This window comes from Brevibacillus sp. TJ4, from assembly GCF_044627595.2.
In the GTDB taxonomy this organism is placed as follows: Bacteria; Bacillota; Bacilli; order Brevibacillales; family Brevibacillaceae; genus Brevibacillus.
Map to the genome: position 1 here is coordinate 173,015 of NZ_CP185865.1, position 230,686 is coordinate 403,700.

Here is a 230,686-nt window from a genome sequence, read left to right on the forward strand (position 1 = left end):
TCCAGATTGTTTTCCTCTGCTACCCGCATCAGTTTATCCATCAAGGCAAAGGTGAAGCTCCCTTTTCTCGGTTCAATCATGCGCCAGGTTGTGCCTGTATCCCACCAGCGCCACGAGCCAAATCCGAACCGCAAGTTTCTGAGCGGTGTGACGGGAGAACCGGGGTCTGATTCGGGGACGGGCACTTCCAGATGCATGCCGAAGACACTCCGGTCGATCGCCGAGTGCTGCGATGTCTCCCGTTCTTGGGCAAAAGACAGATTCCTTGCATCCACGGGTTCGGTATTCTGTTCCGCGCCGGTTCTGTCATCCGTATTTATCGTTTACTCCCCCTTTTGATGATTTCATTCACCCTCACTACAAGTGTATTCATTGCAAATGGTACGTTGCACAGCGAATGAATGGTTTTTTGCAAATGGATGTTCCGGGAACAGATACCAGTTCATATGTGCAGGTGATGAAACGTGAGACGAATCGACCAGGTTTATCAGAAGCTGCTGGAGCTGGGACCGCAAAGGCAGGTCGACGCAAGCGGGCTGGCGAAGCTGCTGGGACTGGCCAGGGCCAATGTGAGCAGCGATCTGAACCAGTTGTGGAAGGAAGGCAAGGTGGTCAAAACGCAAGGGAGACCGACGCTGTTTCAGGCAAAGCCGGTGGCCGACGCCTTGTTCCGCGAAGAGACGACGTTGGACCGTCTGGCGAAGCTCAACCACAGTTTGCGGACGCAGATCGAACAGGCGAAGGCGGCCGTTTTGTACCCGCCGCGCGGGATGCATTGTTTGATCCTGGGCGAGACAGGCGTGGGCAAGTCCGTATTTGCCGGCTGGATTCACCAATTTGCGCTCGATGTGGGGCGGATGGAGCGGGAGGCGCCGTTTGTCGTCTTCAATTGCGCCGATTACGCCAACAATCCCCAGCTTTTGATCAGCCAGCTATTTGGAGTCGAAAAAGGAGCTTACACGGGAGCGGAGCATGATCGCAAGGGCTTGGTGGAGAAAGCGGACGGCGGAATTCTTTTTCTCGATGAGGTTCACCGCTTGCCGGCAGAAGGGCAGGAAATCTTTTTCACTTTTATGGACAAGGGAACCTTTCGTCGGGTTGGTGAAACGGAAGCGGAACGGACGGCACAGGTGCAGATTGTCTCGGCGACGACGGAAAACCCGGAGTCAAGCCTGCTCAAGACGTTTATCCGCAGAATTCCGATGATCATCAAGCTGCCCTCCCTGGTAGAGCGGGGCATCGAGGAGCGGTACGGGCTGGTGATGAACTTTTTCCGTGAAGAGGCATTTCGCCTGGGCCGGGAGATCGAGATTTCCGCCAATGCCGTCCACGCCTTTTTGTCCTACCACTGCCCCAACAATATCGGTCAATTGAAAACGGACATCCAGCTGACCTGCGCCAGCGCCTACGCTGATTTTTTTTCCGGGCGCAAACATGAGCTGCACATCTCGGTCCAGGATTTGCCGCATCACGTCAAACAGGGCTTGCTTTTCGCCAAGGAGCAGCGGCACGCGCTGGATGAACTGTTTGGCGGGGAGCGAAAAAGCTTCGTCGTCTGGCCGCAGGTGGAAAGCATCGTTATGGAGCAGAGGCGGGAGTCGGCCACAGAGAGCGTCTACGAGAAGATCGAGCAAAAGATTAACGAGCTGCGCAGCCAAGGGGTTAGCGAAGAAGAACTGGAGTTTGACATCGAAAACTACTTTACGCCGTTTATCAAAGGTGTACAGCAGCGTTTCAACAAGGAGGACATGGCCCGGATCATCGACCCGGTGATTGTCCGCCTGGTGGAAGAGATCGTGCGCCTGGTCGAAGACAGGTTGGGGAAGGTGTTGAGCCAAAAGGTGATCTTCGGTCTTGCCTTGCATATCCAGACTTTGCGGGAGCGGCTGGATCAAGGAAAGCCGATCAGCAATCCCCACGTCAACAGCGTGCGCGTGAAGTACAAAAAGGAATTTGCCGTAGCGCTGGAGTGTGTACGCATGATCGAGGAAGCGCTGCTGCTCGATTTGCCGATTGGCGAAGCAGGCTACGTGACGATGTTTTTTGTGCTGGACGACGAGTCGGCGCAGACGGAGCAGGAAAAGGTCGGCGTGCTGGTAATCACTCACGGAAGCGGCGGGGCGACGGCGATGGTGGACGTGACCAACCGCTTGCTGGTCACGCAGTACGCCCGCGCAATCGATGTGCCGCTCGAAGCAGATACCGGGGAGATTCTCAAGCAGGCCGTCAGGGTGGCCAGGGAGATTAGCGGCAGCGCGGGTCTGTTGCTGCTGGTCGATATGGGGTCGCTGCTCGGTTTTGGCGATATTCTCGAGCAGGAGCTGGGCGTACCGGTCAAGGTGATCCCGATGGTCAGCACGCCGCACGTGATCGAAGCGACGAGAAAAGCGATGTTGGGTCATCCGTTGGAGGATGTGTACCGCGATGTGGCCAGCGTTTCGCTGCTGTACCAGGAGCAGCCCCGGCGACGAGAGACCAGGGCTTTGGCGGGTCCGTCACTGGCCATCGTCGCCGCTTGTCTGACGGGGGAAGGCAGCGCCTTGTTCCTGCAAAAGCTGCTGCAATCCCGGCTGCGCTACGACGCCGCGCTTCTGGAATTCGTGCCGCTTCAGCTCGCCGACAAGGCGGAAGCGCGCAAGCAGTTGAAGCGGATCAAGGAGGAGCGCAAAGTCCTTTGCGTGGTCAGCAATTACGTGTTGGACAAGGATGTGCGCTGCTTCGGCATGGACGACGTGCTGACCGGGGAGGCGCTGCACGATATCCAGCAGACGATCGACCAGGAAGAGGCGCTGCTGACGATGGAAGAGACGTTGCAGCAGCAATTTCAGCAGATGGAGGGAAAGGCTGTTTTGCGCGATGTCCGGAAGTGTGTGGCACGCATGGAGGAGAGCCTGGAGCATGAGCTTGATTTTGACACGCGGATCGGCATCTATTTGCATGTCTGCTGTCTGGTAGACCGCTTGAAGAGGGGCGGCGATCGGGTGGAGTATGCCGGCAAGGAGCGCTTTCTTTGCAGACACAAGACCGTCTACCGTCTCGTTCGCCATGAGCTTCAACCGCTTCTCGACAAGTACGAAATTGTAGTCAGCGACGACGATGTCTGTTTTATCATGGATTTTTTTCTTCAGGAGGCGTGAGAAAAAAAGCATGGCAGGAGAGGCAAAACACGAACGGAATTAGCGTTTTCTTTTGGGAAATGGCGGTCAAAAAACGAAACACAAAGGCGGGTTCGGCAAAACACTCGGAATAAACAGGGACAGGCAAAGGGGAAACAAACCGCGCAGGGACGCCGCTTGGTTTGAAAGCGCATACAATCAGAGCTGTTTTGGCACGCAGCTTGCTGTTTATCGGTTGCCAAAGGCGGAAAGGGGGGGAAGGCATGAATATTTTGCTTTGCTGCAACGCTGGTATGTCGACAAGTCTGCTGGTGCAAAAGATGGAGCAGGCTGCCAAGGAACTGGGGGTCGAAGCGAAAATCTGGGCGGTGTCCGTAGCCGAGGTGCGGCAGCATATCCAGCAAGCAGAGGTTCTCCTGCTGGGACCGCAAGTCCGTTACAAGCTGGCGGAGATGCGCAAGGCAGGTGAGGAGCGGGGGATTCCGGTTGACGTGATCCAGGCGACGGATTACGGGACGCTCAACGGGAAAAACGTCCTGGAGCACGCGCTCCGTCTGAAAAAGTAGAGGAGGGTGTATATGGCAGGATTTATTTCGTTTCTGGAAAACCGGGTCATGCCGGTTGCCGGGCGGCTCGCTGAACAGAAGCATCTGCAGGCGATCCGCGATGGAATTATCTTAACCTTGCCGCTGTTGATTATCGGCTCCCTTTTCCTCATCATCGGTTTTCTCCCCATACCGGGATACAGCGAGTTTATGAGCGGACTGTTTGGTGACGACTGGTTAACCAAGCTGCTGTATCCGGTGAACGCCACGTTCGACATCATGGCTCTGATCGTCAGTTTTGGCGTTGCCTACAGTCTCGCAGAGCGGTACCGGGTCGACCCGATTTCGGCCGGAGCGATTTCTGTAGCGGCGTTTTTGCTGGCAACTCCGTACAAGACCTTGTTTACGCCGGAAGGAGCTGCACAGGCTTTCGAGGTCGGCGGGGTCATCCCGGTCTCGCTGATGGGCAGCCGCGGCTTGTTCGTCGCGATGCTGCTGGCCATTTTGTCCACGGAGATATACCGCAAAATCGTCCAGAAGAACATCGTCTTCCGGATGCCTGCAGGGGTTCCTCCGGCTGTCTCTCGTTCGTTTGTCGCTTTGATTCCAGCTTTTGCTGTGCTGCTGGTCGTCTGGCTGCTGCGCATTTTACTGGAAAATACGCCGTTTGAGAGCATTCACAACGTCGTCTCCGACTTGCTCGCCGGACCGCTTGGCACCTTGGGCAACAGCTTGCTTGGCGGGATTGTCGCCGTCTTGTTCGTACACGTTCTCTGGGCGGTGGGGTTGCACGGGGCGGCCATCGTCGACGGGGTGTTGGGGCCGATCTGGCTCGCCTTGATGGATCAGAACAGAGCAGTATTTCAGGCTGATCCCACAGGCGAACTGCCCAACATTATCACCAAGCAGTTTTTTGACATGTGGGTTTACGCAGGCGGCTCCGGGGCGACGCTGGCCCTGGTCGTGCTCATGCTGACGATGGCGAAAAGCAAGCAGTTGAAGAGCATCGGCAGATTGGGCGTCGGTCCCGGCCTGTTCAACATCAACGAACCTGTAATCTTCGGGATGCCGATCGTGATGAACCCTTTGCTGATCATCCCCTTTATCATCGCACCTGTCGTGCTGGTGGTGATCACGTACGTGGCGATGTCGCTCGGCTGGGTGGCGAAGCCGAACGGGGTGGCTGTCCCGTGGACGACTCCGCTGTTATTTAGCGGCTATCTCGCCACCGGGGGCAAAATTTCCGGCGTGGTGCTGCAGGTGTTCAACTTTATTGTCGCACTGCTGATTTACTATCCGTTTTTTTGCCTGTGGGACCAGAAAAAGCTGAGCGAGGAACAATCCAGCGAGGCGGCCAAGAAGAATGATCCGTCCATCACGATGTAAACGGGAATACGGCAGAAAGGAATCAGGATGAGATGAAACTGATTGTGAACGCGGACGATTTTGGCTATTGCAAAGGCGTAAACGACGGCATCGTGGAGGCGTACCGCAATGGTGTCGTCTCCTCCGCTACGCTGATGGTCAACATGCCCGGCTTTGCCCATGCGATCCGGCTAGCAAAGGAAAATCCGGGATTGGGCACAGGCGTCCATCTGGTGCTTACGTGCGGCAAGCCGGTATGTCCCGATGTCCCCTCGCTCACCGATTCTGCGGGCTGCTTTCCCCGCGGGCAGGACCATCTGGCTGCCGTGCATCCGGATGAGGTGGAGCGGGAATTTTCCGCCCAGATCGAGCGGTTTTTGCAGGCGGGACTGCGGCTCAGCCATCTGGACAGCCATCATCACGTCCATGCGCAGGAAACGATATTGCCCGTCGTGCTGCGGCTGGCGGAGCGATACCGTGTGCCCGTTCGCCAGCCCTGGCCACTTGCCGGACCAGGGAGGGCAGGGCTGGCTGTGCGCTCGACAGAGGGCTTTTCCAGCCAGTTTTACGGAGACGCGCTCAGTGAGGAGGCGTTTCTCGCTATCGTGGAAACGCTGCGACCTTGTGCCACGGCCGAGATTATGTGTCATCCGGGCTATGAGGACGAATATTTGCTTGCCAATAGCGCATACGTTCGGCAAAGGGTTCGCGAACTGCAAATCCTGACATCTACTGCCGTCAAGGCACGCATCGCAAATAGTGGGATCGAGCTTGTCACATTTCAAGAAATCGGATAGGTGGAGATGCAAGTGAACCATACGGAAGCGACTTTTCAGATCATCCTGCACGGCGGCAACGCGCGAAGCCTGGCCATGGAGGCGATTGCGCTGGCGAAAGACAAAGACATGCCGGGGGCAAGAGAGGTTCTGCGGCGCGCCGGGGAGGAATTGGCCAAGGCGCACCAGCATCAGACGGCATTGATCCAGGCGGAGGTTGCCGGCGAAGACGTCGGGCTGAGCATGCTATTGGTCCACGCGCAGGATCACCTGATGAACGCGATGACGACCAGGGAGCTTGCCAACGAGTTCGTGGAGCTGTACGAACGCATACACGAGAGCGAGGAGGCAGGGGCGTGAGCGGAATCAAGGTTGTCACCATCGGCGGAGGCTCCAGTTATACGCCGGAGCTGATCGAGGGCTTTATCAAGCGGTACGACGAGCTGCCCGTACGCGAGTTGTGGCTGGTCGATATTCCGGCGGGGGAAAAAAAGCTGCAAACGGTCGGGGCATTGGCGAAGCGTATGGTGGAAAAGGCCGGAGTTCCGATCGAGATACACCTGACACTGGACAGAAGAGAGGCACTGCCCGGAGCTGATTTCGTCACCACGCAAATTCGCGTCGGGCTGCTGGATGCGCGGATTCTCGACGAGAAAATACCGTTGCAGTACGGTGTCATCGGGCAGGAAACGAACGGTCCAGGCGGCTTGTTCAAAGGATTGCGGACGATTCCGGTGATTTTGGAGATTTGCCGCGAGATGGAAGAGATGTGCCCGGACGCCTGGCTGATCAACTTTACCAATCCGGCCGGCATGGTCACCGAGGCAGTGCTGCGGTATACCAACCGGAACAAGGTCATCGGGCTGTGCAACGTACCGATCGGGATGAAGATGGGTGTGGCTGAATTGCTCGGCGTCGAGCAGCAGCGGGTTCACATCACATTTGCCGGATTGAACCATATGGTGTACGGCACGGCTGTCTACCTGGACGGCGTGGATGTCACCCGGCAGGTCATCGAAAAGCTGTGCGGTGAAAAGTCGGGCATCACGATGCAAAATATTCTCGATCTCGGCTGGGAGCCGGATTTTATCAAGGCATTGGGGATTTTGCCTTGTCCGTACCATCGCTATTACTACCAGACGCAAACGATGCTTGCGCATGAACTGGAGGAGGCGAAAAAAAGCGGTACGCGGGCGGAAGTGGTCAAACAGGTGGAGGCGGAGCTGTTCGCGCTCTACGAGGACCCCGATTTGGCAGTCAAGCCGCCGCAACTGGAACAGCGCGGTGGAGCTTACTACAGCGAAGCGGCTTGCGATTTGATCCACTCCATCTACAACGACAGGCGGGACATCCAGCCCGTCAATGTGCGCAACAACGGAGCGATCTCCGGCATTCCGGACGACTCCGCCGTCGAGGTAAGCTGCTTGATTGCCAAACAAGGGCCGATTCCGCTGGCGGTAGGCGATTTGCCGGTCGCCGTACGCGGGCTGGTGCAGCAGATTAAATCGTTTGAGCGGATTGCGGCCGAGGCTGCCGTGACTGGCGACTATCAACTCGCGCTGCTGGCGATGACGATCAATCCGCTCGTCCCCTCCGATGCGGTTGCCAAGCAACTGCTGGACGAGATGCTGGAGGCGCACAAGTCGTACCTGCCGCAGTTTTACAAGTCTGTCGGATAAACGGAAAAGAATCGTACGCCGTGCAAAAGGGAGGTTTGCGATGGTTCGGTTTACGGAAAAGGTAAACGTCAGCGGCGGACTGCACGCGCGCCCGGCTTCTGTCCTGGTGCACAAGATCAACCAGTACCGGTCGACGGTAACAATCAGGTGCGGGAACAGGCAGACGAACGGAAAAAGCATTCTCGGCGTGATGGCCTTGGGAGCGAAACCAGGGGACGAGGTAGACTTTGAAATCGAAGGAGCCGATGAGCGGGAGGCAGCCGAGGACATTCGCCAGCTTTTTTTGCGCGATTTCGCCATGTAGCGATGCAAGTGAAAAAGCCAACCATCTGCCAGATAACTAGCGGGTGGTTGGCTTTCCTTCTTGGCAGCCGTCACTTCGGAAACCTTACGTTCACCTTGAAATAGTCGCCATCGATGGCAAGGGACATGGTGCCGCCCTGCAGTTCGACGATGCTTTTGGCAATCGCCAGGCCGAGACCGGAGCCTTCTGTATTGCGCGACGTGTCGGCCCGCTTGAAGCGTTCGAACAATTCGTCAGCGTCAAAGTTGATTTCGTACGAGGAGACGTTTTTGATGGCGAAATGGACCGCTGCGTCGTCCTCGGTCAGCTCGATATGCACCCGCGTTCCTGGCATCGCGTACTTGAGCGCATTGCTGATCAGATTTTCGAAGACGCGCCATGTTTTTTTGCCGTCGAGCTTCGCGTAGATTTTCTGGTTCTCGACGTTGACGCGGAAGGTGAGCGAGGATTCCTCGATCTTATCGCTAAACTCGGCGATTGCCTGGTTCAGCAGGGCAGACACGTTTACCCGCTCGATGTTGAGCTCGACGGCGCCGCTCGCCATCTTGGACGCTTCGAACAGATCGTCAATCAGCACCTTCAGCCGCTCTGTCTTCCGTTCCAGAATGCTCACGTAATTTTGCCGTTCCTCGGTTGTAGTGTCTTCTCGCTTCAGCAAGTCGACGTAATTGATGATCGAGGTGAGCGGCGTTTTCAAATCGTGCGAGACATTGGTGATCAATTCTGATTTGAGCCGTTCGCTTTTGATCTGGTCTTGCAGGGAGCGTTGCACCCCGTCTTTGATCCGGTTGAGCGCGTGAGCCGTATTCGCCAGCTTGCCTTTCGTGCTTCCCGGATCGATGACCGTATCAACATTTCCTTCTGACATCTGGGCGACACCTGCGATAATGCGGTTGAGCAAGGACAGGCGGCGCAGGATGTAGGGAAGGACAAACAGCAGATAGAATCCACTGTAAAACAGGCAAAACAGCAAGACCAAGGTTCCTTCGCCGCCACCGGCATTAAGCGCGAGCAACCCGGCGGGTACGCTGAGAACCATGCCGCCGCTCAGTACGAACAACGTCACCAGCTTGAACAGAATGCCTTTGTTGGCAAAGCTGTCATTCAATAGTGCGTACAGCTTTACGGAGTAGCTTTTGTGCCAAGCTTCCTGGAAGGTGGACGGGTTTTTATAGTATTGCCAGGCTTCGAGCAGGTAGAGCAGCAACAGGAAGGTAAGCGGGCTAAGCAGGAAAAGCTGTACAACATGACCGAAATCAATCGGTAGCGAAAAGAAAGTATGCGATGCGATGATGATCAAATACACCAAACCGATTGGCAAGAGCAGGAACAAGCGGATGTCAAGCGGCAGGCGACGCATGACAGCCAGGCTGTTGACGACAATCGGATGTTCCGCTGCTTTTTGCTCTTTCAGATACCATGCCAGCGCAGCGGCTGCAATCAAGCCGATGACGAGCACGAAGATTTCTTTCAGCAATCGCTCGCGCAAGGACTGGTAGTAGATCGCATCAGAAATCATGTTGTGAAAATGGCCTTGTTCGGCTGCGTTCAGCATTGCATGAATATCGGGAGTTTTCTCCACGATGGTTGCATGGGCCTGGAAATCTGTCGGGTAGGTTGCCGCAGTTATTTCTCGATGGACATCGACCTCGTCATTGAAAGCGGTGTCCGCTTCTGTCTGCTCCGGCTGGGAACTCTCCTCCGGCTGGCTGTAGCGCTGCAGGAGTTCAGCCCTTTTTTCATCGATTTCGGGAGAGTACGGTGGCTGCTTCTTCGGGATATAGATTAGTCCTTCCCAGCGATTTTCTTGAAAAAAGCGTGTCAGCCCCCAACTGTCTTCTCCGCTGGCTGCAGGAATTTGCACTGTAATCAGCGCGCTTTGCCTTACTTCCAGCTCGGTCGGCTCGCTTTCCAGATTGGTGTACACATTGTCGTTGCCCTTGTCCCGGATGTAGTACTTGAATGTTCCGTCCCGCAGCAGCAGGCTGTATTGCTTTACCTCGTACCGCATATCTGCGGCCCTAGCCAGTTGAAGCACGCTGGCATCCCATGCTTCCTGGATTTGCTGTTCCTTTTCGGAGAGCAGCTTCGCCTTGTCTGCTTCAAGCTGCGCTACCAGGTCGTGGTTTTCTGCTGCGCGTGCCTCGCTTATTTTCTGATCGAACTGGGCCGCTGCTTCCGCATTGGCTTTTGCCAGCTTCTGCTCGCGTTCCTCGTTCAGTCTCTGCAGGTCTTGGGGCGCTACCTTGTCAACTGTTGTGGAGCGGTTTGTCGGATCTGCATGGACATCTTTGATCAGCTTGGCCAAGACGAACAATTCATCGTGAATCGAATACCCCCATTGGTTGAGATAGTAGTCCTTATCCAGATAATGGCTTTTATCAGTCAGATCCACGACAGTGATCGCCAGGATCGTCACCGTCAAGACGAACCCGAGCATGACGACTCGCAGGAATCCGCGCTTATTTGTCGATTTTGTATCCAATTCCCCACACCACCTTCAAGTATTTCGGGTCACGCGGATTCAGCTCGATTTTTTCCCGTATCCGCCTGACGTGGACGGCGACTGTATTTTCGCCGTTTAGAAAGCGTTCCTTCCAGACCCGTTCATAGATTTCTTCAATAGAAAACACCCGACCCAAATGGTTCATCAACAGCTCCAGTATTTTGTACTCGGTAGCCGTCAAGCGGACTTCGTTGCCGTCGACCGTCACTGATTTGGTCTGCTTGTTCAAGGTCAGTCCGCGGACGTGGATCTCGTCCTGGTTCTCTTTGTACGTGCCGAGATGCGTATAACGGCGGAGCTGTGATTTCACGCGTGCCACCAGCTCCAACGGGTGAAACGGCTTGGTCACGTAGTCGTCTGCTCCTACATTCAGGCCCAGGATTTTGTCCGTATCCTCTGATTTGGCGGAGAGCATGATGATCGGAATGTTCCGTTCCTGCCTGATTTTAAACGTCGCGGTGATCCCGTCCATTTTTGGCATCATAATGTCGAGAATAATGAGGTGAATCTCTGTCTCTTCCAAAATACTGAGGGCTTCCAGGCCGTCGCCAGCTTTGAAGACGACGATGGATTCGTCCTTTAAGTAAATTTCGATTGCGTCTCTGATCTCCGCTTCATCATCGACGACGAGCACATTGTAACGGGTCATCAACCTTCTTCCTTTCTCTCTTGCCTCACTGGTCCTAATCTTACCGGGCTGTTTTAACGAAATAGTGCAAGAAACTCTTACAAATTTCTTACGAATCGCTCCGAACAGTTCATCTATGGCAGGAAACGGGGGCACATTTTCATTGCCCGGCGTGATAAGCTGTGATTAACTACTATACATGGTAGTATGGCATAAGCAGGATAGCCACGAAACCGCAGATCATTTGGAGAGAAGTTCAGGAGGAGCTATGATTGCCCTATACAGACTAGACAAGGAACTGGAGCAAACAATAGCGGCATTGCTAGGAGATATGTCCCAGGGCATTGGGTATTTTTATTCGTTGAAATCCATCATAGACCACATGATGAATCCATTTGTCGTCATTACGACAGAGCCTTACTGCAGTGAGCTGGAGGGGCTTTCCCTGCCGGTTGTCTCGCTTTCTATCGATTTGCAAGACGTGCAGAAAAAGTGGGAGACACTTCCGCACGGAGGCGATGAGCCATCGGCGAACGCGCAGGAGGCAGTGGTTGTATGCGGATCGCTCCGGGAGCGGACATGGCTGGAGCAGGAGTACGCATGGCAAAAGGAACAACTCGGCTTTTCCTGCACATTTCAGACGAAGGACGAGATCAAAGCGATCCACGATCATGCGCTGTATTTCGTTCCTGTCTGGATGGCGAACACGCTGCGCATCAAGGGCGTGAAGAACTGGCATGAAGTAAAGCCGTCCTTGGCCACGCTGCGCCGGGCAGCCCAGCAAGCGGCCTCGATGGTTGAACATACAAAAGAGCGTCTGAGAGAGAAGTATCTGATGGAAGCAGTGGTCAGTTCCGCGCATGACGCGGTGATTGCTGTCGATCGCAATGGTCTGATTACGCTCGTGAACGATCAGGCGAAAATGCTGCTCGGCTTGAACGGAAATGTGCTGGGCAAGCCGATAACCGATTACATCCCTCACTCCGACTTGCTGCGCGTACTGAAAACAGGCAAGCAGGAGCTGGGAGAAATAGCGACTGTGATGGATCGTTCCATCATCGTCAATCGTATTCCCGTCATCATCAAGGACCAGGTAGTAGGGGCCGTCTCCAACTTCAAGGAAATCGTCGACATTCAGAAAATGGAGATGCTGCTGCGCAAAAAGCTGCATGATAGCGGGATGGAAGCGAGGTACCGCCTGGACAATATCATCGGCGACTCGGAGTCGATCCGGGAGACGAAAGAACGCGCTGTCCTGTTTGCCAAGACGAACGCCACCGTACTGATCACGGGCGAGTCCGGTACCGGCAAGGAGCTGTTCGCGCAGGGAATTCACCTGGAAAGCAACCGGGCGATGGGGCCTTTTGTCGCCGTCAACTGTGCTGCTCTGCCGGAGGGGCTCTTGGAAAGCGAACTGTTCGGATACGAGGAAGGAGCGTTTACCGGCGCGAGAAAGGGCGGCAAGCCGGGATTGTTCGAACTGGCTCACGGGGGAACGCTGTTTTTGGACGAGCTGGGCGAGATGCCGCCGCGTATTCAGGTTCATCTGTTGCGCGTGTTGCAGGAGCGTCGCGTGCGCCGGGTAGGGGGAGAGCGGAATATCCCCATCGACGTGCGGATCGTTGCGGCGACGAACCGCGATCTGGAACGGGAAGTCCAGCAGGAACGATTCCGCGCAGACTTGTACTACCGGATCAATATGTTGCAGTTGGAGGTGCCGTCCTTGCGCGAGCGTCTCTCAGACATTCCGGACCTGGTGCGCAGCATGATCCAGGAATTGAACGAGCAAAACACGCAAAAAATCGAACAAATTGACGAGGGTGTCTATCGGCTGCTGCAAAGCTATCATTGGCCGGGCAATGTGCGAGAGCTTCGCAATATGGTAGAGCGCATGGTCCTTCTGGCGAAAAAGGGCAGGATTACGGAGGAGCTCGTCGCTCCGCTGTTTGCCCGGAAAAACCGCACGCAGCAAGCATCGTTGCCGGAGGAGACAAAACAGGTGACGCATCCGGAAGCGGAACGTATCGCCATCGCTTTGCAGAATGCGAAGTACAACAAGACGCTTGCAGCCAAGGCATTAGGGATGGACCGTTCGACACTGTGGAGAAAAATCAAGCAATATCAGCTTGAATGACGGCGAGTGTTGCAACGATGTGTTGCATCGAATTGTTTCATGCAACTGTTTAGATGAAAAGGCTTTCCGTTCATCGATATGAACACATGGGCGAATCGGGAGTTTTGTCGAACCACCTCCTATTGGCACGAATCATGCATTGTATTATAGGGTGAAATTGTCAAAATATTTTGCTGATTAGTTGGAGGGGAGTCTTTTGCAGCATTACTCAATCGCCGTAATCTCCGGAGACGGAATTGGTCCTGAAGTGATGAACGAGGGGTTAAAAGCACTGAAAGCGATAGAAGAAAGCCATGGCGGGATTCGCTTTGCGACCGATGAACTGCCTTGGAACTGCGATTATTACTTGAAAAACGGCAGAATGATGCCGGAGAACGGCTTGGATATTTTGAAGGATTACGACTTGATTCTCCTGGGAGCGATCGGTGCGCCCGGCGTTCCGGATCACATCTCGGTGTGGGAGCTGATCCTTCCGATCCGCAGGACGTTCCAGCAGTACGTCAACCTGCGGCCTGTGAAATTGCTGCGCGGACTGGAAAGCCCGCTCCGCTACAAAGGACATGACGACCTTGACTTTGTCGTCGTCCGGGAAAATACCGAGGGCGAGTATTCCAACATGGGCGGGCGCATGCACCAGGGAACGCCGTATGAGCTGGCTGTGCAAAACAACGTCTTCACCCGCTTCGGGACGGAGCGTATCATCAAGTACGCCTACAGCCTGGCCGAGAAAAAAGCGAAAAAGCGCCTGACTGTGGCTACCAAGTCCAATGGCATCAACCATTCCATGCCATTCTGGGACGACATCGTCAAAGAGGTAGGGAAAGACTATCCACAAATCCAGACCAACCTGTACCACATCGACGCGTTGGCAGCGTACTTTATCACCCGTCCGGAAGAGTTCGACGTGGTCGTGGCGAGCAATCTCTTCGGGGATATTTTGACTGACCTGGGGGCAGCCGTCGTGGGAGGGCTGGGCCTCGCGCCTTCTGCCAACATCAATCCGGAGCGGGAATACCCGTCCATGTTTGAGCCGATTCACGGTTCCGCTCCTGACATCGCTGGCAAAGGAATCGCCAATCCAATCGCGCAAATCTGGAGCCTGAGCCTGATGATGGATCACTTGGGACATCAGGAGATCGGTCAAGTGATTCTCGATTCGATCGAACAGGTATTGATCGATGGCAAGGTGCGGACTCCTGATCTGGGAGGAAAAGCGACCACGCAGGAAATGGGTGACGCAATCGTCCGTCAAATCTATCAGGCGACTCGCTAGGATAAGAGAAAAGGGAGGAGAGTATGCATGACAACAAAAACGTATGATTTGTACATTGATGGCGAATGGATCAAAACGGAACAGTACATCCCTGTGTATCACAAGTACACCGGAGAGGTGATCGCCCAGATCGCCAAAGCAAAGCAGCAGCATGTCACAGACGCGGTCGAGGCTGCCTCGAAGAAATTCAAAGCGGATACATTGTCGCCGTTTCAACGCTATAAAATTTTGCTGAAAGCGTCCGAACTGATGGAACAGCGCCGTGAGGAAATGGAACTTTCGCTGATTCGCGAAGTCGGCAAGACGCGCAAGGACGCGATGAACGAGCTGGACCGCACGATCAATACGCTGCTGCTGTCCGCAGAGGAAGCAAAGCGTATTCACGGGGAAATGGTGCCGCTGCAATCGACCGAGGGATCGGAAAACCGGATCGGCTTTACGATCCGCGTTCCCAAAGGAGTCATCGGCGCGATTACGCCGTTCAACTATCCGTTGCTGCTCAGCACGCACAAGATCGCTCCTGCCATCGCGGCCGGAAATACGGTCGTGGTGAAGCCTGCTACCGTTACACCGATTGCGACGTACCTGCTGGTGGAAATTCTGGAAGAGGCAGGACTGCCGAAGGGGCATATCAACATCGTCACCGGGGCGGGCAGCGAAGTCGGCGAATGGCTGCTGGACGAACCGAAAATCGCGATGTACACTTTCACCGGTTCAGGAGAAGTGGGCCGCCACATCAAGGAGCGAAGCGGCATGCGTCCGGTAGCGCTGGAGCTGGGCAACAACTCTCCCAATATCGTGCATCTCGATGCAGACCTGGAGCTGGCAGCTCGCCAGACGGCAGCCCGCAGCTTCCACAATGCCGGGCAGGCGTGTATCGCGGTACAGCGTATCTACGTCCACGAGTCGGTCTTCCAGCAGTTTACGGACCTGTACATTTCCGAGGTGAAAAAGCTGAAAGTCGGCAATCCTGAAGATCCGAGTACCGATGTGGGTCCGATGATCAGCGAAAAAGAGGCAGCTCGTACCGAAGAGTGGGTGCGTGAAGCGATCGCCGAGGGCGCGACCTCGCTGCTGCCGGTCAAACGGGAAGGAGCGCTTTTCTACCCGGCTGTCCTGGTTGATACCAAACCGGAAATGAAGGTCGTCTGCCGGGAGGTATTTGCTCCGGTCGTGACGATTATTCCGTACAGCGATTTGGACGAGGCATTTGCCCAAGCCAACGATTCCGAGTACGGCCTGCAAGCAGGTATCTTTACCCGAGATTTGAATGTCGCGATGAAAGCGGCTCGCGTGTTGGAATACGGTGGCGTCGTCATTAACGACGTATCCACCTACCGCAACGACGTCATGCCGTACGGCGGTGTCAAAAACAGCGGTTTGGGCAAAGAAGGCCCGCGTTACGCAGTAGAGGAAATGACAGAAGAACGTATGGTGGTGATCAATCTGTGAATGGACAATTATTGCAAGGGAAAACAGCGATTGTAACAGGTGCGGCATCCGGGATGGGCAAAGCCATCGCCAAACTTTTTGCCGAACAGGGTGCTAACGTCGTTCTGGCGGATTTGAACAAGGAGGCGGCATCGGCCGTCGTCCAGGAGCTGCCTTCGGGCAAGGCGCACGCCGTACAGACCGATGTGGCAAACGATGAAAGCGTGGCTGCAATGGTAGCGGAGACCGTCTCGGTGTACGGGTCGGTAGATGTGCTGGTCAACTGCGCGGGTGTGCCGCAAGCATTCACGCCGATCGAAGAGCTGTCGCTGGCACAGTGGGACAAAATTATGAACGTCAACACGAAATCGATCTACCTGACGACCAAATACGCCGTTCCCCACATGAAGGCGGCAAAGCGGGGGAGCATTGTGAACATTGCCTCCATTGCCGGAATTCGCGCCCGTCCAGGACTGAACGCGTACTGCGCCTCCAAGGGAGCTGCGATCATGTTGAGCAAGGCGCTGGCGATCGAGCTGGCACCAGAAAAGATTCGCGTCAATGTGATCAATCCGGGCCCTGCAGAGACGCCAATGCTCGGGAAGTTTATCAACGGAGACGAGGAAGCAGTCGAAGCGGGGAAAAAAGATATCTTTATCAGCAGCGTTCCGCTTGGTACACTGATTCAACCGGAAGATATTGCCCAGGCTGCCCTGTACCTGGCTTCCGACCTGTCGAAAATCGTGACGGGCGAAGTCCTCAATGTAGACGGCGGCAGAGGCATCTAGTATCGGTTACACAAAAATATAAATAGATACACAAACAAACTAGGGGGTTAAAGAGAATGATGCGAAAAAAGTGGAGTTTTGTTTTGTCTAGTCTGTTGACCGCTTCCTTGCTGCTGACTGCATGCGGGGGCGGAGGCGGAGGGCAGCCAGCCGCTCAGCCTTCCGGAGAGACAGGCCAGTCAGGCGGATCAGGGGAAAGCTATGTGTTTAAAGTAGGTCACTCGCTGACAGAGGATCATCCCTACCATGTGTCGATGCTTGACATGGCAAAAAAGGTGGAAGAACGTACCTCTGGAAATGTAAAATTGGAAGTATACCCGCTTAGCCAATTGGGGGCCGAGCGTGAACTGACAGAAGGGTTGACGCTGGGAACCGTCGATATGGTCATCACGTCGACAGCTCCGGTCACCAACTTCTATCCGAAATTGGGTGTATTGGACCTGCCATTCCTGTTTGAGAGCCGCGAGCATGCTTACAAGGTGCTGGACGGAGAGGTTGGACAAAACATTCTGAAAGACATCGAGAGTGCGAACATCATCGGACTGGCGTGGGCAGAAAACGGTTTCCGTCACGTAACGAACGGAACCAAGGTCGTCAAAACACCAGCCGACCTGGCGGGCATGAAGCTGCGTACACAGGAAAACCAGATTCACCTGGCTGCATTTGAAGCACTCGGTGCCAAACCGACGCCTATGGCCTGGACCGAAGCGTTGACAGCGCTGCAGCAGGGTGTAGTAGATGGCCAGGAGAACCCGGCTATCGTCGCCAACACGTACAAGCTGTACGAGTCCAAGCAGACTCAAATGTCCCTGACTGGTCACGTATACTCGGCAGCGATGATTTTGTTCAGCAAGCCGGTATGGGACACGCTCCCGGCAGATGTGCAGACTGTGCTCGCTGAAGAGGCAAAAGCAGCAGGTCAATTGGAACGTGAACTGATGATCAAAATGGAAGATGAGGCCATCGCCGCTTTGAAAGAAAACGGCGTCACGATTACCGAAGATGTCGACAAGCAGGCTTTCCGCGACGCGATGGAGCCTGTCTACGAGAAATTCGCTGGCCAAATTGACCAAGACCTGCTCAATCAGATTATGAATACCAAATAAGAGGAAGAGGCGGAGGGGAGAAGGCAGTCTGCTTTTCTCCCTTTTTCACGAAAGAAAGGGGAAGCCGTGTGGGCAAGGTCATTTCTATCATTAACAGCATAACAAGACTCGTTATTATTGCCATCATGGGTCTTATGGTCGTGGCCGTCTTCTTGCAGGTACTGTTCCGGTTTATTCTGGATCAGCCGCTTGCCTGGACAGAGGAACTGGCTCGGTACCTGCTCGTCTGGCTGACGTTTCTTGGTTCCGCTTACGCCATGTCGGTCAAGGCGCATATTGGCACGGAATATATTCAGAAATTTTTGTCGCCTGCCGTCAACAAAATCGTCCTGTCGGTGGCTGCGCTGCTCTCTGTACTCTTTTTTCTCGTGATGATTCAACAGGGGTATATGCTGGCGATGAGAAGCATGACACAAACCTCGCCTGGCTTGCTCCTTCCCATGGGTGTAGTCTACATGGTCATCCCGGTCAGCGGAGTGCTGCTTATCTTGAATGTTCTCCATGTGACATGGAAAGACATCACGGGGAAGGAGTGAAGCGCGAGTGGCTACGATTCTGTTTGTCACCCTGTTGGTTCTGCTTGTCATTAACGTACCGATTGCCGTAGCGCTTGGCCTGTCAGTAGTGGTTGCATTTGTGTTGGAAGGAAATATGCCGCTACTCGTCATCATCCAGAAAATGTTTAGTGGTACGGATTCCTTCCCGCTCATGGCGATCCCTTTCTTCCTGCTGGCAGGAAAACTGATGGAAACCGGGGGGATTTCGGCCAGACTGATCAAGTTCGCCAATACGGTTGTCGGGACAATGCCGGGCGGATTGGCTATCGTTGCGGTAATCGGATGTACGTTTTTTGCGGCCATCTCGGGATCATCCGCAGCGACAACTGCTGCTGTGGGAGGGATTCTGATCCCGCACATGGTAAAAAAGGGATACGACGTACGCTTTTCCGCTTCGTTGCATGCTGCGGGCGGAACGATCGGCGTAATGATTCCTCCGAGCGTGCCGTTGGTCTTGTACGGTGTGGCGGCTAGCACCTCCATCAACGATTTGTTTATCGCCGGGATCGGTCCCGGTATTCTCGTCGCCATCTCGCTTGCCATCTACGCCATCTGGATCAGCAAAAAGAATGGCTGGGGCGGCGGCGAGAAGCATACCGTTGCAGAGGTTTGGCAGGCGTTTAAAGATGCGATCCTGGCCATCCTCATGCCCGTTATCATCCTCGGCGGTATTTACGGCGGTATCTTTACCTCTACGGAAGCGGCTGTGGTCGCAGTCGTTTACGGGTTGATCGTCGGATTGTTCATTTACAAGGAAATCAAGTGGAAGGACCTGGGATCGATCTTCACCAGCGCCGCCACTTTGACAGCAGCGATTATGCTGATCATTGCGACAGCAAACGCGTTTGGCTACCTGATGACGAGGGAGAACATCCCGCAGGGAATCGCCCAATTCATGCTGGGCATTACCGACAGCGTGGTTGTGACGATGCTGATTATTAACATCTTTTTGCTGATCATGGGGACGTTTATGGAAACGTCGGTTATCATCATCCTGCTGACGCCGATTTTGCTGCCGGTTATTTTGGCGCTGGGCATTGATCCTGTCTTGTTCGGCGTGATTATGGTCGTCAACTCCGCCATCGGGATGCTGACGCCGCCTGTGGGAATCAACCTGCTGGTGGCCGGAAAAATTGCGAAGCTGCCGAATACAGCTATTGAGAGAGCGGTCATACCGTTCCTGATCATTATGATCGTGGATTTGATGCTGATCACCTATGTACCGGAAATCAGTATGTTCCTCGTGAATCTTGGAAAGTAAGTGAGGAGAGTTGAGACATGGAGTACCTGCAAGAATTGACAAGCATAGTGGGGAGCGATCGGGTAACCACCAATCCTACTGCTCTGGAGCATCACAGCCATGACGAGTCGTACCATACACCGCATTTGCCGGATGTAGTCGTCTTTCCGCAGACAGCAGAAGAAGTCAGCCAAATTATGAAACTCGCCAACGAGAAGCGGATTGCGATTACGCCATTTGGCCTGGGAACCAGTCTGGAGGGACATGCCATCCCTTACAGCGGCGGGATCAGCATGGACTTTTCCTTGATGAATCAAATTATCGAGGTTCGCCCGCAGGACTTTTTGGTACGAGTCCAGCCAGGCGTAACGCGCACTCAGCTCAACAAAGAGCTGAAAAAGCACGGTCTGTTCTTCTCCGTCGATCCCGGCGCGGATGCGACATTGGGGGGAATGGCAGCTACCAACGCGAGCGGTACGACTTCGGTTCGCTATGGCATCATGCGGGACAACGTCCGTGACCTGGAAGTAGTTTTGGCGGACGGACGCATCATTCGCACCGGAAGCATGACGGCAAAGTCATCGTCCGGCTATTCGCTGACGGGGTTGTTCGTCGGATCGGAGGGCACGTTGGGCGCTTTTACCGAGCTGACTTTGCGCGTGTACGGCATTCCGGAGGCGACGACGGCTGCGCGGGCGAGCTTCCCGACTGTCAAGGATGCGGTGGACTCGGTCGTAGACATCCTCTCCGCAGGAATTCCTGTATCGCGGATTGAACTGGTGGATGAGCGTTCGATCCGTCAGGTCAATTTGTTCAAGGAGACCGATTACCCGGAAAGCCCTACCCTGTTCATCGAGTTCCAGGGCAGCGAACAAAGCCTCCAGCATGATATTGAGTTTGCCGAGGGCATTGCCCATGAGCACGGATGCACGCAGTTCCTGTTCGAGAGCGACTCCAAGGCGCGGGCACAGCTTTGGGATGCGCGGCACAATTTGGCCTACGCCTTTGTGCACAAATCGCCAGGCAAGAAAATGATGGTGACTGACGTATGCGTACCGTTTTCCGAATTGGCGGGAGCAGTCGTGGATGCGCGCGAAGCCATTGACCGCTCGGGATTGGACGGCGCGATCCTCGGTCATGTCGGCGACGGCAACTACCATGTCATTTTGATGATCGATTTGAACGATCCGGACGAAATGGCGCGTGCGGAAAAGCTGAATGCGCACCTCGTCGAGTATGCGCTCAAGCGGGGCGGAACCTGCACCGGCGAGCACGGAGTCGGCGTAGGAAAGGCCAAGTACCAGCGGATGGAGCACGGGGAAGCGCTGGACGTGATGAAATCGATCAAGCAGGCGCTCGACCCGAATGGAATTCTCAATCCAGGTAAAATCTTCGTGTAAGTCGCGCAGGGAGGAAGCAGCCGTGTCTTTGACAGACCAGTCAGAGACAGGCTGCTTTTTTGCGTGTGGGAAGACGTCAGTCAACGTCTGTAACAATGTCGATTATACTTCGATCATCGTAGAAATGTTTGCATTTTATAATGGTGACAATGCGATGAAAAGGGGGATGCAAACATGAACAACGGGTTGCAAACAAGCCAGATACCGGCGACCGAGACGATCAAACCGAAAATTCTCTACTACGGAACGCCTGTCATTTTGCTGACTACCGTAAACGAGGACGAAACGACGAATATCAGCCCGCTTTCTTCCTCCTGGGCATTGGGCGACTGTATCGTACTGGGCGTAGGCGTGGCAGGAAAAGCGTTTGAAAACCTGCAGCGCCATCCCGAATGTGTCATCAATGTGCCGGACCCATCCTTATGGGAACGGGTCGAAAGACTGGCTCCGTACACGGGCAAAAACCCCGTGCCCGAGGAGAAAAAACAGATCGGGTTTTCCTACCGCAAAGACAAGTTTGCAGTCGCAGGCCTTACTCCTGTACCAGGGATGGCAGGTAAGCCCGCGCGAATCGGCGAATGTCCGCTGCAGTTGGAAGCGACGGTGAAGAACGTGCGGATTCCCGAGCACACGCTGAATTTCGCCATCGTCGAAACAAAAGTGATGCAAGTACATGCCCATCGAAACATCACTCTGGACGAGCATCACATCGACCCGGGCAAATGGAGCCCTATTCTCTACAACTTCCGGCATTATTTTGGACTGGGAGAGCAGCTCGGCCGAACATTTCGCAGCGAAGTGTAGCAGCATCTGTGGAGGGCTGAAAAAAATTTTTTTGCATGAAAAGATAACCAGTCGTGCGAATCGATTATAATGTGGGGTGTAAGAATGTTTAGGCAGTGAACGAACTACAGGACAGGAGGCGTCCATGAAACCGATTGTTGATATCGCCCGAAAACTTGGAGTAGATACGGATGATTTGGAATTGTACGGCAAGTACAAAGCAAAGCTGGCCGATGAATTGTGGGAGAAAATCAAAGATCGGCCAGACGGCAAGCTGATTCTGGTCACAGCGATGAACCCGAATCCTGCGGGAGCCGGCAAAACGCTGACCACGATTGGACTATCCCAATCCCTCAACCTGATTGGCAAAAAGACCGTAGCGGCGCTGAGGGAGCCTTCTCTTGGCCCCTGCATGGGCATCAAAGGCGGCGCTACCGGTGGCGGCGAGGCGCAGATTCTTCCCGCAGACGAAATCAACCTGCACTTTACTGGAGACATTCATGCGATCACCTCGGCGCACAATTTGCTGGCTGCAATGATCGACAACCATATCCATCACGGCAATGCGCTTCGTTTGAACCCGAAAAAGATCGTCTGGAAACGGGCCATGGATATGAATGACCGTGCTCTTCGCTCGATTGTGGTCGGACTGGGAGAGAGCAATGGAATGGCCCGCGAAGACGGCTTTATGATCACCACAGCGTCGGAGATCATGGCGATTTTATGCTTGAGCGAAAACAGGGAAGACCTGCGTGCGAGGCTGAACCGCATCATCATCGGTTATGACATGGACGACCAGCCTGTGCGGGCGGAGCAGCTCCATGCTGTCGACGCGATGTGCGTGCTGCTCAAAGACGCGATCAAGCCAAACCTGGTGCAGACAAGCGATGGAACGCCTGTCTTGATCCACGGCGGGCCGTTCGCCAATATCGCCCACGGCTGCAGCAGTGTAATCGCGACCAAGACGGCTTTGAAGCTCGCGGATTACGTCGTGACAGAGGCAGGCTTCGGCGCTGACCTGGGTGCAGAGAAGTTTTTCGACATCAAGTGCAGACAGGCAGGGCTGGTGCCATCGGCTGCCGTGATCGTCATTTCCGTGCGGGCGTTGAAATTCAACGGCGGGGTGAAGGTCGCGGACTTGCAGGCAGAAGACATCGCCGCGGTCGCCAGAGGCTTTGAAAATGTGAAGCGGCATGTGGAGAACATACGCAAGTTTGGCATACCTGCAGTGGTTGCGATCAATCATTTTGTCACCGATTCGCAGCGCGAGGTCGACGAGGTGCAGCGGCTTTGCGAGGAGATCGGCGTAGAGGCGGCGCTGTCCAAGGTGTGGGAGCAAGGAGCAGCAGGAGGAGCCGAGCTGGCGGAAAAGGTCGTCCTCGCCGCGGAAACACCGTCCCAATTCCGCTTCCTGTACGATGAAGAGCAGACGATCACAGACAAGGTGGAAACGATCGTCCGCGACATCTACCGCGGCTCGCAAGTCGTCTTTTCCCCGGCTGCGCAAAAAACGCTGCACAAGGTAGAGCAATTGGGGCTGTCCCACCTCCCTGTCTGCATGGCCAAGACGCCTTACTCGTTTACAGACCGGGCAGACGTCCTCGGCGCTCCCACGGATTTTGCCATCACAGTCAATGAGGTGCGGCTCTCGGCAGGGGCAGGTTTTCTTGTCGTCCTGACGGGCAGCATTATGACCATGCCAGGATTGCCGAAAAAGCCGGCGGCGGAGTCGATGCGACTGGATGAAGCTGGTCATGTACTAGGTCTTTCGTAATGCGTGAAAACATGCACCCATGAAAAGGGATTTCGTCTTGTTAAAAAAGCCCGTTTTTATTAACGGGGCAGATTGCAGACAAACTCCCTCGCTGAACGAACAGCAGAGGGAGTTTGTTTAATAATTTGATGAAAATACCGAAGGTGTTTTGATCGTTCACCTTTTGGCGACCTGATTTCCATAGCCAGGTCGCCATTTTTTTCAAGTTCATGGCAGCGAAAACAAGCATCGCCTGCATCGTGACCTTCTCCAGTCCTCGTAAGGTCGTCCAACGCATGCCATGCTTTTCCTTCATATCAGCGAATACACGTTCAATCGTTTCTTTCCGTTTGCTATAGATTTGTTTGTTTTCCTCGGTATGCCGGAGGTGGTCTACCTCTTCGAGGTAATCAGCCCAGATGTGGCGACTCACTCTCTTTGTGTAGTCTTTACTTTCCGTGCATTGTTTCAAGAACGGACAACTTCGGCAAACTTGAGAATTTGATCGATAGATACGGTACCCATCCTTGTTTGTTGTCTCATATGTTAAGATTTGCTCGTTCGGGCAGATGTAGCAGTCGAAATATTCATCATACACATATTCGTGCTTTTTAAAAAAACCTTCTTTGGTGCGTGGTCTTGTGTAGGGCATAACGGGGCGAATCTGGTCATCAAGGAGTGTTTTACTGATGTAAGGCGTCTTGTATCCCGAGTCCACTGCCACAGCTTGAGGCTGTGCAAACGTCTTTCGCACTTGATTCAAAACATCCTCAAAAACCTGACTGTCATGCACATTGCCTGGCGTTACCTTGGCACCAAGCACAAATCCATTTCGATCACATGCTGTATGAAAACTATAAGCAAATACACGTTCCTTTTCCCCTTTTACAAACAATCCGCAATCCGGGTCAGTTGTGCTGACTTTCACCTCCTTCTTCGAAGTTTCTGTCTTTTTTTCAAGGGGCTTCTTTCCATGTGCAATACGATCCTGATTGATTTCTTCGTCCAGCAGCTCTTGATATTTCTTCGCTTGTTCTTCAACGATTTCTTTCACGTATTTATGCTTATTCGCACTGGCTTTTACATGCGTAGCATCAATGAAAAGCACATCAGGCTTCACGAATCCATGATGAACCGCCTCCTCCAATATTCGAAGGAAGATCGACTCGAAGAGTTGAGTATCCCGAAAACGGCGAACATAGTTCTTGCCTAGGGTCGTGAAATGGGGAATGGGCTGACTGAAATCATAGCCAATAAACCACCGATAGGCAACATTGGTTTCGATCTCTTTAATCGTTTGTCGCATGGAACGAATTCCAAAAATATATTGGATGAAAGCAATTTTAACTAAGACTACAGGGTCAACACTGGGTCTGCCATTGTCATGACAGTAGAGGCTTTCCACCAAGTCATAGATGAACGAAAAGTCGATTGCATTTTCAATTTTTCTTACGAGATGATCTTCTGGCACCAACTCATCTAGCGAGAATGCAGATATCTGATAACGCCCTTCGGCCTCTTGCTTATTAAGCATAATGCCACCTCTAAAAAATAACTTTTGAAAACGTAACATGTTCTATATTCAACAAAAAAGCCTGCAGACCCTGTTCCTTACGGAACTTTGTCTACAGGCTGGCCCGTTTTTATTAACGGGGTTTTTTGTATGATGGAGCCCATTTCGGCGGGAAAAACCTGCTTTCCCCGGGACAAGCCACTTTCCTGACAGATTGGCCACCTATTAACATCGGTGGTCTTTTTTTACAAATGGTAAACAAAAATCGGGAAAATTTTATTATTTATTAATCAAACTTACCAACTTTTATGTTATATTGAACATAATATCAATCTGGACAAAAATGGAGATAAAGGCAAACCTGTTGAAAGACAGGGACGCAAAGCCACGGGTCTACGGATATGTGACGATTGTCACATGCTATGACAGCCGGGTTGCCAAACCGAGGCGAGGGAAGAAGGCTGCCGTTTGGCGTCTTCTTTTTTGTTTTCACACATTACATGCAGGAGGGACTCAGCACTTATGTATCTTAGTTTACGAAAAAAGTTGATGCTTCTGATGAGTCTGTTGTTGGCAGTCAGCTTGGCTGTCGTATGTGGTGCAAGCTACATGAGTTCATCCAGTTTCTTGTCTGCCAGTCTGAACAAGGAGGCAGAGATGGCGGCGGAAAGCCTGTCCACGAGAATTGACAGCTTCTTCAAGGAAAAAATCGCCATCGTGGAAACCGTTAGCGAAATGATCTCCGAGGACAATCAGTTTGATCAGGACCTGAAGCTGATTCAAACTGCCCAGACAAAGAACCCGGAGTTTGAAACTTTCTTTTTCTCGTATGACCTGAGCGGTACGAAGGTCATCAACTTTCGGGGGGAGGAGACCAACCCGTCTGACCGCGTTCACTTCAAGGAAGCGTCTAAAGGGGAAGGGAAAATTATCGTCTCGGAACCGGTGACCTCGCAGCGAACTGGCAACAACATCGTGACGATTATTTATCCGCTGATGAAAGACAACCGCCAATACGGTTATGTGGGGTCGACCATTCCGATCAATGAGATCCAGAAAGAGGTCTCCGAGGAAGCGTTCGGCGAAACGGGCTACGCCTTTCTGGTCAGCAAGGCGGGAACCTACATCTGGCATCCTGATGAAGAATTGATTCTGCAAGGAACGATTCTGGAATCTTCGGTCGAGGAATTGAAGAGCGCATATGCAAGTATTCAGGAGGGCGGCAAAGGATTGATCAACTACACGGACGGGTCCGCTGACCAGTTTGCCTCCTATGCCCCTACGAGCCTGGGATGGGGTGTATTTGTCACCGCTCCGGAGAATGAATTGCATAAAGCAGTGAATCAGTTGTTCTTCACTCTGCTGCTCATCTCGGCAGTGGTGTTGCTGGTAGGTCTGGTTCTCTCCTACCTGACAGCAAGAGGCGTCGTCAGGCCGATCCAGCGTCTGAACAAGGCTGTAAACGTGGTCGCGCAGGGGAATTTGACAGAGGCGGTGTCCGTCGAAGGAAAAGACGAAATTGCCGTTCTCTCTCGCGACTTTAACAAGACAGTCTCTCATTTGAAGGATCTGATCGAAGGGGTATCGCACTCTTCGGATCACGTGCTCCGTTATACAAAAGAGGTCTCCACCGGAATCAATCACACGACGAGCACAGTCGAGCAAATCGGTTCCGCGATCGCTCAGATTGCCAAAGGAGCGCAGGCTCAGGCAGTAAGTTCGCAGGATGTGGCGATTTCCATGAACGACATGGCGAGTGGAATCACCAAAATCGCGGAAACTTCTTCCCAGGTTTCCGAGGCAGCCCGCGAGTCTACCGAACAGGCAGAGCAAGGGGCGACTGCCGTGGAACAGGCAGTGCTTCAAATGAACAACATCGGCGAGGCTACAAACAACGCTTCGACTGTCATCGAACGACTGAGCGGACGTTCCCAGGAAATCGGGGGCATTTTGGATACGATCAGCCAGTTGACCGGGCAGATCAACCTGCTCGCGCTCAACGCCTCGATCGAAGCGGCGAGAGCGGGCGAGCACGGACGCGGTTTTGCCGTCGTAGCGGGAGAAGTGAAAAACCTCGCCCATCAGTCGGAGGCGGCAACCATCAAAATCGCCCAACTGATCGAGGAAATCCAGAATGATACGACACATGCCGTAGAAGTCATGGCAGTCGGAAAAGAGAACACGCAAGAAGGCATTCAGATCATCCAGGAGGTTCGCGGCATTTTTGAGCGGATTCTCGAATCCTCGCGCAATGTAGCGTCGCACATCCTGGAAGTCTCTGCCGCATCTGAGCAAATTTCCGCGGGCACTCAGCAGGTAACAGCGGCTGTGGAGGAAATGCATGGAATCGCCAAGCACTCCTCGGCGGATGCTGACAAAGTCGTGGAAGCAACCGCGGAACAGCTCGCGACGATCCAGGAAATCGTCGGTTCTGTCGATCAGTTGAACGGAGTTGTAGAAGAGCTGCAGCAGCGTGTTGGCAAATTCAAGCTGTAAAAACAAGGATTGGCAGAATTGAAAGGGGGGATGCATCCAAGAGCATCACGCAATCATTTATTCCCCAAGTCATTACCATATTTCTGTACTGGATCAGGAGGAGACATCCATGAAAAAGATTACAACATCCATCTTGGCGAGCACGTTCGCCGCAACTATGCTGATTACAGGTGCAGTGGGAGCAAGTGCTGCCACAGTAGCGCCGCAGCAACAATACGCTGCCGTAGACACAGCGAAAGCCAACAAAAAGTTTGAATCGCGTCTCGATGAAATCAAGGCACGCGGTTATATCCTGGTGGGAACGCCTGGTGACTACAAACCGTTCACATATTTGAACCCAGAGACAAACGAGTTCGAGGGTTACGATATTGACGCTATGAAGGCATTCGCGGAAAGCCTGGGTGTGGAGGCGCGTTTCGTGCAAACATCCTGGCCAACCCTGATGTCCGATCTGCTCGCTGACAAATTTGACATCGCGGTAGGCGGCGTGACGCGCAATACGGATCGTCAACAAAAAGCGTACGTGAGCGACGGCTACCTGCTGTTTGGCAAAGTGCCATTGATCCGCGCAGAAGACAAAGACAAGTTCTACTCGGTTGAAGATATCAACAAGCCTGAAGTACGCATCGGTGTAAACCCGGGTGGAACGAACCAGGTTTTCGTAGATACGTATCTGACAGAAGCAAATGTAACAGTCGTGGAAAATAACCTGGACATCCCTGGTCTGGTTGCTGACGGTACATACGACGTGATGATTACCGACACGATTGAAGCGATCGTATACGCAAATGCCGATGACCGCCTTTTCGCACAACGCGTGGACGATCCGTTCACGAAAAGCGAAAAAGGGTACATGATTCATCGCGGAGATTTCATCTTCTCCAGCTACCTGGAGCTGTGGATGGATGAGATGGAACTTCAAGGAAAATTCGATGAGCTGTACGAAAAGTGGGTAAAATAAGAAAACGTATGGACTGGGCAGGCGAGAGTGCATTTCTCTCGCCTGTTTTTTGTGCATGGAGTGGAAATGATTGTCAGGTCAAGTTGCTTTTTTCGTCCCGGCATGGTACGATTAGGGCTATGTTCTTTGCAGGATGCTGTGTATGACAAACGGGAGTAGAAGGGCATATTCCGGATCGTCGGGAATAATGCCCTTTTTTAGTGAGAATTTTAATAGACGAAGGATTGAACAAAAGGAGACTGAAGGGCATTGACAACTTTTTATGAATTTGGATTACATCACTCCGTTACCCGGGCTTTGGGAAACATGGGGTTTGAAGAGGCGACGGCGATACAGGTGCAGACCGTTCCGGTGGCTCTGCAAGGAAAGGACTTGATCGGTCAGGCGCAGACGGGGACAGGGAAGACCGCAGCGTTCGGGATTCCGCTCGTGGAGAGAGTAGACGAAGAGGACCCGCAAATCCAGGCGATCGTCCTGACGCCGACGCGCGAGTTGGCAGTACAGGTCGCCGAGGAGATCAACAAAATCGCCCAGTACAAAAAAATCAGCGCATTGCCGATCTACGGCGGGCAGGACATTACTCGCCAGATCAAGGCGTTGAAAAAGCGGCCGCAAATTATCGTGGCGACACCGGGCCGTTTTATGGACCATATGCGCAGAAGGACGATTCGCCTCGATGCGATCGAGATGGTCGTACTGGATGAAGCTGACGAAATGCTGAACATGGGCTTTATCGACGACATCCGGGAAATCTTGCGCGAAGTACCGGAGCAGCGTCAGACACTGCTGTTTTCGGCGACGATGCCGCGGGCGATCCAGGAAATTGCCCAGCAGTTCATGCATAACCCGGAACTGATTTCCGTCAAGGCAAAAGAAGTGACGGTACCCAACATCGAGCAGCAGTACATGGAAGTCGTGGAAAAGCAGAAGTTTGATGTACTCTGCCGCCTGCTGGACATCCATTCTCCTGAGCTCGCCATCGTTTTCGGGAGAACGAAGCGCCGTGTCGATGAATTGGCGGAAGCCTTGACCAAACGCGGGTACGGAGCGGAAGGCATCCATGGCGACTTGAACCAGGCCAAGCGGGACAGCGTGCTGCGCAAGTTTAAGGAAGGTACGATCGAGGTGCTGGTCGCAACGGACGTGGCGGCGAGGGGGCTCGATATCAGTGGCGTGACCCATGTTTTCAACTTCGACATTCCGCAGGATTCGGAGAGCTACGTCCACCGTATCGGAAGAACGGGCCGTGCCGGAAAAACAGGTCTGGCCGTAACCTTTGTGACACCTCGGGAAATCGACCATTTGCGTCTGATTGAGCGGGCGACGAACCGCAAAATGGAACGCCGTGCAGTGCCGAGCATGTCGGAAGCGATGGAAGGACAGCAGCGCATCGCGGTCGAGAAGCTGATGGAAGCGAGCGGCAGCGACAATCTGGGTGCGTATAAAACACTGGCGGAACAACTGCTGGAAGAGGTAGACTCGGTCACCCTGATTTCCGCTGCGCTCAAGCTGCTGACCAAAGAGCCGGATATGACACCTGTCCGCCTCACGGAAGAAGCGCCTGTACGCGTCGGGAAGAAGCGAGTAACGCCAAAAGGGAAAGGCGGCCCGGGCGGTTACGGAGCCAAGCGGCCACCACGTCCGCGCACGGGAGATTCCCGTCAGCGCAGTGGCGAGTTCCGTCCACGTTCCGGCGACTACCGTCCGCGCAGCGGCGATTCCCGTCCACGTGGCGGCGATCGTCAGCGCTAAATTGAAAAAGAAGCCAGGCCCCTGAGATCGTTCAGGGGCCTGTTTTGCGTCTGCCTCCTCCTCATGCTGCTGGTTCAATTCAGTTTTGGCAACAATGCTGGCGACAAAGCCGAGATTTCATTTTGTTGAGGCCAATATGAAAACGCTTTATATTTTGGTGTAACAGCATGATTCTAAATGTTCTGCACACAGGCGTGCGAAAAAGGAGGTTTGGCGATGGAAAGCGCAGTTGGAAGCAACAAGCCGACAGGCAATGTACGAGTCCGGATACAGAACTTCGGACGGTTTTTGAGCGCGATGGTGATGCCCAATATCGGGGCGTTTATCGCGTGGGGACTGATTACCGCATTATTTATTCCTACGGGCTGGCTGCCCAACGAAAACCTGGCCAAATTGGTCGGGCCGATGATTACGTATCTGTTGCCGCTATTAATCGGATACACAGGTGGCAAGATGATCCACGATGTCCGCGGAGGTGTCGTCGGGGCGATTGCGACGATGGGGGTCGTGGTCGGGACCGACATCCCGATGTTTCTCGGGGCCATGATTATGGGGCCAATCGGCGGATGGGTGATGAAGAAAGTAGACCAATCGCTGGAAGGAAAAATTCGCCCCGGATTTGAAATGCTGATTAACAACTTCACGGCAGGGATCGTGGGCGGCCTGCTGACACTGGTAGCGTTCAGTGCAATCGGACCAGTGGTGCAAGGGTTGAACCAGGCGCTGGCCGCAGGTGTGCAGGCGATCGTCAATGCGGGCTTGCTGCCGCTGGCCAACATCATCGTGGAACCGGCGAAAATCCTTTTCTTGAACAACGCCATCAACCACGGCATTTTCGGTCCGATCGGGCTGGATCAGGCAGCGAAGGCGGGACAGTCAATCTTTTTCCTGCTGGAGACAAATCCCGGTCCTGGTCTGGGTATTCTGCTGGCGTATTGGCTGCTGGGTTCGGGCAATGCCAAGCAATCGGCTCCCGGCGCGGTGGTCATTCACTTCTTCGGCGGAATCCATGAGATTTACTTCCCGTACATCCTGATGAAGCCGCGTCTCATCCTCGCTGTCATCGGGGGCGGTATGGCTGGCGTATTCCTCTTTACCTTGCTTGGCGCCGGACTTGTCGCGCCGCCTTCGCCGGGAAGCATCTTCGCCCTTAGCGCGATGGCTCCGCGCGGCGGCTTGCTGCCAGTGCTGGCTGGTGTGGCCGGAGCGACGATCGTTTCGTTCCTGATTGCAGCGGCGCTGCTGAAAACGAGCCGGGCAGAAGATGAAGGAGAGTTGGAGCAGGCAGCAGAAAAAATGAAGGAATTGAAAGGAAATCAGCCGACAGCTGCGAAAGGGGAAGCATTGACAGCTTCCGCAGTGGAAAACGTGAACAAAGTAGTATTTGCATGCGATGCAGGCATGGGCTCCAGCGCGATGGGAGCAGCTGCACTGCGGAAAAAATTCAAGGAAGCCGGCCTGGAGGAAATCGTCGTGGTCAATGCCGCGATCAATGATATTCCCGCTGATGCAGACATCGTGATTACGCAAAAAACACTTACCTTGCGTGCGCAGGAGAAATTGCCGTCTGCCTGGCATATCTCGATCGACAATTTCCTGAGCAGTCCGGAGTACGACAAGCTGGTGCAAACAATCACCGAAAAACGATAACGCTACTGGTGCTTGCCTTCTTCGCTTTTTCGGTCAAGGAGGGGTGGAATGGTTCTCGTATCTACGCGAAAAAGGGCAATCCTGGAACTGCTGCTTGACGAACCGAGTGGCTTGACCGTAGGGGAAATTGCCGCGCACATCCATGTCAGTGCGCGGACGATTCACCGGGAAATGGACAGTCTGGAAGCGCTGATTCACAGGCACGGGCTGAAGCTGGTGCGAAAGGCAGGCGCTGGCGTGGAGCTGCGGGGGACGACCGAACAAAAAAAGCAGCTCCAGGCGGCGCTTCGCCAGCAGACGACGACGGAATTCACCCCGAAGGAACGCCAGGCAATCATCTTGTGCACGCTTTTGGAAGCGTCCGAACCGGTCAAGCTGATCGCCCTGGCGATTGAGTTGAAGGTAACGAAAGCGACAGTTAGCTACGATCTCGATGAACTGGACAAGCGGCTGCGTCCGTTGGGCATCACCCTGTTGCGCAAAAGAGGCTACGGGGTGGAGCTGATCGGCTCCGAGTCATCCAAGCGCAGGGTAATTAGCGGCTTGATCGCCGATCACTTAAACGACCATCAAATGGTGGAGATCATCAAGGAGACGATCCAGACCAACAAGCTGCCGGACAGTGCGAATTCCTTGACAGAGCGTCTTCTGCAATTGGTCAACCGTGAAAAGCTGATCAAGGTCGAGCAAGTGCTTCATTCGCTCGAAAAGGAGCTGCCGAATCCGCTGGCTGACAGTGCGTACATCGGGTTGGTCACACATTTGGCGATGACCGTGGAACGCGTGGAGAAAGGGGAAAATATCCACATCGAAGAACGTGCCTTGACGGAACTGGCGCAGACGGTGGAGTACCAGACTGCAAAAAAAATTATGGAGCGTATCGAAGAAAAGCTCTCGATCAAAATGCCGGAGGCGGAGGCGGGCTACATCAGCATGCATTTGCGTGGAGCCAAACTCCGCCAGTCGCAGCATGAAGCGTTTTGGGCGGCGAGTGCGGAGCTGATGAATGCCACACAGGGCATGATCCGTTTCTGCGAAGAGCGGCTGGGGATTTCGCTTGCGGAGGACAGCGCTCTTTTTCACGGCCTGCTGACCCATTTGGAGCCTGCGCTCTATCGGCTTAAATCCAATCTGGAGATTCGCAATCCGCTGCTTGCCCAGATCAAGCACAATTACCCGGAACTGTTTGCCGTCACACGTGAGGCTGCAGTCCGGTTTTTTCCCGATATTCACGTCCCGGACGAAGAAGTGGGCTATCTGGTTATGCATCTTGGAGCTGCGGTGGAGCGCTCGATGACGGAACAGCAACGGTATCGGGCACTGATCGTCTGCTCCAGCGGGATCGGGTCTTCGCGCATTTTGGCGACACGTATCCAGAAGGAAATCCCGGAAATCGTCCATTTGCAAAACCTGTCCTTGTTCGATGTCGGAAAGATCCCCAAGCAGGAGTACGACCTGATGATTTCGACTATTCCGCTGCCTGTTCCGGAGTGGGAATACGTGATGGTCAGTCCGCTGTTGCCGCCGGAGGACGTGCAAAAAATCAAGGCGCATGTGCGGCAGACTCGCGGGGAGCCATTCGCAAGTGCCGGAAAACGGATGCTGCTCGTCGACGGACAGCCGTTGCAGCAGTTGCAAAAGATGCATCTGTACAGCGGTTGTGCTCTGGACCTGCTCGATGGTCTGCGCGTATACCGCTGGGACAATGACGGAGAAAGCGTGGAGCGGCTCTTGCACGAGATCGGTGGGGAACTGGCGGCACAGGGAGTCGTTTTGGACGGGAAGGCTGTCGCTGCGAAGTTGCTCCGGCGCGAGCGGCTGGGCGGGCTGGGGATTCCGGGTACAGAGATGGCCTTGTTTCACGGCAAGTTTGCCGAAGTGAACCAGCCTTCGTTTACTGTGCACATGCTGCGACAGCCGTTGCGCATGCGTTCGATGGATGAGCAGGGGATGCTCGTCCGCCAGCTGCTGCTCTTGATTGGACCGGAACAGATGGGCCAGGAGCAGTTGGAAGTGGTCAGCGAGATCAGCTCCATGCTGATCGAGGAAGAGATGCAAAGCATCGTGGCAGACGGGCAGGAGGAGCAGCTTCGCGAGTATTTGGGGGAGCAATTGCAGCGCTTCTGCCTGAACAAAATTGGATGGGAGAGAAAGAGATGAACAGGACAGACAACTTGCTGGGGAAGGACAAAATCATACTGAATGCCAAGCCGCGTGACAAATGGGAAGCGATTCGCATGGCCGGCGATTTGTTGGTAAAGGCGGGGCATGTCACGCCTGCGTACGTAGAGAAAATGGAGGGGCGGGAGCGGCTCGCCACGACGTACATCGGCAGCGGGGTCGCCATCCCGCACGGTACCCTCGATTCCAAAGGGGAAATTAAATCGACGGGCATTTCAGTCGTGCAAGTGCCAGGCGGCCTCGATTTTGGCGAGGGGAACACGGTGTATGTGCTGCTCGGCATTGCCGCTGTCGGTTCAGAGCATCTCGATGTCCTGTCGCATATCGCCATCGTATGTTCAGACGAGGACAATGTGCGCAAGGCAGCATCTGCCCAGACTGCCGAGGAGATCATCGCGTTGTTTGGGGGAGGACTGTAATGCGCCGTGCTGTACATTTTGGGGCAGGCAATATCGGACGGGGCTTTATCGGTCAGCTTTTGTACCAGGCCGGCTACGATGTCGTATTCGTCGATGTCAATCGGGAGGTCGTCGACGAGTTGAATCGGCGACAGGCGTACGATGTGCAACTGGCTACAGCGGAAGCTCCGCTTTTGCCTGTGGAGAGGGTGCGCGCCCTCGATGCGAGGGATGTGAACACGGTTGCAGAGGTGATTGCCGGCGCTGGCCTGGTGACGACTGCGGTAGGCGTCCACATCCTGCCGCATCTCGCCGAGACGATCGCCCACGGGATTTCCCGGAGATTGGCCACGACCGACAGACCGCTCAATGTGATTGCCTGTGAAAACAAAATCGGCAGCAGCACGTTTTTGCGGGAGCAGGTGTGGCGCTACCTCGGGGAAGCCGAGCAGATCGAAGCGGCGGAACGGATTGGCTTCCCGGATGCGGCGGTAGACCGGATCGTCCCGGTGCAGCAGCACGAGGACAAACTGCGTGTAACAGTGGAGCCATTCTTTGAGTGGGTCGTGGAGCAGCCGTCGATCAAGGGCGAACTTCCCGATATTGCCGGGGTGACCTATGTGGAGCAGATTCGTCCGTACGTGGAAAGAAAGCTGTATACGGTCAATACGGGTCATGCGATGCTGGCTTATCTCGGCCACCTGCGGGGATACGCCACGATCGACCAGGCGATGGAGGATACGGTAGTCAGGCAGGCAGCCAAAGGCGTGCTGAGGGAAACCGGCCAGCTCTTGTCCGCCAAGCACGGGTTTGATCCCGCGACACACGCGCACTATACGGAGAAGATCTTGGAGCGGTTCGCCAATCCGCTTTTGGACGACAAGGTGACGAGGGTGGGACGCGATCCGATCTCCAAGCTGGCGCCGGACAATCGGTTGGTGGCTCCGGCAATGGAGTGCGTAGAACGTGGCATTGTGCCGGAGTATTTGGGGATGGCGATCGCAGCCGCTCTCTTGTTTGATTGTGCAGAAGATACGGCCTCGGTGCGCTTGCAGTCGGAAATCCGGGAACTGGGGCTACGAGAGGTATTGCACAGCTACACGCAAATTCCTCCGGGGCACGTATTGGAGGGCATCGTCCTGCGTCACGTCAAGGAGCTGCAAAAGACAGCACAATCTACAGATGGAAAGGCAGGTGTCTGAGCATGTCCCGGAAAATAAACGGTGTGAAGGCTTCGGGTGGAATCGCCATCGCCCGGGCTGTCTTGCTCGGCAGCTCCGGGCTGGAGCAGTACATCCCGGATGGCCATTGTGCGGATGCCGCAAGTGAGCTGGCACGGCTCGCGGAGTCGATCGAAAAAGCGAAGGCAGACCTGGTTGCCATCTGTGCCCGCGTGGCCGAAGAGATGGGGGAAGAGCAGGCGGACATATTCCGGGCGCATCTGCTGTTCCTGGAAGACCCGGAAATGGCAGGCATGGTGCAGCAGAAAATTGAGGGGGAGCGGCTGCTTGCAGAACGCGCGCTGCACGAAGTGGCGCAGGAACTCATCCGGCAGTTTGAGCAGATGGATAATGCGTACATGAAAGAGCGGGCTGCGGACATCCGTGACGTAACGAACCGCGTCCTGGCCCATTTGCTGGGCAGGCCGCTGGACGCTTTGACAGAACTGCGCGAGGATGTGGTTTTGGTCGCCTGGGATCTGAGCCCGTCAGATACTGCGCAGTTAGACCGCCGATATGTAAAAGGCTTTGTTACGGATACGGGCGGACCGACCTCGCACTCTGCGATTATGGCCCGGACGCTGGGAATCCCGGCTGTGGTCGGCACCAAGCAGGCGACGAGCCTGATCGGATCGGGGACGATCCTGATTCTCGATGGAGACGAAGGCGTGGTCATCTGCGATCCGGACGAAGAGGAGCTTGCTTTTTATCGAAGAAAGCTGGCAGAGCAGACGACTCTCAAAGCCGAGTTGGAGGGTCTGGTGCGGCAGCCCAGCGTAAGCAGGGACGGGCATCGCGTCGAGCTGGGGGTCAATATCGGCAACCCGGGCGATCTGGCTGCAGCGATAGCCAACGGCGCAGAAGGAGTAGGACTGTTCCGTACCGAATTTCTGTACATGGGAAGAGAGGATTTCCCCACTGAAGAGGAGCAACTCCAGTCCTACAAGCTAGTCCTCGAACAGATGGAGGACAAACCGGTCGTAATCCGAACGCTGGACATCGGCGGAGACAAGCATCTCGACTACCTCTCTCTGCCGCAGGAGGCCAACCCGTTCCTGGGTCATCGGGCCATCCGTCTGTGCCTGGACGAACAGGAGCTGTTTCGGACGCAGCTTCGCGCCCTGCTGCGGGCAAGTGTGTACGGCAAACTGAAAATTCTCTTTCCGATGATCGCCGCCTTTGAAGAACTGCAGCAGGCAAAGGGCATGCTCGCCGAGGAAAAAGCAGCATTGCGCAAGCGCGGCATCCCCGTCTCCGACGATGTGGAAATCGGCATCATGGTCGAGATTCCGGCGGCGGCGCTAATGGCGGATATGCTTGCCGATGAGGTCGACTTTTTCAGCATCGGAACCAATGACCTGATTCAGTACACGATGGCTGCCGACCGGATGAACGAGCGGGTGGCCCATCTCTACCAGCCGTACCATCCGGCTGTTTTGCGCCTGATTTATACGGTGATTCAGGCGGCCCACGCCAAAGGCAAGTGGGTGGGGATGTGCGGAGAGATGGCCGGCGACCCGGTCGCAATCCCAATTCTTCTGGGCATGGGCCTGGACGAATTCAGCATGAGCGCGGGCAGCTTGCTGCCTGCCAGACGGCAGTTGCTCGGCCTGAGCAGGGAAGAGGCGGCGAGCCGGATCGAGACGCTGCTTTCCATGCGTACCTCGCAGCAGGTGGAGGAATATATACGGCGAATCTATTTACAAACCTGAGCTTCTGGGAGGAACATACACATGCTGGAGAAAAAAATTATCGTTCAACTGGAACACGGTTTGCATGCCAGACCTGCAGCTACCTTTGTGAAGAAGGCTTCTTCGTTTGCGAGCGATATTCAGCTCGTGAAAAAAGAGAAGACTGTCAACGGCAAAAGCATCATGGGTGTCATGGCAGCGGCAATCGGCAAAGGAGAAGTCGTGACGCTGATTGCAGATGGAGTAGACGAGGAAGAGGCAATCGTCGAACTGGAAAAGCTGCTGCTGCAGGCAGAAATGTAAAACGGCTTGGCAAGCGAGAAAGGCTCCTTCGAGGTCTGGAACGACAGACCAAGGGAGCCTTACTTTCTGTTTCTTTCCCTATTCGTCAAACAGCGGTTTGTCCTCGATCAGCGTTACGCCGGGAAGGGGAGTAACCTCGGAGATATCGTAAACGGGCAGTTGTACACCATCTTCATACGTAATGGTTATCGGATTTTGAGCATGAGCCGGTATTTCATAGTGGCTGATACTGACCGTTCTCGTGATTTTGTCCCAGACAACCTGACCGTTGAATACTTGGGCGACAAAAGTGGCTGGGACCATGATCGAGCCGTTTACTTTGCTGACGGGATCGAACATCTCTGTCGGCGTGCCATTCACGGTGGCTTGCTTGCTGCCGACGGTAACCAACAGGTTCATCCCTTCCTTTGTGGCTTTCACAGAAGAGGTCTCAGGTACCCATTCGATCTGGAAGCCATCCGCCTCAAAAATCGGGCGCATAGGCAGCATGATCAGACCTTCCTCCAAAGTCGGTGCCTGACTGTAGGCTACCGCCTGTCCGTTTACTTCCAGGCGCAGCGTCGCAGAGGCGTCAACCGACTGGATCGGGCCAGCGTAAAGAGGCGCGAGAAGGGTAAGAGAGAGAAGTAGAGTGCGAAAATTTTTCAAAATAAACGGCCTCCATTTTTAGTTAAGGTAAAAACTAGTGATATTTTATCAAAACCAGTCCGTAAAAGCGATCAAAACTAACGACAGCCCGGAAAGCAAGACCGAAGTAGCGACCATGGCTGCCAACGGTCTGCCCGCCTTGCCCAGAGCACGCAGATTGATGTCCAGGCCCATGCCCGCCATCGCCATCGTCAGGATAAAGGTCGTCACGGTTGCCGCAGCCGTCTGAAAGGTTTCTGTCACCGGGATGTAGGTGCCCAGCACATACGTCCCAAACAGGCTCATGGCGAGAAATCCGGGGAGAAACCACGGAAAGGAAATATTTGCCTCTCCTTCTGCTGACCCTTTGCGCTTCACCATGTACATGATGATCAGGCAGAGCGGGACGAGCAGCAGGACGCGCCCCAATTTTGCCAAAAGAGCCATCGCCACTGCGTCCTCTCCGGCGGGAGCTGCCGCCAGCGCTACATTGGCCAATTCATGCAGGCTGATCCCTGACCAGACTCCATATGCCGCGTCCGACAAGGGCAAATAAGGTCGGACGAACGTGTACAACAGCGCGAAGCAAGTGCCGACCAGTGCGATCATGCCGACGCTGACCGCCGTATCTTCGTCTTTTGCCCGGATGATCGGGGAGACGGCGGCGATGGCAGCAGCTCCACACACGCCTGTTCCGACCCCGAGCAAAAGCGGAATCGATGAGGGCGAATTTTTCTGCTTGCTGAATCCTTGCATGAGCAGGATGGCAAAGAGGACGACCGCGGCGTCGAGCAGCAGCAGGCCAAGCCCCTGGCTCAACACTATGCCGATGTTCAGCTTCAAACCGTATAAAATGATTGCGAAGCGCAGCAGTTTTTTTGCGGCAAACTGAAGGCCGGGACGAAGCGCTTCCGGGTATCCGAACACGCTTCGATACGCCACCGCTAAAAAAATCGCACAGGCAAGCGGACCGATCCGGTCAAAGCCGGGAATCATGGACAGGCCAAATCCTGCCAGAGCGATCAACAATGTACAGGCAATACCACCACTCAAAGCGAACATGTTCTCTCATTCCCCCTATTGGATACTCCCCAGCATACCGCAACCACGTATATAAGGAAAATAAATGATAATAATTGTAATCATAAGTAAAAGGTTATAGTAAAATGGGGGCAGAGCAGAGGAAAGGAGTCATGCGTAGTGGACCAGCAATTGCGCGTGTTTGTCACAGTAGTGGAGCGCCGCAGCTTTTCCCGGGCAGCGGAGGAGCTTCATATGACACAGCCTGCGGTCAGCCAGTACATCAAGTCGCTGGAACAGGCGATGGGCTGCACGCTGCTGGAGCGAAACAACAAATACGTCCAACTGAATAAAGCCGGAGAACTTGTCTATCACCACGCCAAAGAAATATTGGGCTTGTACATCCGCATGCACCATCTGGTTGAAGACATGCTGCATACACCAGGCGGCCCGTTGACGATCGGGGCCAGCTACACGTACGGAGAATACGTGCTGCCGCATGTGATTTCCCGCATGCGGGAGCAGTACCCGCTGATTACACCTGCAATCACGATCCACAATTCCCGCGTCATTTCCTCGCAGGTAGCCAGTCGGCAGCTCGATGTGGGCATCGTCGAGAGCGAATACGTAGGCGAAAAAATGGATGTGGAGCCGATCGCCGACGACCGCATGTATGTGATCGCCTCGTCCCGCCACCCGCTGGCAGCAAAGGAGCGGGTAACCCGGGAAGAGTTGGCGGAGCAGACCTGGATCGTCCGGGAAGAGGGCTCGGGGACGAGAGAAGCGGCGGAAAAGCTGTTTGACCAGCTGCACATTCGTCCACAAAAGCTGATGGAGTTCGGCAGCACCCAGCTCATCAAGGAGTCGGTCGAGGCGGGACTGGGCATCAGCTTGCTCTCGTTTTGGGCCATCCGCAAAGAACAGCAGTTGGACACACTGTGCACTCTGAATGTCGAACAAACCCCGGTGACGCGAAAGTTTTCACTCGTCACGCAGTCCAATCCGTTTCGCACGAAGGCGTTGGAAGTGTTTCTCGATTTGCTGCGTCGAGGGTAGCGTGGCGCGGCAGGGCAGCGAGGTGCAAGCGCATTTCGTTTCATGTAAAATTGATAGGAATCTCATACACGGATGTGGTTGAATGCAGGTTTTGCAGCAGTTTCTATATGCGATTATTTTGCTATCGAACATTATTTTGGCGGCCGTTCTCATTTTTTTGGAGAGAAGAAATATCGCAGCCACCTGGGCGTGGTTGATGGTACTGCTGTTTTTGCCGATCGTCGGATTTGTGCTGTACCTGATCTTTGGGCAGAAGCTGAACAAACGAAGGCTGTACCGGCTCAAGGAAGGGGAGCTTTCCCAATTCCATTCGGTCGTGGAAAGGGAAAAGCAATTGCTGGAGAGCGGCGCGTTCCGCGTCCACGACCCGGCAATCGAAAAGCATCGCGACATGATCTACATGAACCTGGTCAGTGACGGAGCCCTGTATACGCAAGACAACGTCGTGCGGATATACACGGAGGGGCAGCCGCTGTTCGAGGAGATGCTCGCGGAAATAGAGCAGGCGAAGGAGCATATCCACCTGCTGTACTACATTATTCGCAATGACGAGCTGGGCAAACGGTTGCGGGAGCTCTTGGTCGCCAAGGCCAAACAAGGCGTGGAGGTCAGGGTGCTGTACGACGCCGTCGGTTCGCCGAATACGATGGCCCGCTTCTTCCGTCCGTTGGTGGCGGCCGGGGGAGAGGCTGTTCCCTTTTTTCCTTCCAAAATTCCGCTGGTCAATTTTCGCGTCAACTTCCGCAACCACCGGAAGCTGACGATTATCGACGGCGCGATCGGCTACATCGGCGGCTTCAACATCGGGGACGAGTACCTGGGCAAAAGCAAGCATTTGGGCTACTGGCGGGACACGCATCTGCGCATCCAGGGAAACGCCGTCTACATGCTGCAATCGCGCTTTTTTCTCGACTGGAACCTGGCATCGCCCAAGCGGATGGAGCAGTCGTCTTTCTACTTCCCGGAATGTGACAGGGTGGCGGACGGCAGCGGCGTGCAGATCGTCTCCAGCGGTCCCAACTCGGAAAAGCAGCAAATCAAGCATGCACTGCTGAAAATGATCTACAAGGCGAAAAAGAGGATTTATTTGCAAACTCCATATTTTATTCCTGACGATAACATTTTAACAGCATTAAAAATGGCGGCGATGTCCGGTGTAGACGTCCGGGTAATGATTCCCGGTCGCCCCGACTCCAAGATGGTCTACTGGGCCTCCCACTCGTATTTGGGAGACGTGGTGAAAAGCGGAGTGCGCTGTTTTTTGTACGAAAAAGGCTTCATGCACGCCAAGACGATTGTCGTCGATTCCGAACTCGCCTCGGTCGGGACAGCCAACGTGGACATCCGCAGCTTCAAGCTCAATTTTGAAACGAATGCCTTCCTGTACGACTCCAAGCTGGCGACGCAGTTGGAGGAGCAGTTCCTCTCCGATCAAAAGGATTGCCAGGAAGTGACGATGGAGGAGTACGTGAAGCGGCCCTTGCATTTGCGCATGCTGGAGTCGCTGACTCGGCTTTTGTCGCCGATTTTGTAAAAAAAAAAGCCGCCCTTCATTGAGGGGCGGCTTTTTTGGCGGTGCAGCGGTCAGCCTGGTCAAATATCGGCTGCCAAGATCGCAAGCGGTCCGTTTTCGTCGATGATCGGTTCGAGATCGTACACCGAGATCGGAAACATCGGAAAGCCGACATAATACGGCGTGATGGCGTACAACTGAAAATAGATGACCAGGGTTTTGTCAGCGAGATAAAATTCCTGGTCCGGACTAATCGCGGTAAATTCCTGCAGGGTCGGGATTTGCCGCCTTCTGATCTGTTCCTTGACGTGGGCGGAAATGACCTCGACGTAGTTGCTGCCGGGCTTGAACAGGCTGCGCAGGCTGTAGATGGCGCCGGTATGGATATTGGCTGTCACCGAGCCGAGAAACGTCATGCCATGCGCCATGCGCGGGGTGTAGGCGTAGTTGCTCAGGGTGGTGCTGAAAATGCCCCGCTGGTTGTTCTTGATCTCGTAGCTGCCTTGCATTTGGGTATCGCCGGGAACCTGGACATTTTGCTGGTCTTTGATCAGCCCTTGGACAGTCTGGAAGAGGATGCGGTTGATTTGCGTTTCCGCCTGGTGATTGGCCAGATTCGCCAACTGCGGGTAGTAAATCTGGCGGTTCCTGCCGGTGACGGCGCGGGTCAGAACAGTAGCGGGAAGCTGTGGTTGTGGCATGTACCTCGTATGCCTCCTTTGCAAATTTCTGTCTCCTGCAATAGCCTATTCGCAAGCCGAAAAAGAGGTTTGCGATTTTTGCCAAATTATTCACATACTAGGATAGTGCTGGAGTCATAAGCGTTTTATAATGAAAGGAGAAGTACAAGAAGATGAGTAGTTCAAAAGGAGGGGCTGTATGATTCAGTTGATTCGCAACACCCTGACTAACAAAGAAGGCTTTATGATTTTTATTTTGTGGAATCATTTATGGTTGGCTGCTCTCATCGCGTATCAGTTCGAGGCAAGTTTTTGGAGTGTCAGCTCTTTGGGACTCATCGTTACATTGATCGTATCGCCTTATTACTTCATCCGTAAAAACAGCCGGGTCATTCGCTATCTGGTCGCGACCGGCCTGATGTTTTACGCGATCTCCTTCGACCATTTCACGCAGTATGATGAGGTTGCGTTTCTTTCTTTTATCGTGATGGGTTTTCTGGCGGCCTATCTCGATTGGAAAGTGGTCGTGTATACGGGCTTGATGGAGATTTTGGCTACCGTCACTGGATACACGACTGGCATGTTCGAGCTGTTTAGCGGCGATGCCAACGAGGTCAACCTGATCGTGCGCATGGTGATGATCATTGTGATGATGATTGCTTTGAGTTACCTGTGCCTGGCTGGACAAGCATCGCTGAAAAAGGCGGAAGACGCGCGCCTGGAAGCCGAGGAAAAGGAACAGCGACTGACGGAAATGCTGGAACAGATCCAGGTGATGACGGAACAGCTGGATCGCACCTCGCAGTTTGTCCTCGGCCATGCGGAAGGAACCCGGCAAAACACAGACGACATGATGATCGCCTTCAAGGAAGTGGCTACGGGCATGGAGGCGCAGGCCAATTCGACATTGAAGATCGAAGAGGAAGTGCAGTCGATCGACCACGAAATCGTCGATGTCTCCGAAAAGGCGGCGACGATGAAGGACGAGGCGGACCAAAACAACCGCAGATTGGCGGAAAGTGTCGCGATGATGAACGAGCTGTCCAGGCAAATGGATCAGATCGTACAAGCCGTCGACATCACATCGACCACGATCCATCAGTTGAACCGCCAGGCCAACCGGGTAGAAGAAATTGTCGCGGCGATTAATCAGATTGCGGCACAGACCAATATATTGGCGCTCAATGCGGCGATCGAGTCGGCGCGCGCCGGGGAGCACGGTCGCGGTTTTGCTGTCGTCGCCGACGAGGTGCGCAAGCTGGCTGAACAATGCGCCAACGCTACCGAGGAAATCGTGCAGATCTTGCAGGTACTGCACAGTGAAAGCCAAAATGCGGTACAGCATATGAGCAATGGCGAGGCGTCTGTCGCCAAGGGACAGGAATTGGCAGTCCAGACCGTAGCCTCGATTGAAACGGTGCGTACGGGAATGGAATCGTTCGTGACGGCGACCGAGCACGTCCGCACGAGCATGGATCGGATCAAAAGCAGGTCGAGCGAGGTGGCGTCCGAGATGTCGACGATTACGGCCGTCACGGAACAGTCGGTTGCCAACCTGGAGGAGCTGTTTGCGACCGCCGAGAACCAGCACCAAAAAGTACGGGAGATTACGGAAGAGCTGGGCGAGTTGAACAAATTGTCCCACCGCCTGCAGCAATCCTTCCACACATCGTAAAAGCAGCAGAAGATCGTAGGGCGAAAATGAGGCACGCAGGCCCCCTACCCGCATCGCGGAAGGAGCAGGATGGAGATGCTAGTCAATTTGCAAGTAGACCCAAGGCAATTGCCCAAGCGGGTCATCGTTTGCGGTGATCCCAAGCGGGCAGCCGCGATCGCGTCCCGGCTGGACGGGCATCGTCCCATTGGAGCAAACCGGGAATACCACAGCTTTGCCGGTTTCTGGAAGGGCACAGAGGTCGGCGTCGTCAGCCACGGTGTCGGCGCGCCAGGTGCGGCCGTCTGTTTCGAACAGTTGGCCAAAGGAGGCGTGCAGGCGATCATTCGCGTCGGGACGGCTGGCTCCTACCAACGCGAGATCAAGCCGGGCAGCCTCGTCATCAGCACATCGGCTGTTCGGCAGGATGGATTGACCAGCCAGCTCGTTCCGCCAGGTTTCCCGGCTGTGCCGGATCGCCATGTGGTGGAGGCGCTGGTACAAGCAGCTTCGTCTCGTAACGATCGCCTTCCGGTAGCAGAAGGGATGACCTTGACTCTGGACGTCTTCTACAGCGGGGTGCTGGAATTTCCGCACAAACTGTACCAAAAGGCGGGTGTGCTCGCGGTAGAGATGGAAAATACGGCGTTGTTCGTCATCTCGTCGCTTCGCGGAGTCAAGGCAGGTGCGATTTTGGCGATTGACGGTTACGCCGATGCCGACTTGCAGGAGGAGTACAACCCGCATACCGAGGAAGTAGCGCGGGCCGTAGAAGAAGAGGCCGTGATCGCGCTCGATGCCCTGGTTGCAGTGGAATTGTAAACAAAATGCCAAATTTTGGTGAACAAACGAGGGAGCATTTCGCGCCTGCAGTGAGCAGGAGTGCGGAAATGCCCCCTTTTTTTGTTTGCCCAAGCAAGACAAAGAGCGCGCAGCAGAGTTTAACGAAATCACAGAGGATTGTTTACATTTGCTTCACGTCAGATTAACGAGCTTTTTGTACCATTCAAGGTGCGAAAGTAAATGGGCTCCTTGAAGCGGGGATAGAAAAAGCCTCCAGGATATGATGAACACGAAAAATTTTCATAAAAATCAGTTATTTTTATCTTCCCCCTTACATGCCAGCGAAGGAGAATGTACACGATGAATCGGGTTTTGATGTTTGACTTGGATGGTACGCTGGTGGACAGCCGCGATGCCGTCATTGAGTCGGTCGCTCATACAGCAGAGCATTTTGCACCGGGGCAGTTTAGCCGAGAAGAGCTTGTTTCCCGTTTTGGCGAGTCGTTCGACGACTTTCTCATGGATGTTGCGCTAGCAGCAGGCAAGCTCGACAAAAGCGAGGTGCTGTCGCACTACTTCGCTCATGTGCGCGCTCATCTGGAGGACCATGCCACATTGTTCACCGGCGTACGGGATGGATTGGAGCAGTTGAAAGCAGCCGGGTACCAACTGGCTATCGTCACCAACAAACAACGGGAATTCGCCGTAGCAACACTGGAGCTGGCGGGCATCGCCGGGCTGTTTGACGCAGTAGTGGCGGTCGATGATGTCGCGCGGGGAAAACCGTCTGCAGAGCCTCTGCAAAAAGCGTTGCAGGAGCTGGACAAACAGCCGTGGGAAGCCGTAATGATCGGCGACAGTCGCTTTGATGTGCTGGCTTCCAAAGCAGCCGGTGTGCCAGCTGTCGTACTGGAATGGTATGGGCGTGAAGAGTGGACCAATGCCAACCCGGATAAGCGGTTTCCCGATTTTCAGACCTTCGCTTTTGAAATGTTGACTGTGAAAACCAAAGCAGGAGGATGAGGAAATGGCAGAGGTGGTACTTCATCAGATTAGCAAAACCTTTCACAATCAAAACGTCGTAAAGGGAATCAGTCTGTTCGTTCCCGACGGATCGTTTACCGTTCTGGTTGGCCCTTCAGGGTGCGGGAAATCAACAACCCTGCGGATGATTGCCGGTCTGGAAAGCGCCACAGAAGGAGAAATCAGGATCGGCGATACCGTAGTCAACCAGCTTCCGCCTGGAAAGCGGGACGTGGCAATGGTGTTCCAGAACTATGCGCTCTATCCGACGATGAACGTATTTGACAATATCGCCTACGGCCTGCGCAACCGGGGTACGCCGAAGAAGGAGTGCAAGGTTCTCGTCGAGGAGATCGCGGAAATCGTCGGTCTGACGCCGTATCTCAAGCGCAAGCCGTCCCAGCTCTCTGGTGGGCAGCGGCAGCGTGTCGCGCTGGCCCGTGCCATGGTGAAAAAGCCCAAGGTGTTTTTGATGGACGAACCGCTCTCCAATCTGGATGCCAAGCTGCGCAACCAGATGCGCGTCGAGCTGACCAGTTTGCACAAGCAGTTGGGCAGCACCTTTATCTACGTCACGCACGACCAGGTCGAGGCGATGACGATGGGAGACCAGATTGTCGTGATGAACGAAGGCAACATCATGCAGGTCGCTGCTCCGATGGATTTGTACCAGGAGCCGGAAAACCTGTTCGTCGCCCAGTTTATCGGTTCTCCAGCCATGAATATCATCCCTGCGGAGAACGGCAGCGGGAATCTCTGGGGTTTCCGCCCGGAAAAGGCCGTGATCTTGCCAGATGCAGTTTCCCAGGTAGGCGGACAGGAGATGCTCACCCTGCGTGGTCGCGTCGTTTCGCGGGAAATACTCGGAGCCGAGTCGCTGTATTACGTGCAGACGGAAAAAGGCAGGGTAGTCGTCAAGGTCGACACGGACAACGGCGTGGACATCGACAGCAACGTCCAGGTCTGCGTGTCGCCATCGTACCTGTACGAATTTGACCAACATTCCGGGAAACGGATCGTACGGTCGGCGACGGAGCGGAATCAGATGCTCGCTGGAGGGGGTGTCTGATGCGGAAAGAAGCGACAGTCCACGGGCTGGCTGAAGCCGTCACCCCGGCTGCACAGCAGCGGACTGCAGGATTTGCCCAGACCTGGATGGAGCGGATTCGTCCCTATCTGTATGTAACGCCGGCGATGATTTTTTTCACCCTGTTTTTCTTCTTTCCCATCGCCTACGTCATCTATCTTTCCTTCTTTGACTGGTCGCTTCTCAATCTGGATGAGATCGAACTGGTCGGGTTGGAAAATTACACCGAGCTGCTTGGCGACTCCGATTTTTACCAGGTATTGGGCAACTCGTTTGTGTACACGGTCTGTACGGTGGGGCTGGGTATCGTTCTCTCCTTTTTCCTGGCGCTGTGGCTCAACCAAAAAGCCAAGGTTTACGGCGTGATCCAGGCGGCTGTGTTCAGTCCGCACATCATTTCGCTCGTATCGGTGTCGATGCTGTGGATGTGGCTGATGGATACGCAGTACGGACTGTTGAACGCCATCCTGGAGATGGTCGGACTCCCGGGCTATACCTGGCTCGCCCAACCGGGAAGCGCGATGGTGTCGCTGATTCTCGTCAGCATCTGGAAAGGGCTCGGCTACAATACGCTCGTCTTCATCGCCGGGTTGCAGAGCATTCCCCGGGATATTTACGAAGCGGCGCAGCTCGACCACTCTCCCTGGTGGAGAACACTGACCCGGATCACTGTTCCGATGCTGTCGCCTACGCTGTTCTTTTTGCTGGTGATCAATACGGTCTCGTCCTTTCAAGTCTTTGACACGATCTACATTATGACCCAGGGCGGACCGATCAACAGCACCAACATGCTCGTCTTCTACATCTACGAACAAGGAATCGACTTCTACAACGGCGGTGCAGCCTCTGCTGCTTCGGTGATCCTGCTGGCTGTGGTCGGCATCCTGACCTTCCTGCACTTCCGGGTCATGGGAAAACGCGTCCACTACCAGTAAAAGAAAGGAGGAGACCACATGGGACAGATCGGAAAAATCAGCCTGAAAACCATCGAGTGGGTCCTACTGGCGGCAGTCGCGCTGGTGTTCGTTTTCCCGTTCTTGTGGATGCTTTTGACGGCGTTCAAAACCATGCCTGAAGTATACCGGTTCCCTCCGACCTGGTGGCCGGAATCGTGGCTGATCGAGAACTTCCGCATCGCCTGGAGCTCGGGACCATTTCTCACCTATTTGTGGAACAGCCTGGTCGTCGCCGTGGGCACGCTGATTTTGCAGTTCCTCATCGGCGTACCCGCAGCCTATGCGTTTGCCCGGTACAACTTCCGGGGGAAAAAGCTGCTGTTCGGCATGAGCCTGATTGCCCTGATGATTCCCTCGCAAGTGATCTTTTTGCCTGTATACGTGCAGATGAGCCACTGGGGACTGGTGGATACGCTGTGGGCGCTCATCCTGCCGTTTGGCGCGAGTGCATTTGGCATCTTCCTGCTGCGGCAGTCGTTCATGCAGGTGCCAGACGAGGTGATTGAAGCCGCCCGACTGGACAATGCCTCCGAGTGGAAAATCATGTGGACGATCATGGTGCCTTTGGCGAAGCCGGTGCTGGTCACATTCGGACTGTTCAGTTTCATTTACCACTGGAACGACTATTTCTGGCCGCTGATTATGACCAACAGCGAAAGCGTCCGTACGCTGCCGATCGGGATTTCCATGCTCAAGGCTGCAGAAGGCGGCAAGCAGTGGAATGTCATCATGGCGGGGAATATGATTCTCGTCCTGCCGATTCTCGTCGTGTTCTTCTTTGCGCAACGCCATATTATCAACGCATTTGTATACCAATCCAAGTAAAGTTTCTCTACCTGACCTGAGGAGGAAAAGAATAATGAGGAATTTTCATGTATCCATGATTGCGTGTGTGTTGAGTGTGACGACATTTTTGGCCGGATGCGGCAGCAACCCGTCTTCGACCGGCACTACGAGCGGTGCAGGTTCGACGTCCGCACCTGCGGCAAGTCAGACTGAAGCTGCCAGCCAACCGGTCGAGATCGATTTCTGGTACTCGCTTGGCGGTCGCAACGGAGAGCTGATCCAGGGGCTGGTGTCAAAGTTTAACGATAGCCACCCGCACATCAAGGTAAATGCTTCGTATCAGGGAGATTACTATGAAAACCACTCCAAGGTACTGGCTGCGGTAGCGGCAAACAACCAGCCGGACGTGACGATGGTCGAGGTAGGTTCGATCGGGGCGTTTGCCGATGCCAAAGTGCTGGAGGATCTGGGTCCGTACGCCAACGGAGCCGAGAGCAAGTACATCCCAGGCCTGCTGGGCAACTCCTACTGGAACGACAAGCTGTACGCCATCCCGTTTAACCGCTCTACACCGTTGCTCTACGTAAACCGCGACATGCTCAAGGAAGCCGGACTGGACCCGAACGGACCGAAGACATGGGAAGAACTGCGCCAATTCGCCAATACCCTGACCAAAAAAGACGGGGACAAGACGGCGACATACGGCTTCTCTACGCCAATTGACATCTGGTTCTACGAAGCACTCGTCTTCCAGAGCGGCGGCCTGGTCGTAACGGATGACGGCAAGCTGGGCATCAACACGCCAGAAGGAAAAGCGCCACTGCAATTCTGGACCGAGATGATCAAGGAAGGCAGCATGAAGGCTCCTCCAGGGGAAAAGTACAACGCCTGGGATGTAGCCAAACAAGACTTCATCAACCAGCAGGTCGCGATGATTTTCACCTCCACCGGGGATTTGCGCGGGCTGAACGAAAGCGCTCCGTTTGAGGTCGGCACTGCCTTTATGCCAGCCAACAAGAGCTACGGCGCACCGACTGGCGGGGCCAACCTGGTCATCCTGGCGAAATCGCCGGAAGAAGAAAAGAAAGCTGCCTGGGAGTTTGTCAGCTGGATGACCGATACGGCGCAAACGGTACCGTTCTCCCTGGAATCCGGGTATATGCCGGTGACGACAGAGGCAGTAGAATCGGCCGAAATGAAAGCCGCCTATGAAAAAGAACCAAACTTCCAGGTAGCAGTCAAACAACTGGAGTACGCTTCTCCACGCCCGACGGTTCCTGGCTACAAAGAACTGCAAGAAGTCATTATGACTGAAATTCAGCGCGCTGTCCTCGGTCAGGCGAGCATTGACGAGGCATTGCAGAATGCTGCGGACAAAGGGGAAAAACTGCTGAAAAAATAAGACGAGAAAAGGAGAGCGCACCATGAACGTATGTATGGCACATCGCGGTTGGTCTGGCAAGGCACCGGAAAACTCGATGACGGCAATCCGACTGGCATTGGCGGAACCCGCGATTCGCGGAATCGAGGTTGATGTACAGCTTTCCCGCGACGGCGTTCCGGTCCTGATTCACGATTTTACGCTAGGGCGAACGACGAACGGCACCGGACTCGTCAAAGACCACACGTTGGAACAGTTGCGCTCGCTGGATGCGGGCAGTTGGTACAATCCAAAATTTGCCGGAGAGCGAATCCCGACTCTGGAGGAAGCGTTGCTTGCCGCAAAAGGGCGTTGCACGCTGAATCTCGAACTGAAGGCGACGAGCGAGATGTATCCGGGACTGGCGGAAAAAGTGCTGGAACTGCTGGAGCGTCACGCAATGAAAGACCAGGTGTACATCACCTCCTTTGACCATCAATTGATTCGCCATGTCCGCTCGCTGGACGCTGACGTACAGACCGGACTGATCGTGTTCGGACGCCCGGTCATGCTGCTGGAGCAATTGCAAGCGGCGGGGGCAAACATCCTGGCGATGGAGTACACGTACTTGAACCAGGAGCTGGTCAACACGGTGATTCAGGAAGGATTCAAGGTGATCGCCTGGACGCTGGACGACCCGGATGCGATTCGTACGGTGCTGTCTTGGCATCCTGACGTTCAGATTTGTACCAACCACCCCGATCTGATGTTGGAATATCTATAAGGAATAAATGCTTGTGTGCCGCCGGAGGGGATGCGGAATCCGGCGGCTTTCCTGTTTGTTTTTTGTTAATCTTACTTTTCCTATTTATCTACTCGAAATTTAGGCTGCCTCTCTCCACGGATCGCCACACCACTCCGTACCCTTTTGCTTATATTGAGAAAAAGAGGCCAAGGAGTTGGAACAAAGGATGATCCATCCCGACACGGAGCTTCGGTATATCAATAGCCGGATCGGCTACGGGGTTTTTGCGACCCGGCTGATTCCCAAAGGAACGATCGTCTGGGCGCTCGACGACCTGGATCAAAAGCTGGACCCGGATTATGTCGAGAGACTGGACCCGCTGCGGAAGCGGGAAGTGCAAAAATACGCGTTCAAAAACCAGTTCGGACAGTACATCTTGTGCTGGGATAAGGCGAGGTTCGTCAATCACAGCTTCCATCCTACCTGCGTGGACACCATGTACGACCTGGAGTTGGCCGCCCGCGACATCTATCCCGGCGAGCAACTGACAGATGACTACGGCACGCTCAACCTGGATGAGCCGTTTGATTGCTTGCCGGAAGAGGGCACGGACCGCACGCGCGTACTGCCAGACGATCTGTTGCACTACCATCAGCGCTGGGACCGGATCGCAGAAGAAGCGTTTCGCAGCTTTCATCAGGTCAAACAGCCGCTTGGTTTTTTGATACGCCCCAAACACCGGGAGAAGATCAGGGCAATCGTGGAGCAGCAGGCCCCGATCGATTCGCTCGTCCACCTGTATTGCCGGGCAGAGCGGAAAAAAGAGGAGAGCAAGGAATAATCGGGCCTTCATCGGGTCCGATTTTGTTGAACTATAAGAGCAGAATCAGTATTATGGAGTGTAAAGGTGAAGGGAAAGGTTGATTTCGTTGGAAAACAAGGTAGCATCATCCTCTTTTATCCGAAATATCGTCATTGAAGACCTGGAAAGCGGGAAAGTAAAGGAAGTCGTTACCCGGTTCCCACCAGAGCCGAACGGATACCTTCACATTGGACATGCCAAAGCAATCTGCCTGAACTTTGAACTGGCAGACGAGTTCAATGGGAGAACCAATCTGCGTTTTGACGATACCAACCCGGTAAAGGAAGATATCGAATTCGTAGAGGCGATCAAGGAAGATGTGAAGTGGCTTGGCTTCGAATGGGACGGACTGTATTTCGCCTCGGACTACTTTGAGGAGATGTACAACAGAGCGGTGCTCTTGATCAAAAAAGGCAAGGCGTATGTGGACGATCTCCCTGCAGAAGAGATGCGCAAGCTGCGCGGTACTTTGACAGAACCGGGGGTCGAAAGCCCGTACCGCAACCGGACTGCTGAAGAAAACCTGGATTTGTTCGAACGGATGCGCAAAGGCGAGTTCAAGGACGGGGAAAAAGTGCTTCGAGCCAAGATCGACATGAGCTCCCCCAACTTCAACATGCGCGATCCGGTATTGTACCGCATCTCGCACGCACATCATCACAACACTGGCGACAAATGGTGCATCTACCCGATGTACGACTTCGCCCATCCTCTGGAGGATGCGATTGAGGGTGTTACGCACTCGCTCTGTTCGCTGGAGTTTGAAGACCACCGTCCGCTGTATGACTGGGTCATCAGCGAATGCGAGATGGAAAACGTACCGCGTCAGTACGAATTCGCCCGCCTCAATCTGACCAATACGGTGATGAGCAAGCGCAAACTGAAGCTGTTGGTCGACGAAAAGATCGTCGACGGCTGGGATGATCCGCGCATGCCGACGATTGCCGGACTGCGTCGCCGCGGGTACACACCGGAGGCCATCCGCACATTCGCCCGGGAAATCGGCGTGGCTCGCAGCAACAGCACTGTCGATGAGAAAATGCTGGAGCACTTCATTCGCGAAGACCTCAAGCTGAAAGCGCCGCGCACGATGGCTGTACTCAACCCGTTGAAAGTGGTCATTACCAACTATCCGGAAGGGCAAGTGGAGATGCTGGATGCCGAGATCAACCCGGAGAACGAAGAAATGGGCGTACGCCAAATTCCGTTTTCCCGCGAAATCTACATCGAGCAGGACGATTTCATGGAAAACCCGCCAAGCAAATACTTCCGCCTGTTCCCGGGCAATGAGGTGCGTCTCAAGCACGCGTACTTCATCAAGTGCCACGATGTCATCAAGGACGAAGCAGGCAATGTCGTGGAAATTCATTGCACCTACGACCCGGAAACGAAGAGCGGCAGTGGCTTTACCGGACGCAAAGTCAAGGGAACGATCCACTGGGTGGAGGCGAGCCAGGCTGTTCCAGCTGAATTCCGCCTGTACGAGCCATTGATCCTGGAGGACGAGGAAGACCAGGAAGGGACGTTTTTGGACAACATCAATCCAAACTCGCTGGAAATATTGAACGGCTTTGTCGAGCCGAACATGAAGGAAGCAAAGCCGCATGACAAGTTCCAGTTCTTCCGCCACGGCTACTTCAACGTCGATCCAAAGTATTCGACGGCTGACAAGCTGATCTTTAACCGGATCGTTTCGCTGAAAAGCTCGTTCGAACTGCCGAAGAAGTAAAGACAAGGCACTGTGTATACAAACGAAAAACGCTGCTGTTGCACGACGCTATACGTGCACGGCAGCGTTTTGCTCTATTCGGAAGCACAGGAGCAAGGACGACCCGCAGGCAGTGAATGGCGCTGCTTGTCAGGGAGAAAGAGGAGAGAGTATGGGAAACGAAGCGGATAGACGTGTGTTTGCTCAAGTGTGCCGATGGCAGCGAGGCGACCTGGTACTGGAATACGGCGAGGCTGGGTCATCTACGGCGCCGGTCCTCTTGCTGCTTCATGCCATCCGCAGCACGAAAATGCTATATGCCGGAATAATCCCGGAGCTAGCGAAGCAGTACCGTGTCATCGCTGTCGATCTGCGCGGCCACGGTGGTTCGATACGGGAAGCTCCTTATTCGTTTGAGCAGATTGTCGACGATCTGGCCGCATGGCTGGAGGGGATGCAAATCGAGCGTCTGACGGTTGTGGCCGCCTCCTTTGCCGCTGTTGTGGCCCAGATGCTGGCCATCCGTTTTCCGGAAAAGGTTTCCGGCTTGATCTTGCTGGACGGCGGGTATTATCGACTGAGGGAAGTGCCCGGATTTTCCGTGGAAAAGACTGCGGACAGATTGGCGGGCACAAGCTTTTCGTCGCTTGCCGAGGCGGAACGCCAATTTTCGGAACGGTACGGCGAGGGTGGGTTGCCTGCAGGTTGGATGGCGGGCGAACTCGTACAAGCGGAGGATGGGCAGTACCGGTATGCGCTACCCCGCGAGGCTTTTGTCGGGTACTTTCAGGCATACAGCACATTTGACAAGGACACGTTGTTTCGGGGGATCTCCTGTCCCGTGTTGCTGCTGCTCGCAGATGAACAGTACACGTCGCCACAGCAGCGTCCGTTTTTGCGCCAGGCAGCCGCAGCGTACCCGGAGATGGTAAAGGATGCCTGTGTGAAAGGAATCGCGGGTGCGCAGCACTTGCTGATGGTGACGCACCCTCGCGAGACGATCCGGGAAATACACGCTTTTGCGAAAGACTTGTCGTAGTTACGTTCGCCACTTCCGCAAATGTTGGCGGATGTCAGCAGCGACACGGGTGGGATCATCCATTTGAAAGATCACATATCGATACTTTTCATGGCCGTCCAGCTCGATGATGACCAGCGGCACTCTCTGGGCGTATGAGAGAAAATACCACTCATTCGCATATTTGTAGCTCCCTTCGTAAATGTTCATTCCGGGAATGGACGTCCCTGGCATCCGCAGCATCCATCGGGGGGCGTCAAACGTATCGACGAGCACGTGCTTGATAGAAGAGTACGGCATCCTCACGCTGCTTTTCATTGCGAAAAAACGGGTGAGACCAGTCAAGTGGAGCGTGAGGCCTTCTTTGTCAAACTGTATGTTTCGTCCCATTACAGCCTCCTTTCACCAATAGAGTACCATAATAATAAGGGGACTTGCGCCAAGGCTAGTCCCCTTTTGTATGCAATCGTTTATGGCAGTCGTTTTGCCTCGCGCAGCAGCGTGTTGATTTGTTCTGCCTGGAGCGTGTTTTGATTCCCGTCGTTCATCTGCTTTTTCACCTGCTCAAAGGCTTGCAGGCCTTCGCGGGAAGTGACGGTCATTACCTGTGCATCACTGCCGTAGAGCCGCTCGATCTGGTCGCGTATGTGCGCGAAAGATTGGGTCTGCGCCTTCGTGCCCATCGTCCCGGACGTGCCATCCGGCCATTCCGGGCTGCGGGCGGAGCTCCCCCTTACATTGCTGAGCAGGTGTGCTTGCATCGGGTCCGCCTGGTTGATCGAAGACGTGTTGGCAGAAGCGGGAGCAATCACAATCATGTCGTTGACAATCAACGCTTGTACGCCATGAATGCCAGCAGCGTTCAACTTCGACTCGAGGTTCGTAGACGGACCTCCGGCGTGCAAGCCGGAGCTGCCGATGGTGCTGTACAGCGATGTTCCCATGCCGCTAAAGGTATTGTTGTCGCGGTTGGTCGTCAGCTGTTTGTCGCGATCGACGCTGGGAATGACAGTGACTCCGTTTTGCTGGGTGTGTGCCCCGTGTTCCCCGGAATGCGTCTGATTTTCCTGGGGTTGCTGTGGTGTAGCCTGGTTGTTGTTGCAGGCTGACAGTAGTAGCAGCAAGCCGAGACTTCCTGCGCTCAGCCATCGTGATGCTCGTCTCATCGTATCCCTCCAAATTTGTGTCTGGCGTGCGCAAAAATGGTGCGGTCAGCCTGAAACAGCCATCCCGCATTTCTTGGTGGAAATTATTTCTCATTATCTGTTTATAGCTGGGAAAATATGCACAAAAAGGAGAGTAGAGACATCAGGAGGTGGTAGTGTTGGAACAGAATGAGCACAAAGAACAGCCCGTATCACGCCGGAAATTTCTCAAAAACTCCGGCATGATACTCGGAGGACTCGTTGTTGGCGGTGTAGCAGGAAGCCTGTTGGCGAGAACACAGGAAGCGCCGCAACAACCAGGGGCAGCACCGACTCCAACCGATTTCAACCAGGCGCTCATGTATTTCACACCGGAGCAGTTCAAAGTCGTGGAAGCCGCGTGTGAGCGGATTTTCCCGGAAGATGAACTGGGACCAGGGGCAAAAGCGCTGGGTGCAGCCTACTTTATCGACCACCAGCTAGCAGGTGAGTGGGGCTTCAACGGACGTGACTACATGCAGGGGCCGTTTTATCCCGGCGAGGCGACGCAAGGCTATCAAGGGCGTCTGAAACGCAGGGAAATTTTTGACATCGGCATCCAGGAAATGAACAACTACAGCAATAACGTGCATGGAAAACGATTCAGCGAACTGACTCCCGAACAGCAGGATGAGGTACTGAAAGCGTTCGAGGCAGGGGAGGTCAACCTGACCACGATCTCTGCCACAGCCTTCTTCCAAATGCTCCGTTCGGCCACACTGGAGGGCTTGTATGCCGATCCGCTATACGGAGGGAACAAGAACATGGAGGGCTGGCGCTTGAAACGATACCCCGGAAACCAGATGGCGTATACGCAAGTGATCGAGCAGGAAGAATTCGTCACGATGGAACCGCTTAGTCTGCGGGATCATCAGACCGGATAAGGGGGATTTTTTGCAATGGCACGCAGATTGCCCAAAGTAGATGTGGTAATTGTCGGGGTTGGCTGGGGGGGCGGCATCATCGCCTCGGAGCTGACCAGGCAAGGATTGACGGTAGTCGGATTGGAGCGGGGAAAAGAGCGCAAGACAGAAGACTACTTCATGGTCCACGACGAGCTGCGCTATGCCCTGCGCTACGAGCTGATGCAGGATTTGTCCAAGGAGACGATCACGTTTCGCAGCAATACGAACGTGCGCGCCTTGCCGATGCGTTCGTACGGATCGTTTTTGCTGGGAGACGGTCTGGGGGGAGCGGGCGTTCACTGGAACGGGCAGACGTTTCGCTTTTTGCCTTACGATTTCGAGATTCGCAGCAAGACGATTGAGCGCTACGGGGAAAACAAGATTCCGGACGGGATGACGATCCAGGACTGGGGAATCACCTACGATGAATTGGAGCCTTACTTTGACAAGTTTGAGCAGATGGCGGGTATTTCCGGTGAAGAAAACCCGCTGGGCGGCAAGCGTTCCCAGCCGTATCCGACACCGCCGATGAAGGCTTCGCCGCCGCTGAAAATGTTTGCCGAGGCGGCCAAAAAGCTGAATCTGCATCCGTATATGATGCCATCGGCGAATCTGTCCGAGGCATACACCAATCCGGACGGCATATCCCGTGCGGCTTGCCAGTATTGCGGCTATTGCGAGCGGTTTGGCTGCGAGTACGGAGCCAAGGCAGACCCTGTCGTAACCGTCATCCCGGTCGCCAAGCAGACAGGGAAATTCGAGATTCGCACGCACTCCCATGTTCGCCGCATTCTCAAAAACGGCAACAGAGCGACAGGTGTCTTGTACACGGACGTGACGACCGGGGAGGAGCTGGAGCAGCCTGCGGATATTGTCGTACTGACCAGCTATGTGTTCAACAATGCCCGACTCCTGCTGCTGTCCGGTCTTGGCAGGCCGTATGACCCGGCGACTGGTCAAGGTGTGATCGGGAAAAATTACGCCTACCAGGTCATTCGCGGCGGGGCTACCGGCTTTTTTGAGGACAGGGAATTCAACCTCTACGCCGGAGCAGGGTCCTTGGGGATGGTGCTGGACGATTATAACGGCGACAACTTCGATCATTCCGACCTCGGGTTTATCCACGGCGCCAATATCGCCATCTCCCAATTGGGGCAGCGGCCGATCGCCAACAACAAAGCACCGCAAGGCACGCCCACATGGGGCAAGGAATTCAAGGCAGCTTCGCTGAAGTATCAATACCGCACGCTCGCAGTAGGGGCACAGGGTGCTTCCATGCCGTTCCGCCACCATTTCCTCGATCTGGACCCGACGTACAAGGATGTGTTTGGGGACCCGCTGATCCGGATTACGTTTGACTTTGAGGAACAGGATCGGCAGCTTGCTGCTTTCTGTGCCGAGCGGGCGGGGGAAATCCTCAGGGAAATGGGTGCGGACACGGTCGAAGTGAATGGCAATCTCGGACCGTACGACATCACGCCGTACCAGTCCACGCATAATACCGGGGGTGTGATTATGGGCGACTCGCCGGAAACCTCTGCGGTCAATAACTATCTGCAGATGTGGGACGTGGAAAATCTCTTTGTCATCGGGGCGTCTGCCTTCCCGCACAACAGCGGCTACAACCCGACAGCGACTGTCGGAGCGCTCGCGTATCGCGCGGCGGAGGGCATCCTGAAATACAGCCAGAACGGCGGCGGTCTGGTCGGATAGCAAGTGTGCAAACAAAAACAGCGGTGGGCCAATCGGCCTGTCCGCTGTTTTTGTTTGTCCGGTGCCGGGAGTGCGGCGGTTTTTTGACCGCTGCCCGTCCCGTTTTTGTATTATAATGATGGAATCGAGCAAAGAGTAAGTAGGTGATCACGACAATGAAAATTTTGAAAAACGATTGGGCACCGCTGCTAGAAGAAGAATTTTCCAAGCCGTACTACCTGAAGCTGCGGCAGACGTTGAAGGAAGAGTACCAAAACTACACAGTGTACCCGGACATGTACGATATTTTCAACGCTTTGCACCTGACCTCCTACGAACAGGCGAAAGTCATTATTCTCGGACAAGACCCTTACCATGGGCCAGGTCAGGCTCATGGCTTGAGCTTCTCGGTCAAACCTGGCGTGCAGCCGCCCCCCTCTCTGCAAAATATTTACAAGGAGCTGCAGGCAGATCTGCAATGTACGATTCCTTCCCACGGCTACCTGGTCCATTGGGCGAAGCAGGGCGTCATGCTGCTGAACACGGTGCTGACCGTGCGCGACGGAAACGCCAATTCGCACAAAGGACTGGGCTGGGAACAATTTACCGACCGGGTCATCCACCTGCTGAATGAACGGTCGACGCCGCTCGTATTTATTCTGTGGGGTCGGCATGCGCAGGACAAGGCAGCTTTTATCGACCGGAACAAGCACTGCATCATCCAGTCTCCGCATCCCAGCCCCTTGTCTGCGCACCGAGGCTTTTTTGGCAGCCGTCCCTTCTCGCGGGCCAACCAGTTTTTGCGAGAAAACGGCATGAGCGAAATCGACTGGCAGCTCCCTCTTAAGCCGGAGGAATAATGTCAGTCTTTGCTCTTGATGACCAGTAAAAGTCCGGATGAAAGCGTGATGCTGCCGTATTCTGCGATCAGCACATTGCTGATTCCGAGCGTATCGCCGATGCGCAGCGTGGCGTTTTCCAGCGGGTACTGGAAGCCTTTCAGGCAGATGCCAGTTACTTCCGGGCTAAGCGGAAGCAAGGAGAAGTGCTGAAAGTGATCCTTTGTCACCTCCAGGCTTTCGGCGATGAGCTGGATTTCGTTGTTTGCGTCCACGATCCGGCAGGGAATGTTTGCTTCCAGCCCCTTGGCCAGCAGGTGCACATTGGCCAGCGTGTGGTCAAAGCGCGACCCAAGCACGCCGAGCAGCACGATTTCGCCTGGCTTCTGCTCCAAGGCCCAGGTCAATGCCATCTCCGTGTCAGTCAAATCCTTCATTACCGGGTCGCAGCAGGAAAACTGTTCGCTGCTCTCCTCGATCCGCTTTTTTTCTTCCTCGGTCACGGAGTCAAAATCACCGATAGACAGGTGGGGAGCCAGCCCGTTTTCAATCAGAAACCAGGCTCCCCGGTCCACTCCGACCAGCACGTCATTTGGTTGTATGTACGACAGCGCCCACTCTCCTACATTTCCACCAGCAAACAGCAAGATTCGTTTCGCTTTGTTCATGTGTACGCCACTTCCTGCCAAACACGTTTTTTTGTTCCTGGTAAAGCATTTGTCCTCATCTTATCATGCCCTATGCGGTCTTGACAGTGAGGAACGCTTTGCAAAAGCAGATTGAATTTTTCGATTTATCGATTAAAATAATTTTAATGAACGATAGGAAGGTGATACCGTGATTACCATAAAGCGCATGCAGGTGTGTTCCATTGCCGACATCACGAAGGCGTGGAACAGGGGATTTGAGGGCTATTTTATTCCGGTTTCGATGACGGAGGAGCTGCTTCTGCAACGGCTGGCAGCGGAGTCGTACGTTCCTTCGCTTTCGGTTGTCGCCTACGACGGAGATGAGCCGATTGGACTGGTAGCAAACGGTCTGCGCACGATTGACGGCAAGACGGTCGCCTGGAATGGCGGGACCGGGGTAGCGAGTGCATATCGGCGTCGGGGAGTGGGACGCCGACTCATGGAAGCGAGCTTCGAGCTGTACCGGGAAGCAGGTGTAGAGGTCGCTACATTGGAGGCGATCAGCAAAAATGAGCAAGCGATCGCGCTGTATCAACAGCTCGGCTACGAGATCGTGGACCGCCTGCTTTTCTGGCAGCGGACAGACGCATTGTCCGAGGATGCGTTCCGGGTGGGGCAAGTGGCATCGTATCAGGTGAAAACGGTTCTGCCGCAGGAAACGGCCCGCCTTTCCTTTTACCGGGCAGATGTCCCCTGGCAAAACCACTGGACCAGCCTGCGTGATGCAGAGGCGCTGGCAGTCGAGGACAGTGCGGGATCACCCGTCGGATACGCCTTGTACAAGCGGATGTGGAATGAACAGGGGGAGGTCACAGCGATCGTCTTGCGCCAATGTGTGGCACAGCCCGACCATCCTGATGCCGAGACGATTTTGCGGCTTGCTCTCGATCGTCTTTACGCGCCTGCCGAGCTGGCCTGCCGCCGTTCTACCTTCAACCTGCCGGCTTCCCACAGCATGCTCCTGCGCGTATTGGAGGATGCCGGCTTTGGAGCGACCGAGACGGAACAGGTGCTGATGGTGCGCAACATGGAAAAAGCGGCAGACCGATAAGCGGCGCGGCGGCCTGACTACGTTTGGCAGTTGGTGCAAGCGAATACTTTACGGGAGGAGAGCTCGCTTTTCGCGATGGCGTGTCCACATTGCGGGCAGGGCTCTCCTTCTCTGTCGTATACCTGGCAGCGCTTGTCGAAGCCGCCGGTAAGCAGATCGCCGCGATAGAGCGGCGTCTCCATGTAGCCGCCGTACTTGATCGCTTCTTGCAGGACCGTCTGCATGGAGTGGTACAGCCGGGTCGACTCCGCGTCCGTCAGCTCCGGAATTTTCCGCGTCGGCAAGATGCCCGCGTGAAAGCAAATCTCGTCGGCATAGCAGTTGCCGATTCCTGCCAGCCAGTGCTGATCGACGAGCGCTGTTTTCAGCACACCGCGCTTGCCGGTCAACAGCCGGGCGAACTGTGCAGGGGTGAAAGCAGGTGCGAGCGGCTCCGGGCCGAGAGCGGACAGCTTGCGGGCAGCCTCGTCTTTGTCCAGCAGGTGCAGGTAGCCGAGACGCAGCCCGTGAAAATACAGGATGTGTTCGCCAAAGGATAACGTCACCTGGGCTGTTCGATCCAGCTTGTCCGTGCTCGTACCCCAGTAGAGAAAGCCGCCCAGCATCAAATGAAGCAGCAGCAGTTGGCCGTTTTGCAGCAGGAACAGCAAGTGTTTGCCGCGCCTCTCGATGGCGGTCAGGCGGTTTCCTGCGAGGATGCGGGAGAACTCCTCCGAAGCGAGGTTGATCGTCTTCTCCCGGTTGACCTGGGTGGCGGTAATTTCTGGTCCGCATACACGCGGCACAAGCAGTGTGCGATACGTCTCCATTTCCGGCAGCTCAGGCATTTCGTCCCCTCCTGTGGGCAAAGGATGATGCCTCTAGGTTTTCCTCGGGGCTGTTTTGTCATGCCGTTCAGATCGTTTATAATCAGAAACATACCAACTCTACAAGCAAATCGGGTAATATAGGATGAGGAATCATCGATGATACGTATTTTGGAACAGGAGATTACAGGAGCATGCAAAAAGTAGATTTGATTGCCACGGCGACGTTTGGACTGGAAGCAGTGGTGGCGGAAGAAGTAAAGGCACTCGGCTACCACGATGTGCAGGTGGAAAACGGAAAAGTGCAATATCGCGCCGATCTTTCGGCGATTGCCCGCAGCAATTTGTGGTTGCGTACCGCAGACCGTGTGCGGCTAAAGATCGGGGAGTTTCGCGCTACCACGTTCGACGAGCTGTTTGAACAGACAAAAGCGCTTCCGTGGGCGGACTGGATCAGCGAAGATGCCGCCTTTCCCGTCGAGGGCAAGTCGGTCAAGTCGACCTTGTTCAGCGTTTCCGACTGTCAGGCGATCGTAAAGAAGGCAGTAGTGGAAAGCCTGAAAAAGACCTACAAACGGGATTGGTTTGAAGAAAAGGGACCGCTGTACAAGATCGAGGTCGCCTTGCACAAGGACGTGGCTACCTTGACGATCGACACGTCGGGACCGGGCTTGCACAAGCGCGGCTACAGGGGCTTGATCGGAACGGCCCCATTGAAAGAGACGATGGCTGCGGCGATGATCCTGTTGTCGCGCTGGAAGCCGGACCGCATCCTGATGGACCCGTTTTGCGGCTCCGGGACAATTCCGATCGAGGCGGCGCTGATCGGGCAAAATATCGCGCCGGGCATGAACCGCGAGTTCGTCTCCGAAGCGTGGCCCGTCATCCCGCGCAGCATCTGGCGGGAGGCGAGGGCGGAAACACACGACCTGGCCCGCTATGAGCAAAAGCTGGAGATCATTGGTACCGACGCGGATGATGAGATATTGAAGGTAGCCCGCCGCAATGCTGGCGAGGCAGGCGTCGACGATCTGATTCATTTTCAGCGAATGGACGTGCGGGATATTCGCTCCAAACGAAAATACGGCTACTTGATTTGCAACCCGCCGTACGGGGAACGCCTGGGCGAATGGAAGCAAGTGAGCCGGCTGTACGGGGAAATGGGGCGGACCTTTGCAGCAGAACTGGATACATGGTCGTTTTACATCATCACCTCGGACGAGCAATTCGAGGAGCACTTTGGACGGACGGCGAGCAAAAAACGGAAGCTGTACAACGGCAATATCAAAGTAGACTACTACCAGTTTTACGGACCGAAACCGCCTCGTCCAGCAGTGGTTGCCCCGGGAGAATAAGCGGGAGAAGCATGGGGGGAGAGAGAGTACATGAGAAAAGCGAAACGTATAAGCAGTCGCATCACGGCTGCATGTATGGCGTTTTTTATGCTTTCGGCTGCTGTCTTGCCGGTTTCTGCGGAAGGCACGGCGACAAGTGCAGCGACTGCCGAGACGCCGCAGGCTGACGAGGCATCAGAAACCACAGAACCGACGGATGCCGCGGAGACGCCGGAAGCAGACTCAGTGGAAAAGCGAGTCGAATTCGTCGACGTGGAAAACAGCTACGCCAAGAACGCTATCACCCGACTGGCGGAAATGCAGTTGATCAGCGGGCAAGGTGACAACCATTTTTATCCGCAAAATCCGATTCGCCGTCAAGATGTGGCAGTGCTGATCAGCAAAGTTGTAGGCTTGCAGCCGCTGGCAGACCGCGAAGCCGTATTTGCCGATGTACCGCAGGAGAGTGCCTACGCTCCGTACGTCTACGCACTGGCACAGCTTGAGGTGCTTCGAGGCAGGGACGATCAAACGATGGGAGCAGCAGACCCGCTGACCCGGCAGGAGATGGCAGTCATCCTTGGGCGCTTGATGAAGGAGATCGGCGTTGTACCGGCGATTGGCACTCCGGCGATCGCATATGAAGACGAAGATGAAATCGCCAGCTATGCCCGGGAAGCAGTCCGGCAGGTGACCAATCAAAAATGGATGCAAGGGGCAAACGGCCGGTTCAATCCTACGGGCCTGGTGACGCGTGCGGAAGCGGCTGTCATCGCAGAGCGCCTGCTCGACGTGCGCTATGCGCAGGCAGATACAGGAGAATTCGCGGTAAACACATCGGAGCTTCGCGTCATGGCAGGTGAAAGCGAATCGTTGAAAGTGACGCGACCCACCGGAGAAGCGCTGCCGTTTACACCGATTTTCGCTTTTGACCGCCCGGAACTGGGGAAAGTGCTGGGAGACGGGACGTTTGTCGCCGGACCTGCGCCGGGTAGGGGGAATGTGACGGTTACAGTCGGGTACCGGACCTTGACGATTCCCGTCGAGATCACGGAAGCCCCGCCAGCGAAAGAGGCGGAAGAAGAGACCAAAGCCGAGTCGACGACCGCGGAACCGGTGACTAACGAGGAGTCGGCGGACGCTGACCAGGACGTTGCTCCCGATGAGGCGGCAGCGGACGAACCTCAAGCAAGCGAGGACAGCCAAGCCACTGAAGAAAGCGAAGAGCCAGCACAGGAGGAAACTGCTTCTGAACCTGGGCAAGACGCGGACCAGACCGATGCCCAGGAAGAGGAGATTGTGGCTGGAGAAGAGGAATGGGTCAATTTCGGACCGGAAAGTTTTACCTCGGTGGCAACGATTGGACCAGCCGACCCGTTTTTCCGCCAGGTGGAGATGCAGTATCCCGGCCCTGTCGGTGGACTGACAGCGATCTCTGAGGAGTGGACAGGCTACAACCGTCAGTTCGGGCGCAAGGTGACCGTCGTGTTGCCGGAAACGAAGGCGCTCGGCCAGGTCAACCTGACTTTCCAGCAGCGTAAAACGTCAGGTATCACCCTGCCCAAATGGATGGAAGTAGAGGTTTCCCAGGACGGCAAGGCATGGTCGTATGCGGGCAAAGCCTTCCATGACGTATCCCCGGCAAACGAGCAGATGGTCATGCGGACGTTGGCGATTTCCCTGCCCGAGATTGAAGCGCGTTACGTCCGTGTCACGTTCCCGGTAGACGTATTTGTGTTTGCCAGACAGCTCGAGGTATGGGGCAAAGGTACGGGGCAGGCAAACAGCATCGTCCTGCTGCCGCACCCGAACCCGACGCAGACGATCCAGACCGAGAGCGCACGCCGCCCGGTGGAGAACATGCTGCTTGCCTATACCGGCATGCATGGCGATCTTGGCACATGGCGCACGGAGGATTTCCTGCCGATGGTCGGCTATTTGACCCAGGATGGTTACATGCGGGATCAGATGTTTGACACGGTGCTGTTCTTGCCGTACCAAACGATGCCGGCAACGCGGGAGAGCTGGACGGACTACCTGGATGACCTGTTCCGCAAAAACCGGCAGCTCGACGCGCTGAACAGCGCGATGCGCGAATACAATCGCCTGCGCGGAACCTTGTACACTACGCCGACCAAGGAAAACGTCGTACTGGCGATTCCGTATCCGGCAGCGAGCCAGACCAATTTCGGCACACTGCCCGACTCATCCACCCCGCTTTCGTTCTCGCCGGCGGGAATCGGCGAGGAAAAAGCCTTCGAAAACCGCAAGCTGGCCGTGGAATGGTACTTCCAGGAGCTGATGAAGCGCTGGGAAAAGGCGGAGTTCAGCTATTTGCGCCTGGAAGGTATCTACTGGTTCCACGAATTGGTCGAAGACAGTGCGCCGAAAGAACGGGAACTGATTCGCAGCACTGCAGCCATGGTCCATGCAAAGGGACTACGCTATTACTGGATTCCGTACTACGGGGCTCCCGGACTGGAAGAGTGGAGGAGCCTGTCCTTTGACTACGCGTTCCTGCAGCCGAGTTATTACAGCGACAGGCAGATTCCGCTCGACCGCTGGGAAGGGTTCATGGACGCCGTACAAAAGTACGGTCTGCAAATCGAGATCGAGGGCGACAACAAAATGTACCGCGATCCGACGTTCTATCAGCTCTACTACAACCAATTGGCGATGACCCACAAGCTCGGGCTCGACACAAACACGATCCACGCCTATTACTACGGCTCCAAGACGTTCCTCGAAGCGTTCAAAAGCACCGATCCCGCCCTGCGCGCCATCTACGATGACACGTACAAATGGATGCGCGGCCGCTTCGGCGAGATAGACTATACGGTGCAGGAACTATTTCCCCAGCCGTAAATAGCACGCAAAAAAGAGCCTTTCTTCCCGGAGAAAGGCTCTTTTTGATTCGAATGAAGACGTGCAGGTTTTCGGAACCAGCGTGTGCGGTACTCAGACTGGATGTCTCCGCTGCTTGCGAACATAGATGATCTCAGCCAGCAAGCTGGCAGCCAAACCGATGAGCAGCGGAACAAATGAACCGGCGGAGACGCTGAACTCACCGGCGTGATTGAAAAACGCAAACGAAAACATAAGCCAAGGGATGGAGAATACATGGCCAAGCAGGTAGAGAAAAGCGGTCGTTCCTGCAAGAGCCGAGAAAGAAACGAAGAATCGTTTGCCAGTCATGTCAAAAACCTCCTGCAATCATTTTTCTGTTCTGTTTCGACGCCCGTTCACTATTTTAGATTACGTAAAAGCAGCGTATTACGTTTCCTTTTGGGGCATTAAACGGAACATGAAGATGTACAGGTACGCGCTCAAAAGAGAAACTGCCAGAATCAGGCCGAACACGCCGACCGGCGGCATCCATGCCGAAAAGGTGATCGCCAGTGGCGCGATAAACCGGGCGATGGAAAATTGCAGGGATGATGCGCCCATGTACTGCCCGCGTGACTCTTCGGGTGCGTATTTGCTGACGAAGCTTTGCGCGACTGGCGTGCGAATCAGCTCGCCCAGCGTCAGGATGAACATACAGCCGAACAACAGCCAGATATTCGTCGTGAAGGCCATCAGGAACATCCCGAATCCGTACAGCACGGAGGATGTAATCAGACTGTTGCGGTCGCTCCAGTTCTCGAACCATTTGGTCACGGGCAGCGTGAACAACACCACCAGCAAACCGTTCAGCCCCATCAGCCAGCCGAAGGCACTGGTTCCGCCTACTTGAAACGACCAGTCTCCCCAGGAAAGCAGCGGCTGTGCCGGGACAGATTCCTTTACGTACAGCGCCATGTAGAGGTCCAACTGCATAAAGGCAATCCCCACCAATACGCCAGCGAGCGTATAGAGGGCAAACACCTTGTCGCGAAAAATGACAGCATAGCTGTGGAACTGTTCCTTGAACGAGAACGGTTCTTTTGCCTTTTCCGCTCGTACTTCGGCAGGCAGGGTTTCTTTGATCAGGAAATAGACGATCACCGCAAAAACGGCTTCGATGATCATACAGGCCAAAAGCAGCTCAAACCGGTAGTTTACGAAAAAGAACGAGCCGAGCACGGGACCTGCCACCACGCCGATGTTCATGGTCGTGTAAAAGGTGGCAAACACGATCCTGCGGTCTTCTTCCGTGGTCAAATCTGCGACCATCGCCGAGCTTGCCGGCCAGTAGAGCGATCCCGCAAGCCCAATGCCCATAAAGGCGATGTAATCGACCCAGGGAGAGGTGGAAAAGGCAAACAGTCCAAACATGCTGGCGGAAATACAGAGCGAGAGCAGCATCGTCGGCCTGCGCCCCACCCGGTCAGCGAGGTAGCCGCCGACCAAGTTGGAAAACATCCCGAGCAGCGGCGGAACCATCAGCAAAAATCCGGCGATGTCTTTGCCAAACGAGTCGCTGAAGAGAATCCCCATAAACGGAAAGTACATCCAGAAAAATGTATGAGTAATCAGTTCGCCAAACAGACGAACCTTCAAGTTCAAATCCCACGTACGCCAATGCATGACAAAAATTCCTCCAATCGTGTTCTCTGATTCTTGCCTGCAGGCCACCCGAAGCCTCCGCCGTGAGTAGGCATACTGCTTCCCAAGCGCGTACGGTTTTTCGAAAACAGGAAAAAGCGCAACACGAAAGAGGCTGGTGCTCTTCGCCTGCGCTTTTCACGATAACCGGGATATGCGGACACAACAGCAAAGATCAGTGAAGAAACAGCGGGTACACGACGGTACAACGGCTGCTTTCCTACTGTCGGCTGCTCGCCCGATTGTATCGGGAAAAGACAGAAGCGGTTCAGGCATCCTGCAGTCTAGCTATAGGGTATTGGGTTTCCAGCAAGAGGCGGCGGCCCCTTGTCAGAGGCCCAACCTAAGCCATTACAACTGCAGTGATTCGCATGGAACAGCGCTCCTGTCTTAAAAAATTTTGTACAGATCAATTCTTGTTGAATAGATTAAACCATCTATGGGCATATTTGCAAGGGAATTTTGTAAATTTGGTAAAAATGAATAAACGGAAGCACATTCCGGTTTGCATTCGTTCGAATCCTTCAGTAAAATATTTTTTAATATTGAGAGAACGGTAGGAGGAGATCGCATGCAAGATCCACGTTTTGCCAAGCTGGCCGAAAATTTGTTGAGTCACTCTGTTCGTCTCCGGGAAAAGGAACATATTCTTATCGAGGTGCGCGGGGAGGGGCATGCCCTGGCACGTGAGCTGGTCAAGCAGGCGTATGCCAAAGATGCGTACCCGTTTGTGCGTATCCTCGACCCGATGCTGCAGCGAGAGTTGATGATGGGTACGAGCGCGGAGAGAGCCGCTCGTGTGGCGAAGTGGGAAGAGCCGATGTACAAGGATTTGCACGCGTATATCGTGATCAACGGTCCTGCCAACGACAGCGAAATGTCCGATGTGCCGGTCGAACGCCGCCGCGCCCACCAGCAAGTGATGCAGGAGTTGAACGACTACCTGATCAACAACAGCCGCTGGACACTGTTGAACTTCCCGACTCCGGCGATGGCCCAGAGCGCCAACATGTCGATGGAAGCGTTCGAGACATTTTACTTCGACGTGTGTTCGATTGATTACAAGAAAATGCATGAGGCGTTTTTGCCGCTGGAAGCATTGATGAACAAGACAGACAGGGTCCGTCTGGTCGGGCCGGGCACAGATCTGCATTTTTCGATCAAAGATATCCCCAACGTCATCTGCTCCGGGCTGCGCAACATCCCGGATGGGGAAATTTACACTGCTCCCGTGCGCGATTCCGTCAACGGTACGATTACCTTCAACACCGCCACAAGCTATATGGGGACACGATTCGAAAATGTGCGACTCACCTTTGCGGACGGTAAAATTGTCGAGGCGACCGCCAACAACACCCAAAAGCTCAACGACATTCTCGACACGGACGAAGGGGCACGCTACATCGGCGAATTTGCGATCGGTGTGCATCCGTACATCCTGCACCCGATGAACGACATCCTGTTTGATGAAAAGATCGCGGGCAGCTTCCACTTCACCCCCGGCCGCGCCTATGAAGCCGCCGACAACGGCAACCGCAGCCAGATTCACTGGGATATGGTAAACATCCAGCGGCCCGAGTACGGCGGCGGGGAAATCTGGTTCGACGACGTGCTGATCCGCAAAGACGGACGATTCGTCCTGCCGGAGCTGGAAGGGTTGAACCCGGAAAATCTGAAAGCATAAGAACCGAAAAGAGCGAAACCCACGACCATCATGCCTGGCATGGTGGTTTTTTTATGCCATGGTACATTCGATACATTTTATAAAACTTTTTAAATAAAAATGTTTACAAAATGCAAGTCCCAAACGTATACTTAATATACTAAAAAGTATAAAAAGTAACAAAAAGGGGCGACTTGTATGATCCGTTTGCGCTGGAGGGAGAAATTGCATACTTTTTTTGGCGGAAAGCTGATCGGGCGGGAATACAATGCAGACGAGGGGTATGTCACCCAGCATTTGGAGTTGGGTATGCACGAAGCGGCGGGAGACGTCGACCGGATGCTGCAAGACTTGTATCTCAGGCCGTAAACCGGGGGATGTTTACGGTGAAATTGGATCGGCGGCCGCGTCATTTGCTACAATGGAGCAAAACCAGGAACAGAGGGATAGACGTGAACCGCAAAAACTGGCTGGAATACATCGTTACGGAAGCGGATGAGGGGATGAGTGTGGAGCAGGTGGTCCGGCAGAAACTGAATGTGTCGGGGCGCATGCTGCAGCGGCTGACAAGGAGCAAGGGCATCCAGGTAAACCGCAAAACTCCTTATCTGCAGCGGCAGGTTAAAACAGGAGATCAAATCGCAGTTCGCGTCGGGGAAAAGCCACAGCCGCAGCACGATACGCCTGTGCCAGACGAGCGGGCAGCGGGGCAACCGGCAGATGCCGCCTGGACGGGCGAGCCGATCAGAATCGTATACGAAGACGACCATTTGCTCATCGCCGACAAGCCGGCGGGGATGATGGTGCATCCGCTCAAACCGGAGCAGCAGGGAACGCTCGTCCACGCCTTGGCAGCCTTGTTTCGGGAACGCGGAGAGGCGGCTGGCGTTCACCCGGTGCATCGCCTGGACAAGGATACGTCGGGCGTGATTCTGGTGGCGAAAAGCAGCTACGGGCATCAGCTCGCAGACCGGCTGTTGCGCGACGGGCAGATTCACCGCGAGTATCTGGCTGTCGCAAACGGCCGGATAGAGGCAGACAAAGGGACGATCGATGCGCCGATTGGCCGTGATCCACGCCATCCGACGAGGCGATGTGTGTCAGAGCGCGGCGATGCAGCTATTACCCATTATGAGGTAGAGAAGCGATCAGAAGGGATGAGTCTTGTCCGCGTCTGGTTGGAGACAGGCAGGACGCACCAGATTCGCGTTCATTTGCAACACCTCGGCCATCCGCTGGTCGGAGACACCATGTACGGAGGCAGGCGGACCTTGATACGCAGGCAAGCGCTCCACGCCTCTACGTTGACGTTTGTCCACCCATTGACGCAGCAGGAGATTCGCTGCACGGCACCGCTGCCTGCCGATATGGAGAGATTGATCCACATTGAATTTGCCGTAGAGAAACAGGACTGAAGCTGCATGCGGTCCTGTTTTTTTGTATGCAAGTATTTACATGCACCAAAATATGACATATACTACATGTGCACAGACGAAATGAAAGCAAGCACTTGCATGAAATGAGGGGAACGACATTGCATACAAAAGAAAATGAAAACTCTGAGGGAGGAAAAAGGGGAGAAGCGGAAACGCGTCAGCGAATCCTGGCTGCTGCCAGTCAGCTCATGGCGCAAAAGGGGTTCAAGGGGGCGACGACGCGCAAGATTTCCGAGCTTGCCGGGGTGAATGAGGTGACGATTTTTCGCCACTTTACCAACAAGCAAGGACTTGCCGTCGCACTGTTGAACGAAGCGCTCGACATCCGTGAGCCGCTGGAGAAAAGCCTGCAAGGAGATTTTTCGCAGATTCGGGAGATGCTGATCCATTACGCGCGTACATACTACAACCTGTTGGTAGATAGAAAAGAGTTGACCATGATTTGCGTCATCGAAGCGGATAATTACCCCGAAGTGGGCGAGTTGTTCAGCAAGGTGCCGCTCTCCGCGATCCAGCTTTTGGGCGAGAAGCTGCAACATTTTCAGGATGAAGGCCATCTGCCGCCGTGGGTAGACTGCTGGTCGGCAGCGGCGATGTTTTTGTCGGTATGCTTTCAGGCGTTTATGGCAAAGTACCGGCTCCACGTGACATTGCCATCGACAGAAGAGCATTTGTTTGAACAAACGACGGATATTTTGTTGTACGGACTTCTTTCGGCAAAAGAAAAATAAATCACCGAATCGGGAGCGGAGGCTACCATGTACAAGAGAGGGCTAGTTTTTTTCACGATCTTCAGTTTGTTGCTGACAGCAGCGTGCAGCAGCCAGGAACAGGCACAGCCGGCCGAGGTAAAGCGGGTTTCGGTGGAAACCGTCAAGCAGGAGCAAGTATCCCAGATGTCTGAGCTGTCTGCGGTTTTGCAGCCCTGGGAGGAAGCGGTCATCTCCTTCGAGGTAGGGGGACGAATCGTAGAGATGAAGCACGAAGAAGGCGACTCCGTCCGGGCTGGCGATGTACTGGCGCGAGTAGAGGATCAGGACTACGAGCTTCAGGTAGCTGCCTCCAATGCCGCCGTCCAGCAAAGTGCGGCAAGTCTTAGCAAAGTGCAAAACGGCGCGCGCGAGCAGGAGATCGCACAGGCGAAGCTGCAAGTGGACAAGGCGCAAATCGCGTATCAGAACGCAGAGGACAATTTCCGGCGCGTCGAAAAGCTGTATCAGGAAAACGCAGTCTCCCAAAGCGATTTTGAACAAGCGCAAAACGGGCTGAATCTCGCCCGAAAAGATCTGGAAAATGCAGAACAGGCATATTCCCTGGTCGTACAAGGAGCGCGTGCAGAGGATCAGGCACTGACCCAGGCTGCCTATCAGCAAGCGGTGATCTCCCGCGATGCCGCCGCGACGACGCTGGGCAAAACCCAACTGCGCGCGCCGATCTCCGGGACGATTCTCGGCAAACTCTCGTCTTCGGGCAATCTGGTCGCAGCCGGAACGCCCGTCTACCGGGTGGGCAATATCGACCTGTTGAAAGTCATCCTGCCTGTACCAGACCGGCAGATCGCAGACTGGCAGGTAGGAGAGACGATTGCGTTTGACCTGTACGGCCAGACGAGAAACGGGCAAGTAGTCAAAATTCACCCGATGACCAATGCCAGCACGGGGACGATCGGGGTGGAAGTACAGATTCCCAATCCGCAACGCGACTGGTTTGCCGGACAGGTCGTAAAAGCGACCAAGGAGCTGGACGGAAAGAGCGGTATCTTTGTGCCGGTGGAAGCCGTCCTTAGCCGAGGACAGGGGGAGCCCCACGTCTTTTTGTACATGGATGGCAAGGCGGTCAAAACAAGCGTTCAGATCGGCCAGATTGCCGACAACAAGCTGGAGATCGTGAATGGTTTGCAAGTGGGCGACCAGGTGATCGTCAAAGGAGCCGAGCGCTTGTTTGACGGCGATACCGTCGAGGTGACAGGAGGTACGACCTCGTGATCGAGTACATCGTCCGCAAGCGAAAAATCACCTTGCTGTTTTTTGTCATGGTCGTACTGGTCGGATTTTTCAGCTTTTTGCAACTGCCCAGGATGGAAATGCCCCATATCGTCGTCAATCTGGCGACGGTCACGACCGTATACCCCGGCGCTTCCCCGGAAAAAGTGGAGCAGATGGTCACCAAAAAGCTCGAGGAAAAAATCAATGAAATACAAGGACTCAACTACATTTCCTCGACATCGGCTCCCGGCGTTTCCTCGATTTTGGTGGAAACCAAAAGCGGTGTAGACCCCAAGCAGACGTGGGAGGAGCTGCGCAAAAAGGTAAAGGACGCAGAGGCGGATCTCCCGTCCGATGCGATGCAGCCGATTATCAACGATGACCTCAACCGCACGTTTGTCCAGACGATCGCAGTGACGGCAGATACGCAGGAGCAGTTGTACAGCCTGCGGGATACGATCGAGTCGTGGAAAGATCAACTGCGCACGCTGCCCAATGTCGCTGATGTCACGGTTCAGGGACTGCCCGAGCAGGAGGTCCATATCGAGGTAGACGCCCAGACATTAAGTGATTACGGATTGAGCTGGAGCCAGGTGCTGAGTGCGGTGAAGGCCGAGAACGAGCGAACTCCGCTGGGCGAGCTGAGCAGCGGCTCCAGGACCTACCAGTTGAGTCTGCCGCACTACACCAATGTGGAGGAGCTCAACCGCGTCCTGATCTCCCGCACGCCCGAGGGCTACCCGATCTACCTGGAGGATGTGGCGCGTGTCGAACTGACGACGGAGAAGGTTTCCTTCCTCGCCTATTTTAACGGCAAGCCCTCTGTGTCGATCAGCATCAATGCGGAGACGGGAAGCGATGTCCCCTCCTTGCAAGTAATTGTGGATGAAATGATGGCCTCGTTGTCCAGTACGCTTCCGGTCTGGGCGCAAACACACTCGATTTACAGTCAGAAGGAGCGGGTCGACGAGCTGTTCCACGATTTGTCCAAGGAGATGCTGATTGCGATTGCGGCGGTCTTGCTGATTTGTACACTCGGATTGAATCTGGTGACTTCGCTCGTCGTAGCCTTGGCGATCCCGATTTCCCTGGCGATGGGCATGCTGTTTTTGCCGTCTTTCGGGATTTCTCTCAATATGATTTCGATCGTGTCGCTGATCATCGTGCTCGGTATTCTCGTCGACGATGCGGTGGTCGTGAACGACAATATCGAGCGGCGGCTGTCTGTCCTCAGGGAAAAGCCGATGCAGGCAGCGGTAAAAGGAGCGAGCGAAGTATCGATCTCGATTCTCACGGCGACGCTGGCGACGATTGCCTCCTTTGGACCGCTCATGTTTCTGGAAGGGAATGCCGGATACTTTATCCGTCCCGTTCCGGTCATCATTTCCCTGACGATGCTGGCTTCAATGATCATGTCGCTGACGATCATCCCGATTTTTCGGCAGTGGTATGAAGAGCGCAACAGAAAGGCAGAGAAAGACTACCGGAAGCCGGCAGGTCTTTTGGGCAAGCAGCTTGCGCAGTTGACCGAGTGGTACGCCAACCGGATGATGCCGCGCATTTTGAAGCGCCCCTTGCTTTCCGGGATGGTCGGGGTGCTGATCGGTACAGCAGCGTACGGCTTGATTCCGTTTACCCCGATCGAGCTGTTCCCCAAGGATGATCGTCCGCAATTTTTGGTCAACGTCCGTATGCCCGTAGGGGGAAGCATTGAGGAGACCGCCCGGGTAGTGAGCGGCGTCTCTGCGTGGATCATGCAGCAGCCGGAGGCAGAATCGGTGGCAGCCTATGCAGGCGGCAGTGCGCCGAAGATGTTCAGCGGCGATACCGAGGCGGGCAGCGGCACTCACATCGGACAGCTCGTGGTCCGCTACGATCAAAGCCAGGCTGGCATCGACGAAATACTGGCAAACTGGCAGGAAGCGCTGGACCAGCAATACCCGGAAGCCAGCATTTTGCTGGAGCAACTGGAAACAGGCCCGCCCGTGGGCAAACCGGTCGTCATTCGTCTGCTGGGCGATGACATCGGTACGCTGCGTACACTGTCGGAGGGGCTCAAGGACCAGATCGCAAAAGTCGGCGGGACCTACAATATTCAGGACAACATGGACATTGAGCGGTACACGCTGGAATTTGTCGTCAATCAGGAGATGATGGAACAAAAGCTGGTCAACTACAATACGCTGTCGCAGACGCTGCGCCTCGCCAGCGAAGGGATTACGGTCAGCGAATTCGATAACGGAAACGACCTGATCGACATCAAGCTGTTCTTGTCCAAAGAAGAGGCTGATCCGGCACTGTTGTTCGAGCGCCTTCGCGTGCCCAATGCCCGCGGCGAGCTGATTCCGTTGTCCCAGTTGGCGGAAGTCAAGCCGACGTTTAGCACACAAGCGATCCCGCACTGGAAAATGTCGCGCAGTGTGACAGTTTCTGCTGATGTCAAAGGACGGACTGCGACTGAGGTGATGAGCGAGATCCGGCCGATCCTGAACAATTTGTCGCTGCCGGATGGCTACCGCTACGAAATCGGCGGAGAGACCTCCGAACAGACGGACATTTTTATCGATATGGGCAAACTCTCGGTGATTGTCGTATTCCTCATTTTGCTTTTGATCGCGATGCAGTTCTACTCGCTGTCGATTCCGCTGCTCGTTATGAGTACGGTGTATCTGGCCGTCTCCGGCAGTCTGATCGGGTTGTTCGTGACGCAGACACCGCTCGGCTTTATGACGATGATGGGCGCGATCTCACTGGCCGGTATCGTCGTTCGTAACGGGATCGTCTTCATTGAATTTATCGAGGAAGCACGCCATGCCGGGGTCGAGTTGAAACAGGCGGTCATCCAGGCCGGGGAGGCGCGGCTGCGTCCGATCCTGCTGACATCGCTGACCGCTGTAGCGGGGCTTAGTCCTCTGGCGCTCTCGGGCGATGTACTGTTCCAGCCATTGGCGGTGACGATTATCTCCGGGCTATTGTTCTCCACGCTGTTGACCTTGATCGTCGTTCCGTCCTTTTACACCGTGATGATGCTGCGCAAACAAAAAAGGCAGGCGAAAAAGGCGGCAAAGCAAGTAGCCACAGGCGGTATTGCAACGGAGCTGGAATGAGCAATCAGGCGGTCTGGCCATAGTGCCAGGCCGTTTTCCTAGTGGAAATGAATGTGCTATAGTAGAAGAACGACTAGATTGACAATTTTTGCAAGGGTCAGGGAAAGGAGTGTCCAGATGCGAAAGCCCCGGCTTCTCGAAGAAGAAAAGGTATTTAAAGACCCGGTTCATCGCTATGTTCACGTCCGTGACGCATATATCTGGGATTTGATCAACTCCGCAGAATTTCAACGGCTTCGCAGGATCAAGCAACTGGGCACCAGCTTCCTTACCTTTCACGGCGGCGAGCACAGCCGTTTCAACCATTCGCTTGGCGTCTACGAGCTGATGCGCCGGATTTTGGAGACGTTTGAGGGACGAATCAAGCTGAGCTACGAGGAACAACTGCTCTGCCTGTGCGCTGCTTTGTTGCACGATGTCGGACACGGGCCGTTTTCCCATTCGTTTGAAAAGGTGTTCCGTTACCACCACGAGGACTGGACGCGGGCGATCCTGCTGGGAGATACCCAGATCAACACGATCTTGCGCCGCATCGACGAAGATTTTCCCCGCAAACTGGCAGAAGTCATAGCCAAAACCTATGAAAACAAGCTGATCGTCAGTCTCATCTCCAGCCAACTGGACGCGGATCGAATGGACTATTTGTTGCGAGATGCCTATTACACGGGGGTCAACTACGGCAACTTTGAAATCGAGCGGATTTTGCGGGTGATGCGCCCCTCCGAGGACGGGATCGTGTTCAAGTACAGCGGGATGCACGCCGTGGAGGACTACATCATGTCGCGCTATCAGATGTACTGGCAGGTGTACTTCCATCCGGTGACGCGCGGCGGCGAGGTAGTGCTGCGCAAAATTTTCCAGCGAGCCAAAGATTTGTACCGTCAGGGCTACGCCTTTTATCAGGAGCCGATCATGCTGCTGCCGTTTTTGCAGGACAAGGTGGAGCTGGCCGATTATCTGGCGCTGGACGAGTCGGTGATTCTTTTCTACATGCAGATGTGGCGGAAGGAAAGCGATCCGATTTTGAATGATTTGTGCGCGAGATTTTTAGACAGGAATTTGTACAAATACGTCGAATTCCATTCAAGGGATTTCCGTCTGTTACAGGAACTGCAAGAACTGTTTCGGGAAGCGGATATTGATCCCACGTATTATTTGGAGGTAGACACGACTTCCGATCTGCCCTATGATTTTTACCGTGCCGGAGAAGAAGAGGAACGTATTCCGATCATGCTCAGGATGCCGTCGGGCGAACTGGTGGAACTCTCGCAAAAGTCCGAGATTGTCCAGGCGATCAGCGGCAAGCGGCGGTTTGATTACAAATTGTACTTTCCGATGGATAAAGTGATGGCTTTGCCGGGGGATCTCTCCCGCAAGATACGAGAACGTCTGGGAGTGATGGAAAATGCTGAGGCGTCACGCCAAGATTATTCGCCTGATTGAGGTTGCGGGTGAGGTAAGCGGACGAAAAAAACTGCAAAAGATGGTCTACATAGCCAAGCATCTCAACATGGATTTTGATGAGCGCTACGAGTTTCACATGTACGGTCCGTACTCGGAGGAACTGACGCTGCGCGTGGACGAGCTGTGCAACATGGGTCTGCTGGACGAGCAGGTGGAGAGCAAAGGCGCTATCCATATGTACCGCTACACGCTGAACGAGACAGGCCGTGATTTTCTGCGCTACAACGAGGTGGATTTGGGCCCGGGTGAGCGTGCCATCAGCCGGATGAACGAGGAGAACTCCCGCTTTTTGGAGCTGGTCTCGACGATTCTTTACTTCAGCCATTTGCCTTATGAAGAGATGAAAAACAAGATTTTTACGCTGAAAAGCAAACAGCGCTACACCGAGGAAGAAATCGCAAAAGGACAGGAGTTTGTCGCCGAGCTCAAGTCGCTGATGGGAGCAGACAGTTCTTCTGCGATGTAGGACAGCACTTATTCGTACAGGTAAATACGATATGACAGCATGCACTCACTTTGTCAAAGGTTGAGTGCATTTTTTTTGTCTCAAACAGGCTTGCCATAATGGAGGAAGCCCATTTCTTCACCCTGGCGAGAAGGATTTTTCAAAGGAGGATGATTGGTGATGAAAGCTGTGAATGACTGGTTGACTCGTGTGTTGGTTGTGACGGTCGTTATGGGTGCCTTGTCTTTTTCTGCGCCCGGGACCAGTGCAGCCAGTTCTACCAGTGAATATACTGCCTATCCAGAGGTGGGTGCAGTAGAGTTTGTTTTGAAACAACGGCTGATGTGGAATTATGCGGATGGTCAGTTCCATGGCGATCAACAGATTTCCCAGGCGCAATTTGTTTCCAGTCTAGTTGCGGTTCTTGGAGTGACAGAGACAGAGCCAGTACCGCAAATTCCGGATGGTCATTGGGCCAAAACCGTCTATGAACGCGCTCAAAAGGCAGGCATCTTGAATGGAGTGGAGATTAACCCGAACAAATTATTGAACAAGGAAGAGACAGCTCTTTTGGTATTCAATGCATGGAGACCGTATAGAGGGGAGAAAAATCAAGGGTTTACTAACACAGGGGCGCTGATCACATGGGGCTGGATGCAGCCTGCTCCGCAAGGACAGCCCAAATTTCGCGAGGATTTGCCGGTTACGAGGGCTGATGCTGCGTTGATATTGAGGTATTTGTGGCAGGATAAGTTAAATCTGGAGTTGGGCGAGAAGTATGCTCTTGAATTTCATAAAAGTTTGAAGGTGGAGAATGGGTACTTGATTGGGACGGTGCCGAAAGGGGATGGGTTGTTGCGTCTAAGAGCTACTTTCCATTCTAAAGAAAATAAGTACCTTAATTTTGGAAACGGAGAATATTTTAAACTAAAAATAGAAGGTCTAAATAACATGGCCTTTACGGCAACAAATCAGCTTGATTCTACTAACGCAGTCGCGTATCACTATATCAAGTTTCCAAGTCTTGAACGAACAAATTTTACGAGACTATTTTCAAGAAAATAAGGTAATGAATTATGAAAATTTATGCTATTCAAAAATGGTTTAGTATATTTCTAGTTATTCCTGTTTTAATTAGTGGGTGGGGTGGGCTTTTTCCCATAACAGTTCAAGCTGCTGGTCCTAACCTACATGAAATTGTTGTTGGAACTGTAAATTCAAATAAGGAAATTGTACCGAAAGGAGAAATTACTGAGATTGATATATCCTCCATTTCAGCGACATTAGGTGCAACTATTGCCGATATAGAAATAAATGGTGTGAAAGATAACAGGCAAGTCTTAGGGTTTGCAGATTTGGATGATAAGGCTGACAGGGGCTGGTACTTTGTAGATATAGATGAGGCTATATACTGGATCAACCGTTTTGGAGGTAATCAAAGCTATATTCTAAGCGGTGGTGATGCAAATGTATATAGCAGTACAGTAACAGCTATTAACCAGGCTGGTTTTAATCCCTATCAAGCCTATAACCTCGCCGAACTCGCAACTGCTTCAGGAGGAGCAGGATTCACGAGTGGAGACAACCTTGTTCCTGACGGCAACGGTTATAAATCTGTGGGACACTTCCGTACCACACAGCGTCCGACCGGGAACGTGACAGCGCCGAAAACGGAATATGAGATCAACGACATTGTTCCGATAACAGTAACCGGAAACGACTTTTCCTACTACCATCGAGGAATCATTGTATGGAGTGTCTCGGTCATTAATACCACAACGGGTAGGGGATACCAACAACTGAGCCCTCACAAAGTCATCAAAGATCCAAGTACAAAAGAATGGCCTGTTAACAATACGGTGACTCCTGAGCCTTTTTCTTGGAGTGAGACTTACAACTATGTACCAACAGAGTCTGGCGTGTATGAAGTCACCTTTGTAATGACAGACCGGAACCATCGTTCTCGCCAAGGTTCTCCGACTATGACAGAATCCACTCCCTATGTATTTCGATTCACCGTAGGCACTCCCCTCCCCCCTCCTGATGAGGGCGAACCGGTGGGTCCAGAAGACCCACCCCCTGGACCAGCCTGCTCCCCGAACTCAAGCAGAACAACCATGAACTTTCAAGTAGTAGGTGACAAGGACATAAAAGACTACTCGCGGGTTGAAAGCGGCGGCAGTGCCATCCCCGTCGAACCGTACGCAGATATTTCCTTGTTCGCATCCAAACCGGGAACCTTCCAAGTGGACGGAGTGGAATTGCGGCCCGGTTCCGGCAATGATCGGACGCGGGGCCTGGGGTATTTCGGCGGCTCAGGGACGGTTACGATCACCTATGTCAGTGACGACGGTAGAGACTGCTGGGAAAAGTCATTCCGTGTCCAGTCCGGTGGAAATGAAGAAAACTCTTGTCCCAAAATAACGGTAAACCATACTTCCTACAGAAGCGGCAGTACGATTGAAGTCATGCCTGGCGAGGAGCTAAAGTTCCGGGCATCCTTCACCAATAAAGCTGGTGAAACAGATCGCGCTTCTGTATGGTGGATCGTGACCAAACCGGATGGAACAGAAGACACTTCCGGCAACTACGAAACGGATAATCGAGATCGAGAAAGATGGCGAGCCGAACCGTATTGGGAATTTGATCTGCCGCGATGGGCGCGTGGAAAACAATCTTCCCGTTTAGATCCGCACGACATCCCGTTGGAACCAGGAAAAACGTATCACTTGAGAATCGGCTATGAAGGTACGACGTTTGCCAACCTCGATTGCAACAATTGGGAAGTCACGGTTGTGGTCAAGGATATCGCTTGTACAATCCAGGAGCAAAACAGAATCAAGATGTACCGCTATGGCGCCTACCCGAATCCGATCCCGCCTCGGGGAGAGGAAATCAGTGGCGTGGCTCCTCATATCATATTTACGTCCATGTTCACCCGATTAGATGACGGCAGGTACGATACCAACATGGGCTACTATGCAGACGTTTCGGGAACCTGGTACTTGAATGAAAACGGCACGAGAACACAGTTGAGCGATCTGCTGGCCCCAATGGAAAGGCTCCATTTGTACTTGCCACAACATTACGGTGCGGGAGACACGGTCCTGTTGGAGTTTGTTACCGATACGGAGTGTGTTCGAACCGTCACCATTGAGATCCATTCCGACAACAAGTGTCCGACCAAGACATTGGGCAATGTACGTTTTAACGGTGGGTTTAGTTTGGTAGAGGAAACCAATTGGGAGTACGAGGTGCGGTTTGGAGAAACCATTACGATTGACCCGTTAGACATCCGCAAAGGCGGCACTTGGCGTGTATCGCTTCAATCTGATTCCCCAGTGAGAATCAACAGCGTAGCGATGCGCTGGTATAATCCGGACACGCGAAACTGGGAGCGAGAACGAAATGGGAAGCAAATGTTGCCAACAAAAGATGGGTACAAGCATTATTTGTATTTCCCGTCCGACCCTGATACGGACATCGCATTAGAAGGTCTATACCGCATCACGATCTACGGCGAGAACAATACTGCTTCGTCTTGCGAAGGCGACTTTTTCGTCGAGATCGGGCCGACTGGAGATATGGAAAATCTGTTGATCGTCAAGAGCAGTTTTTCCATTACACCGAAAGCTCCGCAGTTTCCAGGCACGGAGGCGACCGTTACATTCGACATTAAAAATGCCGGAAAAACGGAGCATGATACAACCTTGGCAGTCCGCTGGGAAAGTTCGCCTACTGCTACGATGCTGGACGTGAAGGGCTTCAAACCGGGAGAAGTGCGCACGATTACGATTCCGACGCTCTATCCGCAAAAGTCCGAAGATTTTATCGGCAACATCAACCCGGACAAGGACAAGCCGGACAATGAACGCATCTGGACGGACAACCGCGCTGTCTGGCCTGTAGAGGTGATGAAAGAAATCCCGAGCCCGCCGGGTGGAGGTGGCGATTTTGACGGTGGCGAGATTGGTTTGGAGATTTACGACAGCGATAATCGTCAACTGCAAAGACTCGAGGCACAAGCAGACGGTGTCTGGGAGAGGGAACCGGCACGCATCCGTGTCGTCATTGACCAGACAAAAATCAATGAAGGATTCGCCCGTACTGAACAGGAGATTAACGCCAATATCGCAATGTACAAAGCCCAACTGGAGGAATACGTATCTGGAAACGGCGTACAGAATATTCGGGTAACGGCGACTCCCGAGCAGATTGTCAATGCCAAGAGCCTGGCAGTGTACGAGCCGGCTACGCTCCAGCTGCAGGTGAGCGGCCCGGGTACGCCTCAGCAATGGCCGGTCAGCAGCACTTCGACTGGAGGCGATTTCCTCTACACGGGGACAGTCGTTCCGACACAGACGACCTGGCGGCAGGTCCTCGATTCGCGACCGTACGTGGCCCAAATCAATGGGTTTGTAATCACGATGGACCATCGGATCGATTTTAACGTCTCATATGACGTCTGTTCTGGCGATGAGGAGGAAGAAGCGTGCGATTCACGGAGCTTTACGCGCACCATGTCTGGGCGCTATACGATCACCGTAACAGGCGGACAGCGCTCCTTCGAGGTGTTTGAACCCAATGCGACCGGCTCGATTCACCATACAGCGGAGTGGATCGAATACCACGCCCGGGACCGCTATCCCGACAGCCGTCCCAATGATTTCTACGCCGGGGAACGGATCTTGTCGCAGCTCGAACTGCAGCCGAGACATCGTCATCCCGTGAGCGGGAAGTACCCGGTAGTGGAGAGCGCAGTCGCCTGGATTTCGGAGACGGGCCGACAGCAAACGGCGCTTCAATCCCGGCTTGTCTTGCAGCCGGCTGGGGAGACCCGCTGGAGAGGTCCGAACTACCAGGCTTCCAAACTGGGAACACGCGAGCAGGGCGTAGATACGCCGCTGATGGGAGACAAGCAGCGAGGTTTTCAGAAAGATGCCAGCTACGCCGTCTATTACTCTGTGAGCTTTCAATTCGGCGTGGAAAAAGGCTTCCCGTACGCCAACAAGCTGTCTGGAACGGGGCATGGACAGGAGGATTACCGCATCCCGTTCCGTATCATCGCCAATGCCTGGGAGCGGCAGGGAATCCGCAATCACTCGACACAATAACGAAGTTTAGTGTCATTTCCGATACGCAAAATTATTTGCGCCCCCTCTCTTTCTTTCTCTACGCTGATAGAGAAGAAACGGTTGAGGGGGTATTTTTGTGGGAAAATCCGTAAAGCGACTGATCCATCTGCTCACGTTGATCGTGTTGGCAGTAAGCATGTCTGTCCCGGTCGGGTGGGCGCGCCAATCGGACGAGCCTCATGTACCGGAAATGATAGCCTGGCTCGAAGAAGACGAGCTGCGCGTACAAATCGAGCTGGATGATGCCGCGAAAAAGGCGGAGCTGTCTTTTTCCCAGAGTGGACAAGAAAAAAGCCGTACCTTCCGTGACGAGAAACGGATTTCCGTAGCCGTGCAGCTTGTTTCATCCGCACCGCTCGTCGCAGAGTTGATCACGTCTTCCCGAGATGAGACTTATCAGTGGCAAGTATCGATTCCCGAGGAGACTGCTGTCGTGGGGGAGAAACTCGCGATCCAGGTCAAAAGCTGGAGTCGATCAGCGGCGAGAGAGCATAATCTGTTGCAGGTTGCCGTACGTTCCGGGGCAACGGAAATGGATGAGCCGGATGAAGAAAATTTCCCAGACAACGACAAGGAGGAGAATCCGGACAGGTCGCGGATCGAGAAATGGGCAGAAGAATATTACAAACAGTTCGAACTGGGAGAAAAGCCAAAGGAGGGGCAATTGAAGGCGCTCCGCAACTTTTTCGAGATGGAGCCGAACGATACCTTCGAGAAGGCGGACTGGATGTACGAGGATAAGGATGCGTTCGGCAGAATCAGGGAGAAGGGCGACGTAGACATATGGAAGATCAGGGCGACGCAAAATGGCGTTATGAATGTTTCTTTGCAGGATATTCCCGCCAGGATGAATTACTCCTTGTACGTGTTTGACGAGCAGAGACGTGAGCTGGTCAGTTCGGAAAAGCCGGGGCAGACGCAGTACATTCAGGGAGTAGCCGTAAAAAATCGGGAATGGTATTACATCATGGTGAAAGGCGCAGGCTCTTCCTACAGCAAAGACCAGTATTACCGGTTGCGGGCCGAATTTCAGTCTGCTCCGACTGTAGTAAACCAGGATCCGTACGAGCACAACAATTCCTTTGGAAACGCCTCTGACATCGGGGAGCAGCGCACGATTTATGCCAACCTGCACAATGTAAAGGACCTCGATTTTTACCGGTTTTCCATTGATCTCGCCTCGACTATTATCGTCAAATTGGAGGGCGTGCCAGCGGGGATGGATATTGACATCTACCTGATGGATGCCAAGGGAAGCACGATCGGAAAGTCGGAAAAACCGAAAAATGCGGATGAGGAGATTGTCGTCAATGCCGATCCCGGTACGTACGTGATCAAGGTAATGGCGAGCAAGCGCTCCGGATACGCCCCGCATACGTACCAGCTTACATTGTCGACCCCTGCCATGCCGGTCGTTTTGATACCAGGTATTGGCGGCACCAGGTTGCTAATGGAGGAGCGGGGGGAGGTGTCGGAAATATGGCTGGGAGCGGATGAAATCATTGGGGGAATCGGAGACCCCACACACCGCAGGGCTTTGACCTTGACACCCGTGAGAAACGGGAGTGTGGATGTCCAACCGCTCAATCCCGGTATTCGAGTATTTCCCGAAGAGGATGATAACGGGTTCCGCGCGATCGAATATCTCTCCTACGACTTCCAGGGCGTGACTGAGCAGTACTACAGCATGGTGAAGGAGCTGGAAAGCCAGGGCTATGTGAAAGGCCAGACGTTGTTTGCCATGCCGTACGATTGGCGTTACAGCAATGCCACCAATGCCCGTTACCTGAAAGAGAGAATCGATCAGGCGCTGGCGAGTTCCGGGGCGCGTCAGGTGCAACTCGTAGCGCATAGCATGGGCGGGCTGCTTGCACGAGAAACTCTGCTGTCCAATGTCTCCTACCAATCGAAAGTACATCGGATCATCTACATGGGCACGCCTTTTCTCGGCTCCCCACGTGCTTACCAGGCATTGAAATTCGGCTACGATTTCGGGATACCGCTCGTTTTCCATGAAGATACAGGCAAGCAGATCGCAGAGTTTAGCCCGGCTGTCTATGAACTGCTGCCATCCAAAAAACATCATAGCCTGGCTCCGTTTCTGATGAAAAACAGCAAGGACAAATACAGCTATACAGATTTCCAAAACCAGACGACGTTGCGTGTTCCTTACGAGCCTCTGCTGAACCAGGCGATCAAATTGCATGACAAATGGGAAAACAAGACGATGCCGAACATCAAGCAATATTCGATCATCGGCACCGGCAAATCCACACTGATGGGCTACCGCTACCACAGCCTCATTAATCGGTTTACGCCCTATTACGACAGAAGCGAGGGGGACGGCACCGTGCCGCTTGTCAGCGCGGAATACGCCCAAAAAGATATTTTGAAGAAGTATTACGTCAAAGGAGATCATGCCAAGCTGCCGGCGATCAAGGGTGTGATCCAGCAGGTGGTGAATTTGCTGAAAGGAAAGGACAGTACCAAGGCAGGGATCAGCAAGTCGGCCAGCAAGTCCAATGACTATCTCTACTACATGCTGATGCGCGATGACGGGGAGTTCCCGGTCGTCACCATCGAAAAAGCGGGACAGGAAATGACGATCGACCAAGGCAGACTGGAGTGGCGAGAGGATCTCTCGGTTGAAAAACACGGCAATCTCGTCGTGATTCACTCCCTGGACAATCAGCCGATCACGTTCCGCCTGCCTCCTGGAGAGGATGCAGAAGCAGGCTTGCGCGTCCTCGTCTTCTCTTCGAAGTTCTCCAAGAAGGAGCGCGAATCCGGGAAAGAGTACATGCTGGGGGATGAAGGGCTGATCGAGGTGGAAACACTGGAGAACTAAAGGCAATTCCCACAATTTTGTTTCCGCTGTCGGGCACATGGTCAAATTGCTTTCCATGCCTGTTTGCGAGTAGAATAAAGGTAGGATTTCTATTCGGAAGGGTGAATGGCATGGATATTTTTGATACGAAAAAGGGCGGCTTTACAATTATGAACAGCACGAAGACAGACGTTCAACACCGCGGGTTCGGCCAGGGCGTACTGGATTTGAGCGCAGTCTCCTCCGTGATCATTGACGGCGATGAAGCCTATATCGATATGGGTGCCCTGCACGCAAAAAGCTCTGTAGAAAAAGGGATCAAGTGGACGACGAACAAGGAGGAAGTGCCAAACGGCAAACCGTATTGGCTGGTATGGGTGACCGTGGATCGCAATGAAGCAGGTCCGTACTACGCCGGGGCAACTGCCTGCTACATGGAAATTGACCGGGAGGCGCGTCGCGGCTACAAAATCCTGGCGGAGCATGTCAATCGCATGGATTATTCGATGAAAAGACGGATCATGTTGTCTGATCTGGGGGAAAAGGAAAAGACAGCCTTGAAAAAACTTTTGATCGATAACAATGCAGAGATGTGGGAGAATTCGACGGAAGAATTGAAACAGGCTTTAGCCTGAAGAAAAAATCTTGAACGCTATGTGAACAAATTGTGAAATCAATTGTTACCAGAAATGAAGTCAGGTAAACTTATGTTCATATCTGTGTACATGTACACTAGGTCAACAAACAGGGAAAGAGCCGTCACTCTTTCCCTGTTTGTCTTATTTTTCAGCTCATGTTTTTCACGCTCTTGCGGAACAGTAAGATAGCATGACTGCAAACGCTGTTACGGAAGAGGTGTCGTCTACGTGGAACAAGATTTCCGCACAGAAGTCGAAAACAACGATCACTTTGCCAGACATGGCGGTGTACACTTCCGCACGAATGTACCTCCGCAAGACATTAATAACTTTATCCGTAAATTACCGGCTGGAAAGCGGGACAGCCTGTTCGAAGTTCTGGACCAGCTCGATCAGGCTGGGCTGATCACCGTCGTCAACGACCATCTGTTTTCTGACGGCAATGGCGTGATTGGTGGCGGCGAACAGCAGCACAGTTAATTCCCCGGCTTCCACCAGCTTCCCATCCGTTGCCAGAACGACGAGGAGTCAGGAGCTGGCAGCGGAGTGGGAACGGTTTCGTTTTCCGGCAAATGGTCGGTACAGTATTCATGTGGTTCAGTCCCGCTGGCGAAGTAGAACAGCTCAGGATTCGGGCAGTGCTCGGTAGCCAGCTTGCCGGAAGCTGGATCGATGTATACGGAGACTACGCCTGCTGGCATCTCGAACAGGGCAGGAGGCTCATCCTGCAGGGCGCTTTCCATGAATTGCGCCCATATTTTTTTGGACAGGTACCCTTCCGTGACGTCATCGACGAGGCGATTTTTGTCATACCCGACCCATACTGTCGTTACGAGTTGCGGAGTAAACCCGCTCAGCCAGGCGTCTACATCGGTAGAGCCTGTTTTTCCTGCCACTGGTCGGTCGAGCTCATTGGCGACGCGGTGACCTGTTCCACTGCGCTCAAAAATGCTTTGCATCATATTGACGAGAAGTGCCGAGGCGACCGGATCGGCGGCTTGCGTCTTGACCGTTTGCTCCTCTACCAGCACATTTCCTTGGCTGTCCTCGATCGAGGTAATGGCGATCGGCTCCACCAGCTCCCCATTGTTGACGATAGCCCCGTAAGCGGCATTCAACTCCAGCGGCGATACGGGAGATGTGCCCAGTGCCAGAGACGGCACGGGGGTAATTTTGCTGCTGATCCCCAATTTCTGAGCCTGCTCTGCTACTTTTTGCGGCGTCAAAAATTCAATCGTTTTCACCGCGTAAATATTGTCCGAAGTCTTGATCGCCTCGCGCATGTTGATCATGTCGTGGGCGTAGCGATTGCCGAAGTTGCGCGGGATGTACTGCTTGTTGTTGTCGTAGGTGAACACCGTCGGCTCGCTCTTCATCATTGTCAGGGGGGTAAAGCCGTTTTGCAGCGCGGCCAGGTACAGGATCGGCTTGAACGCAGAACCAGGCTGGCGTTTGGCCAAGACGCGATTGTACTGGCTTTTCTTGTAATCTCTGCCGCCCACCATTGCTTTGATATGACCCGTCTTCGGGTCCATTGCGACAAGCGCCACCTGCAGGTCGGGATTGTCGGCCGGGAGTGACTTGGCGATTACCTCTTCAGCTTTTTTCTGCATGACCGGATCAAGCGTCGTATAAATTTTCAGTCCGCCATGAACGAACAGTTCTTCATCGATACCGTATTTGTTTTGTACGAGATTGGCGATGTAATCGCGGAAGTACGGAGCAATCTCTGCCACCTCTGCCTGCGAGCGTTCACGCAGCGTGATTTTTTCCGCGTATGCTTCTTCCGCTTGCTTGCCTGTAATCAGGCCATCCCGTTCCATCGCGTTGAGAATCAGCTTCTGCCGGGATTTTGCCCGTTCGAAATCGGTGAAGGGCGAGTAGTAGGACGGCCCCTTGGGGATTCCCGCCAGCAGTGAGCTTTCCGCCAGCGTCAGGTCTTTCGCGTCCTTGCCAAAATAGGTCTGGGCCGCTGCCTGGGCGCCATATGCGGAATGACCGTAGTAAATCTGGTTTAAGTACATCTCCAGAATCTCGTCCTTGCTGTAGTTGAGCTCTAGCTGGATAGCGAGCAGTGCTTCCTTGATTTTGCGCTCCCAGGTCTTGTCCAGTGTCAGGTAGAGATTGCGGGCAAGCTGCTGGGTAATCGTACTGGCACCCTGCCGCATCTCCATGCTGATGACGTCGATGTAGGCGGCCATGGCCAGCCGTTTCAAGTCGAAACCGTAATGGTCGCGGAAGGAGCGGTCCTCGATCGCGATGGTCGCATCGATCAGCGAGGGGGACATTTCTGACAGTGGTACGACGGTCCGGTTTATACCGCGATGCATCGTGTCCAGCACTTCGCCTGACGCGCTGTAGATGGTCGTGGTCTGTTTCACGAACGTCTCCGGCAGCGGCTGCGACCGCAAGTACAACAACAGGAGCAAAACTGCAAAAGATAGACATAATAAGCCCAAAAAGAAATATTTGATACAGGTTTTCAGAAAGCGCAGATAGCGAATGATCGGCGCTTCATTTACAACTTCCATGGCTGCCTCCTTTCTCCCGACGTTTGGAACAGATCGGGGCATACTACTTTCTAGTATGGGTAGGAGCAGAGTTGGATAAACTTACCTGACTGACAAAAGGATGCATTCCGGAAAAAATTCTTGCATTTTGAGAGTCAACTACTATAATTTTCTTGTTGCGCTTTCGAGCAGCACGGTTACGAGAAGGAGGGTACATAACCATGAACATGGAATTGTGGTACACCGAAAAACAGACGGAAAATCACGGAATTACAACGAAGATTACCGAAACCTTATACAGTGAAAAAACCGATTTCCAACAAATCGATATTATTACGACGAAGCAATTTGGCCGCATGCTGGTTCTGGACGGCATGGTAATGACGACCGATGTGGACGAGTTTGTATACCACGAGATGATTACCCACGTAGCGATGAATACGCACCCGAATCCGAAAAAGGTGCTGGTCGTAGGCGGCGGGGACGGCGGAGCAATCCGTGAAATCGTCAAGCACCCATCTGTAGAAAAAGCGGTATTGGCTGAAATCGACGGCGGTGTGATCGAGTCGTGCAAAAAATACTTCCCTGAGATCGCCAGTGCGCTGACCGGCAATTCGCGCGTGGACGTGCAAGTAATCGACGGGATCAAACACATCCACGATCACAAAGGCGAGTACGACGTAATCATGGTCGACTCCACCGAACCGGTCGGACCGGCAGTGGGACTGTTCGAAAAAGGCTTTTACCAAGGAATTTACGACGCGCTGAAGCCAGACGGGATCATGGTCGCACAGACAGAATCGCCGTGGTTCAACCGCGATTTGATCAAACGCGTATTTAAGGACCTGAAATCGATTTTCCCGGTCACCCGTCTGTACACTTGCAGCATCCCGACCTATCCATCCGGACTGTGGAGCTTTACGATCGCTTCCAAACAGCATGACCCGTTGAACGTAGATCCGGCTTCGATCAAGAACCTGGATACCAAATACTACAACGCGGACCTGCACCATGCAGTATTCAAGCTGCCGAACTTCGTGGCGGAGCTGACCCGCGACTAACAGGAAGGAGTGCGAACTTATGCGTTTTGACGAGGCGTACTCGGGAAATGTTTTCATTCGCAGCCACGCGAACTACGAGGAAAGCCAGGCTGTGATCTACGGCATGCCGATGGACTGGACCGTGAGCTTTCGTCCCGGTTCCCGTTTTGGTCCGGCGCGCATCCGCGAAGTGTCGATCGGCCTGGAGGAATACAGCCCGTATCTGGACAGGCTGCTGGAAGACATCCGCTACTTTGACGCCGGCGATATTCCGCTGCCATTTGGCAATGTGGAAGGCAGCCTGGATGCGATTCGTTCGTTCGTGTCCAAGGTTTTGGCTGACGGCAAGTTTCCGCTCGGACTGGGTGGCGAGCATCTCGTTTCCTGGCCGGTGTTCCAGGCGGTATACGAGAAGTACCAGGACCTGGTGATCTTCCACTTTGACGCCCACACCGACCTGCGTGATCACTATGAGGGCTATCCGTACTCCCATTCGACCCCGATCAAGAAGGCATGCAATCTGATCGGCGGGAAAAATGTCTACTCGTTCGGGATTCGCAGCGGGATGAGGGAAGAGTTTGAGTGGGCCAAGGAAAACATGCACCTGTACAAGTTCGATGTTCTCGAGCCGGTGAAAAAGGTGCTGCCGACCATCGGCAACCGTCCGATTTACCTGACGATCGACATCGACGTTCTCGATCCGGCACATGCGCCGGGCACGGGCACAACCGAAGCGGGCGGGATTACTTCCCGCGAGCTGCTCGATACGATTCATTTCATGGCCAACAACGGAGCCAATGTGATCGGCTGCGACCTGGTCGAAGTAGCACCGGTGTACGACCACAGCGAAATGACACAAATCGTCGCTTCCAAAATCGTGCGTGAATTGCTGCTTGGTTTTGTAAAATAAACACTTGATCAACGAAGACGTCTCTGCCTAAATAGGAAAGAGGCGTCTTTGTCTTCTATTTACTTTTTATACATTTTCGTTTACAAAGTAGAAAATATGGATTACGATGGAAGCAAACGAAATGCTTCAGTAGGGGAAGTGCTGTATATGAGAGAAGTGTTTGCCTATCCTGCCTTTCGAAAGCTGTTTTTCTCCAATCTGTTCTCGGGATTCGGCCAGGGCATGACGATGATCGGGATTTCCTGGTACCTGGTGGAGACGACCGGTTCTGCGCAATTGCTTGGAACGACGATGTTTGTTTCGGCATTTATCCTGTTTTTTGTCGGTCCGTATATCGGTACGTTGATCGACCGTTTTTCCCGCAAAAAAATGCTGCTGGTGGAAAATATGATCGGCTTTAGCATCTTAGGTCTACTGGCTGCCTGGGGGTTTCGCGGAGACTACGCTGACTGGATGCTGGTGGCGATTTATCTGGTCACGACGTTTATGTACCAGATTCACTACCCGGCACTGTCGGCGCTCGTGCAGGAGAGCTACGAGGCGCGCCACTACGGAAGCATCAACAGCCTGATGGAAATCCAGGGGCAGACGGCGAGCGTATTGTCCGGCGGTGTGGCAGGCATTTTGCTGCAGTATTACGGTTTGCATATCGTGTTGATCATCAACGCGCTCACCTACCTGTTTGCCTTCCTCAATCTTTCTACGATGTCCTATTCGTTTACCCTCTCCGGCGAAGCGAGAGCCAACCGCGGCGTCAACTGGATCGGGCAGATCGGGCAAAGCTGGACGTACATCCGGGAAAAAAGAGGTTTTCTCCTCTTCGGGCTGTCCGCGATGATGCCGTTTATTGTCGTGATGGCGACGAATCTCTTGAAGCCTGTCTACGTCAGCCAGACCTTGCAGGCGGATGTGTCCGTCTATTCACTCGGCGAGATGAGTTTTGCCATCGGTGCAGTGGCGGCAGGCGTTCTCGTGATGGCGGTCGTGCGCAAATGGGGCGATTTTCAGGCGATGGTCGGCAATATCCTGCTCTTTGCCGTCGCCATCATCGTCATGGTAGCACTCCCCTACGGGTGGGCATTGATCGCGATGTATTTGTTCTACGGCTGGTGCAACGCGTCGACACGGCTGATCCGCCAATCCCTGTACATGCGAATCGTACCCAAGCAAATGATGGGCCGGGTGATGAGCTTTTTCAATTCCTTCGGGATGATGATGCGGCTGCTGTTGATCGGCTTCTTTACGATTTTGATCGACTATACCGGAGCAGGCGTCGGCTACCTGTTTTTGGCGGGATTGCTGCTGCTGGCGGCGTTCGGCGTTGTCGCCACGATGCGGTACATACTCGGCGATGCGGAACACGGCAGGGAGGTTGCTTCCGAGGAGCGTTGATCGTACAATTGGACGAACGGACTCCTGAATACAGGAGCAGGAAACAAAGCGGAGTGTGGAAAGAAGCATGCAGGACATTACAATTACCCTGACAGCACGCCATCTGGTCGAAGGAGAGTGGGACGAAACCTCTCACCAATACCCCGGAAGGTACGTGGAAAAGGCGAAAGCCTGGTATGTCACCTATACAGAGCAGATGCCCGATATCGGGGATGTTGCGACGACCTTGCGACTGGGACAAAACAGCGTCACGCTGATACGGCAGGGCAGTGTCTCGACCCGTCAGCAATTTGAAAAGGGGAAGAGCACACATTCGGTCTACCAGAGTCCGTACGGTCCATTCGACATGGAGACGCACACCAACAAACTCCGGATTCATTACGAGCAGGAAAAGCCGAGCGAGGTGGAAATCGCCTACCAACTGTGGATGAATGGGCAGTACGCAGGCGAGCATCACTTGCAAATCAAGCTGGAAGCGTGAGCGCTCCTCCTTGGCAAGAGCATTTTCCGACACGTACAATAGGGAGGAGACACAATGTTTATTTTACTGAACGGTTTGTCCGCCGGATTGCTATTGGCCGCTTTTTTGGCTTTGGGAGACGGTTTGTTTGGAACGAAGACCTTTGCCGTGCTGCTCGATGTCAGCTATATACCCGGCTTGGAAAATCTCAACGCGATCGTGGAATTGCTCTTGCATTTAGTCGTCAGTATCGCGGTTGCCGCCGGGTTTTCCTGGTTTTACCCGCGCGGCCAAAAACTCGCGGTACTGAAATACGCAGGGGGATGGATGCTTGCGTTCATCCTGGCGTTCGTCGCGTTCAGCCTGCTGAGCGGCAACGCCATGTCGTGGATGGCCTTTTTGCTGTGGTTGCTCGGGCATATTCTCTATACCGCGGTACTCATGTTTCGATTGGAAAAACGACAGTAAGCGGAATGTGCCGAAAATTCGGCATGTTAATTGTATTTTGGCAGCTTGGATGAAAGGGAGGGCGCATACCGATGTCCGACACGGTCGAAATGCTGCAAGCGATTCTTGGTGCGATCGACGAGGGCATCCATGTCGTCGACGCTGGGGGAATCACGATTTTTTACAACCACGTGGCAGCCAGGATGGACGGACTGGCGCCGGATGAAGTGCTGGGAAAACCTCTCCTGGATGTCTTCCCATCCCTGGATCGTCACTCGAGCACCTTGCTGCGTGTCATCGAGAGCGGAGAGCCGATCTACAACCAGCCCCAAGCCTACACCAACTGGAAGGGCGTCAGGGTGGAGACGATCAATACGACTCTGCCCGTTCGCGTGGGGAAAAGGCTGGTCGGCGCTGTCGAAGTCTCCAAGGATATAGGCAAGCTCAAGGAACTGTCCGAACGCCTGGTCGACCTGCAGGCGCAGATCAGCAAGCCAAAGCGGAGCAAGCGGGCGTCGGACGCCGTGTCTTTTCATTTTGACGATATTTTGACGCGAAGCGAGCGCGTACTGGCACTGAAGGAAAGAGCCCGCCGCGCCGCACGAACGACGTCACCGGTGCTCATCTACGGGGAGACGGGGACGGGCAAGGAACTGTTCGTGCAGTCCATCCACCAGGCCTCCACACGTGGCGACAAGCCGTTTATTGCCCAGAACTGCGCCGCCCTGCCCGCATCGTTACTGGAAAGCCTGCTGTTCGGGACGACCAAAGGCAGCTTTACCGGGGCAGACGATCGACCGGGGCTGTTCGAGCTGGCAGATGGTGGCACGCTGTTTTTGGATGAGTTGAACAGCATGCCGCTGGACTTGCAGGCAAAGCTGTTGCGCGTGCTGCAGGACGGGCAGATTCGCCGGATTGGCGGCAGGCAGACGACGAGGGTGGACGTGCGCGTCATCGCCGCCGTCAACGAACCTCCGCAAATACTAGTCGAGCGCGGGCTGATGCGGCATGATCTGTACTACCGGATCAACGTCGTCTCGTTTGAACTTCCTCCGCTGCGCGACAGGCGGGAGGACGTAAGCCTTTTGGTCGACCATTTTATCGCCATATTCAACCGACGCTTCGGCATGCAGGTGCGTGGAATCAGCTCCGAGGTGGAGCAGTTGTTTGCCACCTATGACTGGCCGGGAAACGTGCGCGAGCTGGAGCATGTGGTGGAGGCGGCGATGAATATGGTCGACACAGACATCATCGAGCGCGAGCATTTGCCGCAGCATCTGCTGGAGCGCTGCGCCGGCGCAACGCCTGATCCGGACGGCACGATGCCTCTGCAGCACAACTGGTCGGCGGGAGAGCGGCCGCTGCCCGATCTGGTGCGGGAGCTGGAGGAGCAACTGATTGCCGACGCGCTGGACAAGACGCAGGGAAATGTGCTGAAGGCGGCACGGCTGCTGGGCATCCCCCGGCAAACCTTGCAGTACAAACTGACGCAACTGCAAAAAAACAGGCACTAAGAAAACAGAAAGTGCCGAAAATTCGGCAGTGAAGTCATCGCTATCATAACGCTGGCATATCGATACAGACTGGTATTTGCCCGTTTTGACGCCGAACATACAGCCTCTTCACCCGTTTTCTAAATATTTCGATTAAGTTGGCATGGCATTTGCAACATCTCTTTGGCGTGATGGCTTGTTGTTGTTTAACGCTTGGATGAAAAGGAGATGTTGTTCATGGCAGTAGCTACAATGCGCGACTGGCGCCAGATCGAAATGTGGAAGGACGTAACCGAGGAACAGTGGAATGACTGGATGTGGCAGTTGACCCACACCGTAAAGACCGTAGATGATTTGAAACAGATCGTCAACCTGACACCGGAGGAAGAGGAAGGGGTACGCATTTCTTCCCAGACGATCCCGTTGAACATTACGCCTTACTACGCCTTGCTGATGGACCCGGATGATCCGCGCGATCCGGTGCGGATGCAGTCTGTGCCGCTTTCCTCCGAAATGGTCCGCACCAAGTACGACATGGAAGACCCGCTGCACGAGGACGCCGATTCACCTGTGCCGGGATTGACGCACCGTTATCCCGACCGCGTGCTGTTCCTCGTTACCAACCAGTGCTCGATGTACTGCCGCTACTGTACGCGCCGCCGCTTCTCCGGGCAGATCGGGATGGGCGTGCCGAAAAAGCAGCTCGACGGCTGTATCGACTACATTCGCCGTACACCCGAGATTCGCGACGTCCTGATTTCCGGCGGAGACGGTCTTTTGATCAACGACCGCGTGCTGGAGTACATCCTGAGCAACCTGCGCGATATTCCGCACGTGGAAATCATCCGCATCGGGACTCGCGCGCCTGTCGTGTTCCCGCAGCGCATTACGGAAAATCTCTGCAACATCCTGAAAAAGTACCACCCGGTTTGGCTCAACACGCATTTTAACCATCCAAAAGAAATTACGCCGGAAGCAAAACGCGCCTGTGAAATGCTCGCCAACGCTGGCGTGCCGCTGGGCAACCAGGCGGTCATTTTGGCCGGGATCAACGACTGTCCGAACACGATGAAGCAACTGGTGCACGACCTGGTGAAAATCCGCGTCCGCCCGTACTACATCTACCAGTGCGACCTGTCCGAGGGAATCGGCCACTTCCGCGCTCCGGTCAGCAAAGGGATCGAGATCATCGAACACCTGCGCGGCCATACATCCGGTTACGCTGTGCCTACGTTTGTCGTCGATGCCCCACATGGCGGCGGCAAAATTCCGGTCAGCCCCAACTACATCATTTCCCAGTCGGCGGAAAAGGTCGTGCTGCGCAACTTCGAGGGCGTAATCACCTCGTATCCGGAGCCGAAACATTACCATGCGCACGAAGAGGACAACTGCGAATACTGCCAGGCAGCAAAAGGCAAAGCAGTCGGTATCGCAGCGCTGATGCGGGATGAGGCCGACAACCTGGAGCCGACCGACCTTCCGCGCAACAAGCGGATCAAGGCGACCAAGGTCAAATCGCTCGCAGATGTGCGGCTGGAGCAAAAGCAGAAAAAGCAGGAAAAAACCGAGGAACCAAAAGAAGTTTCCGGAAAATAAGCACGCTCAGTGCCAAGCGCTATCGGATCATCTCCGATGGCGCTTTTTTGTGAAAAGAGTGGTCACAAATGCTTGTTTGGTTGTATGATAAGACAAACTTGCTTGTATAGTGGGACGAAAAGACTGTGAGTGAATGGTCATTCATTTTTAAAGATGATTCTGATAAAATAAAAAACAACTCGATCACTCGCAGGAAGAAGGGGAGTTGATTACATGCTTGCACTGATCAATCTTATTGCTTTTTTCTTGGTCCTTGCGTATGGACTGTATCTGGCGGGCCACGTCGTGTACAGCCGTTACCTGTTCATCAAGCTCGGCAAGAAGCCGGATGTGAAGGACGACTTTGGCGCACGGATCAATCTGATGCTGGACAACGTCATTTTTCACAAAAAGCTGCTGAAAGACAAAAAAAGCGGCATCATGCACGTCGTCATGTTTTACGGCTTTATCATTTTGCAGTTCGGGGCGATCGAACTGATCGTCAAAGGGCTGGTAAAAGGGTACGAGCTGCCTTTTGGCAGTGCCCATAAATACTTCAGCCTGATGCAGGAAATCACTACTCTCCTGATTCTTCTGGCGGTCGGGTACGCGTTTTACCGCCGTTACATCGAGAAGCTGAAACGGCTCAAGCGCGGCTTCAAGTCGGGGATCGTCCTGCTCCTGATCTCTTCTCTGATGGCGACGGTTCTGCTCTCGCTGGCCTTCGAACAGCTCTGGCTCGGTCACGGTGCGTCCGCGTACGCCCCATTCTCCTCGCTGATCGCGATGCTGTTTGCCGCCATTGGTGTCGGACAGACGGGCGGAGCCGTGCTCTTTTACATCTTCTGGTGGGCGCATCTGATCATTTTGCTCGGCTTTGCTGTCTACGTGCCGCAATCCAAGCATGCGCATTTGCTGTTCGCCCCTGTGAACGTCTGGTTTAAAAAGCTGGACCCGCCGGGCAAGCTGTCCACGATCGACTTCGAAGACGAGACGCAGGAAGTTTTCGGTGTCGGCAAGATCGAAGACTTCACCCAGACGCAGCTGATCGACCTCTACGCCTGTGTGGAGTGCGGACGCTGCACCAACATGTGCCCGGCGTCGGGAACCGGCAAGATGCTTTCCCCGATGGATTTGATTACCAAAATGCGCGACCATTTGACCGAAAAAGGCGCGGCCGTCACTTCCCGCACGCCGTGGATGCCGAGCTTTGCCTTTGCCCAAACGACTGCGAACCAACTGGCGATGCAGTCTTCCCAGGCAGCGGCAACTGCTGAGGGCGCACAAGCACCTGTATACGACAAAAACCTGATCGGAGACGTCATTACCGAGCAGGAGCTATGGGCTTGCACCACCTGTCGCAACTGCGAAGACCAATGCCCGGTAATGAACGAGCACGTGGACAAAATCATCGACATGCGCCGCTACCTGGTGATGACCGAAGGCAGCATGCCGGCAGAGGCGCAGCGTGCGTTAAACAACATCGAGCGCCAGGGCAATCCGTGGGGCATCAACCGCAAAGACCGGATGAAGTGGATCGAAGGGTTGAACGGCGAGTACGAAGTGCCGACTGTCAAACAGGTGGAGGAGTTTGAATACCTGTTCTGGGTAGGCGCGATGGGCTCCTTCGACCTGCGCAGCCAGAAAATTTCCCAGGCGTTCGTCAAGCTGATGCACGAGGCGGGAATCAAGTTCGCGGTGCTCGGCACAGAGGAGAAAAACTCCGGCGACACGGCGCGACGGATTGGAAACGAATTTTTGTTCCAGCAGTTCGCGCAGGAGAACATCGCCTTGTTCGAAGCGTACGGAGTGAAGAAAATCGTCACGTGCGACCCGCATGCCTACAATTCCTTCAAGAACGAATATCCGGAGTTCGGCCTGCAGGCGGAAGTGTACCACCATTCCGAACTGCTGGCACAATGGGTAAAAGAAGGGCGCCTGAAACCGACCAAGGAAGTGAAAGAACGGATCACCTACCACGACTCCTGCTACCTTGGCCGCTACAACGAAATTTACGACAAGCCGCGCGTCATCCTCGAGGCGATCCCTGGCGTGGAAATCGTCGAGATGAAGCGCAGCGGCTGCGACAGCATGTGCTGCGGCGCGGGCGGCGGCCTGATGTGGATGGAGGAGCATGAAGGCACGCGCGTCAACGTGGCGCGGACCGAGCAAGCACTCGAGGTCAATCCGACGGAGATCGCCAGCGCTTGCCCGTATTGCCTGACGATGATGAACGACGGAATCAAGATGAAAGAACAGGAAGAAAAGGTAAAGACACGCGACATCGCGGAAATTTTGGCGGACGCAATCTGATCGCCACAGTCCGAGAACGGCAAGCTGTGCTGCACAAAGCGGCACAGCTTTTTTTCTTTTTCGAATGCATTGACTATTGCCACACAACGGGGCAAAATGAGAATAGAAATAAAATGAGCGACCGCTCAATCAGGAACGGTGAGAATGGAGGGTCGGTAGATGAAAACGGTCATTGCTGGAGGAGCGCGTACCCCTTTTGGCAAGTTTGGCGGCTCTTTGAAAACGCTGTCGGCAGTAGATCTGGGAGCGAACGCCATCAAGTCGGCACTGGAACGCAGTGGTGTGTCGGGTGAGCAGGTAGACGAAGTGATCATGGGCATGGTCGTGCAGGCGGGAGCGGGCCAGGTGCCTTCCCGTCAGGCGGCGCGCAAGGCGGGTCTGCCGTGGAATGTAGCCAGCGAGACGATCAATAAAGTATGTGCGTCCGGCATGCGCGCGGTGACGATGGGCGATCAGATCATCCGCGCGGGCGATGGCGAGATCATCGTTGCAGGCGGCATGGAGAGCATGAGCAATGCACCCTACGCCCTCTCCGACGTTCGCTACGGCTTGCGGATGGGAGACAGCAAAGTGCGCGACCTGATGATGTACGACGGGCTGACCTGTCCGTTTGATCAGGTTCCGATGGCGGTGCACGGCAGCAATGTCGCGGAGGAGTACGGAATTACCCGCGATGAGCAGGACCAGTGGGCGCTGCGCAGCCAGCAGCGGGCAGCAGCCGCGACGGCGAACGGCGTGTTCGCAGACGAAATCGTCCCGGTTGCGATTCCACAGAAAAAAGGCGAGCCGCTTCTCGTCTCGACCGATGAAGCACCGCGTCCGGACACGACGCTTGCCGCCTTGTCCGCTTTGCCTCCTGTGTATAAAAAAGACGGAACGATCACGGCAGGCAATGCGCCCGGGATCAACGACGGAGCGGCAGCGATGGTCCTCATGTCGGACGCCAAGGCGCAGGAGCTGGGGATCGAGCCGCTGGCGACGATTCTCGGACACGCGCAGGTGGGCGCTGAGGCGCCGTATATCGCCACGACGCCCGGTCTGGCGATTCAAAAGCTGCTTGCCAAGACAGGCGTATCGCTTGCCGACATTGCTTTGTTTGAAGTAAACGAGGCGTTCGCCGCGGTCATCCTGACCAGTGGAAAAATCGTCGGGTGGGACGAGGAAAAAGTAAACGTCAACGGCGGAGCAATCGCCCTCGGACATCCGATCGGGGCCAGCGGAGCGCGGATTATCCTGCATCTCGCCTATGAGTTGAAACGGCGGGGCGGAGGGCTTGGCATCGCCGCCATTTGCAGCGGCGCAGCCCAGGGAGACGCAATTTTGATCAAAGTGTGAGTGGGAGGAGCTAGCTATGAACAATATTCAAACCGTGATGGTCGTAGGCGCAGGACAGATGGGCAGCGGTATCGCCCAGGTGGCAGCGCAAGCCGGGCTTCACGTGTACCTGCACGATCAGAAAGAGGAATTTGTGCAGAGGGGAATGGCGACGATCCGCAAAAATCTGGCCCGCAATGTGGAAAAAGGCAAGCTGGATGAAACGGAAAAAGACGAAATTATCGCGCGTCTGCATCCTTCGACGAATCTGGAACACGCCAGGGAAACCGGTTTTGTCATCGAAGCCGTGACCGAAAACATGAAGGTCAAAGCGGACATTTTTTCCCGACTGGATGCGATTTGTCCGCCGCATACCATTCTCGCCAGCAACACGTCGTCCTTGCCGATTACGGAAATCGCCGCCGTGACCAAGCGCCCGGAAAAAGTGATCGGCATGCACTTTATGAATCCTGTTCCGGTGATGAAGCTGGTCGAGATCATCCGCGGCTTGCAGACGAGCGACGAAGTGTACCAGCTTACCGAGGATTTGGCCAAAGAAATGGGCAAGGTTCCGGTCAGCGTCAACGATTTCCCCGGCTTTGTCTCCAATCGCGTACTGATGCCGATGATCAACGAAGCGATCACTTGCGTCTACGAGGGCGTCGCCACCCCGGAGGCGATCGATGAAGTGATGAAGCTGGGGATGAACCATCCGATGGGGCCGATCAGGCTGGCTGACTTTATCGGGCTCGATACGTGCCTGGCGATCATGGAGGTTCTCTACGAAGGGTTTGGCGATTCCAAGTACCGTCCCTGCCCGCTTCTTCGGAAGTACGTGAAGGCTGGCTGGCTGGGCAAAAAATCCGGTCGAGGTTTCTACGTCTACAGCGAATAGATTGCGCAGAAAGGCAGGGCTCAGATGGATCTTCAACTGACGAACGAACAACTGATGATGCAGCGGATGGTTCGCGACTTCGCGCAAAAGGAAATTGCGCCGCTTATCCCGCTGATGGAAGAGACCCACCAGTTTCCTCGGCAGCTTGTCAGCAAAATGGGCGCGATGGGTTTGATGGGTATTCCCGTGCCGGAAGAATGGGGCGGTGCCGGTGCAGACTTTCTCTCCTACATCCTCGCGATCCATGAAATCTCCAAGGTGAGCGCTACAGTAGGCGTGATCCTGTCGGTGCATACATCGGTCGGGACCAACCCGATCCTCTATTTCGGGACAAAGAGCCAGAAGCAGAAGTACGTACCGCGATTGGCAGCAGGCGAATACCTGGGAGCCTTTGCCCTGACGGAGCCGCATGCGGGCTCAGACGCCGGCAGCATCCGGACTACGGCTGTACGAAAGGGCGATCACTACATCCTCAACGGAAACAAGGTATTCATCACCAACGGCGGCGAAGCGGACACCTACATCACGTTTGCAGTCACCGATTCGTCGAGCGGAAGAAAAGGGATTTCCGCTTTTATCGTGGATAAGGATACGCCCGGTTTTCACGTCGGCAAACGTGAGCAGAAAATGGGACTGCACGGATCGCATACGACAGAGCTGATATTGGAGGATGCCGCCGTACCGGCCGAAAATTTGCTCGGAGCGGAGGGAGACGGCTTTACGATCGCCATGGCCAACCTGGACAAAGGACGGATCGGGATTGCCGCACAAGCGCTGGGCATCGCCGAAGCGGCAGTGCAGCTATCGACCCAGTACGCCAAGGAGCGAACACAGTTCGGTCAGCCGATCGGCAGGCTGCAGGGCGTCTCCTTTAAGCTGGCGGATATGGCGACCAAAGCCGAGGCGGCTCGCTTGCTCGTCTACCGGGCGGCGTGGCTGTGCAGCCAGGGGTTGCCGTGCAGCAAGGAATCGTCGATGGCCAAACGCTTCGCCACCGACACGGCGATGGAGCTGGCGATCGAAGCCGTGCAAATATTCGGCGGATACGGCTACACCAAAGAATATCCAGTCGAACGCCTTTTCCGCGATGCCAAAGTGACACAAATCTACGAAGGAACAAACGAAATTCAACGCCTGGTCATCGCCAAGCATCTGATTGGCTGACAGACCAATCGATTCAGCGCCAGAACCAACCAACTCTGGGGACGGTCAACACACTCGCGGGGGGAGAAAACGAGATGAATTTTCAATTGGCTGAAGAACATGAGATGCTGCGCAAGATGGTCCGTGAATTTGCCGAGAGCCAGGTCGCTCCGACGGCATCGGAGCGCGACGAGGAGGAGCGCTTTGACCGCAATATTTTTGAGCAAATGGCAGAGCTGGGGCTGACCGGAATTCCCTGGCCGGAAGCGTACGGCGGGGCAGGAGCCGATTACCTCAGCTACGTGATCGCTGTAGAGGAGCTTTCTCGCGTGGACGCATCGATCGGCGTCACGCTGTCTGCACACGTCTCGCTGGCGAGCTGGCCGATCTACAAATTCGGCACCGAGGAGCAGAAGCAGAAATTCCTGCGTCCTCTGGCGGAAGGCAAAAAGATGGGCGCTTACTGCCTGACGGAACCGGGCTCTGGCTCCGACTCTGCGGGAATGCGCACCACTGCTGTGCGCGACGGCGACCACTACATTCTCAACGGCAGCAAGATTTTCATCACCAACGCAGGGGAAGCCGAGATTTACATCGTCTTCGCCGTCACCAACCCGGAGCTGAAACACAAGGGAATCACCGCCTTTGTCGTCGAAAAAGGCATGCCCGGGTTTACGATGGGCAAAAAGGAAAAGAAACTCGGGATTCGCTCCTCGCTTACGCTGGCAGTCAATTTTGACGACGTCCGCGTTCCCGTGGAAAATATGCTGGGGGAAGAAGGGCAAGGCTTCAAAATCGCGATGATGACGCTGGACGGCGGACGCAACGGTATCGCTGCACAAGCATTGGGGATCGCACAGGGCGCATTCGAGCTCGCGCTGGGCTACGCCAAGGAGCGCAAACAGTTCGGCAAGCCGATCGCGGCGCTGCAGGCGATTCAGTTCAAGCTGGCCGATATGGCGACCAAGATCGAAGCCGCTCGTCTCTTGACGTATCAGGCGGCCTGGCTGGAAGACCAGGGGCTGCCTTACGGAAAGGCGTCGGCGATGTCCAAGCTGTTCGCCGGAGACATTGCGATGGAAGTGACGACCGAGGCGGTGCAAGTATTCGGCGGCTACGGCTACACGCGTGAATACCAGGTGGAGCGCTTCATGCGCGATGCGAAAATTACGCAAATCTACGAGGGGACCAACGAAATCCAGCGCGTCGTCATCGGCAACTACCTGCTGAAAGACTGACGGTGAGCGGACGGACTGGCAAGGAGAGCGACTTGCTTCCTTGCCTTCCTTCTCCAAAAGAAGCACTGCTCTTGAGAGGCTGACAGGACCGAAGTTAGGATTTGGCTTCCACGCTTGGCTCGCGTATAATAGATGGAAGCAGAGACGAAGGGCGTTTGTGCAGAATTGTTTGACCAAACGCTCAGTCGGTTTTGAAAGGTGGAGTAGCAGTGTCTGATAAGAAGAGAAATATCCCGTCCCTGGTAAAGGACCCCAAGCTGATCGAGAAGCGGCGCGAACAAATCGTCGAGGCTGCTGTCGATCTGTTTATTCATAAAGGTTTTCACAAAACGACGACGCGGGAGATCGCCCGCGCCTCGGGTTTTAGCATCGGCACTTTGTACGAATACATTGAATCGAAAGAAGATGTGCTCTATCTCGTATGCGACGCCATCCATGTCGAGATGGAAAGCCGCTTGCGGGAAGCGATCAACTTCAACGGAACCGGTCAAAAAATACTCAAACTTGCGATGAAGAGCCTGTTTCGCGTCATGGACCAGATGAGCGACCGGGTTTTGCTGATTTATCAGGAGTCGAAATCATTACCCAAGGAGACGCTTCGCTACGTGCTGAGGCGCGAAGAGGAGATCGCCGAAATTTTCGTCGAGATTCTGCGCAAAGGCATCGCTGACGGCTCCATCAATATCGACGAGAAGCATGTCAAGCTCATGGCGGACAACATCATGGTACTGGGCGAGATGTGGGTCTTCCGCCGCTGGGCGCTGCACAAGCACTACACACTGGAAGAATACACGGAGAAGCAGATCGCGCTTTTGCTTCGTGAAATCAGCGTCTCCGACTAACAAAAGCATTTCGGGGGAGAGTGGAACGATGGAAACAGAGGTGTACCGTCCGAAAAACAAAGTCCGTTTTGTCACTGCGGCCAGTTTGTACGATGGACATGACGCTTCGATCAACATCATGCGCCGTATTCTGCAATCATCGGGTGTCGAGGTCATTCACCTGGGGCACAATCGCTCCGTGGACGAGATCGTGACAGCGGCTATTCAGGAGGATGTGCAGGGAATCGCGATCAGCTCCTATCAGGGCGGTCATGTGGAGTTTTTCAAATACATGATCGACCTGCTGAAAGAGCGCGGAGCAGAGCATATCCGCGTGTTCGGAGGCGGAGGCGGAGTCATCGTTCCACGAGAGATTCGGGAGCTGGAAGCGTACGGCGTCTGCAAGCTGTACTCGCCTGACGACGGACGCAAGCTCGGTTTGCAGGGAATGATCAACGACATGATCCGCAAATCCGACTTCCCTACCGTGACGCAGTTGAAAGAAGAGCTGTATGCCTTGCAAGAACAAAATCACCAGGCGGTAGCGCGGCTGATCACCGTCGCGGAGTACGCCGTGGAAAATCCCGAATGGAGAGAGAAGATCGCACAGGAGCTGCCGCAACCGCAAACGCCGTCTCCCGTGCTGGGTATCACCGGGACTGGCGGCGCAGGAAAAAGCTCGCTGACCGACGAACTGGTGCGCCGCTTTATCAATACGTACCCGGAGAAAACGGTAGCGATTCTCTCTGTCGACCCGTCCAAGCAAAAGTCGGGCGGTGCCCTGCTCGGAGATCGCATCCGCATGAACGCCAACCGTACGCCGCGCGTCTTCATGCGGAGCCTGGCTACGCGCCGGTCCGGCTCCGAGCTGTCGGCAGCGCTGAAAGATGCGATCCGCGTGACCCGCGCTGCGGCATTTGACCTGATCATCGTCGAGACGAGCGGGATCGGGCAGGGCGATGCGCAGGTAACGGAGGTATGCGATGTCTCCATGTACGTAATGACCAGCGAATTCGGCGCTCCTTCGCAGTTGGAGAAGATCGACATGCTCGACTTTGCCGACTTGATCGCGATCAACAAGTTCGAGCGAAAAGGCTCGGAGGACGCATTGCGCGAGGTGCGCAAGCAGTATCGGCGCAACCATCAGCTGTTCGACCTGGCCGACGAAGAGCTTCCGGTCTACGGGACGATCGCGAGCCAGTTCAATGACCCGGGCACCAATGTCCTGTTTGCCGCACTGATGCGCAAGCTGGTTGAAAAGCAAGGGCTGGATTGGCCGGTCGCGCATTTGGACCCGACTCCGGTCAAGATTCACAAAACTTCGTTAATTCCGGTAGAGCGCATCCACTACCTGCAGGAAATCGCCAATACGGTGCGCCAATACCGCGCCTATACAGAGGAGCAATCCGCATACGCGAGAAAGCTCTACCAACTGCACGGAGCCAAGGAGACGCTGCTCGCCTCCGCTGATCCCGAGGATCGCGAAGTCGCCGCTGTGCTGGATAAGCAGATCGCCTTGTTTGAGGCGAAACTCGATCCCGTATGCAAACAGATTCTCGAGGAGTGGCCGAAGCGCAAGGAAGCGTACCGACAGGACCAGTTTGTGACCAAGGTGCGCGACAAGGAGATCGTCACCAAGCTGTTTTCCGAGACGTTGTCCGGGACGCGGATTGCCAAAGTGGCGCTGCCTGACTTCCAGGACTGGGGCGAGATTCTCAAGTGGTCGCTCAAGGAAAATGTCCCCGGCGAGTTCCCGTATACGGCAGGGGTGTTCCCGTTCAAGCGCGAGGGCGAAGATCCCAAGCGGCAGTTTGCCGGGGAAGGCACGCCGGAGCGGACCAACAAGCGCTTCCACTTCCTCTCGCAAAACGACGCAGCGAAGCGGCTTAGCACCGCGTTTGACTCGGTTACGCTGTATGGGGAAGACCCTGATTACCGCCCTGACATTTACGGCAAGATCGGAACCAGCGGCGTGAGCGTCTGCACGCTCGACGACATGAAAAAGCTGTATGCCGGCTTCGACCTGTGTGCGCCCAGCACATCGGTTTCGATGACGATCAACGGGCCTGCGCCGATGATTTTGGCGATGTACATGAACACTGCAATCGAGCAGCAGGTAGAGGCTTTTGTGCAAAAAGAAGGGCGCCAGCCGACTGACGAAGAATACGAGCGGATCAAGGCGTACACGCTGTCCACGGTGCGCGGAACGGTGCAGGCCGATATTTTGAAGGAAGACCAGGGACAAAACACCTGTATCTTTTCTACCGAATTCGCCCTGCGAATGATGGGCGACATCCAGCAGTATTTTATCGACCACAACGTGCGCAACTACTACTCGGTCTCGATCTCCGGCTACCATATTGCCGAAGCGGGCGCCAATCCGATCACCCAGCTCGCCTTTACCCTGGCCAACGGCTTCACCTACGTAGAATACTACTTGAGCCGCGGCATGAAAATCGACGACTTCGCGCCCAATTTGAGCTTCTTCTTCTCCAACGGGCTCGATCCCGAGTACACGGTCATCGGCAGAGTGGCCCGGCGGATTTGGGCGACCGTGATGAAAAACCGCTATGGCGGAAACGAGCGGAGCCAAAAGCTGAAGTATCACATCCAAACCTCCGGACGTTCGCTGCACGCCCAGGAGATGGATTTCAACGACATTCGCACGACACTGCAGGCGCTCATCGCCATCTACGACAACTGCAACTCGCTCCACACCAATGCGTATGACGAGGCGATCACGACGCCGACGGAAAATTCCGTGCGCCGCGCCATGGCCATCCAGATGATTATCAACAAAGAGATGGGATTGGCGAAAAACGAAAATCCGCTGCAAGGCGCGTTCATCATCGAGGAGCTGACCGATCTGGTCGAGGAAGCCGTACTGCAGGAGTTCGAGCGGCTCAGCAGCCGCGGCGGCGTCCTGGGTGCGATGGAGACCCAGTACCAGCGCGGAAAGATCCAGGACGAGTCGATGTACTACGAGATGAAAAAGCATACGGGCGAGCTGCCGATCATCGGAGTAAACACCTTTATCAATCCGAATGCTTCCGAGGAGGATTACGAGATCGAGCTGGCCCGCGCCACCGAGGAGGAAAAAGAGCAGCAGATTCAAAACCTCCGCGCCTTCCAGGAGCGCAACCGCGACAAGGCCCCGGCGGCTCTGAAGCGACTGCAGGAAGTCGCGACCTCGGGCGGCAACATTTTTGCCGAACTGATGGAGACGGTCAAAGTAGCGTCCCTCGGCCAGATCAGCTCGGCGCTGTACGAAGTAGGCGGGCAGTACCGCCGCAATATGTAGCACCCGTTTAAAAAGGTGTCCCGCAGGAGAGCATGACTGCTTGAGGGGCACCTTGCTTTTGCTTTTGAACCGAAGGGCACGCGGGGCGCCTCTCGCGCAGTCCGATCCGGCGGAGCAGCAATCTGCGAACGGACCGAATTTCAGGACGAATTTTCGGTGCGCGACCATCCTGTTTTCAGCTTCGCAAAAGCCCGCTGCCCAAGGGGAAAAATGCTTTTCTCGAAACCCGTTTGAAAGCCTTGCATTTTCGTCTAAAATAAGGAATACTGTATGATAGCCTTCGTATCGAAACCATCGGTACATATGACCTGCGGATTCCTTGTCGGTTATGCCAAGCCTGCGCTTGTACAAGTGATCAGGGCTGATAGAAAAGTTTTCTATAGGAAAGGACGTGCCCGGAGTGAGTCAAAAGCTTGCCCATATTGATGCTGAGAAATTAAGCGAAATGGCATTGGTCGACATTGCCTATGAAATTTTGCGCGAGACGAATCACACATACACCTTTCGCGATCTGATGGATGAACTGGTGAAATTGCGCAATATGACCGAAGAACAAAAAATGGCGATCATCGCTCAAGTATACACAGAAATCAACATTGACGGCCGCTTCGTCTGCCTGGGAGACAATGTGTGGGGATTGAAGCGCTGGTACCCGACCGATACGGTGGAAGAAACCCAAGAGGGTGGCGTACCGAAGAAGAAGAAAGTCATCCTCGACGACGACTTCGACGATTACGAAGCCGAGGAAGAACTCGTGGAAGAGTACGAAGAAGACGAAGTCGTGCTCTTTGACGAAGAGGATGAATTTGTCGATGAAGACGTGGAGCTTGAAGAGGAGCTTGATACCGACATCGACGAGGAAGAATTGGAAGACGAAGAGGAGCTCTTTGAAGAAGAACTGGAAGATGAAGAAGAGCTGGAGGAAGAGTTGGAAGAAGATGTGGAGGACGATGAGGATCTCCGCTGATAATCCTTGACTTCTGTCTGAGGGACAGATAAAATACTCCTTGGGCTTCACATGAAGAAGGATTCAATATGGGAAACTACAAAACAAAAGTGCCCCTACCCGGAACTGTTACGGGATAGGACCCCACTTTTGTTTTTTCTTTTTTCACAAAGCCGTCTTTATTACATTTCATCATCATCTTAAGGACTAGGGAAAGAGAGGGCGTTTTCACATGACGAAATATATTTTTGTAACGGGCGGGGTCGTATCCTCATTGGGTAAAGGGATCACTGCGGCTTCTCTGGGCCGACTCCTGAAGAACAGGGGCCTGAAGGTAACGATTCAAAAGTTCGATCCGTATATCAACGTCGACCCGGGAACGATGAGTCCATACCAGCACGGGGAAGTTTTCGTGACGGACGACGGGGCAGAGACCGATTTGGACTTGGGCCACTACGAGCGTTTTATTGACATCAATCTGAGTGCCAACTCCAATGTGACCACCGGGAAAATCTACTCCTCTGTCATCGCCAAGGAGCGCCGCGGCGACTACCTGGGAGGAACGGTTCAGGTCATTCCGCACATCACCAACGAGATCAAGGAACGTGTATTTCGCGCTGGCAAGGAAACAGGCGCAGATGTCGTGATTACCGAGATCGGTGGAACGGTCGGCGACATCGAGAGCTTGCCTTTCCTGGAAGCGATCCGGCAAATCAAAAGCGACATTGGCCGCGAAAATGTCATGTACATCCACGTCACCCTCATCCCTTACATTAAAGCTGCGGGCGAAATGAAGACAAAGCCGACGCAGCACAGCGTAAAAGAGTTGCGCAGCCTGGGCATCCAGCCGAACGTGATCGTCACACGTACGGAAAAGCCGATGACGCAGGAAATGAAAGACAAGCTGGCTTTGTTCTGCGACATCGACAAAAAGGCGGTCGTGGAATGTGTCGACGCCGAGACGTTGTACGACGTGCCTTTGCTATTGCAAGAGCAAGGACTGGACGATTACGTCTGCAAACATCTCGGACTGGACTGCACAGAAGCAGACATGACCGAGTGGAAAGCACTCGTCACGAAAATTAAAAACCTGACGAAGACGACCCGCATCGCCATCGTCGGAAAATACGTGGAGCTGCACGACGCGTATCTGTCGGTAGCAGAGGCGCTGTACCACGGCGGTTACGCCAACGACTCCAACGTGGAGATCAAATGGGTCAGTGCGGAAGAAGTGACGCCGGCCAACGTGGCAGAGCTTTTGGGAGATGTGGACGGCATCCTCGTACCGGGCGGCTTCGGTGACCGCGGTATCGAGGGCAAGATCGCAGCGACCCGTTATGCGCGTGAACAAAAAGTGCCGTTCCTGGGAATTTGCCTGGGCATGCAGATCGCTGTCATCGAGTTTGCCCGCCATGTCGCAGGTATGGATGGCGCCAACAGCTCGGAAATCAATCCAAGCACGCCGTATCCGGTCATCGACCTGCTGCCGGAGCAAAAAGACGTGGAAGACAAAGGCGGTACGATGCGTCTGGGCGTCGGACCGACCCGCGTATTGCCGGGCACGTTGACAGAGCAGGCGTACGGCAGCACGCTCGTGTACGAACGCCATCGCCATCGCTATGAAGTAAACAACGAATACCGCGAGCAGTTGGCTGATCTGGGCTTGCAGTTTGCCGGTACATCGCCGGACGGACGTCTGGTGGAAATCGTGGAAATCCCGGACCACCCGTGGTTCCTGGCGACCCAGTTCCACCCGGAGTTCACCTCCCGTCCGAACCGTCCGCAGCCGCTTTTCCGCGATTTTATCAAAGCGTCCCTGCATAACAAGCGTTCCTAAATCTGTCCGAACAAAAAACGCACCTGCGACATCGCCGTCGCCGGTGCGTTTTGTTTTTTGCTCAGTGGAAGAAAGGGGCCAGCCACGCGACCCAATGAGCAGCCGGAATCAGCAGGAATTGCGCCAGGATCGTTCCGAAAAAGCGGGAGATCATCAGCCATATGTACATTTGCCGGATGGATTCGGGAGACGTTTTCCCCTGCAATGCCCTGTCCGTCAACACAGCTACCTGCGGGTCGACGAGCAAGGTCATAAAGATCGTCGCAAAGCCGTTGATCAACCCGGAAGACATCAGCACGGTCGCCTCGTAGCCGGGGGCGATCAGCGTCGCGTACAAGACGGACAAAATGCTGGTCGTATAGATCGCCGTTCCCAGCGTATTGAGCAGCAGCAGCCGTTTGGGCACCCCCCTGATCCGAAAGCGGGAGAGCGAGGACAGCTTGGGCCAGCGGACGTGATGGCGTGCGTGCCGGATGCTCTGCACTGTCATCGCCGAACGGATCATTTTGGGAATCGAACCGGCGACTTCGAGATGGGAGATCAGCCGCTTGGACAACTGCACGAATGTGGGAAAAAGCGCTATTGCGACCAGCGTCCCCAGCGAGGATGCAGCGATAATCAGATGCAGGCTGCCAGTCGGGTCCGTATTTTGCAGCGAAGCCTGGTCGATCAGCCCGCCGGTAAAAGGAGCCTGCACCAGATTGGAGGTGCGGGAGACGAGCAGGATGATCCCCGTCAAGGAGAGCGCGACGGCCAGCCTCCCCGTCGTAACGCCGGCGAAGCGCAGGGCGTAGGAGAGAGTCTCTGTCGTATGAATAATGAGCGTAAGCGTACATATCAGCCAGATTGTATCCATCGGTATCGGTTTAAACTCCTTGATTTCGCTGTACAAGCATATACTTCATTATACTTGATCGAGCGGGATGAGGAAAATTTACCCCCTGTATCAGCAGGATTTTCCTAATTTTTAGGCGAAGTTCTAAAAAGCTAAGTAATGAGGCAATGGTCAGGAGGAATTCAGACATGTTTGACAAGCGCGACAAAAAGGTTCTGGTCGTTGATGATCAATACGGAATTCGGATTTTACTGTACGAGGTGTTAGGGAAGGAAGGATACAAAACCTTTCAGGCAGCGAACGGAAAAATGGCTCTGGAAATTGTTGAAAAAGAGTCGCCTGACCTGGTTATTCTTGACATGAAAATTCCCGGAATGGACGGAATCGAGATTCTGAAACATATCAAGAAAATCAATCAGGAGATCAAAGTCATTATGATGACGGCTTACGGAGAGCTGGATATGATCAAGGAAGCGACACAGCTTGGAGCCTTGACTCACTTTACGAAACCTTTTGACATAGACGAACTGCGCCTGGCGGTTCAGCAGCAGTTGGCGTGCTAGTCTGCCTTGCCTGTAGACCCGAGACAAGCGTACCTGTTAACATACAGGTGTATGTGGTATAATAAGCCACGTTAATGAAGTCTTCTGGAGGAGGATTTACAATCATGCCACTGGTACCTATGACCGCTTTTACCGAGGACGTCAAGAAACATAAATACGCGGTTGGACAATTCAACTTGAACAATCTGGAGTTTACCCAAGCGATCACGGAAGCAGCGATGGAAGAGAAGTCGCCTGTGATTTTTGGTGTGTCTGAGGGAGCCCTCAAATACATGGGCATCGACTATACCGTGGCGATTGCAAAAGTGGCTGCAGAGCGCGCCGGCGTGCCCGTTGCCCTGCATCTGGATCACGGCAGCAATTTCGAAATGGTGATGAAATGCATTCGTGCCGGGTTCTCTTCGGTCATGTTCGACGGTTCCCATCATTCCTTTGAAGATAATCTGCGCTTGACCAAACAGGTTGTAGAAGCCGCACACGCTGTCGGCGTCTCTGTAGAAGGAGAGTTGGGTACAATTGGTGGAGTCGAGGATGACCTCTCTGTAGACGAGGAAGACGCAACACTGGCCAACCCTGAAGAAGCGATTCGCTTCTGGGAGGAAACCAAGGTCGATTATCTGGCTATCGCTGTAGGTACTGCCCACGGGATGTACAAAGGCGAGCCGAAAATCCGCTTTGACATCATTGAAAAAGTGGCAAGCCAGATCGAAGCGCCGATCGTGCTTCACGGAGGCTCCGGTGTTCCGGATGAGTCGATTACGAAAGCGATCAGTCTGGGCGTCGGTAAAATCAACGTAAATACGGAAAGCCAAGTCGCATGCACAGAGACGGTACGCCAGATCTTGACTGCCAAACCAAATGAGATTGACCCGCGCAAATACCTTGGTCCTGCTCGCGAGGCGATCAAGGAAGTCGTCAAAGGGAAAATTCGTTTGTTCGGCAGCAGCAATCGAGCGTAACCAGGGAGGTTAATCATGCGCTTTTTTATCGATACAGCAAATGTAGAAGAAATTCGTGAAATCCACGAGTGGGGTGTCCTCGCTGGCGTTACCACCAACCCGTCTTTGGTTGCCAAGGAAGGGCGCGATTTCATCGAGACACTTCGCGAAATTCTCGATATCGTGGACGGTCCGATCAGCGCCGAAGTCATCAGCACGGATGCTGCGGGGATGATCGAGGAAGGCGAAAAGCTGGCTTCCTTGTCCAAAAACATCGTGGTCAAGCTTCCGATGACTGCCGAAGGTTTGAAGGCAACCAAGTATTTCGCCAAAAAGAAAATCAAAACAAACGTGACCTTGGTCTTCTCTGCGAACCAGGCTCTGCTCGCTGCACGCGCAGGAGCGACGTACGTTTCCCCGTTTTTGGGACGTCTGGATGACATCGGTCAGGACGGCATGCAGTTGATTGAGGACATTTCCGAAATCTACTCCGTCCATGACATCGATACAGAGATCATTGCCGCATCGGTTCGCCATCCGGTTCACGTAACCGAGGCTGCCCGCCGAGGTGCCCATTTTGCGACGATCCCGGCCAAGGTGTTCAAGCAGTTGCTCGCACATCCATTGACCGACAGCGGTCTGGAGAAGTTTCTTGCTGACTGGAACAACATGCAAAAATAAATGACCTTTGAAACAAGCACCTTTTCCACCGGGGAAGGTGCTTCTTTCCCGATTACGCCTGAGGAGAGCAAATCATGGATAAGCTGATAATTAACGGCGGGAAACCGCTGGCGGGGTCCGTGAGCATCAGTGGGGCGAAAAACAGCGCTGTCGCCTTGATTCCAGCTGCTTTACTGGCTGACGGGCCTGTTGTCATTGAAAATCTCCCGCATATTCAGGATGTGGAAATTTATCACGAGCTGCTGAAAGAAATGGGAGCAGACGTGTTGTTTGAAGACGACTGGATGGAAATCGACGGTCGTTCGATGAAGCAGATGGTCATGCCCAACGGCAAAATCAAGAGACTGCGCGCCTCCTACTATTTGTGGGGAGCACTGCTGGCAAAGTTCGGCGAAGCGCAGGTGGGCTTGCCGGGGGGATGCGACCTGGGGCCGCGTCCGACCGATTTGCATATGAAAGGCTTTGAAGCGCTGGGAGCTACAGTAGAAAACAAGAACGGCGTTATGACGATTCGCGCCCAAAACGGCAGGCTGAAGGGAGCGCGCATTTACCTGGACCTGGTCAGCGTAGGCGCGACGATCAATATCATGCTCGCCGCTTCCAAGGCTGACGGCGTGACTGTTATCGAAAACGCTGCCAGGGAGCCGGAGATTGTCGATGTCGCGACCTTGTTGAACAACATGGGAGCGAATATCAAAGGCGCTGGTACCGATATGATTCGTATTCAGGGTGTAGAGCGGCTGCGCGGCTGCCGTCATACGATCATCCCCGACAGGATCGAGGCTGGCACGTATATGATTGCCGCCGCAGCAACCAATGGCAATGTGCTGGTCGAAAACGTCATTCCGAAGCATTTGGAATCGGTCACGGCCAAGCTGCGTGAAATCGGGGCGGAAGTCGTCGAGCTGGACGATGCCATTCAGGTCGTAGGCTCCTCGCAGTATCGCGCGATTGACGTGAAGACAAGTCCGTATCCGGGCTTTCCGACTGACCTGCAGCAGCCGATTACGACGCTGCTGACATTTGCCAAGGGATCGAGCATTGTCACCGACAACATCTACAGCTCCCGTTTTCGCCATGTGGATGAGCTGCGTCGGATGGGGGCCACGATCAAAGTGGAGGGCCGATCCGCGGTCATCGAAGGCGGCAACAAGCTGAACGGAGTCAAAGTCGTCGCTTCCGATTTGCGCGCAGGCGCAGCCTTGTTTATTGCCGGTCTGGCTACGGAAGGCACGACAGAGCTGGAAGGGCTGGAGCATATTGATCGCGGCTATGAAAATCTCGTGGGCAAGCTGCAGCGATTGGGCGCAGATGTTCGGCGAGTAGGCGCGCAGCAATCGGAACATCATCAAAGGTAAGCACATACCGCAATTACCAGGAGAGGAGACTCCCGAGAATGGAACGAAGTTTAACACTTGAACTGGTTCGCGTCACGGAGGCGGCTGCATTGGCTTCTGCCCGTTGGATGGGTCGTGGAAAAAAAGATGAGGCTGACGATGCAGCCACCACAGCCATGCGCCGTGAATTTGAAAAAGTGCCGATGGATGGCGTCGTCGTCATCGGTGAAGGGGAAATGGACGAAGCCCCCATGCTCTACATCGGGGAGCGCTTGGGCCAGGGAGTTGCCCCTGCGGTAGACGTGGCAGTCGACCCGCTGGAAGGCACCAATATTCTCGCCAAAGGGACATGGGGGGCGATCTCGGTCATCGCAATTGCCGACCGCGGAAATCTCCTGCACGCACCCGATATGTACATGGAAAAAATGGCGGTCGGACCGCAAGCGGTAGGCAAGGTCGACATCAACGCGCCGATCCGCGACAATCTGAAGGCAGTCGCCCAGGCGCAAGGAAAAGACATCAGCGATCTCGTGGCGATCGTTCTCGATCGCGACCGCCATTCCCGGATTATTCACGAAGTTCGCGAAGCGGGTGCGCGTATTCGCCTGATTTCCGACGGTGACGTGGCGGCAGCGATCAACACGGCATTTCCGGGGACAGGTGTAGACATTCTGTTTGGTTCCGGGGGAGCACCGGAAGGCGTTCTCGCTGCGGTGGCACTCAAGTGCCTGGGCGGAGAGATCCAAGGCAAGCTCCTGCCGCAAAACGACGAAGAACTGGAACGCTGTAAAAAGATGGGCCTGGCCAATCCGCACCAGGTACTGTACATGGACGATCTGGTCAAAGGGGACGACGCGATTTTTGCCGCTACCGGCGTCACTGACGGAGAGCTGCTGCGCGGTGTTCGCTTTCAGGGGATGGTCGCGACCACTCATTCAGTCGTAATGCGCGCCAAAACAGGTACGGTCCGCTTCATTGAAGGAAACCACCGGTTGGAACGCAAACCGACGCTTGTATTGTAAATAGCGGTTCGGACGAGAATAGAGGAAGAGTATAAAAAGAGTGGTGGATCTATGTTACTTTCTGAATTAGAAGAGAAAAAGCTGACCGATCTGTATAAACTGGCCAAGGAATACCATATTCCGTATTACTCCCAGTTGAAGAAAAAGGAACTGATTTTTGCCATCCTTCGTGCCAGGGCGGAGCGGGACGGCCTGATGTTTATGGAGGGGGTTTTGGAAATCCTGCCGGAGGGCTACGGATTCTTGCGTCCGATCAACTACCTTCCAAGCTCCGAGGATATTTACATTTCGCAATCCCAGATTCGCCGCTTTGATCTGAGAATGGGGGATTTGGTCTCCGGAAAAGCCCGTCCCCCGAAAGAAAATGAGCGCTATTTCGGGCTTTTGCAAGTAGAGGCTGTAAATGGAGAAGATCCGGAAACGGCAGCAGAGCGCCTTCATTTTCCAGCCTTGACTCCACTTTATCCGCAAAACAAGCTTGTCTTGGAGACTTCCCCAGACCGCATTTCTACCCGCCTGATGGATCTCATCGCCCCTGTTGGACTTGGACAGCGTGGACTGATTGTGGCTCCGCCGAAAGCGGGGAAAACCATGCTGCTCAAAGAGATTGCCAATAGCATCACGGAGAGCCGCCCTGATATTCACTTGTTTGTCCTGCTCATCGACGAGAGACCGGAAGAAGTGACGGATATGCAGCGCTCGGTCAAAGGAGAAGTGATCGCCTCGACTTTTGACGAGCTTCCCGAAAATCATATCAAGGTGGCGGAGCTGGTACTGGAGCGGGCGAAGCGACTGGTCGAACACAAGAAAGACGTAGTGATTTTGCTCGATTCCATCACGCGTCTCGCACGCGCGTACAACCTGGTCATTCCGCCGAGCGGACGTACGCTGTCCGGGGGGATCGATCCGGCGGCGTTCCATCGCCCGAAGCGTTTTTTTGGCTCAGCTCGCAATATCGAAGAGGGCGGCAGCCTGACAATTTTGGCAACAGCGCTGGTAGAGACCGGCTCCCGGATGGACGACGTCATTTACGAGGAGTTCAAGGGCACCGGAAACATGGAGCTGCATCTCGATCGCAAGCTGGCGGAGCGCCGGATCTTCCCGGCGATCGACATTCGCCGTTCCGGCACGCGGCGCGAAGAGCTGCTCCTGTCCAAGGACGAGCTGGATAAACTGTGGATGATCCGCAAAAATATGAATGAAACGAATGAGTTTGTCGACTCGTTTATCAGAAAACTGGCAGATACCAAGACAAACGACGAGTTCGTACAGTCTCTGGAGAGCAAGCAAGGACGCAGCAACGGCAAACCAGCCGCAGCCAACCCGTCGACGGTGAGTTAATCTCACCGTCATTTTTTTGTTGCGCTGGGCATACACTAGGAAGAGTAGGCAAAAAGGAGGAGTGACAGTGGATTACGCACAGGTGACCCTTCCCTTGGAGAGTCGGGAGGAAGCACAGCATGCCGTCGTGCAACAAGCGTTGTTCCAGGCGTTCAACCCGTTTGCAGACTTGACCGAGACCCCCTCTTCGCACAACAAAGCCATGGTGTACGCGGTCAAGGAAGGGGATACTCTTTCAGAAATTGCCCATCGCTACGGCATTTCTCTACATACATTGGTAGAAATGAACCGCATTCGCAATCCGCATATGCTCGGAATCGGACTCAAGCTGGTCTTGAGCGATGATGAAGTCAAACACGTAGTGAAACGGGGAGAGACACTGAACTACATCTCCGCCCGCTACGGGGTGAGCAAGGAACTGCTGATCGAACGCAATCCCCTGCTGCGGTGGCTGTCGGACAACCTGTACGTCGGACAGGTTGTATACGTGCCGATTGTGACCCAGCCCAAACTCCAGGCGGAGGATCTTCAGCCGCGAAAAAACACGACGCAAATTGCCAGCAGACAGGCGACTGCTCGCGTACGTGGAAAGCTGGAGTGGCCAGTAGCAGACGCGACGATTACGAGCGGTTTCGGCGTCCGCTGGGGAAAAGTGCATAAAGGGGTAGATTTGTGGAGCGCCACTGAAGAAAAAACGCCGATTCAGGCCGCCCAGGCAGGTGTCGTCGTCGAGGCTGGGGCGAATCGATCCGGCTACGGGCGCATGGTTGTGATCGATCACGGAGACGGGCTGCAGACCTTTTACGCGCACTTGCGGACGATCACGGTATCAGTCGGACAACAGGTGAATACCGGGGATATTCTCGGCTATATGGGCATGACGGGAGACTCCACCGGCTACCATCTCCATTTTGAAGTGCGGCAGGATGATGTGCCGATCAATCCGCTTCCGTTTTTGAACAGGTAAACCTTCACCAATTTACATTGCTTTTTCAATACGATACAATGGGCGAAGCAAAGAAGCGAGGCGATTTTTCCATGTATTTGGTGTATGCAGATGAAAAAGGCAATGTATACGACCACCCGGGATTGTTCGCGGTGGCTCGTAATGGTGATATACTGACAGAAATTCTGGAGGAAGAGTTGATTCCTCTGCCAGAGGGAGCGACGCTGGTCAGTTTGCCGGACACCGTTCCGGTCGGGATGGACCCCGAGACCGGGGAGATGGTCAAGCTGGACGGGTGTACCTCGGTTGGCGCATTGGTGCCACAGGGGATTACCCGTTTGCTGCTCCCCGGTTACGTCAAAAGCAAGAAGGACAGCAAGCTCCCGCTGTTCGGCTACACGGCTGTGGTGTGGAAAGACGGACAGTTTTGGGTAGCGGGCAGGGCGAGCGATGACATTTATCAATGGGACCCGCTCAATTTTCCGATGGACGAGCTGCGCCAGCGGGTCAGCAAGACGCTGGAGCTGTTTCCCGAGAACCGCATTTTGCAGCACTTGTCCCACTGCGCTCTGGAATACGAGTGCCTGACCGCCTCCAACAACTTTTTCCACCGCTGGGAAGGAAGCCTGCCTGTATCGTATACGTGCAACGCAGGCTGTTACGGCTGTATTTCCGAGCAGCCCGACGATAGCGGCTTCCCGTCACCGCAGACGCGGATGAACTTCAAACCGACGGAGGACGAGCTGGTGGAAGTCATGCTGCACCATTTGCAGACGCCACAGAGCATTATCAGCTTTGGACAAGGCTGCGAAGGCGAGCCTTCCACGATGGCCTCGATTATCATTCCGGCGATGCGTCGCGTCCGCGAGCAGACCGATAAGGGCTTTATCAACATCAATACCAACGCCGGGCTGACGGACCACATCAAAGGAATTGTCGATGCCGGGCTTGATCTGATGCGGGTGAGCATCATCAGTGCGATCGACGAGCATTACAACGCCTATTACCGACCGCGCCACTACACGCTCGAAAACGTAGCCCGATCGGCGGAGTACGCCGCTTCCAAAGGCGTGTACACCTCGATCAACTACCTGTGCTTCCCCGGAGTGTTCGATCGGGAAGAAGAGATGGAGGCGATGATCGAGTTTATCCGCCGCACCGGAATCAAGCTGATCCAGTTGCGCAATCTCAACATCGATCCGGAAAGCTACCTGTCGATGATCCCCAAGGCACAGGGGGAAATCTTCGGCATGAAGCAGGCGATTGAAATCTACCAGCAGGAACTTCCTGACGTCGTGATCGGCTCGTTTACCCACGTTCCGCCAGAGGAGCTGCAGCGCAGGAAAAAAATGGCACAATAAGGCTATCTGTTGCATTTCGCGGGCAGGCGTGTTAATCTGTAATATGTGTTTAATAACTCTGTTTCGGCAAACGATTCAGGGCGAAAAGAGGTGTGAAGAGATGAAACAAGGAATTCATCCTAATTACAATGTCGTGAAAGTAACTTGTGCATGCGGTAACGAATTCGAATCCGGTTCTGTGAAGCAAGCGCTGCGTGTAGAGATTTGCTCCAACTGCCATCCTTTCTTCACGGGTAAGCAAAAATTCGTAGACGCAGGCGGCCGCGTGGACCGTTTCAAACGCAAATACAATCTTTCCTAATCGGGAAGCGATTGGAGCAACCAGGTAGAGCGATCTGCCTGGTTTTGTTTTTGAGAAGGAGGTTTTGGTATCGTGGCGCAACTATACTTTCGTTATGGCGCGATGAACGCATCCAAGTCGATCCAACTGCTGACGGTCGCCCACAATTACGAGCAATCCGGAAAAAAGGTGCTCGTGTTTACTCCTGCTGTCGATGATCGATACGGCGTCGGAACGGTGGCATCCCGTGTCGGCATCAGCCGGGATGCGCTTCCGATCAGCGAGGAAACGGACTTGTTTGAGATCGTTGCGGCGGAGGAGCCGCAGCCGGATTGCGTCCTCGTCGACGAGGGCCAGTTTATCGGCAAGCATCATGTCCAGCAGTTGGTGCAGATTGTGGACAAGCTGGGAATTCCCGTCATCGTGTACGGCTTGCTGAAAAATTTCAAGAACGAGCTGTTTTTGGGAAGTGCCGCGCTGTTGTGCGAAGCCGACAAGATCGAGGAAATCAAAACCGTCTGTGTCTACTGCAACAAAAAGGCGACCCATATCCTCAAATTCAAGGATGGAAAGCCGGTATACAGCGGGGAAACGATCGAGATAGCCGGCAACGATACATACAGCAGTGTCTGCCGTACGCACTACTACCATCCGCCGGTTGGGACGAAATAGAGAAAACTGCATCAGTTCAAAAGACGCTACGCTGCCTCCTGGCGATGTGCATGTGCTTGACGAGCATTGCACAGACTAAGCCGAAAAGGAGGTGGCTTTTTCATGTGGCGCGTTTCATATGGAAAGCCCGGTGTACGGGCAGCCAGCGTGTTGCTCTTCGCTACGGTTCTTGCGGCGGGGTGTGCAAACAATGGAGCAAACTACCCCCCGGGTGCGCAAAATGAAAACCAGGCGGTTCGAAACCAGGCGACCCATAACCAGGGTCTGGGCCAGGGACGCGGTCAGCAAGTGGGCATGAACACAAGAACGCTGGATCGGGATGATTTGATGGGGCGCAACCAGAACCCCAACCTCATTATCGGTCACGCCAATACGCGTAATTACCAAGTCGACATGAACAACATGGTGATGATGGCAAAATCAGTGCCCGGCGTGGAAAACTGCCGCATCACACTTAACGGCCCCAACGCATATGTTACTCTTGACCTGAAGCACAATGTGACGGCCAGTGAGGCACGCAACATCGAGCGAGAAGTGATTGCCGCACTGAGACAAAAAATTCCGCGTTACGATTTCCACGTCACGTCCAATGATTCCTACCATCGCTGACGCTTTCTGCAAGACAGGCACGGCTGCACAACATGCCGGGCCTGTTTTGCCATAAATGCGCTTTGACTTATTCTATGTTTCCTCCTATAATTTATCTGTTATAATGAATCATATGACTACGTATTTGAAATGATGGGGTGAAGTACATGTTTACGCGCTTATCGGCAGTAGAAGAGCGTTACGAAGAAGTGACCAACCTCTTGTGTGACCCCGACGTCATCAGTGATACCAAGCGCTTGCGTGAGCTATCCAAAGAGCAATCTTCGCTGGAAGAAACCGTTATTGCATACCGTGAATATAAATCTGTTGTCGAGCAAATGGACGACGCCAAGGCGATGCTGGAAGAGAAGCTGGACGACGAAATGCGCGAGATGGTCAAAATGGAGATTTCCGAGCTGGCCTCGCGCAAGGAAAAGCTGGAAGAGCGGTTGAAAATTCTGCTGTTGCCCAAAGACCCGAACGACGAGAAAAACGTCATCATGGAAATTCGCGGGGCTGCAGGCGGGGATGAAGCAGCATTGTTCGCTGCCGTCCTGTTCCGGATGTATACGCGCTATGCGGAGCGAAACGGCTTCAAGCTGGAAGTTCTGGAAGCGAGCCCGACAGACATCGGCGGCTACAAGGAAATCGTTTTTTCCATCAGCGGCCGCGGCGCCTACAGCAAGCTGAAGTTCGAGAGCGGCGCACACCGCGTTCAGCGGATTCCGGCAACCGAGTCGGGCGGACGCATCCACACCTCTACCGCGACCGTGCTGGTTCTGCCGGAAGCAGAGGACGTGGAAGTGGAAGTAAACGAAAAGGACATTCGCATCGATACCTTCTGCTCCAGCGGTGCCGGCGGGCAGAGCGTCAATACGACCAAATCGGCAGTGCGTGTGACGCATATTCCTACAGGCATCGTCGTCTCTTGCCAGGATGAAAAGTCGCAGCACTCCAACAAGGACAAAGCGCTGCGCGTATTGCGCGCCCGCTTGTACGACTTTTACCTGCAACAGCAAAACGCCGAGGCAGATGCCACTCGCAAAAGCCTGGTGGGAACCGGCGACCGCAGCGAGCGGATTCGCACCTACAACTACCCGCAAAGCCGGGTGACCGACCACCGCATCGGCCTGACGCTGCATCGCCTGGAGTCCGTACTGGAAGGCGAACTCGACGAAGTGATCGACAACCTGATTATGCACGAACAGACGGAGTTGCTGAAAAGCCATGCGCACACAGCCTGATTGGTCTCACGTCACGACGATACGGGAAGCCCTGGCAGGGGCTTCTTCCTTTTTGCGGGAAGCAGGGGCAAAGGATGCGATGTTTGAGGCAGAGCTGCTGATCCGCCACACCCTAAACTGGGACCGCACACGGTTTTTGACCTCGATGACGGAGCCGATTCCGGCAGAAGCGGTCGACAGACTGGCGGCACTGTGTCAGCGCCGAGCGGAGAACGAGCCGCTGCAATACATTTTTGGCAGCCAGGAGTTTTACGGCCGCCCTTTTACGGTAGGACCGGGCGTGCTCATTCCCCGGCCGGAGACGGAAATTCTCGTCGAGCGCATTTTGCGCAAGGCTGACGAGATGTGGGAGAAAGACAGCCTGCTTCGCGTTGCAGACATCGGCACGGGCAGCGGTGCGATTTGCATTACCCTCGCCTGTGAGCGTCCCCACTGGAATGTCACAACTGTCGACATCTCCGCGGATGCTTCCCGGATCGCCCAGGAAAATGCGCGGCTTCTTGGAGCAGATATTCGTTTTCTGCTCGGAGATTTGGTGGAGCCGCTGGTGCGGGAGGGGAGCAGGCTCGATATACTCGTATCCAACCCGCCGTATATCCCCAGCCGCGATGTCGATGAGTTGGACGAGGAAGTGCGCGGCTTTGAGCCCAGGCTCGCCCTGGACGGCGGAGACGATGGACTGGATTTTTACCGCAGGCTGAGCCAGGCTTTGCCGATTCTGCTGCGGGAGAAAGCGATCGTCGCTTTTGAGGTGGGTATCCATCAGGCGCAGGCAGTAGCCGGTTTGCTGCAAGCGACGGGGATGGTGAGTGAAACGGAAATCATTTGTGATTTGGCCGGAATAGAGCGGGTCGTGATGGGTATTCGAAAGTAAGCCTGTCGCGGCTCTTTTTTGTGGGCAGAAGAAAGAATTCAAAACGGAGAAAAAATTGTGGCAGCTTGCGTTTGCCGACATCCGATCTTGTCCATACTGTTGCTAGAGAAGAAAAAAAGGGCAGATCAGAGTAAGGGAGACGGTTGCCATGAAGCGTTTGTTCTTGTTGGGGTTCAGTTTTTTTCTGTTGATGTCGAGCTGGGAGGGACAGCTTACGATGGCCAATGTTCTGGACAACGGGCCGATCCCTCAAGAGTCGATCCGTCTGCGTATCATTGCCAACAGCGACTCCTTTCAGGATCAGTGGCTGAAGCGGGAAGTGCGCGATGCGCTGATCGACAAAATGAACAGTTGGTCGGGAGAAATCGAATCCTTTGAGCAAGCGCAGCAGGTGGTAGCAGCCAAGCTGCCCGAATTGCAGCAAGTCGTCGACGAAACGATTCGCAGTCGCGGATTTGCTTACCCGGCGGTCGTCGAATTCGGCGACGTGCCGTTTCCGACGAAATTGTACGGGTCCTACGTATATCCTGCTGGTGAATACAAGGCGGTGCGCGTCAGCATCGGAGAGGCACAGGGCCAAAACTGGTGGTGCGTGCTGTTTCCTCCGCTCTGCTTTATCGATATGTCAAATGGCGATGCCGTACAGGCGAGTGCCACACCGAGTGAAAAAATCGCTTCGACGATCTCTGACTCCCGCCAGGACTGGCAGGATGAGCGAATCAGCCAGCGCGACCGTCTGCGTTTTCAAGACAATGGAGAGGACACTATCCGGGTACAGGAGAGTGAGGATAGCGTGACGTCGAAGGAAGCCACGCCTGCGACGGACGAGACAACCCCTGGGGTGGAAGTGCGCTTCTTCTTCTGGGAGAGGCTGGAGCGACTGTTCTCGTAATCAAGCGATTTGGTGATAGAAAAACCGGCATCGAGGTTTTGCCCGATGCCGGTTTTTGCTATGGATTCACGCTTGGTTTACTGGAGCAGCGCCCGAATCTCTGGTTTCAACAGATTTGCATATTGTTTCTTCGGAATGGTAAAAGAAGGCATTCCAGCGGCATACGGAGCGATTTCGTATTGCCCAAAATGGATGACCAGATTTCCGTCCTGGATGGAGAAAGCCTGGTTGGCGGAAATGCCCTCAAACCAGTATCCGAGATTGCCCTCTTGCTGTTCGCGCACAGCGATCTGCTGCTTGATCAGGTTGGACAGGACAGTCCGGTAGTCGTAGCCTGGCTGGAACAGGTCGGAAAGCTCCAGCTTGCGCCCTTTGTCCAGATTGGCGACGTTGTAGTAGGTTTCGCTGGTCATGCCATGTGCCCCGCCCGTGTATTCGTAGTGGCTGACGGAAAAGGAGAGGAGTTTGCCTGTGTTGTACACTTTATACGAGATGTCGAGTACGTAAGGGCGAAACTCGTAGCCTTGCTGTCTGGCTGCGATCGCCGCCTGTTTGCTCTCCTTTTGGACGTTTGCCAGCGAGTCGGCAGCGTATTTTTGCAGCTCTGCGTTCAATTGCGCTTCAAAGGCCTTGTCGGCAAGACCGCTGATCTGCGGATAGGAGATGCGAGCTTCGTATTCAGCAGCAGAAGAGTTCATCGACTGGCTGGTAATCGTAATTCCTGTATTCTCGCTTGCTGCTTGCAAAGGCAATTCAGCAGATGCGGATACAGGAGTGATAATCCCGGTGAACAAAAGTGAGGTGCTAAGCAGAGAGACGGCAATCCATTTTTCAGCTTTCATTTGTGTACATTCCTTTCGTGACTGAGTTTCAGAAGCGAGTAATGCCCCGTCCATTTCATATACTACTACATATCGGGACGGAAAAGGTTACACCAAGGTTGCATTTGTTCTATTATTTATCTTTTCCGTGCGGCAAAGTTATTCACAAGTTACCCACAGCCTGTTGAAAACTTCTCGGTACAGCACTATACTAGAGGCACTAATTGTTACGAGTTTGAGCGAAAGAAAGGATTTTTTCGGGATGGAACGCAGGGTGGCAACAAAGATTTGGACTGTGGATAAGAATGTGGAAAATAATGTGGAGAGTTACCTGAGTTGTACACAGATTGTGGATGCAGCCAGTCTGCTGCGGGAGGGGGAAGTAGTCGCCTTTCCTACGGAGACGGTTTACGGGCTTGGTGCCAATGCATTGTCCAACGAAGCTGTGGAAAAAATATTTTGGGCAAAAGGAAGACCAAGCGACAATCCGTTGATTGTCCATATCGGGTCGAAAGAGCAGTTGTCCATGGTAGCAAGTCAGCTCCCGGAAAAGGCAGAGCGCGTGATCGAGGCGTTCTGGCCGGGACCGTTGACTGTGATTTTGCCACGGACGGATCGGGTAGCGTCCCTGGTCACGGCTGGGCTTGATTCCGTAGGCGTGCGCATGCCGGATCATCCGATGGCGCTCGCCCTGCTGCGGGAGGCGGGAATTCCGATCGCAGCCCCGAGCGCCAATCGCTCCGGACGGCCGAGCCCGACGACAGCAAGTCATGTTCAGGCGGACCTGGACGGACGAATCGCCGGGATTCTGGATGGCGGTCTGACCGGTGTCGGGGTGGAGTCGACGGTTCTCGATGTGACGGCAGAGCCGCCGATGATCCTGCGTCCAGGCGGCATTACCCGCGAGCAGTTGGAAGCAGTGATTGGACCGGTAGCAGTCGATCCCTCGTTTGAAGTCGGGGCCGTAGAAACACCGCGCTCTCCTGGCATGAAATATACGCACTACGCTCCAGAAGGGGAAATGTGGCTGGTCGCGGGCGAGTTTTCCCAGGTGCGTCAAAAGAAAGCGGAGATGCTGCGGCAGGCTAGGCAGCACGGCTTGAAAACAGGCGTACTGACCACCGATGAGCATCTCGACTTCTGGCGCGACGTGGCAGATGCGGACGTCGTGTTTTCTGTCGGGTCATCGGCTCGCCTGGAAGAGGTAGCGCAGCGGCTGTATGCGGTGCTGCGCCAATTTGACGATGCGAACGTGCAGTTTATCGTGTCCGAAGCGTTCTCCCGGGACGGTCTGGGCATGGCAGTTATGAATCGCCTGGAAAAGGCTGCGGGAGGCCGCATCCTGTCTGTCTGATATGTCTAAACTTGCTCTTGTCCGCATAAGGTGAATGGACAGGAGGGGGAGGCAAATTGGACTTGGTCTTGTATCATTGGGGGCAATTCCTGACCTTGCTGATGATTGCCTTGGCACTCGGCATGGATGCCTTTTCATTGAGTGTCGGCGTCGGCATGGTGGGCGTCCGTGTACGGGAAATCATAAAAGTAAGCATTACGATCGGCTTGTTTCATGTAGCCATGCCTGTGATCGGTATTACATTGGGGGGTTATTTGTCCGATCTGGTGGATGGTATTGCTGTCACCATCGGTGGAGCGGTACTGATGCTGATCGGATTGCATATGCTATGGAACGGATTTGCGCAAAAGGAGCAGCAGAGCCTTCTGCAAACAAAAGGGCTGGGGTTGCTGCTGTTCGCCTTCAGTGTCAGCCTGGACGCGCTTACCGTCGGCTTTTCGTTTGGGCTGATGGAGGTCAACACGGTAATGGCGATCACGATGTTTGGCATCACGGGTGCGCTGATGACCTCCTGTGGGCTGTTGCTGGGCAAAAGCGTCGGAGGCTGGCTCGGTGAGTACAGTGAAATTGCAGGGGGATTGATTTTACTCTGCTTTGGGTTGAAAATTATCTTGTGACACAACGCACGGACGAAGGAGGAAAACACGTGAAACGCATACTGTTTGTCTGCACGGGAAATACCTGCCGCAGTCCGATGGCGGAGGCACTCTTTCGGACCAAGGCAAAAGGACAGGGATGGGAGATTCGCTCGGCTGGCGTCGCGGCCTTTGACGGGCAGCCTGCTTCCCGCCATGCTGTCGACGTCCTGCGGGAGCGCGGGATCGAAAGCGAACACCAGGCGTCTCGCATCAATGATGAGCTGGTTGACTGGTCTGATTTGATCCTGACCATGACACACAATCACAAACAGGCAATTCTCGCCTACTATCCTGCTGCACGGTCCAAAGTGTATACGCTGCGCGAGTTTGTTGGCGTGGAAGGGTACGGAGACATCGCCGATCCATTCGGCGGAGCTCTTGAGGATTATCGCAGGTGCGCCGTCGAGATCGAAGAGTCATTGGACATGCTGTACGAGCAACTGGCACAAAATCGTGATTCGTGATGCAAAGGGGTGCTGGCGCTGATCCAGGACCTTCTTTTCTGTTGAACCACGAACATTTTTTACTGATCAACGATAAATGTTCACTATTTACTTGTCAGATTATGATGTATAATGGTTGAGATTATGAAACAAGCGAGGGATGACGGATGAAAGTAGCCATTGCTGCTGATCATGGCGGATTCAGACTGAAGGATGAGATCAAGAAGCTCTTGTCCTCCATGAATATCGAGACGGAAGACTTCGGCTGTTCTTGCGAGGATTCGGTCGATTACCCTGATTACGCTCTGCCTGTGGCACAAAAAGTGGCGGCTGGCGAGTTTGACCGCGGCATCCTGGTTTGCGGTACCGGCATTGGCATGTCGATCGCTGCCAACAAGGTCCCGGGTATTCGCTGCGCACTTGTGCACGACACATTTTCCGCACGTGCCACCCGTGAACATAACAACACCAATGTGCTCGCCATGGGAGAGAGAGTGATCGGTCCTGGCCTGGCGTTGGATATCGTGAAAATTTGGCTGGAAACAGAGTTCCAGGGCGGTCGCCACGAGCGTCGCGTCGAAAAGATCACCCAAATCGAAGCTCAGCAATCGGGAGTGAAGTAAGTGGATTTGCTTGCCATCGAACAGCAGGTACGCGAAGTTGTCGACGAGGTCGCGCGCCTGGCCGAATTGAAGCCGGGGCGGGTACTGGTGATCGGGTGCAGTACGAGCGAGGTGCTTGGCAAAAGCATCGGAAAAGCGGGCAGTGGCGAGATTGCCGAGGCGATCTACCGGGGAATCGCTATCGTTCGGGAGCAGCATGGGTTTGACTTGGCGTTTCAATGTTGCGAACATTTGAACCGGGCATTGGTCGTGCAGCGTGAGGTAATGGAGCGCAAAGGCTGGGAAGAGGTTTCGGTCGTCCCGGTGCCGACTGCTGGCGGCTCGATGGCGGCGCATGCCTTTTCCAAACTGGAGGATGCAGTCGTCGTTGAAGCGATTCGTGCCGACGCCGGAATTGACATCGGCGACACGCTTATCGGCATGCATCTCAAGCATGTGGCTGTTCCGATTCGTCCTGCCGTGCGGGAAGTCGGCGAAGCCCATGTGACAGCAGCGCGGACGCGCCCCAAGCTGATTGGCGGGGCGAGAGCCGTATACGAGGCGACAAGCTCCAATCGCAGTTGCAGCTAACCCTTTTAGGGACAAGCATACATTCCAAGGAGGAGAGATATTCATGCTAGAATTTTTGCGTAAACAAGACCCACAAATCGTAGAGGCGATCGAACTGGAACTGGGCAGACAGCGCGACAAGATCGAACTGATCGCATCGGAAAACTTCGTCAGCCGCGCCGTTATGGAAGCGATGGGCACGGTCCTGACCAACAAATACGCGGAAGGCTATCCGGGACGCCGCTACTACGGTGGTTGTGAATACGTCGACATCGCGGAAAACATCGCCCGCGACCGGGTGAAAGAACTGTTTGGCGCAGAGCATGCCAACGTGCAGCCGCACTCCGGCGCACAGGCGAACATGGCTGTATACTTTACGATTCTCAAGCCTGGCGATACCGTTCTCGGCATGAATCTCTCCCACGGTGGACACTTGACGCACGGCAGCCCGGTCAACTTCTCGGGAACCTTGTACAACTTCGTTGAGTACGGCGTAGACCCGCAAGACCACCGCATCAACTACGAAGATGTTCGTGCCAAAGCACTGGAGCACAAGCCAAAACTGATCGTCGCAGGTGCCAGCGCCTATCCGCGCACGATCGACTTCACCAAATTCCGTGAAATCGCAGACGAAGTAGGCGCGTATTTCATGGTCGACATGGCGCACATCGCGGGACTGGTCGCAGCCGGACTGCATCCAAATCCGGTTCCGTATGCGCACTTCGTCACTTCCACTACCCACAAAACCTTGCGCGGTCCGCGCGGCGGTCTGATTTTGTGCAAGGAAGAGTTTGCCAAAGCGATCGACAAATCGGTTTTCCCTGGCGTACAAGGCGGACCGCTGATGCACGTAATCGCGGCGAAAGCAGTTGCCTTTGGCGAAGCGCTGCAGCCTGATTTCAAAGACTACGCTGCCCGGATCGTCGCCAACGCGCGCGCTTTCGCAGAAGCGTTGAAAGCAGAAGGATTGACCCTCGTATCCGGCGGTACCGACAACCACCTGCTGCTCGTTGACGTGAGCAAAATCGGCCTGACCGGAAAAGTGGCCGAGCATCTGCTGGACGAGGTGAACATCACGACCAACAAAAACACCATTCCGTACGACCAGGAAAGCCCGTTTGTAACGAGCGGCGTGCGCATGGGTACGCCGGCTGTGACGACTCGCGGCTTTGATGAAGCAGCGATGAAGGAAGTGGCGGCGATTATCGCGCTCACCCTGAAGCATCCGGAAGACGCTGCAAAACACGAGGAAGCGCGCCAACGCGTTGCGGCTTTGTGCCAGCGTTTCCCGATGTACGAAGGATTGAGCGTCTAAGCGAATATGCCAAACATGAGGCAGGCCTCCGATACATGATCGGACGGGCCTGCCTTTTTTAATACCCAAAAGGACCAAATGTTTTGAAAAGATCGCGGCAAATTGACGTTGGCAGGCTGCTTCGTTATGATGAGAAGGATGTGTATAGAGGAAACGGAGGAACGCTTTTATGAGCCGTGTTTATGTGTTTGACCACCCGCTGATTCAGCATAAAGTGACGTTTATTCGTGACAAAAACACAGGGACGAAGGAGTTTCGCGAGCTCGTCGACGAAGTGGCTACCTTGATGGGGTACGAGATCACGCGCGACATGCCGCTGGCGCAAACGACGATCGAAACGCCTGTGGCGACCTGCCAGTCCAACGTCATCGCCGGAAAAAAGGTCGGGCTGGTTCCGATTTTGCGCGCTGGTCTTGGCATGGTGGACGGATTGCTGAAGCTGATCCCGGCAGCCAAGGTGGGCCACGTCGGTTTGTACCGCGATCCCGAGACATTGCAGCCGGTCGAGTACTACGTCAAGCTGCCCAGTGATATTGCCGAACGTGAGCTGATCGTCATCGACCCGATGCTGGCGACTGGAGGATCTGCGGTAGCGGCGATTACGGCGCTGAAAAATCGCGGAGCCAAAAATATGAAGCTGATGTGCCTGATCGCAGCGCCCGAAGGAATCAAAACTGTGCAGGACGAGCATCCGGAAGTAGACATTTACGTGGCTGCCATCGATGAAAAGCTGAACGACCATGGCTACATCGTCCCCGGTTTGGGCGATGCCGGCGATCGGTTGTACGGCACGAAGTAACAGCCGGAGAGGAGAAACGGATGAAAACGTGCAAAGTGATGACCGTTTTCGGCACACGTCCGGAAGCGATCAAAATGGCTCCGCTCGTCCATGAATTGCGCAAGCATCCTGAAATGGAATCGATCGTTTGCGTCACTGCACAGCATCGGCAAATGCTGGACCAGGTGCTTGAGATTTTTGACATCCAGCCCGATTACGATCTGAACATTATGAAGGACAGGCAGACGCTGGTCGATGTCACCACGCGCGCCTTGCAAAGCATAGATGCTGTGATCAAGGAAGTGAAGCCGGACATCGTCCTCGTGCACGGTGACACGACGACTACGTTTGTAGCCAGTCTGGCTGCCTTTTACAACCAGGTAGCGATCGGTCACGTCGAGGCGGGACTGCGGACAGGGGACAAGTATTCTCCTTTCCCGGAAGAGATGAACCGTCAATTGACCGGGGTAATGGCTGACCTGCACTTTGCGCCGACGGACGGAGCTGCGGACAATCTGCGCCGGGAGAACAAGCCGGAGGAAGCCATTTACATTACCGGCAACACGGCAATTGATGCCTTGAAGACGACCGTGCGCGACGATTACGCACATCCTGTCCTGCAGCAGGTAGCCGGACAGAAAATGCTGCTGATGACGGCGCACCGCCGGGAGAATCTGGGAGAGCCGATGCGCCGCATTTTCCGCGCCGTGAAAAGAGTGGCTGACGAGCATCCGGATGTAGCTGTGGTCTACCCCGTTCACCTCAATCCGGCTGTGCAAGAGGTAGCGCAGGAGATTTTGGGCGATCATCAGCGGATTCATCTGATCGAACCACTCGACGCCTTTGACTTCCACAATTTTGCCCGCCGTGCGTACATGATTTTGACCGATTCCGGCGGAGTCCAGGAAGAGGCGCCTTCGCTGGGCGTGCCTGTACTGGTGCTGCGCGATACGACCGAACGCCCGGAAGGAATCGCGGCAGGGACGCTGAAGCTGGCCGGTACGGATGAAGAACGGGTGTACCAGTTGGCCAATGAGCTGCTGCGCGATCAAAACGCCTACGAGGAAATGGCCCGCGCTGCCAATCCGTACGGTGACGGGGAAGCCTCCCGGCGGATCGTCGAAGCGATTTTGCACCACTACGGGTATCGCACTGACCGCCCTGCGCCGTTTTCTGCGCAGCGATAAACCTCATATTGGATGATTACGAGACGTCTGGCTTTCGTTTGCAAAGCCAGGCATTTTTGCTTTGTCCAGTACGTATTTTTATGCAAGCGCGATGTCATAATTTTCAAGGTTACAAATTGGTTACACCTCGAAACAAACATCATGTTGGAACGTCTAAACAACTAGTCGTTTACGATCAAGACACTACATAGATAGAAGACGGAGAGGAGTACCAACATGAGAGCGCGGAAAATGGTTGTGCTGCTCGCGGCCAGTACGATGGCCTGGGGAGCTGCTGTTCCATTTGTGCCGCTTGCCACCAATGTGGCCATGGCGGCGAGGGCAGAGACGAGTGCACTGCAACTGATGTGGCAAACCCCGATCGGGGAAGGGACCACACTGCTGAAATATACGAAATCTTTCGCAGATCAGACTGCCGAGGTGATGGTGACCAAGGTAGACCTGAACAATCCGTACGTCGAAGTAAAGCCGATCTACGGGACGAAAGGCAGGCTGACTGAGCGGCAGTCGATTACCAACATGGCCCGGGAAGCGGGTGCGGTGGCGGCGGTCAACGCGGACTTTTTCAACATGTCCAAACGCGGGGCGCCTTTTGGCATCGTGATGAAGGACGAGCAGTTGATTTCCTCCATGGGACTGATCTCGTACTGGTACAGCCTGGGGATTACGAAGGACAAGTCTGCGCTCGTCGAACAATTCGGTTTTACCGGGAAAGTGACATCGGCGGCGACGGGCAACGCCTATCCGCTCCAGGGGATCAACAAGGAAGAGTACAACCCGAGCGAAGGGCGAAAAAGCCACCAGAACCAACTGAACATGTACACCCCCGCCTTCGGGCAAAACAGTCTGGGCGCAATCGCCGGCTACAAGGACGTCGTCGAAGTTCTGTTCATCGACAACGTCGCTACCGAAGTCCGCGTCAACCAGCCGACGGGCTTTTACATACCGTACAACGGCTTTGTCCTGTGGGGCCACGGGACGGCAGCCGAATTCCTGAAGCAAAACTTCCCTGTCGGCGCGATCGCCAATGTCGAGTACCAGACGACACCACTTAATCAAGAGTGGGTACAAGCCGTGGGCGGAAACGTCCTGCTCGTCGATCAGGGACGAGCCTTGACGAGTTTTCAGGCGGACCGGTCGATCACTTCGCAGAACGCCCGGACGGCAGTCGGCGTCTCCCAGGATGGCAAGACCTTGTACATGGTGACTGTCAGCGGCAAAGGGGTATTTCTGGATGAACTGGCCCGGATCATGGCCGAGCTTGGCTCCTACCGCGCGGTGAATTTTGACGGCGGCGGCTCCACGACGATGTCGGTCCGCATGCTCGGGGAAACACAGGCCAACCTGGCGATCCCTCCGACCGGAGGAACCGAGCGTCGCGTGCCTACCGGTCTGGCTGTCTTCAACACGGCTCCTCCGGGAGAATTGCGCGGCTTCCAGATCGAGGTGCCGACTGATTTGCTGATCGGACAGACGGTTTCGCTGTCCGCTTCAAAAGGCTACGATACGCACTATCAACCGTACGCGATCAACCCGTCCCAGATCACGTGGGACGTACAGGGCGGCATGGGCGTCGTCCAGGGGCAGAGCTTTACGCCGACCCGCTCCGGCCCGGTGACGATCACGGCGCGCTCGGGTAACGCCGTGCAGAACAAGCAGATTCATGTCATTTCCGGCGCGGATGTGGAGAGCATCCTCGTGTCGCCAAACCCGATAGCACTGGCACCGGGACAGACGCTGACGCTCGACGTCAAGCTGAAGACGCGCAAGGGAACGACCGTCTCCGCGACGCCGGCCAGTGTGCAGGCGAGCGTCAACTCGGCGGTTGCCAGCGTCAACGACAAGCTGCAGCTCGTAGCAGGCGATCAGCCGGGAAAAGGAACCTTGACGATCTCCTATGATGGCGTGACGACAAGTGTACCGTTTGCTGTCGGCCAATTCGAACAACCGTGGATCAACTTTGACAATCAGAGCGGCATGTATCACGCAGCCAATCCGGCTTCGCTCAGTTCCAAAGGCTCGTTTACCACTGTCAGCGAACCGGTGTTCCGCACGAAAAAAGCGGCCAGACTGGTGTACAACTTCACGGGAGCGCCGAACGACCAGAACCGCTTCGCTTATGGCGTACTCGGTCCACAGCCGCTGACGATCCCGGGCAAACCGCTCGGACTGGGACTGTGGGTGTACGGCGACGGCAGCGGTCACTGGTTGCGCGCTGAAGTGATAGACGCCAACGGCAAGCCTGTCTACGTCGATTTCGCCAAAACGATCGACTGGAACGGCTGGAAGCAGGTAAAAGGCTACTTCCCGGCCGGAGTTGCCTACCCGTTGCAGCTGAAGAGCATCTATCTCGTCGACCAGCCAAACGACGGCATTACGCATGACCAAGGCACGCTCTACTTCGACGAATTGTCGCTGCTCTTGCCGGAACAAAGCGTGCCAAACGACGCGATTGTCGTGCCGGAGCAGCCGGGCAGCATGTCACTGGGAAGCGAGCTTGACCTGAAATTCTCCTTCGTCAAGGCGGCTTCGTTCCTGCAGAGCGCGACGATTGAGGTCGACTCCATCGTGGAGCGCTCGCTGCCAGGCTACGTCCCGACGCAATACACCTTCACGATCAAACCTGGCCCGCTCAAGCCGGGGGAAGAGGATCGGATTGTCACGTCCCCGATCCAGTTGAAGCTGGCGCCGAAGAACGCGGCGGCAGGCAAAGGCATCGGTCTGCTCTATGTCAACCAGGCGCACGGGACGCTCGATGTCCTGCCGGGCGTGGCCAACGCGCAGGGTGAATGGGAGTACCAGGTGAATGCCTACGGAACGTACATCCCGTACTACCTCGATCAGCCTGCCAACCATGCAGTGTTCACTGACATTGCCAACCACCCTGCCAGAGCGGAAATCAGCTACATGGCGAATAAAGGGTACGTAAAAGGGATGACGGACACGACTTTTGGTCCGGAGCTGTCGCTGACGAGGGCCCAGTTTGTCGCGCTGCTCGCCCGCACGTTCGAGTGGGAGCTTCCGTCGTCGACACAGCTCGCCTTTGCGGACAGCATTCCGGAATATGCGCGGGGAGCTGTGCAAGTAGCGGTGGCTAACGGATTTGTACAAGGATACGAAGACAATACATTCCGTCCTGACCGTCCTGTGACGCGGGCGGAAGCAGCCGTGATTCTCGACCGCGTTTTGCAGAAGACAGCGTCAGCAGGATCGGTTGCCGATCAGAACTCCTGGCCATCCTGGGCTGCTTCCTCGATCTCCAATATGGTCGGACTGGGACTGATCGACCCGGTTGGCGGCAAGTTTGAGCCAAACAAAAACATGACCCGTGCAGCGTGTGTCGTCGCCCTCTATCGCGTTTTGGAGCGACACAAGTAAAGGCAATACGGAGCAACCAGCCCTTTCGTCAGGATTAGGGCTGGTTGCCTATTTTTTTAGGGAATTTTTTCATGTGGCAGGAATTGGTGAGGGTGAAGGTGAATGTTGAATGTCGGCGGGTGAAAGCGTTGCCACATTTCGGCTCTGAGCCCATATTCGATGCAGATGGAAACGATTGCAACTGCATCGTGTTATGATGGCGTTACTAGTGTAAAAGGAGTGAGAATGGGTATGAGCCAAAAAGAAATCGTGATTGCCAGCGCTGTTCGTACAGCGATCGGCAGCTTTCAGGGAGCATTGTCGGGTGTGAGTGCCACGCAGTTGGGTGGGATCGTGCTGGAGGCGGCACTGGAACGCGCCGGAGTAGCCAAGGATGCGGTCGACGAAGTCATCATGGGCAATGTGCTGCAGGCAGGTCTCGGGCAAAATCCGGCTCGCCAGGCATCGATCAAGGCAGGCTTGGGACACGAGGTGCCAGCGATGACGATCAACAAGGTGTGCGGTTCCGGACTGAAGGCAGTCCACTTGGCGGTCCAGGCGATCGTCAGCGGCGACGCAGAGGTCGTTTTGGCAGGCGGCATGGAAAATATGAGCCAGGCTCCGTATTTGCTGGAGGGAGCGCGCTCAGGCTACCGTATGGGCGACCAGAAGGTAGTCGATTCGATGATCCGCGATGGCCTGTGGTGTGCTTTCAACGATTACCACATGGGCATTACGGCTGAAAACCTGTGCAGCAAATACGAGATCAGCCGGGAGGAACAGGACGAGTTTGCCGCCTGGAGCCAGGAAAAAGCCCAACAAGCGCTGGCTAGCGGACGTTTTGCCGACGAGATCGTTCCGGTGCCCGTGCCGCAGCGAAAAGGTGACCCGATCGCGTTCAGTGTCGACGAGTTCCCGCGCGCGGGTGTCACGACCGAGAGTCTGGGCAAATTGCGTCCAGCATTTAAAAAGGATGGCACCGTCACGGCAGGCAACGCATCCGGGATCAACGACGGAGCGGCAGCGCTGTTGATCATGTCCCGTGAAAAAGCGGACCAGCTCGGCGTCAAACCGCTGGCGCGCATCATCGCCAACGCAAGCGCCGGAGTCGACCCGAGCGTAATGGGGTACGGACCGGTACCGGCGACGAAAAAAGTATTGCAAAAAGCCGGACTCAGCCTCGAACAGATCGACCTGATCGAAGCGAACGAAGCCTTTGCAGCACAATCGCTGGCTGTAGGAAAAGCGCTTGGCTTTGACCGCAGCAAGATCAATGTCAACGGAGGAGCGATTGCCCTCGGTCATCCGATTGGAGCAAGCGGTGCGCGCATTTTGGTGACACTTGTCCACGAATTGAAAAAACGGGATGGGGCAAAATATGGATTAGCGACTTTGTGCATCGGCGGCGGTCAGGGAGTGGCCACCGTTGTTGAAAAGGCGTAGCCAGTTTGCAAATGTGAACGGTTTGTGTACTCCCTAACAGCCAATTGACAAAACGAATAAATCTTCGTTAATATGGATGAGGGCATTTTGGAACGATTGCCCTCTCCTCATGTGAAAGGGGAAGGAGAAACTGGCGAAATTCGACAATCCTTGGCGAACCGTTGCCTTTGTCGGCGTAGTCGGTCTTGATTTCGCTTTTTGCGTAGTCGCCGGGTTTTTGCTCGGCAGGTATCTGGACCGTCTGTTCGCGACTGAACCATGGCTCTTGTTGTTTTGCCTGATTATGGGGATTGCGATAGGCGTCTACAGTGTCTATCGGCTGGTTCGCCCATATCTCTAGGGGGAAAGATGGAAACGTTTGCTTTGGCTATGCGAAAGACTTTTCGCTACTCTTTTTACATCTTGGCCCTGTTTGCGATTCTGCTGGTGCTGCTTCCGGACTATCAGATTTTGTTTCAGAGCCTGCTGCTCGGTGTCGGCGCGGGAATCGTAAATACCCTTGTTCTTGCTAGTAAGGTATGGATTGTGGGACAATCGGGAGACAACCCCGCAGTGCGCCCGAAAGGTACGGGCACGATGCTTCGGATGATGATTGCCGGCCTCGCCGCCTATGCCACTTTTCTTTTTCCTCATATTTTTGCTCTAGCAGGAGTCCTCATCGGTCTGTTCTTGATACAAGGACTCAGCTATCTCATCGTATACCGCAATTTGAAATAGATTAGGATCAGTGTTTGCAGCAAAAATTGCCAGAGAGTGTTCAAACAGCAGTGCACAGCCATGATGTTTCGGACAACCTCTATCTATATGATGGAAAGGGGTGAAAAGATGAGTCATCATTATACGTTACGCTTTGAAGTGGGAGGCATGGTTTTTGACATTTCAACCATGCTCATGTCAGTGCTTACCGCAATCCTTGTGTTTGTTTTCCTGTTCGTAATGACGCGAAAACTGGAAGCAGGCGTTCCAGGCGGCAAGCAAAACGCAGTAGAGTGGGTCTTCGACTTTGTCAAGAATGTCAGTTCCGGCTACATGGATATGAAATACGCCATGAAGCTGATGACACTTGGCTTAACCGTGTTCCTCTTCATCTTTATTGGAAATCAGCTCGGGGTCATCGCCACAGTCAATACACTGCACGAGGGTGAGCTTGGCGAAGGTGTCATGGAGATGCTGACGGTTGCTCCCACACCGGAACAAGAGGCGGCAAAACGTGAGACGATTGAGCACGAACTTGCCGATCATGGCATCCACATTGCTTGGTGGAAATCACCAACTGCAACGCCTAGTGTTACCTTTGCATTGGCTTTAGTGGTTCTTTTATATTCTCACTACCTCGGCATAAGCAAGAGTGCGGGTGGATGGTTTAAACACACATTCCTCAACCCGGTACACATTCTTGAAGAGTTTATCATCAAGCCGCTGACGTTGCCTTTGCGTCTATTCGGTAACCTTTTTGCCAAGGAGATTATGATTGCCTTCCTCCTGAGCGGGGGTATTCTGGCAGCAGCTCCGCTGTTTGTCTGGCTCGGATACTCTGTGTTTGTCGGAGCGATTCAGGCGTTTATCTTCTTGACACTGTCGATGGTGTACATCTCACAACATATTAATGACGAACACTAGTTCAACAACTAATTTAGGGAGGTATTTTATAACATGGAAACTTTGGGTGTAGCAATTGCTATGGGTCTTATCTTCGGATTGGCAGCTCTTGGTGGTGCATTTGGAGCAAGTAACGTAATTTCTCGTACAATTGAAGGTGTAGCTCGTCAACCAGAAGCTCGTGGTAACCTGATGGGTATCATGTTCCTCGGTATGGGTCTCGTAGAGGCGATTCCGATCATCGCTGTTGCGGTTGGTTTCATCCTGATGGGACGCCTGTAAGAGCAAAGTTGAACAGCAGTAAAAAGGCGGAGGGCATGACCTTCGCCTATCTTTTGCATAATATTTCCGATAGCGGAACGTACATGACAACAATCTCCTGTTAGTCCAGGAAGGAGTGAACGAAACATGCTCGAGTTTGGGACTGTATCCCTTGAATGGGGCACCTTACTGTTCCAAGTGATCATTTTCCTGTTGCTGTTGGCGCTCGTCAACAAGTATGCAACTGGACCTATCGCGAATGTGCTGGAAAAGCGGCGCCAGTATGTTGCCAATGAAATCAGCACTGCTGAGCGCAATCGCCAGGAAGCGGAAGCGCTGCTGGCTGAGCAGCGTCGCCTGCTGGATGAAGCGCGTGCAGAATCGAAAGCAATCATCGATCGTGCTACTAAACAAGCATCTGATGAAGCTGCCAAAATCGTTTCGGAAGCACAGGCTGCGACTGAGCGCATGAAAGCAAGCGCGAGCGCTGAATTGGCTCGTGAGATCGAAAAAGCGAAAGCAGAGCTTCGCGGTGAGTTGACTAGCATTTCCGTGCTCTTGGCATCCAAGATCATCGAGAAAGAGTTGGATGCGGAAGAGCAAAAGAATACGGTTGATAAATTCCTCACACAAGTGGGAGATCGCCTATGAGCAGCGCAGTAGGAAAGCGCTATGCTCGCGCTTTGTTTGAAGTAGCGAGTGAACGCGGCAAGATCGATCAGGTAGAAGCAGATTTTGCTGCAATCGTGCAGGCTGTGGAACAGAATGAAGATCTGGCCAAGATCATGCTTCATCCTCACATTGCGGCAGACGCCAAACAGTCCTTGATTGACGAACTGTTCAAAAGCCATGTCGGTGAAGAAATCTTCAATTTCCTGAACGTATTGATTGAAAGCGGCCGGGAACAGCAGCTCAGCGACATCTATCGCTCCTATGTGCAGTTGGCCAATGAGGCGCGCGGTGTCGCAGAAGCAATCGTGACCAGCGCGAAGCCGCTCTCTGCTGAAGAGCAAGCGGAATTGGCGGAGCAGTTTGGACAAAAGCTGAACAAAAAGCTGCATGTAACATCCGTCGTCGATCCGTCAATCTTGGGCGGGATTATTATCAAGATCGGTGATCGTTTCTACGACGGCAGCGTAAAAGCGAAGCTGGAAACCTTTGCGCAACAAGCGTAGGCTGGTAATACCTCTACGAACGAAGTTGGATGAATGGGGTGAATGTAGTGAGTGCAATCAGACCAGAAGAGATTAGCTCCCTCATCAAAGAGCGGATCGCTAATTTTAAATCTGAAATCGAAGTTGTGGAAGTTGGCACAGTCATCACGGTAGGTGACGGTATTGCCCGCATTCACGGTTTGGAAAAAGCCATGCAAGGGGAGCTTCTCGAGTTCCAAAATGGCGTAATGGGTATGGTACTCAACTTGGAAGAAGACAACGTGGGTGCGGTTATCATGGGTCCTTTCCGCGATATTCGCGAAGGCGACACCGTAAAACGTACCGGTCGCGTAATGGAGGTTCCTGTAGGGGACGCCATGCTGGGCCGCGTAGTAAACCCGCTGGGTCAGCCCATTGACGGCCAAGGACCGATCAAAAACGACGGATTCCGTCCGATCGAAAGCCCGGCTCCTGGCGTAATGGCTCGTAAATCCGTACATGAGCCGCTGCAAACCGGTATCAAAGCGATTGACGCGATGATTCCGATCGGCCGCGGACAGCGTGAATTGATCATTGGTGACCGCCAGACCGGTAAAACGGCTGTAGCGCTGGACACCATCATCAACCAAAAAGGCAAAGACATGATTTGTATCTACGTGGCGATCGGACAAAAGCAATCCACCGTTGCCAACATCGTAGAAACCCTGCGTAAAGCAGGTGCCCTGGAATACACCATCGTCGTTTCCGCGACTGCTTCCGATCCGGCTCCAATGCTGTATCTGGCTCCGTATGCGGGTGTAACGATGGGTGAGTACTTCATGTACAAAGGACAACACGTTCTTTGCGTATACGACGACCTGTCCAAACAGGCTGCCGCATACCGCGAAATGTCCCTGTTGCTCCGTCGCCCTCCAGGCCGCGAAGCATATCCAGGTGACGTATTCTACTTGCACTCCCGTCTGTTGGAGCGCGCTGCAAAGCTGTCTGATGAACTCGGTGGCGGTTCGATTACGGCCCTGCCATTTATCGAGACACAAGCGGGCGACATCTCCGCTTACATTCCAACCAACGTAATTTCCATCACGGACGGTCAGATCTTCCTTGAGACAGACCTGTTCAACGCCGGTCAACGCCCTGCTGTGAACACCGGTCTCTCCGTATCCCGCGTAGGTGGTGCGGCGCAAATCAAGGCGATGAAAAAGGTTGCCGGTCCGCTCAAGCTCGAGTTGGCTCAGTACCGTGAGCTGGCTGCCTTCGCACAGTTTGGTTCCGATCTGGACAAAGCGACGCAAGCCCGTCTGACACGTGGTGAGCGCTTGATGGAAATTATGAAACAGGGACAGTTCGAACCAATGCCGGTCGAAAAACAGGTTGCTTCCATCTACACAGCAACCAGAGGCTACCTCGACGATATTCCGGTAGCTGACGTTGGCCGCTTTGAGAAGGAACTCCTCTCCTTCCTGGATTCCAACAAACCGCAACTGCTGGAGCACATCCGCACTACGCATGAGCTCCCGGATGAAAAAGAATTGAACGCAGCGATCGAAGAGTTCAAGAAAGGCTTTTCGGTAACCCGCTAACCGTTAACCCGATAGATATTAGATGCATGCCGGGCCGTCAGCCCGGACATGCGTTCTCAAGGTGGTGAAAACGAGTGGCTAAAGGAATTCGCGAGATTCGACGCCGGATTAAAAGTACCAAGAACACCCGTCAAATCACAAAAGCGATGAAAATGGTGGCTGCTGCCAAGCTTCGCCGCAATCAGGAGAGAGCGGAAGCGGCACGCCCGTACGCAGAGAAAATCCAGGATGTGATCGCGAGCATCGCAAGCGGTACTTCCGGTTCCAAGCACCCGATGCTGCAATCGCGCCCGATCAAGAAGACGGGCTACATTGTCATCACGTCCGACCGCGGACTGGCGGGTGGTTACAACGCCAACATGATTCGCGCCGTCGTGAACACGATTGCCGAAAAGCACAAGTCCAAGGATGAGTACGGCATCTTCGTCATCGGGCGAAAAGGCCGCGACTTTTTCTCCAAGCGCAATTATCCGTTGCTCGAAGAGATTACGGGCTTGAAGGAAAATCCGTCTTTTGCCGATATCAAGAAGATCGCCGGTACCGCTGTTCAATTCTTTGCTGACGAGAAAATTGACGAGCTGTACCTGTGCTACAACAAGTTCAACAGTGCGATTTCGCAGGTGCCTACTGTGAAACGCTTGCTGCCGTTGGAAGCACCGGAAGGAAGCAAAGAGCGGAACATGGACTACGAATACGAGCCGTCCTCGGAAGAAGTTTTGGCTGATCTCTTGCCAAAATACGCAGAGACGCTGGTCTACAGCGCACTCCTCGAAGCGAAGGCTTCCGAAGAGGGATCCCGTATGACCGCGATGGGCAACGCGACAGACAATGCGACAGAGATGATTTCCAAGTACACATTGATCTACAACCGTGCCCGTCAAGCAGCCATTACACAAGAGATTTCCGAGATCGTAGCAGGTGCAAACGCACAGGTGTAATGAACTGTTAACTCCCAATTCAGCTTTACAGGAGGGAAGAAGTAACATGGCGAAAGGACGCGTGGTTCAGGTAATGGGTCCCGTTGTCGACATTGAGTTCGATCGTGGACACTTGCCTGCCATTTATAATGCGATTAAAATTCAGCATAAAGCGCAAAGCTCCGGTGAGCGCGACATCGATTTGACAGTTGAGGTTGCTACCCATTTGGGTGACAACGCAGTTCGTACCGTAGCGATGGCTTCCACAGACGGTCTGGTTCGCGGAATGGAAGCAGTAGACACAGGTGCGCCGATCTCCGTTCCTGTAGGTGAAGTAACACTCGGCCGCGTATTTAACGTACTCGGCGAGCCAATCGACCTGCAAGATATGGGCACTGTAGAGCGTCGCGACCCGATCCACCGCAAAGCTCCAGATTTCGTGGATCAAGCGACAAACGTAGAAATCCTGGAAACAGGGATCAAGGTTATTGACTTGCTCGCCCCTTACATCAAGGGTGGTAAGATCGGTCTGTTCGGTGGTGCGGGTGTAGGAAAAACCGTTACCATTCAGGAGCTGATCAACAACATCGCGCAAGAGCATGGCGGTATCTCCGTATTCGCAGGGGTAGGGGAGCGTACTCGTGAAGGGAACGACCTGTACCACGAGATGAAAGACGCGGGCGTATTGCCGAAGACAGCGATGGTATTCGGACAAATGAACGAACCGCCGGGTGCTCGTCTGCGCGTAGCGTTGACTGGTCTGACTATGGCGGAATACTTCCGCGATGAAGAAGGCCGCGACGTATTGCTCTTTATCGACAACATTTTCCGCTTTACCCAAGCAGGTTCCGAGGTATCCGCTCTGTTGGGCCGTATGCCTTCCGCGGTAGGTTACCAACCGACACTGGCCACCGAGATGGGTCAATTGCAAGAGCGTATTACCTCTACCAAAAAAGGTTCCGTTACATCTATCCAGGCGATCTACGTACCTGCGGATGACTACACCGACCCGGCTCCGGCAACGACGTTTGCCCACTTGGACGCTACGACCAACCTGGAGCGTTCCATCGCCGAGTTGGGGATCTTCCCGGCGGTAGACCCGCTCGCTTCTACCTCTCGTGCGCTCACGCCGGAAGTTGTCGGCCAAGAGCACTACGATGTAGCGCGTGGCGTACAAAAAATTCTGCAACGCTACAAAGAATTGCAAGACATCATCGCAATTCTGGGTATGGACGAGTTGAGCGACGAGGACAAACAAGTCGTTGGACGCGCTCGCCGTATTCAGCGCTTCCTGTCCCAGTCCTTCCACGTAGCGGAGCAGTTCACTGGAAACCCAGGCCAATACGTACCGCTCAAGGAAACAGTTCGCAGCTTCAAAGAGATCCTCGAAGGCAAGCATGACCATCTGCCTGAGGGTGCGTTCCTGTACGTGGGAACCATTGAAGAAGCGGTTGAAAAAGCGAAGTCCATGGCGTAAGACACCCTGGAAAGGGGAGACCGATAAGTGAGTAAGATGACAGTTGAAGTCGTAACTCCTGAACGGGTTGTCTACAGCGGTCAAGCCGAAATGGTCATAGCGCGCGGTGTACATGGTGAGCTCGGTATCATGCCGAACCACATGCCGCTTGTGACCCCGCTGAAAACGGCGCCTGTTCAAATCAAGGTAGAAGGCGATCAAGTAGTGCGGATGGCCGTAAGCGGCGGATTTATGGAAGTTCGTGGCGACAAGGTAACCATCCTCGCTGAGACCGCTGAAAAGCCGGGAGACATCGATGTGGATCGCGCCAAGGCAGCGAAAGAGCGTGCCGAAAAACGCTTGTCCGAACGATACCCTGAGCTTGATGTACAGCGGGCTGAACGCGCATTGCAACGTGCTATGACACGTCTCGATGTGGCGAAGTAAGCTAGTATCCCCGTGTCCTTTGTGGTCGCGGGGATTTTTTACATTGGCAAAAGGTTGTAGTTGGTAATCAAGAGGGGTTTTTGTGTATAATAGACCTAATTGCCCTGGGAGAGATGTTTGTACACGATGGCGCGGTGTTCGCCGCACAGGGATTGGGACTAAAGGAGAGTGTAAGCGATGCAAACCATTCGCGATATTCGTCACAACAACAGCAACGGAATTGTGACTCCAAGCGGTTTTGTGGCCAATGGGTGGTCCAACATACTGCCCCATGAAATGAAAGTGCTCTTTCAGGCGCTGTGCCTGGTCGTAAGCAAATACGAAACAAAGAAAGAGATGGAAGAGGGGCTGAACGAATTCCGTGCGCTGGAAGGTACGTTTACGACGCCAGTACCGGAAATGTTCAAGTCGGAGGAAGACTACGAAGGGTACGTGGAAGTGCTCAACAAGCACAAGGCTTTCCTGGCACGCTCCAATTTCGAGTACCCGAATTCTCGTGAAGAGGCGCTGCAGTTGTTTATGAAATGGGGCCTGCTGATCGACAACGGCAACGTGTGGGACGTTCCGGTACACCCGTTCCCGGATGTTACGGCTCTGTTCGAGCTGACAGAGGCTGAGCAAATTGCTTTGGCTCATCTGAAACTGGAGGCATTGGTACATCCGATGTTCTCCCGCCTGATTATGACGTTGCATGAAAAAGACGAGAACAAATTCAGCTACTCCAAAAACGAGCTGAAGGAAATGCTCAACACCAACGACGAAATGCTCGCGGAAGTGCTGATCAAGCTGACTCCGTACCTGGAGGAAGCGATTGAGAACGTACTCGAGATCCCTAACGACCAGCCGATGGAGTTTACCGTGGTCTGGGAGCGCGTATACGAAGATTTCCTCGGTGAGCAGTTCTCCAATAACGTACAATAACACAGTAGCTGTTGACAATGTTGCACAAAAAGAAGCCCAGGAAAATTTCCCCTGGGTTTTTTCCTTTTTATTCCTTTACAGGAAGCCTTTCGTTAGACACCTCATGCGCGATTTGCTATAATGAAAAAGGCATTTTTTTCTATCAGTATCAGATTGCGTCAATTGTTCAATCAACTTTCTGATCAGTATATCATCTGGGAAACGCCATTTGAGGAAGGGAAGTAGTCGTCATATTCCACTTTGTGCGGAGGGAACGTGGGAAATGGACAGCATCTATGTCAACAATTATGTGATTGTCGCGATTTTTCTGCTACTCGGTGTGTTGTTGCCCGTTGCTACCGTCAGTTTCGTTGGACCGTTGTTACGTCCGAAAAAACCGACGGCAGAAAAGCAAACAACTTATGAAAGCGGTAACATTCCGGTTGGCGACAGTTGGGTTCGCTTTAATGTCAAATACTATATCTTTGCTTTGATGTTTGTTATTTTTGACGTAGAGACGTTGTTTCTCTACCCGTGGGCCGTCGCCTACAAGGAGCTGGGATTGTTCGCTCTCGTAGAGATGGTGATTTTTATTACACTGCTAGTCGTTGGTCTGATCTACGCGTGGAGAAAGAAGGTGCTGGAATGGAACTAGATCTGACGAGTGTTGCGCCTGAATTGAAAGAAGAGCTGGACAGAAATGTCATGTTCACCACACTGGAATCAGTAAAGGGCTGGGTCCGAAGCAACTCGCTGTGGCCGTTGACTTTTGGCCTGGCATGCTGTGCGATCGAAATGATGGGAGCCGGCGGAGCGCGCTATGACCTCGACCGCTTCGGCGTTATCTTCCGTGCCTCGCCTCGCCAGTCAGACTTGATGATCGTCGCCGGTACCGTTACGAAAAAGATGGCTCCCCTGCTGCGCAGGCTGTACGACCAGATGCCTGAGCCCAAATGGGTGATCGCCATGGGGTCCTGTGCGACGGCGGGCGGACCGTATGTACGCTCCTATAGTGTAGTCAAGGGTGTAGACCAAATTGTACCCGTTGATGTATACATCCCCGGTTGCCCGCCTAACCCGGCAGCCCTTATTTATGGCATCAACAAGCTGCAAGAGAAAATTCGCTACGAAGCGAAGACTGGGAAGAGGGTGACCAGTCAATGAGTGATGAGCGCAAGCCAACGCCGGAGGAAAAGGCAAAGGCAGCCGCTGAAGCGCGAGCAAAAGTCGAAGCATTGCGACAACAAAAAGAACAGCAAGCCCAGACCGATGCTCCGGCTGAGGCAGGAGAAGCTCCGAGCAAGCCGTTTTCGGAAATGACGCCAGAAGAAAAGGCGGCCGCGAAGAAAGCGGCGGCAGAAGCCGCGATGGCAAAAGCCAAGGCAGCGAAGGAAGCAAAAGAGCAAGCCCAGACCGATGCTCCGGCTGAAGCAGAAGAAGCTCCGAGCAAGCCGTTTTCGGAAATGACGCCAGAAGAAAAGGCGGCCGCGAAGAAAGCGGCGGCAGAAGCCGCGATGGCAAAAGCCAAGGCGGCGAAAGAAGCAAAAGAGCAAGCCCAGACGGATGGCCCGGCTGAGGCAGGAGAAGCTCCGAGCAAGCCGTTTTCGGAAATGACGCCAGAGGAAAAGGCGGCCGCGAAGAAAGCGGCGGCAGAAGCCGCGATGGCAAAAGCCAAGGCAGCGAAGGAAGCAAAAGAGCAAGCCCAGACCGATGCCCCGGCTGAGGCAGGAGAAGCTCCGAGCAAGCCGTTTTCGGAAATGACGCCAGAGGAAAAGGCGGCCGCGAAGAAAGCGGCGGCAGCGGCAGCGATGGCAAAAGCGAAGGCAGCGAAGGAAGCAAAAGAGCAAGCCCAGACCGATGCTCCGGCTGAGGCAGAAGAAGCTCCGAGCAAGCCGTTTTCGGAAATGACGCCAGAGGAAAAGGCAGCCGCGAAGAAAGCAGCAGCAGCGGCAGCGATGGCAAAAGCCAAGGCGGCAAAAGACGCAGGAGCAGAAGAGCCGTCGGGCGACAGCGATGCCGACGCCAAGGCGAAGGCCGCAGCGAAGGCGAAAGCAGCCGCAGCAGCCGCGGCAGCAGCCAAAGCAAAAGCAGCACGTGAAGCGGCAGGCAACGATGGCGATACAGACGCCGATGCCAAGGCAAAAGCGGCAGCCGCAGCCAAGGCGAAGGCAGCAGCAGCCGCAGCAGCGAAAGCAAAGGCAGCGCAAGGCAGTGCGGAGCCTGCAGAAGAAGAGGCACCCAAGCCGCCATCGAAAAACCAGCCGTATCTCGATAAATACGTGGCCCGCATTACCGAGGCATTCGGGCCGGATGTGATCGAATCGGCATACATCAACGAGCTGGCAAAGGAAGTCCCGACCCTGATCATCCAAAACGAGCGCTGGCACGATGTGGCGCAATTTTTAAAGCAGGATGAACAGTTGGGCTTTGACTATTTGTCCAATCTGCATGGTGTCGATTACGAGGACCGTTTGGAAGTGTACTATCACCTGTATTCCTACAAAAATCGGCAAAGCGTGGCTGTGAAAGTCAAAACGAGTCGCGAACAGGCAAGCGTCGCGTCTGTCATGGATATATGGCAGGGAGCCAACTGGAACGAACGGGAAACGTACGACTTGCTCGGCATCTATTTCCCGGGACATATCGATTTGCGTCGTATTTTGCTGCCAGACGAATGGGTTGGACATCCGCTGCGCAAAGATTACGTGCAATACGACGAGGAGGTGTAGCGATTGAACCAGAACATCATCACCACCCATGTGGAAACCTCTTCCGAAACAGGAATTCGCACCGAGGAGATGTTGTTAAACGTCGGTCCCCAGCATCCCAGTACACACGGTGTATTTCGACTTGTCGTAAAAATCGACGGGGAGACGATTAAAGAAGCGACACCGGTGATGGGCTACCTCCATCGCGGCACGGAAAAGCTGGCGGAAAACCTCACGTATACGCAAATCATCCCTTACACCGACCGGATGGATTACGTATCGGCGATGACCAATAACTACGTTCTCTGCCACGCAGTAGAAACGATGATGGGATTGGAGATCCCGGAGCGAGCGCAGTATTTGCGTCTGATTGCGATGGAGTTGAACCGAGTGGCGAGCCATCTCGTCTGGTGGGGAACGTACCTGTTGGACTTGGGTGCGATGAGCCCCTTCCTGTACGCTTTCCGCGATCGGGAAAAAATCCTCGACCTGTTCAACGAGCTGTGCGGGGCACGCATGACGTTCAATTACATGCGCATTGGCGGAGTGAAATGGGATGCGCCCCCGGGATGGATTGACAAGGTGAAAGAGTTTGTCGCCTACATGAAGAAAGAATTCCAGAATTACCATCGTCTCGTGACGGGGAATGAGATCTTTTTGGAGAGGATCAAAGGAATCGGGCAGTTTGACGCCGCTACGGCATTGGATTACTCTTTGTCAGGAGTCATGCTACGATCGACCGGCATCAAATGGGATTTGCGCAAGGACGAACCGTACTGTATCTACGACCGCTTCGATTTTGAAGTGCCCACAGGTACCGGAGGCGACTGCATCACCCGCTATCATCTGCGTATGGCCGAGATTGAACAATCTCTGTATATACTCGAACAGGCACTGGAGCAGTTCCCAAGCGAGGGCGAAGTGATGGGCAAAGTGCCGCGCGTGATCCGTCCGCCGGCAGGAGAGACTTTTGTCCGTATCGAAGCGCCGCGCGGGGAGATCGGCTGCTATATTTCAAGCCAGGGCAAGGACAAACCGTGGAGATTGAAATTCCGCCGTCCTTCCTTTACCAATTTGCAAATTCTGCCCAAACTGTTGCAGGGAGAGAACATTGCCAACATGATTGCCATCCTGGGTAGTATCGACATCGTACTCGGGGAGGTTGACTGTTGATGAGCGAACTCTTGCAGCAAGCGCCATCTTTGCAAACGACCCTGTGGTTTGTTCTGGCTGCAGTCGTACTGCTTGCGGTACTGCTTGGCTTCGTTACATACGCCATTTACTTTGAGCGCAAAGTCATCGGCTGGATGCAATTGCGCATCGGTCCCAACCGGGTAGGTCCTCTCGGGCTGCTGCAGACCGTAGCCGATGTTGCCAAGCTGTTGCTCAAGGAAGACACGCGTCCCAAGCATGCCGACCGCGCCTTGTTTACCTTGGCTCCGATCCTGGCCTATGCGCCTGCTTTTGCGGTGCTGGCAGTGATGCCATTTACGGAAAGCATCCAGTTTGCCGATCTCGGCATCGGCTTGCTCTATTACATCGCCTTGTCGGGGATCACGGTTTTGGGCGTAATTACGGCTGGCTGGGCCTCCAACAACAAATACTCGCTGATTGGCGGACTCCGTTCGGCGGCACAGATGATCAGCTACGAGGTGCCGCTGGTCATGTCTGTCGTGGGTGTCGTCATGCTGACAGGCAGTATGAACCTCCGCGAGATTGTAGAGGCGCAGCGCGATGTCTGGAATATCGTGCCGCAGTTTATCGGTTTTCTCGTCTTTATCATCGCCGCCCAGGCGGAGCTGAACCGTACGCCGTTTGATTTGCCGGAAGCGGAGTCGGAGCTGGTGGCTGGTTACCACGTCGAATATTCCGGCTTCCGCTTTGCGATGTTTATGCTGGCTGAATACGTGTACATGTTTGGCATGGGGACGCTCGTTACCGTCCTGTTCCTCGGGGGCTGGCTGCCGATTCACCCGGCGCTTGATTTCATTCCGGGAATCGTCTGGTTTATCCTGAAGTTCTCACTGTATATCTTTTTCCAGTTCTGGCTGCGCGCCACGATGCCCCGTATGCGTGTCGATCAGTTGATGTCGTTCGCCTGGAAGGTGCTGTTGCCGGTTGCACTGGTGAATATTTTGCTGACGGCAGTTGTCGTTTCCTATCAAAGCGGCATGTTCTCATAAAGGAACACGCGCAGCAGCGCCCAAAGCGGCTGCGCGCACTGCCGACCGCATCAAACTAACGCAACAGGAATGGCATCGTTGAGTTCCTAATACTGAGGGGTGACACACATGCTAGGATTGGCCAAAGGCCTCGGGTATACATTTAAAAAGCTGACTGAAAAAAAGGTAACCCATTTTTATCCTGACGTACCGTTTACCATGCCGCCACGCTTTCGCGGCATCCAGCATTTTTCTCCGGAAAAATGCATTGTGTGCAACCAATGCGCCCGCATTTGCCCGACAGAGTGCATCCAGCTTACGGGAAAACCGCATCCGGACCCGGAGAAAAAAGGGAAAATCATTGATACGTACGACATCAATTTTGAGATTTGCATTTTGTGCGACCTCTGTACCGAGGTATGTCCGACCGAAGCGATCGTGATGACGAACAATTTTGAGCTGGCGACATACAGCCGGGATGAATTGTACAAAGACTTGAAGTGGCTGGATGACAACAATACCAACGTCAGGGAGGAGAATTAGATGAACGGCGAATTCGTGGCCTTTTTTATCCTGTCTCTCCTGACGATTGGCGGCGCGGTGTTTATGATCAGTTTCACCCGCGTGGTTCATATGGTGATCTCTCTGGGCATCACCTTTATCAGCATCGCCGGATTGTTTGTGCTGCTGGGAGCCGAATTTGTCGGAGTCTCGCAAATTCTCGTATACTCCGGTGCGATCTCGATCCTGATGCTGTTCGGGATCATGCTGACCAAACACGATGCCAATGACGAGGGTACAGGGGCCACCTGGAAAAACCGCTTTGCGCTGATCTTTGTCGCTGCGCTGTTTGGCTTGCTGTTCTGGGGTATTCAAAATACGCCATGGGCTTTGCCGGAACCGATGACGGCATCCTCAGAGAGCAATGCCAAGGAGATCGGTCTGCGGGTATTTACCGAGTATGTGATTCCGTTTGAACTTGTCTCTGTGCTGTTGCTGGTTGCGCTCGTCGGTGCGATCATTATGGCAAAGAAGGAGGGAGATAGCGAATGATGGTCAGTTTATCCTCCTACTTGATGGTCGCCCTGATTCTGTTTTGCGTAGGGCTGTATGGCGCGCTGACCAAACGCAACGCCGTCGTCGTGCTGATCTCCATTGAGCTGATGCTGAATGCAGTCAATATCAACCTCGTCGCCTTCTCCAAATACGGACTGTATCCGGACATTGCAGGGCAGATTTTTACCCTGTTTACGATGACGGTGGCAGCGGCGGAGGTAGCGGTAGGATTGGCGATCCTGATCGCCCTGTACCGGAATAAGGAGACAGTCAACGTCGACGAGATGGATCAAATGAAAAGGTAAGATGGACAACAGATAAGGAGGACAAAGATGGATACGATATTGCAATATGCCTGGCTTATCCCTCTGTTTCCGCTTCTTGCTTTCATTGTGATCGTCTCGTTTGGTCGCCAGTTGAAAGAAGGAGCAGCCCTTGTCGGGATTCTCTTGACAGGTGTGGCGTTTGTGCTCGCGGCACTTGTCTTTTTCGAGAGATTCATGGGGGGAGCGACGGATTACAAGTATAGCCTGGATTGGCTTCTGGTTGGCGATTCGCTGATTACCATGGGCTATGAGGTGAACCAGCTCAATGCGATGATGCTGGTCATTGTGACTCTGGTCAGCTTGCTGGTGCAGATATACTCCAAGGGTTACATGCATGGAGACGAGCGTTTTCCGGTCTTTTATCAGTACCTGGCGCTGTTTACCTTTTCCATGCTCGGTCTGGTGCTGTCGCCAAACCTGCTGCAGTTGTACATCTTCTGGGAGCTGGTAGGAGTCTGCTCGTTTCTGTTGGTGGGCTACTACTATTTCAAAAAGGAAGCAAAAGCGGCAGCGAAAAAAGCGTTTATTGTCACGCGGATTGGCGATTTGGGCTTGTTTATTGCCATCTGTCTGCTGTTTTGGTGGACCGGAAGTTTCGAGTACGGACACATCTTTGACAGCGTAGCCTTTGGTCGACTGGAACCGTGGATGATTACCCTGGTAGCGATCCTGATTTTCGTCGGGGCAATCGGAAAGTCAGGTCAGTTTCCGCTCCATACATGGTTGCCGGATGCGATGGAGGGACCGACTCCCGTATCGGCACTGATTCACGCCGCGACGATGGTTGCAGCCGGTGTGTACCTGGTGGCGGCTACGTATCCGCTGTTTATCGCATCGGATACGGCGTTGACCGTGGTAGCGTACGTCGGTGGATTTACCGCAATCTTCGCCGCTTCTATCGGCCTCACGCAGCGAGACATCAAACGCGTGCTGGCATACTCGACGGTGAGCCAATTGGGCTACATGATGATGGCGCTGGGGGTAGCGGGCGCCGCCGGATATGTAGCAGGGTCTTTTCACCTGATGACGCACGCCTTTTTCAAAGCGCTGCTGTTTTTGGGAGCAGGCAGTGTCATTCACGCTGTACATACCCAGGATGTCTTTGAAATGGGTGGACTGTGGAAGAAAATGCCGGTTACAGCCCTGACCTTTTTGATCGGCTGTCTGGCGATCGCGGGAATCTTCCCATTCTCCGGATTCTGGTCAAAGGAAGCGATCCTCGCTGCCGTCTACGGCGCACATCGCTACGATCTGTTGCTGATCGCGTTGGTAGCTGCGTTTTTTACCGCATTTTACATGTTCCGGCTGTTCTTCCTGACGTTCACGGGAGAAGCGCGCGGCAAGCATATGGCACATGAGTCTCCTTCGGTGATGACCGGACCGCTGCTGGTTCTCGCTTTGCTGGCGATCGTATCCGGGTTTATCAACATTCCGAATGCGCCGGTCTTGTCCGATTGGCTGCTCGACTCCGCGACTGGCGCGGCGATCACGACAGTCTTCGGCGATGGTGTCGCGCATGCGGCGATCTGGCTCCAGGTGGTAGCTCTGGCTGTGTCCGTGCTGGGCATTATCCTGGCCTACCTGATGTACGGCAAGAAGTCCGTCTCGGCGGATACGATTCCCGAGACGCTGCCGTGGCTGTACCAGCTCTCCTACCGCAAGTACTACGTGGATGAGCTGTACCACTACGTGTTTGTTCGCCCGCTCGGCTGGCTGGGAACGATTTTGTTCGCATTTGACAAATACGTGGTCGATGGACTGGTGAATCTGACCGCGAAACTTACATCGGGGATCGGAGCGCTGCACTCGAAGGCACAAAACGGACAGATGCAATCGTACGGAGTCATGGTGCTGTTCGGGCTTCTGCTCGTGGTCGTCGCCATCAGCCTGATGGCACAAGGAGGTGGACTCTTTGGATTTGCTCAATAGTATCCTCTTGTCATCACTGGTATTTTCACCGCTTTTGGCGATCCTCGTGCTCGCTTTTATCCCCAAGCATCAGGTAGGAGCGATCAAGCAGGTTGGCGTGTTCGGGACGCTGCTCCCGCTCATTTTGGCGCTGGTGTTGTTCGGTCTTTTCCAATACGGAACGGCGAATCTCCAGTTCGTCGAAAAATACGACTGGATCTCCATACCGCTGGTCGCCTCGCAGGGCGAAACGCTTGCACTCACCATCAACTACGAGATGGGCGTAGATGGCATTTCGATGCCGCTGCTCGTTTTGACCGCGATCATCGGAACGCTGGCTGCGGTCGCGTCCTGGCAAGTGAAAAAGCGGCTGAAAGAGTATTTTATCCTGTTTCACATCCTGCTGATCGGGATGCTGGGCGTCTTCGCGGCAGACAATCTGTTTCTCTTTTTCATCTTTTTTGAACTGACACTCGTGCCGATGTTTTTCCTCATCGGCGTCTGGGGGTACGGAGAGCGGGAAAAAGCCGCCAACAAGTTTTTGCTCTACAACGGAATTGGCTCAGGGATCATGCTGCTCGCCTTTATCGTCATCTACCTGCTGACGCAGACGATGAGCATGCAAGAGCTGGCCAACAGCTCGCCTGCCTTGATGTCAGGACTGACGCCGGAGCTTCGCTTTGGATTGTTTTTGGCGCTGTTCATCGCCTTTGCGATCAAGCTGCCCGTCTTTCCGTTCCACACGTGGATGCTGAAAGTACACGTCCAGGCACCGCCTTCGATCGTGATGATCCACTCCGGGATCTTGCTGAAGATGGGGGCGTACGGGCTGTTGCGCATGGGAATTGGCTTCTTCCCTGAGGAAGCATACATGTTCTCCACGTGGCTGGCTGTTCTCGGGATCATCAATATTTTGTACGGGGCGGTACTCGCTTTTGTCCAGAAGGATTTGAAAATGGTCCTGGCTTACTCCAGTATCAGCCATATGGGCATCGTGCTGCTCGGATTAGCCGCGATGAACACGATCGGCTTCCAGGGAGCGATGTTCCAGATCGTCTCTCACGGATTTATCTCTGCCTTGCTGTTCTTCCTGATCGGCGTCATCTGGGATCGAACCAACACATCCATGATTGACGACCTCGGCGGGTTGGCGAAATCCATGCCATTTGTCAGCGGCATTTTCCTGGCAGGGGGGATGGCCTCGCTCGGACTGCCTGGCATGTCCGGCTTTATCAGCGAATTCCTCGCGTTCCTCGGCCTGTTTGGCAACATGCCGGTACTGGCTGCGATCGGGGCGCTGGGGATTGTGCTGACCGCCGTCTACCTGCTGCGGGCGATCTTGCGCACGACGTTTGGGCCGACGCCAGACCGGTTCGCCCATCTGGCCGATGCCCAGCCGATTGAAGTGATACCGATGGTGTTTTTGCTCGGCTTTATCATTTTGATCGGGGTATACCCTGCGATCCTGGGGAATCCGCTGCAGCAAACCTTGAAAACAATCGTACCCATCGTGACGGGAATAGGAGGGTAAATCCATGGAAGTGAAAGACATCTTCTCATACGACTGGAGCTACCTTCTGCCCGAATTTATCATCCTGGGCTTTGCCACGGTCTTGTCACTGATCGATCTGTTCGCTGGAAAACGAGTGGGGAGCAAGGGAATCGGCATCCTCTCCCTGGTCGGGATCGTGCTGGCTGCATGTTTTGTCTTCGTCAACATCAGTACACTGGAACAGCCGTACAGCTATATGGCTGACACGATACGAGTCGACAACTACGGAAATGCGTTCAAGCTGCTCTTTTTGGGAGGGACGGCATTTGCCATCCTGTTGTCCCTGTCGTATTTGGAGCATGGCGGGGTAGTCCATCGCGGCGAGTATTACTACCTGATGCTGACCGGACTGCTGGGAGCGATGGTGATGGCTTCCTCCGCAGACCTGATTACGATGTTTGTCGGTCTGGAGCTTTTGTCGCTGTCCTCGTACATTCTCGCCGGCATGCGGAAAAAGTCCCTAAAGTCCAACGAGTCGGCGTTCAAGTACGTCGTATCCGGAGGAATCGCTACGGCTGTCACACTGTTCGGGATGTCGTATCTGTACGGCTTGAGCGGGACGACGAATATTTATCTGCTCTCCGAGCGGCTGCAAGAAGCGAGCATGATGGGGTATCAGTTTATCGTCTACGTGGCGTTTGCGTTCCTGGCAGTAGGTCTCGCCTTTAAAATCTCGGCGGCGCCCAACCATATGTGGGTGCCGGATGTGTACCAGGGTGCGCCTACACCTGTTACCGCTTTTCTCGCCGTAGTCTCGAAAGCGGCCGGCTTTGCGCTTGTGTTCCGCTTGCTGTTGATCTCCTTTTTCTACGTACCAAGTGATGGCGGACGCTTTTTCTTCGCCGAAGGGGCGCTGTTCCTCGGACTGATGGCTGCGGCATCGATGATCATCGGAAACACGATGGCGCTCAAACAGTCCAATGTCAAACGGATGATGGCGTACTCCGGGATCGCCCAGGCCGGGTATCTGCTGGTGCCGTTTGTGCCGCCGACGACCCTGTTCTTCAGTGAGGTCATCTTCTATCTGTTCGGCTACTTGCTGGTCAGCTTTGGGGCGTTTGCCGTGATCATGGTCGTGGCCAAGGAACAACAGACGGAAGATTTGAGGGGCTTCTCGGGACTGTATCACCGCTCGCCGTGGATCGCGATTGCGATGACGATTTTCCTGCTTTCCTTGGCGGGAATTCCCGTCACCGTCGGCTTCTTCGGGAAGTTCTACCTGTTCATAGGCGCGCTGGCACAGGCGAACTACTGGCTGGCTGCCGTGATGATCGCAACCAGCGTGGTTTCGTATTACTACTACTTCGGGATTATCCGGCAAATGTACATGCGCCCGGGCGAAAGCGAAGCGCCTCTGGCCGTGCCAAAAGGTATCTGGCTGTTCATCATGGTGATGGCAGTGGCAACCGTATTTTTCGGCATCTTCCCGGGACTGTTGACCGAATACATACAGGCCAACTTCAACCCGTCGTTTGATTTTGGAAGCATGCTGCCGGGTAATTGACAGTAAGACTCGAATCTGCGCACAACTTCATGTACAATGAAAGGGATGGCTTCGTGCCGTCCTTTTTCATTAGAGGAGGTATGCAACGTGCCGCAAGATATTTACGGATTGCTCAGCATCGTGTTGTCGGTTTTCTTCATCGGCTTGAGCTGGTGGGCATTGCAGGCATTTCACTTCGAAAAGGTGCTGAAACGGCCGAACAGCGCACAAGCCAAACTGCTGCAAATCTTTCTGTCCATCGTAATGGGGTATGAATTGTCTCGCTTTTTCCTCGATTACCTGGGCTGGTCGCTCGTCTTCGGCAACCTCTTCTCCTAAACAGGCAAAGTTCGACACGATTTGCTGGTATATCTACCCATTTTCATGTCCACAATGAAAAGTACATAGAGGTACATGGAGTGGGGGAGAGAGCGATGAAACAGTGGTTAGGCTGGTTGGCGTCGACATTGCTGATCGTTGCCGGTATCGCCTTTTGGCTGCCTGTGCAAGCGAAGGAAGAGAATACTCCTGTAGCAGCCCTGTTGGTAGAGGCGCTGGAGGATACGGGAGCGACGGCACAAGAAGTACAGGTTAGGCTGCGGGCTTCTTCCGATCAGGCGAACAGTCCTGAGGAGTGGAAGCAGGTGGCGGAAGAATGGGCGACGAGACTGGAAATTCCCTTCTCGGCTGCAGACATCTCCGAAACGGGTCACGGCCTGTCCTATCGCGCGAATGCCGACCGATCCGGCGTACAGATCCGGTACGAGGTTACAGGCGTTTCCAGTAATGGGTTGTATCATACATATCTGGTATTGCTGCTGTCAGGAAGTCCAACATCGCTACCATATATTGAATCCATGCAAAAAGCGTATGTCACAGCTTTGCGAGATGCCAGCTTCAATGTGCAAATTGGCACTTGTATTCGTGGAATGGACAATGTTAAGATGAGTGTTGACCAACAGGAGGGTAGGATTTTGTCAATGTTTCGGACCCTCGAGGCCAAGGAACTGGAACGGCTGCAAGACGAAACTGTCGTCAGCATATCCGGTTACACCCATTTGTGGGAGGAATCCATTCCCCTGCATGGCCAAAAAATGAACCTACAGGTGGCGACTCACCGAAACAGTGATGCAGGGACGTCGATTACGATTGGTACACCGATCATCACAGTGGAATATTAGCACGCGGAGGGGTACACATTGGATAAAATGATTGTCCGTGGTGGTAAGGCATTGGCGGGAACCGTGAAAGTTTCCGGTGCCAAGAATGCCGTACTCCCTATTATTGCAGCATCCATCCTGGCAGAAGACGGGACATGCGTCATTTCAGATGTACCTGCTCTCGATGATGTCAGAACGATATGCGACCTTTTGAAATCAATGGGGATTTCCCTTACATATGAGCAAGAAGTGCTGACAGTAGACGCCTCGCAATTGTCGAGCGTAGAGGCTTCCTACGACCTGGTGCGTAAAATGCGGGCTTCTTTCCTGGTCATGGGACCGCTTCTTGCGAGAAAGGGACAAGCTCGCGTAGCGTTGCCGGGTGGCTGCGCGATCGGGACACGGCCGATCGATCAGCATCTCAAAGGCTTCGAAGCGATGGGAGCAAAAATTGAAATCGGTCAAGGTTTCATTGAAGCCAGCGTAGAAGGCCGACTGAAGGGTGCAAAAATTTACCTCGATATTGCCAGCGTGGGCGCTACGGAAAATATTATGATGGCGGCGACCTTGGCTGAAGGCACGACTGTCATCGAAAATGCTGCCGAAGAGCCGGAAATCGTCGATCTGGCCAACTTCCTCAACCGGATGGGGGCTAAAATCAGAGGCGCAGGGACAGGCTCCATTCGCATCGAAGGTGTGGAGAAGCTGTCGGGTTGCGTACATTGCGTGATTCCGGACCGGATCGAAGCGGGCACATTTATGGTGGCTGCGGCGATTACCGGCGGCGACGTATTTGTTGAAGGCGCGATTTGCGACCACCTCAAATCCGTGACGGCCAAGCTGCGCGAAATGGGCGTAGAGGTGGATGAGCAGGAAAACGGTATTCGCGTCAGACGGACCGGCAAGCTGAAAGCGGTAGACCTGAAGACCTTGCCATACCCTGGCTTTCCGACCGATATGCAGTCGCAGATGATGGCGTTGCTGCTGATCTCTGAGGGGACGAGCATCGTGACCGAGACTGTGTTTGAGAATCGCTTCATGCACGTAGAAGAGTTCTGCCGCATGAACGCCAACATCAAGATCGAAGGACGCAGCGCGATCGTCGAGGGCGGCAACAAGCTGATGGGCAGCAAAGTAACCGCTACCGACCTGAGGGCTGGAGCAGCGCTTGTACTGGCGGGCCTGGTTTCGGAGGGAGAGACGGAAGTCGGCGGGCTGCACCATATCGACCGCGGGTACGTCAATTTTGCCGAAAAGCTGCAGGCGCTCGGAGCAGACATCCATCGCATCGGTCCGGAAACGGCCCAGGAAGAGGATTCTGCACTGCGTCAAGACAAGGTGCAAATCAGCTTTTCACCCAATTTCGCCTAACGATACAAAAGCATGGTAGAAGACTCTCTGATTGCCAGAGGGTCTTTTCTTGTTATTCTCGCTTCCCTCTCACTCTCTCGTTCTACCGACTGGGGCTCGTACATAGACTGGAATAGTCCAGCATGACTACGGGGAGGGTTTGCCGCAATGAAACGTTATCTCGTCCTGTGGATTGTCGTATTACCGCTTTTGCTTGTGTTGATGCCTGCCGCTTTGGTCTCTCTCTTTTCTCCTGCTGTGGAAGTGGTAGAAGAGGGGGGAGAAGCAGTTCCAGCAGCCGCCACCTACGATCCTCCCGCTGCATCCGGACTGGAAGTAAAGGTCTACCGCACGGAAAAACAGGTGGTCGAAACGCTGCCGCTGGAACAGTACATTACCGGCGTGGTAGCGGCAGAGATGCCAGCCGAGTTTGAACTGGAGGCGCTGAAGGCACAGGCGATGGCGGCACGCACCTACATCGTCCGCAGACTGATGGAAGGAAAATGGGAGGACGTCCCGGACGGTGCCCATGTATCGGATACGGTGAAACATCAGGTGTACCTCGATGAAGCGCAGCGCAAGGCCAATTGGCAGAGCCAGTACGAGTGGAAAAACACCAGGATCGCGCAGGCAGTCCAGGCGACGGCGGGCATCGTGCTTACGTATGACGGCAAGCCGATCGATGCGACGTTTTTCTCTACGAGCAACGGCTTTACCGAAAACTCCCAAGAGTACTGGGAGCAGGCGATCCCTTATCTGAAAAGCGTGCCCAGCCCGTGGGACATCGAATCTCCACGCTATGAGGAGACGGTCGTGCTCTCGACTGCCGAACTGGAAAAAACCCTCGGTGTCCAGCTTGCGATGAATACATCCGGCGGGGCATGGTACCAGATTCAAACGCGGACGACCGGCAATCGGGTCGGCAAGGTTACGATTGGCGGGAAGGAATTCACGGGGCGGGAAGTGAGGGAAAAGCTCAACCTGAACTCCTCTTCCTTCTCCATGGAACTTCGAGGCGATCAGGTCTACATTACGACCAAAGGATACGGCCACGGCGTCGGCATGAGCCAGTGGGGAGCCAACGGCATGGCCAAGTCGGGGAAAAAGGCTGAGCAGATCGTGAAGTATTTTTACCAGGGGATTGACTTGCAGGAGGTAAGCCAGGTCATGAGTGTATAGGAAGCAGTGAATCGTACGATGCACGCAAATTTTTAATTTTCCCTTCTCTCTCAGGTTTATACGCCAAAATTCTGGCGATACTGAGGGATGAGGTGATGAAAAAAATGGAAGATCAAAAGAATCCAAAAGAACCGATTCCATTCAAAAAGACAAGCAGTTGGAAAAAAATGATGGGCAAAAAATGGGCGTTTCCAGCGATCTACATCGGAGCCGCAGCAATTATTCTCGCTTTTGTGATGTGGTATCAGGGCAACGTCATCAGCACCGTATCGGAGTTGAACAATCCCGATAACGTGGTAGCGACACCGGGAGACGGTGTGACGGTCTCTGAGAACCAGCCAGGCGATGAATCTGTACCTGTTGCGGGCAACACCCAGCCAATGACCTGGCCTGTAGGCGCGGATGTCCAGCATGAGCAGTCGATGGGCTTCTACGACGAACAAGCCCCGCAGGAAGAACAGCAAAATGCGCTGGTTCAATACAACCAGTCCTTCTTCCCGCACACCGGTATTGATTTGAAAGCCGCTGACGGCAACAGTTTTGACGTCGTGGCTGTCCTCGACGGAAAAGTGGCAAAGGTCGAGAATGACCCGCTCGTCGGCAGAGTCGTCGAGATCGAGCATGCAGACGGCGTCGTAAGCGTGTACCAGTCGCTGGAAAGCAGCACTGTGAAGCCGGGAGACGAAGTAACGCAGGGCCAGGTGATTGGCTCCGCGGGACGCAATGAATATGAAAAAGACGCTGGCGTCCACCTTCACTTTGAGGTGCTCGTCGACGGCAAGCCGGTCAACCCCGAGCAGTACCTGACCAAAAGCGAAGCTGAACACCAATAAGCCCTGAAATCGCGCCTGCAAAAGCGAAATCTTTTGCAGGCGTTTTTTTCATTTGTACAAACTGTGAAAAAAAGATGCGGCCGTGCTGGCTTGTCAGGCTTGGAAACGTAGAATATGTGTCCGCACCCACCCATATATTGTATCAGACAATGTAGATACAAGGAGGCGAGTGACGTGCACGACTACATCAAAGAGCGGACCATCAAAATCGGCAGATATATTGTGGAGACGCGAAATACGGTTCGTATGATCGCCAAGGAGTTCGGGGTTTCCAAAAGTACAGTGCACAAAGACCTGACAGAGCGGCTGCCTGAAATAAATCCGGAGTTGGCAAACCAAGTTAAGGAAATTTTGGAATACCACAAGGCTATCAGGCATTTGCGCGGCGGCGAAGCCACCAAAATCAAGTACAAACGACGCAGCAAGAAAGTCCGGATTGAGCAAGAGGAAAGTATTTAAGAAATAATTTCCTTGTCCTCTCACGTAGAAGAGCCTATGATATTAGGTAGAATGTTACTGGAAACAGGGAGGACCTTTCATGTTTGGCAAAGATATCGGGATCGACTTGGGCACGGCCAATGTCTTGGTGTTTGTAAAAGGCAAGGGGATTGTCCTAGACGAACCATCTGTCGTAGCAATTGACAATCAGACGAAAAAAGTATTGGCCGTAGGAAATGAAGCCCATCGCATGGTGGGCCGAACCCCAGGGAATATTGTGGCGATCCGACCTTTGCGAGAAGGTGTAATTGCCGACTTCGAAATTACAGAGGCCATGCTGAAGCACTTTTTGACGAAAATCGGTGGAAAAAGCATGTTCGCTCGCCCGCGCATCTTGATTTGCTGCCCGACCAACATCACCTCTGTCGAGCAAAAGGCGATCCGGGAAGCAGCCGAGCGCAGCGGCGGAGCGAGACAGGTGTACATTGAGGAAGAGCCAAAGGTGGCTGCAGTAGGTGCCGGAATGGATATTTTTCAGCCGTCCGGCAACATGGTTGTAGACATCGGAGGCGGTACGACTGATGTAGCGGTACTCTCCATGGGCGATATTGTCACGTCCTCATCGATCAAGGTAGCAGGCGATACGTTTGATTTAGCCATTATGCGATACATAAAAAACAAATATAAATTACTGATTGGAGAACGTACGGCTGAAGACATCAAGGTGCAGATTGGCACCGTATTCGGCGGACGCCAGGACGAAATGGACATTCGGGGACGAGATATGGTAAGCGGCTTGCCGCAAACGATTACCATCCAGTCCTTTGAAGTCCAAGAAGCCCTGGCTGAGTCGGTGAGTGCGATTGTACAAGCATCAAAATCTGTTTTAGAACGAACACCTCCGGAACTTTCTGCCGATATAATAGATAAGGGAGTATTCCTGACTGGCGGCGGAGCCTTGTTGCACGGTATCGACCAGGTGCTGGCAGACGAATTGAAAGTGCCGGTACTGGTTGCCGACGAGCCGATGATGTGCGTCGCCAAAGGAACAGGAATGATGCTGGACTACCTGGACAAGGTGCCGGCACAGCGGGAGAAGAAAATTTTCGGGAGGTAAGAGCTTGTGATCAGAGGCTTGTATACATCTGCATCAGGGATGTTTGCTTTGCAGCAGCGCCAGGAAGCGCTCGCCAACAATCTGGCCAATATCAACACGCCCGGTTTTAAACAGGATGTAGGCGTCATGCGGGCGTTTCCCGAACAGTTGATCTCGCGAATCCGCGATCAGGAGGGACCGAGTGTTCAGGGAATGCCGATGATGGGTGGACAAGCTGCCATGATCGGCCGTCTCAATACGGGAGTATACATGTCCGAGGCGATTACGATGTTCCAGCAGGGAGACATCGCCGAGACGCGCAACCCGTACGATGTCGCGCTGATGGACAACCTTCAGCCGGATGACGAAGGAAACGAGCGCCGCCTGTTCTTCAGTGTGGCCCGGATTCCTGAGGATCAGTTGGATGAGCCAGCACCCGAGGACCAGATCCGCTATACGCGAAACGGAAACTGGAACGTCGATGCTGACGGCTATCTGGTGACCGCCGACGGTTACTACGTGCTGGACAATGAGAACCAGGCGATTCGCGTCAATAACCCGGATACGGTAAACGTCGGGGAACGCATGCAAATCAACGAACTTGGCGAGCTGGTGTACGAGAATGAAGACGGCGATCTTGTCGCGATGGACAACCAACGCCTGGGACTTGCGGTAATCACCAATCCGTCGCAGTTGGTCCGTGAAGGTCTCGGCATCTACCGCTGGGAAGGCGAAGGCGAGCCTGTACCGATCGATGTAGCGGAGGCGGAAGACCTGGCTGCCTGGGGAGCGGGCGAGTACGATGACCCACGAATCTCCGGTCGATACGGCACCAAGCAAGGATGGATTGAGCGAGCCAACGTGGATTCTGCCCAGACGATGACCGATATGATGAGCGTGCTCCGCGCCTATGAAGCGAACCAGCGCGTACTGACGACGATTGACGGTACACTGGAAAAGGCTGCCAATGAAATCGGGCGCGTAAACGGGTAAAATAAGGAGGAGCGGCGAAGATGCAATCACTGAATATCTCATCTTCTGCACTGCGCGGGATACAGCTTGGGCTGGATAACACAGCAAACAATCTGGCGAATGTAGAAACGGTCGGTTACAAACGCCGGGCAGCTTCCTTTTCCGAACTGCTCGCCGATTCGTTCAACAAGCAACCGGATACGGACACCCAAAACCGTACGACCCCGGCTGGCTTGCGCTTGGGTAACGGCGCTGCACTGAACATGACCAAGCTGGACATGTCGCCGGGCAACATGAAGCAAACCGACGAGCCGACCGATTTGATGATCGAGGGAGAAGGTTTCTTCCTGGTTAGCAGAGTGATTACAGATGCGACTGGCGCACAAGTCGGAGAGGAGTTTCGGTTTACACGGGATGGGGCGTTTCATTTGCAGGAAAGCGAATACCACGGTGCGTTTGTCCTTGTGAATTCGTCAGGCTATGTACTGACCAATGAAATTGGCGCACCTATTTTAATCCCGGAAGATGAAGTCAACGAGCTCACTATTTCCAATGATGGGTTTGTGACAGCGAACGGCAACGATACCTTTGAACGCGTCGGTATCTGGAAGGTGGACAACCCGGATCAACTGCAGCAGGTCGGAAACAACCTGTACGATCCGGCTCTCGGTGCACAAAACCCGGCTGATGTCTATGCTGCATGGGAGGATGGCATGGCTACAGCCATTCGCCAGGGCGCGCTGGAAACATCCAACGTGAACATGCAGGAGGAAATATCCCAGTTGATCAATATCCAGCGTGCTTATCAGTTGAACTCGCGAGCGATTATGATCGCCGATCAGATGATGGGTATCGCCACTTCGATCCGTAGCTGAACCATTACCACGTGATGACGGAGGGCAGCAATGAATCAAGAAAAGGGACAACATTTTCCGCAAAAGACCCAGCAAGGGAAACAATCGGAGCGCGTCAGAAGCGGCAAAAGATGGCCTTTTGTCTTGGCAAAAGTCATGCTGGTCCCGATTCTGGTCTTTTTCTCGCTCGTAGCAGGTCTGATGATCGGGTATGGAGTCGTAGGTGACAAGCCGATGTCAGAAGTGTTTGACCTCGCTACATACAAACATATGTACGATTTGCTGTTTGCGGAATAGAGGAATAAAACATGTCAGGAAAGCGCCCGGACCCCACGGTTTGGGCTGCTTGCTTTTTGGCGGGACTTGTTGTTTCGATTGTCCCCAGAGTATAATAGATCGAGCGACTGAAAAGGGAAGTGCAGCTTACGATTACGGAGGGATTATCCGTGAATCTTCCTAATATGCTTACGGTCTTTCGCATGTTTCTTATCCCTTTGTACCTGGTGGTTTTCTTTTCCGAATGGCCCTACCATCTGGAGATTTCTCTGGCGATCTTGCTGCTGGCAGGATTGACCGATATCGCGGATGGATATATCGCGCGAAAATACAAAATGGTGACGAGCTTTGGAGTTATGATGGACCCTTTGGCAGATAAACTGATGATGCTGTCTGTTATCGCTTCATTTTTTATTACCGGGCGGATCAGCCTGTGGGCTACCCTGTTTTTTTTCGCACGCGATGTCGCGATGATTGCGACAGGAGCAGTGTATCACTTTCGCGGCAAGAAAACGGTTCCTGCCAACGCCTACGGCAAGCTGACTACGGTCATGCTGTACCTTGTCACTCCGCTCGTGATGTACAGGTATCCGTACGGGGAGGCGATCTTGTGGTCTGTAATTGCGTTCTCGTTCCTTGCGAGCGCGATATATCTGGCCAAATTTCGTCTGCTCAACAAAAATGCGTCGTGACGTAAGCGGGAAAAAGAGCACTTCCGGGAAGGGAAGGAAGTGCTCCTTTTATTTTAACCCCGGCCTCCTCGCCTGGCGGGAGCGGGTGGTTGTCTTATTTTCCGTTCGCAGCATGCGGTTCATGCGTGGACAAGTCTAGTGAAGCTATGGAAAAGGAGCGATATTCATGGAAATCAAGGCACCTTTGGACAGTGTACAAATTCAAGCAATCATTCCTCATCGGTACCCGTTTTTGCTGGTGGACAAGATCGTCGAGCTCGAAATGGGAAAGCGCGCCGTCGGTCTGAAAAATGTGACGGTCAATGAGCCGTTTTTTCAGGGGCATTTTCCCGGTTATCCGGTCATGCCGGGCGTACTGATCGTAGAAGCACTGGCACAGGTTGGCGCTGTTGCGATTTTGAGCATGGAAGAGCACCAGGGCAAGCTGGGGATGTTCGCGGGAATTGACGGTTTCCGCTTTAAGGAGCAAGTGAAGCCGTGTGATACGCTCACGCTGGAAGTCGAGCTGACCCGTGTGCGGGGAACGATCGGCAAAGGCCATGGTCGTGCGCTCGTCGACGGCAAGGTGGCTGCCGAAGGAGATTTGATGTTTGCCATCGTGGCCCCAGACCAGGCGTAAACGAGCGTTCTTGAACGCGTTTCTCTTTTCGGGTAGAATGTCTGGAGGGAACTTTTTTAGGCGTATAGCGTCTTCATATTGTAGGTGAAACTATTGACCAAACAGGTTGCACATATACTGGGTGTACCTTTTACAACGCATAATTTTGATGAGACCGTGGCCGATCTCACAGGACGGGTCGAGCGCGGCGTGCGGACGCATGTCGTCACGGCCAATCCGGAAATAGTGATGATCGCCAGAGAGAATACGTCATTTCGTACTGTACTGGATCAGGCCTACGTAGTGCCTGACGGGATCGGGATCGTCTACGCAGCGAAGTGGACGAACCAGCCGATCACCGAGCGCGTGACTGGTGTCGAGCTGCTGGAAGCGTTGATGGCCGAAGCAGATCGTCATGGATGGAACGTCTTTTTGCTGGGTGCAGCACCGGATGTGGTGCAGCTCGCGGCAGAAAAGCTGGGCAACCGATACCCGGGAGCCAGAATTGTCGGCTACCGTGACGGTTATTTTCGCCCGGAGGACGAGAAGCAAATCGTGCAGGAAATCGCAGAGCGCCAGACGCAGCTTTTGTTCGTGGCGATGGGCGCGCCCAAGCAGGATGAATGGATTGCCCGATACCGCGACCAGCTGGGGGCCACCCTGATGATGGGTGTGGGAGGCAGCTTCGATGTCGTCTCGGGGAAAGTAAAGCGAGCGCCGCTCATATGGCAGAAACTGCATCTGGAATGGCTCCACCGGCTGCTGACCATGCCTTCGCGCTGGAAACGCCAGCTTGCGATTCCGCGCTTTGTCTGGACTGTCTTGTCAGAAAAATGGAAATCACGCTCCTAGAGCACCCGTAGAGAGGAGTCATCCGATGTCTACGTTTATCTTCGGATTTTTGACGTCGTTGATCGTAGCATTTCTCGCAACACCGTACGTAAAAAAATTGGCGATCAAAGTGGGGGCTGTAGACGCTCCCGATCAACGAAAGGTACATACGAGGATCATGCCCCGGCTGGGTGGTCTGGCGATTTACCTGGGCTATCTGGTCGCCTTCTTCCTGTTTGTGCCGTTTGCCGATAAGCCGGAGACTCTGGGCATCTTTATCGGCAGCAGCATCGTGATGATCGTCGGCATGCTGGACGACAAATACCAGCTTTCGCCCAAGTGGAAGCTGCTTGGCCAACTGGTGGCAGCGCTTATTGTCGTCATCCCGTTCGGACTGAAAATCGGCGTAGTCAATCTGCCGTATGAAGGAAGCATCGACTTCGGAAGCGGCTGGCTGCTGTGGCTGGCCGTTCCGATCACCATCTTCTGGATCGTCGGCGTGACCAACGCAGTAAACCTGATCGATGGTCTCGATGGCTTGTCGGCAGGGGTATCCGCGATCGCTACAGCAACGATGGCGGTCATGGCCATCCTGATGGGAGATTACAACGTCGCCCTGTACTGCTTTGTTCTGTTGGGCGCCATTATCGGTTTTCTGTACTTCAACTTCCATCCTGCTCGCCTGTTCATGGGGGATACCGGCTCGCTGTTTCTCGGGTTTAACCTGGCAGCGCTCTCGATCATGGGCTTTAAAGAAGCACTTTTCGTTTCCTTTATCATACCGATCGTGGTATTGGGAGTGCCGCTCTGGGATACCTTCTTTGCCATCGTGCGCCGCATCATCAACAAAAAGCCGATTTCCAGCCCGGACAAAGGTCATTTGCACCACTGCCTGCTGAACATGGGATTGTCGCACCGGACGACCGTATTGGTCATCTACAGCATCAGCATCTTCTTCGGGAGCATGGCGATTCTCTTGACCAAGACGACGAAGTGGACCACATTGACCGTAATGGTCTGCCTGCTGATCGCGATTCATCTGGGCACAGAAATCGTCGGACTGGTTAGCCGCCGTCATCGTCCGCTGATCAATATTTACCGCCGGCTGAAGCTCAAAGCAAGTGAAAGAAGAAGTCACTAAATTGTCAAAGATGAGTCCCTGCTTAGTTGCAGGGGCTTTTTTTGCTATCTTTTCACAGTTTGCCCCTTAACTTGGATGAGGTATTGTCCGATAATATTAGAGAGAAAGAATGTGTTCTGTCGCAAGTACAAACAGGACAGTGGGATGAAAATTTGTAAGGAGAGGTGAAACAATGCAAACAACATTGCATGCAGTTCGTCGCTGGTTCATCATGTGCCTGGCGATGATGGTATTGGTAGCAGGATTTGCGCCGGCTGCTCCTGTGGCGGCTGCAAATGACAACAACCCGATTACACTGACCGGCTTCCGCAATGATACGACCCCTGTTACTCCGGTTGTATACGGCAGCCCGACCATCACGCTTACGGGTACATACGGTGCCAGCGTGTCGGGGGCTGATTTGCGCCTGAAATTGACGACGAATAACGGACAAACGGTAGAGGATCTGGCTAGTACATCTCCATCGATTAGCGGTCCGACCTTTACGTTTTATGACGTTTCCTTGAGACCGGGTCTGAACAAGATCACGTTTTACGAAAGAGTTGGGAGTGTCACCAAGGAGTACTACCACTTCTACGTGCAATACAATGACACGCCACTGGTTACCGATCTGAAGGTCAACGACATCGAATTGAATGACCCGAACATTACGAATACGCCGACCTACATCGCCGTTTCTTCGGAAAACCGGCTGAACCTGAACATGGCGGGACAAGCCATGAACGCAGACACAGTCGAGGTTACGAATTTGCGGACAGGTGAAGTAATCAAGACATCGGTTGGCCGCAACGGCTCGTTCGCGTTGAACCTGCCGACGCTTTTGGGAGAAAACATTCTCCATATTCGCGTCTTTAACCAGAATAAAGAAGTAGGGATTTTTGAACGGAAACTCGTGGTCACGACCACTTCTTCCGGGACATCTGACCAGTTCTTCCAGGTAAAACTGGCAGGTACTGATCTGGTGCCAAACACCCAGACGATGATCAAAGGGGCGATTCCTTCCGGCAACCAGCAACTGACCGGACGGGCCCTGCTGCAATATGCAGACATTCCGAACCAGCAGGTTTTTGACAAATTCAGAATGCGCGTCACGGGTGACGGATACGATCAGGAATTCGATCTCACCCAGAACAACGCCGTATTGAGCAATCCGTCGCAGGTCGGCTTTGCCCAGGTCGGCAATCCGCAGAATGGATTTACCGAATACTACATTTCGGCCAACATCCCGACCGGCTTGCAGGACGGCAACGTATACAAAGTGACGTTGAGCTACCAGTACCTTGTCAAGACGACCCTGGACGATCCGGCTTTGCCGCCTTCAACTGAAAATGGTTTCATCCGGATCAACAACTACGAGTATGAGTTCCGCTATGTGGACAGCTCCAAGCCGATTATCGAAAAAGTGACGAATACGACCAGTGGACAAACACTGTCCCCGACAGGCAGCAACGTCATCGTGACTTCTCCGGTAGTGCTGGAGCTTGAAACGACGAACATTCCGAACGCGACCGGATTTACTGTCACGTACAAAGGTGCAACCTTGACGAACAACCAGGAGTACAGGCTGGAAGCAAACGGTGCAAACAAGTACCTGCTGACCCTGCTGGATACTCCTCCGGGCTCGGGACGACTGGAAATTCAGTACAACGGTGGTGCGGCAGGCAGCACAACTGCTGAATACATTCTCGACATTCGCGTCACCCCGTTTGTTCAATTGACGTATGAAAAGTCCAACAATGTCTACAGCTTTGAAGATGGCTACCAGATCAAGGGCGAAGGCGACATCGTTGCCCTGGATGGTAAGGTGTACAACTACGTGCTGCGGACAAACAACATTTCTGCAACGCTGAACGGAAGCGATATCACGATTTCAAACATCAACGCTGCAAACGGGACGTTCCGCATTAACAGAGATCAGTTTTTGACCGATCCGCCGATCTTGAAAAAGGGCAACAACGTCCTCAAAATTACACTGCGTGACAGCACGAACAGCAACAACAACACGACGTTCACGTACAATATTTCCTACGACACGACAAAAGCGCCCAGCGTCGAAAATGTTAAGCTGGAAGTGCTGTCTAACGGAAAGACTGAAGAATTGACCAAAAAAGCAAACGAAGATGCCTACAGTACCGGCGCCAACTTCCTGCGTACGATCAGCTTCACAGTGAAAGACGCGACGCGTGTCTACATCGAGAAAAACGGGAAGCGCATCAGCGACTATGAGTACGACGGCAGCGAGTGGGATCATATGACGAATCACATCGATTACGTCAATGCCCGCAATGAAGCTTTAAGCGGTCAAAATAGCCGGGGCAACCTGGAGCCGTTCTTTGACGATAACAACATCGAGCCTTCTGCTAGAACGGCATTCGAAGGAAAAATGACGGCCAATCAGTACGGTGACCTGGTCGAAGCAGTGCAAAGTGTCGTATCCAACGCTGCCGATCAGGAGCAAAAGCTCGCGTTGTTCCCGCTGACCCTGCGCAAGGGCGGCACGACGACGTACACGATCGTGGCAGAGGATGAAAACGGAACCGTTCTTCGTTACGACATCCGGATCAACCAGTCGTACTCCAGTTGGGAAGTTCTTTCCCCGGTAAAAGCAAAAGAATCCGATGACTACATCATCGTAAACAGCAATAGCGCGGTCATCAAAATTTTTGCTGAGAATGCAGACAAGGTACTGTTTGGGAAAAACGAAGCGAGAGTGACCAACACGACCAACCCGGATTTCTACTATGACGACGACCGCGGCAAGACATTGCCGGAAACGTATTACGTGTTTACGTCGACCGTATCGTTGAAAAAAGGTCTGAACACCATCAAGTTCTCCGTACAGGTGGGAGACCAGACGTACAATGACGAAATCAAGATTTACAATGCAAACTCTTCTGTCGGTGGTGCGGAATTCCGCGATGTTCTCGGCAAGAAAGTATCCTTCACCGTCTTCGACAAACAGCTTACGTTGAAGTTCCCGGCTGGTACGGTTCTGCTTTCGCCGGATGACGGCCGCATCGGTCAAGAGGTAAAAAATCCGACAGGCGATATTTTTGTAGACGTACCGCTTTACTTCGGGATTGCCGACCGCACCACAGGTCGGGTGAGCATCGATGACGACCGTTTGGAAAGCCGTCTGGAGCTCGATTCCAGCTTTAACTACGCAAGCCCGCTGTTCTACATCGACGCAGGTGACGTCGACGCACCGGGTGGACGCGATCCGTACCTGGATGAAGGCGACGCGCGCGACTTCAGAAGCCGCTATGAAGACAACCTGGTTCCGAGCCGTCGGGGTACCCTGACGCTGCAGTACGATCCTTCGATTGTCAATGCAGCCAATACAATGCTCACCGTTTTCTATCACAATGGTAACGAGTGGAGAAACGTGGGCGGTGTGGTCAACACAGGTTCCAAGACAATTCAGGTGCCATTCCATGGATTTGGATTCTACATGGTAATGAAAACGCGCGAAACGTATGATGACGTGATTACTCACCCGTTTGCCCGTGACGCGATGGAGACACTCTTTGCAAAAGGCGTCATGCCTCCGTACAGTGGCAGCAGTTTCGGTGCCAATCGCGACATGACCCGTGGAGAGTTCGCGACGATGCTCGTGAAGGCGATGGAGTTGCCGATCAATGCAGGTCCATACCGCGACAGCAATGAGCGCGATCCGCAGGAGCCGACCTTCACCGATGTGCGCCCAAGCCGCGACACATGGGATTACGAGTACAAGTACATCGAGACGGCAGCGCGTGCCGGTATTATTCGCGGCAAGCAGCCAGGCTACTTCCGTCCGGATGATCCGCTGACTCGCGAAGAAGCAGCGATTATGATGGCGCGTGCACTGAACATGAAGGTGGGTACGCTGGAAGCATCCGAATCCGCGTTGGCCAAGTCGTTCACCGATGCGAAGGATGTCAGCTATTACGCAGCTCCTTCTGTACTGGCTGTTACCAAGGCAAACCTGATGTTCGGTGAGCCGAACGATCCAAACGAGAAGAAGCCTACCTACAGCTTCAAGCCGCGCAACAACCTGACGCGTGCCGAGATGGCAGTGATCACAGTCCGCATCATGGTGCAACTGAAAAAACTGCCGAAGCAATAAGTGACTTGAGAAACAAAACCTTCCTTATATAAAGAAAAAAGCTGAAGCGGCCTGTAGCGCCCTTCAGCTTTTTCTTTTTGGGTTATCGCTATATCGCTCCCGGACCTCCTATATAATGAAGGAATACGTTGGGAACGATCGTTAGTCTTCATTTCCGACTGCATCAACGGGCAGTTCTACATACTCTTTTTCACCCAAAACAATGTCGGCTTGTCCGTTCGTCAGGTCGATCATCCGCGCGACGAAATCATCCTGGCTGCCATCCGGAATCAGTACATGCGCTGTTACCTTGTCCGTGAAGTCGGTTCCGACCACCCGGTGCTCCCCGATGCGAAGTTCATTTTCCAATTTGCCCCACCACGGGTACTCCACCTGGACAGAGATTTTTTGATGCAGCGTGTGCACGACGATGCCAGCGGCCTGCAGTGCGGTCACTGTACCAGCCGTATAGGCGCGGACGAGCCCGCCTGCCCCCAACTTGATCCCGCCGAAGTAACGGGTGACGACGACGACGGTATCTTTTACCCCGTTTTTCTTGATGCACTCCAGGATCGGTTTGCCGGCAGTCCCGCTTGGCTCCCCGTCGTCGCTGGATCGCTGGATTTGATCGTTTTCACCGATCACAAAAGCTGAGCAGTTGTGCGTCGCGTCCCAGTGCTTCTTCTTGATCATGGCAATAAAGGCGCTCGCTTCCTCTTCTGTCGTCACGCGCTGGGCGTACCCGATAAAGCGGGAGCGTTCGATTACGATCTCGTCCTCGCCATACCCGGCAATTGTCTTGTACTGTTGCAGCATTTCATTCACCTCAAGAAAAGAATAGCAGACTCGCACGAACTTCGCGAATTCTGAAACGTAGCTGACACACGAACGTATTATCATCGGGGGAGTGCAGAAATCGATCAGAGTGATCCAGCGACACAGGTGTCACAACAGTGTATGCAAAAAGTGGCAAGTTCCAGATTTTTCGTGTACGAAACATTTTTCTGTGTTATAGTGTTTTTGGATCAGTCTGTTCCATCTTTACAAGTAAAAGGAGTGGATCAAATGAACTTTCCATATTCGACGAAAAAGTGGATGAAGCTTGGGATGGCAGCTTTTTTAACGACAGCGATCGGAGTTGGAACGCTGACGGCATCAGCCAATACAACAGAGAACGCGGCAAACGCAAACAATGAAGCAGCGACAGAGACGCCGCAATCTGATGCGCCTGCGACTGCGGAAGGTACGGATACGGCTGAGGAACAGGCGGCTGCCGATGAAGAGACAAGTGCAGCCCAGCCGACTGCTGTAGAAAACACCTCACCGGCGAATACAGCCAACACACCGGCTGCAAACAATAGCGCAACTTCTGCTGCGGTAGAAGACCTGACGCTGGAACGGGCGATCGAGCAAGCACTCGAAACCAATGTGACTTTGGAAAACGCTCGGCTGAACAAGAAAAATGCAGATATCAACTACAGACTCTCGTACCCGACACCTGCGAAAATGCCGGAAGAGGCAATCGAGACTCTGAGCGCCGCACAAGCCAAATACGTCCAGCAAGAGACACAGGACCTGAACAAAAAGCTGAACGAGCTGAATCTGGCTGTAACAGAGAGCAAGATCAAGCTGGGCGCACAGCAGCAATACTACGATCTGGTTTACGCCATGGATGATCTGGAGCTGAAAAAGAAAAGTCTGGCTCGTGCACAAGCACAGTTAAAAGTAGCCCAGGCCGCCTTTGACGTAGGAACAAAAGCGAAGACTGACGTATTGCAGGCCGAAATGGGCGTAGCCTCTGCACAGGCTGCACTCGTATCCGCCGAGAGCGCTCTGGAAATTGCCCGCATGAATCTGAATGATTTTCTGGGTGTAGATTTGAACAAGAAGTGGAACATCGTGCCCGAGCACAAGCAGACAGCGAAAATTACAAAAACGCTGGAGCAAGCCCAGCAAGAGGCTCTCTCCAAGCGTGTAGAGCTCGTCCAGGCAGAAGGCGAGCTGCAGCTGGCTGAAGTGAACGTACAGGTGATTGAAAAGTATTCCGCCTTGTCTACTTACCAGGGACGCATTGCCCGCAACAACGTGGAAACAGCCAAGCTGGCGATTGAAGAACAAAAACGTGCCGTGAGCAAGGAAGTGGCGCAAGCGTACTTCAATCTGAACTCTGCGCTGCAGGCGATTGAATTCCAGAAAAAAGCGATGGAGTCTGCGGCAGAAAGCTACCGTCTGACCAACCTGCGCTATGAGAACGGACTTGCCACTACGCTGGAAGTGATCCAGGCAGAGGAAGAGCTGGCCAACCGCGAGAACCAGTACCAACGCGCGATCCAGACATACAACCTGGCAGTGGTCAATTTTGATACAGCACTAGGAAACTGAGATAAATTTTTTTAAAAATGATCGGAATTGGAAAAAGGTTCATGGATGACATCCGCCAAAACGTGCCCTATAATACGGTATGTGGCGGATGTCACTTTTACATATTGACCGTGAAATACGTCCACAAAAATCTTTAAACTTTTTTTCCGAGGTACCGCAACTTTTGCAAAGCTGAGGCGTTTAATAGGATGTCACACGAAAAACGGGGAATTGTGTAAAAAAGATTCACGAATTCTAGCAACTGTGTTACACTAGTGATTGTCCATTTTACACAATACTGACTATACTAGAGATTTTTAACACGGATTAAAGCGACGCTTTCCTGCGAAAGGAGGTGACACGCGCTTGCAGGATTCGGGCTTTAAAAAGAAAGATAGATTATCAACGAATATTCCCCAAGAACAATTTGTTTACCCTAGAGGAGGAGAACACAAGGTTATGAAAAAGGTTGTTAACAGTGTACTGGCCAGTGCTCTGGCACTCTCCGTTGCACCAATGGCATTCGCTAATGAAGATGCAACGACAACAACAGCTCCTGCTATGGACGCTGAACTGGAGAAAGTTGTAAAACGTCTGGAAGCACTCGGCTTGGTTGCTGGTTATGGAAACGGCGACTACGGTGTGGAAAGAACCATCACTCGTGCAGAGTTCGCTACTCTGATCGTGCGTGCTCGTAACTTGGAGCAAGGTGCTCAACTGGCACAGTTCCAATCCAACTTTACTGACGTACACACTTCCGACTGGTTCTCCGGTTTCGTTAACGTAGCGGCTGGTCAAGAAATCGTTAAAGGTTTCCCTGACAAGTCTTTCAAACCGCAAAACCAGGTTACTTACGCTGAATCCGTAGCGATGATCATTCGCGCTCTGGGACATGAGCCAGCAGTTCGTGGCGAATGGCCAAACAACTACATCGCAAAAGCTTCCGAGCTGAACATTGCGAACAACATCACAACTCCAAATGTTGCAGCAACTCGCGGCGATGTATTCAAAATGCTGGATAACGCTCTCCGCGTAAAACTGATGGAGCAAATCGAATACGGTACTGACATCCGTTTCCAAATCACGAACGAAACACTCCTGACTCGTTATCTGGATGTAACTGTTCGCGATATGGATTGGGCTCGCGGTACTAACAATCGTGACGCTGAAGATTTGCCAGTTGTTACCAACGTACCGGTTGTTGGACTTGGCAAGCTGAAAGCCAACGAAGTAACCTTGGATGGCCGCAATGCTGACCTGGGTTCCAGAACTACTTACAAAGTAGCTGACAGCATCAATGCAAACGACTACGCTGGTCAACACGTACAAGTTTGGATCAAGAACGATTCTGACAACACCATCGTTTGGATGGAAGGTTCCACTGAAGAAGAAGTTGTTATGGACCGCGTTGGCGGATTCTTCTTCAAAGGAAAAGACATGAAAGGCAAACCAGATAGCCTGGAAGACGATCGCGATCTGGCTGACCTGCAAATCGAACTCGATGGAAGCGGCAAGAAATACCGTTTCAGCGAGGACACTCAAGTTACTTACAACTTCAACCCTGCTGACGATCAAGAGGAAGCAGTTGAGTACCTCCAAGAAGTAATCAAGGACGATCTGCCATACGCTGTGAAAATCGTTCTGGATAACAGAAACGAAATCAGCTACATTCACATCATTGACGATGTAACAATGAACAAAAACGTCACTGAAGTGAAGTATGGTTCCAAAGTGATCAACCGCATCAACACAAGCAGCAAACGCATCACCAACCTGGACAGCAAGAGCTTCTCCGAATTGGAAGATTTGGAAGAAGGAACTGACTTCCTGGTATTCATCAACAACGAACCAGCATCTTTCGCTGATCTGCAACCAATGGATGTATACAATGTATACTACGCAGACGGCCAAGATGACAAACTGCTCGTATTCGCTACTCGTAACGTAGTAGAAGGCGAAGTAGAAAGAGTATCGATCCGTTCCGATGAAGACCATCGTCTGGTAATCGGCGGTAAAACATACCGTGTCCGCAACGGTCACTCCACTTATTCCGATGACGGTAACAACGACATTATCGACATCACAAAATCCAACCAAGATCTGCTGAAAGATCTGGATGGCGAAGAAGTGAAGCTGTACCTGGATGCTTCCGGTCGTATCCGTCACATCGAAACAAAAGACGACATCACTGACCGCAAATTCAAAGCGATCGTGACTAGAGCTGCTACCTACAACGGTGGAGAATTCAACTTCACTGTATACAATGAAAAAGGATCCAGAGTCAGAATCGATATCGATCCAAGAGACATCAGAGACGCTGACAACGACCGCGTTGACGAAGATCTGATCGAATCCCTGCTCACTCCTGCAGATGCAGATGGCAACGTGAAGCCTATGCTGCTGGAAGTTACTTTGGATAAAGACGGCGACGCTACCAAAGTACAAATCCTCGACGAGAACCCTGTTAAGTTCTCCGGTAACTGGAATAATGCTGCTGACGAAGACGACGATCTGTTGACAATCGGCGGAAGAGCATACGAAGTAACTAGCGACACTGCTATCTTCGACATGTCCGGCGGTATCAGCGGCAAACTGCGTCCTGAGCTGCAAAAACCAAAAACCCTCAAATGGAAAGATATCGCAGATGAGGACGATGTGGTTGTATACTACACTCTGGACGAAAGCAACCGTGAAGTTCAAGCAGTATTCGTAGTTGATGGCACTGGCCTGAGCGGCGACTTCCTCTTCGGTCAAGTTCTGGAGATGGGTACTCGTGGCGGCACAGACGAAATCACAGTCCTGACAAAAGATGGCGAAGAAGTAAAATCCGTCACTTACAAACTGGACGATGATGTAGAAGACCTGAGAGACAACGGTATCAGAACTGGTGACTTCATTGCATTCCAACTGAACAACGCTGACGAAGTTATCGTTGACGATGTAATCGAAGTTGTAAACCGTGCTGACGATATCGAACAAATCGGTCTGCTGTCCGAAGACGATTGGGCTTTCGCTGACATCTCCAAAATCGTTGTTGGTCAAGTTGCTGACGTAGACAAAAACCGTGTGACTATTGCCCATGATGAAGAAGGCGATGTTACTGAAGAGTACTTCACTCGCAGCAGCACTGTATACTTCGACGCTTACAACAGCAAAGCAGATGACGGTGTTGATGAAGGCGACTTCGTAATCATGATCCAAACTGACAGCGATGGCGACCGCTTCGACTTCGTACTGCAAATCAATACGCAGCGTGAAGTAGACAGATACGACCTGAACACTGATGAGTTCTGGGCAATCGCTGCAGAATTGGCACCTGGTGATGGTGAAGATCCAACTGACGATCCAACTGAAGAACCAACAGAACCAGTTCCATCTGACTTCGATGCTATCGAAGATGAGTTGGAAGGTACCTATGCAGCAATCGTTGGTGGAGTGAGTGCTTACCAAGTAATCGCTACTCTGAACGACGGCATCAGCGAAGATGACATCGATACTGTAGAACTCTACGTAAACGGTGAAGTCGTAGAAGATGCTCGCATTGAAGTGGCAAATGGCCAAATCAAAGTGCAATTTGTCTCTGATGTAGCTGTTACTTCCAGCAAACTGGTAGTAAAAAATGCTGATGGTGAAGCTGACGAAGCAGAAGTAACTTATAAAGAAGCTTAATTGCCTTCTGCACGGAAATGTAGTTAGGGATAAGGCATAAAGGGAGCGTTCCCTTTATGCCTCTACATACCCTAAGAGATAAATACTCGCACTCTAATAATTGTATGGAGGGGTAGTACGTGAATAAAAAGCTTGTCCTTTCTGTTCTGTCAACAGCCGTTGTTGCAAGCATGGCATCTTCTGCATTTGCCGCACCTAAGGATGGTGTCTACCTCGGTGGTTCCCATCTTAAGCTTTACTCCGTCGACACGCTGCTGAACATGAATAGTGAAACAAAAGAAGCTTATAAAACTGCATTTGCAACAAGCGATTTTAAACAAGTCGTTTTTGTTAACCTGGATGGAACAGGTGCGACAATTGATGAGATTTTGACAAAAGGTTTCAAAGAAGCAACATCTGAACCATTGAAAAAATCCGACTTTGCTGATTCTTACACTGTCGTAAATCCCGATGGTACAGAAGCTGGCACTTACAACCCACAAGATGAGATTGAAGAAGAAGCAGGGGAGCTCGTTGTTGAGGGTGTAACCTCTATCAGCAAAGCGGGTGTAACTGTTGCAATCACCAAACTGGCTGCAGACCTTGAAGGTGCAACCATCGAGGTGAAAGATAACAATGGTAACGTAGTCGAAGTTAAACCATTGAATCTGGTTGTTAATGAAACGGTAGCTACATTCGAATTCAAAACAGCTTTGACTGCTGATCCAACTGGTGTTTGGACAGTTGCGGGTATTTCTTTCGATGCAGATGCATATGCAAAACTCGAAAAAATTAACGCTGCTAATGCAGAACTGGCTCTGTACAATGCTTTGACAGAAGCAGGCATTGCCAATCTGAAAGTTGAAAATGCACCTGCATACATTGCGGAAAAACTCGATAAGACTGAAGCATTTAAATCTTTGGAAGAAGTGCAAGCATTTGTTGATAAAGTAAATGCTGACCAAGCTTCTGATGCAGAAAAAGCTGCACAAGTGGAAGCGTTGGTAAAAGCACTTGAAACTACTAGTCAGGTAGCAATCTTGAACGCACTTGCTCCATGGGCACAAGTCAACCCAGAATATATCAGTGACTACGCAAGTGATTTGGCTGCTGTAACTGTTACCGATACATTCGATGATGTTCAGGATATTATTAATACAACTAACATCACTAATGCTGGTACTTTGCTGAACGATGCATTTACTGAATCTAAGCGTGAAGCTTATAACAAAGCTGTCACTGCTGTAAGCTTTGTGCGTGCAGATGATCCAGAAGATCCTGACGATAAAGTAAAAGCTGACATGCAAGAAGCACTTGAGGTTCTTAACCTTCTGTTGAATGTGAAGGAAGCTTCGACTGCAGCTCAATTTGCAAATGCATACAACGCTCTGGTTGCAAAAGTTAATGACAAAACTATCATTGGGGACGAGGTATTCTATACTGACTTGCGTCCTCAGTACATGGAAGCTACCAAAGCTCAGCCAGCAGGTGTACCTGAGACTGTAACGACTCCAGAAGACATTGAGGATGCTATCGTTGCAGTAAACACTAAAAAGCGTGCTGAACTCTATAATGCAGTTGCTGAAGTCAGTGATACTGCAGGTTCTGAAACCAAAACAGCAGATGTTCTGAAAAAACTGCAAGACTTTGCAGCTTATGTTCCAAACAAAGCTGACTTTGACATCAGCACTGTATCCACTACTGATGACAGACTGAAAGCATACAGAACTGCATTGGCTGCTTTGCCTTCACTGACAATCGATTCTTCTTTGACAGAAGGAGACGTTGCAACTGCTATCGCTGATGTGAAAAATGCTATTGATACTGTAAATGGTACAGCAGTCGGAACACCGTTGGGCAACATTGAGAACTTCGACTCTAGCGATGCTACGACTTTCCCTAACGGTGTAACCGATCCAGCTCAAGCGTTGCTGACTTACTTGAAACACAAAGAACTTGCACTTGGTAATGTTGTAGATGCTAATGCTGAACTTTACCTGGCAAATGAAGCTGATTTCAAAGCAGCTGCTACAGTGGGTGCAGGTACCGCTGCTGATGCTATTAAAGCTGTGAAAGCTTTGGTTGCAGACCTGAACCAGGTAGCAATCATTAACAAGGCTAAATCTGCTACAGAGGTACACGATGCTCTGATGGCTCTTGCGTTGCCAGACTATCTGAATGTTACAAGTGCCGACAGACTGACAGTAGCAGAATCACTCCTTGAAGTTGTTCAAGACGATGCTTTTGTTGAGTATGAGTCTAAAGCTGACGTAGCTGCTGACGTGGCAACTATTACAGCCGATCGTGCTGCTGCAATTGCTGCAGTAAACGCATTGCTGCCAGATACAGATATTACTGATGTAATTGACGCACTTGATTTGGTAGGCTACAAAGCGTTTAGCGATATGTCTGCAGCTGATAAAGCACTGGTTGCTGAGAAATTTGCTGAAGCACTTGAATTCAACGCTGATGGAACTGCACTGAAATCTCCTTACAGATCTTTGGCAGCTATCAAAGCTCACATTGACGCGGCTATTGCTGCTCAATAAGGGGAATAGCTTTCGAGTTTAGAAGGCAAGAAAAAACTAACCAAAAGGTTAGTTTTTTCTTTTTTATTGTGGACCTAAATAAACAAATACTAGACGATAGTTTATATGGAAAAATGCGGAGCTTTACCCGAACGAAGATTTTCTTTTTATAGCGACAAGCTATCCGTTATAATGAAACAAGGTCATCTACAGGGAGGCTTTTCAAATGATTGATACTAGATTCTTGCCATTAACTGTGGCGGACACATTAAAGGAATCGGTTTTGTTTGATGATCCTATGGACATTACTTTTACAGGATTCGTTGATGAAAAAAGCTTATACTCCCGAGTTAATAAGATGTTGATTGAACTCGAAATCTCAGATGATATACGCTTGCTGGAGTTGGAAACGATTATAAGATTATCAAAGCAATTTCCGTTTGCGTGTGAAGAGCAAGATGAAGTTCTAACGCGTATTGACTCGCTGCAACGCCTGTACAAAGCAAAGCAGGAATTGGATGCAGCAGATACAAAGAAAAAAGCTAAGCAAATACGCAATTTTATTGCATCTGTTCCGACGTGCCCCCTCAAGAAACATGTGCTAGCCAAGCTTGATTCATTGGAACAGATGCTTCCAGAGGAAACACCGGTCGAGACAGACGCAGTACCAACAAAAGTCCAGTTATTGACGAACAAGGCTCTCGAAGAAGCCGGGGATGTCTTCGTGAATTTAGGAAAATACGGAAGGAACTATGTAATTTCAGAGGTTCTTAAAGATTTTGGAGATAAATCGGGTGTAGAGCATATAACGGATTATGCAGTCAGAATAGAACAACAGGTGCAATACTTGGCTGAGGTGAATGACTGTAATGAAATGATTGCTAGACTTGACCAATTACCTCTTGCGTCGTTCCATGGATTGGAAAGCAATAGAAAAGAAAAGGTTGCTGCACTTCTCATAAAAAACAGCAAGTGGAGCGGGCTTTTATCCCTTGATCGAACAATTTCTCAATTGAATCGGAAAATGATAGAGGAAGAATCGACATTGCCCGACAATCGATTTAGTGTAGAACTTCAAGATGGCAGTGTTGCGGCTACTACTCTCGATGAGAAGTATATGAAACTCTAAACAATTCCTGCGTTTTGCTACTCGTATCTCGCATGTAAACATCCTTAATACAGTTTATCGTTTAATCTGGTAAAAATATGGTTTTTTTATGATTATGTTAAACTGGGGGCAAGTATTTAGTTAGAGCCAGTTTCCATCACTGACTGGGAGGTGCAGTTGATGTTCGAGAACCAAAACAATCCGTTGGTTTCGATTATTTTCCCTGTTAAAAATGAGGGAATCCATCTGAAGAATACGCTTGATTCCTTGCAGAATACGAAAACAGATGTACACTTCGAAGTCATTGTCGTGGATGATGCATCGGAGGACGGGTGCTGTGATTTTCTCGCCAACCACGACTACTCGTTTGCTGTTACGACATTTCGAACAGTAGGATTGGGTGCCGCGAGAGCGAGGAACGCTGGCGCGGAGAAGGCAAAAGGAACCTATTTTATTTTTTGCGACGCCCACCTGTTCTTCGAAGACTACTGGATCGAAAAATTGCTTGATCCCATTGAAAATGGGATTGCGGATGGGGTCTCTCCGGGAATTGCTGAACATGACAACCCTAAGTCAGTCGGATACGGTTATTTTCTTTCGCTACAGGATCATACATTTAAAGCGAAGTTAAGCGGAAAAAATGTCGTTCCCAAGGACAAGAGCCCGTTCGAAACAGCAGGGCTGCCAGGCGGTTGTCTAGCGATCTCCAAGCGCGTATTCGACGATATCGGGGGCTTCGACAGAGGCTTTATCGTCTGGGGACACGAGGATTTCGAGATTTCGTTGAAGATGTGGCTGTTTGGGTATACATGCTATGTCCAGCCTCAGGTAACAATCTTGCATGTGTTTCGTAAGGCTTTTCCATATACAGTTTCCACCAATCATGCCGACTTTAACATGATGAGAATGGCCTACAGCCACTTTAGCGAAGAACGGATCGAAAAATGCAAGAAGTTTATACGTGTGCGTGAAAAAGCGGACCGCATCATTGAACTGGTGCTGGAGAAAGACGCTTTGAAACAAAGGGAAGAGTATTTTGCCCGCAGAAAGTACGACGACGATTGGTATTTTAAGCGGTTTAACATCGACTTTTAACTGTATCTGCGAAAATGAATCTGCCCCGCGGTCATTTGAATGATCATGGGGTTTTTGCGTTGACTGAGGCTTTGCCTGTACATAATCAATCGACCACACTACATAGAATTGGAACTTTTGGCGCATTTTTTCCCGTCACAGACTCTCCGATATGTAGAGTAAGAGGTATCCATCTCCAGGGAGGGAACAGATATGAGAAAATTGATGACATGCAGTCTGGTGATTGCACTGCTGGCGGTCTCGCCGATCGCGTCAGTACATGCGGAGAAACCGGCGAAGGAGGCAGCAAAAGGGGGCAACGAGAAGCAGGAGAAACCCGGAAATTCCGACAAGGCCGGCAAGCCAGAGAAAAACGAGAAAGCCGAACAGTCTGCCAAACCGGACAAATCTGCCAAGCCGGACAAACCCGGCAAGCCTGATACCACAGGAAAACCAGAGAAAGTCGAGAAGCCAGAGAAAGCGGATGGAACTAATGAGGGCGAAATGACAGAAGAGACCCCGACACCAGAAGAGGGGACCAGCGAAGAGCCAGCCGCTGTACCACAGCCGTCCAAAAAAGACCAGGTACTGCAAGCAGTAAAGACGAAAAAAGAGCTGATCGAATTGCGTCAGCAGCTCAAACAGACAACCGAACTCACCGCCGAGCTGAAAGCCAGGTACGAAGAACTGTCCAGTTTGCTGGAAGAGCAGGCGGAGCTGCAGCAGGCACTGGAAGTCCAGAAAGAACTGCTGAATCGCTTTTACCAGCCGGGTAATAGCGAACTGTACGGCAAGCTGGGCAAGCTCTATGAGAAGAACGGCGAGAAAGGGCTGAAAACCTTCGTCAACGGCAGCGAGGTCGAAATGGACATCGAGCCATTTATCGAAAAAGGACGCGCAATGGTGCCTGTCCGTGCAATCAGCGCGGCTTTGAAAGCAGAAGTCGAGTGGAATGCACAGGAGCGGATCGTGACGGTTGTTCGTGGGGAAACGACGATTACGCTCTATCTCGACAAGCAGGAAGCGATGGTCAATGGCGAAACGATCGCTCTGGATACGCAGCCTGTGATTAAAAACGGACGAGTGTTCCTGCCGCTGCGCTTTATCGGTGAGACGCTGGAGGCGAATGTTCGCTATCAGGAAGAAGGAAGCCTCGTCATCATCGAGGAATCTGGAGACACGGCAGAAGGCGCGCAGCCAGTAGTGGAAGCAGACGACGTGGAAGAACCGGATCACGACGAGCAGGGCTCTGAACTTTCCGCTGGTGAGGACAATGACAGTAGAGAAACGAATGTAGAAGAAGAGACTTCGGAGACTGTCTCGGAGTAAACGAGTGATACAGCCTATCGCAACAGATGCGGTAGGCTGTTTTGATTGAAGAACCGTACAAAAATTTTGGCGTCCCCCTGCTATCATTTCCTATACTTCTAGGTAGAGAACAGGAAAAACGTAGTGTGGGAGAGGGGAATCAAATACGTGCGAGACATCCGAAGTGTACTAGTCGGGCTGTTTGTTGCAATCGCTATCTGCTATTCGGCCATGCCTTCTGCCGCGCTGGCCGATCAGGGAGAAGCAGACGAGCAGAAGCTGTTGGGGGTAAGTGAAAGCGGAGAGTACATCGTGAAGCTGCGAGAGGGAGTGCGCTACAGGACGATGGCCTCCTTTTCGTTCCGTGAGGATGTCTCCTATGTGCAGGCTGACAGGGAATCGGTGCTGCTCAAAGTTTCGGCGGATGAGCAGGAGCAAGTATTGGAGTCACTGGCGGCTGATCCTTCCGTGGAGTACATCGAGCCCAATATTCGCATGTACAAGGCGTCAGTGGCAGATGAACCGTACTTTGCCGAGCAATGGGGCCTGCTGGCGATCGAAGCGCCGCAAGCATGGGGGCAAGCTGATATCCGTGCAAAAGCAATCGTCGCGGTGCTTGACACCGGCGTGGATTACACGCATCCTGACCTCGCCGGCCGTGTCGATACCAGACGTGACCATGACTATGTGAACGGCGACGATGACGCCATGGATGACGATTACGATGGACACGGCACCCATGTAGCGGGAATTATTGCCGCGAAAGTAAACGGCCAGGGTATTGCCGGGGTGGCGGGGCGAGCAGATGTACAAATATTGCCGCTCAAGGTATTGGATGAGCAGGGAGCAGGATACATGTTCCATACTGCGCTGGCGATTATGGACGCTGCTGATCTGGGAGCCGACGTCATTAACCTGAGCCTCGGCGGTGAGCTCGATGATGGTCAGGAAGCCCGGTTTCTTCAGGAAGCGATCGATTATGCGAACAAGAAAGGCTCACTAGTAGTCGCTGCGGCCGGAAATGAAGGAGACGATGTCGACAGGTACATTCCTGCCTCCCTGGCTGGTGTCATTGCTGTCAGCGCCGTGGATGAAGAGTTGTCGTTTGTCCCCTTTTCCAACAAAGGGACAAGTATTGCGCTGTCCGCCCCCGGCGTGAATATCTGGAGTACGGTTCCGGGCGGGGAGTATCGGCCGATGACAGGGACATCGATGGCTGCACCGTTCGTCTCCGGGACGGCAGCGCTGCTCGTCGCGCAGGACCCGAAGCTGCGCGTGCGGGAAGTAACGGAACGCCTGAGGGAGACAGCGGTCGATCTGGGGAGAAAAGGGAAGGACAGCCATTATGGCCACGGTCTCGTCAACGCACATCGGGCGCTGACCTATGCGGCACAGCCAGTAATACCAGTCAGGTTGACGGCAAGCCACTCTGGCCTGTCACTCAAGCCTGGAGGAAGTGCGTCTTTGACGATCACGGCGGTATACCCGGATCAATCGGTGCAGGATGTCACTTCTGAGGTGTTGTGGCAATCCGGAGATGAAGAAATCGCTACTGCTGAAAATGCAATTGTTACTGCCCGCGGAGTAGGCAAGACGAGTATCACCGCCTACTATGCGGATAAAAAGGTGGTCATTCCTGTCTCTGTCGTGGTAACCAAGCTGGAGGCATCTGAGGTACGGCTGACGATGAAGCCGGATGGTGAGACGCTATTGACGATTTGGGCGACGTACGGTGACCAGACGACGGAACAGGTAGCAGCCGAGTCGATTGTCTGGAAGTCGAGCAACAGGCGGATCGCGACCGTACAAGCTGGAGTCGTCACAGCCAACAGCACCGGGTATGCGACGGTCTCGGCCAGCTACGGCGGGAAAACGCTCAGTATTCCGGTACGTGTGCGCTTGACGAAGCTGACTATCGAACCGAATGAGGTGATGATTAAGCCGGGCGAGTCTGTACCGCTCTTCCTCTACGCTTACGATGGGAATGTACGCGAAGCGGTGAAGGCAGAAGCATGGCAGACAAGCAACCCCCGAGTCGCTGTTGTGGAAGGCGGAGAAGCCGTGTTCAAAGGATTTGGCAGGGCTACGCTTACGGCCAGCTACAGAGGGGAGACGGCGCGTGTCAGTGTGGATACGAGCCTGCGCAAGCTGCACACGGAAGAGACGAGACTTGTACTGAAGCCTGGGGAGACGTATCGTCCGGTGATTGTTGCCACGTACCATGACGGCTCCACGAAAGAGGTACGGCAACAGATCGAGTCGTGGAAGTCGTCCAACGAAAAGGCAGCCATCGTAGACCAGGATGGTACGATAACGGCGATTCAGGCGGGCATAACCGGCATCACCGGCGAATACGGCAAAAAGCAGGTAAAAATCATTGTCGAGGTCGTCAGATAACATGCTTGTCAGACATAGTGGCGAAGAGAGGGCTTGAAGATTGCAAGCCCTTTTTTGGCATGTTCAGGCAATTCCCTCCATTCCTTGACATTCATTTTCTCGAAAGGTATCCTTAACAGATATTGCACAGCTTTTGGCAGATCGCAACACGGATGGATCTAGCCCTTGATTGGTCGCCTCAAAACGGCAGAATACCAAGTTTTCGATGTTGCAAAACGATGGTACTATCGCTATAGTGGATGACGAACAGACTCTACATAATAATGTAGAGATAAGTTGGGAGCGACGATATGTTATCCTTCTTGAAAAGTTTACTGGGGAAGACACCCACAACCGATGAGGTACGTGAGCAGTTAAAGGAGGAATCCGTGCTGCCTGCCGATGATGCGGAACCGGCACAGCAGATCGGTGAGGATTCAAAAGTGACGACCTCTCTATCTTTGCACGAATCATGGGAAGAGAGAGTGAGTGCGCAGGAGAGATACGCGCTCTCGTTTATGGCCGAGGAATTGCCGCCATTACCCAAAGGGACTATCTCCATTGTCGGTATGTCGCTCGTACCGCATGATGAGGGTATAGAAGTGACTGCCTTTGTGCGCAATAATACCGAACGTCCGTTACGGCTGGGCACGATTCCGCTGGTCATATTGTTTGGAGAGCAGCAGTTGTTTACCCGTCAGTCCTTTGACTTGTCGGTACTTGGGGAAATTCCGCCGCATTCGGCCAGACCGTGGTCTTTTGTATTTGCACGGGAGCATTTCATACAGGTGAATGTGCTTCTGACCGATTGGAAAATCGCCTTTGAGACGGCGGAGAAAAAGCTGTCCTTGCCGCTGGAACTGGAAGAGTCCTGGGTCCAGTCGCTCGGTGACCAGGAAAAGCAGATGCTGACCGAACTGGCTGAACGGTTGCCTGCCGTGAAAGCCGGCGAAGTAAACATCCATAGTGTTCAGGCCCGTAAAATGGAAGACGGTGCGCTCCACGTAATTCTTTTGATTCGCAACGGCTCCGCACGGTCTATCAACTTTGACAAGCTGCCGCTCGAGATTTACGATGCGGACGACGACAAAGTGGCGCACGGACTGTTTGAACTCGGTACCTTTATCGTCAATTCTGGCACGAGCAAACCGTGGCTGTTTATTTTCCCGAAAGAAAGCATCCAGAAGGAAGATGCCGATTTGTCCCGCTGGAAAGCAATCGTCCCGCTGGGGAAAGAACAGAAGGCATAATGAATGGCACCACGTTTGCAAGCCATTTGAAAAATCACTATTATGGATAATGTGAAGAGCTTTGCCCTGCACAGGGCAAAGAAGGAGGTAATCGTACATGTTGTCATTTTTCAAGAACTGGCTGGGGAAAGAGGCCGGAAAAGACATTCGTTTGGAAGACCTGAAAAAAGATATCCAAGAGGAATCGACTATTGAAGTCGAAGAATTGAATGTGAAAGAAGCAGAATTCGAGGCTGAGGCTGTTGAGGAGCCGAAGAAAGCAACTTCGGGACGCATCCGGACGGAGCTTTCCCTGCATCCGGCATGGGAGCAGCAGTTGGACGCCGAGAAAAAATACGCGCTGCGCTTTTTGGAGTCCGAGCTTCCAGAGATGATTCCAGGCATGATCAGCGTGACTGGATTTAGTATGATTCCAAGCGAAGCCGGTCTGACGGTTGCACTGTTTTTCCGCAACTCGACAAACCGTCCGGCACGCATCAAAAACATCCGCCTGGCTGTGTTCCTGGATGAACAGCCGTTTGCCCGCATGCGTGTAAACCTGGAAGAGATGGGTGCGATCCCGCCACATACGAGCCGTCCATGGGAGGTATTCTTCCCGAAAGAAAGCTACCTGCATGACAACTTCACCTTCAAGAGCTGGAAGGTTGTTATGAAGGCCGGGAAAAGCACGCACGTATGGCCGAACACACTGGAGCTTGACCCGGATATGGAAAAACAGCTCACAGAAAGACAAAAAGACCGCCTGGAAACGCTTGCCTACAAATTGCCGCCAATTCCGGTCAATACTGTGCATGTGACGGGCTTCGATATCGGAAAAACAAAATCCGGCCAACTGGTTGCTGCTATCCTCATCCGCAATGGGCTGAATGAGGTATACAAGCCGAAGAAGCTCCACATTGAAATTACCGATATGGAAGGCGATGTTGTAGCCAAAGGAAACGTAGACGGCAGCAAAGTAATGGTGCAGCCGGGATACAGCCGTCCATGGCTTGTCGTATTCCCTCCAGAGGCGGTACTGAAGCCGGATGCAAACCTGCACAGATGGCTGCTGAAGGTTCGCTAAGCGCTTTTTGATTGGATTGGAAGGGGAGGTTGACATATGAGTTGGTTGTTGGAAAACTGGTTTGGTTCAAAGGAAAGTCTGGAGCAGGTACGGGAAGATATCCGTGGAAACTTGCAGGGTGAGGTGTACCTGGGACTCTCCGGCATCGAGAACCCGGAGCAGTCTTCGAATCGCGTTCCGTCTGAAAACCTGTTTGTGCTGATGAACGGACCGTGGGAAAGTGCACTGGACGAGACCGAATCAGAGCTGTTGCAATACATTCACAATGAATTGCCTCCGATCGTACGGGATGAAGTAGGGATTTTTCCTTTCTACACCCAGGTGACGGCAAAAGGCTATCTCGTGCTCGCTTATATTCGCAACGCTACAGACCGCAGTGTACTGCTGCAGAAGCTGACGTTGTCTCTTTCTACGCCTGAAGGCGAAGTGGTTTGTAAAAAAGTCTTTGATATGATTCCGTTCGGTCCGGTTGGCGACATGTCGAGCCGCCCGTGCGAATTACTGTTCCGATGGGAAGAGTTCAGCAAGATCCCGGATCAGGAGGTGCCGCTTATGCTGTCCTATACGAGAACAGAACGGCTCCCCAAATTGGTCACCACTAGCGAGCAAGGCGGCCTGGACGACAGCCAGTTGGAACAATACTCGCAAAAGGTTGCGGAATTGGAGCCATTGGCAGACGGGCAAGTTGATCTCCAGGTGCTGGACGTAAAAGCAGGCGACGATGGTGGTCTGAAAGTGGTTGTCGTCTTCCGCAACGGTGTAAGCAAACGTCTGGAGTTCACACAGGTGCCGATCCTGGTGCATGACCAGTTTGGCGAACGGGTGGCGAAGGTGAATTTTACCTTGGAGAACATGAAGGTCGAAGGCAAAAGCCATAAGGTATGGGCGTTCGACATTCCTGCCTCTTCGCTTCGCAGACCGGTTCCCGATCCGGGAATGGTATCTGCGGTGATCCCCAAGGCAGTAGAACAGAAAAAGACGATTACCCGAATTCAAAAGGTAGATAATAAAGGTTTCTTGCAGTAAACGACTACCCCTTTTTGCCGCTGGTGAAAAGGGGTGTCTTTTCACGCATTCCATTTTTTTCCGATATTACATTGCGAACATTCGCTATGTTTCGTATGCTTAATAGACTGGAGTAGAGACTACCCGATTTCCTTACAAGTGCACCATCGTGCAGGAGGGGGAAGGAAGGATTGTATTACATGAAAAAATGGACAGTAGGCATGCTCTCGTTTCTTTTGGCCTTCACACTGCTGCTGGCCGACGTCCGTCCTGTACGGGCCAACGCAACGAGTGATCCGCATATTTCCAATCAGATTCATATCAGCCAGATCAATGCCGACGCGGCTTGGAAAACAGTGACGAGCAACGAGTCGATCTTGATCGCCGTCCTGGATACGGGTGCCGATTACAATCACCCGGATCTGAAAGAGAACCTGGTCCCCGGCGTGAATCTGGTCGATCCGCAGAAATCCGCGCAGGATGACAACGGCCACGGGACAGAAGTCATCGGGGTCTTGGCTGCCAAAGGAAACAACGGCATCGGTGTGTCCGGGGTACTGTGGAACGCACGTGTCATGCCGATCAAGATATTGGACAAGAATGCCGCTGCTGCAAACCTGGACATCGTCGCCAGAGGGATTCACACGGCATTGGATCGCGGTGCCAAGGTGATCCTGATGTCGGTAAGCAGCATGACGTATTCCCAGGCACTGACAGATGCAGTAAATCGTGCAGAAGCACAGGGAGCTGTCCTCGTTGCAGCGAGCGGCAACGAAGGGGATCGGGTCGCGTATCCCGCTGCCTATCCCACCGTCATCGCCGTAGGCGGGGTAAGAGGAAACAACCAGCCGATCTATGAATCCAATATCGGCCCGGAACTAAATCTGATGGCTCCCGGTTTGAATGTATACACGACCAAATTGGGCGGCAAATACGGTTCGTTTAGCGGCACCTCGGCGGCGGCTCCGCAAGTGGCCGGCGCTGCAGCTCTCATCCTGGCGCGCCATCCCAAGCTGACGCCGCTCGATGTACGGCAATTGCTGTATCAGACGGCTACGGATCTCGGGACCCGCGGTTGGGATCGGGAGACCGGCTACGGCCTGCTCAATGTCCACAAGGCAGTAACCAGTCCGATGTCGATGGACTTTCTGGAGCCGAACAACACGCTCTCGTCCGCCAAGGCGTTTCCCATCGAGTCGCAAATCCGGGGCAACCTGGGACCGAATGACACGGTGGACTGGTATTGGATGGACGTCCCCTACGACGGAAAGGTGACATTGCGCGCATCGGTTTCCGTCGGAGTGGCTTCGTCCATTGCCGCTACCTTTTACTCGGAAAACCGCGATCCGATCACGCAATACGTCGGAAATGGCGGGACGCTGACTGTTCCGGCGAAGGCCGGGCGGATGAACATCAAACTCGTGCGAAATGCCGGTGTCTCACAATTTACGTATGTGCTGACGAGCAGCTTCCAAATCAATCCGGATCGTTATGAACCGAATGATACGATGGGGACGGCAAGGCCGCTGGTGGGCAACCAGATCAGCGTAGTTGGAAATTTTCACGGACGAAACGACGAGGACTGGTTCTCCTACTACGTGCGGGAATACGGCCTGCTCGACATCTCGGTCATACCGGACAACAAGCGAATGGATATCGTACTGAGTCTCGGCAAGCAGCAGGGGAACCAGACAACCTGGGACCCGGTCTATGACAACGGCGATCGTGAAGACCCGTCGGAGCGGGTGAAAAAAGAGGTATCGCCGGGCAAATACTACATTCTCGTCCGCGAGTATGAGGGCAATGCAGTGAACGGCGAGTATCAGCTAAATGTAGGATTTACGCCGGTAAAGACAGATGAAAACGAACCGAATGACACATATCGCCAGGCTACCCCGTTGAGCGGTTCGGGGACCATGACGGGTACGTTGCCGACGACAGGTGATTATGACTGGTTCCAGTTCACCGTGTCCACGGAATCGTATGTCACCATTCGCGCACCTTTTATTCCGGTGAAAAGCGGCATGCAGCTTGCGTTGTACAACAGCGATGCCAACTACATGCTCATTTCGACGAACCGGGTAGCGGAGCTGTCGGATCAGGGCAAAGAGATCATCGGCATTCGCTTGCAGCCGGGCAGGTATTACATCCGTTTGAACAGCGCTGTGCCGTTCAAGTACGACACGTATCGTCTGACCCTGCATCAACAGCCGCTGATCGCCGGCTTCCGCGACATTTCCGGACACTGGGCGCGCAGCGAAATCGCCCGTCTCAGCCAAAAAGGAATTGTCAACGGTTTTCAGGATGCGACCTTCCAGCCTGATCGCGCTGTGACACGGGCGGAATTTGCGACGATGCTGATTCAATCGATGAGAGCCAGCGGCAAGCGGGTAGGTACCTATTCAGGCAAGGCGTCTTTTGCCGATTTGCCGAAAAGGCACTGGGCCTACAACAACCTTGGGCTCGCGTATGAACTCGGCATTGTCCGCGGGTATACCAACCGGATGATGAAGCCGGACCAGCCGATCACCCGTGCGGAGATGGCGGTCATGGTGGCGCGGGCGAACAACATCCTGACCAATTCGATTTCGACATCACGGTATCGCGATGTACCGACGAACCACTGGGCTGCTCCTGCGATCGAGGCATTGTCTGCGAGAAGATGGCTGAACGGCTACGGAACCCAGTTCAAGCCAAACGGAATCGCTACACGTGCAGAAGTAGTCGTCGTCCTGGCCAAGGCCTATTCCTTGTAGCGAGTGGGCTGACTGGGGTGCCAGACACGCGAAATCTCTATTGACACAGATAGGAAAAACAATTATCCTATAATCCGTAATGGATACTCTTATCCAGAGCAGGCGGAGGGACTGGCCCGATGAAGCCCGGCAACCGACTAGAGCGGTGCTAACCAGCAGAACGGACATCTGTTCTGGCCGATAAGAGGATGAAGGAAGCATAAAGCGCGCAAACCTTTTCCTCCAGAGAAAGGCGGAAAAGGTTTTTTTTGCCTGCATTTACGTCGATAAAATCCCGACTCGGCTACCACACTATTTGTATGAGGTCAAAGGAGGTCATTTTCTCATGGCTTTGCAAAAAGGTCGTCGTCTGTTCACATCTGAATCCGTAACCGAGGGGCATCCGGATAAAATTTGTGACCAAATTTCTGATTCCATTCTCGATGCAATCCTGGCGAAAGATCCAAACGCTCGTGTCGCTTGCGAAACGTCCGTAACGACCGGTCTCGTTCTCGTCGCGGGTGAAATTACCACCAACACCTATGTCGACATTCAAAAACTGGTGCGCGAAACGATTCGCGAAATCGGGTATGATCGTGCCAAATTCGGATTTGACGCAGATACGTGTGGTGTTATTACTGCTATCGGAGAACAATCTGCTGACATTGCCCTGGGTGTTGACCAGGCGCTGGAAGCACGCGAAGGACAAATGACCGATGCGGAGATCGAAGCAATTGGTGCTGGTGACCAAGGCCTGATGTTCGGGTTTGCTTGCAACGAAACACCGGAGCTGATGCCATTGCCGATCAGCATGGCACACCAACTGGCACGCCGTTTGACAGCAGTGCGCAAAGACGGCACGCTTTCTTACCTGCGTCCGGACGGTAAAACACAGGTTACGGTTGAATACGAAGGGGACAAGCCTGTACGGATCGACACGATCGTCATCTCTACCCAGCATGCTCCCGAAGTAAGCCTGGAACAAATCAAGAAAGATCTGTTGGAACAAGTAATCACGCCTGTTGTGCCGGCTGAACTGCTCGATGCAGAAACCAAGTATTTCATCAACCCGACAGGCCGTTTCGTAATCGGCGGACCTCAAGGAGACGCCGGTTTGACTGGCCGCAAAATTATCGTAGATACGTATGGCGGTTATGCACGCCATGGCGGTGGTGCTTTCTCCGGGAAAGATCCGACAAAAGTGGACCGTTCCGGAGCGTACGCAGCTCGCTATGTCGCAAAAAATATCGTCGCTGCCGGTCTGGCAGACAAATGTGAAGTTCAGGTGGCGTACGCTATCGGGGTAGCTCAACCTGTTTCGATCGCAGTAGACACGTTTGGTACCGGAACGATCGCGGAAGAAGAGCTGGTCAAACTCGTTCGCAAGCATTTTGACCTGCGTCCAGCTGGCATTATCAAACAGCTCGACCTGCGCCGTCCGATTTACAAACAAACTGCTGCATACGGTCATTTCGGCCGCAACGACCTGAATGTTCCTTGGGAGCGCACAGACAAGGCAGATGCTTTGAAGCAAGACGCTGCAAGCCTGGGCTAAGCAAATAGGCAAGGGTCTGGTAGAAACTACCGGGCCCTTTTTGCGTTTATAACGTCTATAGTATAACAATACGTGGTGTAATCTGAGGACGAGTTGTTGGATTGGCATCGATTGGAACGGTGCCGATAAAGGAATTTGATTGATCAGTGTCGAATCCTCATAGATGGAGAAAAGAGGAGGGATCGACTTGCCTAACAAGAGGCTTTTCCTTCTCGTGTTTATGGCATTTTTCCTCGTTGTGGTGTCGGTAGGAGTATTGGCAAGGCCAGAACAAAATGAAAAAAACACGTCTTCCATGCAACCTTCTCCGTCCATTGCAACGTCTATAAACACAAGTGAAACGGTGTTTTCTGAGGCAAACGAAATATCACCTACAGATGCTGATGCGTCTCCGATGCATTGGTATCGCAATCAGGTTGTCGTGTTATCGTATCACCATGTGGATGCGCATTCGGATCAGCCGTTTGCCATTTCACTGCAGCAATTTGCGGAACAGATGTCTTTTTTGAAAGAACATGATCTCAATCCGATTACCTTACAACAATTTTTGCATTTCATGGACACAGGGAGCCTGACTACTCCCAATGCAGTGCTGATTACGTTTGATGACGGTTATGAAAGTTATTACACGGACGCTTTTCCCATATTGCGTACATACGGTTTTCCCTCTGTGAATTTTGTCATCGCAGGTCGGCTGCGTGATGTGGCAGAGCGAAAGCGTGAAAACATGACCCCTCCGCTCACTCGTCCACAGCTTTTGGAGATGCGAGCGACCGGGTTGGCTGAGTTCGGTTCCCACACATACAGCTTGCATGCACAAGAGGCCCGCAATGAATGGGGAGATTTGGGTCCGGTGACTGCGCCTGTTTACCTGGAGGAACTGCAGCGACTCGAGGCCGAGCAGGAATATCGGGATCGTTTGTACGTAGATTTTAGTATGTCTCGAATTGGTTTAAGTGAATGGCTCAATCATCCGATAGAAGTAATATCGCTTCCTTACGGGTACACCAATCCCGTTGTTCAGGAAACAGCAAAGCAAGCGGGATACAAGTACGTCTTCAACTCGAATCCGGGAGTTGTGACAAGCGATACAGACCCTTTTGCGATCCCTCGTTTTGATGTTGGCACGCGTGAAGTGGATATGACGAAGCTCCATCAACTGTTCACGAAAGCGAGAAATTGAAGGAGAGTCATTATGTACAAAACAATCGACATCAGCGTGCTCGATGGGGTTATCAAACGAACAATCGAAACGGTCGAAGCGAGTAAAACACAAATCTTTGAAATAGCCGAACATGCCAGACAGCAAGGAAATGCGATGAAGCTGGACCTCCACGAGCTGCGTCAGGAAATTGCCAAAGTGATTCAAAGAGTAGATGCGCTGGAACTGTCCTATCGCAAGTCGCGCGACCGGCTTGTCCTGGTGAGCCGCAACTTCCATAAATACACGGAAGAAGACATACGCATTGCCTACGAAGAGGCCAGCCGCATACAGGTGGACCTCTCCATTTTCCGGGAACGCGAGAACAATCTGAAGCGCAGACGCAACGATCTGGAGCGTCAGCTTCGCGCCTTGGAGGAAACGATTATCCGGGCGGAAACGCTTGTTTCCCAGATGGGAGTCGTACTTGGCTACCTGACCGGCGACCTGAGCAAAATCGGCGAAGCGCTGGAATCGGCGAAGCAGCATCAACTGATGGGACTGAAGGTCATTCAGGCCCAGGAAGAAGAACGCAAGCGGGTAGCGCGGGAAATTCACGACGGTCCGGCACAGTCGATGGCCAATGTGGTGCTGCGCTCCGAGATTGTGGAAAAGATGCTGAAGAATGAGCGGATTCTGGAAGCGCAAATGGAGCTGCACGAACTAAAAGAGATGGTGCGCATGAGTTTGGCCGATGTGAGGCGAATCATTTTTGACCTGCGCCCGATGGCTCTGGATGATCTGGGATTGGTCCCCACGCTGCAAAAATACATCAGGACATGCGAGGAGCGAATCAAGGCCTCGATCGACCTGGTTGTGTTTGGTGTGGAACCGCCTCTTCGCAGTTCTGTAAAGGCTGCCATGTTCCGCCTGGTGCAGGAATGCTTAAACAATGTCGAAAAGCACGCCCAGGCGAATACGGTGCAGGTAAAACTTGAATTTTTGCAAGACTCCTTCCGGCTGGTAGTGAAGGATGACGGAGTCGGCTTTGACATGGAAAAGAAACTGGTCAAAGGCAAATCATTCGGCCTGTTGGGTATGCAAGAGCGTACACAACTGCTGGAGGGTGAGATGGAAGTCAATTCCGTTCCAGGTGAAGGGACAAAAGTTTTATTCCAAATACCGCTGAAAATATAGCACAACAGAACTTAGACTGGGGGATGAAACATGGACAAAAGCCAACAGGAATTGCGTATTGTGATTGTAGATGACCATCAATTATTCCGCGAAGGAGTTAAGCGTATACTCGAGATGGAAGAAGATTTTAAAGTTGTAGGAGAGGGTGCGGATGGTGGAGAAGCCTTCAAGCTGGCAGAAGAGTACAAGCCGGACGTTCTCCTGATGGACATCAACATGCCCAATATAAATGGCGTGTCTGCAGCGGAAAATGTCATTTCCGTAAGTCCCCAAACCAGAGTGATCATGCTCTCGATCCACGACGACGAGGGTTATGTCTATCGCACGCTTCGCTCTGGAGCCTCCGGATACCTGTTGAAAGAAATGGGTACCAGTGACCTGGTAGAAGCGGTACGTGTCGTAGCAAGCGGGGGAGCGTACATACATCCCAAGGTTACGGGGAAACTGATTGAAGAGTTTCGCCGATTGAGCGAGCAAGAAGGAGCGAGTGAGCGTACCTTCACCATTGAAGAGGGAAGTACCGTCGATCCGAAGATTATTGAATCCCTGACCCGCCGTGAACGGGAAGTGCTGCAACTGATGGCGGAAGGGAAGAGCAACCGGGCGATCGGCGAGTATCTGTTTATCAGCGAGAAGACCGTGAAAAACCACGTCAGCAGCATCTTGCAAAAATTGAATGTACAGGACCGGACACAAGCAGTGGTCAATTCCATCAAAAATGGTTGGGTGAAGCTTTAATTTGTTTCCGTAGGTACCCTAATCAAGCCATCCGGCATACCTTGAAAGCAAGGGGAGGTATGACCGTGATGGCAGAGATGGCAATATGGCTATTGGCGGTATACGTCTGCTCCTCATTGTTGGTTATGCTGCTCGACAGATGGGCCAAACAGATGAGAAGCGGCGTCGAGTATCCGTATGTACATTACCGTTTGCTCGTGCGGGATTCCGAGCAGGTGCTGGAATCGACCGTTCGGCTGTTGTTGTTTCGCTCGTACTGGAGCGGCAAACCCGTCCGCATCACCTTGCATGATGAAGGATCGATCGATGATACACCGCAGATCGCGGCTTTGTATAAGCGTTATCCCTACTGCTGGCTGGACGACGGACAGGACAGCACATCTCGCTCGACGATCATCATCGATTTGCGAAAGAAAGAAGCGGGCGCGTAACAGCAAGCAAGCGGGAAGATATGTGTTTACGAGAAGAGTGCCAGGTGCACTCTTTTTTTGTTTCAAAATTTTTTGCGTCCCCCTGCTGTCTTTGTGCAAACTGATGGCAAAGAAAGGAACGAAAGGGGAAGCGGGATGCTCCAGTACTTACTGTATGTCAAAGCGGGCCAGGAGAATGTGCAGGCGTACGTCACCCCTTGTTTTGCCGCAGATCGGAGTTTTTGGCAGCAGCGGGAAGGATGCCAGTTGTACATCGTCGGAAAAACGCCTTCACTGGCTCTGGCTTTTGCGATGCGTGAAAGGGTCAATGCCCGTTTAGAGCAATGCCGGCAGCGGGCGATGGATGACGGGTTGCTGGCGGAAATCAGGCAGGCTGCCGTCTCGTTCGTGCGGGAGGCGGAGGTATTGTACGGGCAGCGTGCACAGCAGCGAAAGCCAGTGCGGGAAGCCTGGTTTGCATGGGAGGAAACAGAGGTACCAGCGGAGACTGAAGATTCGACTCCGCTTCATAAGCGGCGTCAGCCCGGGTTTGCCGATTGGTGCGAGTCGTTGGCTGGCAGAGCGTTGCTATGGGAAGAGCTGGATGTATGGAGCAGGCGGCATGGATGGTCCGTAGAGCAGCTTCTCCCGGACATACAGAGGCTGGTGTTGACCGGACGGGCTTTGCTGCAGCCAGGAATACGCCTTCATGTGAAAAAAAGCGTGTGGCGCAACCGGCTGGAGCTCGTCTGCGCGCGCTGCGGAAGCAGTGGACGGGAGGCGATTGCGCTCACCATATGCCACAGCTGCGAACAGGGCTGCGCCTATTGCACGATCTGCCTGGGGATGGGCAGAAGCAAATGCTGCACGCCGTACCTGCTGATCCCGGCAGAAGCCGTGGAGGGGCGTGGAGCGCGTTCGTACGCCGAGGCTGCCCGCCTGGCGTGGACAGTCCGGTACTCCCGCGATCAGGCGGTTGCGGCAGAGAAGGCTCGTCAATTTGTCGCCGACAGATGGAGGGGATCTTCGGCTTTTTTGATCTGGGCAGTCTGCGGGGCGGGGAAGACCGAACTGTTGTTTCCGGCTATCGTCGAAGCGTTGGAGAGCGGAGGACGTGTGCTGATCGCCACTCCGCGCAAGGACGTCGTGCTGGAACTGGCGCCACGTGTGCAGCGCGTTTTTCCATCAGCGCGCGTTATCGCCGTCCACGGAGCCAGCAAGGAAAAATGGGAGGATGCCGAGATTACGATTGCGACGACACATCAGGTCATGCGTTTTTACCAGCGCTTTTTTCTCGTTGTCGTCGACGAGGTAGACGCGTTTCCGTATCACAATGATCCCGTGCTGTACCGTGCCGTCGAGCGCGCTGTGGAGGCGGGAGGGAAAATGCTGTACCTGAGCGCGACACCTCCGCGCTATCTGCAAAGGAGGCTGGTCGGCAGCGGAAAAGGATGGTCACGCTGGAAAGGTCCTGGCGCACTGTCCTCGCGGAGTCATGTCCTGCTCCCCGGCCGTTATCACGGAGCGGATTTGCCGGTTCCGCAAGTGAGTACCGTATCGTCCCTGCACAAAAGGCTTGCAGCGAAACGACCGATCCCGGAGCTGCTTCAGATGGTCGAGGGGTCGCTTGGAGCCGGGCGACAGGTGTTCGTTTTCGTTCCTCGGGTCGACCAGGTAGAAGAGATGCTCGCCTATATGCGCCTGCTTCTGCCCGCATACGCGGCGAAGATGGAGGGCGTGCACGCTGCCGATCCATTGCGCGAGGACAAAGTGCTGGCGTTTCGCAGCAAGGAGTACGTGCTGATGGTGACGACGACGATATTGGAGCGGGGGGTAACGATCCCCAGCAGCGATGTTGTCGTCGTCGGGGCTGAGGCGCCCGTTTTCGACGAGGCATCGCTTGTCCAGATCGCGGGCAGAGTAGGCAGGTCGATGGACGATCCGCAAGGGACGGTTTTGTTTTTGCAGGCGTATCGCGCTGAGGCGACGAAGGCGGCGGTCAGACAAATCTCCAGGATGAATCGCATGGCAAGGCATTTGCGCGAGAGAGGAGTCGGTTCGCCATGAGTGGGCGCCGCTGTGCGCGATGCGGCGCAGGCATCGTTGCGCATGCCGTACGTGAGGGCGTGGTACGTCGCTGCGCTGCTTCGTTTGCGCAGATGTCCATATCCAGGACGAGCTATCCGCGGATGTATCGGCTGGTGCAGCGCTTGCCGCTATGTGGCGGCTGCCTGGAGGAGATGCCTGCGATCGGTAGCGAGATTTGCGCGCATTGTGGCCGGGAGCGGCTGCAGGCGTCGCAAGCGGCAGAGTGGATCGTTCGATCGCCGGGCAACATGCTGTGCCAGGATTGCCGTGCTGCCGGTTCTTCGCCATTGCGCGCCAACCGCAGTCTGCTGCGCTACAACGAGTGGGGCAAGGAGCTGCTCGGTCTGTACAAGTACCGGGGAGATGAGCGTCTGGCCGAATTGTTTGCTTCGCTGCTCGTCATCGGACTGCACTGCCACTACCGCCCGGAGCGGATCGACAGTCTTGCCGCTGTTCCCCTGCATGTGAAGCGGTTGCGGGAGCGCGGCTTCAACCAGGTGGAACTAGTGGCAAGGCGGGTCAGTGAGGCGTGCCGCATCCCATACCAACAGTTGCTGGTGCGTACGCGGGAGACGAAAAAGCTGAGTCAGCAGTCAGGGCGTCTGGCGAGACGGGAAAGTGTCCAGGGAGCCTTTTCGATAAACGGCGACGCGGGCAGAGCAGTCTTGGCAAAGCAATCTGCACCGTATGCGATCCTGCTTGTCGACGATGTCTATACTACCGGTTCTACACTGCGAGAGTGCGCCAAAACGATTCTGGATTCACAACATAATGAAATATGTATATTTTCCTTGACAATTTTCAGATAGTATTAGCACCTTTTGGAAAATTGCGCTATGATGTAGGCATATGAGGACTAGCATGAATCGACAACAGGGAAAGGTGAACAGGGGGGTGTTAGCATGTCTCTCGGCAAGCTGGCTAATTGTTCGCGTTGCGACGCGTTGTTTGTACAAACCGCCCGCGAATTGTGTCCGAACTGCCATAAAGAGGTGGAACAAGAGTACGAGCTTTGTGCAAAGTATTTGCGCAAGCGGGAAAATCGGGGAGCCACCATTTATCAGGTAAGCGATGCTACCGGAGTAAGTGTGAAACAAATAACCAAGTTTATAAAAGAAGGACGCATTTCCGTCGATGGAAATCCGAATCTCGGGTATCCTTGCGACCGATGCGGCACGCTGATTCTGCGCGGTAATATTTGCGAAACGTGCATGCACAGCTTGAAGCACGACATTACGCAGGACCTGGCTGTCGAAAAACGTCTGGATGAGGAGGCGCGCGCGAGGGAATTTGCCGCCGCCTATCGAAGAAAAGCAAAACTTGACGAATAGTTTTCTGTAAAAAAACTAATCGTTGACAATCAATTTGCCGATGATACTACTAAGAGGTATCGTCGGTTTTATTTCTTTTTTGGAAGTTACCCTTCGCTTTCAACATGATGATGTCCGGTCAATTTGAGAGGATGGTTGTCAGATGCGAATCAATGAACCTAATCGCACAGGTATGATCAATGCGTACAACAAGACGGGAACCACGCCGGTGGGCAAAAGCGGAAAGCTGGCGATGGGCAAGGACGAGGTAAAGATTTCCACAGAGGCGATGGAAATGCTGAAGATGGTGGAAGACTTGCAAGCGCTCGCCCGTCGGGAAAAAGTGGAACAGTTGCGCAAACAGGTAGAAGAAAATACCTACCATGTTCCCACTGAAAAGATTGCTGACAAGTTTCTGGCTTTTTGGAGAAAGCTGTAAACTTCTTCGCGGAAGCGCAGGTGAGAGACCATGACAAAAATGAACAGACTCTACGAACTGCTCGACAACTTGATCCAATTGCACAAAGCTCTGTACACCCTGGCTACGCAGAAAAAAGAAGTGTTGATTAAAGGGCAGGTGGACGAACTGGTCGCCATCACCCGCCAGGAACAGCAATTGATGAAAGGAATTACGGCAGCAGAAACCGCACGACAGCAGACAGTACAAGAGCTGTCTGGGGAGAAGGGCTTTTCTTTGCAGGAAGGAAGGCTTGCTGAACTGATCAAGTTGACGACCAGTGCGGAAGAGAAACAGCGGCTCACTACGTATCGCGAGGAATTGGCACGGGTTGTGGAGCAACTGCGAGAAGCCAACGACGTGAACCAGCAGTTGCTGAAGCAATCCCTTTCGTTTGTTACCATGACCCTGGACTTGCTGACGGATGTACCCGAGGACGACTACCTGTACGGGCAGTCTGCGACCGATCTGCACCGCCAGACAAGTCGCACGTTTTTCAATAAAAAAGCGTAAAGAGGTGCTACCATGCGCTCAAGTTTTCACGGAATCGAAGTTAGCAAACGCGGGCTGTTCGCACAGCAAGCCGCGTTGAATACGACAAGCCACAATATTGCCAACGCCAATACGGAAGGCTACAGCCGCCAGCGCGTAAACCTGGTTACGACGAACGGATTGCCGTACGTCGGGCTGCATGCAGGAACAGAAGCGGGATTGCTCGGTACAGGCGTACGCGCAGACAATATCCAACGGCTGCGCAACGAGTTTCTCGACATTCAGTACCGCAATGAATTCAATCGGCAAGGCTTTTGGGATGCACGTGCCGAGACGCTGGAGAGACTGGAAGGGATTATGAACGAGCCGTCAGAAACGGGGCTGCAAAAAGTAATGGACCAAATGTGGCAGTCCTGGCAGGACCTCGCAAACGACCCGTCCGATACGTCAGCGCGTGCCGTAGTGAGGGAGCGCAGCCAGGCAGTGGCTGACACCTTCAACTCTCTGTACACGCAGTTGAACCAGGTGCAAGCCGACTTGAACAACGTCATCAGCGTAAAGACGCTCGAAATCAACTCGCTTGGCCAGCAAATTGCGGCGTTGAACGGCCAGATCGCCAATCTCGTGCCGCATGGCTATACGCCAAATGATTTGTACGATCAGCGGGATGTTCTGCTCGACAGACTTTCCAATCTGGTATCGATCAACGTAACCCCGACGACAAGCGGCATGGTTGACGTCACGATCCAGGGGCAAGCCTTTGTGACCGGACAAGCCTCGCAGGTGATGGCGACTCAGCAAAATCCGGCGACCGGTCTGTACAGCATGACATTGGGCGGAGCGCCTTTTGTCCCAACTTCTGGCTACATGGCAGGAACATTTGAAGCCCGCGATCAGATCGTCACCAATATGAAAAGTCGCCTGGACGTTCTGGCGGTCAATTTGACGAAGGAAATCAACGACATTCACCGTGCCGGACGAAGCCTGGCAGACATTCAAAACAACGCGGTCCAGGACCTGCCTTTCTTTGTCGACAGGACTGCTGTTGCCGGCGACCCGGCTACGAAGAATTATCCGACAGGTGCTGCGAGCATCGTCATCAACCCGGCCATCCTGCAATCGCTGGATGCGATCGCGGCGGCAAAAGCAGGGAACCCGACGACATCAGTCGGGAACAACGAAGCTGCCCTGGACATTGCCGCCATCAAGTTCAAAGTGCTCGCGGCTGGAGCAGGTCCGCTTGACCTGCCGGAGAACACAACATTGGACAGCTACTACCAAAATACAATCAGCCAGCTCGGCGTGTCTGCGCAGGAAGCGATTCGCAACCAGGCAAACGCAGAGATGCTGGTCGATACAGTCGGCAACCAACGCCAATCCGTATCCGGCGTATCGATCGACGAAGAAATGGCGGAACTGGTCAAATTCCAGCACGCATACAGCGCTTCCGCACGCGTTATGACGAGCATGGACGAAATTCTGGACAGAGTCATCAACGGCATGGGTCGTGTCGGTCTGTAATAGGGAGGGATAACCGGTGTCAGTACGCGTAACGCAAAACATGCTCAACAACAACATGCTTCGCAACCTGAACAACTCCATGCGCAATATGGATAAACTGCAGGACCAGCTCTCTTCCGGCAAAAAGATCTCCAAGCCTTCCGACGATCCGGTCGTCGCTGCCAGAGGAATGTTTTACCGCTCGTCCCTGATCGAAAATGAACAGTACAAGCGAAATGTATCGCAAGTGCAATCGTGGATGGATATGACCGACCAGACGCTGGACGAGGTCGGAAATGTGATGAAGCGCGTTCAGGAGCTGTTGGTAAATGCTGCTGACGGCGCCCTTTCGCAAGAGGACTTGCAGGCGATTGCCGCAGAGGTGGAAGAGCTGAAAAATCACATGGGCACATTGGCCAACCAGCAGATCAACGGCAAGTATATTTTTGCCGGGACTGACACGAATCTGGCCCCGTATGACCCTGCCGCGCAGGGCGGACGAGGTGATTTTGTCGGTACGAACAGCGAAGCGATCAATCTGGAAGTGAGCCAGGGTGTTTTTGTACGATCCAATACGGACGGCCAAAACATCTTTAACTTCCCGGACAATGCCAATAACATTTTCAAGGTTTTGAACAACATTGTCGACGAACTCAAGAACGGAAACAACGCGTCGCAATACCAGGCGACCCTCACTGCGCAATACGACAACCTGCTGTCAGAGCGCGCTACCCTGGGAGCCAGCGTAAACCGTGTCGATCTGATCGCAGAGCGGTTGAACGTACAAGAAGTGACGATTACCGGATTGCTTTCCAAAAACGAGGATGCGGACCTGGCAAAAGTAATTACCGATCTGACTACCCAGGAAAGCGTACATTCCGCTGCGCTGGGAGCAGGAGCGAGAATTATTCAGCCTACACTTGTAGACTTCTTGCGTTAAGTCCGGGTAAAGGGGATTGACCGATGCCGATTTCACAACTCCGAATGGAAAGCACATTTGCCAGACTCGGCCTGAATATCCAGAAGCCTGTTCAGGAAATACGCCAGCCGAATGCAGAGATGAACCTGCAGCAGACCCCGGCCGAGCTGTCGATTGAACAGGCGCGCCCGATCCTCGAGATCGACTCCAGCAACGCTCGTGCCAATATCGGGCTTATGACCTCGATGCAATTTAGCGACAAAAATGCCTCCTTTGGGAAAGAGCAATGGCTGCAGGCGATTGCCGAGAAAAGCCAGGAGGGCAGACAGTTGCGGGCGATCCACACGAAGCAAAATGCGATCAAGGCAATCGCCCAACAAAATACGATGCGGCTGTTGCAGCGAGGGACGCCGTCGTTTTCCTCTTCCGGAGATGAGGGCGTGGACATTCACATCCGCGTGAAGCCGGTGGTCATTGACGTCAAGCGAAACGGCATGAGTATGAATCCGGTGACTCGTCCACCGGAGCTTTCGTATACACCGGGCAAAGTGGAGCCGTATATGATACAATACAATAGTCTGAAAATAGAAGTCGTAGGCGGCCAACTGGATCGAACGATGTGAGCGAGGTTGAAGACATGAGTGCAAGTCAGAAAGTGGAATTGGGCAAGCTATTTTTTGAAGATGGAATTCCCGGATTTTCTCATTTGCAATTTTTCCAACTGATGCAGGAGGAAGAAAGCCCGCTTTTTCACGTACAGTCGATAGAAGAGCCGGGTGTTGGATTCTGGGTAGTAGACCCGTTTGCCTTCTTTCCCGACTATACGTTTACGCTTCCCGAGGCGCCGAAAGAGGCGCTGCGCATAAGCGAAGATACGCCCATGGCGTTTTTCTCCATCGTGACGATCAGAAATGCGGAGCAGGTGACAGTCAATCTGAAAGCTCCGATCGTGATTAACCTGTCAAACCGTATGGCCAAGCAAGTCATTTTGCCGGAAGATACGTACCCCATCCGCCAGCCGTTGTTCACGCAACCGGCTGCAGGTCCGAAATAGGTGGTGATCACATGCTCGTGCTGTCTCGCAAAAAGAATGAATCCATCATGATCGGTGACACCATCGAGATCAAGATCATTTCCGTAGACGGGGATCAGGTGCGCATCGGAATTGAAGCCCCGCGCAATCTTGACGTGTATCGCAAGGAGATTTTCGACGCGATCCAGGAGGAAAATCGCTTGGCGACACAAGGAGCGGCGGACTGGTCGGCGGTAAAACAATTGATTCAAGCGAAGAAAGAAGAAGATGATCGATAGGATCGTCTTTTTTTGTGCGTAAAAACAGGGAAGAAAAAGGCCATCAGCGCACGGCTGACAGCCAAGGATTCCCGGTGGATCGTTTATTCGTTTTTCAGGAAGATCGCCATGCCGGCAATCGAGACGAAATCTCTTCTTTTGAGGTAGTCGAATGCAATTTGCATGTAGCGGCTGTTGTGCTCCACGACTTTTGCAAAAGACTGGATCAACGTAATGACATGCTCGACAGCAAGCTTGTCCTTGTAGAATCCGGCAATCCCGATCAGGTGCATCTTGATCAGACTGTAGTGCAAGGCGAGGAGGAAGTAGTTCTCCAGAACCGGCGCATTGCTGGAAAAGGGGAACGTGTTTTTGTACATGTAATTGACCAGGTAGTTTTCCAAAACGTAGGAATACGTGTTCATAAATGGCTTGTAGTAATCCGTATACGCTGCCTGATAACGGGCGGCAACAGTCTCAATCCCCTCTTCATTGTCAAACGAGATCCCTGCCAAAAATGCCTGGAAGCTGTCCAGGTACCGCTGATTGTCTATCCCGATATGCATCCGTACATCGATCAATTCCTTCAGCAGCCGGATTTGCGCCGCCGCTTCGGGAGGAATTTGCTGAATAGCGGCTTCCAGTGAGCCGTCCTTGATCAAGGTTCGGTAGTTTTCAATCAGACGCGGAATTTCTGCGACCTTGCCGCTGTTCACGAAGTCATCCATGTTTTGGTAAAAAAGTCCCAGTATCAGAACGCGATCGGTCAGGGAGTAACGGCGATTTTGTATGAGCTCGATCGAAAAAATCCGCAGGTCCCAAAAGTAAAAAGGCAATTCGGCGGGCGAACAGTTCGCAGGATGCAATTCCGTCTGGATCGAGAATGTTTGTCCGGGCTGCGACGGAATTTCAAAAAAGGACATCGGCTCCGGATTCAGCAAAGCGAGGCGAGCGGCTTCCGGACAGGACATGGTGGCGGCCATCTCGTAATTTCCGTTTACCCTGTTGGTTACACGCGGATAGTTCGCGCATGTCTTCGACAGATACTCTTCACCGAGACGCAGTTGAATTTCGCACAGGCTGTCCGCTGTTAGCATCGGACAGCTTTGGCAACCTGACATTTTGATCGTGGCGTAGTGCCCCTCTGTCGGATTGGTTTGCTTCCGCTTGATATGGGTATCCAGCTTTTGCGTCAAATCAGACTGGGAGAGTTTTTTGTATTTCTGGTAGGTCGCCCTATCAATCGGTACGCTCCAACCGGCGCAGCAAGTATCTTCGCAGGCAGAACCGATGCATTGAAAACGATCCATGTAGGTAGGCACGAGAAGGATCTGATTGACTGACATGAGATTTCCTCCAATTCCCGTCACGGGTCGTATAGAGAATAGGTAACTTCTATCATTATAATCACTATAGTCGGAGAGTTCTGCTCCTATTTTGATAAAAAATGCAGAAAAAAAACGAAAAGTGCTAAACGATGCAAAACGAGATTCCGATAAAGTAAATGTAGGGAGAAAGTCGCAAGCGCGCGATTGCGATGGGTCCCACTAAATTGCACAGTCACAGGGACGTGACTGTCGAAAACTCAAGGAGGAATTGTACAATGATTATCCAACACAATATGTCCGCGATTAACACTCATCGTCAATTGGGCGTTAACGCAAACAACCTGTCCAAAAACGTAGAAAAACTGTCTTCCGGTTACCGCATCAACCGTGCTGCTGACGACGCTGCTGGTCTCTCCATCTCCGAGCGTATGCGCGCACAAATCCGCGGTATGGAGCAAGCTTCCCGCAACGCACAAGACGGTATCTCCCTGGTGCAAACTGCTGAGGGCGCTCTGCAAACGGTAAACAACATGCTGGTTCGTATTAAAGAATTGGCTACACAGGCTGCGAACGGTACGTACAGCGAGACTGACGACCTGGCTCGCATCAACGAAGAGCTGACTGAGCTGACAAAAGAGATCGAAAACATCAAAGACAACACCAAATTCAACGGCATCAAGTTGTTGGATGGCAGCGCAGGTACAATCTCCCTGCAAATCGGTCAAGAGGCTTCCCAAGTTCTCGGCCTGAACGCAGCAAGCTTCAGCCTGGGTGATGTATACTCCACTGTAAACGGTTGGAGCCTGTCTACGCAAGATGGAGCGACAAGCGTACTGAGCGCAATCGATTCCCAAATCAACGCAGTGAGCTCCGCGCGTTCTTACCTGGGTGCGAACCAAAACCGTCTGGAAAACACTATCAACAACCTGGATATCACAGCTGAGAACCTGACTGCTGCTGAATCCCGTATCCGCGACGTCGACATGGCGAAAGAGCAAATGCAGTTCACGAAGAACAACATTCTTACTCAAGCTGCACAAGCTATGCTTGCTCAAGCAAACCAATTGCCACAAGGCGTACTGCAACTTCTCCGTTAATAGCATGTTTCAACCTGAAAAAAGAGAGCAGGGTATCCTTGCTCTCTTTTTTAAAATGATTTTCCGATAAGAAAGGAAGCCCACGATGAAAATATCTGCCTGTGTCATTACGAAAAATGAAGAAAAAAACTTGCCAACTTGTCTGGACAGCGTGAAATCGATCGTTTCAGAAATTATCGTGGTCGATACAGGATCAACAGATCGAACCGTGGACATAGCCAAAAGCTACGGGGCAAAGGTGTTTTCGTTTGAGTGGATCAACGATTTCGCCGCTGCCCGCAACTATGCGATCGAGCAAGCCAAATCCGACTGGATTATTTTTTTGGATGCGGATGAATACTTTGCGCCGGATTGCGTGAAATACGTGAAGGGCGCAATCAAGGAAGCCGAGAAGAAGAAGCTGGACATGATTATCTGCACGATGGCGAATGTGGAGAAAAAGACGGGGGCAATCACCTCTTCCAACCTGCACATCCGCATCTTTAAAAACCATCCGCAGATTCGCTACGTGGGAGCTGTACATGAACGAATCGTACGACTGGACAAGCCGGCCAACGCGCTGGATGTGCAAAAGGATATTACGATTATCCACACAGGATACAGCGAAGAAAACGTGCAGGAAAAAGAAAAAAGCAAACGAAATCTGGAGCTGTTGTATACGGAACTGGAAAAAAATCCGGACAGCTTTGACATATTGTTTTACATTTCCGAGTCATTATTGCTCGATAGGCAGTTTTCACAGTCTTTCGATTACGCAGTCCGTGCCCTGCAACATCGAAATTCTCACTTAAAGGGCATGTATGAAAAGAACTACATTAATATTTTCCAATGTATGATTCACTTGGACAAACCTAGAGACGAATACTGGCAGATGCTGCAACAAGCGATCGCAGAGTTCCCGAACTATCCCGACATCCATCTGTACCTGGGAGATTTCTATAAAAAAGAGAACCGCTATCGCGATGCCATCCATGCTTACGAAAAAGGTTTGCAGCTATTGGACCAATCCTCCATCGCTCAAACGGGCGCGATTGCAAGCGCTGTGAAAGTAATCGATACAGTCGGGCATTTGTATGGAAAGCTGAGAGAGTGGAACCCATGCGTCCAGTACCATGTTCAGGCTCTCCAGATTGACAAGTTCCACTATTCCTCTTTATTGAACCTGATGAGTGTATTGGGGCGCTTTGAAAAGCCCGAAGCAGTCTACTCCTTTTTTGCGAAAATGTACGATCTGACCAAAACGAAAGATCGTCTGTATTTGCTGCGAGCCGCACTGGATAGCAACCAGACGGCAGTGGCAAAAGATTTGTTGGCAGGGTTGCCTGTCGAGCATCCATCCTTGCAGGAATACATCGCATTGTTTCAATTCCTGACGGGGAACCACACAGATGCGATCAACCGGTTCGTTGCGCTGTATGCACAGACGAAAAAAGCGGAGCATGCATACGGGGCGATTGCTGCAGTGTGGGCAATTCAGGATCAAAACCTCGCCCGCCAATTGGAAGCCGTATTTGCCGATCAACCGGACATGCGTCAATTAACAGTGAATGTATGTGGGGGAATTTCACCCATTACCATAGAGAAAAAGAACATGTACGAGTTTTTGATGTATCTAAGCGGGACTTTGCACGTCACGGATTATCATCACCTGGCAGACCTTGCAGTGGGGTCTGACCTCTTGCTGGAGATGGGGAACTATCTGTATTTCCGGGAGAACTACGCGGATGCCTATCAGTTCTACAATCACTATCTGGAGCGGGTCGAAAATGTGCCTGAGAACACACTGGCAGACATTACGTTTAAAGTAGGCGATTGCCTGATGCAAAATGGCCTGGACGAGCAGGCATGGCTGTTTTTGCAAAAGGCGCATACGTTGGCGCCAGCCGATTTTCGCGTCTATGAGGCCACTATCGAGTTGGCAAAACGAACCCAGCGTCTGAACAGTATGCAAGAGCTTTACGAGACAGCTCGACAGTATTATCCTGATACCTATTTTTTGAAGCAGCTTCAACATTAGAGCCTGTTGAACGTGTCATGCGTAGTACCAACGGCTGGCGAACCGAATGAGGGGAAGAATGACGATGAACACGCAAGCTGAACAGCCGACGAGCGGGAAAAAGGTCAAGCGTGTCGCCTTGGTTGGGCTGAATAATTTCAACAACATCGGCGATCAGATCATTTCGGAAACAACGGAATACTTGGTGAGGCAATGTGGTATTGAGGGGATTGAACCTTACTTTGTCGATATGAACCCGTATGACTCGTATTGCAGGGAGCATCTGAAGGTTCCGTTTTACGCCTCCAATCTGATTGCAAAATGGAAGGGGCCACTCTCCACACTGCCAAATGGTGAGACGCTGGGGTATTGGGTTGAGTATACGGCTGCAAGAGTGCGTCTGTTCAACTACTTTCAAGCATGTTTGAAAGATGCCGATGCGATCCTCTTTTCCGGAGGAGCATTCATTAAATACAAGACACAGGGATTGAACTTCCTGGTAGATCTTATCACGGAAATCGCGGATGACAGGAACATTCCGGTTATGATGAGCGCGATGGGAGTAGAGGGGTATTCGGAAGAAAACATCAACTGCCAGAAATTGAAGGCAGCCATCAATCGCTCCTGCGTGAAAAGAATAACGGTTCGCGATGACTTTGCACTGTTGCGCGACAAGTACATGACCAATACGGACATTGTGATCCGGCCGGTTGGCGATCCGGCCTTCTGGATCCCGGAATGTTATCAAATAACCCGAGAGCCGCAGGAAATGGTCGGCCTGGGTGTGATTCGTAGCGATAACTTCAGAAGGTATGGCGTCGATTTTTCCGAATCGGATGTCATGCGCCTGTACCAGGATATTATCCATAACCTGGAGCAAAGTGGCATAGAGTGGCGTCTGTTTTCGAACGGATTGACCTCGGACTATCGATTTGGTGTCGAATTGCTGGAAAGTCTCGGCTACGCGCCAGAGGAGAAATTTGTGCCTCGTCCGCAAAGTTCGGCAGAGCTTTTGCACACGCTTAAACAGTTTAAAGCGGTCATCGCCGCCAGATTGCATGCTTGTATATCCGCGTATGCGTTGGATATTCCAACGATCGGGCTTGTCTGGAACGACAAACTGACGCAGTTTGGACGCATGTTCATCAAGGAGGACTTTTTTCCACCCGTGAATCAATTGACAGGGGAAATCGTTGTCGCAAAATTAAAGGAAGCCATGGAATTCACATATGACCGAAATAAGCGGCAAGAGTGGCGAGAAGCTACCAGGGCGGAACTGCATTCATTCCTCCAGTCCATCTAAACGGGCTGGTTTTCTGTGATTTTCAAGATGGTTTTATGACTATGCGAGATGGAGGCTACCATGAGAAAGTACATTCGAGATCAAGTTGTCGAGCTTCTCTCCACTGTTTGGGAGGGCATCCGATACGCAACCAACACACAATCAGAGCAGCGATTCGTCGTTCTCGATGATTGTATGAATGCCGTACATTCCATAGCGGAGACGCTGAAGGCCGGGCTTTCTGAAGAACGCTTTGCCTTTTACGAAAACATCCTGGAAGATTTGCATCAAAATCTCAAAGACATCAACAGCAGTCTGGTAAGCCAGCTATCTCCTGCTCAGGAAGCGAGAGAATGTAAAAACTTGTTTGCTTTGCTGAAAAAGGAGCTTGCCAGGGAATCGGAAGTCAAACTGGAAATTGTGTTTATGCCATACAAGGCCAGTATGTGGGATTCCCTTGAGAGCATTTGGCTCGCTGCCAAAGAGGATGAGAGATGCAATGCCACTGTAGTACCGATACCGTACTATGATCGAAATCCGGATCGGAGTTTTGGAGCTATGCACTATGAAGGCACAGAACTGCCTGATTATGTGCCAATCATTCACTATGACAAATACGACGTCAGCGCGCACCTGCCGGACGTGATCTATATTCATAACCCGTTTGATGAAAACAACCTGATTACTTCGGTAGACCCGCGCTTCTATTCGTACAACCTGAAGAAGCACACGGACATGCTCGTCTATGTCCCGTATTTTACTTCCGGAGCGTATGCCAATACCGAGGCGTTTGCACAAAAGCATCTGACACCAGCTTTAAAAGTGACGGACAAAATCATTGTTCAGTCCCACACGCAAAAAAAGTTGTACATGGCTTCTGGTATCAAGGAGAACAAACTGCTCGTTTTAGGCACCCCCAAATTCGACGCGATTGTAAACCTGGATAAAACCAAAGTAGACGTGCCAACGTCGTGGACAGAAAAGATACAAGATAAGAAATCCATTGTATTAAACAGCAGTATCGGTTCTCTTTTGAATAATCCCGAGTACCTTGGTGAGTTGAGAAATCGGATTTCTACCATTTTGTCATTCCAGGAGCTCGTTCTTATTTGGCGGCCGCACCCGCTGTTGGAGGCGACCATCACGTCGATGAGACCGGATCTGTACGATGAGTACAAGGAAATTGTCCACATTGTGGAAAATAGCGACAATGCTGTGATTGATCATTTGGGAAGCACATTGCCTGCTACAGTTGTATCTGATGGCATGATCAGTGATATCAGCTCCTGGGCGCGTCAATACATTGCTACCGGAAAACCGGTATTGTTCCTCAACGGGCAGAGTGAACTGAAAAAAGAGCGGATTTACGTGTTTGACCATTTTTCGTCTTACTTTGTCAAGGATGGTTTCAGTATTGAAGACTTTTGTAAAATGGTGATAAACGGAACCGATGACAAGAAGGAAGCCCGAATGAAGGATTTGCGCAATTCTATCGTCAATGTCGACGGTTCCTGCGGGCAAAAAACGCATGAACGAATCGTGAGCTTGGCAGAGTAAGCAGGATAGCTGACACACAGACTGGGTGAGTGGGTGAATGGATGAAGTACGGAGTCATATCATATCAAAAAGCTGTTAGAAGCGGCGGCAATAAATGGACAAACCTGGGGGACCCGATACAATCGTATGCGATGGTCAAGCTGTATGAAGAAATGGGAATTCCCGAGTCCGAACTCGTCAAAGTCAACAAATACACAGCGAAATTATACGACGGGGATTATGTTGTCCTGCCATTCAATTGTTACAACATGATCTTTGGTCAGCAGCGGCACAATCATGCACTTCCTGTGTCGGACAAGATTATTCCTGTCTTTGTCAGCTTCCACTTGCACACCCGCAAACTCGATCCGGCTCTCGTACAGCAGCTCAGGTCCTATGAGCCAATCGGATGCCGCGATGAAGAAACATTGCGGGTAATACGAAGCTACAACATTCGCGCATACTTGTCAGGCTGTGTAACGGCAACATTGCCGAGGCGGAAAACAACTCCGAAAAACGGCAAGGTCTACTTCGTGGATTGCCCCAAAAGCCTGATGGAATATGTGCCCAAGCATCTTTTGGACGATGCGGAGTTCGTCACGCACATGCCGTATATTCCACGCACTTCGGACGATCTGTATTTGACGGATGAAGAGACAAGAAACTATTACGAACTAGGCGTGAACCAGCTCAAAGAGTACGAAGACAAGGCTGCCTTGGTCGTTACATCCAGGTTGCATGCCGCGGCTCCTTGCATGGCATTGGGAATCCCTGTCATCCTGGTCAGTGAAAACTTTGACGGAAGATTCTCCTGGATCGATAAGTATTTGCCTCTCTACACTCCTAGCGAATTTGACAAAATTGACTGGGACCCAGCGCCTGTCGAATACGAAGAGGAGAAAGAGCTGATCAAGAAGCAGTTTATGTACAGAATCCGGAAAACATTTGAAGACAGCCAGCCTCTTTATGATTGCAGCAGCTTGTACGAGAATCGGGAACGGGAAATATACAACAAGCACATGCTGGAATCGCTGCGCCAGGTCGCAGGCAAAACCGAGCCGCTGAAATACGCTCTATGGGGACTGCGTGGCGAAACGATGAATATGCACCATATCATCGAAGATCATTTCCCGGGCTGGACATTGCAAGCGGTCATTGATGAATATTCAACAGGTGAATACGAAGGCTTACCTATCCAGACTTCCAAAGATATTCCACAGCTCGATAAAGATACGGTTTGTTTTGTTGGTCCGGAAGCGGCCCATGAATTTGCATCGAACGTGTTAAAAGAAAACAAGTTGCGATGCGTTCTCGTCAAGAACAAAACACAGCTCGTTGAAATATAAGGCAAACAAGAGGGTACTATGCGATACGCAATGAAAAAAGAAGTGCGGTCGATCGAATTGACACCAGACGAATTGCGGAACATGCAAATGAACATGCTGGAAATCTTGATCGAGATCGATCGCATATGCCGAAAGCACAACATCAAATACTCTCTGGATGGCGGCACTTTTTTAGGAGCAGTGCGCCATAAAGGTTTTATTCCGTGGGACCCGGATGCAGACATCGTCATTTTGCGAAAAGACTACCTGCGGTTCAAAAAGGTCTGCGAAGAAGAGTTGAACCATGACTGCTTCTTTTTGCAAGATTACCAGACGGACAAAAATTATAGATGGGGATATGCCCGAATGCTCCGGCAGGGAACGGAGTACGTTCGAGCGGGACATGAGCATCTGAACACGAAGAACGGCGTATTTGTCGACATTTTTACGATGGACAGTGTGCCGGATTCATCCGTTAGGCGCGTCATTCACAAGTTTCTGTGCTACTGTATTCGAAAAGCGCTATGGTCAGAGGTTGGAAAAGTGGTACATCCCAATGCTCTGCTGCGAATCTATTACGGGCTTGTCTCGAAGATTCGCAGGGATACATTGTTTTCCGCCAGAAACAAGCTCGCCAAGCTATGCAACAAAAACGATCAATCGATCCTTGTGCGCCATATGTGTTCCCCCCATCCGAAAAAACATTCGTACGGTTTTCCGCGGAAATTGTTCGATTCATTAAGCGAGTACGAATTCGAGGGGTACAAGTTTTTGGCCTTTACGGATTATGATTGGTACCTGACATCCATTTACGGGGACTACATGACCCCTCCGCCGGAAAAAGACCGGACAAGCCATATTCCGTGTTCAAGGTATACATTTATTGAGCCGACTTTGTTGCAAAAACCTTGAGAAAAGATATTTCTTACCTAAGGGAGGTTCCCCACATGGCTGTAGCGCTAATATTTGCGGGTGGCACTGGCTCAAGAATGAACAGCAAGTCCAAACCGAAGCAATTTCTGAACTTGTTTGGCAAGCCGATTATTATCCACACTCTGGAACATTTCGAATATAGCGCTGAAATCGACAGTATCGCAGTGGTGTGCCGCGAAAACTGGATTGATTATTTGAAGGAACAGATCAAGCACAACTTTTTCGAGAAGGTTCGGTGGATTGTTCCAGGTGGCGAGACGAGTCAGCAGTCCATTTACAACGGCCTGAAAGCCCTTTACGATTCATGTGAAAATCCGAAAGAGACAATCGTGCTGATCCATGACGGTGTTCGTCCTTTGATCAATGACAAGCTCATCTCCGACAACATAGCAGCGGTCAAGCAGTACGGCTCTGCCATTACCGTGACAAAAGCTGTGGAAACCGTGATTCATACGAATGATGACAACGAGATCGTCGATGTCCCCAATCGCAAGTACGCCAAAATCGCCAAAGCACCGCAAAGCTTTTACCTGAGTGATATTATGGCGGCACACGAAAAAGCGATTGCGGACAATTTGTTTACGATGATCGATTCGGCTTCGCTGATGATGCACTACGGTCACAAACTGCACACGGTTGACGGTCCGGTGGAGAACATTAAAATCACGACGCCTTCCGACTATTATATTTTCCGCGCAATCTATGAGGCTCGGGAGAATTCACAAATTTTTGGACTGTGAGGATGATCATGGTATGCCGGTTGAGTCACCTGACAATAGTATTCTGCAAAAGGATATTGAGCGTATCGCTGACAACCTGAGACAATTTCCAGAGATCCGAAACAAGGCGATCTTGATAACCGGTGCTACCGGTTTATTAGGTTCTCTCATCGTAAAATCGCTCATCTGCCTGAATCGTTGTTATTCCTATAACGTCTCGATATTCGCGTTGGTCCGCAGTGAGGAAAAAGCAAAAACGATTTTTGGAGCACTCCTCGATCATGCAAACCTGCATATTGTCGTCGGAGATGTGCTGCACATCCCGGATATACAGGAGCCGATTGATTATATTTTTCACGGAGCGAGCGCCACTTCTTCCAAATATTTCGTCGAGTATCCTGTGGAAACGATCGAAACGGCGATAAACGGCACGAGAAATGTGCTGGAGCTAGCCAGAGCCAAAAACGTATCCGGCATGGTATACATGTCATCGCTGGAGGTGTACGGAGCGCTGCACTCAGATGAGCCAGTCCCCGAAGACCACGGCGGTTATATCGATCCGTTGTCGATTCGCAGCAGCTATTCGGAAAGCAAACGGATGGCCGAGAACCTGTGCTGTGCTTTTTCGGCGCAATACGGCGTTCCCGTAAAAATTGCAAGGCTCACGCAAACATTTGGCGCAGGCGTGTCGTATGACGACAATCGCGTGTTCGCGCAATTTGCCAGAAGTGTAATCGAGAAAACGAATATTGTTTTACACACAGACGGAAGCACGGTTCGCAATTATTGCTACACGAGTGATGCTGTCCGGGCGTTGTTTTACATACTGCTCAGGGGAGAAAACAGGACTGCGTACAACGTAGCCAACAAAGATACAGGGATTTCAATTCGCGAGATGGCTGCGTTGGTCGCTTCCCTTGGCTCTGATACGGAAGTCGAGTTTCACCTGGAAGCAAACGAAAAGCACGGTTACAATCCGACCGTAAAAATTTGCCTCGACACGTCCAGGTTGCACGATCTCGGGTGGTCGGCAGCAGTAGGGCTGGAAGAGATGTTTCACAACCTTATCCATAGTATGAAAATCGATGCCGAGTTAGCAAAGTGACCCTTGTGCCCATAACTAGCGTGAAAACCGTATGAAGTTTGGAGCGTACACATGAAAACCATTTCCCTCGCAATGATCGTCAAAAACGAAGAAGCTCACATCAAAAAATGCCTCCTCAGCGCCAAGGACTACGTAGACGAAATGGTCGTCGTCGACACCGGCTCTACGGACAATACGCGACAAATTGCTCTCGAATGTGGAGCTGTCGTCTACGATTTCGCCTGGACAGACAGCTTTGCCGAAGCGCGCAACTTCGCTTTGCAAAAGGCGACAGGGGATTGGATTCTGGTTCTGGATGCAGACGAGCACCTGGCACCTGACACTGCCCATCTGATCCGGGAGTTCGCCTCAGGTTCTCCGGCCATTGGACGGGTCAACATCGTCAGCAAATTTATGGACAATGGGGAGATTCGCTACTCTACGTCCCCCATTTCCAGGCTGTTCCCGAAGGGCGTGGAGTACAAGGGACGCATCCACGAGCAGGTTGTATCCGATCTGCCGCATCGTTTGACCGGAGTGACTGTCAACCACGAAGGCTACTTTCAGACGGATAAGACAGACCGCAATCTTCCCTTGCTGATGAAAGAGCTGGAGCAGGACCCGCACAATCCGTATCTGCTCATGCAGATTGCCCGCGAGCATAAAAACAAGCAGGACTTTGCCGGGGCGGACCGTTTCTTTGGACAGGCGCATCAGGCTGCGACAGGACAGGAAGGATACTATCCGGCACTGGTCGTTGACTATCTCTACAATCTGATGAGAACGGGCAAGCTGGATGCGGGGTACGACCTGATTGCAGCGGAACAGGAGCGGCTTTCCCGTCATCCCGACTTCCACTTCGCTTCGGGGATGTTTTACATGGATTACGTGCTGGGGAACGTAGCGGCTCATCTGGACAAACTCCCACGTATTGAAGCCTCCTTTCTTCGCTGCCTGGAGCTGGGGGAGCGCCGGGAATCGAGCAGCGTGGTAGGGACGGGGTCTTTTTTGGCGGCGTATAACCTCGGGGTGTACTATGAGGTAGTCGGTGATACGGCCAAAGCGTTGCATTATTATCAACTGTCGGCAAAAAGCGAATACAAAAAAGCGATGGAACGTTTACGCTTGCTCCGAAACGGGTAGACGTCTTATAATAGGAATTTTTTTCAGATAACATAAATGTAGGTTCCCTTTTTTCCGATACTTCTAGTAAGAGAGGTTTCTTTTACTAGGAGGTAGTGGGATATGGAGATCGGTGTACAAGCAGGACAGCTTGGTAGAACAACCGCATTTTCCGAGGGAGCACCAACACAACCAGAACCGGCAACTAGACCCGTGCAAACCAGTCATGCGGGAGAAAAAGTCCTTTCCAAGGCAGAACTGAGCAAGGAAATCGATGGGATCAACAAATGGCTGCAATCGACAAACACACATGTGAAGTTTACCTTGCATGAGGAATTGAACGAGTATTACGTCCAGGTCATCAACGACCAGACACAAGAAGTCATCCGTGAAATTCCTTCCAAGAAAATGATGGATATGGTCGCGAAGTTCCATGAGATGGTGGGATTATTGGTGGACGAAAAAAGATAGGAGTTGAGAGATATGCCAACAATCCGTTTTGCCGGGATGGCTTCTGGTCTGGATACGGAAGCAATGGTAAAAGAGATGATGAATGCGCGCAGAGAGCCGGTAAACCGCTTGATTCGCCAAAAGCAGTCGCTGGAGTGGAAGCGGGAAGCGTATCGGGAAATGAATACGCTGTTGCTCGATTTGCGTACATCTGTCGATTCCCTGCGCTTTTCCGGCAACTTCAACAAAAAAGTGGCAGTATCCGAAAATGACAACGTCGCTTCGACAAAAGTAGTAGGGACGCCCAAAATGTCTTCTTATGCAGTAGAGGTCCGGCAATTGGCCAAGGCGGAAATGCCGGCTGCCGTCTCTTTGACGGTGGACAGAACGATCAAGGACTCGAAGCTGCCGATTGGCGGAGAGGATTTCACGCTTACGGTTAACGGAAAAGACATTTCCGTATCCGGAGAAACCGACAGCATTGACTCGATCATTTCCAAGATCAGGATCGAGACAGGAGGAGCCGTGCAAGCGTCTTTTGTCGACGGGAAATTGCTGCTTTCTTCTGCCAAGATCGCCGACGCCCAAGGAAATGACATGACGATCGACCAGTTTTCCGTATCGGTTACCGGTGATGGCAGCAAGCTCGGCCTGCAGGATGGGGCAAGTGTCAATTCGTCGGTCAGAGTCCCAGGACAAGAGTCAGTAGTCATCATCAATGGTGTGGAATACAAGTCGAGCACCAACAAGGTTACATTTGACGGCGTAGAGTTTACGTTGAAGCAAGAGAACATAGGCTCTCCCCTCATGGTAAACAACGAGGTGGACGAGGACGCGATCTTCAAGACCATTTCCGACTTTGTCAACAAGTACAATGAAATTATCGCCAAGATCAATGAGAAGATTTCCGAGCCCAGATACCGTACGTATCACCCATTGCTGGACAGCGAAAAAGAAGCAATGCCCGATAAAACAGTGGAAAAATGGGAAGAGACAGCTAAAAGCGGCTTGCTTCTGCGTGACGCTACACTCACCAACGGGCTGAACGAAATGCGTCGTGCAATGAGCACTGCATTGAGCGGTTCGGGTGTCAACGCGGCGTTCGATACGCTGGCGGAGATCGGCATCACCGGTCCGCCAAACGGGAAGTATGCGTATCAGGAAAACGGAAAGCTCTACATTGACGAGACCAAGCTGCGTTCTGCCATTCGCAATAATGGTGCCGATGTGACGAAGCTGTTTACGAACTTCAGCAGCAGCACGGACCCGGCAACCAAGTACAAGGAGAGCGGGATCGCCGACCGTTTGTACAGCGAGTTGACGAAGGTGATCAACAAGGTGACGAACGAAGCGGGGAGCACGACTTCGACCTCGACCTATGATGACAGCTATTTGGGGAAACGGATCAAGGAAACGTCTGATTCCATCGATGTGTGGGAAAAACGCCTCAAAGATATTGAAGATCGCTATTACAAGCAGTTTGCCAAAATGGAGACCCTGATGTCCAAAGCTCAGTCGCAATCGAGCTGGTTTGCCCAGATGTTAGGACAATAATCACAGTAGAGATGGAGAGATGCAGATGTTACACAATGCTGCACAGACCTATCAAACAAATCAGGTAACAACCGCTGCTCCTTCAGAGTTGACTTTGATGCTCTATAACGGAGCGATCAAGTTTGTCAAACAGGCAAAACAATCCGTGAGCGAAAAAAATTACGCCAAGTCGCATGAGGCATGCATCAAGGTACAGCAGATCTTGTACGAATTGCTGAATTCCCTGAACAAGGATTACCCGATTTCCAAAGATTTTGAGCGGATGTACGATTACATGCTGCGCCGTACAGTGGAAGCAAACATGCGAAAAGACATCGCGATCCTGGATGAGGTCGAGGACTTGTTCGTGCAGTTTCGCGATACCTGGAAAGAAGCCATCGCATTGGCGAAACACCAGGGGTAAGGAGTATATCGTGGAGCAGAAGATGAATCAATTGTTGGCAGAGATGTTTGACAAGACACAGCAACTTGCACACATCATTGAACAAGCAGACTCGGAACCGGATGAGTGGATGGTCATTCTGGATGAACGGGAGACCTTGATCCAGGACGTTCAGCTTCTGTTAACGGAAGGGTTCACGCTCTCCCAACAGCAAAAACAACAACTGGAGCAGATGCAACAACTGAATCTGCGAATGATGCCGCTGATGGAACAGCGGAAAGAGGAAATGCAAAGAAAGCTGGATGACGTTCGAAAAAAGAAAGCCGCTCGCAATTTTTACAATCAGGAAGGCGCGGCCGGGTACGGAGCTTTTTTTGACAAGCGAAACTAGGAAACGAAAAAATCCCTTGGAAGGCCGAAGGAGCATTTTCTCCCATGACGGCACTTTCGGGGGATATTTTTCGTGCTGATCACGGGAGCGTAGAATCTGTGGATGAAAAAAGGAGGGCATCGGCCCCCCTTATGCACGTATATCCAGCACTTTCCCCGCTACAGGATGCGGCGCTTGCGCCTCCTGAATGCTCTGCTGGGTCTGGGCAAACCCTTCCAGCAGGGTCGCAGCTTGCGCCTGTACAGTCTCCTGTACCTGTTTGTTCAGGCTGAGGATGACCCCTTGCTGCAGTTGAAGTCCGTTTATGTTCACGTTCTCGTTCACCTCCATGCGCTTGTGATGGTCGTTCTCTATCTATATCGGTTACATTTGCTGTTTTCGTTGGGCCTTTGTTCTTTACTGCGATTTCCTCTTTCCCGCTGCAGCCGTTTGCTATAATGTTGACAACATGATTGAAATAAGAGGAAGGTGACATACTTGTCCACAAAAAGCCGCTCACTCCTCCTAATCGGAGCTGTACTTTTCATTTTTATCCATGCGGTCTATCTCAACGGCAGTCTCGCCGATCTGCTCAACATACCGGCGCTGGAGATGGTGGCGCTGGCGATTTTGATCTCCTATGCGATCAAGCGCAAACACCTGCAGCTAAAAAGCCTCGTCCGCTTGTTGATTCACGGCAGGCAGGGCAATGTGGAGGAAACGATCAAGCGCTTTTACTACTACGCTCTCGTGCAAAAAGAACAGGGGCATCTCGTCCTGGAAAAGGAGCTGCAGCAGGAACGTGACTCCTTCGTGCAGCGCGGCAGCATGCTGGCGATCGAGGGAGTCTCTGAAGAGGAGCTGCGCCTCGTCCTGGAAAATGAGTTAAAAGGCGAGCAATACCGCTACCAGCAAGCGGGCAGCTTTTTCCGATTGATCAGCCTGCTCGCACCCGGGATGGGACTGGTCGGGACGCTGCTGGGGATGACCGGCGTATTGGGCAATCTCTCCGACTTGTCAGAGACGGGGCTGAGCCTGAGTACGGCTGTCGTTGCGACATTGTACGGGGCGCTGTTGGCGAATATGTTCGCGCTTCCTTGCTACTACCGACTGATGGACATCCACGACCAGGAGATGTTTGAAAAAAAGCTCTACATCGAAGGGTGCGTCGGCTTGCAGCGCATGGAAACGCCGCGCCTGCTGTTTGAAAAGCTGAATTCGTTTTTGCCGGAGGACCAGAAGCTGGTACTGGTGAAGGAGCCGGGCAGCATGAAGGGAACGATCGAAAGGCAGGGTCGTTATGCTTGATGACCGCAAGTACGACGAAAAAGAGCTGGAAAAGAGCTGGCTTCTCAGTTACAGCGACCTGATTACACTGCTGTTCATCATCGTATTGATCATCGCTGCGGCGTCCTCCAGTTCGATCAGGGCAGAGCGGGAAGCAGCGAGAAAAGAAGTGGCCGATCAACAGCAGCAATTGCATCAGGTGCACGAAAGCCTCGATCTGCTGAATCTGCAAAAGCTCGAGCTGCAGCGGGAGGTCCTCCAACTGGAAGCGCGGAAGAACGCGCTGGCAGCCGACGACGAACCAGCGGCAGCGCTGACGCCGGACAAGCCCAAACCACCGGTCGGCTCGAGTGACACTGGGGAGAGGGACATGGAAACGGTACGTACCCGTCTCGCCTCTGCTCTGGCCGAGTTGAATCTCGACTTTGAGGAGACCGGAGAGGGGCTGCGCATTCGTTTGCCCGAGCAAATTATGTTTACCAGCGGGTCGGCAGAGCTGCAGCCGGAGGGCAAGCAAGTCGTAGCGACCGTGGCCGAGGTGCTGCGCGGGTATTCGCATTTGGTACGGATCGAAGGGTACACGGACAATGTGCCGATCGGCCGCAGCTCCTACACGTCCAACTGGGAGTTGTCTGCCGCCAGGGCGATTGCCGTGATGCGCGAACTGGTCGATGTGCATGATCTGCCTGCCACTCGCTTTACCGTGGGGGGCTGGGGCGAAAACAATCCGCTCGTCGACAACTCCAATGAAGAGAACCGTGCTCGCAACCGCCGGGTGGAAATATTGATTTTGGCAGAAAAAGAATAATTTTTGAAATATTGATAAATAGACTCTTACTATAAGCAGGATTCCCATATATCAGGTAGAAGTATATCTGACGGGAGTCCTTTCTTTTTGCTTCAAAGTTATACCCAGGTTGTGCACAAGTAAATGTGGATAATGTGGATAACTTGGCTGGGTTCGAAACAGACAGCATTTTGCTTGTGGACACGACTGGGGACAAAAAACAAAACAGTGGAGTCCAAGGGGGTATTTTCAATGAAAATGAGCAAGAAGTGGTGGGTATCCAGCGTTTTGACGCTTGGCGTGGCGCTGATGGTTTCCGCTTGTGGATCGGGCGGCCAGCAGACATCCGGCAGCGGCGGGGCAGAAACAGGCGGCCAGCAACCCGCTGGAGGTGCGGCAGAGGAGAAGGTGTACGTGGTGGGTACAGATGCGGCCTATCCGCCGTTCCAAATGCTCGAGGCTGACAAGATCAGCGGTCACGATATCGACGTGATGAACGCGATCGCCGAAGCGGGAGGCTTCAAAATTGAATGGAGAAACACCGGATGGGACCCGCTTTTCGACGGTCTGGACAGAGGAACAGTCGATATCGGGATTTCGTCGATCACGATCACCGAAGACCGCAAGAAAAAGTATGACTTTTCTGAACCGTACTTCGAAGCGAACCAGTTAATCCTGGTAAAAGAAGATTCGACAGTCACCAAACTGGCCGATCTGGAAGGACAAAACATCGGCGTTCAGGGCGGAACCACCGGGGAAGAAGTTGTGAAAAAGGCGTTTGGAGACACGTATTCCGGCTTGAAGAGCTACGACGATATGCCGTCTGCCATCGATGACTTCTTCAACGGCCGTGTTGCCGCTGCTGTCGGCGACAACGGTGTCATTGCCTACTACGCCAATAAGAATCCGAACGCGAAGTTTAAAATGATCCAGGATGATTCATTCGAGAAAGAGTATTACGGCATCATGGTGAAAAAGGGCAACACAGAAATCATGGAGAAGATCAATGCGGGCTTGAAAACAATCAAGGAAAACGGAAAACTGCAGGAAATTTACAACGAGTACTTCGGCAACCAGTAAAGCGAAAAGGAAAACCGGGTACGTCTGTCAGGGCGTACCCGTTATGCTGTCCGGACACACCGGGGGCATGGAATAAAGAGTGAAGGGAGGAAACTTTTTGGATTGGAGTGTCATTTACGAATATCGCGCGCTTTTTTATCAGGGTGTTCTCAATACGATTCTCTTGACTGTCGTGGCGACGATTCTGGGTACGATTCTCGGCTTGTTTATCTGTCTGGGCAAAATGTCGAGCATCAAACTGTTTCGCTGGCCCTGTGCCATTTACGTAGAACTGTTTCGTGGCACGCCATTGCTGGTGCAAATTTTCTTGATCCACTTTGCCATTATTCCTTCGATCTGGGAAGTTTTATTTCCGGGGCAGGCTGCTCCCGAAGCGATCTATTCCGGGTTTGTCGCGCTTTCCCTGAACGCTGCTGCGTACATCGCGGAAATTTTCCGGGCAGGGATTCAGTCCATCGATTCCGGTCAGATGGAGGCAGCGCGCTCGCTCGGCATGCCCAAGGCGATGGCGATGCGCCTGATCGTGCTGCCGCAAGCGTTCACGCGGATGCTGCCGGCGCTGGGCAATGAATTTATCACACTGTTGAAGGATTCGTCCCTGACTGCGATGGTGGCGACGCCCGAGCTGCACTATGCGGCGATGAACGTGGCAAAAAGCACCTTCGAGCGCTACCCACCGTACTTGACGGAAGCGGCTGTGTACCTCGTCCTGACGCTGTTCCTGTCGCGGATTGTCGTCCGTGGACTGGAAAAAAAATATTCTTCCCGCTGATGGGGAATTTGACTCCGACATATGGGCATGATATAGTCAGACACACGGGACAACATCCCAATTTTTTACAAAAGAAAGGGTTGTGCTATTTTCATGCAAGGCAGAGTAAAATGGTTTAACGCAGAAAAAGGTTTTGGATTTATCGAACGGGAAGGCGGAGATGATGTGTTTGTCCATTTCTCTGCCATTCAGACAGATGGATTCCGCACACTGGAAGAAGGCCAAACCGTAGAATTTGACATTGTCGAAGGAGATCGCGGTCCGCAAGCGGCCAATGTAGTAAAACTGTAAAACGATACACATGGGAATGAGCCCCTCTGCGACATGCAGGGGGCTCGCATGTTTGTGTACATCGTTCACTATTTGTTAATATTTCGTAAATTTTTCCGGCAGGATTATTTACATTTCGTGGCGAATATTTTAAGCATAGACGGAAGGAGGTTGGAACCATGAAATTCAATATTCGTGGAGAAAACATTCAAATCACCGCAGCACTTCAAGAGTATGTAGAAAAGAAGGTCGGCCGTCTTACCAAGTATTTTGATGATCCTGTCTCGCTGGACGTACAAGTGACATTGCGCGTTCTTCGGGGGGAAGGAACTATCGAGGTGACGATCCCGCTCAACGGGGTTATCCTTCGTGCAGAAGAAACACATGCAGACATGTACGCTGCCATCGACCTGGTGGTAGAAAAGCTCGAACGTCAAATGCGCAAACATAAAACGAAGCTGATGCGAAAGCTGAGAGTGGAAGCAGGCAGCAGGGCGATTCACCGTGATTCCCAGCCAGTGACTGCACTGGCGGAAGACGATGAAGACATCAATATCGTCCGCACGAAGCGCTTTGATTTAAAACCGATGGACGCGCAGGAAGCCGTCATGCAAATGGATATGCTGGGTCACAACTTCTTTGTCTTCCAAAACAGCGTAACCAATGATGTGAATGTCGTGTATCGCCGCAACGACGGACGTTACGGTTTGATTGAGACAAAATAGATGAAACCTTGAGGAACATATTTCGTATAGGACAAGGGAGTTGCTGGGTAGCAGCTCCCTTTGCTTGTGCAAATGAACCCTATTTTGATAAAATACAATTTTAGAGAGTGTTTACAAATGAGAATATCAGTATTCCATCAATGTGGATATGTGGAACCCTCTTGTACGAACCGTCATAGTCTGGTTTGGCCGAGAGATAGGGAAGGGGTGTCCTCATGTTAGGACTCGTAAAAAAGATGTTTGGCGACAGTAATGAACGAGAAATTAAAAAAATGTTTAAACGCGTAGAAGCAATCAACGCGCTGGAACCGACGATTGCCGCGCTCTCCGACGACGGGCTGCGAGCCAAGACGGAGGAATTCAAGGCTCGCCTGCAAAACGGGGAGAAGCTTGACGATATTTTGAACGAAGCGTTTGCTGTAGTGCGTGAGGCCTCCAAGCGCGTTCTTGGCATGCGCCATTTTGACGTGCAGTTGATTGGTGGTATGGTTCTCCAGGAAGGCCGAATCTCCGAGATGAAAACCGGGGAAGGGAAAACGCTCGTAGCCACGCTGGCTACATATCTGAACGCGCTGCTGGGCAAGGGCGTTCACGTCGTAACCGTGAACGAATACCTGGCAGAACGCGACTCGACTATCATGGGCAAACTGTACAACTTCCTCGGTCTGACGGTCGGGCTGAACAAGACCGGACTCAGCTCGGAGGAAAAGCGTGCTGCCTACGCGTGCGACATCACCTATGGAACCAACAACGAATTCGGTTTTGACTACCTGCGCGACAACATGGTGCTGTACAAAGAGCAGATGGTGCAACGCCCGCTGTTCTTTGCCATCATCGACGAGGTGGACAGCATCCTCATCGACGAAGCGCGTACGCCGCTGATCATTTCCGGTTCAGCCAACCGCTCGACGGAGCTGTACTACATTTGCTCCCATTTCGTGAAGCGACTCGAGCTGGAGAAGGACTTCACGATTGATGAAAAGCTGAAAATCGTCTCCTTGACAGACGAAGGGGTAAGCAAGGTAGAGAAGGCGTTCAACATCGAAAACCTCTACGATACTGCCCACATGACACTGAACCACCACATCACTGCTGCCCTGAAGGCACAAGTGCTGTTCAAGCGCGACGTCGACTACGTCGTACAGGACGGGGAAGTTGTGATCGTCGACGAATTTACCGGACGTCTCATGGTAGGTCGCCGCTACAGCGACGGCTTGCATCAGGCGATCGAGGCAAAAGAAGGGCTGAAGGTACAGAGCGAAAGCATGACGCTCGCCACCATCACGCTGCAAAACTACTTCCGGATGTACGAAAAGCTGGCCGGGATGACGGGTACGGCGAAGACAGAGGAAGAGGAATTCAAGAAAATCTACGGCCTCGATGTCGTCGTGATTCCGACGAACAAGCCGGTTCAGCGTATCGATTACCCGGACCTGGTGTTCAAAACGGAAGCAGCCAAGTACCGGGCGGTCGTAAATGACATCGTGGAACGTCATAAAAAAGGACAACCCATCCTCGTTGGTACGATTTCCATCGAGAACTCGGAGCGTCTGTCCAGCATGCTGAAGCAAAAAGGCGTGCCGCATAATGTTCTCAACGCCAAGCAGCATGCCCGCGAAGCAGAAATCGTCGCTCGTGCCGGCCAGTATGGCGCTGTGACCATCGCGACCAACATGGCTGGACGCGGTACCGACATCCAGTTGGGCGAGGGTGTCGCCGATCTGGGCGGACTTCATATTATCGGTACGGAGCGCCATGAGAGCCGCCGGATCGACAACCAGCTGCGCGGTCGTTCCGGTCGTCAGGGTGACCCGGGTTCGTCCCAGTTCTTCCTGTCGATGCAGGATGAGCTGATGCGCCGTTTCGGGGCAGACAACATTATGAATATGATGGACCGCCTCGGCATGGAAGAAGATATGCCGATCGAAAGCCGTCTGGTGACGCGCGCAGTCGAGTCCGCACAAAAGCGGGTAGAGGGCGCCAACTTTGACGCGCGTAAAGTGGTCCTCCAGTACGACGACGTGATGAACCAGCAACGGACGGTCATCTACAAGCAGCGCCGCGATATTCTGGAGAAAGAAAACCTGAGCGAAGTGGCTCTGCAAATGATCTTCACCGTTCTCGAGCGCAATGTGGAGCAGCATTGTCCGAAAGACCTGGTGCCGGAAGAGTGGGATTTGCAGGCACTGGCCGATGCCGCCAACAAGACATTCCTGCACGACGAGACGATTACCGTACAAATGCTCAAAGGCAAAGAAGCGGAAGAGATCGAAGAACTGCTGAAAGAAGAAGTGAAGAAGCAGTTTGCGCAGCGTGAAGCCGAGATGGGCGATGCAATGCGCGAGTTTGAAAAAGTCGTCATCCTGCGTGCGGTGGACAGCAAGTGGATGGACCACATCGATGCGATGGATCAACTGCGCCAAGGTATTCACTTGCGCGCTTACGGGCAAAACGACCCGCTGCGCGAGTACCAGTTTGAAGGCTACGAGATGTTCCAATCGATGGTCGCGGCGGTCGAGGAAGAAGTGGCGCTGTACATTATGAAGGCAGAAGTCAGCCAAAACCTGGAGCGTCAGGATGTGATCCGCGGTCAGGGAGGAGATCCTTCGCAGCTGAAAACGTCTGGTCCGGACAGCCGTCCGACCAGTTCCACATCCGGCGATGCCGACCCGAAAAACCGGGCACAGCGCCGACAGGAAAAACGTCGCCAAAACAAAAAGAACTAATTACTGGGCAAAACTGTACAGCCTCCTCGCATTGGCAAGACCGATGCGGGGAGGTTTTTTTCTTGCCGTTTCCCATAAGCTAGACAGCGTTCGTCCCAATCCTGTTTTCCTCGCTCCCCGATATGCCTCAATATGTCTAACACTGCCAAAAGGCATCGAACGATTCTGCTGGTAATTCTTCTCAATCCGCATAGAATCGTAAGTACAACATGTTTGCGAAATTTACAGGAGACGAGGGATAGCGGATGAAGACGTCAGGGAACGTATTAGGGATACAGGCAAAACAAACATTGAAGCGAATCGGGGAAACCTGGAAGGCAGTCGTGCGACAGGGGGAAGCATCTGCTCATATACAGATCATCGGAGATAGCCGCAGGGGCATGGCGGCGATATTTAAAAAACAAGAGCATGTCCTTACCGAGGAAAGGGTAAAACGGGAAATTCCAGAGCCGAATTGGCAGGACAGCAGGGTGCCGCTATTGGCGGGAATGATCCATTCAGGAACGCCGCATGTTTACCGTACCGCACAAGGGAGAGTGCAACGGGCGAAACGGCAGCTTCTGTACCGTGTATCGGCGATCGGGGGAAGCAAACAGCGAGCGGCGGGCAACGCCCTGCAACAACCGGCTCACAAACCGTTCCAGCGGCAGCGCTACACACGCTCATCGCTTTCACCACCGCCGGAGCAGAAGGCTGTGCACGTACAGCACAGATAGCAGTTTTTGCAAAAAGAGGCCACCCCGACTCGAGATCGGACACTCTGCTATGTTTGCTCATCCGGCGATTTGCGATACAATAAAACATAGCTTAGAAAAGAGAAGGTGGTTGGCAACATGGCTTTAATCGACATTGCGGACATCAAACAAGAGATGTCTAGTATGGCTAAACGTTTAGCAGATATCAGGGGGTCTCTTTGACCTCCCAGAAAAACAGGAGCGCATCGGCGAACTGGAAGAGCGGATGCTGGCTCCCGACTTTTGGGATGACAACGATCAGGCGCAAAAAACAATCAGCGAGCTGAACGCCATCAAAGGCATGGTGGAGACGATGTCCAAGCTGGACTCCCAGTACGAAGACATCGAGGTAATGCTCGAACTGGTGATCGAAGAAGGAGACAACTCGATGGTCCAAGACTTGTACGACAGCACCCGGGAGCTGCGCAAGGCTTTTGAAGACTTCGAGCTGGAGCTTCTTCTCAGCGATCAGTACGACAAGAACAATGCCATTTTGGAGCTGCATCCTGGCGCGGGTGGAACCGAGTCCCAGGACTGGGCCTCCATGCTGCTGCGCATGTACACCAGATGGGCGGAAGCAAAAGGGTTCAAAGTAGAGACGCTGGACTACCTGCCAGGCGACGAGGCAGGGGTCAAAAGCGTGACGCTGTTGATCAAGGGGCATAATGCGTACGGCTATTTGAAAGCAGAAAAAGGGGTTCATCGTCTCGTGCGCATATCTCCGTTCGACGCTTCCGGTCGCCGTCATACCTCGTTTGTCTCCTGCAATGTACTGCCGGAGATCGAAGACGATACCGAAGTAGAGATCCGCTCGGAAGACCTCAAAGTAGACACCTACCGCTCCAGCGGTGCCGGCGGACAGCACATCAACACGACCGACTCGGCTGTGCGGATTACCCACTTGCCGACAGGAATCGTCGTGACCTGCCAGACTGAGCGCTCCCAGATCAAAAACCGTGAGCGTGCGATGAAGATGCTGGCGGCGCGCCTGTTTGAGCGCAAGCGGGAAGAGCAGGAGAAAACGCTCGCCTCCATTCAGGGTGAGCAAAAAGACATCGCCTGGGGCAGCCAGATTCGCTCGTACGTATTCCATCCCTACAGCCTGGTCAAAGACCACCGCACCAACCATGAGGTGGGCAACGTACAGGCTGTGATGGACGGAGAAATCGATGCGTTTATCGATGCGTACCTGCGCTCGCAAATTCAGGTCAACAAAAGCGAATAACGAAGGTTTCGTGGATTGCTCTCCTGATGCCCGGACTATGGGGCGAGGCAGGAGGGCATTTTTTTATCGTCAACCGCAAAAAAGAACAGCACGGGCGAAGGGATGGCTATGGTATAATGGCTCACAAAACATGCTCTGGCAAAGGAGAGAGGAAACATGTTGTACGTCGCTATGCTTCACATCGTGGATGAAGAAAAAAACCAGAAGTTCCGCCCCGCCCACCTGGAGTACATCAATGAGTTGTACAAGCAGGGCAAAGTAGTCATGGCTGGTCCGTTTACCGACAAAAAGGGCGGAATGGCAATCTACAAGGCCGATTCTTACGAAGAAGCGTACAAGATGGCAGCAGCCGATCCGGTAATCGTAGAAGGAGCGCGCACATTGGAAGTACGTGAGTGGAGCCCGTTGGACTTCCCGTTGGACTAAACGCGGAGAATTTGGTCGCCGGGCAGGAATGAAGACTCGCCTTAAGAGGCATACTGAGCGCAGAATATCCGAAAAGGAGAGAAAGCCCATGAAAAAATGGTCACGTGTCGTGGCAGCGGCTGCTCTGGTATTCGCACTCGGTGCCTGTGGCGGTGGAGGCGGCAATCAACAAACCCAACCGGGCACCAATGAACCGGGTACGGAAGCCCCTACAGCCCCTTCTGGCGAATACGATGCAGCTACGGCTGAGGCTCTGTATAAAAACACGTGTGCCGGCTGCCACGGCCAAACCTTGGAAGGCGCGGTCGGTCCCAATCTGCAGACGATCGGCAGCCAGTTGAACCAGGAGCAAATTCTGGAGGTCATCAACAACGGGAAAGGCTCCATGCCACCTGGGTTGGCCAAAGGGGAAGATGCTCAAACACTGGCAGCCTGGCTGGCCGACAAAAAGTAAATCAAGTATGCAAAACAGCGGAAGAGCGCTCTGGAATCGGGGCGCTTTTTTTCGTTTGCAGTTTTTTTGGGTTGTATTCGTTGTGAATTTTTATTATTATTCATGTATAAAAATGCAACCCGACGGGGGAAAGGGAGAGATCGATGATTCGTGTCGGAATAGTGGGGGCTACTGGCTATGGCGGAGCGGAGTTAGTCCGTCTGTTGGCAGCGCATCCTCACGTGAAAATAGCGAATTTGTACTCCAGTTCGGCACAGGGAGAGGCGTTTGAAAACGCATTCCCGCATGTATACAACCTTGGTTTGCCAGCACTTTCACCGATTGATGCAGAGCAGATGAGCAAAGAAAATGACGTGATTTTTCTCGCTACTCCGGCGGGAGTCAGCGCCAAGCTGTCACCGCAGATTGTGGAGCTGGGCGGAAAGGTTATCGACCTGTCTGGCGACTTCCGGCTGGAAAGCCCGGACGTATACCAATCCTGGTACAAACATGAGCCTGCCGATGCAGCATGGCTGAAAAAGGCGGTATACGGGCTGACCGAGTGGAACAAGGAACAGGTTGCTGCCGCCAATCTGATCGCCA

Annotated in this window: 204 protein-coding genes, 1 pseudogene and 2 riboswitches (2 of these 207 cut by a window edge); of the genes and pseudogenes, 186 read left to right on the plus strand and 19 right to left on the minus strand. The window is 53.2% G+C overall.

What is annotated here, in order from left to right:
- A protein-coding gene (locus tag ACAF76_RS00795) for a GH39 family glycosyl hydrolase (RefSeq protein WP_421617382.1) crosses the window boundary here: on the minus strand, positions 1 to 275 show its beginning. The gene continues 991 nt to the left of window position 1, outside the view; only the first 275 of its 1,266 coding nucleotides appear in the window; its start codon is at positions 273 to 275; its stop codon lies beyond the left edge, outside the window.
- Positions 276 to 464: 189 nt separating this feature from the next.
- On the opposite strand from ACAF76_RS00795, the gene ACAF76_RS00800 reads away from it, so the two are divergent.
- The 7 genes from ACAF76_RS00800 (at position 465) to ACAF76_RS00830 (ending at position 7,785) form a co-directional block, all read left to right on the plus strand.
- Positions 465 to 3,137, plus strand: a complete 2,673-nt coding sequence (locus ACAF76_RS00800) for a sigma-54-dependent transcriptional regulator (RefSeq protein WP_421617383.1) — start codon at positions 465 to 467, stop codon at positions 3,135 to 3,137.
- 242 nt (positions 3,138 to 3,379) lie between these two features.
- On the plus strand, positions 3,380 to 3,682 hold the full coding sequence (locus tag ACAF76_RS00805) for a PTS sugar transporter subunit IIB (protein ID WP_421617384.1): 303 nt from the start codon (positions 3,380 to 3,382) through the stop codon (positions 3,680 to 3,682).
- Between the two features lie 12 nt (positions 3,683 to 3,694).
- The gene (celB, locus tag ACAF76_RS00810) at positions 3,695 to 5,047 is read left to right on the plus strand and encodes a PTS cellobiose transporter subunit IIC (RefSeq protein ID WP_421617385.1); all 1,353 of its coding nucleotides are present in this window, start codon (positions 3,695 to 3,697) and stop codon (positions 5,045 to 5,047) included.
- Positions 5,048 to 5,079: 32 nt separating this feature from the next.
- Positions 5,080 to 5,823 carry a chitin disaccharide deacetylase gene (gene chbG / locus ACAF76_RS00815; RefSeq protein WP_421617386.1) on the plus strand — a complete coding sequence of 248 codons (744 nt, stop codon included), beginning with the start codon at positions 5,080 to 5,082 and terminating at the stop codon, positions 5,821 to 5,823.
- Between the two features lie 6 nt (positions 5,824 to 5,829).
- Positions 5,830 to 6,162, plus strand: a complete 333-nt coding sequence (locus tag ACAF76_RS00820; RefSeq protein WP_421617886.1) for a PTS lactose/cellobiose transporter subunit IIA — start codon at positions 5,830 to 5,832, stop codon at positions 6,160 to 6,162.
- Entirely contained in the window at positions 6,159 to 7,481 is a 1,323-nt protein-coding gene (locus ACAF76_RS00825) for a 6-phospho-beta-glucosidase (protein WP_421617387.1), read from the plus strand. Before ACAF76_RS00820 ends, ACAF76_RS00825 begins: the two co-directional genes overlap by 4 nt.
- 40 nt (positions 7,482 to 7,521) lie before the next feature.
- On the plus strand, positions 7,522 to 7,785 hold the full coding sequence (locus ACAF76_RS00830) for an HPr family phosphocarrier protein (protein ID WP_421617388.1): 264 nt from the start codon (positions 7,522 to 7,524) through the stop codon (positions 7,783 to 7,785).
- Between the two features lie 70 nt (positions 7,786 to 7,855).
- On the opposite strand, the gene ACAF76_RS00835 is transcribed toward ACAF76_RS00830, so the two are convergent.
- A complete protein-coding gene (locus ACAF76_RS00835) occupies positions 7,856 to 10,270 on the minus strand; it encodes a sensor histidine kinase (RefSeq protein WP_421617389.1) in 2,415 nt (804 codons plus the stop codon).
- Complete coding sequence (locus ACAF76_RS00840; RefSeq protein ID WP_421617390.1) at positions 10,248 to 10,940, minus strand: response regulator transcription factor; 693 nt, start codon at positions 10,938 to 10,940, stop codon at positions 10,248 to 10,250. Before ACAF76_RS00840 ends, ACAF76_RS00835 begins: the two co-directional genes overlap by 23 nt.
- Before the next feature lie 247 nt (positions 10,941 to 11,187).
- On the opposite strand from ACAF76_RS00840, the gene ACAF76_RS00845 reads away from it, so the two are divergent.
- The 10 genes and pseudogenes from ACAF76_RS00845 to ACAF76_RS00890 all read left to right on the plus strand — a co-directional run.
- Positions 11,188 to 13,053: a sigma-54 interaction domain-containing protein gene (locus tag ACAF76_RS00845; protein WP_421617391.1), complete on the plus strand. Its 1,866-nt coding sequence runs from the start codon at positions 11,188 to 11,190 to the stop codon at positions 13,051 to 13,053.
- Between the two features lie 196 nt (positions 13,054 to 13,249).
- Positions 13,250 to 14,326, plus strand: coding sequence for a tartrate dehydrogenase (locus ACAF76_RS00850; RefSeq protein ID WP_421617392.1), 1,077 nt, complete (start codon positions 13,250 to 13,252; stop codon positions 14,324 to 14,326).
- A 27-nt stretch (positions 14,327 to 14,353) separates the two neighbouring features.
- Positions 14,354 to 15,778, plus strand: coding sequence for an aldehyde dehydrogenase family protein (locus tag ACAF76_RS00855; protein ID WP_421617393.1), 1,425 nt, complete (start codon positions 14,354 to 14,356; stop codon positions 15,776 to 15,778).
- Positions 15,775 to 16,545 carry an SDR family oxidoreductase gene (locus ACAF76_RS00860; protein WP_421617394.1) on the plus strand — a complete coding sequence of 257 codons (771 nt, stop codon included), beginning with the start codon at positions 15,775 to 15,777 and terminating at the stop codon, positions 16,543 to 16,545. Before ACAF76_RS00855 ends, ACAF76_RS00860 begins: the two co-directional genes overlap by 4 nt.
- A gap of 56 nt (positions 16,546 to 16,601) precedes the next feature.
- Positions 16,602 to 17,651 (plus strand): TRAP transporter substrate-binding protein, encoded by a 1,050-nt coding sequence (locus ACAF76_RS00865; protein WP_421617395.1) that lies wholly within the window; start codon positions 16,602 to 16,604, stop codon positions 17,649 to 17,651.
- Positions 17,652 to 17,719: 68 nt separating this feature from the next.
- On the plus strand, positions 17,720 to 18,187 hold the full coding sequence (locus ACAF76_RS00870; RefSeq protein ID WP_421617396.1) for a TRAP transporter small permease: 468 nt from the start codon (positions 17,720 to 17,722) through the stop codon (positions 18,185 to 18,187).
- A gap of 7 nt (positions 18,188 to 18,194) precedes the next feature.
- Positions 18,195 to 19,469, plus strand: a complete 1,275-nt coding sequence (locus ACAF76_RS00875; protein WP_421617397.1) for a TRAP transporter large permease — start codon at positions 18,195 to 18,197, stop codon at positions 19,467 to 19,469.
- Between the two features lie 17 nt (positions 19,470 to 19,486).
- Complete coding sequence (locus ACAF76_RS00880; RefSeq protein WP_421617398.1) at positions 19,487 to 20,848, plus strand: FAD-binding oxidoreductase; 1,362 nt, start codon at positions 19,487 to 19,489, stop codon at positions 20,846 to 20,848.
- Positions 20,849 to 21,022: 174 nt separating this feature from the next.
- Entirely contained in the window at positions 21,023 to 21,652 is a 630-nt protein-coding gene (locus tag ACAF76_RS00885) for a flavin reductase family protein (RefSeq protein WP_421617399.1), read from the plus strand.
- Positions 21,653 to 21,761: 109 nt separating this feature from the next.
- Positions 21,762 to 23,405, plus strand: a pseudogene (locus ACAF76_RS00890) (formate--tetrahydrofolate ligase); the annotation flags it as partial.
- A gap of 40 nt (positions 23,406 to 23,445) precedes the next feature.
- Here the strand turns inward: ACAF76_RS00890 and ACAF76_RS00895 are convergent.
- A complete protein-coding gene (locus tag ACAF76_RS00895) occupies positions 23,446 to 24,918 on the minus strand; it encodes an IS1182 family transposase (protein WP_421617400.1) in 1,473 nt (490 codons plus the stop codon).
- Between the two features lie 323 nt (positions 24,919 to 25,241).
- Positions 25,242 to 25,339: riboswitch (cyclic di-GMP riboswitch) on the plus strand.
- Positions 25,340 to 25,419: 80 nt separating this feature from the next.
- On the opposite strand from ACAF76_RS00895, the gene ACAF76_RS00900 reads away from it, so the two are divergent.
- The 9 genes from ACAF76_RS00900 to ACAF76_RS00940 all read left to right on the plus strand — a co-directional run bounded on the left by ACAF76_RS00900 (position 25,420) and on the right by ACAF76_RS00940 (position 37,549).
- Positions 25,420 to 27,393, plus strand: coding sequence for a methyl-accepting chemotaxis protein (locus tag ACAF76_RS00900; protein WP_400162162.1), 1,974 nt, complete (start codon positions 25,420 to 25,422; stop codon positions 27,391 to 27,393).
- 109 nt (positions 27,394 to 27,502) lie between these two features.
- On the plus strand, positions 27,503 to 28,354 hold the full coding sequence (locus tag ACAF76_RS00905) for a transporter substrate-binding domain-containing protein (protein ID WP_400162163.1): 852 nt from the start codon (positions 27,503 to 27,505) through the stop codon (positions 28,352 to 28,354).
- Positions 28,355 to 28,603: 249 nt separating this feature from the next.
- Positions 28,604 to 30,106, plus strand: a complete 1,503-nt coding sequence (locus tag ACAF76_RS00910) for a DEAD/DEAH box helicase (protein ID WP_400162164.1) — start codon at positions 28,604 to 28,606, stop codon at positions 30,104 to 30,106.
- Between the two features lie 216 nt (positions 30,107 to 30,322).
- The gene (locus ACAF76_RS00915) at positions 30,323 to 31,756 is read left to right on the plus strand and encodes a PTS mannitol transporter subunit IICB (RefSeq protein ID WP_400162165.1); all 1,434 of its coding nucleotides are present in this window, start codon (positions 30,323 to 30,325) and stop codon (positions 31,754 to 31,756) included.
- A 48-nt stretch (positions 31,757 to 31,804) separates the two neighbouring features.
- Positions 31,805 to 33,916, plus strand: coding sequence for a BglG family transcription antiterminator (locus ACAF76_RS00920; protein WP_400162166.1), 2,112 nt, complete (start codon positions 31,805 to 31,807; stop codon positions 33,914 to 33,916).
- Complete coding sequence (locus ACAF76_RS00925; RefSeq protein WP_400162167.1) at positions 33,913 to 34,356, plus strand: PTS sugar transporter subunit IIA; 444 nt, start codon at positions 33,913 to 33,915, stop codon at positions 34,354 to 34,356. Before ACAF76_RS00920 ends, ACAF76_RS00925 begins: the two co-directional genes overlap by 4 nt.
- Positions 34,356 to 35,537: a mannitol-1-phosphate 5-dehydrogenase gene (locus ACAF76_RS00930; RefSeq protein WP_400162168.1), complete on the plus strand. Its 1,182-nt coding sequence runs from the start codon at positions 34,356 to 34,358 to the stop codon at positions 35,535 to 35,537. Before ACAF76_RS00925 ends, ACAF76_RS00930 begins: the two co-directional genes overlap by 1 nt.
- Before the next feature lie 2 nt (positions 35,538 to 35,539).
- Positions 35,540 to 37,267: a phosphoenolpyruvate--protein phosphotransferase gene (gene ptsP / locus ACAF76_RS00935; RefSeq protein WP_400162169.1), complete on the plus strand. Its 1,728-nt coding sequence runs from the start codon at positions 35,540 to 35,542 to the stop codon at positions 37,265 to 37,267.
- A 21-nt stretch (positions 37,268 to 37,288) separates the two neighbouring features.
- Positions 37,289 to 37,549, plus strand: a complete 261-nt coding sequence (locus tag ACAF76_RS00940) for an HPr family phosphocarrier protein (protein WP_400162170.1) — start codon at positions 37,289 to 37,291, stop codon at positions 37,547 to 37,549.
- A gap of 78 nt (positions 37,550 to 37,627) precedes the next feature.
- Here ACAF76_RS00940 and ACAF76_RS00945 read toward each other — a convergent pair whose 3' ends face one another.
- Together ACAF76_RS00945 and ACAF76_RS00950 are read right to left on the minus strand one after the other, a co-directional pair.
- A complete protein-coding gene (locus ACAF76_RS00945; RefSeq protein ID WP_400162171.1) occupies positions 37,628 to 38,197 on the minus strand; it encodes a copper amine oxidase N-terminal domain-containing protein in 570 nt (189 codons plus the stop codon).
- Positions 38,198 to 38,245: 48 nt separating this feature from the next.
- Positions 38,246 to 39,238, minus strand: a complete 993-nt coding sequence (locus ACAF76_RS00950; RefSeq protein WP_400162172.1) for a YeiH family protein — start codon at positions 39,236 to 39,238, stop codon at positions 38,246 to 38,248.
- A 138-nt stretch (positions 39,239 to 39,376) separates the two neighbouring features.
- On the opposite strand from ACAF76_RS00950, the gene ACAF76_RS00955 reads away from it, so the two are divergent.
- Both ACAF76_RS00955 and cls read left to right on the plus strand, forming a co-directional pair.
- Positions 39,377 to 40,252, plus strand: a complete 876-nt coding sequence (locus ACAF76_RS00955) for a LysR family transcriptional regulator (protein ID WP_400162173.1) — start codon at positions 39,377 to 39,379, stop codon at positions 40,250 to 40,252.
- 82 nt (positions 40,253 to 40,334) lie between these two features.
- Positions 40,335 to 41,786, plus strand: a complete 1,452-nt coding sequence (gene cls / locus ACAF76_RS00960; protein WP_400162174.1) for a cardiolipin synthase — start codon at positions 40,335 to 40,337, stop codon at positions 41,784 to 41,786.
- A gap of 59 nt (positions 41,787 to 41,845) precedes the next feature.
- Here cls and ACAF76_RS00965 read toward each other — a convergent pair whose 3' ends face one another.
- Positions 41,846 to 42,466, minus strand: coding sequence for a DUF3298 domain-containing protein (locus ACAF76_RS00965; protein WP_400162175.1), 621 nt, complete (start codon positions 42,464 to 42,466; stop codon positions 41,846 to 41,848).
- A gap of 178 nt (positions 42,467 to 42,644) precedes the next feature.
- Here ACAF76_RS00965 and ACAF76_RS00970 point away from each other — a divergent pair, with 178 nt between their 5' ends.
- The 11 genes from ACAF76_RS00970 (at position 42,645) to ACAF76_RS01020 (ending at position 54,448) form a co-directional block, all read left to right on the plus strand.
- Positions 42,645 to 44,120, plus strand: a complete 1,476-nt coding sequence (locus ACAF76_RS00970; protein ID WP_400162176.1) for a methyl-accepting chemotaxis protein — start codon at positions 42,645 to 42,647, stop codon at positions 44,118 to 44,120.
- A 75-nt stretch (positions 44,121 to 44,195) separates the two neighbouring features.
- Positions 44,196 to 44,921 carry a nucleoside phosphorylase gene (locus ACAF76_RS00975; protein WP_400162177.1) on the plus strand — a complete coding sequence of 242 codons (726 nt, stop codon included), beginning with the start codon at positions 44,196 to 44,198 and terminating at the stop codon, positions 44,919 to 44,921.
- A gap of 321 nt (positions 44,922 to 45,242) precedes the next feature.
- On the plus strand, positions 45,243 to 45,905 hold the full coding sequence (locus tag ACAF76_RS00980) for an HAD family hydrolase (protein ID WP_400162178.1): 663 nt from the start codon (positions 45,243 to 45,245) through the stop codon (positions 45,903 to 45,905).
- Between the two features lie 4 nt (positions 45,906 to 45,909).
- Positions 45,910 to 46,974: an ABC transporter ATP-binding protein gene (locus tag ACAF76_RS00985; protein WP_400162179.1), complete on the plus strand. Its 1,065-nt coding sequence runs from the start codon at positions 45,910 to 45,912 to the stop codon at positions 46,972 to 46,974.
- Entirely contained in the window at positions 46,974 to 47,927 is a 954-nt protein-coding gene (locus tag ACAF76_RS00990) for a carbohydrate ABC transporter permease (protein ID WP_400162180.1), read from the plus strand. Before ACAF76_RS00985 ends, ACAF76_RS00990 begins: the two co-directional genes overlap by 1 nt.
- An 18-nt stretch (positions 47,928 to 47,945) precedes the next feature.
- Positions 47,946 to 48,773 (plus strand): carbohydrate ABC transporter permease, encoded by an 828-nt coding sequence (locus ACAF76_RS00995; RefSeq protein WP_400162182.1) that lies wholly within the window; start codon positions 47,946 to 47,948, stop codon positions 48,771 to 48,773.
- Positions 48,774 to 48,807: 34 nt separating this feature from the next.
- Positions 48,808 to 50,136 carry an ABC transporter substrate-binding protein gene (locus ACAF76_RS01000; RefSeq protein WP_400162183.1) on the plus strand — a complete coding sequence of 443 codons (1,329 nt, stop codon included), beginning with the start codon at positions 48,808 to 48,810 and terminating at the stop codon, positions 50,134 to 50,136.
- A gap of 22 nt (positions 50,137 to 50,158) precedes the next feature.
- Positions 50,159 to 50,878 carry a glycerophosphodiester phosphodiesterase gene (locus ACAF76_RS01005; RefSeq protein WP_400162184.1) on the plus strand — a complete coding sequence of 240 codons (720 nt, stop codon included), beginning with the start codon at positions 50,159 to 50,161 and terminating at the stop codon, positions 50,876 to 50,878.
- A 187-nt stretch (positions 50,879 to 51,065) separates the two neighbouring features.
- Positions 51,066 to 51,680 carry an SET domain-containing protein gene (locus ACAF76_RS01010; protein WP_400162641.1) on the plus strand — a complete coding sequence of 205 codons (615 nt, stop codon included), beginning with the start codon at positions 51,066 to 51,068 and terminating at the stop codon, positions 51,678 to 51,680.
- Between the two features lie 79 nt (positions 51,681 to 51,759).
- Positions 51,760 to 53,430, plus strand: coding sequence for a glutamine--tRNA ligase/YqeY domain fusion protein (locus ACAF76_RS01015; RefSeq protein WP_400162185.1), 1,671 nt, complete (start codon positions 51,760 to 51,762; stop codon positions 53,428 to 53,430).
- Between the two features lie 151 nt (positions 53,431 to 53,581).
- On the plus strand, positions 53,582 to 54,448 hold the full coding sequence (locus tag ACAF76_RS01020; protein ID WP_400162186.1) for an alpha/beta fold hydrolase: 867 nt from the start codon (positions 53,582 to 53,584) through the stop codon (positions 54,446 to 54,448).
- On the opposite strand, the gene ACAF76_RS01025 is transcribed toward ACAF76_RS01020, so the two are convergent.
- Both ACAF76_RS01025 and ACAF76_RS01030 read right to left on the minus strand, forming a co-directional pair.
- A complete protein-coding gene (locus ACAF76_RS01025) occupies positions 54,449 to 54,817 on the minus strand; it encodes a hypothetical protein (RefSeq protein WP_400162187.1) in 369 nt (122 codons plus the stop codon).
- 80 nt (positions 54,818 to 54,897) lie between these two features.
- Positions 54,898 to 55,593 (minus strand): hypothetical protein, encoded by a 696-nt coding sequence (locus tag ACAF76_RS01030; protein WP_400162188.1) that lies wholly within the window; start codon positions 55,591 to 55,593, stop codon positions 54,898 to 54,900.
- A 155-nt stretch (positions 55,594 to 55,748) separates the two neighbouring features.
- Between ACAF76_RS01030 and ACAF76_RS01035 the strand changes: the two genes are divergently transcribed.
- From ACAF76_RS01035 to ACAF76_RS01045, 3 genes are all read left to right on the plus strand, one after another.
- Positions 55,749 to 56,495: a gluconate 2-dehydrogenase subunit 3 family protein gene (locus ACAF76_RS01035; protein WP_421617401.1), complete on the plus strand. Its 747-nt coding sequence runs from the start codon at positions 55,749 to 55,751 to the stop codon at positions 56,493 to 56,495.
- A gap of 15 nt (positions 56,496 to 56,510) precedes the next feature.
- Complete coding sequence (locus tag ACAF76_RS01040) at positions 56,511 to 58,229, plus strand: GMC family oxidoreductase (RefSeq protein ID WP_400162190.1); 1,719 nt, start codon at positions 56,511 to 56,513, stop codon at positions 58,227 to 58,229.
- 155 nt (positions 58,230 to 58,384) lie between these two features.
- The gene (locus ACAF76_RS01045; RefSeq protein ID WP_400162191.1) at positions 58,385 to 59,068 is read left to right on the plus strand and encodes a uracil-DNA glycosylase; all 684 of its coding nucleotides are present in this window, start codon (positions 58,385 to 58,387) and stop codon (positions 59,066 to 59,068) included.
- A gap of 2 nt (positions 59,069 to 59,070) precedes the next feature.
- On the opposite strand, the gene ACAF76_RS01050 is transcribed toward ACAF76_RS01045, so the two are convergent.
- Positions 59,071 to 59,715, minus strand: a complete 645-nt coding sequence (locus tag ACAF76_RS01050) for a thiamine diphosphokinase (RefSeq protein ID WP_400162192.1) — start codon at positions 59,713 to 59,715, stop codon at positions 59,071 to 59,073.
- A gap of 169 nt (positions 59,716 to 59,884) precedes the next feature.
- Between ACAF76_RS01050 and ACAF76_RS01055 the strand changes: the two genes are divergently transcribed.
- Positions 59,885 to 60,787 carry a GNAT family N-acetyltransferase gene (locus ACAF76_RS01055; protein ID WP_400162193.1) on the plus strand — a complete coding sequence of 301 codons (903 nt, stop codon included), beginning with the start codon at positions 59,885 to 59,887 and terminating at the stop codon, positions 60,785 to 60,787.
- Between the two features lie 17 nt (positions 60,788 to 60,804).
- On the opposite strand, the gene ACAF76_RS01060 is transcribed toward ACAF76_RS01055, so the two are convergent.
- Positions 60,805 to 61,614: an Fpg/Nei family DNA glycosylase gene (locus tag ACAF76_RS01060; RefSeq protein ID WP_400162194.1), complete on the minus strand. Its 810-nt coding sequence runs from the start codon at positions 61,612 to 61,614 to the stop codon at positions 60,805 to 60,807.
- 173 nt (positions 61,615 to 61,787) lie between these two features.
- Here ACAF76_RS01060 and ACAF76_RS01065 point away from each other — a divergent pair, with 173 nt between their 5' ends.
- Positions 61,788 to 62,948: a class I SAM-dependent RNA methyltransferase gene (locus ACAF76_RS01065; RefSeq protein ID WP_400162195.1), complete on the plus strand. Its 1,161-nt coding sequence runs from the start codon at positions 61,788 to 61,790 to the stop codon at positions 62,946 to 62,948.
- A 30-nt stretch (positions 62,949 to 62,978) separates the two neighbouring features.
- The gene (locus tag ACAF76_RS01070; protein ID WP_400162196.1) at positions 62,979 to 65,792 is read left to right on the plus strand and encodes a DUF4855 domain-containing protein; all 2,814 of its coding nucleotides are present in this window, start codon (positions 62,979 to 62,981) and stop codon (positions 65,790 to 65,792) included.
- A gap of 93 nt (positions 65,793 to 65,885) precedes the next feature.
- On the opposite strand, the gene ACAF76_RS01075 is transcribed toward ACAF76_RS01070, so the two are convergent.
- Together ACAF76_RS01075 and ACAF76_RS01080 are read right to left on the minus strand one after the other, a co-directional pair.
- The gene (locus tag ACAF76_RS01075; protein WP_400162197.1) at positions 65,886 to 66,122 is read right to left on the minus strand and encodes a hypothetical protein; all 237 of its coding nucleotides are present in this window, start codon (positions 66,120 to 66,122) and stop codon (positions 65,886 to 65,888) included.
- A gap of 78 nt (positions 66,123 to 66,200) precedes the next feature.
- Positions 66,201 to 67,436, minus strand: coding sequence for an MDR family MFS transporter (locus ACAF76_RS01080; protein ID WP_400162198.1), 1,236 nt, complete (start codon positions 67,434 to 67,436; stop codon positions 66,201 to 66,203).
- Between the two features lie 589 nt (positions 67,437 to 68,025).
- Here ACAF76_RS01080 and ACAF76_RS01085 point away from each other — a divergent pair.
- The 13 genes from ACAF76_RS01085 (at position 68,026) to ACAF76_RS01145 (ending at position 86,634) form a co-directional block, all read left to right on the plus strand.
- The gene (locus ACAF76_RS01085; RefSeq protein WP_400162199.1) at positions 68,026 to 69,138 is read left to right on the plus strand and encodes an aminopeptidase; all 1,113 of its coding nucleotides are present in this window, start codon (positions 68,026 to 68,028) and stop codon (positions 69,136 to 69,138) included.
- Positions 69,139 to 69,315: 177 nt separating this feature from the next.
- On the plus strand, positions 69,316 to 69,486 hold the full coding sequence (locus tag ACAF76_RS01090) for a hypothetical protein (RefSeq protein WP_400162200.1): 171 nt from the start codon (positions 69,316 to 69,318) through the stop codon (positions 69,484 to 69,486).
- Between the two features lie 83 nt (positions 69,487 to 69,569).
- Complete coding sequence (locus ACAF76_RS01095; RefSeq protein ID WP_400162201.1) at positions 69,570 to 70,532, plus strand: RluA family pseudouridine synthase; 963 nt, start codon at positions 69,570 to 69,572, stop codon at positions 70,530 to 70,532.
- A 119-nt stretch (positions 70,533 to 70,651) separates the two neighbouring features.
- On the plus strand, positions 70,652 to 71,284 hold the full coding sequence (locus ACAF76_RS01100; protein ID WP_400162202.1) for a TetR/AcrR family transcriptional regulator: 633 nt from the start codon (positions 70,652 to 70,654) through the stop codon (positions 71,282 to 71,284).
- Between the two features lie 27 nt (positions 71,285 to 71,311).
- On the plus strand, positions 71,312 to 72,538 hold the full coding sequence (locus tag ACAF76_RS01105) for an efflux RND transporter periplasmic adaptor subunit (protein WP_400162203.1): 1,227 nt from the start codon (positions 71,312 to 71,314) through the stop codon (positions 72,536 to 72,538).
- Positions 72,535 to 75,645, plus strand: a complete 3,111-nt coding sequence (locus ACAF76_RS01110) for an efflux RND transporter permease subunit (protein WP_400162204.1) — start codon at positions 72,535 to 72,537, stop codon at positions 75,643 to 75,645. Before ACAF76_RS01105 ends, ACAF76_RS01110 begins: the two co-directional genes overlap by 4 nt.
- A 117-nt stretch (positions 75,646 to 75,762) precedes the next feature.
- Entirely contained in the window at positions 75,763 to 77,088 is a 1,326-nt protein-coding gene (locus ACAF76_RS01115; RefSeq protein ID WP_400162205.1) for an HD domain-containing protein, read from the plus strand.
- Positions 77,051 to 77,575, plus strand: a complete 525-nt coding sequence (locus ACAF76_RS01120; RefSeq protein WP_400162206.1) for a YwgA family protein — start codon at positions 77,051 to 77,053, stop codon at positions 77,573 to 77,575. Before ACAF76_RS01115 ends, ACAF76_RS01120 begins: the two co-directional genes overlap by 38 nt.
- A gap of 159 nt (positions 77,576 to 77,734) precedes the next feature.
- A complete protein-coding gene (locus ACAF76_RS01125) occupies positions 77,735 to 78,619 on the plus strand; it encodes an S-layer homology domain-containing protein (RefSeq protein ID WP_400162207.1) in 885 nt (294 codons plus the stop codon).
- Between the two features lie 1,052 nt (positions 78,620 to 79,671).
- Positions 79,672 to 82,668: an ABC transporter permease gene (locus ACAF76_RS01130; protein ID WP_400162208.1), complete on the plus strand. Its 2,997-nt coding sequence runs from the start codon at positions 79,672 to 79,674 to the stop codon at positions 82,666 to 82,668.
- Positions 82,669 to 82,765: 97 nt separating this feature from the next.
- Positions 82,766 to 85,537, plus strand: a complete 2,772-nt coding sequence (locus tag ACAF76_RS01135; RefSeq protein ID WP_400162209.1) for a lipase/acyltransferase domain-containing protein — start codon at positions 82,766 to 82,768, stop codon at positions 85,535 to 85,537.
- 110 nt (positions 85,538 to 85,647) lie between these two features.
- Positions 85,648 to 86,151, plus strand: coding sequence for a YwhD family protein (locus tag ACAF76_RS01140; RefSeq protein WP_400162210.1), 504 nt, complete (start codon positions 85,648 to 85,650; stop codon positions 86,149 to 86,151).
- 231 nt (positions 86,152 to 86,382) lie between these two features.
- Positions 86,383 to 86,634 carry a hypothetical protein gene (locus ACAF76_RS01145; RefSeq protein ID WP_400162211.1) on the plus strand — a complete coding sequence of 84 codons (252 nt, stop codon included), beginning with the start codon at positions 86,383 to 86,385 and terminating at the stop codon, positions 86,632 to 86,634.
- Here ACAF76_RS01145 and ACAF76_RS01150 read toward each other — a convergent pair.
- Positions 86,631 to 88,685: a transglycosylase domain-containing protein gene (locus ACAF76_RS01150; protein WP_400162212.1), complete on the minus strand. Its 2,055-nt coding sequence runs from the start codon at positions 88,683 to 88,685 to the stop codon at positions 86,631 to 86,633. The genes ACAF76_RS01145 and ACAF76_RS01150 overlap by 4 nt on opposite strands.
- Before the next feature lie 206 nt (positions 88,686 to 88,891).
- Between ACAF76_RS01150 and speE the strand changes: the two genes are divergently transcribed.
- From speE to ACAF76_RS01230, 16 genes are all read left to right on the plus strand, one after another.
- Positions 88,892 to 89,725, plus strand: coding sequence for a polyamine aminopropyltransferase (gene speE, locus ACAF76_RS01155; RefSeq protein ID WP_400162642.1), 834 nt, complete (start codon positions 88,892 to 88,894; stop codon positions 89,723 to 89,725).
- 19 nt (positions 89,726 to 89,744) lie between these two features.
- Positions 89,745 to 90,614 carry an agmatinase gene (speB, locus tag ACAF76_RS01160; RefSeq protein WP_400162213.1) on the plus strand — a complete coding sequence of 290 codons (870 nt, stop codon included), beginning with the start codon at positions 89,745 to 89,747 and terminating at the stop codon, positions 90,612 to 90,614.
- 147 nt (positions 90,615 to 90,761) lie between these two features.
- Positions 90,762 to 92,006 (plus strand): MFS transporter, encoded by a 1,245-nt coding sequence (locus ACAF76_RS01165; RefSeq protein WP_400162214.1) that lies wholly within the window; start codon positions 90,762 to 90,764, stop codon positions 92,004 to 92,006.
- Positions 92,007 to 92,073: 67 nt separating this feature from the next.
- On the plus strand, positions 92,074 to 92,487 hold the full coding sequence (locus ACAF76_RS01170) for a DUF1934 domain-containing protein (RefSeq protein ID WP_400162215.1): 414 nt from the start codon (positions 92,074 to 92,076) through the stop codon (positions 92,485 to 92,487).
- 54 nt (positions 92,488 to 92,541) lie between these two features.
- The gene (locus ACAF76_RS01175) at positions 92,542 to 92,934 is read left to right on the plus strand and encodes a hypothetical protein (protein WP_400162216.1); all 393 of its coding nucleotides are present in this window, start codon (positions 92,542 to 92,544) and stop codon (positions 92,932 to 92,934) included.
- Between the two features lie 65 nt (positions 92,935 to 92,999).
- Complete coding sequence (locus tag ACAF76_RS01180; RefSeq protein WP_400162643.1) at positions 93,000 to 94,427, plus strand: sigma-54 interaction domain-containing protein; 1,428 nt, start codon at positions 93,000 to 93,002, stop codon at positions 94,425 to 94,427.
- A gap of 216 nt (positions 94,428 to 94,643) precedes the next feature.
- Positions 94,644 to 96,002, plus strand: coding sequence for a lysine 2,3-aminomutase (gene ablA / locus ACAF76_RS01185; RefSeq protein WP_400162217.1), 1,359 nt, complete (start codon positions 94,644 to 94,646; stop codon positions 96,000 to 96,002).
- Positions 96,003 to 96,215: 213 nt separating this feature from the next.
- Complete coding sequence (locus ACAF76_RS01190; protein WP_400162218.1) at positions 96,216 to 98,294, plus strand: heterodisulfide reductase-related iron-sulfur binding cluster; 2,079 nt, start codon at positions 96,216 to 96,218, stop codon at positions 98,292 to 98,294.
- A gap of 159 nt (positions 98,295 to 98,453) precedes the next feature.
- A complete protein-coding gene (locus tag ACAF76_RS01195; RefSeq protein WP_400162219.1) occupies positions 98,454 to 99,629 on the plus strand; it encodes an acetyl-CoA C-acetyltransferase in 1,176 nt (391 codons plus the stop codon).
- A 16-nt stretch (positions 99,630 to 99,645) separates the two neighbouring features.
- Positions 99,646 to 100,503 carry a 3-hydroxybutyryl-CoA dehydrogenase gene (locus tag ACAF76_RS01200; RefSeq protein ID WP_400162221.1) on the plus strand — a complete coding sequence of 286 codons (858 nt, stop codon included), beginning with the start codon at positions 99,646 to 99,648 and terminating at the stop codon, positions 100,501 to 100,503.
- 24 nt (positions 100,504 to 100,527) lie between these two features.
- Positions 100,528 to 101,667 carry an acyl-CoA dehydrogenase gene (locus ACAF76_RS01205; protein ID WP_400162222.1) on the plus strand — a complete coding sequence of 380 codons (1,140 nt, stop codon included), beginning with the start codon at positions 100,528 to 100,530 and terminating at the stop codon, positions 101,665 to 101,667.
- A 74-nt stretch (positions 101,668 to 101,741) separates the two neighbouring features.
- Complete coding sequence (locus ACAF76_RS01210; RefSeq protein ID WP_400162223.1) at positions 101,742 to 102,884, plus strand: acyl-CoA dehydrogenase; 1,143 nt, start codon at positions 101,742 to 101,744, stop codon at positions 102,882 to 102,884.
- A gap of 209 nt (positions 102,885 to 103,093) precedes the next feature.
- On the plus strand, positions 103,094 to 103,726 hold the full coding sequence (locus ACAF76_RS01215) for a TetR/AcrR family transcriptional regulator (protein ID WP_400162224.1): 633 nt from the start codon (positions 103,094 to 103,096) through the stop codon (positions 103,724 to 103,726).
- A gap of 28 nt (positions 103,727 to 103,754) precedes the next feature.
- Positions 103,755 to 107,006, plus strand: a complete 3,252-nt coding sequence (gene icmF, locus ACAF76_RS01220) for a fused isobutyryl-CoA mutase/GTPase IcmF (RefSeq protein WP_400162225.1) — start codon at positions 103,755 to 103,757, stop codon at positions 107,004 to 107,006.
- A gap of 400 nt (positions 107,007 to 107,406) precedes the next feature.
- Positions 107,407 to 107,973 carry a DNA-directed RNA polymerase subunit delta gene (gene rpoE / locus ACAF76_RS01225; RefSeq protein ID WP_400162226.1) on the plus strand — a complete coding sequence of 189 codons (567 nt, stop codon included), beginning with the start codon at positions 107,407 to 107,409 and terminating at the stop codon, positions 107,971 to 107,973.
- A gap of 211 nt (positions 107,974 to 108,184) precedes the next feature.
- On the plus strand, positions 108,185 to 109,789 hold the full coding sequence (locus ACAF76_RS01230) for a CTP synthase (protein ID WP_400162227.1): 1,605 nt from the start codon (positions 108,185 to 108,187) through the stop codon (positions 109,787 to 109,789).
- 61 nt (positions 109,790 to 109,850) lie between these two features.
- Here the strand turns inward: ACAF76_RS01230 and ACAF76_RS01235 are convergent, their stop codons facing one another.
- Positions 109,851 to 110,645: a lipid II flippase Amj family protein gene (locus ACAF76_RS01235; protein ID WP_400162228.1), complete on the minus strand. Its 795-nt coding sequence runs from the start codon at positions 110,643 to 110,645 to the stop codon at positions 109,851 to 109,853.
- 167 nt (positions 110,646 to 110,812) lie between these two features.
- On the opposite strand from ACAF76_RS01235, the gene ACAF76_RS01240 reads away from it, so the two are divergent.
- The 14 genes from ACAF76_RS01240 (at position 110,813) to spoIIR (ending at position 123,363) form a co-directional block, all read left to right on the plus strand.
- The gene (locus ACAF76_RS01240; protein WP_400162229.1) at positions 110,813 to 111,187 is read left to right on the plus strand and encodes a response regulator; all 375 of its coding nucleotides are present in this window, start codon (positions 110,813 to 110,815) and stop codon (positions 111,185 to 111,187) included.
- Positions 111,188 to 111,291: 104 nt separating this feature from the next.
- Complete coding sequence (gene fba / locus ACAF76_RS01245; protein WP_400162230.1) at positions 111,292 to 112,146, plus strand: class II fructose-1,6-bisphosphate aldolase; 855 nt, start codon at positions 111,292 to 111,294, stop codon at positions 112,144 to 112,146.
- 15 nt (positions 112,147 to 112,161) lie between these two features.
- On the plus strand, positions 112,162 to 112,806 hold the full coding sequence (fsa, locus tag ACAF76_RS01250; RefSeq protein ID WP_400162231.1) for a fructose-6-phosphate aldolase: 645 nt from the start codon (positions 112,162 to 112,164) through the stop codon (positions 112,804 to 112,806).
- Between the two features lie 74 nt (positions 112,807 to 112,880).
- Positions 112,881 to 114,164, plus strand: a complete 1,284-nt coding sequence (locus ACAF76_RS01255; RefSeq protein ID WP_400162232.1) for a UDP-N-acetylglucosamine 1-carboxyvinyltransferase — start codon at positions 112,881 to 112,883, stop codon at positions 114,162 to 114,164.
- A gap of 38 nt (positions 114,165 to 114,202) precedes the next feature.
- Positions 114,203 to 115,165: a class II fructose-bisphosphatase gene (gene glpX, locus ACAF76_RS01260; protein ID WP_400162233.1), complete on the plus strand. Its 963-nt coding sequence runs from the start codon at positions 114,203 to 114,205 to the stop codon at positions 115,163 to 115,165.
- 51 nt (positions 115,166 to 115,216) lie between these two features.
- Positions 115,217 to 116,506 carry a transcription termination factor Rho gene (gene rho / locus ACAF76_RS01265; RefSeq protein WP_400162234.1) on the plus strand — a complete coding sequence of 430 codons (1,290 nt, stop codon included), beginning with the start codon at positions 115,217 to 115,219 and terminating at the stop codon, positions 116,504 to 116,506.
- 67 nt (positions 116,507 to 116,573) lie between these two features.
- Complete coding sequence (locus tag ACAF76_RS01270; RefSeq protein ID WP_400162235.1) at positions 116,574 to 117,473, plus strand: peptidoglycan DD-metalloendopeptidase family protein; 900 nt, start codon at positions 116,574 to 116,576, stop codon at positions 117,471 to 117,473.
- A 71-nt stretch (positions 117,474 to 117,544) separates the two neighbouring features.
- Positions 117,545 to 118,813, plus strand: a complete 1,269-nt coding sequence (locus ACAF76_RS01275; protein WP_400162236.1) for a radical SAM protein — start codon at positions 117,545 to 117,547, stop codon at positions 118,811 to 118,813.
- A 100-nt stretch (positions 118,814 to 118,913) separates the two neighbouring features.
- On the plus strand, positions 118,914 to 119,114 hold the full coding sequence (gene rpmE, locus ACAF76_RS01280) for a 50S ribosomal protein L31 (RefSeq protein WP_204517947.1): 201 nt from the start codon (positions 118,914 to 118,916) through the stop codon (positions 119,112 to 119,114).
- Positions 119,115 to 119,186: 72 nt separating this feature from the next.
- Positions 119,187 to 119,765 carry a thymidine kinase gene (locus ACAF76_RS01285; protein WP_400162238.1) on the plus strand — a complete coding sequence of 193 codons (579 nt, stop codon included), beginning with the start codon at positions 119,187 to 119,189 and terminating at the stop codon, positions 119,763 to 119,765.
- Positions 119,766 to 119,867: 102 nt separating this feature from the next.
- Positions 119,868 to 120,374 carry a sporulation protein gene (locus ACAF76_RS01290; RefSeq protein WP_400162239.1) on the plus strand — a complete coding sequence of 169 codons (507 nt, stop codon included), beginning with the start codon at positions 119,868 to 119,870 and terminating at the stop codon, positions 120,372 to 120,374.
- A 146-nt stretch (positions 120,375 to 120,520) separates the two neighbouring features.
- Positions 120,521 to 121,597: a peptide chain release factor 1 gene (gene prfA / locus ACAF76_RS01295; RefSeq protein ID WP_400162240.1), complete on the plus strand. Its 1,077-nt coding sequence runs from the start codon at positions 120,521 to 120,523 to the stop codon at positions 121,595 to 121,597.
- Positions 121,581 to 122,471 (plus strand): peptide chain release factor N(5)-glutamine methyltransferase, encoded by an 891-nt coding sequence (gene prmC, locus ACAF76_RS01300; RefSeq protein WP_400162241.1) that lies wholly within the window; start codon positions 121,581 to 121,583, stop codon positions 122,469 to 122,471. The genes prfA and prmC overlap by 17 nt, the downstream gene beginning before the upstream one ends.
- Before the next feature lie 148 nt (positions 122,472 to 122,619).
- Complete coding sequence (spoIIR, locus tag ACAF76_RS01305) at positions 122,620 to 123,363, plus strand: stage II sporulation protein R (RefSeq protein ID WP_400162242.1); 744 nt, start codon at positions 122,620 to 122,622, stop codon at positions 123,361 to 123,363.
- A 77-nt stretch (positions 123,364 to 123,440) separates the two neighbouring features.
- Here the strand turns inward: spoIIR and ACAF76_RS01310 are convergent, their stop codons facing one another.
- Positions 123,441 to 124,205 (minus strand): DUF3298 and DUF4163 domain-containing protein, encoded by a 765-nt coding sequence (locus ACAF76_RS01310; protein ID WP_400162243.1) that lies wholly within the window; start codon positions 124,203 to 124,205, stop codon positions 123,441 to 123,443.
- Positions 124,206 to 124,446: 241 nt separating this feature from the next.
- On the opposite strand from ACAF76_RS01310, the gene ACAF76_RS01315 reads away from it, so the two are divergent.
- The 47 genes from ACAF76_RS01315 (at position 124,447) to ACAF76_RS01545 (ending at position 170,908) form a co-directional block, all read left to right on the plus strand.
- A complete protein-coding gene (locus tag ACAF76_RS01315; RefSeq protein ID WP_400162244.1) occupies positions 124,447 to 125,538 on the plus strand; it encodes an L-threonylcarbamoyladenylate synthase in 1,092 nt (363 codons plus the stop codon).
- A gap of 56 nt (positions 125,539 to 125,594) precedes the next feature.
- Positions 125,595 to 126,155, plus strand: coding sequence for a manganese efflux pump MntP family protein (locus ACAF76_RS01320; protein WP_400162245.1), 561 nt, complete (start codon positions 125,595 to 125,597; stop codon positions 126,153 to 126,155).
- A gap of 29 nt (positions 126,156 to 126,184) precedes the next feature.
- Positions 126,185 to 126,640, plus strand: a complete 456-nt coding sequence (locus ACAF76_RS01325) for a low molecular weight protein arginine phosphatase (RefSeq protein ID WP_400162246.1) — start codon at positions 126,185 to 126,187, stop codon at positions 126,638 to 126,640.
- Between the two features lie 146 nt (positions 126,641 to 126,786).
- Positions 126,787 to 127,242: a ribose 5-phosphate isomerase B gene (gene rpiB, locus ACAF76_RS01330; protein ID WP_400162247.1), complete on the plus strand. Its 456-nt coding sequence runs from the start codon at positions 126,787 to 126,789 to the stop codon at positions 127,240 to 127,242.
- A complete protein-coding gene (locus ACAF76_RS01335) occupies positions 127,243 to 127,812 on the plus strand; it encodes a TIGR01440 family protein (RefSeq protein WP_400162248.1) in 570 nt (189 codons plus the stop codon).
- 43 nt (positions 127,813 to 127,855) lie between these two features.
- Entirely contained in the window at positions 127,856 to 129,106 is a 1,251-nt protein-coding gene (gene glyA, locus ACAF76_RS01340; protein ID WP_400162249.1) for a serine hydroxymethyltransferase, read from the plus strand.
- Positions 129,107 to 129,275: 169 nt separating this feature from the next.
- Positions 129,276 to 129,905 (plus strand): uracil phosphoribosyltransferase, encoded by a 630-nt coding sequence (gene upp, locus ACAF76_RS01345; protein WP_400162250.1) that lies wholly within the window; start codon positions 129,276 to 129,278, stop codon positions 129,903 to 129,905.
- Positions 129,906 to 129,925: 20 nt separating this feature from the next.
- On the plus strand, positions 129,926 to 131,071 hold the full coding sequence (wecB, locus tag ACAF76_RS01350) for a non-hydrolyzing UDP-N-acetylglucosamine 2-epimerase (protein WP_400162251.1): 1,146 nt from the start codon (positions 129,926 to 129,928) through the stop codon (positions 131,069 to 131,071).
- Between the two features lie 216 nt (positions 131,072 to 131,287).
- Positions 131,288 to 134,449 (plus strand): phosphodiester glycosidase family protein, encoded by a 3,162-nt coding sequence (locus tag ACAF76_RS01355; protein WP_400162252.1) that lies wholly within the window; start codon positions 131,288 to 131,290, stop codon positions 134,447 to 134,449.
- A 231-nt stretch (positions 134,450 to 134,680) separates the two neighbouring features.
- On the plus strand, positions 134,681 to 135,871 hold the full coding sequence (locus ACAF76_RS01360; protein WP_400162253.1) for an acetyl-CoA C-acetyltransferase: 1,191 nt from the start codon (positions 134,681 to 134,683) through the stop codon (positions 135,869 to 135,871).
- Between the two features lie 130 nt (positions 135,872 to 136,001).
- A complete protein-coding gene (locus ACAF76_RS01365; RefSeq protein ID WP_400162644.1) occupies positions 136,002 to 136,211 on the plus strand; it encodes an AtpZ/AtpI family protein in 210 nt (69 codons plus the stop codon).
- 8 nt (positions 136,212 to 136,219) lie between these two features.
- Positions 136,220 to 136,588: an ATP synthase subunit I gene (locus ACAF76_RS01370; RefSeq protein ID WP_400162254.1), complete on the plus strand. Its 369-nt coding sequence runs from the start codon at positions 136,220 to 136,222 to the stop codon at positions 136,586 to 136,588.
- A gap of 108 nt (positions 136,589 to 136,696) precedes the next feature.
- On the plus strand, positions 136,697 to 137,491 hold the full coding sequence (gene atpB / locus ACAF76_RS01375) for a F0F1 ATP synthase subunit A (RefSeq protein WP_400162255.1): 795 nt from the start codon (positions 136,697 to 136,699) through the stop codon (positions 137,489 to 137,491).
- 33 nt (positions 137,492 to 137,524) lie between these two features.
- Positions 137,525 to 137,752 (plus strand): F0F1 ATP synthase subunit C, encoded by a 228-nt coding sequence (gene atpE / locus ACAF76_RS01380; protein ID WP_023555198.1) that lies wholly within the window; start codon positions 137,525 to 137,527, stop codon positions 137,750 to 137,752.
- A gap of 126 nt (positions 137,753 to 137,878) precedes the next feature.
- Positions 137,879 to 138,382 (plus strand): F0F1 ATP synthase subunit B, encoded by a 504-nt coding sequence (gene atpF / locus ACAF76_RS01385; RefSeq protein ID WP_400162256.1) that lies wholly within the window; start codon positions 137,879 to 137,881, stop codon positions 138,380 to 138,382.
- Entirely contained in the window at positions 138,379 to 138,906 is a 528-nt protein-coding gene (locus ACAF76_RS01390; protein ID WP_400162258.1) for a F0F1 ATP synthase subunit delta, read from the plus strand. Before atpF ends, ACAF76_RS01390 begins: the two co-directional genes overlap by 4 nt.
- 47 nt (positions 138,907 to 138,953) lie before the next feature.
- Entirely contained in the window at positions 138,954 to 140,465 is a 1,512-nt protein-coding gene (gene atpA, locus ACAF76_RS01395; RefSeq protein WP_400162259.1) for a F0F1 ATP synthase subunit alpha, read from the plus strand.
- A gap of 74 nt (positions 140,466 to 140,539) precedes the next feature.
- Complete coding sequence (atpG, locus tag ACAF76_RS01400) at positions 140,540 to 141,403, plus strand: ATP synthase F1 subunit gamma (protein WP_400162260.1); 864 nt, start codon at positions 140,540 to 140,542, stop codon at positions 141,401 to 141,403.
- A 46-nt stretch (positions 141,404 to 141,449) separates the two neighbouring features.
- Positions 141,450 to 142,859 (plus strand): F0F1 ATP synthase subunit beta, encoded by a 1,410-nt coding sequence (gene atpD / locus ACAF76_RS01405; RefSeq protein WP_400162262.1) that lies wholly within the window; start codon positions 141,450 to 141,452, stop codon positions 142,857 to 142,859.
- A 27-nt stretch (positions 142,860 to 142,886) separates the two neighbouring features.
- Entirely contained in the window at positions 142,887 to 143,285 is a 399-nt protein-coding gene (locus tag ACAF76_RS01410) for a F0F1 ATP synthase subunit epsilon (protein ID WP_400162263.1), read from the plus strand.
- Between the two features lie 177 nt (positions 143,286 to 143,462).
- The gene (locus ACAF76_RS01415) at positions 143,463 to 144,206 is read left to right on the plus strand and encodes a DUF6042 family protein (protein WP_400162264.1); all 744 of its coding nucleotides are present in this window, start codon (positions 143,463 to 143,465) and stop codon (positions 144,204 to 144,206) included.
- A gap of 262 nt (positions 144,207 to 144,468) precedes the next feature.
- Positions 144,469 to 144,840: an NADH-quinone oxidoreductase subunit A gene (locus ACAF76_RS01420; RefSeq protein ID WP_400162265.1), complete on the plus strand. Its 372-nt coding sequence runs from the start codon at positions 144,469 to 144,471 to the stop codon at positions 144,838 to 144,840.
- Complete coding sequence (locus ACAF76_RS01425; protein ID WP_400162266.1) at positions 144,831 to 145,349, plus strand: NuoB/complex I 20 kDa subunit family protein; 519 nt, start codon at positions 144,831 to 144,833, stop codon at positions 145,347 to 145,349. Before ACAF76_RS01420 ends, ACAF76_RS01425 begins: the two co-directional genes overlap by 10 nt.
- 299 nt (positions 145,350 to 145,648) lie before the next feature.
- Positions 145,649 to 146,914: an NADH-quinone oxidoreductase subunit C gene (locus ACAF76_RS01430; RefSeq protein WP_400162645.1), complete on the plus strand. Its 1,266-nt coding sequence runs from the start codon at positions 145,649 to 145,651 to the stop codon at positions 146,912 to 146,914.
- 69 nt (positions 146,915 to 146,983) lie between these two features.
- The gene (locus ACAF76_RS01435; RefSeq protein WP_400162646.1) at positions 146,984 to 148,066 is read left to right on the plus strand and encodes an NADH-quinone oxidoreductase subunit D; all 1,083 of its coding nucleotides are present in this window, start codon (positions 146,984 to 146,986) and stop codon (positions 148,064 to 148,066) included.
- Positions 148,063 to 149,076 (plus strand): NADH-quinone oxidoreductase subunit NuoH, encoded by a 1,014-nt coding sequence (gene nuoH / locus ACAF76_RS01440; RefSeq protein ID WP_400162267.1) that lies wholly within the window; start codon positions 148,063 to 148,065, stop codon positions 149,074 to 149,076. Before ACAF76_RS01435 ends, nuoH begins: the two co-directional genes overlap by 4 nt.
- A 108-nt stretch (positions 149,077 to 149,184) precedes the next feature.
- The gene (gene nuoI / locus ACAF76_RS01445) at positions 149,185 to 149,598 is read left to right on the plus strand and encodes an NADH-quinone oxidoreductase subunit NuoI (RefSeq protein ID WP_400162268.1); all 414 of its coding nucleotides are present in this window, start codon (positions 149,185 to 149,187) and stop codon (positions 149,596 to 149,598) included.
- A complete protein-coding gene (locus ACAF76_RS01450; RefSeq protein ID WP_400162270.1) occupies positions 149,599 to 150,108 on the plus strand; it encodes an NADH-quinone oxidoreductase subunit J in 510 nt (169 codons plus the stop codon). It begins immediately after the preceding gene.
- Positions 150,105 to 150,416: an NADH-quinone oxidoreductase subunit NuoK gene (gene nuoK / locus ACAF76_RS01455; protein WP_400162271.1), complete on the plus strand. Its 312-nt coding sequence runs from the start codon at positions 150,105 to 150,107 to the stop codon at positions 150,414 to 150,416. Before ACAF76_RS01450 ends, nuoK begins: the two co-directional genes overlap by 4 nt.
- Positions 150,417 to 150,443: 27 nt before the next feature.
- Positions 150,444 to 152,366: an NADH-quinone oxidoreductase subunit L gene (gene nuoL, locus ACAF76_RS01460; RefSeq protein ID WP_400162272.1), complete on the plus strand. Its 1,923-nt coding sequence runs from the start codon at positions 150,444 to 150,446 to the stop codon at positions 152,364 to 152,366.
- The gene (locus tag ACAF76_RS01465; protein ID WP_400162647.1) at positions 152,356 to 153,876 is read left to right on the plus strand and encodes a NuoM family protein; all 1,521 of its coding nucleotides are present in this window, start codon (positions 152,356 to 152,358) and stop codon (positions 153,874 to 153,876) included. The genes nuoL and ACAF76_RS01465 overlap by 11 nt, the downstream gene beginning before the upstream one ends.
- Before the next feature lie 4 nt (positions 153,877 to 153,880).
- A complete protein-coding gene (gene nuoN, locus ACAF76_RS01470; RefSeq protein ID WP_400162273.1) occupies positions 153,881 to 155,401 on the plus strand; it encodes an NADH-quinone oxidoreductase subunit NuoN in 1,521 nt (506 codons plus the stop codon).
- 87 nt (positions 155,402 to 155,488) lie between these two features.
- The gene (locus ACAF76_RS01475) at positions 155,489 to 155,719 is read left to right on the plus strand and encodes a DUF1146 family protein (RefSeq protein ID WP_400162274.1); all 231 of its coding nucleotides are present in this window, start codon (positions 155,489 to 155,491) and stop codon (positions 155,717 to 155,719) included.
- A 95-nt stretch (positions 155,720 to 155,814) separates the two neighbouring features.
- A complete protein-coding gene (locus tag ACAF76_RS01480) occupies positions 155,815 to 156,561 on the plus strand; it encodes a YwmB family TATA-box binding protein (RefSeq protein WP_400162275.1) in 747 nt (248 codons plus the stop codon).
- 18 nt (positions 156,562 to 156,579) lie between these two features.
- On the plus strand, positions 156,580 to 157,911 hold the full coding sequence (gene murA / locus ACAF76_RS01485) for a UDP-N-acetylglucosamine 1-carboxyvinyltransferase (protein ID WP_400162276.1): 1,332 nt from the start codon (positions 156,580 to 156,582) through the stop codon (positions 157,909 to 157,911).
- A gap of 147 nt (positions 157,912 to 158,058) precedes the next feature.
- Positions 158,059 to 159,069: a stage II sporulation protein D gene (gene spoIID, locus ACAF76_RS01490; protein WP_400162277.1), complete on the plus strand. Its 1,011-nt coding sequence runs from the start codon at positions 158,059 to 158,061 to the stop codon at positions 159,067 to 159,069.
- 104 nt (positions 159,070 to 159,173) lie between these two features.
- Positions 159,174 to 159,902, plus strand: coding sequence for a peptidoglycan DD-metalloendopeptidase family protein (locus tag ACAF76_RS01495; protein WP_400162278.1), 729 nt, complete (start codon positions 159,174 to 159,176; stop codon positions 159,900 to 159,902).
- Positions 159,903 to 160,076: 174 nt separating this feature from the next.
- The gene (spoIIID, locus tag ACAF76_RS01500; protein WP_400162279.1) at positions 160,077 to 160,361 is read left to right on the plus strand and encodes a sporulation transcriptional regulator SpoIIID; all 285 of its coding nucleotides are present in this window, start codon (positions 160,077 to 160,079) and stop codon (positions 160,359 to 160,361) included.
- Positions 160,362 to 160,440: 79 nt separating this feature from the next.
- Positions 160,441 to 161,457, plus strand: coding sequence for a rod shape-determining protein (locus ACAF76_RS01505; protein ID WP_400162280.1), 1,017 nt, complete (start codon positions 160,441 to 160,443; stop codon positions 161,455 to 161,457).
- Between the two features lie 6 nt (positions 161,458 to 161,463).
- Positions 161,464 to 162,429 (plus strand): flagellar hook-basal body protein, encoded by a 966-nt coding sequence (locus ACAF76_RS01510; protein ID WP_400162281.1) that lies wholly within the window; start codon positions 161,464 to 161,466, stop codon positions 162,427 to 162,429.
- A gap of 20 nt (positions 162,430 to 162,449) precedes the next feature.
- Positions 162,450 to 163,283, plus strand: a complete 834-nt coding sequence (locus ACAF76_RS01515; protein ID WP_400162282.1) for a flagellar hook-basal body protein — start codon at positions 162,450 to 162,452, stop codon at positions 163,281 to 163,283.
- A 30-nt stretch (positions 163,284 to 163,313) separates the two neighbouring features.
- Positions 163,314 to 163,559: a DNA-directed RNA polymerase subunit beta gene (locus tag ACAF76_RS01520; protein ID WP_400162283.1), complete on the plus strand. Its 246-nt coding sequence runs from the start codon at positions 163,314 to 163,316 to the stop codon at positions 163,557 to 163,559.
- 149 nt (positions 163,560 to 163,708) lie between these two features.
- Complete coding sequence (locus ACAF76_RS01525; protein WP_400162284.1) at positions 163,709 to 164,230, plus strand: CDP-alcohol phosphatidyltransferase family protein; 522 nt, start codon at positions 163,709 to 163,711, stop codon at positions 164,228 to 164,230.
- Between the two features lie 166 nt (positions 164,231 to 164,396).
- A complete protein-coding gene (gene fabZ, locus ACAF76_RS01530) occupies positions 164,397 to 164,849 on the plus strand; it encodes a 3-hydroxyacyl-ACP dehydratase FabZ (RefSeq protein WP_400162285.1) in 453 nt (150 codons plus the stop codon).
- Positions 164,850 to 164,942: 93 nt separating this feature from the next.
- Positions 164,943 to 165,680 carry a WecB/TagA/CpsF family glycosyltransferase gene (locus ACAF76_RS01535; RefSeq protein WP_400162286.1) on the plus strand — a complete coding sequence of 246 codons (738 nt, stop codon included), beginning with the start codon at positions 164,943 to 164,945 and terminating at the stop codon, positions 165,678 to 165,680.
- Positions 165,681 to 165,705: 25 nt separating this feature from the next.
- Positions 165,706 to 166,800 carry a glycosyltransferase family 4 protein gene (locus ACAF76_RS01540; protein ID WP_400162287.1) on the plus strand — a complete coding sequence of 365 codons (1,095 nt, stop codon included), beginning with the start codon at positions 165,706 to 165,708 and terminating at the stop codon, positions 166,798 to 166,800.
- A gap of 172 nt (positions 166,801 to 166,972) precedes the next feature.
- Complete coding sequence (locus ACAF76_RS01545) at positions 166,973 to 170,908, plus strand: S-layer homology domain-containing protein (RefSeq protein WP_400162288.1); 3,936 nt, start codon at positions 166,973 to 166,975, stop codon at positions 170,906 to 170,908.
- Positions 170,909 to 171,049: 141 nt separating this feature from the next.
- Here ACAF76_RS01545 and ACAF76_RS01550 read toward each other — a convergent pair whose 3' ends face one another.
- Entirely contained in the window at positions 171,050 to 171,703 is a 654-nt protein-coding gene (locus ACAF76_RS01550) for a YigZ family protein (RefSeq protein WP_400162289.1), read from the minus strand.
- 249 nt (positions 171,704 to 171,952) lie between these two features.
- Here ACAF76_RS01550 and ACAF76_RS01555 point away from each other — a divergent pair, with 249 nt between their 5' ends.
- From ACAF76_RS01555 to csrA, 26 genes are all read left to right on the plus strand, one after another.
- Positions 171,953 to 173,269: a TolC family protein gene (locus ACAF76_RS01555; protein WP_400162290.1), complete on the plus strand. Its 1,317-nt coding sequence runs from the start codon at positions 171,953 to 171,955 to the stop codon at positions 173,267 to 173,269.
- 345 nt (positions 173,270 to 173,614) lie between these two features.
- The gene (locus tag ACAF76_RS01560) at positions 173,615 to 176,917 is read left to right on the plus strand and encodes an S-layer homology domain-containing protein (RefSeq protein WP_400162291.1); all 3,303 of its coding nucleotides are present in this window, start codon (positions 173,615 to 173,617) and stop codon (positions 176,915 to 176,917) included.
- A 119-nt stretch (positions 176,918 to 177,036) separates the two neighbouring features.
- Positions 177,037 to 179,445, plus strand: coding sequence for a hypothetical protein (locus ACAF76_RS01565; protein ID WP_400162292.1), 2,409 nt, complete (start codon positions 177,037 to 177,039; stop codon positions 179,443 to 179,445).
- 205 nt (positions 179,446 to 179,650) lie between these two features.
- A complete protein-coding gene (locus ACAF76_RS01570) occupies positions 179,651 to 180,553 on the plus strand; it encodes a hypothetical protein (RefSeq protein WP_400162293.1) in 903 nt (300 codons plus the stop codon).
- 159 nt (positions 180,554 to 180,712) lie between these two features.
- Positions 180,713 to 181,627, plus strand: a complete 915-nt coding sequence (locus tag ACAF76_RS01575; protein ID WP_400162294.1) for a glycosyltransferase family 2 protein — start codon at positions 180,713 to 180,715, stop codon at positions 181,625 to 181,627.
- 192 nt (positions 181,628 to 181,819) lie between these two features.
- Positions 181,820 to 182,935 (plus strand): stalk domain-containing protein, encoded by a 1,116-nt coding sequence (locus ACAF76_RS01580; protein ID WP_400162295.1) that lies wholly within the window; start codon positions 181,820 to 181,822, stop codon positions 182,933 to 182,935.
- A gap of 147 nt (positions 182,936 to 183,082) precedes the next feature.
- The gene (locus ACAF76_RS01585) at positions 183,083 to 185,311 is read left to right on the plus strand and encodes a S8 family serine peptidase (protein WP_400162296.1); all 2,229 of its coding nucleotides are present in this window, start codon (positions 183,083 to 183,085) and stop codon (positions 185,309 to 185,311) included.
- A gap of 290 nt (positions 185,312 to 185,601) precedes the next feature.
- Positions 185,602 to 186,540 carry an accessory Sec system S-layer assembly protein gene (locus ACAF76_RS01590; RefSeq protein ID WP_400162297.1) on the plus strand — a complete coding sequence of 313 codons (939 nt, stop codon included), beginning with the start codon at positions 185,602 to 185,604 and terminating at the stop codon, positions 186,538 to 186,540.
- Between the two features lie 97 nt (positions 186,541 to 186,637).
- Positions 186,638 to 187,603 (plus strand): SLAP domain-containing protein, encoded by a 966-nt coding sequence (locus ACAF76_RS01595; RefSeq protein WP_400162298.1) that lies wholly within the window; start codon positions 186,638 to 186,640, stop codon positions 187,601 to 187,603.
- Positions 187,604 to 187,639: 36 nt separating this feature from the next.
- Positions 187,640 to 188,629 carry an SLAP domain-containing protein gene (locus tag ACAF76_RS01600; RefSeq protein WP_400162299.1) on the plus strand — a complete coding sequence of 330 codons (990 nt, stop codon included), beginning with the start codon at positions 187,640 to 187,642 and terminating at the stop codon, positions 188,627 to 188,629.
- 179 nt (positions 188,630 to 188,808) lie between these two features.
- Positions 188,809 to 191,364 carry a S8 family serine peptidase gene (locus tag ACAF76_RS01605; RefSeq protein ID WP_400162300.1) on the plus strand — a complete coding sequence of 852 codons (2,556 nt, stop codon included), beginning with the start codon at positions 188,809 to 188,811 and terminating at the stop codon, positions 191,362 to 191,364.
- An 86-nt stretch (positions 191,365 to 191,450) separates the two neighbouring features.
- Positions 191,451 to 191,551: riboswitch (SAM riboswitch) on the plus strand.
- A 138-nt stretch (positions 191,552 to 191,689) separates the two neighbouring features.
- Positions 191,690 to 192,898, plus strand: a complete 1,209-nt coding sequence (gene metK / locus ACAF76_RS01610; protein ID WP_400162301.1) for a methionine adenosyltransferase — start codon at positions 191,690 to 191,692, stop codon at positions 192,896 to 192,898.
- 187 nt (positions 192,899 to 193,085) lie between these two features.
- Entirely contained in the window at positions 193,086 to 194,081 is a 996-nt protein-coding gene (locus tag ACAF76_RS01615) for a polysaccharide deacetylase family protein (RefSeq protein WP_400162302.1), read from the plus strand.
- A 12-nt stretch (positions 194,082 to 194,093) separates the two neighbouring features.
- Positions 194,094 to 195,236 (plus strand): sensor histidine kinase, encoded by a 1,143-nt coding sequence (locus ACAF76_RS01620; protein WP_400162303.1) that lies wholly within the window; start codon positions 194,094 to 194,096, stop codon positions 195,234 to 195,236.
- A gap of 30 nt (positions 195,237 to 195,266) precedes the next feature.
- A complete protein-coding gene (locus ACAF76_RS01625; RefSeq protein ID WP_400162304.1) occupies positions 195,267 to 195,974 on the plus strand; it encodes a response regulator in 708 nt (235 codons plus the stop codon).
- A gap of 68 nt (positions 195,975 to 196,042) precedes the next feature.
- A complete protein-coding gene (locus tag ACAF76_RS01630) occupies positions 196,043 to 196,405 on the plus strand; it encodes a glycosyltransferase family 2 protein (RefSeq protein ID WP_400162305.1) in 363 nt (120 codons plus the stop codon).
- A 135-nt stretch (positions 196,406 to 196,540) separates the two neighbouring features.
- Positions 196,541 to 198,451, plus strand: a complete 1,911-nt coding sequence (locus ACAF76_RS01635) for a DEAD/DEAH box helicase (protein ID WP_400162306.1) — start codon at positions 196,541 to 196,543, stop codon at positions 198,449 to 198,451.
- Positions 198,448 to 199,281 carry a ComF family protein gene (locus tag ACAF76_RS01640; RefSeq protein WP_400162307.1) on the plus strand — a complete coding sequence of 278 codons (834 nt, stop codon included), beginning with the start codon at positions 198,448 to 198,450 and terminating at the stop codon, positions 199,279 to 199,281. The genes ACAF76_RS01635 and ACAF76_RS01640 overlap by 4 nt, the downstream gene beginning before the upstream one ends.
- Before the next feature lie 93 nt (positions 199,282 to 199,374).
- Positions 199,375 to 199,803 (plus strand): TIGR03826 family flagellar region protein, encoded by a 429-nt coding sequence (locus ACAF76_RS01645; protein ID WP_400162308.1) that lies wholly within the window; start codon positions 199,375 to 199,377, stop codon positions 199,801 to 199,803.
- A gap of 142 nt (positions 199,804 to 199,945) precedes the next feature.
- A complete protein-coding gene (locus ACAF76_RS01650; RefSeq protein ID WP_400162309.1) occupies positions 199,946 to 200,221 on the plus strand; it encodes a flagellar biosynthesis anti-sigma factor FlgM in 276 nt (91 codons plus the stop codon).
- 39 nt (positions 200,222 to 200,260) lie between these two features.
- Positions 200,261 to 200,752 carry a flagellar protein FlgN gene (locus ACAF76_RS01655; RefSeq protein WP_400162648.1) on the plus strand — a complete coding sequence of 164 codons (492 nt, stop codon included), beginning with the start codon at positions 200,261 to 200,263 and terminating at the stop codon, positions 200,750 to 200,752.
- A 12-nt stretch (positions 200,753 to 200,764) separates the two neighbouring features.
- Positions 200,765 to 202,252, plus strand: coding sequence for a flagellar hook-associated protein FlgK (flgK, locus tag ACAF76_RS01660; protein WP_400162310.1), 1,488 nt, complete (start codon positions 200,765 to 200,767; stop codon positions 202,250 to 202,252).
- Between the two features lie 16 nt (positions 202,253 to 202,268).
- Positions 202,269 to 203,171: a flagellar hook-associated protein FlgL gene (gene flgL, locus ACAF76_RS01665; protein ID WP_400162311.1), complete on the plus strand. Its 903-nt coding sequence runs from the start codon at positions 202,269 to 202,271 to the stop codon at positions 203,169 to 203,171.
- Positions 203,172 to 203,194: 23 nt separating this feature from the next.
- Positions 203,195 to 203,773 (plus strand): DUF6470 family protein, encoded by a 579-nt coding sequence (locus ACAF76_RS01670; RefSeq protein WP_400162312.1) that lies wholly within the window; start codon positions 203,195 to 203,197, stop codon positions 203,771 to 203,773.
- Positions 203,774 to 203,787: 14 nt separating this feature from the next.
- Complete coding sequence (locus ACAF76_RS01675) at positions 203,788 to 204,204, plus strand: flagellar assembly protein FliW (RefSeq protein ID WP_400162313.1); 417 nt, start codon at positions 203,788 to 203,790, stop codon at positions 204,202 to 204,204.
- 11 nt (positions 204,205 to 204,215) lie between these two features.
- On the plus strand, positions 204,216 to 204,461 hold the full coding sequence (gene csrA, locus ACAF76_RS01680) for a carbon storage regulator CsrA (protein ID WP_400162314.1): 246 nt from the start codon (positions 204,216 to 204,218) through the stop codon (positions 204,459 to 204,461).
- Between the two features lie 83 nt (positions 204,462 to 204,544).
- On the opposite strand, the gene fliB is transcribed toward csrA, so the two are convergent.
- Positions 204,545 to 205,786 carry a flagellin lysine-N-methylase gene (fliB, locus tag ACAF76_RS01685; RefSeq protein WP_400162315.1) on the minus strand — a complete coding sequence of 414 codons (1,242 nt, stop codon included), beginning with the start codon at positions 205,784 to 205,786 and terminating at the stop codon, positions 204,545 to 204,547.
- Positions 205,787 to 206,043: 257 nt separating this feature from the next.
- On the opposite strand from fliB, the gene ACAF76_RS01690 reads away from it, so the two are divergent.
- The 13 genes from ACAF76_RS01690 to ACAF76_RS01750 all read left to right on the plus strand — a co-directional run bounded on the left by ACAF76_RS01690 (position 206,044) and on the right by ACAF76_RS01750 (position 219,639).
- A complete protein-coding gene (locus ACAF76_RS01690) occupies positions 206,044 to 206,865 on the plus strand; it encodes a flagellin (RefSeq protein ID WP_400162316.1) in 822 nt (273 codons plus the stop codon).
- Between the two features lie 85 nt (positions 206,866 to 206,950).
- Positions 206,951 to 208,882: a glycosyltransferase gene (locus ACAF76_RS01695; protein ID WP_400162317.1), complete on the plus strand. Its 1,932-nt coding sequence runs from the start codon at positions 206,951 to 206,953 to the stop codon at positions 208,880 to 208,882.
- A 64-nt stretch (positions 208,883 to 208,946) separates the two neighbouring features.
- A complete protein-coding gene (locus tag ACAF76_RS01700; RefSeq protein WP_400162318.1) occupies positions 208,947 to 210,164 on the plus strand; it encodes a polysaccharide pyruvyl transferase family protein in 1,218 nt (405 codons plus the stop codon).
- A gap of 60 nt (positions 210,165 to 210,224) precedes the next feature.
- Entirely contained in the window at positions 210,225 to 211,700 is a 1,476-nt protein-coding gene (locus ACAF76_RS01705; protein WP_421617403.1) for a CDP-glycerol glycerophosphotransferase family protein, read from the plus strand.
- A gap of 41 nt (positions 211,701 to 211,741) precedes the next feature.
- Positions 211,742 to 213,025, plus strand: coding sequence for a polysaccharide pyruvyl transferase family protein (locus ACAF76_RS01710; RefSeq protein ID WP_400162320.1), 1,284 nt, complete (start codon positions 211,742 to 211,744; stop codon positions 213,023 to 213,025).
- An 18-nt stretch (positions 213,026 to 213,043) separates the two neighbouring features.
- The gene (locus ACAF76_RS01715) at positions 213,044 to 213,916 is read left to right on the plus strand and encodes a phosphorylcholine transferase LicD (RefSeq protein WP_400162321.1); all 873 of its coding nucleotides are present in this window, start codon (positions 213,044 to 213,046) and stop codon (positions 213,914 to 213,916) included.
- Between the two features lie 35 nt (positions 213,917 to 213,951).
- Positions 213,952 to 214,677, plus strand: a complete 726-nt coding sequence (locus tag ACAF76_RS01720) for a 2-C-methyl-D-erythritol 4-phosphate cytidylyltransferase (RefSeq protein WP_400162322.1) — start codon at positions 213,952 to 213,954, stop codon at positions 214,675 to 214,677.
- 13 nt (positions 214,678 to 214,690) lie between these two features.
- A complete protein-coding gene (locus ACAF76_RS01725; protein WP_400162323.1) occupies positions 214,691 to 215,761 on the plus strand; it encodes an NAD-dependent epimerase/dehydratase family protein in 1,071 nt (356 codons plus the stop codon).
- A gap of 51 nt (positions 215,762 to 215,812) precedes the next feature.
- Positions 215,813 to 216,883 carry a glycosyltransferase gene (locus tag ACAF76_RS01730; protein WP_400162324.1) on the plus strand — a complete coding sequence of 357 codons (1,071 nt, stop codon included), beginning with the start codon at positions 215,813 to 215,815 and terminating at the stop codon, positions 216,881 to 216,883.
- Between the two features lie 102 nt (positions 216,884 to 216,985).
- A complete protein-coding gene (gene flaG, locus ACAF76_RS01735; protein WP_400162325.1) occupies positions 216,986 to 217,333 on the plus strand; it encodes a flagellar protein FlaG in 348 nt (115 codons plus the stop codon).
- 12 nt (positions 217,334 to 217,345) lie between these two features.
- Positions 217,346 to 218,866, plus strand: coding sequence for a flagellar filament capping protein FliD (gene fliD, locus ACAF76_RS01740; RefSeq protein WP_400162326.1), 1,521 nt, complete (start codon positions 217,346 to 217,348; stop codon positions 218,864 to 218,866).
- A gap of 25 nt (positions 218,867 to 218,891) precedes the next feature.
- Entirely contained in the window at positions 218,892 to 219,269 is a 378-nt protein-coding gene (fliS, locus tag ACAF76_RS01745; RefSeq protein WP_400162327.1) for a flagellar export chaperone FliS, read from the plus strand.
- 10 nt (positions 219,270 to 219,279) lie between these two features.
- The gene (locus ACAF76_RS01750) at positions 219,280 to 219,639 is read left to right on the plus strand and encodes a flagellar protein FliT (protein ID WP_400162328.1); all 360 of its coding nucleotides are present in this window, start codon (positions 219,280 to 219,282) and stop codon (positions 219,637 to 219,639) included.
- A gap of 129 nt (positions 219,640 to 219,768) precedes the next feature.
- Here the strand turns inward: ACAF76_RS01750 and ACAF76_RS01755 are convergent, their stop codons facing one another.
- Complete coding sequence (locus ACAF76_RS01755; RefSeq protein ID WP_400162329.1) at positions 219,769 to 219,951, minus strand: hypothetical protein; 183 nt, start codon at positions 219,949 to 219,951, stop codon at positions 219,769 to 219,771.
- 156 nt (positions 219,952 to 220,107) lie between these two features.
- Here ACAF76_RS01755 and ACAF76_RS01760 point away from each other — a divergent pair, with 156 nt between their 5' ends.
- The 12 genes from ACAF76_RS01760 to argC all read left to right on the plus strand — a co-directional run.
- Entirely contained in the window at positions 220,108 to 220,926 is an 819-nt protein-coding gene (locus ACAF76_RS01760) for a motility protein A (protein ID WP_400162330.1), read from the plus strand.
- Entirely contained in the window at positions 220,919 to 221,713 is a 795-nt protein-coding gene (locus ACAF76_RS01765) for an OmpA family protein (protein ID WP_400162331.1), read from the plus strand. Before ACAF76_RS01760 ends, ACAF76_RS01765 begins: the two co-directional genes overlap by 8 nt.
- Positions 221,714 to 221,950: 237 nt before the next feature.
- Entirely contained in the window at positions 221,951 to 222,772 is an 822-nt protein-coding gene (locus tag ACAF76_RS01770) for a basic amino acid ABC transporter substrate-binding protein (RefSeq protein ID WP_400162649.1), read from the plus strand.
- A 97-nt stretch (positions 222,773 to 222,869) separates the two neighbouring features.
- Entirely contained in the window at positions 222,870 to 223,544 is a 675-nt protein-coding gene (locus ACAF76_RS01775; RefSeq protein ID WP_400162332.1) for an amino acid ABC transporter permease, read from the plus strand.
- A gap of 93 nt (positions 223,545 to 223,637) precedes the next feature.
- Positions 223,638 to 223,835, plus strand: a complete 198-nt coding sequence (locus ACAF76_RS01780) for a cold shock domain-containing protein (RefSeq protein ID WP_400162333.1) — start codon at positions 223,638 to 223,640, stop codon at positions 223,833 to 223,835.
- Between the two features lie 158 nt (positions 223,836 to 223,993).
- Positions 223,994 to 224,539 (plus strand): ribosome hibernation-promoting factor, HPF/YfiA family, encoded by a 546-nt coding sequence (gene hpf, locus ACAF76_RS01785; RefSeq protein ID WP_400162334.1) that lies wholly within the window; start codon positions 223,994 to 223,996, stop codon positions 224,537 to 224,539.
- Positions 224,540 to 224,754: 215 nt separating this feature from the next.
- Positions 224,755 to 227,265, plus strand: coding sequence for an accessory Sec system translocase SecA2 (gene secA2 / locus ACAF76_RS01790; protein ID WP_400162335.1), 2,511 nt, complete (start codon positions 224,755 to 224,757; stop codon positions 227,263 to 227,265).
- 245 nt (positions 227,266 to 227,510) lie between these two features.
- Positions 227,511 to 227,981: a hypothetical protein gene (locus ACAF76_RS01795; RefSeq protein WP_400162336.1), complete on the plus strand. Its 471-nt coding sequence runs from the start codon at positions 227,511 to 227,513 to the stop codon at positions 227,979 to 227,981.
- Between the two features lie 117 nt (positions 227,982 to 228,098).
- Positions 228,099 to 229,224, plus strand: a protein-coding gene (gene prfB, locus ACAF76_RS01800; protein WP_400162337.1) for a peptide chain release factor 2 whose coding sequence is annotated in 2 segments (ribosomal slippage) — positions 228,099 to 228,179 and positions 228,181 to 229,224 — 1,125 coding nt in all. Because the reading frame shifts where the segments join, the coding sequence is not laid out codon by codon here.
- A 156-nt stretch (positions 229,225 to 229,380) separates the two neighbouring features.
- Positions 229,381 to 229,650, plus strand: coding sequence for a YciI family protein (locus ACAF76_RS01805; RefSeq protein ID WP_400162338.1), 270 nt, complete (start codon positions 229,381 to 229,383; stop codon positions 229,648 to 229,650).
- A gap of 88 nt (positions 229,651 to 229,738) precedes the next feature.
- Positions 229,739 to 230,104 carry a cytochrome c551 gene (gene cccB, locus ACAF76_RS01810; RefSeq protein WP_400162339.1) on the plus strand — a complete coding sequence of 122 codons (366 nt, stop codon included), beginning with the start codon at positions 229,739 to 229,741 and terminating at the stop codon, positions 230,102 to 230,104.
- 143 nt (positions 230,105 to 230,247) lie between these two features.
- Positions 230,248 to 230,686, plus strand: partial view of an N-acetyl-gamma-glutamyl-phosphate reductase gene (gene argC, locus ACAF76_RS01815; protein WP_400162340.1) — the beginning only. 602 nt of this gene lie beyond the right edge of the window; the window shows 439 of its 1,041 coding nt (coding positions 1–439); it begins with the start codon at positions 230,248 to 230,250; its stop codon lies off the right edge, out of view.

Coding starts and splice junctions, on each gene's coding strand:
- ACAF76_RS00805 (WP_421617384.1), top strand. CDS start 3,380: ATGAATATTTTGCTTTGCTGCAACGCTGGTATGTCGACAAGTCTGCTG.
- celB (WP_421617385.1), top strand. CDS start 3,695: ATGGCAGGATTTATTTCGTTTCTGGAAAACCGGGTCATGCCGGTTGCC.
- chbG (WP_421617386.1), top strand. CDS start 5,080: ATGAAACTGATTGTGAACGCGGACGATTTTGGCTATTGCAAAGGCGTA.
- ACAF76_RS00820 (WP_421617886.1), top strand. CDS start 5,830: ATGCAAGTGAACCATACGGAAGCGACTTTTCAGATCATCCTGCACGGC.
- ACAF76_RS00830 (WP_421617388.1), top strand. CDS start 7,522: ATGGTTCGGTTTACGGAAAAGGTAAACGTCAGCGGCGGACTGCACGCG.
- ACAF76_RS00840 (WP_421617390.1), bottom strand. CDS start 10,940: ATGACCCGTTACAATGTGCTCGTCGTCGATGATGAAGCGGAGATCAGA.
- ACAF76_RS00845 (WP_421617391.1), top strand. CDS start 11,188: ATGATTGCCCTATACAGACTAGACAAGGAACTGGAGCAAACAATAGCG.
- ACAF76_RS00855 (WP_421617393.1), top strand. CDS start 14,354: ATGACAACAAAAACGTATGATTTGTACATTGATGGCGAATGGATCAAA.
- ACAF76_RS00865 (WP_421617395.1), top strand. CDS start 16,602: ATGATGCGAAAAAAGTGGAGTTTTGTTTTGTCTAGTCTGTTGACCGCT.
- ACAF76_RS00880 (WP_421617398.1), top strand. CDS start 19,487: ATGGAGTACCTGCAAGAATTGACAAGCATAGTGGGGAGCGATCGGGTA.
- ACAF76_RS00885 (WP_421617399.1), top strand. CDS start 21,023: ATGAACAACGGGTTGCAAACAAGCCAGATACCGGCGACCGAGACGATC.
- ACAF76_RS00895 (WP_421617400.1), bottom strand. CDS start 24,918: ATGCTTAATAAGCAAGAGGCCGAAGGGCGTTATCAGATATCTGCATTC.
- ACAF76_RS00900 (WP_400162162.1), top strand. CDS start 25,420: ATGTATCTTAGTTTACGAAAAAAGTTGATGCTTCTGATGAGTCTGTTG.
- ACAF76_RS00905 (WP_400162163.1), top strand. CDS start 27,503: ATGAAAAAGATTACAACATCCATCTTGGCGAGCACGTTCGCCGCAACT.
- ACAF76_RS00915 (WP_400162165.1), top strand. CDS start 30,323: ATGGAAAGCGCAGTTGGAAGCAACAAGCCGACAGGCAATGTACGAGTC.
- ACAF76_RS00920 (WP_400162166.1), top strand. CDS start 31,805: ATGGTTCTCGTATCTACGCGAAAAAGGGCAATCCTGGAACTGCTGCTT.
- ACAF76_RS00925 (WP_400162167.1), top strand. CDS start 33,913: ATGAACAGGACAGACAACTTGCTGGGGAAGGACAAAATCATACTGAAT.
- ACAF76_RS00930 (WP_400162168.1), top strand. CDS start 34,356: ATGCGCCGTGCTGTACATTTTGGGGCAGGCAATATCGGACGGGGCTTT.
- ptsP (WP_400162169.1), top strand. CDS start 35,540: ATGTCCCGGAAAATAAACGGTGTGAAGGCTTCGGGTGGAATCGCCATC.
- ACAF76_RS00940 (WP_400162170.1), top strand. CDS start 37,289: ATGCTGGAGAAAAAAATTATCGTTCAACTGGAACACGGTTTGCATGCC.
- ACAF76_RS00950 (WP_400162172.1), bottom strand. CDS start 39,238: ATGTTCGCTTTGAGTGGTGGTATTGCCTGTACATTGTTGATCGCTCTG.
- cls (WP_400162174.1), top strand. CDS start 40,335: ATGCAGGTTTTGCAGCAGTTTCTATATGCGATTATTTTGCTATCGAAC.
- ACAF76_RS00965 (WP_400162175.1), bottom strand. CDS start 42,466: ATGCCACAACCACAGCTTCCCGCTACTGTTCTGACCCGCGCCGTCACC.
- ACAF76_RS00970 (WP_400162176.1), top strand. CDS start 42,645: ATGATTCAGTTGATTCGCAACACCCTGACTAACAAAGAAGGCTTTATG.
- ACAF76_RS00975 (WP_400162177.1), top strand. CDS start 44,196: ATGCTAGTCAATTTGCAAGTAGACCCAAGGCAATTGCCCAAGCGGGTC.
- ACAF76_RS00980 (WP_400162178.1), top strand. CDS start 45,243: ATGAATCGGGTTTTGATGTTTGACTTGGATGGTACGCTGGTGGACAGC.
- ACAF76_RS00985 (WP_400162179.1), top strand. CDS start 45,910: ATGGCAGAGGTGGTACTTCATCAGATTAGCAAAACCTTTCACAATCAA.
- ACAF76_RS00990 (WP_400162180.1), top strand. CDS start 46,974: ATGCGGAAAGAAGCGACAGTCCACGGGCTGGCTGAAGCCGTCACCCCG.
- ACAF76_RS00995 (WP_400162182.1), top strand. CDS start 47,946: ATGGGACAGATCGGAAAAATCAGCCTGAAAACCATCGAGTGGGTCCTA.
- ACAF76_RS01000 (WP_400162183.1), top strand. CDS start 48,808: ATGAGGAATTTTCATGTATCCATGATTGCGTGTGTGTTGAGTGTGACG.
- ACAF76_RS01005 (WP_400162184.1), top strand. CDS start 50,159: ATGAACGTATGTATGGCACATCGCGGTTGGTCTGGCAAGGCACCGGAA.
- ACAF76_RS01010 (WP_400162641.1), top strand. CDS start 51,066: ATGATCCATCCCGACACGGAGCTTCGGTATATCAATAGCCGGATCGGC.
- ACAF76_RS01020 (WP_400162186.1), top strand. CDS start 53,582: ATGGGAAACGAAGCGGATAGACGTGTGTTTGCTCAAGTGTGCCGATGG.
- ACAF76_RS01025 (WP_400162187.1), bottom strand. CDS start 54,817: ATGGGACGAAACATACAGTTTGACAAAGAAGGCCTCACGCTCCACTTG.
- ACAF76_RS01030 (WP_400162188.1), bottom strand. CDS start 55,593: ATGAGACGAGCATCACGATGGCTGAGCGCAGGAAGTCTCGGCTTGCTG.
- ACAF76_RS01040 (WP_400162190.1), top strand. CDS start 56,511: ATGGCACGCAGATTGCCCAAAGTAGATGTGGTAATTGTCGGGGTTGGC.
- ACAF76_RS01045 (WP_400162191.1), top strand. CDS start 58,385: ATGAAAATTTTGAAAAACGATTGGGCACCGCTGCTAGAAGAAGAATTT.
- ACAF76_RS01050 (WP_400162192.1), bottom strand. CDS start 59,715: ATGAACAAAGCGAAACGAATCTTGCTGTTTGCTGGTGGAAATGTAGGA.
- ACAF76_RS01060 (WP_400162194.1), bottom strand. CDS start 61,614: ATGCCTGAGCTGCCGGAAATGGAGACGTATCGCACACTGCTTGTGCCG.
- ACAF76_RS01065 (WP_400162195.1), top strand. CDS start 61,788: ATGCAAAAAGTAGATTTGATTGCCACGGCGACGTTTGGACTGGAAGCA.
- ACAF76_RS01070 (WP_400162196.1), top strand. CDS start 62,979: ATGAGAAAAGCGAAACGTATAAGCAGTCGCATCACGGCTGCATGTATG.
- ACAF76_RS01075 (WP_400162197.1), bottom strand. CDS start 66,122: ATGACTGGCAAACGATTCTTCGTTTCTTTCTCGGCTCTTGCAGGAACG.
- ACAF76_RS01080 (WP_400162198.1), bottom strand. CDS start 67,436: ATGCATTGGCGTACGTGGGATTTGAACTTGAAGGTTCGTCTGTTTGGC.
- ACAF76_RS01085 (WP_400162199.1), top strand. CDS start 68,026: ATGCAAGATCCACGTTTTGCCAAGCTGGCCGAAAATTTGTTGAGTCAC.
- ACAF76_RS01090 (WP_400162200.1), top strand. CDS start 69,316: ATGATCCGTTTGCGCTGGAGGGAGAAATTGCATACTTTTTTTGGCGGA.
- ACAF76_RS01105 (WP_400162203.1), top strand. CDS start 71,312: ATGTACAAGAGAGGGCTAGTTTTTTTCACGATCTTCAGTTTGTTGCTG.
- ACAF76_RS01115 (WP_400162205.1), top strand. CDS start 75,763: ATGCGAAAGCCCCGGCTTCTCGAAGAAGAAAAGGTATTTAAAGACCCG.
- ACAF76_RS01120 (WP_400162206.1), top strand. CDS start 77,051: ATGCTGAGGCGTCACGCCAAGATTATTCGCCTGATTGAGGTTGCGGGT.
- ACAF76_RS01125 (WP_400162207.1), top strand. CDS start 77,735: ATGAAAGCTGTGAATGACTGGTTGACTCGTGTGTTGGTTGTGACGGTC.
- ACAF76_RS01130 (WP_400162208.1), top strand. CDS start 79,672: ATGAACTTTCAAGTAGTAGGTGACAAGGACATAAAAGACTACTCGCGG.
- ACAF76_RS01140 (WP_400162210.1), top strand. CDS start 85,648: ATGGATATTTTTGATACGAAAAAGGGCGGCTTTACAATTATGAACAGC.
- ACAF76_RS01150 (WP_400162212.1), bottom strand. CDS start 88,685: ATGGAAGTTGTAAATGAAGCGCCGATCATTCGCTATCTGCGCTTTCTG.
- speE (WP_400162642.1), top strand. CDS start 88,892: ATGGAATTGTGGTACACCGAAAAACAGACGGAAAATCACGGAATTACA.
- speB (WP_400162213.1), top strand. CDS start 89,745: ATGCGTTTTGACGAGGCGTACTCGGGAAATGTTTTCATTCGCAGCCAC.
- ACAF76_RS01165 (WP_400162214.1), top strand. CDS start 90,762: ATGAGAGAAGTGTTTGCCTATCCTGCCTTTCGAAAGCTGTTTTTCTCC.
- ACAF76_RS01170 (WP_400162215.1), top strand. CDS start 92,074: ATGCAGGACATTACAATTACCCTGACAGCACGCCATCTGGTCGAAGGA.
- ACAF76_RS01175 (WP_400162216.1), top strand. CDS start 92,542: ATGTTTATTTTACTGAACGGTTTGTCCGCCGGATTGCTATTGGCCGCT.
- ablA (WP_400162217.1), top strand. CDS start 94,644: ATGGCAGTAGCTACAATGCGCGACTGGCGCCAGATCGAAATGTGGAAG.
- ACAF76_RS01190 (WP_400162218.1), top strand. CDS start 96,216: ATGCTTGCACTGATCAATCTTATTGCTTTTTTCTTGGTCCTTGCGTAT.
- ACAF76_RS01195 (WP_400162219.1), top strand. CDS start 98,454: ATGAAAACGGTCATTGCTGGAGGAGCGCGTACCCCTTTTGGCAAGTTT.
- ACAF76_RS01200 (WP_400162221.1), top strand. CDS start 99,646: ATGAACAATATTCAAACCGTGATGGTCGTAGGCGCAGGACAGATGGGC.
- ACAF76_RS01205 (WP_400162222.1), top strand. CDS start 100,528: ATGGATCTTCAACTGACGAACGAACAACTGATGATGCAGCGGATGGTT.
- ACAF76_RS01210 (WP_400162223.1), top strand. CDS start 101,742: ATGAATTTTCAATTGGCTGAAGAACATGAGATGCTGCGCAAGATGGTC.
- icmF (WP_400162225.1), top strand. CDS start 103,755: ATGGAAACAGAGGTGTACCGTCCGAAAAACAAAGTCCGTTTTGTCACT.
- ACAF76_RS01230 (WP_400162227.1), top strand. CDS start 108,185: ATGACGAAATATATTTTTGTAACGGGCGGGGTCGTATCCTCATTGGGT.
- ACAF76_RS01235 (WP_400162228.1), bottom strand. CDS start 110,645: ATGGATACAATCTGGCTGATATGTACGCTTACGCTCATTATTCATACG.
- ACAF76_RS01240 (WP_400162229.1), top strand. CDS start 110,813: ATGTTTGACAAGCGCGACAAAAAGGTTCTGGTCGTTGATGATCAATAC.
- fba (WP_400162230.1), top strand. CDS start 111,292: ATGCCACTGGTACCTATGACCGCTTTTACCGAGGACGTCAAGAAACAT.
- fsa (WP_400162231.1), top strand. CDS start 112,162: ATGCGCTTTTTTATCGATACAGCAAATGTAGAAGAAATTCGTGAAATC.
- ACAF76_RS01255 (WP_400162232.1), top strand. CDS start 112,881: ATGGATAAGCTGATAATTAACGGCGGGAAACCGCTGGCGGGGTCCGTG.
- glpX (WP_400162233.1), top strand. CDS start 114,203: ATGGAACGAAGTTTAACACTTGAACTGGTTCGCGTCACGGAGGCGGCT.
- rho (WP_400162234.1), top strand. CDS start 115,217: ATGTTACTTTCTGAATTAGAAGAGAAAAAGCTGACCGATCTGTATAAA.
- ACAF76_RS01275 (WP_400162236.1), top strand. CDS start 117,545: ATGTATTTGGTGTATGCAGATGAAAAAGGCAATGTATACGACCACCCG.
- rpmE (WP_204517947.1), top strand. CDS start 118,914: ATGAAACAAGGAATTCATCCTAATTACAATGTCGTGAAAGTAACTTGT.
- ACAF76_RS01290 (WP_400162239.1), top strand. CDS start 119,868: ATGTGGCGCGTTTCATATGGAAAGCCCGGTGTACGGGCAGCCAGCGTG.
- prfA (WP_400162240.1), top strand. CDS start 120,521: ATGTTTACGCGCTTATCGGCAGTAGAAGAGCGTTACGAAGAAGTGACC.
- prmC (WP_400162241.1), top strand. CDS start 121,581: ATGCGCACACAGCCTGATTGGTCTCACGTCACGACGATACGGGAAGCC.
- spoIIR (WP_400162242.1), top strand. CDS start 122,620: ATGAAGCGTTTGTTCTTGTTGGGGTTCAGTTTTTTTCTGTTGATGTCG.
- ACAF76_RS01310 (WP_400162243.1), bottom strand. CDS start 124,205: ATGAAAGCTGAAAAATGGATTGCCGTCTCTCTGCTTAGCACCTCACTT.
- ACAF76_RS01315 (WP_400162244.1), top strand. CDS start 124,447: ATGGAACGCAGGGTGGCAACAAAGATTTGGACTGTGGATAAGAATGTG.
- rpiB (WP_400162247.1), top strand. CDS start 126,787: ATGAAAGTAGCCATTGCTGCTGATCATGGCGGATTCAGACTGAAGGAT.
- glyA (WP_400162249.1), top strand. CDS start 127,856: ATGCTAGAATTTTTGCGTAAACAAGACCCACAAATCGTAGAGGCGATC.
- upp (WP_400162250.1), top strand. CDS start 129,276: ATGAGCCGTGTTTATGTGTTTGACCACCCGCTGATTCAGCATAAAGTG.
- wecB (WP_400162251.1), top strand. CDS start 129,926: ATGAAAACGTGCAAAGTGATGACCGTTTTCGGCACACGTCCGGAAGCG.
- ACAF76_RS01355 (WP_400162252.1), top strand. CDS start 131,288: ATGAGAGCGCGGAAAATGGTTGTGCTGCTCGCGGCCAGTACGATGGCC.
- ACAF76_RS01360 (WP_400162253.1), top strand. CDS start 134,681: ATGAGCCAAAAAGAAATCGTGATTGCCAGCGCTGTTCGTACAGCGATC.
- ACAF76_RS01370 (WP_400162254.1), top strand. CDS start 136,220: ATGGAAACGTTTGCTTTGGCTATGCGAAAGACTTTTCGCTACTCTTTT.
- atpB (WP_400162255.1), top strand. CDS start 136,697: ATGAGTCATCATTATACGTTACGCTTTGAAGTGGGAGGCATGGTTTTT.
- atpE (WP_023555198.1), top strand. CDS start 137,525: ATGGAAACTTTGGGTGTAGCAATTGCTATGGGTCTTATCTTCGGATTG.
- atpF (WP_400162256.1), top strand. CDS start 137,879: ATGCTCGAGTTTGGGACTGTATCCCTTGAATGGGGCACCTTACTGTTC.
- ACAF76_RS01390 (WP_400162258.1), top strand. CDS start 138,379: ATGAGCAGCGCAGTAGGAAAGCGCTATGCTCGCGCTTTGTTTGAAGTA.
- atpD (WP_400162262.1), top strand. CDS start 141,450: ATGGCGAAAGGACGCGTGGTTCAGGTAATGGGTCCCGTTGTCGACATT.
- ACAF76_RS01415 (WP_400162264.1), top strand. CDS start 143,463: ATGCAAACCATTCGCGATATTCGTCACAACAACAGCAACGGAATTGTG.
- ACAF76_RS01420 (WP_400162265.1), top strand. CDS start 144,469: ATGGACAGCATCTATGTCAACAATTATGTGATTGTCGCGATTTTTCTG.
- ACAF76_RS01425 (WP_400162266.1), top strand. CDS start 144,831: ATGGAACTAGATCTGACGAGTGTTGCGCCTGAATTGAAAGAAGAGCTG.
- ACAF76_RS01430 (WP_400162645.1), top strand. CDS start 145,649: ATGACGCCAGAAGAAAAGGCGGCCGCGAAGAAAGCGGCGGCAGAAGCC.
- ACAF76_RS01435 (WP_400162646.1), top strand. CDS start 146,984: ATGTTGTTAAACGTCGGTCCCCAGCATCCCAGTACACACGGTGTATTT.
- nuoI (WP_400162268.1), top strand. CDS start 149,185: ATGCTAGGATTGGCCAAAGGCCTCGGGTATACATTTAAAAAGCTGACT.
- ACAF76_RS01450 (WP_400162270.1), top strand. CDS start 149,599: ATGAACGGCGAATTCGTGGCCTTTTTTATCCTGTCTCTCCTGACGATT.
- nuoK (WP_400162271.1), top strand. CDS start 150,105: ATGATGGTCAGTTTATCCTCCTACTTGATGGTCGCCCTGATTCTGTTT.
- nuoL (WP_400162272.1), top strand. CDS start 150,444: ATGGATACGATATTGCAATATGCCTGGCTTATCCCTCTGTTTCCGCTT.
- nuoN (WP_400162273.1), top strand. CDS start 153,881: ATGGAAGTGAAAGACATCTTCTCATACGACTGGAGCTACCTTCTGCCC.
- ACAF76_RS01480 (WP_400162275.1), top strand. CDS start 155,815: ATGAAACAGTGGTTAGGCTGGTTGGCGTCGACATTGCTGATCGTTGCC.
- spoIID (WP_400162277.1), top strand. CDS start 158,059: ATGAAACGTTATCTCGTCCTGTGGATTGTCGTATTACCGCTTTTGCTT.
- ACAF76_RS01495 (WP_400162278.1), top strand. CDS start 159,174: ATGGAAGATCAAAAGAATCCAAAAGAACCGATTCCATTCAAAAAGACA.
- ACAF76_RS01505 (WP_400162280.1), top strand. CDS start 160,441: ATGTTTGGCAAAGATATCGGGATCGACTTGGGCACGGCCAATGTCTTG.
- ACAF76_RS01515 (WP_400162282.1), top strand. CDS start 162,450: ATGCAATCACTGAATATCTCATCTTCTGCACTGCGCGGGATACAGCTT.
- ACAF76_RS01520 (WP_400162283.1), top strand. CDS start 163,314: ATGAATCAAGAAAAGGGACAACATTTTCCGCAAAAGACCCAGCAAGGG.
- fabZ (WP_400162285.1), top strand. CDS start 164,397: ATGGAAATCAAGGCACCTTTGGACAGTGTACAAATTCAAGCAATCATT.
- ACAF76_RS01540 (WP_400162287.1), top strand. CDS start 165,706: ATGTCTACGTTTATCTTCGGATTTTTGACGTCGTTGATCGTAGCATTT.
- ACAF76_RS01545 (WP_400162288.1), top strand. CDS start 166,973: ATGCAAACAACATTGCATGCAGTTCGTCGCTGGTTCATCATGTGCCTG.
- ACAF76_RS01550 (WP_400162289.1), bottom strand. CDS start 171,703: ATGCTGCAACAGTACAAGACAATTGCCGGGTATGGCGAGGACGAGATC.
- ACAF76_RS01555 (WP_400162290.1), top strand. CDS start 171,953: ATGAACTTTCCATATTCGACGAAAAAGTGGATGAAGCTTGGGATGGCA.
- ACAF76_RS01570 (WP_400162293.1), top strand. CDS start 179,651: ATGATTGATACTAGATTCTTGCCATTAACTGTGGCGGACACATTAAAG.
- ACAF76_RS01575 (WP_400162294.1), top strand. CDS start 180,713: ATGTTCGAGAACCAAAACAATCCGTTGGTTTCGATTATTTTCCCTGTT.
- ACAF76_RS01580 (WP_400162295.1), top strand. CDS start 181,820: ATGAGAAAATTGATGACATGCAGTCTGGTGATTGCACTGCTGGCGGTC.
- ACAF76_RS01590 (WP_400162297.1), top strand. CDS start 185,602: ATGTTATCCTTCTTGAAAAGTTTACTGGGGAAGACACCCACAACCGAT.
- ACAF76_RS01595 (WP_400162298.1), top strand. CDS start 186,638: ATGTTGTCATTTTTCAAGAACTGGCTGGGGAAAGAGGCCGGAAAAGAC.
- ACAF76_RS01600 (WP_400162299.1), top strand. CDS start 187,640: ATGAGTTGGTTGTTGGAAAACTGGTTTGGTTCAAAGGAAAGTCTGGAG.
- ACAF76_RS01605 (WP_400162300.1), top strand. CDS start 188,809: ATGAAAAAATGGACAGTAGGCATGCTCTCGTTTCTTTTGGCCTTCACA.
- metK (WP_400162301.1), top strand. CDS start 191,690: ATGGCTTTGCAAAAAGGTCGTCGTCTGTTCACATCTGAATCCGTAACC.
- ACAF76_RS01620 (WP_400162303.1), top strand. CDS start 194,094: ATGTACAAAACAATCGACATCAGCGTGCTCGATGGGGTTATCAAACGA.
- ACAF76_RS01625 (WP_400162304.1), top strand. CDS start 195,267: ATGGACAAAAGCCAACAGGAATTGCGTATTGTGATTGTAGATGACCAT.
- ACAF76_RS01630 (WP_400162305.1), top strand. CDS start 196,043: ATGGCAGAGATGGCAATATGGCTATTGGCGGTATACGTCTGCTCCTCA.
- ACAF76_RS01635 (WP_400162306.1), top strand. CDS start 196,541: ATGCTCCAGTACTTACTGTATGTCAAAGCGGGCCAGGAGAATGTGCAG.
- ACAF76_RS01640 (WP_400162307.1), top strand. CDS start 198,448: ATGAGTGGGCGCCGCTGTGCGCGATGCGGCGCAGGCATCGTTGCGCAT.
- ACAF76_RS01645 (WP_400162308.1), top strand. CDS start 199,375: ATGTCTCTCGGCAAGCTGGCTAATTGTTCGCGTTGCGACGCGTTGTTT.
- ACAF76_RS01650 (WP_400162309.1), top strand. CDS start 199,946: ATGCGAATCAATGAACCTAATCGCACAGGTATGATCAATGCGTACAAC.
- ACAF76_RS01655 (WP_400162648.1), top strand. CDS start 200,261: ATGAACAGACTCTACGAACTGCTCGACAACTTGATCCAATTGCACAAA.
- flgK (WP_400162310.1), top strand. CDS start 200,765: ATGCGCTCAAGTTTTCACGGAATCGAAGTTAGCAAACGCGGGCTGTTC.
- ACAF76_RS01670 (WP_400162312.1), top strand. CDS start 203,195: ATGCCGATTTCACAACTCCGAATGGAAAGCACATTTGCCAGACTCGGC.
- ACAF76_RS01675 (WP_400162313.1), top strand. CDS start 203,788: ATGAGTGCAAGTCAGAAAGTGGAATTGGGCAAGCTATTTTTTGAAGAT.
- csrA (WP_400162314.1), top strand. CDS start 204,216: ATGCTCGTGCTGTCTCGCAAAAAGAATGAATCCATCATGATCGGTGAC.
- fliB (WP_400162315.1), bottom strand. CDS start 205,786: ATGTCAGTCAATCAGATCCTTCTCGTGCCTACCTACATGGATCGTTTT.
- ACAF76_RS01690 (WP_400162316.1), top strand. CDS start 206,044: ATGATTATCCAACACAATATGTCCGCGATTAACACTCATCGTCAATTG.
- ACAF76_RS01695 (WP_400162317.1), top strand. CDS start 206,951: ATGAAAATATCTGCCTGTGTCATTACGAAAAATGAAGAAAAAAACTTG.
- ACAF76_RS01700 (WP_400162318.1), top strand. CDS start 208,947: ATGAACACGCAAGCTGAACAGCCGACGAGCGGGAAAAAGGTCAAGCGT.
- ACAF76_RS01705 (WP_421617403.1), top strand. CDS start 210,225: ATGAGAAAGTACATTCGAGATCAAGTTGTCGAGCTTCTCTCCACTGTT.
- ACAF76_RS01710 (WP_400162320.1), top strand. CDS start 211,742: ATGAAGTACGGAGTCATATCATATCAAAAAGCTGTTAGAAGCGGCGGC.
- ACAF76_RS01715 (WP_400162321.1), top strand. CDS start 213,044: ATGCGATACGCAATGAAAAAAGAAGTGCGGTCGATCGAATTGACACCA.
- ACAF76_RS01720 (WP_400162322.1), top strand. CDS start 213,952: ATGGCTGTAGCGCTAATATTTGCGGGTGGCACTGGCTCAAGAATGAAC.
- ACAF76_RS01725 (WP_400162323.1), top strand. CDS start 214,691: ATGCCGGTTGAGTCACCTGACAATAGTATTCTGCAAAAGGATATTGAG.
- ACAF76_RS01730 (WP_400162324.1), top strand. CDS start 215,813: ATGAAAACCATTTCCCTCGCAATGATCGTCAAAAACGAAGAAGCTCAC.
- flaG (WP_400162325.1), top strand. CDS start 216,986: ATGGAGATCGGTGTACAAGCAGGACAGCTTGGTAGAACAACCGCATTT.
- fliD (WP_400162326.1), top strand. CDS start 217,346: ATGCCAACAATCCGTTTTGCCGGGATGGCTTCTGGTCTGGATACGGAA.
- fliS (WP_400162327.1), top strand. CDS start 218,892: ATGTTACACAATGCTGCACAGACCTATCAAACAAATCAGGTAACAACC.
- ACAF76_RS01765 (WP_400162331.1), top strand. CDS start 220,919: ATGCTTGATGACCGCAAGTACGACGAAAAAGAGCTGGAAAAGAGCTGG.
- ACAF76_RS01770 (WP_400162649.1), top strand. CDS start 221,951: ATGAGCAAGAAGTGGTGGGTATCCAGCGTTTTGACGCTTGGCGTGGCG.
- ACAF76_RS01780 (WP_400162333.1), top strand. CDS start 223,638: ATGCAAGGCAGAGTAAAATGGTTTAACGCAGAAAAAGGTTTTGGATTT.
- hpf (WP_400162334.1), top strand. CDS start 223,994: ATGAAATTCAATATTCGTGGAGAAAACATTCAAATCACCGCAGCACTT.
- secA2 (WP_400162335.1), top strand. CDS start 224,755: ATGTTAGGACTCGTAAAAAAGATGTTTGGCGACAGTAATGAACGAGAA.
- ACAF76_RS01795 (WP_400162336.1), top strand. CDS start 227,511: ATGAAGACGTCAGGGAACGTATTAGGGATACAGGCAAAACAAACATTG.
- ACAF76_RS01805 (WP_400162338.1), top strand. CDS start 229,381: ATGTTGTACGTCGCTATGCTTCACATCGTGGATGAAGAAAAAAACCAG.
- cccB (WP_400162339.1), top strand. CDS start 229,739: ATGAAAAAATGGTCACGTGTCGTGGCAGCGGCTGCTCTGGTATTCGCA.